The sequence below is a fragment of the Pseudomonas sp. TNT2022 ID1044 genome (assembly GCF_028656895.1).
Classification (GTDB): Bacteria; Pseudomonadota; Gammaproteobacteria; order Pseudomonadales; family Pseudomonadaceae; genus Aquipseudomonas; species Aquipseudomonas reinekei.
This window is the reverse complement of record NZ_JAMDHB010000001.1, coordinates 345847-576532: the sequence shown is the minus strand read 5'-3', so window position 1 is coordinate 576532 and position 230686 is coordinate 345847. Positions and strand designations below refer to the sequence as shown.

General features: G+C 58.5%; 209 protein-coding genes and 7 pseudogenes (2 of these 216 running past the window's edge). 115 read left to right on the top strand and 101 right to left on the bottom strand.

Annotated elements, in window-relative coordinates:
* The 5 genes from glcD to yghX all read left to right on the top strand — a co-directional run.
* On the top strand, positions 1-1096 hold the 3' portion of the coding sequence (gene glcD, locus M5G20_RS02630; RefSeq protein WP_273917758.1) for a glycolate oxidase subunit GlcD. The gene continues 404 nt to the left of window position 1, outside the view; only the last 1096 of its 1500 coding nucleotides appear in the window; its start codon lies off the left edge, out of view; the stop codon is at positions 1094-1096.
* Positions 1096-2160, top strand: coding sequence for a glycolate oxidase subunit GlcE (gene glcE / locus M5G20_RS02625; protein WP_273917757.1), 1065 nt, complete (start codon positions 1096-1098; stop codon positions 2158-2160). The genes glcD and glcE overlap by 1 nt, the downstream gene beginning before the upstream one ends.
* Positions 2161-2163: 3 nt before the next feature.
* Positions 2164-3384, top strand: a complete 1221-nt coding sequence (glcF, locus tag M5G20_RS02620; RefSeq protein WP_273917756.1) for a glycolate oxidase subunit GlcF — start codon at positions 2164-2166, stop codon at positions 3382-3384.
* 17 nt (positions 3385-3401) lie between these two features.
* Positions 3402-3803 carry a heme-binding protein gene (locus M5G20_RS02615; protein ID WP_273917755.1) on the top strand — a complete coding sequence of 134 codons (402 nt, stop codon included), beginning with the start codon at positions 3402-3404 and terminating at the stop codon, positions 3801-3803.
* 149 nt (positions 3804-3952) lie between these two features.
* Positions 3953-4840, top strand: a complete 888-nt coding sequence (yghX, locus tag M5G20_RS02610) for a YghX family hydrolase (protein ID WP_273917754.1) — start codon at positions 3953-3955, stop codon at positions 4838-4840.
* A 112-nt stretch (positions 4841-4952) separates the two neighbouring features.
* On the opposite strand, the gene M5G20_RS02605 is transcribed toward yghX, so the two are convergent.
* From M5G20_RS02605 to M5G20_RS02595, 3 genes are all read right to left on the bottom strand, one after another.
* Positions 4953-5606 (bottom strand): peroxiredoxin, encoded by a 654-nt coding sequence (locus M5G20_RS02605; protein WP_273917753.1) that lies wholly within the window; start codon positions 5604-5606, stop codon positions 4953-4955.
* A gap of 144 nt (positions 5607-5750) precedes the next feature.
* Positions 5751-6695, bottom strand: a complete 945-nt coding sequence (locus M5G20_RS02600) for an aldo/keto reductase (RefSeq protein ID WP_273917752.1) — start codon at positions 6693-6695, stop codon at positions 5751-5753.
* A gap of 21 nt (positions 6696-6716) precedes the next feature.
* Positions 6717-7970, bottom strand: coding sequence for an NTP/NDP exchange transporter (locus M5G20_RS02595; RefSeq protein ID WP_273917751.1), 1254 nt, complete (start codon positions 7968-7970; stop codon positions 6717-6719).
* Positions 7971-8022: 52 nt separating this feature from the next.
* Between M5G20_RS02595 and M5G20_RS02590 the strand changes: the two genes are divergently transcribed.
* Together M5G20_RS02590 and M5G20_RS02585 are read left to right on the top strand one after the other, a co-directional pair.
* Positions 8023-8811 (top strand): alpha/beta hydrolase, encoded by a 789-nt coding sequence (locus tag M5G20_RS02590; protein ID WP_273917750.1) that lies wholly within the window; start codon positions 8023-8025, stop codon positions 8809-8811.
* Positions 8812-8977: 166 nt separating this feature from the next.
* Positions 8978-9838, top strand: coding sequence for a CAP domain-containing protein (locus M5G20_RS02585; protein WP_273917749.1), 861 nt, complete (start codon positions 8978-8980; stop codon positions 9836-9838).
* Between the two features lie 14 nt (positions 9839-9852).
* Here M5G20_RS02585 and M5G20_RS02580 read toward each other — a convergent pair whose 3' ends face one another.
* The 10 genes from M5G20_RS02580 to M5G20_RS02535 form a co-directional block, all read right to left on the bottom strand.
* Positions 9853-10863 carry a GlxA family transcriptional regulator gene (locus M5G20_RS02580; protein WP_273918066.1) on the bottom strand — a complete coding sequence of 337 codons (1011 nt, stop codon included), beginning with the start codon at positions 10861-10863 and terminating at the stop codon, positions 9853-9855.
* Between the two features lie 198 nt (positions 10864-11061).
* A complete protein-coding gene (locus M5G20_RS02575; RefSeq protein ID WP_075944864.1) occupies positions 11062-11760 on the bottom strand; it encodes a transposase in 699 nt (232 codons plus the stop codon).
* A 74-nt stretch (positions 11761-11834) separates the two neighbouring features.
* On the bottom strand, positions 11835-12281 hold the full coding sequence (locus M5G20_RS02570) for a hypothetical protein (RefSeq protein WP_273917748.1): 447 nt from the start codon (positions 12279-12281) through the stop codon (positions 11835-11837).
* Between the two features lie 164 nt (positions 12282-12445).
* Positions 12446-12793, bottom strand: coding sequence for a hypothetical protein (locus M5G20_RS02565; protein ID WP_273917747.1), 348 nt, complete (start codon positions 12791-12793; stop codon positions 12446-12448).
* 324 nt (positions 12794-13117) lie between these two features.
* Positions 13118-13567: a DUF2247 family protein gene (locus M5G20_RS02560; protein WP_273917746.1), complete on the bottom strand. Its 450-nt coding sequence runs from the start codon at positions 13565-13567 to the stop codon at positions 13118-13120.
* Between the two features lie 10 nt (positions 13568-13577).
* Positions 13578-21914: a two-partner secretion domain-containing protein gene (locus M5G20_RS02555; protein ID WP_273917745.1), complete on the bottom strand. Its 8337-nt coding sequence runs from the start codon at positions 21912-21914 to the stop codon at positions 13578-13580.
* Between the two features lie 24 nt (positions 21915-21938).
* Positions 21939-23645 carry a ShlB/FhaC/HecB family hemolysin secretion/activation protein gene (locus M5G20_RS02550; protein ID WP_273917744.1) on the bottom strand — a complete coding sequence of 569 codons (1707 nt, stop codon included), beginning with the start codon at positions 23643-23645 and terminating at the stop codon, positions 21939-21941.
* A gap of 404 nt (positions 23646-24049) precedes the next feature.
* Complete coding sequence (locus M5G20_RS02545; RefSeq protein WP_273917743.1) at positions 24050-24679, bottom strand: Vgb family protein; 630 nt, start codon at positions 24677-24679, stop codon at positions 24050-24052.
* 36 nt (positions 24680-24715) lie between these two features.
* Complete coding sequence (locus M5G20_RS02540) at positions 24716-25936, bottom strand: helix-turn-helix domain-containing protein (RefSeq protein WP_273917742.1); 1221 nt, start codon at positions 25934-25936, stop codon at positions 24716-24718.
* A gap of 69 nt (positions 25937-26005) precedes the next feature.
* Positions 26006-26560, bottom strand: coding sequence for a MarR family winged helix-turn-helix transcriptional regulator (locus tag M5G20_RS02535; RefSeq protein ID WP_443218276.1), 555 nt, complete (start codon positions 26558-26560; stop codon positions 26006-26008).
* Positions 26561-26692: 132 nt separating this feature from the next.
* Here M5G20_RS02535 and M5G20_RS02530 point away from each other — a divergent pair, with 132 nt between their 5' ends.
* From M5G20_RS02530 to M5G20_RS02520, 3 genes are read left to right on the top strand one after another with little or no spacing between them, the layout of a single operon-like run.
* Complete coding sequence (locus M5G20_RS02530; protein WP_273917741.1) at positions 26693-27433, top strand: hypothetical protein; 741 nt, start codon at positions 26693-26695, stop codon at positions 27431-27433.
* A complete protein-coding gene (locus M5G20_RS02525; protein WP_273917740.1) occupies positions 27433-27693 on the top strand; it encodes a DUF2024 family protein in 261 nt (86 codons plus the stop codon). Before M5G20_RS02530 ends, M5G20_RS02525 begins: the two co-directional genes overlap by 1 nt.
* A gap of 4 nt (positions 27694-27697) precedes the next feature.
* A complete protein-coding gene (locus tag M5G20_RS02520; protein ID WP_273917739.1) occupies positions 27698-27976 on the top strand; it encodes a Rho-binding antiterminator in 279 nt (92 codons plus the stop codon).
* An 8-nt stretch (positions 27977-27984) separates the two neighbouring features.
* On the opposite strand, the gene M5G20_RS02515 is transcribed toward M5G20_RS02520, so the two are convergent.
* Entirely contained in the window at positions 27985-28734 is a 750-nt protein-coding gene (locus tag M5G20_RS02515; RefSeq protein ID WP_273917738.1) for an SDR family oxidoreductase, read from the bottom strand.
* 100 nt (positions 28735-28834) lie between these two features.
* Here M5G20_RS02515 and M5G20_RS02510 point away from each other — a divergent pair, with 100 nt between their 5' ends.
* Positions 28835-29755, top strand: a complete 921-nt coding sequence (locus M5G20_RS02510; protein ID WP_273917737.1) for a LysR family transcriptional regulator — start codon at positions 28835-28837, stop codon at positions 29753-29755.
* 150 nt (positions 29756-29905) lie between these two features.
* Complete coding sequence (locus M5G20_RS02505; protein ID WP_273917736.1) at positions 29906-30895, top strand: EamA family transporter; 990 nt, start codon at positions 29906-29908, stop codon at positions 30893-30895.
* A gap of 94 nt (positions 30896-30989) precedes the next feature.
* On the opposite strand, the gene M5G20_RS02500 is transcribed toward M5G20_RS02505, so the two are convergent.
* The gene (locus M5G20_RS02500) at positions 30990-31535 is read right to left on the bottom strand and encodes a hypothetical protein (protein ID WP_273917735.1); all 546 of its coding nucleotides are present in this window, start codon (positions 31533-31535) and stop codon (positions 30990-30992) included.
* 502 nt (positions 31536-32037) lie between these two features.
* On the opposite strand from M5G20_RS02500, the gene M5G20_RS02495 reads away from it, so the two are divergent.
* The 3 genes from M5G20_RS02495 to M5G20_RS02485 all read left to right on the top strand — a co-directional run bounded on the left by M5G20_RS02495 (position 32038) and on the right by M5G20_RS02485 (position 36054).
* Positions 32038-32544, top strand: a complete 507-nt coding sequence (locus M5G20_RS02495; protein ID WP_273917734.1) for a sigma-70 family RNA polymerase sigma factor — start codon at positions 32038-32040, stop codon at positions 32542-32544.
* Complete coding sequence (locus tag M5G20_RS02490) at positions 32541-33521, top strand: FecR domain-containing protein (protein ID WP_273917733.1); 981 nt, start codon at positions 32541-32543, stop codon at positions 33519-33521. The genes M5G20_RS02495 and M5G20_RS02490 overlap by 4 nt, the downstream gene beginning before the upstream one ends.
* A 91-nt stretch (positions 33522-33612) precedes the next feature.
* On the top strand, positions 33613-36054 hold the full coding sequence (locus M5G20_RS02485; RefSeq protein WP_273917732.1) for a TonB-dependent siderophore receptor: 2442 nt from the start codon (positions 33613-33615) through the stop codon (positions 36052-36054).
* 105 nt (positions 36055-36159) lie between these two features.
* Here M5G20_RS02485 and M5G20_RS02480 read toward each other — a convergent pair whose 3' ends face one another.
* Entirely contained in the window at positions 36160-37260 is a 1101-nt protein-coding gene (locus M5G20_RS02480) for a polyamine ABC transporter substrate-binding protein (protein WP_273917731.1), read from the bottom strand.
* A 355-nt stretch (positions 37261-37615) separates the two neighbouring features.
* On the opposite strand from M5G20_RS02480, the gene M5G20_RS02475 reads away from it, so the two are divergent.
* The 5 genes from M5G20_RS02475 to M5G20_RS02455 all read left to right on the top strand — a co-directional run bounded on the left by M5G20_RS02475 (position 37616) and on the right by M5G20_RS02455 (position 43260).
* Positions 37616-39328, top strand: a complete 1713-nt coding sequence (locus M5G20_RS02475) for an amidase (protein WP_273918064.1) — start codon at positions 37616-37618, stop codon at positions 39326-39328.
* A gap of 119 nt (positions 39329-39447) precedes the next feature.
* Positions 39448-39714 carry a hypothetical protein gene (locus M5G20_RS02470; RefSeq protein WP_273917730.1) on the top strand — a complete coding sequence of 89 codons (267 nt, stop codon included), beginning with the start codon at positions 39448-39450 and terminating at the stop codon, positions 39712-39714.
* A gap of 273 nt (positions 39715-39987) precedes the next feature.
* Complete coding sequence (locus tag M5G20_RS02465; protein WP_273917729.1) at positions 39988-41364, top strand: cystathionine beta-synthase; 1377 nt, start codon at positions 39988-39990, stop codon at positions 41362-41364.
* The gene (locus M5G20_RS02460) at positions 41361-42539 is read left to right on the top strand and encodes a trans-sulfuration enzyme family protein (RefSeq protein WP_273917728.1); all 1179 of its coding nucleotides are present in this window, start codon (positions 41361-41363) and stop codon (positions 42537-42539) included. The genes M5G20_RS02465 and M5G20_RS02460 overlap by 4 nt, the downstream gene beginning before the upstream one ends.
* A gap of 226 nt (positions 42540-42765) precedes the next feature.
* Entirely contained in the window at positions 42766-43260 is a 495-nt protein-coding gene (locus tag M5G20_RS02455) for a PaaI family thioesterase (protein ID WP_273917727.1), read from the top strand.
* A 10-nt stretch (positions 43261-43270) separates the two neighbouring features.
* Here M5G20_RS02455 and M5G20_RS02450 read toward each other — a convergent pair whose 3' ends face one another.
* Entirely contained in the window at positions 43271-44686 is a 1416-nt protein-coding gene (locus M5G20_RS02450) for a DUF2252 domain-containing protein (protein ID WP_273917726.1), read from the bottom strand.
* 218 nt (positions 44687-44904) lie between these two features.
* Between M5G20_RS02450 and M5G20_RS02445 the strand changes: the two genes are divergently transcribed.
* The 3 genes from M5G20_RS02445 (at position 44905) to M5G20_RS02435 (ending at position 47243) form a co-directional block, all read left to right on the top strand.
* Positions 44905-45366, top strand: a complete 462-nt coding sequence (locus M5G20_RS02445) for a hypothetical protein (protein WP_273917725.1) — start codon at positions 44905-44907, stop codon at positions 45364-45366.
* Between the two features lie 403 nt (positions 45367-45769).
* A complete protein-coding gene (locus M5G20_RS02440) occupies positions 45770-46258 on the top strand; it encodes an Hcp family type VI secretion system effector (protein ID WP_273917724.1) in 489 nt (162 codons plus the stop codon).
* Positions 46259-46265: 7 nt separating this feature from the next.
* Entirely contained in the window at positions 46266-47243 is a 978-nt protein-coding gene (locus tag M5G20_RS02435) for a hypothetical protein (protein ID WP_273917723.1), read from the top strand.
* 588 nt (positions 47244-47831) lie between these two features.
* Here the strand turns inward: M5G20_RS02435 and mqo are convergent.
* Positions 47832-49478: a malate dehydrogenase (quinone) gene (gene mqo, locus M5G20_RS02430; RefSeq protein WP_273917722.1), complete on the bottom strand. Its 1647-nt coding sequence runs from the start codon at positions 49476-49478 to the stop codon at positions 47832-47834.
* Between the two features lie 365 nt (positions 49479-49843).
* Between mqo and ilvD the strand changes: the two genes are divergently transcribed.
* Positions 49844-51526: a dihydroxy-acid dehydratase gene (gene ilvD, locus M5G20_RS02425; RefSeq protein ID WP_273917721.1), complete on the top strand. Its 1683-nt coding sequence runs from the start codon at positions 49844-49846 to the stop codon at positions 51524-51526.
* 141 nt (positions 51527-51667) lie between these two features.
* Here the strand turns inward: ilvD and M5G20_RS02420 are convergent, their stop codons facing one another.
* Genes M5G20_RS02420 through M5G20_RS02410 form a run of 3 tightly spaced genes read right to left on the bottom strand, consistent with a single transcriptional unit; the run spans position 51668 to position 55941 of the window.
* Positions 51668-53095 (bottom strand): aldehyde dehydrogenase family protein, encoded by a 1428-nt coding sequence (locus M5G20_RS02420; RefSeq protein WP_273917720.1) that lies wholly within the window; start codon positions 53093-53095, stop codon positions 51668-51670.
* A gap of 9 nt (positions 53096-53104) precedes the next feature.
* Positions 53105-54412: an aminotransferase class III-fold pyridoxal phosphate-dependent enzyme gene (locus M5G20_RS02415; protein ID WP_273917719.1), complete on the bottom strand. Its 1308-nt coding sequence runs from the start codon at positions 54410-54412 to the stop codon at positions 53105-53107.
* A gap of 29 nt (positions 54413-54441) precedes the next feature.
* On the bottom strand, positions 54442-55941 hold the full coding sequence (locus M5G20_RS02410) for a serine hydrolase domain-containing protein (protein WP_273917718.1): 1500 nt from the start codon (positions 55939-55941) through the stop codon (positions 54442-54444).
* Positions 55942-56131: 190 nt separating this feature from the next.
* On the opposite strand from M5G20_RS02410, the gene M5G20_RS02405 reads away from it, so the two are divergent.
* On the top strand, positions 56132-57010 hold the full coding sequence (locus tag M5G20_RS02405; RefSeq protein WP_150702485.1) for a GntR family transcriptional regulator: 879 nt from the start codon (positions 56132-56134) through the stop codon (positions 57008-57010).
* A 212-nt stretch (positions 57011-57222) separates the two neighbouring features.
* Here the strand turns inward: M5G20_RS02405 and M5G20_RS02400 are convergent, their stop codons facing one another.
* The 5 genes from M5G20_RS02400 to M5G20_RS02380 all read right to left on the bottom strand — a co-directional run bounded on the left by M5G20_RS02400 (position 57223) and on the right by M5G20_RS02380 (position 63666).
* Positions 57223-58509: an OprD family porin gene (locus M5G20_RS02400; RefSeq protein ID WP_273917717.1), complete on the bottom strand. Its 1287-nt coding sequence runs from the start codon at positions 58507-58509 to the stop codon at positions 57223-57225.
* Positions 58510-58623: 114 nt separating this feature from the next.
* A complete protein-coding gene (locus tag M5G20_RS02395) occupies positions 58624-60255 on the bottom strand; it encodes an ABC transporter ATP-binding protein (protein ID WP_273917716.1) in 1632 nt (543 codons plus the stop codon).
* Positions 60256-60257: 2 nt separating this feature from the next.
* Entirely contained in the window at positions 60258-61133 is an 876-nt protein-coding gene (locus M5G20_RS02390) for an ABC transporter permease (protein ID WP_150732622.1), read from the bottom strand.
* Positions 61130-62071, bottom strand: coding sequence for an ABC transporter permease (locus M5G20_RS02385; RefSeq protein ID WP_273917715.1), 942 nt, complete (start codon positions 62069-62071; stop codon positions 61130-61132). Before M5G20_RS02385 ends, M5G20_RS02390 begins: the two co-directional genes overlap by 4 nt.
* A 14-nt stretch (positions 62072-62085) precedes the next feature.
* Positions 62086-63666 carry an ABC transporter substrate-binding protein gene (locus M5G20_RS02380; RefSeq protein WP_443218275.1) on the bottom strand — a complete coding sequence of 527 codons (1581 nt, stop codon included), beginning with the start codon at positions 63664-63666 and terminating at the stop codon, positions 62086-62088.
* A gap of 88 nt (positions 63667-63754) precedes the next feature.
* Here M5G20_RS02380 and M5G20_RS02375 point away from each other — a divergent pair, with 88 nt between their 5' ends.
* On the top strand, positions 63755-64018 hold the full coding sequence (locus M5G20_RS02375) for a hypothetical protein (protein ID WP_273917714.1): 264 nt from the start codon (positions 63755-63757) through the stop codon (positions 64016-64018).
* Positions 64019-64022: 4 nt separating this feature from the next.
* Here the strand turns inward: M5G20_RS02375 and M5G20_RS30190 are convergent, their stop codons facing one another.
* From M5G20_RS30190 to M5G20_RS02360, 4 genes and pseudogenes are all read right to left on the bottom strand, one after another.
* Positions 64023-64748 carry a methyl-accepting chemotaxis protein gene (locus M5G20_RS30190; RefSeq protein ID WP_443218283.1) on the bottom strand — a complete coding sequence of 242 codons (726 nt, stop codon included), beginning with the start codon at positions 64746-64748 and terminating at the stop codon, positions 64023-64025.
* Between the two features lie 132 nt (positions 64749-64880).
* Positions 64881-65636, bottom strand: a pseudogene (locus M5G20_RS30185) (MCP four helix bundle domain-containing protein); the annotation flags it as partial.
* Positions 65637-65788: 152 nt separating this feature from the next.
* Positions 65789-66223 (bottom strand): GFA family protein, encoded by a 435-nt coding sequence (locus tag M5G20_RS02365; protein WP_273917712.1) that lies wholly within the window; start codon positions 66221-66223, stop codon positions 65789-65791.
* A gap of 47 nt (positions 66224-66270) precedes the next feature.
* Complete coding sequence (locus tag M5G20_RS02360) at positions 66271-67212, bottom strand: carbon-nitrogen hydrolase family protein (protein ID WP_273917711.1); 942 nt, start codon at positions 67210-67212, stop codon at positions 66271-66273.
* Positions 67213-67315: 103 nt separating this feature from the next.
* Between M5G20_RS02360 and M5G20_RS02355 the strand changes: the two genes are divergently transcribed.
* Entirely contained in the window at positions 67316-68005 is a 690-nt protein-coding gene (locus M5G20_RS02355; protein WP_273917710.1) for a winged helix-turn-helix transcriptional regulator, read from the top strand.
* A 200-nt stretch (positions 68006-68205) separates the two neighbouring features.
* Here the strand turns inward: M5G20_RS02355 and nirD are convergent, their stop codons facing one another.
* Entirely contained in the window at positions 68206-68583 is a 378-nt protein-coding gene (gene nirD, locus M5G20_RS02350; RefSeq protein WP_273917709.1) for a nitrite reductase small subunit NirD, read from the bottom strand.
* Positions 68583-71144, bottom strand: a complete 2562-nt coding sequence (gene nirB, locus M5G20_RS02345; protein WP_273917708.1) for a nitrite reductase large subunit NirB — start codon at positions 71142-71144, stop codon at positions 68583-68585. Before nirB ends, nirD begins: the two co-directional genes overlap by 1 nt.
* A gap of 279 nt (positions 71145-71423) precedes the next feature.
* On the opposite strand from nirB, the gene M5G20_RS02340 reads away from it, so the two are divergent.
* Positions 71424-71615, top strand: coding sequence for a hypothetical protein (locus tag M5G20_RS02340; RefSeq protein WP_273917707.1), 192 nt, complete (start codon positions 71424-71426; stop codon positions 71613-71615).
* A 132-nt stretch (positions 71616-71747) separates the two neighbouring features.
* Here the strand turns inward: M5G20_RS02340 and M5G20_RS02335 are convergent, their stop codons facing one another.
* On the bottom strand, positions 71748-71948 hold the full coding sequence (locus M5G20_RS02335) for a YbdD/YjiX family protein (protein ID WP_273917706.1): 201 nt from the start codon (positions 71946-71948) through the stop codon (positions 71748-71750).
* Positions 71949-72190: 242 nt separating this feature from the next.
* Between M5G20_RS02335 and M5G20_RS02330 the strand changes: the two genes are divergently transcribed.
* From M5G20_RS02330 to msrA, 3 genes are read left to right on the top strand one after another with little or no spacing between them, the layout of a single operon-like run.
* Positions 72191-72796: an SCO family protein gene (locus M5G20_RS02330; protein ID WP_150732611.1), complete on the top strand. Its 606-nt coding sequence runs from the start codon at positions 72191-72193 to the stop codon at positions 72794-72796.
* On the top strand, positions 72796-73296 hold the full coding sequence (locus tag M5G20_RS02325; protein WP_273917705.1) for a copper chaperone PCu(A)C: 501 nt from the start codon (positions 72796-72798) through the stop codon (positions 73294-73296). Before M5G20_RS02330 ends, M5G20_RS02325 begins: the two co-directional genes overlap by 1 nt.
* Before the next feature lie 54 nt (positions 73297-73350).
* Positions 73351-73857 carry a peptide-methionine (S)-S-oxide reductase MsrA gene (gene msrA, locus M5G20_RS02320; RefSeq protein WP_273917704.1) on the top strand — a complete coding sequence of 169 codons (507 nt, stop codon included), beginning with the start codon at positions 73351-73353 and terminating at the stop codon, positions 73855-73857.
* Positions 73858-73905: 48 nt separating this feature from the next.
* Here the strand turns inward: msrA and M5G20_RS02315 are convergent, their stop codons facing one another.
* On the bottom strand, positions 73906-74826 hold the full coding sequence (locus tag M5G20_RS02315) for a LysR family transcriptional regulator (protein ID WP_273917703.1): 921 nt from the start codon (positions 74824-74826) through the stop codon (positions 73906-73908).
* A gap of 121 nt (positions 74827-74947) precedes the next feature.
* On the opposite strand from M5G20_RS02315, the gene M5G20_RS02310 reads away from it, so the two are divergent.
* Positions 74948-75352 (top strand): RidA family protein, encoded by a 405-nt coding sequence (locus tag M5G20_RS02310; RefSeq protein ID WP_273917702.1) that lies wholly within the window; start codon positions 74948-74950, stop codon positions 75350-75352.
* A gap of 98 nt (positions 75353-75450) precedes the next feature.
* Here M5G20_RS02310 and M5G20_RS02305 read toward each other — a convergent pair whose 3' ends face one another.
* The 10 genes from M5G20_RS02305 to M5G20_RS02260 all read right to left on the bottom strand — a co-directional run bounded on the left by M5G20_RS02305 (position 75451) and on the right by M5G20_RS02260 (position 86214).
* A complete protein-coding gene (locus M5G20_RS02305) occupies positions 75451-77448 on the bottom strand; it encodes a peptidase U32 family protein (protein WP_273917701.1) in 1998 nt (665 codons plus the stop codon).
* Between the two features lie 164 nt (positions 77449-77612).
* A complete protein-coding gene (locus M5G20_RS02300; RefSeq protein ID WP_010459079.1) occupies positions 77613-77993 on the bottom strand; it encodes a RidA family protein in 381 nt (126 codons plus the stop codon).
* Between the two features lie 179 nt (positions 77994-78172).
* Positions 78173-78538, bottom strand: a complete 366-nt coding sequence (locus tag M5G20_RS02295; protein WP_273917698.1) for a hypothetical protein — start codon at positions 78536-78538, stop codon at positions 78173-78175.
* Positions 78535-79506 carry a hypothetical protein gene (locus tag M5G20_RS02290; protein WP_273917697.1) on the bottom strand — a complete coding sequence of 324 codons (972 nt, stop codon included), beginning with the start codon at positions 79504-79506 and terminating at the stop codon, positions 78535-78537. The genes M5G20_RS02295 and M5G20_RS02290 overlap by 4 nt, the downstream gene beginning before the upstream one ends.
* 11 nt (positions 79507-79517) lie before the next feature.
* Entirely contained in the window at positions 79518-80006 is a 489-nt protein-coding gene (locus M5G20_RS02285) for an Hcp family type VI secretion system effector (protein ID WP_273917696.1), read from the bottom strand.
* Positions 80007-80341: 335 nt separating this feature from the next.
* Positions 80342-81190, bottom strand: coding sequence for an ureidoglycolate lyase (locus M5G20_RS02280; protein ID WP_273917695.1), 849 nt, complete (start codon positions 81188-81190; stop codon positions 80342-80344).
* Positions 81191-81228: 38 nt separating this feature from the next.
* Entirely contained in the window at positions 81229-81969 is a 741-nt protein-coding gene (locus M5G20_RS02275; protein ID WP_273917694.1) for an SDR family oxidoreductase, read from the bottom strand.
* Positions 81966-83348: an MFS transporter gene (locus tag M5G20_RS02270; RefSeq protein WP_273917693.1), complete on the bottom strand. Its 1383-nt coding sequence runs from the start codon at positions 83346-83348 to the stop codon at positions 81966-81968. The genes M5G20_RS02275 and M5G20_RS02270 overlap by 4 nt, the downstream gene beginning before the upstream one ends.
* 91 nt (positions 83349-83439) lie before the next feature.
* Positions 83440-85020 (bottom strand): aldehyde dehydrogenase (NADP(+)), encoded by a 1581-nt coding sequence (locus tag M5G20_RS02265; protein ID WP_273917692.1) that lies wholly within the window; start codon positions 85018-85020, stop codon positions 83440-83442.
* A gap of 243 nt (positions 85021-85263) precedes the next feature.
* Entirely contained in the window at positions 85264-86214 is a 951-nt protein-coding gene (locus M5G20_RS02260) for a LysR family transcriptional regulator (RefSeq protein ID WP_273917691.1), read from the bottom strand.
* Between the two features lie 114 nt (positions 86215-86328).
* Here M5G20_RS02260 and M5G20_RS02255 point away from each other — a divergent pair, with 114 nt between their 5' ends.
* Positions 86329-87510 (top strand): fumarylacetoacetate hydrolase family protein, encoded by a 1182-nt coding sequence (locus tag M5G20_RS02255; protein WP_273917690.1) that lies wholly within the window; start codon positions 86329-86331, stop codon positions 87508-87510.
* A gap of 48 nt (positions 87511-87558) precedes the next feature.
* Entirely contained in the window at positions 87559-89346 is a 1788-nt protein-coding gene (locus M5G20_RS02250) for an IlvD/Edd family dehydratase (RefSeq protein ID WP_273917689.1), read from the top strand.
* A gap of 45 nt (positions 89347-89391) precedes the next feature.
* Here M5G20_RS02250 and M5G20_RS02245 read toward each other — a convergent pair whose 3' ends face one another.
* Both M5G20_RS02245 and M5G20_RS02240 read right to left on the bottom strand, forming a co-directional pair.
* A complete protein-coding gene (locus tag M5G20_RS02245) occupies positions 89392-90390 on the bottom strand; it encodes a bile acid:sodium symporter family protein (RefSeq protein WP_273917688.1) in 999 nt (332 codons plus the stop codon).
* A gap of 145 nt (positions 90391-90535) precedes the next feature.
* Positions 90536-91396: a hypothetical protein gene (locus M5G20_RS02240; RefSeq protein ID WP_273917687.1), complete on the bottom strand. Its 861-nt coding sequence runs from the start codon at positions 91394-91396 to the stop codon at positions 90536-90538.
* Positions 91397-91784: 388 nt separating this feature from the next.
* Between M5G20_RS02240 and M5G20_RS02235 the strand changes: the two genes are divergently transcribed.
* The 7 genes from M5G20_RS02235 to katG all read left to right on the top strand — a co-directional run bounded on the left by M5G20_RS02235 (position 91785) and on the right by katG (position 102677).
* Positions 91785-92276, top strand: a complete 492-nt coding sequence (locus M5G20_RS02235) for an HIT family protein (protein WP_273917686.1) — start codon at positions 91785-91787, stop codon at positions 92274-92276.
* Positions 92277-92556: 280 nt separating this feature from the next.
* The gene (locus M5G20_RS02230; RefSeq protein ID WP_273917685.1) at positions 92557-96660 is read left to right on the top strand and encodes a bifunctional nitrate reductase/sulfite reductase flavoprotein subunit alpha; all 4104 of its coding nucleotides are present in this window, start codon (positions 92557-92559) and stop codon (positions 96658-96660) included.
* Between the two features lie 184 nt (positions 96661-96844).
* Entirely contained in the window at positions 96845-97696 is an 852-nt protein-coding gene (locus M5G20_RS02225; RefSeq protein ID WP_273917684.1) for a putative selenate ABC transporter substrate-binding protein, read from the top strand.
* Positions 97693-98490: a phosphonate ABC transporter ATP-binding protein gene (locus M5G20_RS02220; RefSeq protein ID WP_273917683.1), complete on the top strand. Its 798-nt coding sequence runs from the start codon at positions 97693-97695 to the stop codon at positions 98488-98490. The genes M5G20_RS02225 and M5G20_RS02220 overlap by 4 nt, the downstream gene beginning before the upstream one ends.
* Complete coding sequence (locus M5G20_RS02215; RefSeq protein WP_273917682.1) at positions 98484-99311, top strand: PhnE/PtxC family ABC transporter permease; 828 nt, start codon at positions 98484-98486, stop codon at positions 99309-99311. Before M5G20_RS02220 ends, M5G20_RS02215 begins: the two co-directional genes overlap by 7 nt.
* Positions 99308-100075: a phosphonate ABC transporter, permease protein PhnE gene (phnE, locus tag M5G20_RS02210; RefSeq protein WP_273917681.1), complete on the top strand. Its 768-nt coding sequence runs from the start codon at positions 99308-99310 to the stop codon at positions 100073-100075. Before M5G20_RS02215 ends, phnE begins: the two co-directional genes overlap by 4 nt.
* A 343-nt stretch (positions 100076-100418) precedes the next feature.
* A complete protein-coding gene (gene katG, locus M5G20_RS02205; RefSeq protein WP_273917680.1) occupies positions 100419-102677 on the top strand; it encodes a catalase/peroxidase HPI in 2259 nt (752 codons plus the stop codon).
* A 70-nt stretch (positions 102678-102747) separates the two neighbouring features.
* On the opposite strand, the gene M5G20_RS02200 is transcribed toward katG, so the two are convergent.
* Positions 102748-103107, bottom strand: coding sequence for a DUF6124 family protein (locus M5G20_RS02200; protein ID WP_273917679.1), 360 nt, complete (start codon positions 103105-103107; stop codon positions 102748-102750).
* Between the two features lie 780 nt (positions 103108-103887).
* Here M5G20_RS02200 and M5G20_RS02195 point away from each other — a divergent pair.
* Genes M5G20_RS02195 through M5G20_RS02175 form a run of 5 tightly spaced genes read left to right on the top strand, consistent with a single transcriptional unit; the run spans position 103888 to position 107965 of the window.
* On the top strand, positions 103888-104055 hold the full coding sequence (locus tag M5G20_RS02195; RefSeq protein WP_150726924.1) for a periplasmic nitrate reductase, NapE protein: 168 nt from the start codon (positions 103888-103890) through the stop codon (positions 104053-104055).
* A gap of 39 nt (positions 104056-104094) precedes the next feature.
* Positions 104095-104361, top strand: coding sequence for a chaperone NapD (locus M5G20_RS02190; RefSeq protein ID WP_007947575.1), 267 nt, complete (start codon positions 104095-104097; stop codon positions 104359-104361).
* Positions 104352-106856 carry a nitrate reductase catalytic subunit NapA gene (gene napA, locus M5G20_RS02185; RefSeq protein WP_273917678.1) on the top strand — a complete coding sequence of 835 codons (2505 nt, stop codon included), beginning with the start codon at positions 104352-104354 and terminating at the stop codon, positions 106854-106856. Before M5G20_RS02190 ends, napA begins: the two co-directional genes overlap by 10 nt.
* An 11-nt stretch (positions 106857-106867) precedes the next feature.
* The gene (locus M5G20_RS02180; protein WP_150781122.1) at positions 106868-107359 is read left to right on the top strand and encodes a nitrate reductase cytochrome c-type subunit; all 492 of its coding nucleotides are present in this window, start codon (positions 106868-106870) and stop codon (positions 107357-107359) included.
* Between the two features lie 9 nt (positions 107360-107368).
* Complete coding sequence (locus M5G20_RS02175) at positions 107369-107965, top strand: cytochrome c3 family protein (protein WP_150726928.1); 597 nt, start codon at positions 107369-107371, stop codon at positions 107963-107965.
* Between the two features lie 680 nt (positions 107966-108645).
* On the opposite strand, the gene M5G20_RS02170 is transcribed toward M5G20_RS02175, so the two are convergent.
* From M5G20_RS02170 to galB, 3 genes are read right to left on the bottom strand one after another with little or no spacing between them, the layout of a single operon-like run.
* Positions 108646-109743 carry a 4-oxalomesaconate tautomerase gene (locus M5G20_RS02170; RefSeq protein WP_273917677.1) on the bottom strand — a complete coding sequence of 366 codons (1098 nt, stop codon included), beginning with the start codon at positions 109741-109743 and terminating at the stop codon, positions 108646-108648.
* A gap of 2 nt (positions 109744-109745) precedes the next feature.
* The gene (locus M5G20_RS02165) at positions 109746-110462 is read right to left on the bottom strand and encodes a 4-carboxy-4-hydroxy-2-oxoadipate aldolase/oxaloacetate decarboxylase (protein ID WP_273917676.1); all 717 of its coding nucleotides are present in this window, start codon (positions 110460-110462) and stop codon (positions 109746-109748) included.
* Positions 110459-111193 (bottom strand): 4-oxalmesaconate hydratase, encoded by a 735-nt coding sequence (galB, locus tag M5G20_RS02160; protein ID WP_273917675.1) that lies wholly within the window; start codon positions 111191-111193, stop codon positions 110459-110461. The genes M5G20_RS02165 and galB overlap by 4 nt, the downstream gene beginning before the upstream one ends.
* A gap of 157 nt (positions 111194-111350) precedes the next feature.
* Here galB and M5G20_RS02155 point away from each other — a divergent pair, with 157 nt between their 5' ends.
* A complete protein-coding gene (locus M5G20_RS02155) occupies positions 111351-112559 on the top strand; it encodes a LysR family transcriptional regulator (protein ID WP_273917674.1) in 1209 nt (402 codons plus the stop codon).
* An 8-nt stretch (positions 112560-112567) separates the two neighbouring features.
* On the opposite strand, the gene M5G20_RS02150 is transcribed toward M5G20_RS02155, so the two are convergent.
* From M5G20_RS02150 to M5G20_RS02140, 3 genes are all read right to left on the bottom strand, one after another.
* On the bottom strand, positions 112568-113815 hold the full coding sequence (locus M5G20_RS02150; protein WP_273917673.1) for an OprD family porin: 1248 nt from the start codon (positions 113813-113815) through the stop codon (positions 112568-112570).
* A gap of 125 nt (positions 113816-113940) precedes the next feature.
* Entirely contained in the window at positions 113941-115203 is a 1263-nt protein-coding gene (locus M5G20_RS02145; protein ID WP_273917672.1) for a gallate dioxygenase, read from the bottom strand.
* A 26-nt stretch (positions 115204-115229) separates the two neighbouring features.
* A complete protein-coding gene (locus M5G20_RS02140; RefSeq protein ID WP_273917671.1) occupies positions 115230-116567 on the bottom strand; it encodes an MFS transporter in 1338 nt (445 codons plus the stop codon).
* A gap of 416 nt (positions 116568-116983) precedes the next feature.
* Between M5G20_RS02140 and M5G20_RS30180 the strand changes: the two are divergent.
* Positions 116984-117109, top strand: a pseudogene (locus M5G20_RS30180) (hypothetical protein); the annotation flags it as partial.
* Between the two features lie 301 nt (positions 117110-117410).
* On the opposite strand, the gene M5G20_RS02130 reads toward M5G20_RS30180, so the two are convergent.
* The gene (locus tag M5G20_RS02130; RefSeq protein ID WP_212627645.1) at positions 117411-118328 is read right to left on the bottom strand and encodes a LysR substrate-binding domain-containing protein; all 918 of its coding nucleotides are present in this window, start codon (positions 118326-118328) and stop codon (positions 117411-117413) included.
* A 196-nt stretch (positions 118329-118524) separates the two neighbouring features.
* On the opposite strand from M5G20_RS02130, the gene M5G20_RS02125 reads away from it, so the two are divergent.
* The 5 genes from M5G20_RS02125 (at position 118525) to M5G20_RS02105 (ending at position 123589) form a co-directional block, all read left to right on the top strand.
* A complete protein-coding gene (locus tag M5G20_RS02125; RefSeq protein WP_273917670.1) occupies positions 118525-119274 on the top strand; it encodes an SDR family NAD(P)-dependent oxidoreductase in 750 nt (249 codons plus the stop codon).
* Positions 119275-119374: 100 nt separating this feature from the next.
* Complete coding sequence (locus M5G20_RS02120; protein ID WP_273917669.1) at positions 119375-120673, top strand: MFS transporter; 1299 nt, start codon at positions 119375-119377, stop codon at positions 120671-120673.
* 17 nt (positions 120674-120690) lie between these two features.
* Positions 120691-121539 carry a transketolase gene (locus tag M5G20_RS02115; RefSeq protein WP_273917668.1) on the top strand — a complete coding sequence of 283 codons (849 nt, stop codon included), beginning with the start codon at positions 120691-120693 and terminating at the stop codon, positions 121537-121539.
* A complete protein-coding gene (locus M5G20_RS02110) occupies positions 121536-122558 on the top strand; it encodes a transketolase family protein (RefSeq protein ID WP_273917667.1) in 1023 nt (340 codons plus the stop codon). Before M5G20_RS02115 ends, M5G20_RS02110 begins: the two co-directional genes overlap by 4 nt.
* A gap of 77 nt (positions 122559-122635) precedes the next feature.
* Positions 122636-123589, top strand: coding sequence for an alpha/beta hydrolase (locus M5G20_RS02105; protein WP_273917666.1), 954 nt, complete (start codon positions 122636-122638; stop codon positions 123587-123589).
* A gap of 55 nt (positions 123590-123644) precedes the next feature.
* Here M5G20_RS02105 and M5G20_RS02100 read toward each other — a convergent pair whose 3' ends face one another.
* Complete coding sequence (locus tag M5G20_RS02100; RefSeq protein ID WP_273917665.1) at positions 123645-124193, bottom strand: cytochrome b; 549 nt, start codon at positions 124191-124193, stop codon at positions 123645-123647.
* 258 nt (positions 124194-124451) lie between these two features.
* Positions 124452-125618: an MFS transporter gene (locus tag M5G20_RS02095; protein WP_273917664.1), complete on the bottom strand. Its 1167-nt coding sequence runs from the start codon at positions 125616-125618 to the stop codon at positions 124452-124454.
* 94 nt (positions 125619-125712) lie between these two features.
* Here M5G20_RS02095 and M5G20_RS02090 point away from each other — a divergent pair, with 94 nt between their 5' ends.
* From M5G20_RS02090 to M5G20_RS02075, 4 genes are all read left to right on the top strand, one after another.
* A complete protein-coding gene (locus M5G20_RS02090) occupies positions 125713-126606 on the top strand; it encodes a LysR family transcriptional regulator (protein WP_273917663.1) in 894 nt (297 codons plus the stop codon).
* Between the two features lie 477 nt (positions 126607-127083).
* Positions 127084-128418 (top strand): MFS transporter, encoded by a 1335-nt coding sequence (locus M5G20_RS02085; RefSeq protein WP_273917662.1) that lies wholly within the window; start codon positions 127084-127086, stop codon positions 128416-128418.
* Positions 128419-128525: 107 nt separating this feature from the next.
* Positions 128526-129731 (top strand): OprD family porin, encoded by a 1206-nt coding sequence (locus tag M5G20_RS02080; protein ID WP_273918062.1) that lies wholly within the window; start codon positions 128526-128528, stop codon positions 129729-129731.
* Between the two features lie 84 nt (positions 129732-129815).
* Positions 129816-130529 (top strand): GntR family transcriptional regulator, encoded by a 714-nt coding sequence (locus M5G20_RS02075; RefSeq protein WP_273918061.1) that lies wholly within the window; start codon positions 129816-129818, stop codon positions 130527-130529.
* 9 nt (positions 130530-130538) lie between these two features.
* Here the strand turns inward: M5G20_RS02075 and M5G20_RS02070 are convergent, their stop codons facing one another.
* Positions 130539-131489, bottom strand: a complete 951-nt coding sequence (locus M5G20_RS02070) for a PDR/VanB family oxidoreductase (protein WP_273917661.1) — start codon at positions 131487-131489, stop codon at positions 130539-130541.
* A gap of 74 nt (positions 131490-131563) precedes the next feature.
* Positions 131564-132622: an aromatic ring-hydroxylating oxygenase subunit alpha gene (locus M5G20_RS02065; protein WP_273917660.1), complete on the bottom strand. Its 1059-nt coding sequence runs from the start codon at positions 132620-132622 to the stop codon at positions 131564-131566.
* 238 nt (positions 132623-132860) lie between these two features.
* On the opposite strand from M5G20_RS02065, the gene M5G20_RS02060 reads away from it, so the two are divergent.
* The gene (locus tag M5G20_RS02060; RefSeq protein WP_273917659.1) at positions 132861-134198 is read left to right on the top strand and encodes an MFS transporter; all 1338 of its coding nucleotides are present in this window, start codon (positions 132861-132863) and stop codon (positions 134196-134198) included.
* 119 nt (positions 134199-134317) lie between these two features.
* On the opposite strand, the gene M5G20_RS02055 is transcribed toward M5G20_RS02060, so the two are convergent.
* Complete coding sequence (locus tag M5G20_RS02055; protein ID WP_443218274.1) at positions 134318-135139, bottom strand: transporter; 822 nt, start codon at positions 135137-135139, stop codon at positions 134318-134320.
* Positions 135140-135653: 514 nt separating this feature from the next.
* Here M5G20_RS02055 and M5G20_RS02050 point away from each other — a divergent pair.
* The 3 genes from M5G20_RS02050 to M5G20_RS02040 all read left to right on the top strand — a co-directional run bounded on the left by M5G20_RS02050 (position 135654) and on the right by M5G20_RS02040 (position 138862).
* Positions 135654-137399, top strand: coding sequence for an alkyl/aryl-sulfatase (locus M5G20_RS02050; protein ID WP_273917658.1), 1746 nt, complete (start codon positions 135654-135656; stop codon positions 137397-137399).
* A gap of 97 nt (positions 137400-137496) precedes the next feature.
* Positions 137497-138162, top strand: coding sequence for a DUF3313 domain-containing protein (locus tag M5G20_RS02045; protein WP_273917657.1), 666 nt, complete (start codon positions 137497-137499; stop codon positions 138160-138162).
* Between the two features lie 187 nt (positions 138163-138349).
* Positions 138350-138862: a hypothetical protein gene (locus M5G20_RS02040; protein WP_273917656.1), complete on the top strand. Its 513-nt coding sequence runs from the start codon at positions 138350-138352 to the stop codon at positions 138860-138862.
* A gap of 131 nt (positions 138863-138993) precedes the next feature.
* Here the strand turns inward: M5G20_RS02040 and M5G20_RS02035 are convergent, their stop codons facing one another.
* From M5G20_RS02035 to pstS, 6 genes are all read right to left on the bottom strand, one after another.
* Positions 138994-139569 carry a hypothetical protein gene (locus M5G20_RS02035; protein WP_273918059.1) on the bottom strand — a complete coding sequence of 192 codons (576 nt, stop codon included), beginning with the start codon at positions 139567-139569 and terminating at the stop codon, positions 138994-138996.
* Positions 139570-139646: 77 nt separating this feature from the next.
* Positions 139647-140345: a hypothetical protein gene (locus M5G20_RS02030; protein ID WP_273917655.1), complete on the bottom strand. Its 699-nt coding sequence runs from the start codon at positions 140343-140345 to the stop codon at positions 139647-139649.
* A 50-nt stretch (positions 140346-140395) separates the two neighbouring features.
* On the bottom strand, positions 140396-141157 hold the full coding sequence (pstB, locus tag M5G20_RS02025; RefSeq protein WP_218232072.1) for a phosphate ABC transporter ATP-binding protein PstB: 762 nt from the start codon (positions 141155-141157) through the stop codon (positions 140396-140398).
* 74 nt (positions 141158-141231) lie between these two features.
* Positions 141232-142125 (bottom strand): phosphate ABC transporter permease PstA, encoded by an 894-nt coding sequence (gene pstA / locus M5G20_RS02020; RefSeq protein ID WP_273917654.1) that lies wholly within the window; start codon positions 142123-142125, stop codon positions 141232-141234.
* A complete protein-coding gene (gene pstC, locus M5G20_RS02015; RefSeq protein ID WP_273917653.1) occupies positions 142125-143090 on the bottom strand; it encodes a phosphate ABC transporter permease subunit PstC in 966 nt (321 codons plus the stop codon). The genes pstA and pstC overlap by 1 nt, the downstream gene beginning before the upstream one ends.
* Before the next feature lie 73 nt (positions 143091-143163).
* Positions 143164-144195 carry a phosphate ABC transporter substrate-binding protein PstS gene (gene pstS / locus M5G20_RS02010; protein WP_273917652.1) on the bottom strand — a complete coding sequence of 344 codons (1032 nt, stop codon included), beginning with the start codon at positions 144193-144195 and terminating at the stop codon, positions 143164-143166.
* A gap of 437 nt (positions 144196-144632) precedes the next feature.
* Between pstS and M5G20_RS02005 the strand changes: the two genes are divergently transcribed.
* The gene (locus M5G20_RS02005; protein WP_273917651.1) at positions 144633-145673 is read left to right on the top strand and encodes a GGDEF domain-containing protein; all 1041 of its coding nucleotides are present in this window, start codon (positions 144633-144635) and stop codon (positions 145671-145673) included.
* A 29-nt stretch (positions 145674-145702) separates the two neighbouring features.
* Here the strand turns inward: M5G20_RS02005 and M5G20_RS02000 are convergent, their stop codons facing one another.
* On the bottom strand, positions 145703-147562 hold the full coding sequence (locus M5G20_RS02000) for an ABC transporter ATP-binding protein (protein WP_273917650.1): 1860 nt from the start codon (positions 147560-147562) through the stop codon (positions 145703-145705).
* 183 nt (positions 147563-147745) lie between these two features.
* Between M5G20_RS02000 and M5G20_RS01995 the strand changes: the two genes are divergently transcribed.
* On the top strand, positions 147746-148048 hold the full coding sequence (locus M5G20_RS01995; RefSeq protein WP_075945282.1) for an ArsR/SmtB family transcription factor: 303 nt from the start codon (positions 147746-147748) through the stop codon (positions 148046-148048).
* Positions 148049-148109: 61 nt separating this feature from the next.
* On the top strand, positions 148110-149084 hold the full coding sequence (locus tag M5G20_RS01990) for a zinc-dependent alcohol dehydrogenase family protein (protein ID WP_273917649.1): 975 nt from the start codon (positions 148110-148112) through the stop codon (positions 149082-149084).
* Positions 149085-149142: 58 nt separating this feature from the next.
* Here the strand turns inward: M5G20_RS01990 and M5G20_RS01985 are convergent, their stop codons facing one another.
* Entirely contained in the window at positions 149143-150696 is a 1554-nt protein-coding gene (locus tag M5G20_RS01985; protein ID WP_273917648.1) for a phospholipase D family protein, read from the bottom strand.
* A gap of 149 nt (positions 150697-150845) precedes the next feature.
* Entirely contained in the window at positions 150846-151562 is a 717-nt protein-coding gene (locus M5G20_RS01980; RefSeq protein WP_273917647.1) for a class I SAM-dependent methyltransferase, read from the bottom strand.
* A gap of 206 nt (positions 151563-151768) precedes the next feature.
* Here M5G20_RS01980 and M5G20_RS01975 point away from each other — a divergent pair, with 206 nt between their 5' ends.
* From M5G20_RS01975 to M5G20_RS01940, 8 genes and pseudogenes are all read left to right on the top strand, one after another.
* Positions 151769-152758: an aldo/keto reductase gene (locus M5G20_RS01975; RefSeq protein ID WP_273917646.1), complete on the top strand. Its 990-nt coding sequence runs from the start codon at positions 151769-151771 to the stop codon at positions 152756-152758.
* Positions 152755-153345, top strand: coding sequence for a flavodoxin (locus M5G20_RS01970; RefSeq protein ID WP_273917645.1), 591 nt, complete (start codon positions 152755-152757; stop codon positions 153343-153345). The genes M5G20_RS01975 and M5G20_RS01970 overlap by 4 nt, the downstream gene beginning before the upstream one ends.
* 25 nt (positions 153346-153370) lie before the next feature.
* Positions 153371-154363, top strand: coding sequence for an aldo/keto reductase (locus M5G20_RS01965; protein ID WP_273917644.1), 993 nt, complete (start codon positions 153371-153373; stop codon positions 154361-154363).
* A 59-nt stretch (positions 154364-154422) separates the two neighbouring features.
* On the top strand, positions 154423-154890 hold the full coding sequence (locus M5G20_RS01960) for a (R)-mandelonitrile lyase (protein WP_273917643.1): 468 nt from the start codon (positions 154423-154425) through the stop codon (positions 154888-154890).
* A 229-nt stretch (positions 154891-155119) separates the two neighbouring features.
* Positions 155120-155694: pseudogene (locus M5G20_RS01955) on the top strand (carboxymuconolactone decarboxylase family protein).
* 127 nt (positions 155695-155821) lie between these two features.
* Positions 155822-156766, top strand: coding sequence for an alpha/beta hydrolase (locus tag M5G20_RS01950; RefSeq protein ID WP_273918058.1), 945 nt, complete (start codon positions 155822-155824; stop codon positions 156764-156766).
* 73 nt (positions 156767-156839) lie between these two features.
* Positions 156840-157880, top strand: coding sequence for an alpha/beta hydrolase (locus M5G20_RS01945; protein WP_443218282.1), 1041 nt, complete (start codon positions 156840-156842; stop codon positions 157878-157880).
* Positions 157881-157962: 82 nt separating this feature from the next.
* On the top strand, positions 157963-158898 hold the full coding sequence (locus tag M5G20_RS01940; protein WP_273917641.1) for a LysR family transcriptional regulator: 936 nt from the start codon (positions 157963-157965) through the stop codon (positions 158896-158898).
* On the opposite strand, the gene M5G20_RS01935 is transcribed toward M5G20_RS01940, so the two are convergent.
* Positions 158890-160109, bottom strand: a protein-coding gene (locus M5G20_RS01935; RefSeq protein ID WP_273917640.1) for an IS3 family transposase whose coding sequence is annotated in 2 segments (ribosomal slippage) — positions 158890-159764 and positions 159764-160109 — 1221 coding nt in all. Because the reading frame shifts where the segments join, the coding sequence is not laid out codon by codon here. The two genes, M5G20_RS01940 and M5G20_RS01935, sit on opposite strands and share 9 nt — an antisense overlap.
* A gap of 331 nt (positions 160110-160440) precedes the next feature.
* Here M5G20_RS01935 and M5G20_RS01930 point away from each other — a divergent pair.
* From M5G20_RS01930 to M5G20_RS01920, 3 genes are all read left to right on the top strand, one after another.
* Positions 160441-160830 carry a hypothetical protein gene (locus M5G20_RS01930; protein ID WP_273917639.1) on the top strand — a complete coding sequence of 130 codons (390 nt, stop codon included), beginning with the start codon at positions 160441-160443 and terminating at the stop codon, positions 160828-160830.
* A gap of 41 nt (positions 160831-160871) precedes the next feature.
* Positions 160872-161294 (top strand): Ohr family peroxiredoxin, encoded by a 423-nt coding sequence (locus tag M5G20_RS01925; RefSeq protein ID WP_273917638.1) that lies wholly within the window; start codon positions 160872-160874, stop codon positions 161292-161294.
* 150 nt (positions 161295-161444) lie between these two features.
* Positions 161445-161969, top strand: a complete 525-nt coding sequence (locus M5G20_RS01920) for a DUF3833 domain-containing protein (RefSeq protein WP_150732523.1) — start codon at positions 161445-161447, stop codon at positions 161967-161969.
* Between the two features lie 94 nt (positions 161970-162063).
* On the opposite strand, the gene M5G20_RS01915 is transcribed toward M5G20_RS01920, so the two are convergent.
* Positions 162064-162876, bottom strand: coding sequence for an AraC family transcriptional regulator (locus M5G20_RS01915; RefSeq protein ID WP_273917637.1), 813 nt, complete (start codon positions 162874-162876; stop codon positions 162064-162066).
* 132 nt (positions 162877-163008) lie between these two features.
* Here M5G20_RS01915 and M5G20_RS01910 point away from each other — a divergent pair, with 132 nt between their 5' ends.
* Complete coding sequence (locus M5G20_RS01910; RefSeq protein WP_273917636.1) at positions 163009-163527, top strand: carboxymuconolactone decarboxylase family protein; 519 nt, start codon at positions 163009-163011, stop codon at positions 163525-163527.
* A 25-nt stretch (positions 163528-163552) separates the two neighbouring features.
* A complete protein-coding gene (gene grxC, locus M5G20_RS01905; protein ID WP_273917635.1) occupies positions 163553-163804 on the top strand; it encodes a glutaredoxin 3 in 252 nt (83 codons plus the stop codon).
* Between the two features lie 292 nt (positions 163805-164096).
* Here the strand turns inward: grxC and M5G20_RS01900 are convergent, their stop codons facing one another.
* On the bottom strand, positions 164097-165539 hold the full coding sequence (locus M5G20_RS01900) for a catalase (protein ID WP_273917634.1): 1443 nt from the start codon (positions 165537-165539) through the stop codon (positions 164097-164099).
* Between the two features lie 286 nt (positions 165540-165825).
* Here M5G20_RS01900 and M5G20_RS01895 point away from each other — a divergent pair, with 286 nt between their 5' ends.
* Positions 165826-168630 (top strand): ATP-binding protein, encoded by a 2805-nt coding sequence (locus M5G20_RS01895; protein ID WP_273917632.1) that lies wholly within the window; start codon positions 165826-165828, stop codon positions 168628-168630.
* Here the strand turns inward: M5G20_RS01895 and M5G20_RS01890 are convergent.
* Positions 168607-170076 carry an ATP-binding protein gene (locus M5G20_RS01890; RefSeq protein WP_273917631.1) on the bottom strand — a complete coding sequence of 490 codons (1470 nt, stop codon included), beginning with the start codon at positions 170074-170076 and terminating at the stop codon, positions 168607-168609. The genes M5G20_RS01895 and M5G20_RS01890 overlap by 24 nt on opposite strands.
* Positions 170077-170232: 156 nt before the next feature.
* Positions 170233-171183, bottom strand: coding sequence for a GlxA family transcriptional regulator (locus tag M5G20_RS01885; RefSeq protein ID WP_273917629.1), 951 nt, complete (start codon positions 171181-171183; stop codon positions 170233-170235).
* Positions 171184-171496: 313 nt separating this feature from the next.
* Here M5G20_RS01885 and M5G20_RS01880 point away from each other — a divergent pair, with 313 nt between their 5' ends.
* Positions 171497-172219 (top strand): pirin family protein, encoded by a 723-nt coding sequence (locus M5G20_RS01880; RefSeq protein WP_075945771.1) that lies wholly within the window; start codon positions 171497-171499, stop codon positions 172217-172219.
* A gap of 39 nt (positions 172220-172258) precedes the next feature.
* Here M5G20_RS01880 and M5G20_RS01875 read toward each other — a convergent pair whose 3' ends face one another.
* The gene (locus M5G20_RS01875; protein WP_273917628.1) at positions 172259-173134 is read right to left on the bottom strand and encodes a LysR family transcriptional regulator; all 876 of its coding nucleotides are present in this window, start codon (positions 173132-173134) and stop codon (positions 172259-172261) included.
* Positions 173135-173247: 113 nt separating this feature from the next.
* Between M5G20_RS01875 and M5G20_RS01870 the strand changes: the two genes are divergently transcribed.
* The 3 genes from M5G20_RS01870 to M5G20_RS01860 all read left to right on the top strand — a co-directional run bounded on the left by M5G20_RS01870 (position 173248) and on the right by M5G20_RS01860 (position 176613).
* The gene (locus tag M5G20_RS01870; RefSeq protein ID WP_273917627.1) at positions 173248-174459 is read left to right on the top strand and encodes a YbfB/YjiJ family MFS transporter; all 1212 of its coding nucleotides are present in this window, start codon (positions 173248-173250) and stop codon (positions 174457-174459) included.
* Positions 174460-174531: 72 nt separating this feature from the next.
* Complete coding sequence (locus tag M5G20_RS01865) at positions 174532-175530, top strand: NAD(P)H-quinone oxidoreductase (protein WP_273917626.1); 999 nt, start codon at positions 174532-174534, stop codon at positions 175528-175530.
* 126 nt (positions 175531-175656) lie between these two features.
* On the top strand, positions 175657-176613 hold the full coding sequence (locus M5G20_RS01860) for an alpha/beta hydrolase (protein ID WP_075945780.1): 957 nt from the start codon (positions 175657-175659) through the stop codon (positions 176611-176613).
* Positions 176614-176653: 40 nt separating this feature from the next.
* On the opposite strand, the gene M5G20_RS01855 is transcribed toward M5G20_RS01860, so the two are convergent.
* Together M5G20_RS01855 and M5G20_RS01850 are read right to left on the bottom strand one after the other, a co-directional pair.
* Positions 176654-177787 (bottom strand): hypothetical protein, encoded by a 1134-nt coding sequence (locus M5G20_RS01855; protein WP_273917625.1) that lies wholly within the window; start codon positions 177785-177787, stop codon positions 176654-176656.
* 78 nt (positions 177788-177865) lie between these two features.
* The gene (locus M5G20_RS01850; protein ID WP_273917624.1) at positions 177866-178918 is read right to left on the bottom strand and encodes an AraC family transcriptional regulator; all 1053 of its coding nucleotides are present in this window, start codon (positions 178916-178918) and stop codon (positions 177866-177868) included.
* Between the two features lie 165 nt (positions 178919-179083).
* Here M5G20_RS01850 and M5G20_RS01845 point away from each other — a divergent pair, with 165 nt between their 5' ends.
* The 6 genes from M5G20_RS01845 (at position 179084) to M5G20_RS01820 (ending at position 183580) form a co-directional block, all read left to right on the top strand.
* Positions 179084-179935 (top strand): 3-hydroxybutyryl-CoA dehydrogenase, encoded by an 852-nt coding sequence (locus tag M5G20_RS01845; RefSeq protein ID WP_075945782.1) that lies wholly within the window; start codon positions 179084-179086, stop codon positions 179933-179935.
* Entirely contained in the window at positions 179922-180581 is a 660-nt protein-coding gene (locus M5G20_RS01840) for a TetR/AcrR family transcriptional regulator (protein WP_273917623.1), read from the top strand. The genes M5G20_RS01845 and M5G20_RS01840 overlap by 14 nt, the downstream gene beginning before the upstream one ends.
* Positions 180582-180671: 90 nt before the next feature.
* Positions 180672-181085, top strand: coding sequence for a VOC family protein (locus tag M5G20_RS01835; RefSeq protein ID WP_273917622.1), 414 nt, complete (start codon positions 180672-180674; stop codon positions 181083-181085).
* A 360-nt stretch (positions 181086-181445) separates the two neighbouring features.
* On the top strand, positions 181446-181655 hold the full coding sequence (locus M5G20_RS01830; protein WP_273917621.1) for a hypothetical protein: 210 nt from the start codon (positions 181446-181448) through the stop codon (positions 181653-181655).
* 181 nt (positions 181656-181836) lie between these two features.
* Complete coding sequence (gene fnr, locus M5G20_RS01825; RefSeq protein WP_273917620.1) at positions 181837-182583, top strand: fumarate/nitrate reduction transcriptional regulator Fnr; 747 nt, start codon at positions 181837-181839, stop codon at positions 182581-182583.
* Between the two features lie 13 nt (positions 182584-182596).
* Positions 182597-183580, top strand: a complete 984-nt coding sequence (locus tag M5G20_RS01820) for a zinc-dependent alcohol dehydrogenase family protein (RefSeq protein WP_273917619.1) — start codon at positions 182597-182599, stop codon at positions 183578-183580.
* A gap of 150 nt (positions 183581-183730) precedes the next feature.
* Here M5G20_RS01820 and M5G20_RS01815 read toward each other — a convergent pair whose 3' ends face one another.
* The 3 genes from M5G20_RS01815 to M5G20_RS01805 form a co-directional block, all read right to left on the bottom strand.
* Positions 183731-184255, bottom strand: coding sequence for a hypothetical protein (locus tag M5G20_RS01815; protein ID WP_273917618.1), 525 nt, complete (start codon positions 184253-184255; stop codon positions 183731-183733).
* A 39-nt stretch (positions 184256-184294) separates the two neighbouring features.
* Complete coding sequence (locus tag M5G20_RS01810) at positions 184295-185677, bottom strand: MBL fold metallo-hydrolase RNA specificity domain-containing protein (RefSeq protein ID WP_273917617.1); 1383 nt, start codon at positions 185675-185677, stop codon at positions 184295-184297.
* Between the two features lie 98 nt (positions 185678-185775).
* Positions 185776-186696, bottom strand: coding sequence for a universal stress protein (locus tag M5G20_RS01805; protein WP_273917616.1), 921 nt, complete (start codon positions 186694-186696; stop codon positions 185776-185778).
* Between the two features lie 74 nt (positions 186697-186770).
* On the opposite strand from M5G20_RS01805, the pseudogene M5G20_RS01800 reads away from it, so the two are divergent.
* A pseudogene (locus M5G20_RS01800) lies at positions 186771-186905 on the top strand (two pore domain potassium channel family protein); the annotation flags it as partial.
* Between the two features lie 101 nt (positions 186906-187006).
* On the opposite strand, the gene M5G20_RS01795 reads toward M5G20_RS01800, so the two are convergent.
* The gene (locus tag M5G20_RS01795; RefSeq protein WP_273917614.1) at positions 187007-187891 is read right to left on the bottom strand and encodes a universal stress protein; all 885 of its coding nucleotides are present in this window, start codon (positions 187889-187891) and stop codon (positions 187007-187009) included.
* A gap of 224 nt (positions 187892-188115) precedes the next feature.
* Between M5G20_RS01795 and M5G20_RS01790 the strand changes: the two genes are divergently transcribed.
* The gene (locus tag M5G20_RS01790; protein ID WP_150733475.1) at positions 188116-188679 is read left to right on the top strand and encodes a GNAT family N-acetyltransferase; all 564 of its coding nucleotides are present in this window, start codon (positions 188116-188118) and stop codon (positions 188677-188679) included.
* A 52-nt stretch (positions 188680-188731) separates the two neighbouring features.
* On the opposite strand, the gene M5G20_RS01785 is transcribed toward M5G20_RS01790, so the two are convergent.
* Together M5G20_RS01785 and M5G20_RS01780 are read right to left on the bottom strand one after the other, a co-directional pair.
* Positions 188732-189655, bottom strand: coding sequence for a universal stress protein (locus M5G20_RS01785; protein WP_273917613.1), 924 nt, complete (start codon positions 189653-189655; stop codon positions 188732-188734).
* Between the two features lie 32 nt (positions 189656-189687).
* Positions 189688-189954, bottom strand: coding sequence for a hypothetical protein (locus M5G20_RS01780; RefSeq protein ID WP_273917612.1), 267 nt, complete (start codon positions 189952-189954; stop codon positions 189688-189690).
* A 321-nt stretch (positions 189955-190275) separates the two neighbouring features.
* Here M5G20_RS01780 and M5G20_RS01775 point away from each other — a divergent pair, with 321 nt between their 5' ends.
* Complete coding sequence (locus tag M5G20_RS01775; RefSeq protein ID WP_273917611.1) at positions 190276-191196, top strand: universal stress protein; 921 nt, start codon at positions 190276-190278, stop codon at positions 191194-191196.
* Between the two features lie 60 nt (positions 191197-191256).
* On the opposite strand, the gene M5G20_RS01770 is transcribed toward M5G20_RS01775, so the two are convergent.
* Together M5G20_RS01770 and M5G20_RS01765 are read right to left on the bottom strand one after the other, a co-directional pair.
* Positions 191257-191655: an SH3 domain-containing protein gene (locus M5G20_RS01770; RefSeq protein WP_273917610.1), complete on the bottom strand. Its 399-nt coding sequence runs from the start codon at positions 191653-191655 to the stop codon at positions 191257-191259.
* Entirely contained in the window at positions 191610-191969 is a 360-nt protein-coding gene (locus M5G20_RS01765; protein WP_443218281.1) for an SDR family oxidoreductase, read from the bottom strand. The genes M5G20_RS01770 and M5G20_RS01765 overlap by 46 nt, the downstream gene beginning before the upstream one ends.
* Before the next feature lie 178 nt (positions 191970-192147).
* Here M5G20_RS01765 and M5G20_RS01760 point away from each other — a divergent pair, with 178 nt between their 5' ends.
* Positions 192148-193224 carry an ArsO family NAD(P)H-dependent flavin-containing monooxygenase gene (locus M5G20_RS01760; RefSeq protein ID WP_273917609.1) on the top strand — a complete coding sequence of 359 codons (1077 nt, stop codon included), beginning with the start codon at positions 192148-192150 and terminating at the stop codon, positions 193222-193224.
* A 45-nt stretch (positions 193225-193269) separates the two neighbouring features.
* Here the strand turns inward: M5G20_RS01760 and arsJ are convergent, their stop codons facing one another.
* The 8 genes from arsJ to M5G20_RS01720 are packed head-to-tail and all read right to left on the bottom strand — an operon-like array spanning position 193270 to position 198406.
* Positions 193270-194490, bottom strand: coding sequence for an organoarsenical effux MFS transporter ArsJ (gene arsJ, locus M5G20_RS01755; RefSeq protein WP_273917608.1), 1221 nt, complete (start codon positions 194488-194490; stop codon positions 193270-193272).
* A 9-nt stretch (positions 194491-194499) separates the two neighbouring features.
* Positions 194500-195504, bottom strand: a complete 1005-nt coding sequence (locus M5G20_RS01750; RefSeq protein WP_273917607.1) for an ArsJ-associated glyceraldehyde-3-phosphate dehydrogenase — start codon at positions 195502-195504, stop codon at positions 194500-194502.
* A gap of 23 nt (positions 195505-195527) precedes the next feature.
* Entirely contained in the window at positions 195528-196040 is a 513-nt protein-coding gene (locus tag M5G20_RS01745) for a cyclin-dependent kinase inhibitor 3 family protein (protein WP_273917606.1), read from the bottom strand.
* A gap of 12 nt (positions 196041-196052) precedes the next feature.
* Entirely contained in the window at positions 196053-196769 is a 717-nt protein-coding gene (gene arsH / locus M5G20_RS01740) for an arsenical resistance protein ArsH (RefSeq protein ID WP_273917605.1), read from the bottom strand.
* Complete coding sequence (locus tag M5G20_RS01735; protein ID WP_273917604.1) at positions 196762-197097, bottom strand: hypothetical protein; 336 nt, start codon at positions 197095-197097, stop codon at positions 196762-196764. Before M5G20_RS01735 ends, arsH begins: the two co-directional genes overlap by 8 nt.
* 17 nt (positions 197098-197114) lie before the next feature.
* Positions 197115-197585, bottom strand: a complete 471-nt coding sequence (locus M5G20_RS01730) for an arsenate reductase ArsC (protein ID WP_273917603.1) — start codon at positions 197583-197585, stop codon at positions 197115-197117.
* A gap of 27 nt (positions 197586-197612) precedes the next feature.
* A complete protein-coding gene (locus M5G20_RS01725) occupies positions 197613-197984 on the bottom strand; it encodes a metalloregulator ArsR/SmtB family transcription factor (RefSeq protein ID WP_273917602.1) in 372 nt (123 codons plus the stop codon).
* Between the two features lie 8 nt (positions 197985-197992).
* Positions 197993-198406 carry an arsenate reductase ArsC gene (locus M5G20_RS01720; RefSeq protein ID WP_273917601.1) on the bottom strand — a complete coding sequence of 138 codons (414 nt, stop codon included), beginning with the start codon at positions 198404-198406 and terminating at the stop codon, positions 197993-197995.
* Between the two features lie 1332 nt (positions 198407-199738).
* Between M5G20_RS01720 and M5G20_RS01715 the strand changes: the two genes are divergently transcribed.
* Together M5G20_RS01715 and M5G20_RS01710 are read left to right on the top strand one after the other, a co-directional pair.
* Complete coding sequence (locus tag M5G20_RS01715) at positions 199739-201103, top strand: site-specific integrase (protein ID WP_273917600.1); 1365 nt, start codon at positions 199739-199741, stop codon at positions 201101-201103.
* Between the two features lie 27 nt (positions 201104-201130).
* Positions 201131-202165 (top strand): hypothetical protein, encoded by a 1035-nt coding sequence (locus M5G20_RS01710; RefSeq protein WP_273917599.1) that lies wholly within the window; start codon positions 201131-201133, stop codon positions 202163-202165.
* Between the two features lie 17 nt (positions 202166-202182).
* On the opposite strand, the gene M5G20_RS01705 is transcribed toward M5G20_RS01710, so the two are convergent.
* From M5G20_RS01705 to M5G20_RS01695, 3 genes are all read right to left on the bottom strand, one after another.
* Positions 202183-203283 (bottom strand): YagK/YfjJ domain-containing protein, encoded by a 1101-nt coding sequence (locus M5G20_RS01705; protein ID WP_273917598.1) that lies wholly within the window; start codon positions 203281-203283, stop codon positions 202183-202185.
* A gap of 331 nt (positions 203284-203614) precedes the next feature.
* Positions 203615-205072 carry a YfjI family protein gene (locus tag M5G20_RS01700; RefSeq protein WP_273917597.1) on the bottom strand — a complete coding sequence of 486 codons (1458 nt, stop codon included), beginning with the start codon at positions 205070-205072 and terminating at the stop codon, positions 203615-203617.
* A 28-nt stretch (positions 205073-205100) separates the two neighbouring features.
* Positions 205101-205367 carry a helix-turn-helix transcriptional regulator gene (locus tag M5G20_RS01695; RefSeq protein ID WP_232925182.1) on the bottom strand — a complete coding sequence of 89 codons (267 nt, stop codon included), beginning with the start codon at positions 205365-205367 and terminating at the stop codon, positions 205101-205103.
* 379 nt (positions 205368-205746) lie between these two features.
* Here M5G20_RS01695 and M5G20_RS01690 point away from each other — a divergent pair, with 379 nt between their 5' ends.
* The 11 genes from M5G20_RS01690 to M5G20_RS30140 all read left to right on the top strand — a co-directional run bounded on the left by M5G20_RS01690 (position 205747) and on the right by M5G20_RS30140 (position 215320).
* Complete coding sequence (locus M5G20_RS01690; RefSeq protein ID WP_273917595.1) at positions 205747-206076, top strand: hypothetical protein; 330 nt, start codon at positions 205747-205749, stop codon at positions 206074-206076.
* An 84-nt stretch (positions 206077-206160) separates the two neighbouring features.
* On the top strand, positions 206161-207129 hold the full coding sequence (locus M5G20_RS01685) for a DUF932 domain-containing protein (protein WP_273917594.1): 969 nt from the start codon (positions 206161-206163) through the stop codon (positions 207127-207129).
* An 81-nt stretch (positions 207130-207210) separates the two neighbouring features.
* Entirely contained in the window at positions 207211-208215 is a 1005-nt protein-coding gene (locus tag M5G20_RS01680; protein WP_273917593.1) for a YqaJ viral recombinase family nuclease, read from the top strand.
* A 106-nt stretch (positions 208216-208321) separates the two neighbouring features.
* Positions 208322-209248 carry a recombination directionality factor gene (locus tag M5G20_RS01675; protein WP_273917592.1) on the top strand — a complete coding sequence of 309 codons (927 nt, stop codon included), beginning with the start codon at positions 208322-208324 and terminating at the stop codon, positions 209246-209248.
* A gap of 47 nt (positions 209249-209295) precedes the next feature.
* Positions 209296-209793, top strand: a complete 498-nt coding sequence (radC, locus tag M5G20_RS01670) for a RadC family protein (protein WP_273917591.1) — start codon at positions 209296-209298, stop codon at positions 209791-209793.
* Between the two features lie 510 nt (positions 209794-210303).
* Positions 210304-210447, top strand: a complete 144-nt coding sequence (locus tag M5G20_RS01665) for a hypothetical protein (protein WP_273917590.1) — start codon at positions 210304-210306, stop codon at positions 210445-210447.
* Positions 210448-210568: 121 nt separating this feature from the next.
* Complete coding sequence (locus M5G20_RS01660; protein ID WP_273917589.1) at positions 210569-211639, top strand: helix-turn-helix transcriptional regulator; 1071 nt, start codon at positions 210569-210571, stop codon at positions 211637-211639.
* On the top strand, positions 211636-213201 hold the full coding sequence (locus M5G20_RS01655; RefSeq protein ID WP_273917588.1) for a hypothetical protein: 1566 nt from the start codon (positions 211636-211638) through the stop codon (positions 213199-213201). Before M5G20_RS01660 ends, M5G20_RS01655 begins: the two co-directional genes overlap by 4 nt.
* Positions 213202-213250: 49 nt before the next feature.
* Positions 213251-213886, top strand: a complete 636-nt coding sequence (locus tag M5G20_RS01650; RefSeq protein WP_273917587.1) for a hypothetical protein — start codon at positions 213251-213253, stop codon at positions 213884-213886.
* A gap of 10 nt (positions 213887-213896) precedes the next feature.
* Positions 213897-214925 carry a hypothetical protein gene (locus M5G20_RS01645; RefSeq protein WP_273917586.1) on the top strand — a complete coding sequence of 343 codons (1029 nt, stop codon included), beginning with the start codon at positions 213897-213899 and terminating at the stop codon, positions 214923-214925.
* Positions 214926-215008: 83 nt separating this feature from the next.
* Positions 215009-215320, top strand: a complete 312-nt coding sequence (locus M5G20_RS30140) for a YkgJ family cysteine cluster protein (protein WP_337994286.1) — start codon at positions 215009-215011, stop codon at positions 215318-215320.
* A 231-nt stretch (positions 215321-215551) separates the two neighbouring features.
* Here M5G20_RS30140 and M5G20_RS01635 read toward each other — a convergent pair whose 3' ends face one another.
* Positions 215552-215950, bottom strand: a complete 399-nt coding sequence (locus tag M5G20_RS01635; protein ID WP_273917584.1) for an ADP-ribosylglycohydrolase family protein — start codon at positions 215948-215950, stop codon at positions 215552-215554.
* A gap of 384 nt (positions 215951-216334) precedes the next feature.
* On the opposite strand from M5G20_RS01635, the gene M5G20_RS01630 reads away from it, so the two are divergent.
* Positions 216335-216712, top strand: a complete 378-nt coding sequence (locus tag M5G20_RS01630) for a hypothetical protein (RefSeq protein WP_273917583.1) — start codon at positions 216335-216337, stop codon at positions 216710-216712.
* A 132-nt stretch (positions 216713-216844) separates the two neighbouring features.
* Here the strand turns inward: M5G20_RS01630 and M5G20_RS01625 are convergent.
* From M5G20_RS01625 to M5G20_RS01615, 3 genes and pseudogenes are all read right to left on the bottom strand, one after another.
* A pseudogene (locus M5G20_RS01625) lies at positions 216845-217027 on the bottom strand (IS3 family transposase); the annotation flags it as partial.
* A 236-nt stretch (positions 217028-217263) separates the two neighbouring features.
* Positions 217264-218148 (bottom strand): DUF4189 domain-containing protein, encoded by an 885-nt coding sequence (locus M5G20_RS01620; protein ID WP_273917582.1) that lies wholly within the window; start codon positions 218146-218148, stop codon positions 217264-217266.
* A gap of 719 nt (positions 218149-218867) precedes the next feature.
* Positions 218868-219468, bottom strand: a pseudogene (locus M5G20_RS01615) (IS5 family transposase); the annotation flags it as partial.
* Positions 219469-219763: 295 nt separating this feature from the next.
* On the opposite strand from M5G20_RS01615, the gene M5G20_RS01610 reads away from it, so the two are divergent.
* Positions 219764-220000 (top strand): hypothetical protein, encoded by a 237-nt coding sequence (locus M5G20_RS01610; RefSeq protein ID WP_273917581.1) that lies wholly within the window; start codon positions 219764-219766, stop codon positions 219998-220000.
* Positions 220001-220332: 332 nt separating this feature from the next.
* On the opposite strand, the gene M5G20_RS01605 is transcribed toward M5G20_RS01610, so the two are convergent.
* Both M5G20_RS01605 and M5G20_RS01600 read right to left on the bottom strand, forming a co-directional pair.
* Positions 220333-221385 (bottom strand): ADP-ribosylglycohydrolase family protein, encoded by a 1053-nt coding sequence (locus tag M5G20_RS01605; RefSeq protein WP_273917580.1) that lies wholly within the window; start codon positions 221383-221385, stop codon positions 220333-220335.
* 10 nt (positions 221386-221395) lie between these two features.
* Positions 221396-221653 (bottom strand): hypothetical protein, encoded by a 258-nt coding sequence (locus tag M5G20_RS01600; RefSeq protein ID WP_106118411.1) that lies wholly within the window; start codon positions 221651-221653, stop codon positions 221396-221398.
* Between the two features lie 118 nt (positions 221654-221771).
* On the opposite strand from M5G20_RS01600, the gene M5G20_RS01595 reads away from it, so the two are divergent.
* From M5G20_RS01595 to M5G20_RS01560, 8 genes and pseudogenes are all read left to right on the top strand, one after another.
* Positions 221772-222644 carry a WYL domain-containing protein gene (locus tag M5G20_RS01595; protein WP_106118412.1) on the top strand — a complete coding sequence of 291 codons (873 nt, stop codon included), beginning with the start codon at positions 221772-221774 and terminating at the stop codon, positions 222642-222644.
* Positions 222645-222661: 17 nt separating this feature from the next.
* Positions 222662-222912: pseudogene (locus tag M5G20_RS01590) on the top strand (recombination directionality factor); the annotation flags it as partial.
* A gap of 254 nt (positions 222913-223166) precedes the next feature.
* Complete coding sequence (locus M5G20_RS01585) at positions 223167-224036, top strand: WYL domain-containing protein (RefSeq protein ID WP_273917579.1); 870 nt, start codon at positions 223167-223169, stop codon at positions 224034-224036.
* Between the two features lie 2 nt (positions 224037-224038).
* Complete coding sequence (locus M5G20_RS01580) at positions 224039-224650, top strand: DUF1819 family protein (RefSeq protein WP_106118414.1); 612 nt, start codon at positions 224039-224041, stop codon at positions 224648-224650.
* 22 nt (positions 224651-224672) lie between these two features.
* The gene (locus tag M5G20_RS01575; RefSeq protein ID WP_106118415.1) at positions 224673-225248 is read left to right on the top strand and encodes a DUF1788 domain-containing protein; all 576 of its coding nucleotides are present in this window, start codon (positions 224673-224675) and stop codon (positions 225246-225248) included.
* A gap of 18 nt (positions 225249-225266) precedes the next feature.
* Positions 225267-228938 (top strand): BREX system P-loop protein BrxC, encoded by a 3672-nt coding sequence (gene brxC, locus M5G20_RS01570; RefSeq protein WP_273917578.1) that lies wholly within the window; start codon positions 225267-225269, stop codon positions 228936-228938.
* A 134-nt stretch (positions 228939-229072) separates the two neighbouring features.
* Complete coding sequence (locus tag M5G20_RS01565) at positions 229073-230260, top strand: AAA family ATPase (RefSeq protein ID WP_273917577.1); 1188 nt, start codon at positions 229073-229075, stop codon at positions 230258-230260.
* Positions 230238-230686, top strand: partial view of a hypothetical protein gene (locus tag M5G20_RS01560; RefSeq protein WP_273917576.1) — the 5' portion only. It continues 304 nt past the right edge of the window; 449 of the gene's 753 nt are visible here — the first part of the coding sequence; the start codon lies at positions 230238-230240; its stop codon lies off the right edge, out of view. The genes M5G20_RS01565 and M5G20_RS01560 overlap by 23 nt, the downstream gene beginning before the upstream one ends.

The following is a 230686-nucleotide window of genomic DNA, read 5'->3' as shown; positions in this document are numbered from 1 at the left end:
GGCCGCCGCCCCTTTCGGCCTGTACTACGCGCCCGATCCCTCTTCGCAGATCGCCTGCTCCATCGGCGGTAACGTCGCAGAAAATGCCGGTGGCGTGCATTGCCTGAAATACGGGCTGACCGTGCATAACCTGCTCAAGGTCGACATCCTGACGATCGATGGCGAACACCTGACACTGGGCTCCGATGCCCTCGACTCCCCCGGGTTCGACCTGCTGGCCCTGTTCACCGGTTCTGAGGGCATGCTCGGGGTGATCACCGAAGTCACGGTCAAACTGCTGCCCAAACCACAGTCGGCCAAGGTGCTGCTGGCGGCGTTCGATTGCGTGGAAAAAGCCGGCCGCGCCGTCGGCGACATCATCGCCGCCGGGATCATTCCCGGGGGACTGGAGATGATGGATAACCTGGCCATCCGCGCCGCCGAAGACTTCATCCACGCCGGTTATCCGGTAGAAGCCGAAGCGATTTTGCTGTGCGAACTCGACGGCGTTGAAGCCGACGTGCATGACGACTGCGACCGCGTGCGCCAGGTGCTGGAACAGGCCGGCGCCACCGAAGTACGCCTGGCCAGGGACGAGGCCGAACGGGTGCGATTCTGGGCCGGTCGCAAGAATGCGTTCCCGGCGGTGGGTCGCTTGTCTGCGGACTATTACTGCATGGACGGCACCATCCCGCGCCGGGAATTGCCCAGAGTGCTCAAGGCCATTGCCGACCTGTCCGCCGAGTACGGTTTACGCGTGGCCAACGTGTTCCATGCCGGCGACGGCAACATGCACCCGCTGATTCTGTTCGATGCCAATCAGCCCGGCGAGCTGGATCGTGCCGAAGCCCTGGGTGGCAAGATTCTGGAGCTGTGCGTGAAGGTCGGCGGCAGCATCACCGGCGAACACGGTGTCGGGCGCGAGAAGATCAATCAGATGTGCGCACAGTTCAACAGCGATGAGTTGACCCTGTTTCACGCGATCAAGGCAGCGTTCGACCCCAGCGGCTTGCTCAATCCCGGCAAAAACATCCCGACCCTGCACCGCTGCGCCGAATTTGGTGCGATGCACGTGCATGCGGGGCAACTGCCCTTCCCTGACCTGGAGCGTTTCTGATGCACGGATCAGTCGAGATTGACGACAGCGCGCTGCTGCTGGAGCAGGTCAATCAGGCATTGGAAAATGCCACGCCGCTGCGCATCCAGGGCGCCAACAGCAAGGCGTTTCTGGGGCGGGTGACCGCCGGGGAAATACTCGACACCCGCTCACACCGCGGCATCGTCAGTTACGACCCGACCGAGCTGGTGATCACCGCGCGCTGCGGCACGCCGTTGGCCGAGCTCAAGCAAGTGCTGGACGCCGCACAACAGATGTTGCCCTGTGAACCGCCGGCCTTTGCGGATGATGCCACCGTGGGCGGCATGATTGCCTGCGGGTTGTCGGGGCCGCGTCGGCCGTGGTCCGGCTCGGTGCGCGATTTTGTCCTCGGCACCCGGGTGATCACCGGTCTCGGCAAGCATTTGCGCTTCGGGGGCGAGGTAATGAAAAACGTCGCCGGTTACGACCTGTCGCGACTGATGGCCGGCAGTTACGGCACCTTGGGGCTGATCACGGAAGTCTCGCTCAAGGTCCTGCCCAAACCCCGGCAGGCCTTGAGCATCAGTCTGGAAATGAACGCCGAACGCGCGCTGTTGCGCCTGGCGGAATGGGGCCAGCAACCGTTGCCTATCAGCGCCGCGTGTCACGACGGCGAGCACTTGCACCTTCGCCTTGAGGGCGGTGAAGGCTCGGTGGCCGCCGCCCATGACCGTTTGGGCGGTGAGCGGCTGGACGGCTCGTATTGGGCCGACCTTAATGAACAGCGCTTGAGCTTCTTCGACGAGGACCAGCCGTTGTGGCGGCTGTCGTTGCCCACTGACACACCGCGCCTGTCCTTGCCCGGTCGCCAGTTGATCGACTGGGGCGGCGCCCAGCGCTGGCTCAAGTCCGACGCCGAGGCGAGCTTCATTCGCCAGGTTGTCGAAGAAGTCGGCGGACACGTGACCTGCTACAGCCACGGCCTCAGCGACAGCCCGTTCCAACCGTTGCCCGAGGCGCTGATGCGCTATCACCGCAACCTCAAACGGCAACTCGACCCCCAGGGTATTTTCAACCCCGGACGCCTGTACGCGGAGCTTTGAACCATGCAGACCACCTTGAGTGAAAACGCCCGCCGACTGCCCCGCGCCGAAGAAGCCGACAGCATTCTGCGCAGCTGTGTGCACTGCGGTTTCTGCAACGCCACGTGCCCGACCTATCAATTGCTCGGCGACGAACTGGACGGCCCGCGCGGGCGCATCTATCTGATCAAACAGGTGCTCGAAGGCAACGAAGTCACGCAAAAAACCCAGCAACACCTCGACCGTTGCCTGTCGTGCCGCAACTGCGAAACCACCTGCCCGTCCGGTGTCGATTACCACAACCTGCTGGACATCGGCCGGGCGGTGGTGGATGCGGCAGTACCGCGCCCGATGGGCCAGCGCCTGTTGCGCGAGGGGCTGCGCACACTGGTGCCGCATCGGGATCTGTTCAAAGGCCTGGTCAACAGCGGCCAGATGTTCCGGGCACTGCTGCCCGGCGCGCTGCAAAGCAAACTGCCGCGCAGTACGCCGGTGTGTAAAAAACGCCCCACTCCCCACCACGCCCGCCGCGTGTTGATGCTCGAAGGCTGCGTGCAACCGGGGCTGTCACCCAACACCAACGTCGCTGCCGCGCGGGTGCTCGACCGGTTGGGCATCAGTATCACGCCGGTCAGCGGCGCCGGTTGTTGCGGGGCCGTGGATTATCACCTCGACGCCCAGGCGGCCGGACTGGATCGCGCCCGGCACAACATCGATGCCTGGTGGCCGGCGATTGAAGCAGGCGCCGAGGCCATCGTGCAGACCGCCAGTGGTTGCGGGGCCTTTATCAAGGACTACGGGCATCTGCTCGAACGCGACCCCGCCTACGCCGATAAAGCCAAAACCGTCAGCGCGCTGGCCAAGGATCTGGTGGAAGTGCTGCGCGACGAGCCGCTGGAACAGCTCGGCATTCATAACGCCCGCCGCGTGGCGTTTCATTGCCCGTGCACCTTGCAGCACGCGCAGAAACTCGGTGGCGCGGTCGAAGCGCTGTTGCTGCGCCTGGGTTTCAACCTGACCACCGTACCCGATGCTCATCTATGCTGTGGCTCGGCGGGCACTTATTCGCTGACCCAGCCGGCGCTGTCCCGACAACTGCGCGACAACAAAATGAATGCCCTGGAAAGCGGCTACCCCGAAGTCATCGCCACGGCCAACATCGGCTGCCAGTCGCACCTCGACGGCGCAGGCCGGACCCCGGTGCGGCACTGGATCGAACTGGTCGAAGCCGCCCTGTCCCAATAACGCCCCGGAGATTGCCCATGAACAGCAAAGCCATCCTGAGCCAGGCCGAAGTCAGCCAGATCCTCGCTGCTTCACGCAGCGAAGCCCAGGTTAACCAGTGGCCGGTGACCATCGTAGTGGTCGATGACGGCGGTCATCCCCTGGCCCTCGAACGCCTCGACGGCGCGTCGCCCATCAGCGCCTACATTGCCATTGAAAAGGCCCGCACCTCGGCACTGGGCCGACGTGAATCGAAAGGCTATGAAGAAATGGTCAATGGCGGACGCACCGCTTTCCTCTCCGCGCCGCTGCTGACATCGCTGGAAGGCGGTGTGCCGATCATCGTCGACGGCCAGGTGATCGGCGCGGTCGGGGTGTCGGGGGTCAAGGCCGAACAAGATGCGCAGGTGGCGAAAGCCGGGGCGCAGTGTTTGAAGTGAATTGTAAAACCCACGCAATCCTGTGGGAGCGGGCTTGCCCGCGATGACGGCGGCACATCCGACATCTATGTGCCTGACACTCCGCCATCGCGAGCAAGCTCGCTCCCACAGGGTCCCGTGTCCAACCCGTTGAAAGAGGAACCGCACCGATGACCCGCCTCACTGCGAAAGACTTTGCCCCGGAGCTGCTGGAGCTCTACGACTACTACGCCCATGGCCTGATCAACCGGCGCGAGTTTCTCGACCGCGCCGCGTTGTTCACCCTCGGCGGTTTGACCGCCAGCGCGCTGCTCGCGTCCCTGAGCCCGAACTACGCGCTCGCCGAGCAGGTCGAGTTCACCGACCCGGACATCATCGCCGAGTACATCACCTACTCCTCCCCCAAGGGCCACGGGCAGGTGCGCGGGTATCTGGTGCGCCCGGCAAAAGCCACCGGCAAAGTCCCAGGCGTGGTGGTCGTGCATGAAAACCGTGGACTCAACCCCTACATCGAGGACGTCGCCCGCCGCGTGGCCAAGGCCGGTTTCATCGCCCTCGCCCCGGATGGCCTGACATCGGTGGGCGGTTACCCGGGCAATGACGACAAGGGCCGCGCGCTTCAGGAAAAGGTCGACCCGGAAAAACTCATGAATGACTTTTTCGCGGCCGTGGAATGGATGATGAAACACGACGCCGGCACCGGCAAAGTCGGCATCACCGGGTTCTGCTATGGCGGAGGTGTCACCAATGCCGCGGCGGTGGCCTACCCGGAACTGGGCGCGGCCGTGTCGTTTTACGGCCGCCAGCCAGAGGCCAAGGATGTGCCGCGCATCAAGGCGCCGGTGATGCTGCACTTCGGTGAGCTGGATACTCGGATCAACGAAGGCTGGCCAGCTTATGAGCAGGCGTTGAAGGCGGGCGGCAAGACCTATGAAGCGTTCATCTACCCTGGCGCCAACCATGGCTTCCACAACGACTCCACCCCGCGCTATGACGAAGCCGCGGCGAAGCTCGCGTGGGATCGTACGATTGAATGGTTTCGCAAGTATCTGGTTTGAGCGGTCGGCAGGGCCGGCCTCATCGCGAGCAGGCTCGCTCCCACATTTGATCAGCGACAAAGATCCAATGTAGGAGCGAACCTGCTCGCGATGGCGGTATCACGGCCGCTGATTACTTGGGTTGCGCCACGGTGCGCAGATACGGCTTCAATGTCTTGAACCCGTCCGGATACTTCTTCTTCGCATCCTCATCGGACACCGACGTCGGAATGATCACGTCGTCACCCGGACGCCAGTTCACCGGTGTGGCAACGGTGTGCTTGGCGTTCAGTTGCAAGGAGTCGAGCAGTCGCAGTACTTCATCGAAGTTGCGCCCGGCGCTCATTGGGTAGATCAGCATGGCCTTGACCTTCTTGTCCGGGCCGACCAGGAACACCGAACGCACTGTGGCATTGTCCACGGCGGTGCGCGAACCACCACTGGCATTCGGGTGAATCATGTCGTAAAGCTTGGCCACCACCAGGTTTTCGTCGCCGATCAGCGGATAGTTGACAGCATTACCCTGGGTTTCCTCGATGTCGCCAACCCACTTTTCGTGGTCGCTGACCGGGTCGATGCTCAGCCCGAGAATTTTGGTATTGCGCTTGTCGAACTCTGGCTTGAGTTTGGCCAGATAACCCAATTCAGTGGTGCAGACCGGCGTGAAATCTTTCGGATGAGAAAACAGGATCGCCCAGCCGTCACCGATCCATTGATGAAAGTTGAGCGTGCCTTCGGTGGTGTCGGCGGTGAAATCCGGCGCTTCGTCGCCAATACGGATTGCCATGTTCGATCTCCTTGCGGTAATGGACAGGGGCGCCCGGACAGAGCCGCGGGCAGTCAGGAACCGATCGTCGCGAAACAGTATAGGAGAGCTTTGATGACACGCCTGCGAGCGGCGAAATCAGACTGAAAGCCCCGGATCCATTGCCTATTCCACCAATGCGATCAACTGATGGCGTTGCGCATCGGTGAGCATCGGCCCGAAACCGGCACCGGCGTTCTCCGTCATGTAGCGCGGGTTGCCGGTGCCGGGAATCACGCAGGTCACCGCCGAATGCGACAGCAGGAACTTGAGCGCCAGCTGCGGCCAGCTCTTGACCCCGACCTGTGCGGCCCAACCAGGCAGCGGTTTGTCCTTCAATCGGCCGAGCAAACCACCGCCGCCGAACGGCCGGTTGCAGATCACCGCCACGCCACGCTCGCGACACAGCGGCAGGATGCGTTTTTCGACACCGCGATCATCCAGCGCATAGTTGATTTGCAGAAAATCCAGTTGCTCAGCCTTGAGCACCGCCTCCACTTCTTCATAGGCCGATGGCGTGTAATGGGTGATGCCGATGTAACGAATTCTCCCCTCTTCCTTCCACTTGCGCAGTGTCGGCAAATGGGTTTGCCAGTCCAGCAGGTTGTGGATCTGCATCAGGTCGATGCGATCGGTCTGCAACAGCTTGAACGACTCTTCCATCTGCGCGATGCCTTCTTCGCGGCCCCGGGTCCACACTTTGGTCGCCAGGAACGCCGGCGAGCGCGGCTCGTGGATCGACAGCAGTTCACCGGTGGTCTCTTCGGCGCGGCCGTACATCGGCGAGCTGTCGATCACCGTCCCACCCTTCTCGAACAATGCACCCAGCACCGCGGGCAATTGCTTGTAGGCCGGGTCGTGCGGGGCCACATCAAAACCGCGATAGGTGCCCAGGCCGACGATGGGCAATGACTCCTGGCTGGAAGGAATGACGCGGGTCTGCATGGTCTTGCCTCCTGTTCCCGTCGACGGCGGGGTTTGTGCGCCGGTCGGACCGAACGTGAAGACCGCCGAAACACCGGCAGCCAGCGTGAGTATTTTTCTACGGGTGTACCCCACAGAATGGCTCATAAATCGTCCCTCGCCCGCCAATCAGGTTTCGACTTGTTGCGCCTGGCGCCGCGCCAGCCACACACATAACCCGCCCCACAGCCCGGCGAACGGCACGATCATCAACGCCACCAGGCCGAATCCTGCGCCCATCGTCGTCAAACCGGCGGACAACCAGCCACTGGCGGCATCGCCCCCGCGATAGACCAGGGTCTCGATGACGTTCTTGGCCTTGTACTTCTCTTCGCGGCTGACCACCGTCCACAACACCTCCCGCGCCGGTCGCACAATGGCGAACTCCACCGCGCGACGCAGCCCCTGGGCCAGCGCCACGGTGGTTGGCACTGGGGCCAGGGCCATGGCACCGAAGGCAACGATGGTCGCCAACGGCATCGCCACCAGCGCGCCGCCAATCCCCACAAAACGGATCAATGGCGCCGTCAGCAGCAATTGCAATGTCAGGGTCAGTGCCGACACGATCAAATCGACCACGGCGAAGAATTGCGTCCTGCTGCCCGTATCAGCGTAGCTGCCAGCGACGATCCGTCCCTGCTCGAAATACAACAGAGTCGCGGCGCTGGTGTGGAAAAGCATGAACAGCACCAGCCCCAACAGGTACGGAGAGCGCAGGATCAGGGTGATGCCGGCGAGTACGCTGCCGCCCATGCGCCGTTCGTCGAGTAGTGGGTTGCCCGACTGCGACTGCGTGCGCGCCAGCAGCGCCCGATAGCAGCGCACGGCGATTTCCAGCAAAAGCGCCGCCGCGACGGTCAATGCCATCGGGCCCAATCGGGTGGCCATGGTCGCCGCGAGCAACGGCCCGATAAACGTGCCGAGGGTGCCACCGGCCGCGATGCAGCCGAACAGTCGTCGTCCCTGTTCACTGGAGAAACGGTCGACCAGCACACTCCAGAAAATTGAGACGATGAACAGGTTGTAGATGCTGATCCAGACAAAAAACACCCGCCCGACCATCACCGGCGCCACATGGTTGGCGATCAACAGGCCGAAAACCAGCATCGACGCGGCAATGAGGCGATAGATCAACGGCACGAAGCGCGTGGCCGGCAACCGTGACGCCAACGCGCCGAACACCGGCACCATCAGCAGCATGACCACGAACGTGGCGGTGAACAGCCATTGCAGTTTATCGGCGCCGCCTTCAAGTCCCAGGGCATCGCGCAGCGGTCGCACCAGGTAATAGCTGGCGAGCACGCAAAAGTGAAAAGCAAAGCCCAGTGCCAGGGCCGCTCTTTCAGATGGCAACACATTGAGCCACTTGAGACCGATGGGCATCGGTGCCCTCCTTCACCGCCAGCTACACTCTGACAGCACCCCGGAGCCGTCAATGCCGCCCACTAACGTTAGCCGAATGTCCCGAACCCTGGTGTTACTCGTCGTCATCCTCGCAGCGGTGTACCTGGCGCTTTGCGTTGCACTGTCCGTGTTTCAGCGCGCGCTGATCTATTACCCGCAACCACGTACCGCCGGTTCCGCCGAAACACTGCTCACGCTGCCCGTCGATGACGCGCAGGTGCTGGTTTCAGTCAGACCGCATAACGGTCCCAAGGCGCTGATTTATTTTGGCGGCAATGCCGAGGACGTTTCGCGCAGCCTGCCGGAGTTCGCCGAGGCCTTTGCTGATCATGCGCTGTACTTCATGCATTACCGAGGCTATGGCGGCAGCAGCGGCTCACCCTCCGAAGAGGCGATTGCCCGTGACGCCATGACTTTATTCGACAAGGTCTACGCCGATCATCCGCAGATCGTCGTGGTCGGCCGCAGCCTGGGATCGGGAGTTGCCGTGCGCCTGGCCAGCGCCCGTCCGGCCACCCGATTGTTGCTGGTCACGCCATACAACAGCCTCGAAGAACTGGCCGCCCGCCAGTTTCGCTGGTTCCCGGTGCAGTGGTTGTTGCAGGACAAGTTCGAATCCTGGCGCTATGCCGAACACATAACCGTGCCGACACGACTGATTGCTGCCGAACATGACGAAGTGATCCCGGCATCCAGTACACAGCGGCTCTACAGCCATTTCGCCGAGGGCGTGGCGTCGATGCAGGTCATCAAGGGCACCGGGCACAATTCGATCAGCGACAGCCCTGAGTATTTCGAGGCGCTGGGGAATGGGTTGTAGAGCGGCTCCTGCAATAGAACGCCATCCCCAAGCACGTTCGTCGGACACAAACCGTCATCAACCAATAAGCCCACCCGCCCCGTGAACCTTGTTTCGCGGCGCCAGTCTTAGACCGGCATTTGTACTTCCTCCTTAACGTTGTCATCTCATCCGAGCTGTCCGCACCATGCGCCAAACCGCCCTTGCCTTGCGCTTCACTTCACTGTGCCTGTTGACCTCGCTACCCTTTTTCATCAGCCCCGCCCACGCCGGCGCGGAGCGACAACTGGTGGAAGCCATCAACGATTACCGCGCCCATCCGCAAGATTGCGGGCGTCGTCCTGCCCAGCGTTTGGCGCCACTGGCCTTGAAATCAAACCTGGCATTGCCGGTGGGTTACGGTGGCAGTTTGCGCGATCGTTTGAAGGCGTCCGGTTATCAGGCGGTGGCCGTACGATCCATCCGGGTCATCGGTGCCCGGGATGCCGAAGAGGCTTTCGACCTGTTGCAGGATGATCATTGCACCGCCCTGCTCGACAGCCAGTACGCCGACATTGGCGTCAGTCGCAATCGTGGTGAGTGGCAAGTGGTGTTGGCGCGTCCGGTACTGGACAGCCAAATGGGCGACCCGCGTTCAGTCAGTAAAGCCTTGCTGGCGCAGGTGAATGCCGCCCGGGCCAAACCGCGAATGTGCGGCCGTCAACGTTTTGCCGCCGCGCGACCACTGGCGTGGAATGCCAGCCTCGGTGCCGCCGCGCAAGGACACAGCAAAGCGATGGCCTACGGCAACTACTTCGCCCATCGCGATCCCGATGGCGACACCCCCGCCGACCGGGCGCGCGCCGCTGGTTACCGTGGGCGGCAGATCGGTGAGAACATCGCCGCCGGCCAAGGCTCGCCAAACAAGGCAATGGCCGGATGGCTAGCCAGCCCCGGGCATTGTGCCAACCTGATGAACCCGATGTTCACTCAAGTCGGTGCCGGTTATGCCACCGAGGCGCGCAGCGATGAAGGGGTTTACTGGACAATGCTGTTTGGGGCGAACTGATCTGCCCTGAGCCGTTACTTGACCAGCCGAGTTTCCTTGGAAGGCCGATAACCAAAGTAGGCGCTGTAGCATTTGCTGAAGTGGCTGGGCGAGACAAAACCACAGGCCACCGAGACTTCAACAATGGTCAGCGTGGTGTGTTGCAGCAGTCGACGCGCCTCGGTGATCCGCAAGTCCATGTAGTAACGTTGTGGCGTAGTGCCCAATTGCTCCTTGAACAGGCGCTCGATCTGCCGTCGGGATCGGCCGGCATACAGACACAGCGCCTCCATCTCCAGCGGCTCTTCGAGGTTGGCATCCATCAGGTTGACCACCTCCCGCAGCGGGCCGCTGACCGAGACATTCAGGCTGGGTTTGATCCGTCGATAGCGCGACGCTTCAAACGCCAGAATGTCTTCGATACCGTCAGTCAGCGCCTTGTCATGCAAACCTTTGATCCACTCCAGTGCCATGTAAAACGCACCGTTGGGACTGGACGCCGTCAGCCGGTCGCGGTCCACCACATAGGCTTCGCTGGTGACCTGGGTAAGCTTGGCGATTTCCGCCAGCGCAGGACGATGCTCGGGATGAATCGCACAGCGATAGCCGTCCAGCAAACCGGCTCGCCCGAGAAACCAGGCACCGTTCCATATCCCCGCCAGCTTCACGCCTGCTTCGGCGGCCCCGTGCAAAAGACTGACAAGCACCTCGTCAGCCTGGAGGGCCGTACGGTACCCGCCACAGATGACCAACAGGTCCAGGTCTTGAATTTCCGCATGAGCCAGGCAGGCGTCCGGCCGGATCACCAACCCCAGATCGCTGATCACTTCGCCTTCCGTCAAACCGAAGGTCTTGGTGGTAAACAGCCCCGGCCGCAGCAGGTTTGCGGTGATAATCGTATCGAGGGCCTGGGTAAACGCCGGCAACGAGAAATGCTCCAGCAGCAAAAAACCTGCCCGGGCGCAGATGGGTTGGCCTTCATGCTCATTGAGATAGCGAAGATTCTTGCCCTTCATCGCACCGCTGAACTGACGTCGTTCTACCAACACTCGCCTCGCTTCGCCCTGCTGACGAACCTGTGATTTAGCGCCTTGATATCCGTAACCCCTGATCGCAAAAATAAACCGCGCACCCACGCACGGCTCGGTGCGCATTGTTTACGCCAGTTGAAACCGGCGAGCAAGCGGGTGGCCGAAATGAGTGAAAAGGGGACAGAGTGAAAAGCGAGTGAAAAGGGGACAGATTTATTTTACCCCGCTCCTTGGTCTGCCTCGACCACGTTGTTCTATCCGTAAACCCACTATCTGCTCAACCTCGTCCACGAAACGACGCGTCCCTGTCAGCTGACCACGCTGCAGAGCATTCCGAATCAATCCGATCTCATCATCGGGAATGGCCTGGCGCATGAATAATTCGTAGCGATAGCGCCGCTCCATTAGTGTGTTACCCAAAGCAGCAAAGCATGGGTCAATGTCCAGCCAATGGTCATCAGGCTCACTACTGATTCGAACGCTAAAACTGGACCACGGATAATCTCCGGCATCGACCACCATTTGAGCGCGGACAGGATTCAATTCAATGTAACGACAACAAGCGAGCAAGTAGGAATCTGACTGCACCACACTGGATTTGTACCGACTCTCCCACAAAGTGCCTGAACGCCCTTCCAGGCGATTACGATAACGCGTCGCACGCGCTGCAAGGGCTTTCATTAACTGCCCAAGCCCAATAACAGAGTCACCTGGAGCGAGCAGCAAATGAACATGATTGGTCATCAAGCAATAGGCGTAAACCTTTACACCGAATGCCTCTTTGAGTTCACGTAAATCCGCCAAATAGCGCTGATAATCCTCGGCGACCGCAAACACCACCTGACGATTATGACCACGTTGCACAACGTGGTGCGGATAGTTTGGTAATACAATACGGCCCATCCTGGGCATAATCGACTCCTTGCTCCATCGAATTTTTCAGCGTTGTAGAAAGATAAATAAATCTGTCCCCTTTCCTGTCCAGATCAACTGCCCGACAGCTCATTGGATAAAAATACATCTACAGCTAGCACATGAAAAGTAAGATTCTCTGACAAAAACTGAATGCTGAAATGCCTCAACTTCGGCAGTTCGTGACTCGACACGGAACGCCATGCTTTCAAGTTATTCCTTACCAATTCGGAGTCTATAAACTCGGTCAATTTACCCAGCCGAAACTCACTTGGATCACCATCAAACTCAAAAATAGCACCTCCAGGGAATGGCTCCCGAATAAAGCATCGCACAGATTTGAACGCAACCTCCCGCTTTAAAGCCAGTACAACCTCTTCGCTTTCAACTACAACCTCCTTCTCATACTCAATATCAAGTATCACATCCGAGCCAACGGAATGGAATGATACTCTTGACTCACCATATCCTGGCAGCCACTCATATGGATCTAGTACTAATTTTGGCTGACCTATTTTCATGGACGCACCGATTTTAATTGCTCTGCGCCTGTAAGAAAAAAGGGGACAGAAAAAAGCGAAAAAAGGGGACAGATTTATTTTCCAACTATAGTCCCATTCCGAGCATTAATAAAAATAAATCCGTCCCCTTTTTCAGTCCCCTTTTTCAGTCCCCTTTTCCAGTCTTACACGTCACGTAACGTCCACCACTGACAGCTAACTTCGGGTTCTAACGTCACTCTAGCCTCTGAAGTTGTTTCGCATATATCGAAGACAACACGAATACCCGCACCTGAATTATCCCGCACTAGCTCAATAGCTTTAACATTTTCCGAGGAAATAATTGCTATCTCTTGCATAGCAAGTCTCAGCACAACCTGAAACGACCCAATTACAGCACTAAAAGAAATTTCAACTTCAAGCCCACTATTTTTTGATGTTTTTATATAGCGACATAGAGCCAAGCTAGGATCCACCTCAGCAGGCTCAATACCAAACTCCTCCAAAAAATCATTTGTGCTTGGAAATTTCATCGTAGCCTCCTCAATGAAGCGGTATAACTGTACTTAGGTTACGAGTTCCGTCATCAAGAACCTGGAATGTACTCTGAAAATTAGCAACCTTACCTGATGGCCCTATAAACAACGACTCTCTCACTTCAAATTTCCCGTATTGGTTGGAGAAGATATTTATCACATTGCCTTCCGTTTTGGCAGAAATGTTTAAGTGATCAGCTATCATTTTGAAAAAAGGGGACAGATTTATTTTCCAACTATAGTCCCATTCCGAGCATTAATAAAAATAAATCCGTCCCATTTTCCCCTCTGCCAGCTTGTGGTTGCTTTTGCACCATGAAATTACCGGACTAAAAACCTCTCTTTAAGTCTTTTCACAACTTGGCTCATGCCTACGAGCGGGTCAATACCATCTTGAGAGTAAATACTGCACGAAGCCATATCTTCCGGATAATCGAAGTCCGCATAGATCTCCTGAAGCCTATTTATTTTGTTTTCGTAACTATCATTCGACGCGTCTAGACAAAGTAGAAACGCTAAGCGCCACTTATCCGTATCGGTAACACAATTCGTCATCTCCATTTGTTTTGAGATGAGCTCAAGAAGTTCTTCATCGCTTAAGTATTCGCCTCCAGCAATGATAGCAACGCGTTCGCTTTTGCAACCCTCTAAAAGCTGATTAATGGCATAGTCAAAAATATCTTCCCGCCTTATCCAGTTCTTTCTAAACCCAAAAAAAATGGTTGACCAACAAGCCAAACCCAAACTAATCAATACACCAAGTGGAGACATTACCTTCTCCTTATTTTTTCGGAATCTGGTTGGGTAGGCCAGTTACTTGGCCACCAGGGATAAAGCGACGATGAGTCACGTTGCCTTCATCAACAATCCATTCAAAGATCCCGCCAACTCCGTTATTGCTGCCTTCAATTTGCCTTAACTCGGACACCCTAATCACCTCGCCACCAGGACCTTTGGTTGGTATCTCAAATTTAACTGCATCACCAGCATAGTTATCAATTATTTCATTAAACCCATGCTGACCATCAGGAAGTTTATTTGCGCTCCCGACTCTAGGCCTCCCTATGACTGAGTTATCAATTGCTTTTGCACCCACCTTCCTCGCAATGATAACCGCCATCGCTTGAGCAGCGGCAATTCCGGCGACACTTTTTGAATCAAGGCCCAACGCGTCTATGAGGGCATCCATTTGTGGTGTGGCAATTCCGGCTGTTGCGATAGGCGAGGAATCGAGATTGATTCCGTGGAAAGCCTTAAAAATCTCAGCTGGCTTACCCTCTAGTTCTACGCCGTATCCCAGTTGGCGAAATTTCAGTATCGAGTCATAAATTTCGGCGGCTTTTGCTTGACAGGCCGCAGTGGTCTTTCCTCCACAGGCATCATTCAGTGCCTTATCGTTGATTTCATGTTTAGCGAAATAGCGCTGAGCGACCTGATCACAGGTGCCAGAAAGCTCACATCCAGCCAAGTCCTTCGCCAGGGATTGCATCTCGTGGTCGTTGAGATAGTTGTACTGCACCCCGTTTTTCGCCACCCAAGCGGCGGTCCCCAGGCTTTCGGCATCGGCGTTGCCTTGGGTTGCCGCGACCAGCACGCCAACTAACTGCGCGCTCATGACCAACAGATTGTTTTGTTTGCTCCCAGGCATGCTCTCGAGCTGCCTGGCCAGACTGCCAACCAGTGCCTCACTCGCCCCGGCAGCCAATGCTCCGGTCGCAAAATCGCCACCGGAGGCCTTGGCGGCGAGCCCACCAATGAGGGCATGCATACCAACCATGGCGGGACTACCCGTTTTTAGTTGGTAGTCGTAGCCAATGTCACCGACCAAGTTGAAGCCGGCTGCTGCGAAGGTGCTGACCAGACTGGTCTGCAGCGCCTCGCCCAAGCTTCCGCCTTGGCCCAAAGCCTTGTTCAGTAGTGTCGAGGTGGTGTTTTGCAGTGCTTGGTTGGCGGCGAATTGACCGACGCCCGACCAACTGCTGAGGCCGGCTCCGGGGATCACCTTGGCAGTGTTTTGCAGCAAGCTGCCGCCGCTGTTGGTACCGGCATTCGCTACCGTCGAGGAGCCAGTTTGTGTGCCGGTCCATTTGTCATAAAGCCCCGCCGTCAGGCCGGCGGTGACACCTGTTACCACATAGCTTTTCAAGGCGTCGCGGGAAGTGACGTCGTCGTAAACCTTGCCCAGATTGCCCCTATTGTTAATCGTGCTGGTTGTGGCATTGGTTGCGGCAGCGGCATAGACCGCATTGGAGGCCGCCACGCCAGCCGTGCTGGTCGCTCCAGTCATTGCCGCGCCAGCGCCCGCGGTACCGACCCCCGCAGTCAAGGCCGCAATCACAATGGCAATGACTATCATGGCCCCCGCACCCAGGCCCGAGTTGCTATATTTAAAGGAGTCGTGGACTTCCTTAACCTGTAGCCAATCCACATCGCCACGCTGTTCCATCTGCTTGAGCCAGATGAGACTTGGATCTGCCTGCACCATCGCATCAATAGTCTGACCCACCGTTTTCTGGTCGATCTGTTTGATGTCGATGTTTAAGCCGTCAACTGCCTTGATTGCCAGGTTTCCCTGCGCGACCAGCTGACTCTGCCTCAAGGTCTCATCGGTATTACCCTTACCTTTGGCACTGGTCCACGCCAGGCTGTTGCTGCTCTTCTCATGACTCTCCTGATGCAGATCCTTCACGCCCTCAAAGGTGATCGCACCACCACTCTGCAAGGTCAGGTCATTACCGCTGTTGAGTTTCGCCACCTGATAGCGTTGATCTCCCCCACTGACCAAGGTCAAATCGCCGCCTGTAGTGATTTCGCTGCCGACGTGGGTCACCTTGGTGATTTCATCCCGGCGGGTTTCCTTTTGGCCGAAGCTGCCTTTTTTCTTTTTGTCGTAGAGGGAGTAATCACTGTCTTGCGCGGCCAGCAACTCGAGGTTGTTACCTGCCACCAGATAGGCTTCGTTGCCTGCGGTAATACGACTGGAGATCACAGTCAGGTCATTGCCCGCACTTAGCACCACATCGCCGCCGGCATTGAAAGTGCTGGCGATCTGTTTGACGTGATCTTCCTGGGCGGTGACTTTTTTGGACTTGTAATAGGAGTGAGTTTCGTCGGCACCCGAGGCAATTGTCACATTGCCCTCCGCCGCCAGATCAATGTTGCGCTTGGCGTTGACATCACTGGCGATTGCGGTGAAATCCCTGCCAGCGCTCATGGCGATATCGCGCCCCGCCTCCAGACTTGAGCCAAACTGAGTAACCGAGCTTTTTTGCTTGCCACCGGTGTCAGCTCTTTGCTGCTCGGCTGAAACGATGCTGATGTCTCGTCCGGCCTCAATTTGGGTATCGCGGCCACTTTGTATGACGCTCCCTGAACTCAGCACGTCCCTGCCAGCAACGATGCTCAGATCGTTGGTTGCTTCGATGCGTGCTGCGTTGTCCAGGTAATCGCGGTGCTGGGTATAGCCTTTGTTGCTGAACTCAGCGCTGGTGATGGTGCGCTCATTGATGACATCACCTGACACGGCTTTCACTGTGACGTCACGTCCGGCAATGACTCCTCCGGATTTGTTGATGATGTTGTTGCCGGCCAACAGGTCAAGACGGTTTCCAGCCTCAATCAGGCCACTGCTCGTCAGGTCTTGCGCGGCATATGCCGCCAGATTGTTGGTGGCCCGTAAGGTGCCTGAGTTACTCAAATCCTGGCCGGCGATCAGTGTGACGTCGCCACCCTGTATCAATGCACCGTTCGGAGCCAACCGGTTGTTTGCCTGGGCCAGATAAAGCACCGGCACCAGCACCTTCTCGCCATTCACTTCGTGCGCTTCGAGCCACACGATATCGTGCGTCAACGCGGCCACTTGCTGCGATGTCAGGGTCACGCCAACGGAGAGGCTAAGTTGATCTTTGCTGGCGATGGCGTTGTTCATCAGGTATTTGAACATCGCTTCGTCGGAAGTCTGACCGTCAAGAAAACGTTGGCCGGTGCGTGCAACCACAGCCTGTTGGATTAATCGTTGTTCATAAAAGCCGTCACCAAGGCGTTTGGCGCTGATATCGGGGTTGTAGCCCAAATTGCTCAACAGGTAATCCGAGCTCATGAACTGCTTGAGATCGGTGAGTACCGGATTGGTCTCAATCAGGTATTTGTGAGGTTTTGAGCGAAAGCTGTTGTCCAGCAGGCCCTGAACCCGTGGCACGCCCAACGAGTTGGTGACGTCAAGGTCTGTCATGGAAGCGGAAGGCCCAGGCGCTGATTGCCCGAGCCCGCTTTGATCGCTAAGACGAAATAGACCGTTCTGTCCCGTTGGAATATTGAATCCAGGTAGCGTCAGCGGGTTAACTTGTTGCTGCGCTAAATCGGCGGGCAGTTGACCGTTCAAGGTAACAACGGTGGGACTGCCGGTACCTGATGCTGCAATGTCAGCAGCACGCTGCTGACTGGACATTCCCGAGCTAAATGGACGTTCAACACCATTGCCGATCTTGTTTTTGGCGTTTATCGAGACTTCACCACCCGATTGTATAACCGCTGGAATATCGCTCGTGGTGCCTGATGAAGTTATCACCTGATTGAAGGGCGTAGCGTTTTTCAGGAAGTCAGGCAGTTCAGTTCGAGCACCTGAAGAATATTGCGAATCAGCAAAGTCGATTTTCGGTAGAAGCGCTGCGGTGCCCCCTCCGAGTAACAAAACCACGGGGCCTATTATCTGAAAGAACTCTTTTTCAAACGGTTTTGCCCCTTGCACCCCAATGCGAGGGTAAATTAACGACTCAACGCCGGCCGCATTCCAGAAATGCATATTTTTTTTGTAGTCTGCGTCGTTGAAAATGTTGTATCTGACAATCTCAGAAAATGGTTCTAACCGATTCCTGTATCTCGGACCCTCATAATTGAAATATTGGAGACTTGAATAATCACCTAGTGCCGTGCCTGAATTATCAAAGTCATTAACGGTGATGCTCAGGTTGCCTGTCGCTGCAACGGTCGAATTAGAATTGAGGAATGATGTGCCAACAAGGTCCATATTACTGCCTGAGGTCATCAGGGCAGCCGGAGAGCTGGAGTCACCGGATACATTAACGCGGTACTTTTGCTCGAACACTAAATGCCATTCCGGCTGGCGATCAACCCAAGACCTCGGAAGCTCATCACAGCTGTAGCAACGTACACCTATGGCTGACGAATACATCTCAGCCTGTGTGCTGAACTGATCACGCTTATTGACTATCAAGTCCGACTTGATGGAGAACCGCCCCACACTTTCCATCGTGCCGGAAAGGTTCTCCACCAAGGCGGCACGATTACCTGCGTCATCGCGGGCAATATCGATGGCGCCCAAGCTGTAGACGTCGGACTTTCTATTGGTAAAGCTCTCCACTCGCAGGGCCATATCGCCGCCGCTGAATAGAAATCCACCCTGATCGTTCAACAACCTGGACGCACTCAGCTTAAACCCGGTGCCACCGGCGAGGGTGCCGAAATTATTAACGGTGTTTGCCTTCAACGTCAGTCCGTTTGCGGCAGTGAGGCGACCATAATTATTCAACGTTGCCAATGCACCACGAGCGCCCACGGTTGTATTGCCACCACTGGAAACACTGCCCGCGCTACCGAGATTGATGGCAGCCGAATCGAACTGCATGTCTCCCAGACTGGACATGCGTCCATTGCCGCCATAGGTTCCAGACAACAGCACATCAAGGGTGCCGTCACTGGCGATCACCCCATCGTTGGTCCAGCTTCCCCCCCGCCCTTCGAAGTGGTTGGAGGCCAACAACTGTCCGCTCGCGGTTTGCACGAAGTTGTTGACGTTGACTTTCAAGCGTGCGGCCTGGATGACACTGGTATTGGTCCAGCTATTGGCTTCGAGCGTCAGGTCGCCACGGGTGACCAACGTGCCACCGGCGCCCATTACATTGCCCATGTCGATATCGAAATTGCCGATACCCACATGGGTCACGTTACCGCCCGAATTGAGAAAGCTTGAGGTAGCCAGCGTCAATTGGGTATTGGCGGTCTCCAATAGGCCGTTGCGATTGTCGAACAACCTGCCGATCTGAAAATCAGTTTTGCCATTTCTCCCCAAGGCGCGCAGTTTGCCGCCCTGGTTGTTGACGCTGGAGGCATTCAATTTCAGAGTGCTGGCGCTTTCGATGAGACCGTCTTGGTTGCTCAGATCATCTGCCAGATCGATATCGATGGACCGCCCGCTGATCTCGCCAGCATTGTTTTTCAGTGCACCGCCAACAACCTTGACCTGGCCTTCGGCATAGATACCGCCACCGCTGTTATCGAGTTGCGAGCCACCCGTGTCGAGCAGAATGTCACCGGCATTGGCGGCGATTCGTCCACCCTCTGTGTAGATGCCTCCCAGCGCTTGCAGGTCCAGGCGATTGCCTTCGATCTTTCCGCCCTGGCCATTACGCAGCACACCCGTCAGACGGTTTTGCGTCAGGCCTTTGAGGCTGGATAACGAACCACCGCGATTGTCCAGAACCGCAGCGCTGATGTTCAGATCGCCAGTCCTGGCGATGATCTCGCCGTGCTGATTATCAACAGTGCCGCCCTGTACGTTCAGCGTCAGGGCGTCATGACTTTGTATTGCACCCTTGGTGTTGTTGATGCCGAGCGCACTCACGCTTACACCAGCGTTGCGGCTATGGATCAGTCCACCCTCACTGTTATTGAGGTCGCCCGTGACGATGAGATCGAGTTGCTGATTGGAGGCAACAGTACCTTGCAGATGGTTGTTCAACTGACCAGTGCGCAGGCTCATAAGCTGTTGGCTGATGAGCTGACCACCCAGGTTGTCGATCTGGCCAGAGCGCTTGATGACCAGCGGGCCTGCGCTGGACAGTACTCCCTTGGTGTTGGTCAGAACACCGAGTAGATCGAGGGTTACGCTGCCGGCACCCGCCAGCCTGCCATCGGTGTTATCCAGATTCGTAGCGGTAACGTTCAGGGCACCCTGCGCGTTAATGGTTCCGGAAGCGTTGTTGATGCTCGATGCACTCAGTTCGAGAGTACCGCTGCTGTCAATCAAACCTTGCGCACTGTTGTCGATGCTGGCCGCGTTAAGCGAAACCCCGCCTTTCCCCCCGAGTCCGCCCTTGGCGTTGTTGATCAGAGCGCCGCTGAGGTCGACGCTCAATTGACCGAGCAAACTCGATAGCGCGCCTTCTTGACTGTTGTCGAGAGTGCCGCCGGTAATGGTGACTGCTTTCCAGCCGGAAATCAGACCACCCTGGTTCTGGAGATTCGCCGCATCAAGCGTGAGGTGATCGTGGCTGATCAGTTTGCCGCCCCGGTTATCGAGGGTGTCGCCTTTCAGGCTGAAGCTGTTGAGGCTGGAAATTTCACCTTTCTGATTATTGAGGTCGCGCAGGTTTGCGATGCTCAACATGCCTTTGGCATTGATCTGGCCAGCCTGGTTATCAAGTCCTCTTCCGTTGAGTTCGAGGCTTAAAGAGCCGTTGCTCAGCACCTTGCCGCCCTGATTGCCGAACGTATCCTTGGTATCGAGCTTCAGCTCATTGACACCGGAAAGGGTGCCACTCTGGTTGTTGATCGCACCGCTGGCGGTGATGTCCAGCAGACGCCCTGCGGTCATCAGGCCCGCGACGTTGTCCAGTGAGGCCACGTTCAACACCACATCGGCCAGGCTGCTCAGTTGGCCCTCGCTGTTGTTCAAACCGCCGACGTTGCCAGCCAGATTGCCATTGCTGTTGATCACACCCTTGGCGTTGTGCAACTGGTCGGCCTTGAGGTTCAGCGTGCTGTTGCTCAGCACCCGGCCATTGTTCCGGTTGTCCAGAACACCGGCATTGATATTGGCCGATTGCCCGCTGAGGGTGCCGCCCTGGTTGTTCAGCGTCTGTGTGGTCGCGACCGTCAGGTTGCGACTGGCAACCACACTCTTGCCCGCATTGCCAAGATTTTGCGCGCTCAGGCTGATATCGCCATTGGCGTTGCGGCTGTTATCGGCATTGACCCCGGCTTCGATGATGCCGTTGTTGGTCAACTGGCCGCCGGCACTCAGGGTGATGCTGTCGCGGGCGGCGAGGGTTTGCTGGTTGGTCAGGTTGCCTTGGGTCTGGACGTTGATGGCAGTGCCGGCGTAAACCGGTCCGCGCGCATCAAGACTGCCCGCCTTGACCTTGACCGCGCCGCTGGCCGAAGTCTCGACCATGCTCAATTGACCATTGGCGTCGAGCTGAATGTCGCCGCCGCTGGCGATCAATTTGCCGTCGAGCTTCACCCCGACCCCGGCTTCGGTGCCCACCAGTTTGATCGCCCCGGCGTACATCCCGCCCAGCGCCGACGAGTCGATGGCCAGTTGCGGTTTGGCGCTGCCGTCATCGGCGCGGGCCGTGGCGTTGAGGCTGTCGGCGTTGACGTCGTTACGACCGGCAACGATGGTCAGGTTGTTGGCCTGAATTTCGGCGTTGATTTTGGCGCTGCGAGTGATGATTTCGAAGCGGTCGACGTTATTGGCGTTCAGCCCGGCGCCGTCAATGGAAACGCTGCCCTGATCCACCTGAAAACGGTCCAGGCGACCATTGCCGTCGAGTACCGGTTTGCCGGTGGTCAACGTCACGCGCGGAGTATTGATGAAACCGCAGCCGTTGCAGCTGATGCCATACGGGTTAGCCACGATCACGCGGGCTGACTGGCCCGCCACTTCGGTGTAACCGCGCAACTGACTGGGGCTGCCACCCACCACTTCGTTGAGGATGGTTTGCGCTGAACCGCTGTTTTTAAGGTTCGGGTTACCAATGATGATCCCGCCCAACTGGGTGGCCGAGGTCTGAGTCGCACCGTTGTTGAGGATTACCCCATGGGCGCCGACGTTGTAATCGTGGAACTGGTTGTGCGATAGGCCGCTGCCATTCGGCGTCGCGATGTTGACGATCGGCACGCCATTGCCGGCCTGCCCGAGACTGGTGCCGGGATTGGCCACCACAATTCCGTCGGCCTGCGCCCAGACGGGCTGCCAGAACATGACGTTGGCCAACACAAACGCCAGGCCACGCTTGGGCATGCCGCAGAAACGCTCACGGGTATTCACCCTGGCAGAAGGCTGGTGGGCGAGAAAGGCAAAGTGGCGTACGTCCATGTGGAAGGTCTCGAAGAAGCATTGTCAGATAAAGAAATCCACGCGGAAGTAGATCGGTGCTTCGCGCTCGGGCAGCGCGTCCGGTCGTTCCAGGGAATGGGCAAAGGTCACGCTTGCAGCGACATACCGGCCGCGGGCGAACAGCTCCAGCGAGTTGCTCGACAGGCGTCCATGCTGATCACCGTTGTAGCGATTGTCGCGAATCACGCCCTGGTCGTAGCCAAGGCTGGCACCGTATTCGGCAAACGCCGGGCGCAACCATTCGGCGCTGACAGGTCGACTCCAGCGCAGGTCATTGCGCCAGTAACCGCCGCTGTCTCCGGACAAAGATTGATCCTTGTAGCCACGGATCGACGACTGCCCGCCGAGGCTGGTGCGTTGCGGGCTGAACAGCACGTCTTCGCTGCGCTGGCCGGTCATCAGGCTGCTGAAGCTGAGCGACTCGCCCCACAGTTTGAATGGCTGCAGATAACTCGCCGTGGCGGTGTATTTGCGATAGCGCGCGTTCGGTTCGCCCGGCCCCGGATGACCATTACCTTGCGCATCGAACGCGCCGATGCCTTCTTGCAGGCCGAAGTCCAGGTTGACGAAGGCGCTGCCCACCCGCCGACCATGGTTGATGCCGTACTGCAATTCGCTGATGCGGTTGCTGCTCAGCTTGAGTTTGCTGTCTTCGATGAAGTTGTTGGTGCGCAGATAGGAGAGCCCGACATTGAGTGAGGTCTTGCTCACGGAGTCGCGATGGATCACCCGTTCGGCGCGCAACTGATGGTTTTCGCTGTCGCCGGTCTGTTTGAAGTTGTAACCGTTGCCAGCGATCTGCGAGCGGTACTCACTTTGGTTGAAGCTGTAACTTAAATTCCACCAACCCCACGGCAGGTTGTAATAAAGCATTGCGTTGTTCGACGTGTGCTGGTGATCGCTCATCGCGTCGTGACCGCCGCGCAGCATCAACTGATCGCCCAGACCCAGCGGGCTATCCCAATCGAAGGTCGTGCCCCACTGCTGTTCGCCGGTGCTGCGCTGCCCATCGTTGCTGCGGGAAAGCCCCGCCCGCCAGGGTTTCTGCGCGGTGTTGGTGACCAGCACCTCACTGCCGCCGATGTTCTTGCCGGGAGCCAGTTCCATCGTGGCCTGGTTCGAGGGCAGACGATTGAGCTGATCGACCATCTGCTCGATTTCGCGCAGGTTGACCAAGTCACCCGCTTTACCGGGAAAAGCCATCGCCAGTTCGCGTTCGGACAAATGACTGTCCGCGGCACTCTTTAAACTTTCGAGCCGGCCCTCGACCACCAACACTTTCAAATGCCCGGCCGACAAGTCCTGCTGCGGCAGGTAGGCGCGGCTGGTGACCAGGCCTTTTTCGATGTAGTGATCGGTAATGACTTTCAGCAGTTCATTGAGCTGCGTGACACCCAGGCATTGGCCGATGTAAGGCTTGAGCAGGCGATTTCGCTCGCTGTAGGAGAGACTGTCGGCCCCCTTGAGCTCGATGTCCTTGATGGGAAAACAACGGCTGTCGGCAGGCGCCGCCGGTTGCGTCGGCTGGATTTGTTTGCCGGGCAACTCCTTGAGTTCTTCAAGACGCCGGCGCTGTTCTTCGAGCAAGCGATCCTGACGCTCGCGGATCAGATCGGTATCCCCGGGAGTAGGCGCAGCGTAAGCAAGGTTCATTGGCGAAAGGCATAGCAAAGCCAGGCACAACCTCGCCACAAGGGCGGGTGAGGACATGTTCGATCCCTCGAAAACAAAAGTGATATCAAAATAGTGGCGCGATAGTATTGAGCCGCAATTTTGGCGTCAATAAATGACTCCGTTCAAAAACGTTAACCCATGACCTGCAAGGCTGAAATCGGAGGCGTCCGAGGCATCAGCGAGAAAGGTCTTGATCAAATGCAGGAAGAAACCGGGGGCTGTAGGAAGCGTCTTAAGACGCGGAGATTGGCAAGATTCAGAGCGCAGCATCGGCATCGGTCAGTCAACCCGGCCATTTCACAGTGGATGTCGATCGCCATCCGTACGCTGGATTCGCCGTTCTCACCGAAAAAATCAGAAGCTGGGTATTGTCGGTTCGAAGGCAAGTTGGCATGAGTCAGCGGATCGACATCCACGAACGATTTAAAGCCGGGACTTAATCAGGGGCGACGAACCGCCCTCACCCGTCCGCTACCGCCACCCCCGCAGAAAAACCGCTCGCCGCCATCAAATTCAAGACCCGAGACGCCAACGCCCTCCGGCAATCTCAGGCTTTCGAGCACCTCGCCGGTTTTCGCGTCGATGCGTCGCAGATCGCTCTCGTCGCCTTCCCAGGTGCCATGCCAGAGCGCGCCCTCGACGAAGGTTACGCCGGTGACGAAGCGGTTCGACTCAAGGGTGCGCAGGATCTTGCCGGTCTCGGGGTCGATCTGGTGAATTTTGCGCTCGCGGTATTGCCCGACCCACAGCGAGCCTTCCGCCCAGGTCATCCCGGAGTCGTTACCGCCGCCTGGGGCTGGAATGGTGGAGAGTACGCGACCGGTTTGCGGGTCGATTTTCTGGATACGGTCCTCGGCGATCTGGAACAAGTGCTTGCCATCGAATGCGGTGCCCGCGTGGGCGGCAACATCCAGTGTTCGCACGGTTGCGCCGCTCGAAGGGTCCAGGGCGAGAAGTTTTCCGGTGGTGGCAAACCAGACCTGTTCACCATCCCAGGTCACGCCATGCACATCGTCGACGCCTTCAAAAGGCCCATATTCACGAAGGATTACAGCAGCTGACTGTTTCATCTCGGTGTTCCTCGAAAGGGGGTGGTGGCGTTCATCCTAGCCACCGGGCAGCGGAACCGGGAGTAACAAGGTCGTCGCGAAACCGGGCACCGGTGGCGTCATCCAGCGCCGCGCCCGGCCATGCCCGAATGACTGCACCTTGCCCTGCGCCGCCAGTGTTTCGAGCACCCGTTGCACGCTGCGCTGGCTGGTGCCCAGTGCCAGGGCAAGCGCCGAACTCGACCAGGCTTCACCGTCGGCGAGCAACGCGAAGACCGCGGCATGTTTCTCTTCGACCGGAGGCGTGAGCAGCACCACGTCGGGTGAAACCTGCGTGATCAGTGCAAACCCCCGCCGGGTTGCGATTACGCAGGCCAAGGGTTTCAGCACTGCGCGCAATCGGCCGATTTCCACCCGTAGCCGGGCGCGATGGGATTCGTCGCTAAGCTTCAGGCGAAAGGCCCGGGCAATGAGCATTTCCCTCGAAACATCGTTCGGCCAGGCTTCAGCCAGGGTCCGCACGAGGCGGAACAGGACCGGGCGCTTCGACAGGGCAACCGACATGCCTGCACCGCGCACGACGTACCGGCAGGCATCCACCACCAGCGATGTCGAGGCCAGCAATGCTTCCACTTCATCGAGTAGCAGGGGCCGCGTCTGGCCATTGCTCATCACGTGCGCGGCGGGACTGTCGAGCAGCTGCATCGCGCTTTCGACCTCCGCTATCAAGGCGGGAATAGCGGATTGTTGCGCCGCGAGTCCGGCACGGATCACGGCCGCGCGGGCCGCTTGTGAATGCAGGTGACGCATGGCGATGCCCGCAGCCACGAGCTCATGGGTGGCGCGCAACGACGGTGGCAATGTCGACGGATCGAGTTGCGCGAGGCGTTGCTGTGCGTCATCCAGTTGGCCGATCAGCAGAAGACGGCGGATGTGCAGATATCGCACATGGGCCGCGTTGACGCCATCGCCGTGGGCGTCCAGCGTGACCCGCGCCGCATCCAGGGCATTCACCGGCCAGCCGAGGTCCCGTGAGGCCAATGCGATCTCTGCTTCGGCGACGATGCAGCGCGCCCGGGCCAGCGCTTCCTTTGGCCCGAACGCCCGCGCGGCCCGACGCACCAACGCTTTTGCCCGCACCAGATCGCCCAGTTGTGCCATGGCGATCCCGCGCAGCGCCAGCGCCGGAGCATCGTCACGCAGTGCAACCCGGTCGAGCGCACCAAGCGGATCCCCCGCTGCCAGCGCCTGGGCGGCGGCGGTGATCAGCGAGTCCATTGCAATGTTGCCATGGGTTCACTCCAGCGTCGGATAGTCGCTGTTGAGTCTATCCCAGACTCAGGCGCCTCAGGCTGGATCGGCCATCTGATGCTCGCGGCAAATCAGTTCCACTTCCTTGGTTTCCAGCGGTTCTTGAGTCAGCCCGCAAAAGGCTCCACCCACGACGGTCTGATGAAAACGGCAGGTTCGGCAGAGCCCGAAACTCGGGACGTTTTCACCTTGCTGGATGTTTCGCAACAGCTCCAGTAGCAAGCCTTCCAGATCCTCTGCGCGCGCGCCCATGCGCTGGGCGGCATTGACTAGAAAGTCCGGAGGCATCACGGCGTCCAGCAACGCCTGGGCCGGTGCCGTCAGTTTCAGGTGCACGCTGCGTTTGTCCCGGACGTCCGGCTGTTTGGTCAGCAGGCCTTTGCCCTCCAGCGCCTTGAGCGATTGCGACACCGTGCCTTTGGTCAGGCCCAGGTATTCGGTCACAGCCAATGGGGTGTCGGAGTAGCGATTGCAGCGGCCCAGGTACATCAAGGCACTGAGCTGAATCGGCTGCAGATCCGTCAGCAGCGGGTGCTCGCGAAACCAGACTCGGGTCAGGCTCGACAACCTTTCCAGCAAATCAAAAAGCACGTGGGAAATTCCTGATCAATAACGTTGATAAATAGTATCGGATAAAAACCTTATTGACAAAAAAGAGCTTTGTCGTAGGCTTTGTGGTGTCGATCCGAAACAGTAATTCACCTTTTTGAAACGGAGGCAAACATGAAAACCGCACTGGCACTGACCCTCGGCACTCTGCTGTCATCACAAGCCTGGGCCCACGATTCCCAAGGCATTCAGAGCGACAAAGGCAAAGCCGACGCCGCTTTCGACCTGGTCAATACCCGCGTCTTCAAGGAAGGCAACAATCTGGTGTTCGAGCAATTGGTCGACGGCAAGGCCGGCAGTCGCGTCCCGACCGCCAAAGGTTCGTTTGCCGGTGCCGAGGTGTTCAGCTACGTCTGGCCGACCAGTCTCGACAGTTCGGCTGTGGACTTTGAAGAGAAGTCCGGCATCCTCGCCCTGGCGCTGACATCGCACCCGGACTTCGATGACACCCCGCAACTGGACGAAAACAAGGACGGCAAGAAGGATAACGACGGCGGTCTCTGGCACTCCCACTGGGTGGTACTGACCAAAGACGAAAGCTGCGGGCCTGGCGGTTTGAAAGTCCGCGACATTCCCAAGGATGCCAAGCCGAAGTTGCCAGCCACCTGGCCCGGCGCACCGATCTACATCGACTCCCCGGGCTACGACCTGAGCGTTGAGAAAAACGCAGCGAAGATCCGTGTACCGCTGGCGGCGGTCGGTTTCCCTGAAAGCTTCAACTACGACGGCGTCACCGCAGCGCTGAAGGTCAATGCCGACCTGCACAACCCGTTGCTGTGCGTCAGCAGCGTCTATGACATTGCTTCGGGCGACCTGTCGTTGCCGGGCACCTGGAAACTGAAGGAGAGCAAATGATGAGCGTGAATGTCTTCGATACCCACGTGCGCACCAAAGATGGCCGCTATCTGCACTTCGATGTGCTGATCGAGTGTAACGACGCCGAGCTGGCGAAAACCTATGCCCGGCGCTTCCTTGATGAACAGGGCATTCAGGACGAAGATATCGCCCAGGACCGCTGCCAGTTCTGTCATGTTGAACCGACTCATCCCGAAGTGGCCGCGGCGATCGGCAAACAGGGTTACTTCATCCTCAAACTGCAAGGTTGTCAGGAGTAACGATATGAACACCTACCAGCCCATGAACTGCGACCTGTACGACTATCTGGAGATCGCCTGCCTGCGCGGCTATCGACTGGATATCGAATTGAAGGATGGCGCCCGTTTAGAAGCGAGGGCGCTGGACACGCGCACCTCCGCCGAAAAAGAAGAGTTCTTGCGCGTAGAAACGGCAAACGGCCAACAGGAAATCCGTCTGGATCAACTGCTGGCCGTCACGCCGCTGGACGCCAATGCGCAGTTCGGCCGGGTGGTGTTCACCGATGCCGTTTGCACGTTCTGAGGCAGGTTTCAGACCAGCGACATGCCGCCGTCCACGTGCAATTCGATGCCGTTGACGAACGAACTGTCGCTGGACGCCAGGTAGAGCGCCGCTTGCGCGAGTTCGTCGGCCTCACCGAGTCGACCGGCGGGAATCATGCCCGCCATCATTTGTTCAAAGCCAGGGCGGTCTTCCTCGCAAACGCCCAGTTTGCCGATAATCGCCGTATCGACCGGGCCCGGGCTCAGCACATTGACGCGTATGCGCCGCGCACGCAGCTCCAGTGCCCAGTTACGCGCGAAGGCGGCAATGGCTGCTTTGGAACCGGCATAGACCGCATGCCCATCGAGCACTTTGGTCGCCGCCAGGGAACTGGTCAGGATGATGCTGCCAGCGTCGCGCAACAACGGCACGATCGCCTGTACACCGAAGAACACGCCACGGGTGTTGATATTGAATTGCGCGTCGAACTCCGCGGGCGTGACCTGCTGTGATGGCGTCAGGGTGATGACCCCGGCGTTGGCCATGTAGATATCCAGCGCACCGAAGCGCGTACGGACTTGCTCGGCCACCTCGGCATGGTGCTCGAGGCTGGCGACATCGCCCTTGATGCCCATCGCGCCGTGGCCGATGTGGCGGACGGCTTCGTCCAGCACTTCTTGGCGACGTGCCGTGATAATCACCTGCGCCCCCTCTCTGGCGAACAGGCACGCCGAGGCCAGGCCAATGCCGCTGTTGCCGCCGGTGATCACCGCTACCTTTCCTTGAAGACGTTGCATTTGCTGACTCCGCTTGTTGAAGGAGCGCAGTATTATGTCGCTCGCCCCAGCGCCAACCAGTCCAGAAAAAGGCACATCTGTTGTGCTTCGGAGTCACAAGATGTCCAGCCTGTTGAACCAGTCAGCCAGCCTGATCGCCTTTGTCCGCGCGGTAGAAGCCGGGTCGTTCAGCGCCGCTGCGCGCAACGCCGGGACCACGCCGTCGGCCATCTCCAAAAGCATCGCCCGACTGGAAACCGAACTGAACGCCAAGCTGTTTCGCCGCTCCACGCGGATGCTCAGCCTGACGCCCGAGGGTCAGGCATTTTTCGAGCGTGTGGCGCCGTTGTTGCAGGCCATTGACGACTCTGCCGACGCGCTGCGCCACACCGGCAGCGCGCGCGGTCACTTGCGGGTCAGCATGCCCAGCGATCTTGGGCGGCTGCTGATGCCGAGGATCCATTCGGTTTTTCTCAGCGACCACCCGGATGTTGAATTGGACCTGACTTTGCTCGACCACCATGTGGACGTGATTCGCGAAGGCTACGATGTGATTTTCCGCGCGGGCAGCCTCACTGACAGCGACTTGAAAAGCCGCACCCTCGCTCAACTCGACATGGCGCTGGTCGCATCCCCGGCATTCCTCAGCGAATGGGGAGCCCCGGGCACCGTCGAGGAACTGCGCGCGCTGCCTTTTGTGCGCTACCAACTGAACGGTCGCACCTTGCCCATCGTCTTTGCCGACGGGGAAACCCTGGTGCCCCGTGGCCGTATCGGACTGGACTCGGGGTTTGGTCTGCGCGCCGCCGCCCTCGGCGAGATGGGCGTCGCCTACTTGATGAAATGCACGGTGCAACAAGAGCTGGATTCCGGGGCGTTGGTGCAAGTGCTGGCCGACCATCCCCTGCCATCGCTGGCGATACATTCGCTGCATGCCTTTGGCGCGCTGACACCGATCCGGATCAAGCTGTTTGCCGATTTCGTACAGCAAGAGTTGCATCGGTTAGAAGGACATCTCCTCACCAGTCATACGATCTCTTGAGTAGCCTTTCGCTGCCGCGCCCCCTCTAAAAGCGCTTCAACCTTGTTCCCCCTCGACAAATGCGCTACAACTCACACCAAGTTGTACGACAACATAATAAAAACTCCCACGCCATTTTCTTTGGTGGCGCACTTGATTCGAGAACCTGCCATGACCCATCCAACCGCCCGGCCAGAAGCGCCGCCTCCTTTTCCCCGTCACCTCGCCGTGCTGATTTTGCTGTGCATGGGCTGTGCCTTCGCCGGCAACCACGTCGCGGCGCGGGTGGCTTTTGATGACGGTGCCGGCGTGTTGTTGGCGATTCTGATGCGCTCGGGCGGGACATTGCTGGTATTGGCCGCGCTGGTACTGTGGCAACGCCAGACCCTGCGCTTACCGAAGGGGGCCTGGCGTTGGCAGTTGCTGCTGGGCTTGCTGATCGCCACCCAGAGCCTGTGCCTGTATTCGGCGGTCGCGCGGGTGCCGGTGGCGCTGGCGCTGTTGGTGGCCAACGTGTTCCCGATCCTGCTGGCGCTGCTCACCTGGGCGTTGGGTGGTGCCAGACCCACCGCGCGCACCGCCTCGCTGATGGGCCTGATTCTGTTGGGGCTGGTGTTTGTGCTGGACGTACCCGGCCGCCTCGCCGACCACGCCAGCGTCGGCCCGCAATGGTGGCTGGGCGTGACCCTGGCCTTTTGCGCCGCCAGCGTGTTTGCCTGTGCGTTGTGGATCACCGATCACAAGTTGTCCGAGGTTCGCGGTTCGGTGCGCAGCCTGCTGACGATTTTCATCGTGTTCAGCAGTATCAATCTAGCCGGCGTGAGTGGCGTGCTGCCCGGCGGCTTGAACCTTCCGGCCACCAGCACCGGCTGGCTGGCACTGGCGACGCTGGTCGTGCTGTACGGTACCGGTTTCATCGTGCTGTTCATTTCCGTGCCGCGCCTGGACATGCCGCGCAATGCCCCGGTGATGAACATCGAACCACTGGCCACGTTGTTGATGGGCTGGGTGGTTTTGGACCAGATGCTCAGTGCCGGCCAGGTCATGGGCGGTGTGATCGTGGTCACCGGTATCGTGCTGTTGACGTACCGCAAGGGCTCCGCCGCCTCTGAGGTGAAGCGTCCAGTCGGCGCCCGGTGTCGAGAATCTTCCAGTCGTTGAAAACAGTTACCCAAGCGTAAAAAAACAAGCCCCGAGCCTTAACGACTCGGGGCTTTTCAGTGCACTGCGTTGCGAACCTTATTTGGCGAAAGGCTCAGGCATCAACCTTCTCCACGGTCAAGGCATCGACGGAGGGTGCACTGGCCGACAACCAGTTCTTCCGGTCAGCCAGTGGCCAACGATCGTTGTAAAACCAGGTCAGGACGGCACCGTCCGAATCGCGCACCAAGCGGTTGCCTTCTATTTTCCAAGCGACGGCGTAGTTCCAGTAGGACATGTAGAGCAGGTTCCAGAGGCTCTCGTAAGAGACCCAGTCGCCCTGCTCATCCTGTAAATAGATCTTGCCGTCGGTATGCGTGTAAGGCTTGAGAACCGCCGCCCTTGACCCGGGCACACAGTAGTTCTCATAAGCCATCGCGTCGCCGTTGTTACGACACAACCACTGGCCGCCGATGTCCTTGCCCGGCAAGCTGATCTTGATTTTGAAGGGGTTGCCCCACGCGCTGGCATTTTTCAGGTCAGGTTGGTCCTGGCGGGCAACAGCGCCCACGGGTGCAGCCAGTGGCGACAGATCTTTTGGATCGAGTGATTCGTTCACAGTTGTTTCTCCGATAGTGCCGGGCAAGCCGGCGGGGCTCATGAGTCAGTACCCGCTCGATGGACTACGGAGCACAACTGCGTTGCTCGACCACGTGGCGCGAGATCCAGACTTCTTCCAGATGCAGCAATATCAAGCACGACAAAGGGTCGCCCGGATTCGCCACAGGCAAAGGCTGCTTGTGCAAGACGAGACTTGGTCGCTGGGTGGTAGCGTTGAGTGTTACGAGGCAGGTATCGACATAGGCAGTCCTTTGGCTGATCACACGTCCAGCGTGCAATGCCGGCAGCCGGGACGCACGTCCCGTCACAAGCGTGGGGAGGCTAGTAGACGGCCAACGCGTCCGCCAGTGCGATCAGGACGAAATTGGCGGGTCAGTCACAGTTTGCCTACTGAATTTCTGCCCACTGAAACTAACGCCTTGAAAACAAGGATCACAAGAAATGTCTTTCCCGCAGCAACACGCGTAACCAGAGATTGCAGTGCTGGTCGTCACACGGCTATTATTGAGAACGACTCTCACTAACATCTGGAAATGAATCCGGTGCAACCTCCTTCGCCCAGCAAGCTGAGTTATTTTTTCAGCGATCATCACCGTTGGCTGCTGCAGCATATTCAGCGACGGCTGCGCAATCACGCGGATGCCGAGGACACCGCCGCCGATACGTTTTGCCAGTTGCTCGCGGCGCGCGTAGACCCCGACAGCATCGACCAGCCCCGTGCCTACCTGTCGACCATCGCTCGCCGGCTGATCTTCGACCGTCATCGTCGACGCAAACTGGAGTTGGCCTATCTGGAGCGGCTGTCCAGCATGCCCGAGGTGCTGGCGCCCTCCCCGGAAGAACAGTTGCAGTTGATCGAAGCATTGGTGGCCATCGACAAGGCGCTTGATGGCTTGCCGATGGTGGTGAAGGCGACCTTCCTGTACAGCCAGCTGGACGGCATGAGTTATGTGGCCATCGCTCGCAAGCTCGATTTGTCGGAGCGCACGGTCAGCCGCTACATGAAACAGGCTCTGCGCCAGTGTTACCTGTGCGAGCAGACACCATGAGCAAGGCACGCCTGGACCCCGTCAGCGAACAGGCCATCGACTGGATGGTACGACTGCGCGCCGACACCCCGAACGCAGCATTGCAGGAGCGCTTCAACGCCTGGCTGGACATGGACCCCGCACACGCCCAAGCCTGGGCACGCTTGCATGAGCGACTCGGCGGCTCCTTCAACACCGTGCGCGCCCTGGATCGGCGTGTGCCCGGCCAGACCGAACACGCCCGCCAGCTGCTGTTGCAGCCACATGCTTCACGGCGTGATGCGCTGCGGGTGATTGCAGGTTTGGGCTTGATTGGTGGCGGTTTGTGGCTTGGTGCGCGCAGCCCGCTGGGCGACTCGCTGCTTGCCGATCTGCACACCGGGCGTGGGCAGCGCGAGAACTTCAATCTGGCTGATGGCAGCCGTTTGAGTTTGAATGCCGACAGTGCGGTGGATCTGCATTTTGACGATCAGCAACGGCTGGTGATTCTGCGTCGCGGCGAATTGATCATCCAGGTGGCGGCCGATCCGATCCGCCCGTTGCGCGTGCGCACCGCTCAAGGCGAAGTGCGCGCACTGGGCACCCGTTTCCTGGTTGCCCAGGAACAAGACGTCACCCGCGTGGTGGTGCTGGAGCATTCGGTCCGGACCCGTCTGTTCGATGGCAGCGAACGCGATTTGCAGGAGGGCCAAGCCGCCCTGCTCTACGCCGGGCGCATCGAACCGCTGGGCAGCGATCAGCGTCATCGTGCCGACTGGCTCAGCGGACGGCTCAACGTACTCGATGACCCACTGGAAAAAGTCGTCGACGCCCTGCGCCCTTACAGCCGTGGTTTTGTCCGCGTAGCCCCCGAGGTTCGCGACTTGCGCGTTCAGGGTGTGTTCCCGCTCAACGACCCCGAACGAACCTTGAGTGCACTGGCGGAAACCCTGCCGATTCGCGTGGATCGCTACAGTCCCTGGTTGACGTTGATCCGAGCAAAACCAGACAGACAATAATTATTTTTGAAAATGACTCTTATTTGTGTCCGGTTTTCGTTTCTCATCCCACCTATCTCCTGACACCTTTCACATGTTTCAGGAGAATGCTGTGCTCAACCCGTGGTCCCACACTCTTTCGCTAACCGTTGCCCTGGCAACCCTGGCGAGCCCTGCGATGGCGCAGGCACAAACACTGGCCTTCAATCTGCCCGCCGGCCCGCTTGCGAGTACGTTGAACGCCATCGCCAGCCAAAGCGGGCACATCATTTCTCTGGAGCCTTCGCTGGTGCAGGGCAAACAGGCACCGGCGGTCGTCGGCCAGTTCTCGGCTGAAGACGCGATGCGACAGGCGCTGTCGGGCAGTGGCCTGCAATTGCGCGTGACCGGGCAAGGCAATTTCAGCGTCGAGCAGGCCATGGGCAGCAACGCCACCCTGCAACTGGGCGTGACCAACATCGTCGAGAACAGCGCCGAAGCCACCACCGAAGGCTCGGGCTCCTATGCGGCAAAAGCGGTGACCATCGGCAAGGGCACCCACACCCTCAAGGAGATTCCGCAGTCGGTCACGGTGATGACCCGCAAACAGATGGATGACCAGAACCTCGTCGATCTCAAGGATGCGGCCAACCAGACCACCGGACTGGTGGGCGTACAGGGCGTCGGCAAAGGCATGATCCTGACCTCGCGCGGTTTCCAGATCGATGACTGGCAGTACGACGGCGTGCCGATCCCGCGCAACTTCTACTCACTGGGTAACTGGGCGACGCAGGACCTGATCTTCTTTGATCGCATGGAAGTGCTGCGCGGTGCTTCCGGATTGCTGCAAGGCACCGGCAGCCCTGGCGGCGCCATCAATCTGGTGCGCAAGCGCGGCCAGAACGCACCGACCGTGACCGTCACCGGCAAGGCTGGCTCGTGGGATCACTACGGCCTGCAACTGGATGCCGGCGGCCCGCTGAACCAGACCGGCACCGTGCGCGGCCGCATCGTGGCCGACGAAGACCAGAGTGATTCCTTCATCGATTACGAGTGGAGCAAGACCCACTCGTTGTACGGGGCGCTGGACATCGATCTGCGTGAAGACACCACCCTGGGCCTGGCGGTCAGCCAATCCAAGGGCGAGTCGCGCCCGATGATCCGCGGTCTGCCACGCTATGCCGACGGCTCACCGGTCGATGTGTCGCGTTCAACCTACACCGGCGCACGCTGGAACCATTCGGACATCGATGTCACCACGGTCTATGCCGATCTCGAACACCGCTTCAACGACGACTGGGCGTTCAAGGTCGGCGCCGTGCGCATGACCGAAGACAACCAGGCGAAAAACCAGCGTGTGCAAAGTGCCGGCGATGGTCTGGAGGCCGATGGCAGCGGCGTGCAATACGCCGACTTCGTGACGGATTTCGATTCGACCAAGCTCGGCCTGGACATGAACCTTGTCGGCCACTTCGACGCCTTGTCCATGCAGCACGAAGTCATGATCGGCGGTAACTACTCCAAGTACACGTTGGACGACAAGTTCGCCCGAACCTTCAATAACAGCACCGACACGATTTTCGGTATCAACCACGATCGGCCGGAAATCAGCTACGACGGTTTGATCAATACTGCCGGTGGTCGCGGTACGCCGAGCAAGTACGACATCCGCCAAAAAGGCCTTTACGGCAGTTGGCGAGTCAAGCCGATCGAGCCGTTGACACTGGTTCTCGGCTCGCGGGTCAGCTGGCACGACTACAGCTACAAGTCATGGACCCAGGCCGCGTTCAGCGACATTTCCACCGCCAACCCGGAAAGCACCGCGAACGAAACCGGAGAAGTCACGCCCTACGCCGGGATCGTCTACGACTTGACCCGCGAGTGGGCGGTGTATGCCAGCTACACCGACGTGTTCGAACCACAGACCGTGCGCGACGCCGGCGGCTCGATGCTCAAGCCGGTGATCGGCAGCAACTACGAAGTCGGCCTCAAGGGCGAGCTGATGGATGGCCGCGTCAACACGTCCCTGGCCGTGTTCCGTTATGACCAGGAAAACCGTGCGCTCAACGACCTGTCTTCGGGCTTCGCCTGCGACGGCGGGTACTGTTCGGTAGCCGCAGGGAAAGTGCGTAGCCAGGGGATCGAAGCGGAAATCAGCGGTGAAGTGCTCACCGGCCTGCAGCTGTTTGCCGGTTACACCTACAACACCACCAAGTACCTCGACGACCCGGAAAATGAAGGCAAGGTCTTCAGCACCTGGACACCCAAGCACATGTTGCGGGCCTGGGGCGATTACCAGTTCAGCGGCGACTGGCGTCGTGTCAGCACCGGCTTGGGTTTCACCACCCAAAGCCATACGCTGGGTTACGAACACACCTTCGACGTACCGGGTTATACCGTGTGGAATGCGCGGGTCGGTTACCAGCTGACGCCGGAAATCGGCCTGGCGGTGAATGCCAACAACCTGTTCGACAAGCACTACTACACGGCGGGATACAACCAGCTCGACGGCAACAACAATTTCGGTGACCCGCGCAATGTGATGTTCAGCGTGAAATACACCCCGGAGTTCTGACAAGGAACCTGTAGGAGCCGGCTTGCTGGCGATCTCGGTATTGGCCTCGGCACAGAGGCCGCCGATCCACCGCTATCGCCAGCAAGCCGGTTCCTGCGGGGCGGGTTATTTGTCCGACTTGATCGCCGTCCACACACGCGTGCGCACCCGCTCAAGTTTTTGCGGCAACGGTTGTACGACGTACAGGGTTTTCAGTGCTTCGCTGGTCGGGGTCAGGTTCGGGTTGCCGGTGATTTCCTTGTTGATCAGCGGCAGCGAATCCTTGTTGGCATTCGGGTAACCGAGGAAGTCACTTATCGGTGCGATGACTTTCGGGTCCAGCAGCGTGTTGAGGAATTCGTGGGCTTCTTCGACGTTCTTCGCGCTTTTTGGAATGGCAAAGGTGTCAAACCAGATCGGCGCGCCCTCCTTCGGCAAACGCCAGTCGACGACCACACCGTTACCCGCCTCTTTGGCGCGATTGCCGAACTGGTAGAAGCTGCCGGAGTACCCGATGGCCACGCAGATATCACCGTTGGCGATGTCGGTCATGTACTTGGCGGAGTTGAAGTAAGTGACGTACGGCCGAACCTTCATCATCAAGGCCTTGGCTTTTTCGTAGTCGGCCGGATTCTGGCTGTTCGGGTCCAGTCCCAGGTAATGCAGGGCCAGCGGCAGGATCTCCGAAGGCGAGTCGAGCATGGCTACGCCACAGGCTTTGAGCTTCTCCATGTTTTCGGGTTTGAACACCAGATCCCAGCTGTCCACCGGCGCATTCTCGCCCAGCGCAGCCTTGACCTTCGCCGGGTTGAAGCCGATCAACACGGTGCCGTACATATAAGGCACGCCGTATTGATTGCCGGGGTCATTCTTGTCCAGCAGTTTGAGCAGTGCCGGGTCCTGATGCTTCCAGTTCGGCAACTTGGACTTGTCGAGCTTCTGGAAAACGCCGGCCTTGATCTGGGTTTCGATGAACTGGTTAGACGGCACCACCAGGTCGTATCCGGAGTTGCCGGTCAGCAGTTTGGCTTCCAGGGACTCATTGGTGTCGAAGGTGTCCCAGGTCACTTTAATGCCGGTTTGTGCGGCGAAGTCCTTGGGCACGGACGGCAGGATGTAGTCCGCCCAGTTGTACACCCTCAGTTCGCGCTGTTCGGCTTGCACCGCGCTGGCGAGCAGCGTCAGCCCACACACGGTGGCGCCCAGAATGCGTTTCATAGTGTCCATGGATCAGTTCCCCAAAGTCAGCTCGTTCGGTTTTTATAGTCTGTAACGGCAGTAGCCCTGTACGTGGCCTGGAGCAAAGGAAGCAAAAGATTCTGGTTATGGATGCAGTCGGCACGGGTGGACCTGCGACGCGCTTTCGATTCTTGCTGACAGCCTGGGCGGTTCACAGCGTGCGATCGGCCAAAAGGGGATCGAAATGGCCATTATCCGTGTCCGGATGGAGGGGCAATGGCGGCGCCGTGCCCCGGCTTAGTGCAAAATACGCGGCCAAACTTGAAATCCGCATCCCGTCGCGCAAGGCTGTGCCACGAGATCCGTCATGAAATCCATTTTTGAGAGAGCCGGTGGTAACCGCATGATTGAAGTCACCGAAGTTTCCATTGCCCAACTGCGCGCTGCGCTCGAATCCGGCCAGACTACGTCGGTCGAACTGGTCCAGGCTTACCTCGCCCGGATCGATGCCTACGATGGCGCCGACACCGACACCGCGCTCAACGCTGTCGTGGTGCGCAATCGCGATGCACTCCAGGAAGCGCAGGCATCCGATGCCCGTCGGGCCAAGGGCGAGACGCTGGGTCCGCTCGATGGTATTCCCTACACAGCCAAGGACAGTTACCTGGTCAAGGGCCTGACCGCCGCTTCGGGCAGCCCCGCCTTCAAGGATTTGATCGCCTATCGCGATGCGTTCACGGTCGAGCGCCTGCGCGCCGCCGGGGCAATCTGCCTGGGCAAGACCAATATGCCGCCCATGGCCAACGGCGGTATGCAACGCGGGGTCTACGGCCGCGCCGAGAGCCCGTACAACGCCGCCTACCTCACCGCTCCGTTCGCCTCGGGTTCGTCCAACGGTGCGGGAACGGCAACGGCGGCCAGCTTTGCGGCGTTCGGTCTGGCGGAAGAAACCTGGTCGAGCGGTCGTGGCCCGGCCTCGAACAATGGCTTGTGCGCCTACACGCCTTCGCGTGGCGTGATCTCGGTGCGCGGCAACTGGCCGCTGACGCCGACCATGGACGTGGTCGTGCCGTTTGCCAGGACCATGGCCGATTTGCTCGAAGTGCTTGATGTGGTCGTGGCGAACGACCCGGACACCCGTGGTGACTTGTGGCGCATGCAACCCTGGGTGCCGATTCCGAGTGTCGCCTCGGTTCGTCCAGCTTCCTACCATGAGCTCGCCGCGAAACCTGATGCACTTGCCGGCAAACGCCTCGGCGTGCCACGCATGTACATCAATGCCGACACCGAAGCGGGCACCAGTGAAGCCCCGGGGATCGGTGGCCCGACCGGGCAACGTATCAACACCCGCGAGTCCGTGATCGGGCTGTGGCAACAGGCGCGCAAGGCCCTCGAAGCCGCTGGCGCCGAAGTGATCGAAGTGGATTTCCCGCTGGTGTCCAATTGCGAAGGTGATCGTCCCGGTGCGCCGACGGTGTTCAATCGCGGGATCGTCTCCAAGGAGTTCCTGCACCACGAATTGTGGGACCTGACGGCGTGGGCGTTCGATGACTTCCTGCAAGCCAACGGCGATCCGGAATTGAACCGACTGGTGGATGTCGATGGGCCGAAGATTTTCCCCCACGACCCGGGCACCCTGCCCAATCGCGAGGGCGACCTGGCCGCCGGCATGGACGAGTACGTGAAGATGGCCGAGCGTGGCATCACGCCGTGGGACCAGATCAGCACCGTGCCCGATGGACTGCGCGGGCTTGAGCAAACGCGCAAGATCGATCTGGAAGACTGGATGGACCGGCTCGGTCTGGACGCCGTGCTGTTCCCGACAGTCGCCGACGTTGGCCCGGCGGACGCCGATGTCAATCCCGCCTCTGCGGACATCGCCTGGAGCAACGGGGTTTGGGTGGCCAACGGCAACCTGGCCATCCGGCATCTGGGTGTGCCGACGGTCACGGTGCCGATGGGCATCATGCCGGATATCGGCATGCCCGTAGGCCTGACATTTGCGGGCCGCGCCTATGACGATTCAGCATTGCTGCGCTTTGCATCGGCGTTCGAAGCGACCGGTTCGAAACGGCAAGTTCCGCCTCGCACCCCGCCACTGTCGGCAGGTCAATAACGGTTTCGTTAGCCTGCGACATCCGTGGGCTGAGACCCCACGGATTGGCCCGCCCCTTGCTTTGGCACATTCGTGCAATGACCAATCGGTGGGGGGTGTTCATGGCAGGACAAGCAACGATGGCAGTGTTCATCACTGCTCTGGTCGCCGCAGCGATCATCCTGGCCACGGTATCCGCAGCCGCGGTGGCTGTCTGGATGACGGGCGCGACATTCGCGGCGATTGGCCTGGTCGAGAAAGTTGCACCGGATATTCAGCTGTTGCCTGCGTTGTCACTGACGCCGCAGCCGGTAATGCTCATGGCGGCGATGCAGGCCACAGGCCTGGTGACGATCACGGATCTGATGCAGAACGTAAATCTGGTGATGATTACCGCCAGCCTTTGAATCATTTCTTTGCGCTCGTCTCTAGCGTTAAAGCGCCCCGCTCCAATCGATTGAAGCCCCCCAAACAGGTCACCGAATTCAGGGCATTTCCCCAATCCCGGGGCCTTGAAAACTTCGCCCTCGCCAGCCCGACAACACGACCGACTGACCACCAACGGTTGCGGATGGGCCGATCCCGGCCTATGGTCCAGACACAACTCTAACGACGTCCGGCGCCATGACTCGCCGACCTTTTTGTTCATCCTGTGCGCCTTTGCGCTGCGAGGTGACCACATGCCTAATGACTCCCGCCCTGCCGTACTCGAACTGATCGGCAACACGCCGCTGGTGCGTGTCAGCCGATTCGATACCGGCCCGTGCACCCTGTTTCTCAAGCTCGAATCACAGAACCCCGGCGGTTCCATCAAGGACCGCATCGGTCTGGCGATGATCGACGCCGCCGAGCGCGACGGTCGTCTGCGACCCGGTGGCACCATCGTCGAAGCGACCGCTGGCAATACCGGCCTTGGCCTGGCGCTGGTCGGCCGCGCCAAAGGTTACCGGGTGGTGCTGGTGGTGCCAGACAAGATGTCCACCGAGAAAGTCCTGCACCTCAAGGCCATGGGCGCCGAAGTGCACCTCACCCGTTCCGATGTCGGCAAAGGTCACCCCGAGTACTACCAGGACGTTGCCGGACGGTTGGCAAAGGACATTCCCGATGCTTTTTTCGCCGATCAATTCAACAACCCGGCCAACCCGCTGGCCCACGAATGCAGCACCGCGCCGGAGATCTGGGCGCAGACCCAGCACGATGTCGATGCCATCGTCGTGGGTGTTGGCTCGGCCGGCACGCTGACCGGGCTGACCCGTTTCTTCAAGCGCGTACAGCCGGAGCTGGAGATGGTACTGGCCGACCCGGTGGGTTCGGTGATGGCCGAATACAGCCGCAGCGGCACCCTCGGCACTCCTGGTTCCTGGGCGGTGGAAGGTATAGGCGAGGACTTCATTCCGTCGATTGCCGACCTCTCCAGCGTGCGCCACGCCTACTCCATCAGTGATGAAGAAAGCTTCGATCACGCCCGCCAGTTATTGCGCGCCGAAGGCATTCTCGGTGGTTCTTCGACCGGCACCCTGCTAGCGGCAGCGTTGCGTTATTGCCGCGAGCAAACCGAGCCGAAACGCGTGGTCAGCTTCGTCTGCGACACCGGCACCCGCTATCTGTCGAAGGTCTACAACGACCAATGGATGAGTGATCAGGGCTTGCTGCAAAGTAAACGCTACGGCGACCTGCGCGACCTGATTGCACGGCGCTTCGAGGACGGCCGGGTGATCAGCGTCGGTCCCGACGATACCTTGCTGACCGCGTTCCAGCGGATGCGCCTGGCGGATGTCTCGCAACTGCCGGTGCTGATCGATGGCCAGCGACTGGTTGGAGTAATCGACGAGTCCGACATTTTGCTGCGGGTGCATCAGGACGCTTCGCACTTCCGCCTGACCGTCGCCGGAGCCATGACCGACAAATTGCAAACCCTCGCGCCTGCCGCCAGCCTCGCCGAATTGCAGGCAGAACTTGACCGCGGGCTGGTGGCGATCATCGCCGATGCCTCAGGCTTCCACGGCCTGATCACCCGGTTCGACTTGCTCAATCATCTACGGAGATCCCTTGCATGAGTCAGCACGATAAAACCGGCGCCGCCCACGGCTTTGCCACCCGGGTGATTCACGCCGGTCAAGAGCCGGACCCGTCCACCGGGGCGTTGATGCCGCCGATCTATGCCAACTCCACTTACTTGCAGCAGAGTCCAGGCGTACACAAAGGCCTCGATTACGGGCGCTCGCACAACCCGACTCGCTGGGCACTGGAGCGTTGCGTGGCGGATCTCGAAGGTGGTTCCAGGGCGTTTGCCTTCGCCTCCGGCCTGGCGACCATTTCCACGGTGCTGGAGCTGCTCGATGCGGGCTCGCACATTGTTTCGGGCAATGACTTGTACGGCGGGACTTTCCGCCTGTTCGACAAGGTGCGCCAGCGCAGCGCCGGGCATCGATTCAGCTTTGTCGACCTGACCGACCTGTCCGCGTTCGAGGCGGCATTGCAGGACGACACCCGCATGGTCATGGTCGAGACGCCGAGCAATCCACTGCTGCGCCTCTCGGATCTCGCCGCTATCGCCCGAATTTGCCGCGCCCGCGGCATTATCTGTGTGGCCGACAACACCTTTGCCAGCCCGTGGATACAACGCCCCCTGGAGTCGGGTTTCGACATTGTGCTGCACTCGACCACCAAGTACCTGAACGGTCACTCGGATGTGATCGGCGGCATCGCCGTGGTCGGGCAGGACGCCGAACTGGCTGAACGCCTGGGCTTCCTGCAAAACGCCGTAGGTGCCATCGCCGGACCGTTCGACGCCTTCCTCACCTTGCGCGGGGTCAAGACCCTGGCGCTGCGCATGGAACGTCACTGCAGCAATGCGCTGGCGCTGGCGCAATGGCTGGAGCGCCAACCGCAAGTGGCGCGCGTCTACTATCCGGGCCTGGCTTCACACCCGCAGCACGAACTGGCGCGCCAGCAAATGCGCGGTTTCGGCGGGATGATTTCGGTCGACCTCAACACGGACCTGGCCGGGTCAAGACGCTTCCTCGAAAACGTACAGATCTTCGCCCTCGCCGAAAGCCTGGGCGGCGTCGAAAGCCTGATCGAACACCCGGCGATCATGACCCACGCCACCATCCCCGTGGAAACCCGCGCGCAACTGGGCATCGGCGATGCGCTGGTGCGGCTGTCGGTGGGGGTAGAAGACATCGAAGACCTGCGCGCAGACCTTGCACAGGCTTTGGCACGTATTTAGCGCGAACCGAGCGAGATGCCGGCATCTGCAACATCGATGGCGCCTGACACGCCGCCATCGCGAGCAGGCTCGCTCCCACTTTGTGATCTTCAGGGAACACAAATTTCGCGTTCCCCCCAAACCACTGTGGGAGCGAGCCTGCTCGCGATGAGGCTGGTACATTCACCATCGATGGCGCCTGATGCGCCGCAATAAACTTCAATGGAATTTTTCGGATACTCAAGACATGCCCAACCCAGATACCTCCCTGCAAGACACCGCGGCACCCGACGGCGTTTGTTATGGCTGCGGTGGCAGCAACCCTCACGGGTTGCACATCAAGAGTTACTGGCATGAAGACGGCGAGCATGTCGTCGCCGAATATGTGCCCGAGGCCAAATATTGCGGCTGGCCGGACCTGGTCTACGGCGGGCTGATCGCGATGCTGGTGGACTGCCATTCCAACTGGACGGCGATGGCCTATCACTACCGCAAGGAAAACCGTGAAGTCGCGAGCCTGCCGCGCATCAACTGCGTCACCGGCAATCTGGGCATCAAATTCATCAAGCCGACGCCCATGGGTGTTGCGCTGACGCTGCGGGCAAAAGTCGAAGGCGACGTCGGACGCAAAACCCGCGTCATCTGCGAGGTATTCGCCGGGGGTGTGCTGACGGCGGTGGGCGACTCGGTCTTCGTCCGGGTCGATACCGGTCAACTCGCAGATGCAGCGCACGGCCGATAACCGCCGCGCCTCACTCTTCTTCGATGAGCGCTGTGACCCGTCCCGACCGCTCCGCGGTGAGCAGCGCGGCATAGTCCTTGGCGTTCTGCTCGGCATAGGCTGTGGCAAATTGGCCGATGGCCTGGTCGAAGCTGTCGGATTTGCCCAGATAGCCGCTGATGAGCGCGGCATCACCGGATTTGGCATGGGCACGGGCCAGGGTCTGGCCGCACCATTCGGCGTACCGCTTCAGGCGCGATGCCGTTATGCCTTCGATGGGCGCCGACATTTTCATGTCGCGTAGCTGCCGGACAAAAAAGTCCCGGCCTTTCTGGCCTCGGGTCCAGCCCAGAAATATATCGCTCGAGGACTGCATCAAGCGCTGGCCGGTGACAACCCGCTGGCCCTGATTATCGTATTCGCTTTTGCCCGCATAAGGCGCCAACACCGAGGGACAGGCTTCCTTGAATTGCAGGAGCAACGGATGGTTTTCAGCGGAAAAAAACAACCCGACAAAACAGTAAGTACCGACGCTGCCGATACCCACGGCTTTGACCGCAATGTCTTCGAGGCGATAACGATCGAACAGCACCCGGCGTTCAGGGGGAAGCGACAGTCGATAATCCTGCAGTGCCTCCCGTGCCCGCTCAAGGAAGTTTTTCTCGTCGACATGAAACAGAATCGGCGGCTGATCGATCAACCGTCTGCGCCCCGCCACTTCGCTGCTGATCTTGGGATACAGATAATCGCCAACCCGCACCCTGGCCTTGGCGACCACCTGTTCTCGAAACTTTTTGATTTCGGCAGTCGGCGCCATATCGATGATCGCCTGAGCATCGAGACGGTCATACCAGACCTCCAGCGGGCTCAACTTCGACAGCTTGCGCAAGCGTTCACGGTAAGCACGCACGCACGCCATCGCAGCCATCATTGACGCTTTGTTACCGAGCCGGTTATCCCGCGCCGCCGCGACAAAACTGATCGCCAGACGTTTCACATCCCACTCCCAGGGGCCTGGGAGCGTTTCGTCAAAATCGTTGATATCAAAAATAAGGTTGCGCTCGGGTGTCGCGAACAGGCCGAAGTTCAACAGATGACAATCACCGCACGCCTGCACTTGAATGCCTGTGGTGGGCGTCGTGGCCAGGTCATGGGCCATCAACCCCGCAGATCCACGCAGAAACGCGAACGGGCTGCGCATCATCCGCCCGTACCGCACCGGCACCAGGTTGGGCAGCCGATACCGGTTGGACTCTTCCAGCAGCTCAATCGGGTCGCGGTGTTTGCGCGGCGGTTTCCACTCGCCGTGTAGCGCATGGGGCAGGCTCTCGCTCAATCGCTCCCCGGCGCTCAGGCGTTCCTTTCGCGAGCGAAAGACCGACTCGTCCATCGAAACGAACGATTTACCGGCGATAACCTTGGCAGGCTTGCTTTTGCGCGCGGGCATGTCCACTCCTTTGCTCATCGAAATGGATCGAGCCGTCGATGAAGTAAAGCGTAGCACCCGTGTTTGCGGGGCGAGGCGCCGACTGAAAAAATATCTGCAACGCCTGTCGACTCATCACGCGGATGTTCTCGCAACGTGCCCATCTGCCAGCCGGCGAGTGATTAATGAGCTATACCCGCTAATCTCCCATAGCAGTTGAATAACGCAGGAGTCTGGCAATGAAACTCAGACATTCACTGGCGGCCGTCATCGTGACCACCAGCCTCTTCGGCTGCACCTCATCCTCAAACCATGGGGTCTTCGTCAACCTTGATGCCACACGGCAGAATGCCGGTCAGATCGGCAGCGTCACGTTGTCCGACTGGGGCAAGCAAACCGGATTGAGCTTCTACATCAGCGGTGCGCCAACCGGAGCCGTCCTGCCCTTGCGCCTCTACAGTTTCATCAACAAAGGCAGTTGCCAGCAACCCGGCCCCGTCGCCTACGCCTTGAACGACAAGGTCAACACCGAGCGGCAGCCCGTTCGCGGCTGGTCCTTTTCACGAAGTGCACCGGTGGCATTGCCCGAACTGCTGTCCAGCGAGCACCACATTGTGGTGCGAACCGCAGCGACCGATGGCAGCGTCGATATTTTTTGCGGGGATATCAAGCCGTCGGCCACAGAGAAACAAGACCGATAATGGCGTGAGCCCATCTCAAACCGGCGAGATCGTCGCGAGCACGCCAATCAGAATCGTCACCAGCAAAAAACCACCGAGGAAAATCGCCATTTTGCCCATAGGGCCTCCTGCATATTGAGGTTGCGGTGCACCGCGGCCAAACCGCGGAACTGGCCACTATTGTGGGGGGCAAACTGAGTGCATTACAGGGGCAGAAAACACAAAAAAATACGGATCAGATGCGTATCACTGTAGGTGCGAGCCTGCTCGTGAGGAAGGGTCCTACATCCGCCGGCCAAAACAGAATCAGACGCATCTGATTCTGTCATTTCGAAACGTCTTAATGCGCCATGGCTGGCGTCGAATGCCGTACATTCGCACCTGCAAACATGGATCAACAATCTCATTGCCAAGGAGCGGTCGTATGGCATTTGACGCTTACATCAAAATCGAAGGTATTCCGGGCGAAGCCCTGGACGAGCAGTATCGTAACTGGATCGAAGTCAACAGCTACAACTTCGGCACTCAACAAAGTACTTGCGCCACCGCCAGTTCTGCTGGTGGCGCAACTGCCGGGCGCACGACGTTGAGCACCTTCACTTTTACCAAAGTACTCGACAAGTCCAGTTGCAAACTGATGGAAGCCAGTTGCGCTGGTGAACACTTGAAAGAGGTCACTCTGGTTCTTAGCCGTGCAGGCGGCGACAAGGTCAAGTATTTCGAGATCGTCCTCGAAGAAGTGATCATCGCCGACTACATGCAAAACGCTGCTTCCGGCATTCCCGTTGAAATCGTGCAACTGGATTATGGCCGCATCAAGACGGTCTATACCCAGCAAAAGCGCAGTGATCGTGCCGGTGGCGGCAACATCGCGGGCGGCTGGGATCGCATTAACAACAAGCGCTATTCGTGAGGCTGACATGGCACAGCCTCTGGCGTTCATCAATGCGCAATCACAAACCTACGCGTCACTCAGGGCTCAACTGGGCCTGAACGGTATCGCTAACAGCAAGTTCGATGCACTCAATAGCCATATCAGCAATTCGGTGGTGCTGGCGGGCGAGCTGGTGATCATCGGTGATGTGTCTACGCCACTGAGCACCAGCGAAGAGGCCTACTTGATGGCCAGGGCGCGGGACATCCATATCGGCCTGCTGACGAATCAGGTCGATGCGGACGACTTCTTTCTCGATAACTTCGAACTACTCCAGGGCATGCTTGCTCACGGCGCTATCGGCGCAGGCGCAGTCAGTGACGGCTGGAGCAAGCACTTGGCCGCAATCAAGACCACTCTGGAGGAAATCGAAGAAGCCCATAAGGACTATCTGCGCAGCGGATCAATAGCGGCCCGGGACAGGTTTTACAGTGAGCGCGCCCTGTTATTCAGCAAGCTGGAAAACCAACTTGGCAATGTAGCGTCCTATGGATCCGGGCTTCGTTACCAAGGTTCGATAAAACGGATGCTGGGAATTTCGACCAAGCGTTACATGAGTACGGGCGAGATTGCCGGGTATGCGCAGAAGGTCAGTGGCGTGGCAAAGGCGGCGAAGCTGATCAAGCGTGGGGTTTATATCGGCGTCGCTCTTGACGTGGCTTCCGCTGGGCTGGATATCCGGCAGGCGTGTGCGTTGGGGCGGGAGGATGAGTGTACAAGGGCAAAGTATGTTAACGGCGGATCGCTCGCGGGCGGCTTAGGCGGGAGTGCAGTGGGAGGCTCATTCGGTAGCATGGTTGGATCGGCTGGTTGCTACTTCGCATTGGGGATTGTCACAGGGGGCCCTGGGGCTTTGACCTGCGTGGTTATTGGAGGTGCATTGGGAGGATGGGTCGCTGGTAAACAAGGTCAAATAGGCGGCGAAATGATCGGGGAATTTCTTTATAACATGGTCAAAAAATGAATAAGATAGAGCCCGGGCTTATTGCATTAGTTATATTCACACCAATGTTTATCTCGCTATTCAGCGTGTTTTACCTGGCTTACTTTTACACGGAGAAAATAGAGTCATTATTGTCCCGCAGCGAATTCGTAAAACACCATAAGCGAACCTTTATTGGCCTAGGCCTCATGGGAAAAGTGATCCGCAGTGGCTTTATAGCAAGCGTACTGTTAGTACCCCGACTGATGGCAAGGAGGGGCGGCGTCGACACAGATCAAGTAAAAAATTTTCCGCGCACGCTGAAGAGACTCCTTTTGGGTTCGTGGCTTGCTCTTACCTGCTCGTTCTTCGCTTTGATATTTTTTTTACCTGCCAAGTGAATGCTGGAAGCGATTGTTTTGTGTCGTAGTAGGTGGCGCACTTGATATTACCCTGATGATATTGGGCGCTTACCTCAGATACATTGAGTGAATTAAATCCTCTTTTCTGGTGTGATCGTCACACGATGGAGAGTCCATAAAAAAACCCGCGAACCATTACTGGTCCAGCGGGTTTTTCATCTCAAAGCCGAGTAATTAAACGCCTCACCGTCACCGGTAAGGCATCCTTTTACAAAGCCATATCAGTCGCAGCATTTTCCTTCGGTGCTTTCGGCGCTTCAGCTGGCGCAGTCACCGGAGCAGCTACCTGACCAATCGCCGGTGGCGGGGTCAGTTCCAGCACCTTGGCGGTGTACGCCCATTCCTGCGCAACCTTTTCAGGATTGCCGTTCAGCTGGGTGCCATAGCTCGGCACGATCTGGTGCAGTTTTTCCTGCCAGGCCGAGGTGGCGACCTTGTCCTTGAACACTTTCTGCAGCACGGTCAGCATGATCGGCGCAGCGGTCGAAGCGCCTGGGGACGCGCCCAGCAGGCCGGCGATGGAGCCGTCTTGCGAAGCGACAATTTCAGTGCCCAGCTTCAGCACGCCACCGGCGGCTTCGTCACGCTTGATGATCTGCACGCGCTGGCCCGCTTGCCACAGACGCCAGTCTTCAGCCTTGGCGTTCGGGAAGTATTCTTTGAGGGCGTTGAGGCGGTCTTCGTCAGACAGCATCAGCTGACCGGCCAGGTACTCGACCAGCGGGTATTCCTTGATGCCAACCTTGGTCATCGGCCACACGTTGTGCGTGGTGGTGGTGGTCAGCAGGTCCAGGTACGAACCTTCTTTGAGGAACTTGGTGCTGAAGGTCGCGAATGGGCCAAACAGGATCACGCGCTTGCCGTCCAGCACGCGGGTGTCCAGGTGCGGAACCGACATCGGTGGAGCGCCAACCGAAGCTTTACCGTAGGCCTTGGCCAGGTGTTGCTCGGCGATGGTCGGGTTTTCGGTCACAAGGAACGAACCGCCAACCGGGAAGCCTGCGTATTCCTTGGCTTCAGGAATGCCGGACTTCTGCAGCAGGTGCAAGGCACCGCCACCGGCGCCGATGAACACGAACTTGGCGTCGGTTTCGGACTTGGTGCCGTCTTTCAGGTTTTTGTAGCTGACGCGCCAGGTGCCGTCGTCGTTCCGGGTGATGTCCTGCACTTCGCTGGACAGCTTCAAGTCGAATTTCGGCGTGGTTTGCAGGTGCGCAACGAACTGGCGGGTGATTTCGCCAAAGTTCACGTCGGTACCGAGCGGGGACCAGGTGGCCGCGATTTTCTGGTTCGGGTCACGCCCTTCCATCATCAGCGGGACCCACTTCTTGATCACAGCCGGGTCTTCGGAATACTGCATGCCGGCGAACAGCGGGCTCGCTTGCAGGGCCTCGTAGCGCTTTTTCAGGAACTTGATGTTGTCATCGCCCCACACGAAACTCATGTGCGGTGTGGAGTTGATGAACGAACGCGGGTTCTTCAGCACGCCTTGCTGAACCTGCCAGGCCCAGAACTGACGGGAGATCTGGAAAGCTTCGTTGATTTCAACGGCTTTCGGGATCGAGACGTTGCCTTTGTCGTCTTCCGGGGTGTAGTTCAACTCGGCCAGGGCGGAGTGACCGGTACCGGCGTTATTCCAGCCGTTGGAGCTTTCCAGGGCGACGCCGTCGAGACGCTCGATCATTTCCATCGAGGTGCCGGGTTCCAGCTCATTGAGCCACACACCCAGGGTCGCGCTCATGATGCCGCCGCCAATCAGCAGCACATCGACCTTCTTGGCTTCTTCGGCCTGAGCCGTCGTCATCCCCAACGACAACGCCAACCCCAGCAGGGCTGTGTTTACTTTTTTAAACATCTGTAGCACCTATGATAAAACGCCATCCGCCCTTCCATCCTCGCGCACACGGCCCATGTTTCTCGGCAGATCATGGGTGTGGCACAGCAGGATTACAGGGTGGGCACACAAGGCCGACATGAATGCATCGACCCCAGTTATATGTCCCTACTGAACTGACTTTTTATCTTTTTTGGCTTCAGCTACTTGAGCGACAGTGATTCCGTTCGCCTGTCTCGTGGACAGGAAAACTGAATAGGTCAAACCAAGTTGCGCCAAGAATATCACGACACGGCTAACCCGCGCGTCTGTTCCCGACTCGTTAGTCCGGATAGACGCGGTGGGAGCTCTATACTGATCCTGTTTGCCTCAATGGGTGCATTGTCATGAGCGATACAGACTATCTGCGCAAATACTCCTCCCAAGTAATCGACGGCGTCGAAGCCGCGCCCGCGCGAGCCATGCTGCGCGCCGTGGGTTTCACCGATGACGACTTCAAGAAGCCGCAGATCGGCATTGCCTCGACCTGGGCGATGGTGACGCCTTGCAACATGCACATCGACAAGCTCGCGCTGGAAGTGGAAAAAGGCGCGAACGCTGCCGGTGCCAAAGGCGTGATTTTCAACACCATCACCATCTCCGATGGCATCGCCAACGGCACGGAAGGCATGAAGTATTCGCTGGTGTCCCGCGAGGTCATTGCCGATTCCATCGAGGTCGTGGTCGGTTGCGAAGGCTTCGACGGATTGGTAACTGTGGGCGGATGCGACAAGAACATGCCGGGGTGCCTGATCGGCATGGCGCGGCTCAATCGGCCGTCGATCTTCGTCTATGGCGGCACCATCCGCCCGGGCGCCGGCCACACCGACATCATTTCCGTGTTTGAGGCTGTCGGTCAGCATGCCCGAGGCGACATCAGCGACATTCAGGTCAAGCAGATCGAAGAAGTGGCGATCCCCGGCCCGGGTTCCTGCGGCGGTATGTACACCGCCAACACCATGGCCTCGGCCATCGAAGCGCTGGGCATGAGCCTGCCGGGTTCCAGCTCCCAGGACGCTGTCGGCGGCGACAAAGCCTCAGACAGTTATCGCGCTGGCCAGCAGGTCATGGAACTGCTCAAGCTCGATTTGAAACCCCGGGACATCATGACCCGAAAGGCCTTCGAGAACGCGATCCGCGTGGTGATCGCCCTCGCCGGCTCAACCAATGCGGTGCTGCATTTGCTGGCCATGGCCAATGCGGTGGATGTCGAGTTGACCCTTGATGACTTTATCGAGCTGGGCAAGGTTTCCCCGGTGGTGGCTGACCTGCGCCCCAGCGGCAAATACATGATGAGCGAGCTGGTGGCCATCGGCGGCATTCAACCCTTGATGAAAAGGATGCTGGCGGCCGGCATGTTGCACGGCGACGTCATGACCGTCACCGGCAAGACCCTCGCGGAAAACCTGGAAAGCGTACCCGACTACCCCGAAGGCCAGGACGTGATCCTGCCCTTCGACCGGCCGATCAAAAAGGACTCGCACCTGGTGGTGCTGCACGGCAACCTCTCGCCCACCGGCGCGGTCGCCAAGATCACCGGCAAGGAAGGCTTGCGCTTTGAAGGCACGGCGCGGGTCTACCACGGTGAGGAAGGCGCGCTGGCCGGCATTCTCAACGGTGAAGTGCAGCCCGGCGAAGTGATCGTGATCCGCTATGAAGGCCCCAGGGGCGGGCCGGGCATGCGCGAGATGCTTTCACCGACGTCGGCGGTGATGGGCAAGGGATTGGGCAAGGATGTGGCGCTGATTACCGATGGGCGTTTTTCCGGTGGCTCCCACGGTTTCGTGGTCGGGCACATTACGCCCGAGGCCTTTGAGGGCGGACCGATTGCGTTGGTCGAGAATGGCGACAAGATCACCATCGACGCCGAAACCCGGCAGATCACGGTAGACGTGTCCGATGCCGAACTGGCCGAACGCAAGTCGCGTTGGGTGAGGCCGGAATCGAAGTACAAGCGCGGAGTGTTGGCCAAGTATGCGAAGACGGTTTCGAGTGCTTCGGAGGGGGCCGTTACCGATAAGTATCTTTGACCGGTCGTTCTATGTTGTCCGCTCTGACGCTATCGCGAACAGGCTCGCTCCCACAAGGAATCTCCGGCGACCAAAGATTTTGTGTTCGCTGAAGATCAACTGTGGGAGCGAGCCTGCTCGCGATGAGGGCTGCACAGTCACCTAAACATTCGGCTGATACCCGAACATCGACTTCACTTCCAGATAATCCTCCAATCCATAAACGCCCCATTCCCGGCCGTTGCCCGACTGTTTGTAGCCGCCGAACGGGGCGCCGTTGTCCACCTTGCTGCCGTTGATGTGGACCATGCCGGTGCGCAACCGTCGCGCTACCGCCCGAGCGCGCTCAAGCGTGCCCGCCGTGACATAGCCCGAGAGACCGTAGAGACTGTCATTGGCGATCGCCACGGCGTGGTCTTCCGTGTCATACGGGATAATCACCAGCACCGGCCCGAACACTTCCTCCCGGGCGATCGGCATGTCCGGATGGACGTCGGCGAACACCGTCGGCCGAACGTAATACCCTTGTTTCACTCCGTCGGGACGTCCTGCGCCACCGCACACCATGCGCGCGCCTTGATCGATGGCGGCGCCGATCAATGCCTGGACCCGGTCGAATTGCGCGACATTCGCCAGTGGCCCCATGGCGCTGGCGGGCTGGCTGTCATCGAAACAGATCTGCGCGGCGACGGTCCGGGCGATCTCGATGGCCTGCTCTTGCATCGCCCGCGGAACCAGCAGGCGCGTTGGCGCATTGCAGGACTGACCGCTGTTGCGAAAACAGCCGCTCACGCCGTGGCGAACCGCTGTCTCGATATCGGCATCGGCGAGGATCAGGTTGGCGGATTTGCCTCCCAACTCCTGGGATACACGCTTGACCGTATCGGCAGCGGACTTGGCCACGGCGATGCCAGCACCGGTAGAACCGGTGAACGAAACCATATCGATGTCAGGATGCCGGGCGATGCCATCGCCGATGGTCGGGCCATCGCCGTTGACCAGGTTGAATACGCCTTTGGGGACGCCGGCCTGGTGAAGAATCTCGGCCAGCAACATGGCAGATAGCGGTGCCTTTTCGCTGGGCTTGAGCACCATGGTGCAACCGGCAGCCAACGCTGGGGCAAGCTTGCATGTCAGTTGATTAAGCGGCCAGTTCCAGGGTGTGATCAACCCACAAACGCCAATCGGCTCGCGGCTGATCAACGTTGTGCCGTGCTGACGGTCGAACTCATAACTGCGCAGCACCTCGAAGGCCCGTTGCAGGTGTCCAAGACCCGCCGGCACATGGGCACTGCGTGCCAGTGACAGTGGCGCGCCCATCTCCCGGTGAACCAGTTCGACCAGCGCTTCGCTGTGTTGACGATAACCTTCGATGATCGCGCCCAGCAGGTCCAGACGCTCCTCGCGCGTCCACTGCGCGTACGACGAGAAGGCTCGACCGGCCGCCGCCACGGCCAGGTCAAGGTCCGCGCGAGTGCCCAGTGTGATCGCGCCGATGGCGCGCTCGGTGTTCGGGTCGATCACCTCCAGGGAATCGCCCGCCACGGGCTTGACCCACTCGCCATCGATGTAGAAGTCGAGGTAATTCATCGGGCCTCCTCAGGCAACTTGATCGAGCACACGTTGCAAGGTGTCGAAAATCAGAGCGATCTGTTCTTCGCTGATGATCAGCGGTGGCGACAGCACGATGTTCTCGCCCGAGGCTCGCACCAGCAGCCCGGCGTCGAAACAGCGCTGCGCGACGTCGGCAGCGCGAGCACCGGGAGCCTGTTCACGGGACTTGAGCTCGATGGCGCACAGCAGACCGATGGCACGGATGTCCTGCACCGAAGCGTGCTCGCTTAACGCCAGCGCTGCGTTCTGCCAGACAGGGGCAACCTGGCGCACGTGAACGTTGATGCCCAATTCCTCATGCACCGCGAGGGTCGCCAACCCGGCCGCGCACGCCAGTGGATGCGCCGAATAGGTGTAGCCGTGCATCAGCTCGATGGCTTGTTCGGGGCCCGCCATGAATGCTTCATACACCGAACCGCTGATCAGTACGGCGCCCATGGGCACGGCGCCATTGGTCAAGCCCTTGGCGAGGGTCATCAGGTCCGGCGTCACCCCGAATGCCTGCGCGGCGAACGAGTGGCCAAGGCGTCCGAAACCGGTAATCACTTCATCGAAAATCAGCAACACGCCATGGTGGTCGCAAATCTCGCGCAGCCTCTGCAAGTAACCCACGGGCGGCGCATAGACGCCACCGGAGCCGGTCACCGGCTCAACGATGACCGCCGCCACTGTCGCTGGGTCGTGCACCTCCAGCAATTGCAACAACGCATCGGCGTAATGGGCGCCCTGTTGCGGCTGGCCATGGCTGAAACGCAGGCTGGCGTCATAGGGCAGCGGCAGGTGTGCAACGTCGCCGAGCAACGGCCCGAAGTCGCGTTTCTGCCGACCGATACCCGACACCGACAACCCACCGAAGCCCATACCGTGATAGCCCTTGGCACGGCCGATCAGCTTGGTCCGGCGACTGTCGCCACGGGCCTGATGGTAGGCGCGGGCAATCTTCAGCGCGGTGTCGACCGCCTCGGAACCCGAGTTGGTGAAGAACACCTTGTTCAGCCCCGCCGGGGCAATCGCTGCCAATTGGTCGGCCATGCTCAGCGCCGCCGGATGGCTCATCTTGAACGACGACACGAAGTCCAGGCGCCCTGCTGCTTCACGAATCGCCTCGACAATCCGTGCCTGACCGTGGCCGGCGTTGACGCACCAGAGTCCGGCCATGGCATCCAGCACCCGGTGACCCTCGGTGGTGGTGTAATGCATGCCCTCGGCGCTCTCGAACAGCGTCGGCTGACGATTGAACTGACGCATCGGGGTAAAGGGCGCCCACAGCGCGGAAGTTGAAATCGGGTTCATCTACTGTGCTCCATCCAGTTAATCAGGGATCAGGTCCGGGTGCCGGTCAGGGTCGGGCGCTGCATCGATCCGGCGTTGGTGTTGACGCCACGGTCGAACAGCAAGTGGCCGTCCACCAGACGACAGCAGACGTGGTCGCCGAAAGCGGTTTCGACAAAGCGCCAGTCCATCCGCAACTCGCCTGGCGCGGTCCAGCGACCCTGGGCGATGACCGGGGTCTGCTCCGGTTGGTATTGGTGATGCAGATAATTGCCGGTGAGGGTGGTCTGCGACTCAATGGGCTGATGCAGGCCAACACGCAAACTGTGTCGCCCACGGTGGTCGACCAGGGTGAAATCGCAGTAGTCATCGTGAAAGTCGAAGCCCAGTTCCCGCACGCCGTCCTCGTTTGGCGCCACGGCGAAACGGCCTTGCAGGGCAACGGCGTGCGGCGACTCGCTCAGGCCTTGCAGGGTCGGCAGGCGCAGGGCGTCGATCAGGCCGTCGAGTTGCGTTTGGCTGGTGTGTGGATCCGAGGCCTCACGTCCCAGTGCCGGGAACAGGTGCTCCCAGATCGCTGCTTTCAGGCGCTTCTCGCCCAGGCGCAGACCGCAGGTGAAGGCGATCACCGTGTCCTGGTCCGGCAGCACCATGCAGTACTGACCGAAGACACCGGACGCATAGTAACCGCCGTGTTCGGTCATCCACCATTGATAGCCGTAGCCTTCCTGACGCGATTCGGTGTGGCTGTCTTTGCTGCGCGGCAGGTACTGCTTGCCGTCGAACTCCCCCATCCACACATCGTCCACCTGATTGCGCGTGGCATCGGCAATCCACTGCGGGCTCAGCAACTGTCGCCCCTGCCACTGACCCCGGTTCAGGTGCAACACGCCGAACTTCAGGGAGTCTTCCGTAGTGCAACTCAAGCCATTACCGCCGGAGTTGAAACCACCGGGTGCCAGGTCCCATTCCAGGCCGTCCATGCCGAGGTAATCCAGCACCCGCTCTTGCAGCAAGGCGTGCAAGGTTTGCCCGCTGACCCGGGTGACAATCGCCGACAGCATGAAGCTCGAAGCGCTGCTGTAGATGAAGTCTTTACCCGGCGGCACCGTCACCGGCTCGTGTAAAAAAGCTTCGACCCAGCTGGTTTTAAGGTTGCGCCAGTCGCCGCCGGAAATGCCCCGCGGGTGGCCGGTGCGCATGGTCAGCAAGTCTTCCACGGTCATGGCGGCAAGGTTTTCGCTGATCTCGACCGGGAACAATTCGGGGAAAAAACTGACCACTTTGTCATCGAGATTCAGGCGTCCGTCATCGACCAGCAGCCCCACGGCCGTGGCGGTCCAACTCTTCGTCGCCGAGTGCTGCACGTGCCGGCGCCGCGCCGAGTACGGCCGCCAGAATGCTTCTGCCACCACCGCGCCCTGGCGATAAAGCATGACGCTGTGCAGTTCAAGTCCGGCGCTGTCCACCGCCGAGAGGAAGTCGACGATGCCTTGAGGGTCGACGCCTCGTTCATGGGGCAAGGCTCTGGGCAGGGGTACATAGGTCATGACTCACGTCCTCAAAATTGCCATTTCTCTGCTTGGCAATGTTTTTATATTTCAAATAATACATACTTGGTTTTATTGGTCGCTGCATAAATGTATTTGCAGCCCCTATAATTCAGTTTCAGGCCGTTCCAAAGCTTTCCGGCCTTTTCGGGTATCCTTGCCTCCCCTGTCACAGGAACGACAACGCGCCATGGCCCAACTCACCTCGCTGCAGACCAAAGTCGCCGGCCAGATCCTTTCCGCCATTCAGTCCGGCGACCTGCAACCCGGTACCCACCTCAAGGAGGTGGAACTGAGCCAACGACTGGGCGTGTCGCGCTCGCCGATCCGCAGCGCCCTCTCGTACCTGGCCGAACAGCAACTGATCGAACCGTTGCCCCAGCAAGGCTTTCGCGTACCGCTGCAAACCTCTGCGGGCCTGGCGGAACAGTTCGATGAGCTGCATAACGAAGAGGACGAGCTTTACACCCGGCTGATCGACGACCGGCTGAACCAGGTCTTGCCCGACCAGATCTCCGAAAGCGATCTGTTGCGGCGGTACGGTGCGGGTAAAAGCGTGCTGCGCCGCTGCCTGCTGCGGCTTTCCGATGAAGGCGTCATGCAGCGCAAACACGGGCATGGCTGGATGTTTCTGCCCACCCTGAGCAGCCCGCAGACGCGCTTCGAGAGCTACCGTTTTCGCATGCTGGTCGAGCCCGCCGGGCTGCTGGAGCCCACGTTCAAAATCAATGCCGAACAGTTCCGGCGCTGCCGGGAACGGCAACTCGAATTGCTCGAAGGTCAGGTCGACGGCCAGCGCTTTTTTGAATGCAACGCCGAGTTCCATGAACTGCTCGCCGCAGCGTCCGGCAATACCTACATCCTTCAAGCGATCCAGCAGCAGAACCGCTTGCGTCGGCTGACCGAGTTTCATTCGGCGAGCAATGTCGAGCGGGTGAAAGTGTCCTGCCGTGAGCATCTGGCAATTCTTGATGCGCTGGAGCAAGGCGATAACGAATGGGCTTCGACCTTGCTCCACCGGCATTTGGAAGTGGCCAGCAAGATGGGTGTTGCGCGCAATAAGGCCTGATACCTCTTGATCATGGCCAGCCAAGGCTGGACATGCCCCTGTAGGAGCCGTCGAGTGCAACGAGGCTGCGATCTTGAAAGCAAGATCAAAAGATCGCAGCCTTCGGCAGCTCCTGCATTTGACGAAAGACATCCGTGAAATCAGATTGGCTGACACACCGCCGTCGCCAACAGGCTGGCTCCCACAGTTGTTTAGCGTACACACCCTACTCATCACCAAAGCGCCACGGTATAACCGACAATCACACGGTTTTCGCTCATGTCCCGCAGGTAGTTGGCCTTGCTAAAGCCATTACGCCAGCGCAACGAAACACCCTTGAGCGCGCCGGACTGAAACACATAGCCCAGGTCGATATCCCGCTCCCACTCACGCCCCTCGCCAGCAAAACCCAGGACTTCAGCCTGATCGCCCTTGGCCCAGCGCGTGGAAAACGTCAGCCCCGGAACCCCCAGGACGGCAAAGTCAAAGTCGTAGCGCGCGTGCCAGACTCGCTCGTTGGTCTGGGAGAAGTTGCTCAGTTGGTACTCGGAAAACAGGTAAGTGTTAGTCCCGTCCACATAGGTAAAAGGCGTATCGCCATACTGTTCCTGATAACCGCCGCCCAGGCTGTGGCCCTTGTAGCTGTAGGCAATCCGCGTACTCAACGCGCGGTTATCGACCTTGCCCGCCAGGCCCGCGCCTGCCTTGTCCGCATCGAAGTAGCGGATGTCGGTTTTCAGCGTGCCGCCACCGAGGGCAAAGCTGTTTTTCAGGCCGACGTAGTGCTGCTGATAGATGTCTTCCAGCTGTGCAAAGTGGTAGGTCAGGGTCAGGTTCGGATTGAGTTTGTAATCGCCGCCGACAAAGTTGAACTCGTCACTTTTGGCCGAGCTTTTGTAAGCGCCGCTCTGACTGGTCAGGCCCATCTCTTCGTAGTCGGTCGACTCGCGCTGCTTGGTCCGGTCGATCTGGCCGCCGATCAAGGTCAGGTCCTTGATGTCCGCCGATGTCACTTGAGTGCCACGGAAGCTCTGCGGGAACAGTCGGCTGGTGTTCGGTTGCAGGGTGGGTAGGTCGGGCAGCAGATAACCCGTGCGCAACTCGCTTTTGGCGATACGCATTTTCCCGGTCACGCCCAGCTTGGAATATTCGTCGTGCGCGCGTTTCGCGTAGCTCGGTTTACCCGGCTCGGCCTCGTTGTCCCGCGACAGCAAGCCAGAGCCGGAGCGGTCGGGGCTGGAGTCGAGTTTCAAGCCGAGCATGCCCACCGCATCCACGCCAAAACCGACCGTGCCTTCGGTGAAACCCGACTTCAGGTTGAGGATGAAACCCTGCGCCCATTCTTCGCGCTTGGATTGCCCGGCATCCTCACGGTAATCGCGGTTGAAGTAGTAGTTCTTCAGCTCCAGATCGGCCTTGCTGTCCTTGATGAAATCGGCCTGGGCCGGCACGCTCAGCAGGCCCCCGCCCATCAGGCTGACACCGGTTATGATCAGGTTCAGATTGCTGTTGTTGCTCATTGCTTGGCTCCTGGCAGTCGTCGTGAGTGAGTTGGTCTTATTGTTTTTCGGACATGACTTCCCCCTTCGCGCCGGTTTCGGGACTGGCGCGCGGGGTGCAATCAGGGTGTTAAATCAAACGCTGGCCGGTCGTATTCGATAACCACCATCGGCGAGTTTTTCCAGTGGGCTGGCCGCCGCCAGCAACTGGCGCGTGTAGGGATGCTGCGGATGGTCGAAGACCTGCTCACGAGCGCCGACTTCCACCACCTCGCCCTGGTGCATGACCGCTACCCGGTGGGCGATGCGTTCCACAGCTGCCAGGTCATGGGAAATGAACAGGCAGGCAAAGCCGTATTGCGCTTGCAAGCGCTCGAACAACTCCAGAATCTGCTTCTGGATGGTCATGTCCAAAGCGGATATCGGCTCGTCGGCGATCACCAGTTGCGGGTGTCGCACCAACGCTCGGCCAATGGCGACTCGCTGGCGCTGGCCACCGGACAATTGATGAGGAAAGCGCTCGACAAACTGCTCGCCAAGGCCCACATCTCGCAACGTCTGCGAGACCCGTTCGCTGCGCTGGCCGGCATTCATACCGGGCTCATGACGCAACGGTTCGGCTAGAATCTCGCCGATTTTCATCCGCGGATTGAGCGACGAATACGGGTCCTGGAAAATCATCTGGCATTGCAGACGATGGGTGCGGTTGGCAGCCTTGAGAATGTCCACGCCCTTGAAACGAATCGCCCCGGCACAGGGTTTGATCAAACCTACCAGCGAACGGCCAAGGGTGGTCTTGCCCGAACCACTGCCACCCACCAACGCCAGGGTTTCTCCCGGAGCAATGGCCAGGCTGGCCGAATGCACCACCCGTTTGTACTGGCGCTTGCCCCAGAACGATGGCGGGCCTGGGTGCTCGATGCAGACCTGGTCGACCTCCACCAACGGGCCATTGCTCGCCGGCAGCGCTGCCAGTTCACCACGCCGTGGCAACGCCTCCAGCAACTGGCGGGTGTACTCGGCCTTGGGGGCCAGCAGAATGTCGTTGATCGTGCCCTGCTCCACCGATTGGCCGTGGCGCATCACCACCACTTTGTGGGCATAGCGCGCCACCAGAGACAGGTCATGGCTGATGAACAGAATCGCCGTGCCCTGCTCGCGGGTCAGCTCCAGCATCAGCTCGATCACATCCAGTTGAGCCAGGCAATCGAGTGCAGTGGTCGGCTCGTCGGCAATCAACAGGGCCGGGCGCAGCAACATCACCGAGGCCAGCATGATCCGTTGACGCATGCCGCCAGAGAACTGGTGCGGGTAGGCTTCCAGGCAACCCTCGGCATCCTTGATGCCGATGCGCCGCAACATGGTCAGGCAGCGTTCGCGGATCTGCCCGGCATTCAGATCGGTGTGCAGCTGGAGCGCTTCGCTCATTTGCTGGCCGATTTTCAACGCCGGATTGAGCGAAACCATCGGTTCCTGAAACACCATGCCGATGCTCGCGCCACGAATCGCCCGCAGCCCGGCGGTGTCGAGGGTCACCAGATCGCGGCCCTGGAAATCCAGGCGCCCGCCGCAGACCCGCATCGGTAGCGGCAGCAAACCGATCGCCGCTCGCGCGGCCATGGTCTTGCCGCTGCCGGATTCGCCGACCAGCGCCACGATTTCGCCCGGTGCGACACTGAAGCTCAGGTCATCGACGGCCAGCGGCCCATGCTCACCCACGCGGATCTTCAAGTTTTCCACGTTCAACAAAACATTGGTGGATGACATGCTCATTTCCTCATCCGCGGGTCGAGACGATCACGCAGCGCATCGCCAAACAGATTGATAGCCAACAGCGCCAGGCAGATGAACAGCCCCGGGAAAATCCCCAGCCAGGGCGCCGATGCAATGTACGGACGGCTGCTGGCAAGCATGTTGCCCCAGGTTGCTGCAGGAGGCGGTACGCCCAGGCCGAGAAAGCTCAAGGCACTTTCCGACAGCAATGCCCAACCAAACATGCTGGTCGCCAGCACACACAGCGGTGCCAGGCAGTTGGGCGCGATATGCCGTAGCATGGTGTACAGCTCCGAGTTGCCGATCACCCGCGACGCCTCGATGTATTCCAGTTCGCGTAGCGACAGCACCGTGCCACGCACCACCCGCACCACCGATGGCGTGTAGGCAATGCCCAGCGCCAGGACGATGCCGTACTTGCTGGCGCCAATGATCGCCATGATGCCCAACGCCATCAGGATGCCCGGAAACGCCAGCAACGCATCGTTGAACATCATCAGCACACGATCGGTCCAGCCACGCAGGTAACCGGCGAGCATGCCGATCAGCGTACCGGCGACCACCGCGACACTGACCGTCAACAAACTGATCCACAGGCTGGTGCGGGCACCGATCAACAGCCGGCTGAACACATCGCGACCGAATTCGTCGGTGCCCAGCCAATGCAGGGCTGAAGGGCCTTGCAAGCGCGACAGCAGATCGATTCGCAGCGGGTCGAACGGTGTCCAGACCAGCCCCAGCAACGCCAGAAAAATCAGGATCAGCAACAGCCCGCCGCCGATCAGCGCATTGGCCGCTGGCCAGGCACGAGGACGCTTGGCGGGTGGGCTCGCAGCACCGACGAAAGGCGCCACAGGGATATTCGAACTCATAACTTCACCCTTGGATCGAACAGTGGGTAGAGCAGATCCACACAAAGGTTGACCAGCACATAGATGAAGGTGATCAGCAGCAAGCAGCCCTGCAGTACCGGATAATCGCGGGCGAAAATCGCGTCCACCATCAGCCGGCCGATGCCCGGCAAAGTGAACACGGTTTCCAGTACCGCGATGCCGCCCAGCAGGTTGCCGAGGATCAGCCCAACCAGGGTCCAGGTCGGCGCAAACGCGTTGGGCAAGGCATGCCGCCACAACACCGAGCGCTCCGATAAACCTTTGGCGCGGGCATGGGCGATGTATTCCAGGCGCAACACCTCAATGGTGCTGGCACGGGCCATTCGCGTGATCGCCCCCAGTTCCACCAGGGTCAGGGTGATCACCGGCAACACCAGAAAACTCATGGCCTGCCACGGCGCCTGGGCGAAGCTGACGTAACCCACCACCGGCAACCAGCCGAGCTTGATGCCAAAGGCGTGAAGCAACAGCAGGCCGAGCCAGAAGCTGGGAATCGACAGCAGCAAAGTGGCGGTCGTCACCAGCCCCAGATCCAAGGCGCTGTTCTGCTTCCACGCGGCGACCAGACCGACCGGCACTGCAATCAGCGTGGCGAGGAACACCGCCACCAGGACGATGATTGCACTGACGCTGAAACGCTCCAGGATCAGTGGCAACACCGCCTGTTTGGTGCTGATGGAAAAGCCCAAGTCACCGCTCAGAACAGCCTTGAACCAAATCAGGAACTGCGCCACCAACGAGTGATCCAGCCCCAGATTGTGCCGCATGTCGGCCAGGCTCTGCGGGTCGGCCATGTCGCCGAGCATCAGCAGCGCCGGGTCACCGGGAATCAGGCGAATCATCGCGAACACCATCACCGAAATCAGCAACAGGGTCGGTATCGCCATCCCTAGTTTTTGCAGGATAAAACGCAACATGATCAGACTCCGCGTTACTTGGCAGCGAGGCTGACGCCCCACAGTCGCGGCTTGGCCACCGGCCAGGAGTGGTAGCCACGCACGCTGTCACGCAGCCCACCGATAATGGTGCCGTTGTAGATGATCACCATGGGCGTGTCCTGGATCATCATCCGGTGCAATTGGTCGAACAACGCTTGTCGTTTACCCGTGTCACGCTCGCGCACCGCCTCACGCAGCAATGCCTGGGCTTGGGGGTTATCCCAGACTTTACGCGGTTCCTTGGTTTTATCGCCCATCAGCGAATCGAAGCCCAGCGCAGGGTCCAGCCGTGATGAATAGGAGAACGACATCATCTGGTAGTTGCCGCTCTGGTAACGCTCCAGTTGCGTGCCCCACTCCAGGGTTTCCATCTCGATGTTCAGCCCGGTGGCCTGGGCCATGGCCTGGCTCAACACGCCCATGTCGAACATCTGCTGGTAACGTTTGTTGACGATCATCTTGATCGGCTGGCCGTGATAACCCGCCTCTTTCAGCAGGCGTTGCGCCTCCTGCGGGTCGTACTTGTAGCCCTGTTTCGCCGTGGCATCGTAGAACGCGCTGGTTTGCGGGATCGCCGAGTTGTTCGGTTCGGACAAGCCATTTGACAGGGCCGTGACCATTTGCCCGTAATCCAGCGAATGGGCGATGGCCTGGCGGATGCGCACGTCCTTGAGCAGCGGGTCGTTGGTCTGGAACAACAAGCCGCAGATCGCCATGATTGGGCTGACCGACACTTGAATCCCCGGCAACGCCTTGAGTTCCTGGGCATCGCTGGCGGTGACGTCCGGTAGCAGGTCGATGTTGTTCGACAGCAAGGCTGCCTTGGCCGAAGCCGCATCGGGGATGATCATGAAGCGCACGTTATCGACCAGTGCCTGCTTCTTGCCGGTAAAGCCATCCAACCCGGCATCGTCACGGGCGCTGTAATCCTTGAAGCGAGCCAACTGTACAAATTGGCCTGGCTTCCAGTCGGCAAGGGTGAACGGACCGGTGCCAATCGGCGCCTTCCAGCGTCCGTCCGCCGCCACCGAATCCGGGTGCAAGATACCGCCCCCGCCGCAATCGGGACGGGCCATGGACGCCAGGAACAAACCGCTAGGCTGATCGAGCTGGAACACCACGGTCAGCGGATCAGGTGTGGTGATGCCGATAATCTTCGCCCCACCGCGACCATCGAACTCCGCCAGGCAACGCCACTGCGTTTGCGGGTTGAGGTAGTGCGACCACGTCCATTGGACGTCGGCGGCGGTCAGCGTCGCGCCGTTGTGAAAGCGCACCCCTTCGCGCAGTTTGAAAGTGTAGGTCAGACCATCGTCGGAAACCTGAACTTCCTTGGCCAGCAGCGGACCGACCGTGGCGTCCTCACGATGGGCCACCAGGCCTTCAACAATGTGGAGGATGACGGTGTCGGTGTTTTCGTCGCGGTTGACACCAGGCTCGGTGCTGCGGATGTCGGCATTCAGGCCAACGCGCAATGTGGTATCGGCCTGGGCCTGTGCAATGGCGGCACCGAGCGCGACAACGCCGAGCGCTTGCAGGGTGACGCAAAGAGATCTGTTCAATAAGCGATTCACGGGAGAGGTTCTCCTTCGCTGAAAAGTCCGGCCAGGGGCAGAGCCGACTTCAAGCCTGTGTTTATGTCGTTTTTGTTATGGCCTGACCTTGATCAGCGCCGCATGCGATTTTGTTTTTTTAAATTCGCACGAACATATTTACAGCATGAAGGCTGCATTGCAATGTTTTTTTAATCATATAAAAACAATGGCAGTCGTTTTTAGGGCGCAGCAAATCATCGCGCGGGTGGCAGGCTTCGAGATTTCTGCGGTTACTGGGGACGCCATCGCGAGCAGGCTCGCTCCCACAGTTGAAATGCATTCCAATGTGGGAGCGAGCCTGCTCGCGATGGCGATAGATCAGACGAAGTAATGCCTTACAGGCGGAACCGATCCACCGACTGTGACAACTGCCCCGCCAGGCTCGACAACTCATCTGTCGTCGTCGCCGTCTGCCCGATCACCTTGCTATTGCCTTCCGACATCCCGGCAATCATCTCCACCTGATGGGCGATTTCGTTGCTGGCCAGGCTTTGTTCGCCGATGGTGCGGCTGATGTCGTTGACCAGTTGCGTGGTGTTGAGGGTGGCTTCGAGGATCTCGCGGATGGCGCGTTCGACGTCGGCGGTCACGGCCATGCCTTTGTCGACCTGGGCCACGCCCTCCTCCATGCTGATCACCGCTTCGCGGGTGCTTTGCTGGATGCGCGCGACCATGGCGGCGATTTCCTGGGTCGAGGCGCTGGTGCGCCCCGCCAGGCTGCGGACCTCATCGGCGACCACCGCAAAACCTCGGCCCTGCTCGCCGGCGCGGGCTGCTTCGATGGCGGCGTTGAGCGCCAGCAGGTTGGTCTGATCGGCAATGCCCTTGATCACCTGGATGATGCTGAAAATCCCTTCGGATTCCTTGTCCAGCGTACGAATCACCTGCGCCGACTGCTGCGCCGAACGGGCGATGCCATCCATGTCGTTGACCACCTGATGAATCACCCGCCCGCCATCCTTGGCCAAGGCTTCGGCCTGATTGGCCATGTCCAGCGCGCGCTCGGCGTGCCGAGTGATTTCCTCGATGCTCGCGGTCATTTCACTGGCGGCAGCGGCCATGGTGCTGGCAGCGGCGCTTTGCTGCTGACTGCTGCCGGCCACTTCGTGGCAACCGTTGCTCAGCTGCACGCTCATGCCGCTGACGCCATGGGCGTTGCTGCGCACCACTTCGATCATGCCGCGCAGATCACGCTGCATGGTGGCCAGGCTACGAATCAATCGGCTGGCTTCGTCGTTGCGCTGCGTATCGACAATCGGTTCGCTCAGGTTGCCATGGGCGATGCTGTCGGCGATGCGGCTGGCAGTCTGCAGTGGCCCCATGATGCTCACGATTGCCGAGCGACCCAGTGCCAGCAGCAACAACAGGCTGGCAATCAGCACACCGTCGACGGTGAGGTTGGCGTTGCTGATGGCCTGCGCGGTGCCTTGGCTGGTCTGTTGCGTGTTGCTTTCGATCAGCTCGCTGAGGGCGGCCATCTGGTCTTCCAGTTGGCTGAAGGCATTGTTGAAGGCGCCCAGTTCCTTTTGCGCAGCGTCGGGGTTTTCCAGAGCCAGGCTGACAATGCGCTCGGCGGCACTGATGTACGTGTCGAGGCTGGGCTTGATCTGGTTCAGCGCGGTTTTCAGGGTGTCATTGACCGGCAGTTTGAGGTTGTCCCTGAGCATCTCGCGAAAATGCCCGGTGTGCTCCTCCAGGGAACTGCGCACCTCGGCCTGGCTGCTGGTGCTTTTGCCCAATCCCACCAGCATCGCCGACAACACATCGGCGCGCAGGGCGTCGTGCATCATGTCCGCTTCAAGGTGATTGCGCAGTGCGCTCATGCCGACATCATTGTCCTGCACCGCTTGCGCCATCTGGCCATTACCCAGGTAACTGACCAGCCCCATGATCAAGGCTGTGAGGACGCCGGTGCCGATCAACAACAGTAAACGCAGTTTTATGGACACTCTGTGGTTCCTCTCTTCGCACGCTTGTCGGTCGACTAAAGTCTGATTGCTGAACAGGTTATCGACTGATAACAGGGCGAATTGAGGCCACTTCCCTGCTGATTATCTTTTTGACGACATGCGGTCGTGCGCGCACGCGAACCTTGCCGGCTCTATTCATCCATGCTGATACCCGATCCGCCCATTTCACCGGGGACATCCTTCAGTTTGGGCAATCCATCCTGGATGCGCAGCACGCGCTCCTGATAATGGACGTGCACCGCTGGCGAGTACGCGAGTCCGGGGATGACGGCGGCGTACACATCGATCAGCCCCATTCCCGGGTGCTCGGTGAAGAGGTGCCCGCCGCAGGTTTTGCACCATTTTCGGTCACTCTGCGGTGTCTTGCTGTAGGCACCGATGTTGTCGGCCCCGCGTGTCACTTGCAGCGCTTCGGGTTTCCACAGCGTAAAAGCATTGACCGGTCCTGCCGACCAATGTCGACACGACTCGCAATGGCAATAGCCCATTGCAGCCGGCTCGCCGGTGACGGTGAACTCGACTGCACCGCAAAAACAGCTGCCCTTGTACGACTGTTGAATATTCATGGAATGACTCCTTGATAAATGTCAGGCACTACCGTCGCTACCTGCCTTCACTCGTCGATGTAGCGCACCGCTGTCGCGGATGTGCGTCGTACTTGCAGTTCGAAAATGTCCGGGCGCGCGTAATGCCCGGTCACGTCGAGCGTGCGCCTTGCCGGCGCCACAAGCGTGACGTCGATGTCCGCGAACAATATGCCGGCCTCGCGGTGCAATGGACCGGCCACGAGCCGGCCTTGGGGATCGACCACCACCGAGTCACCATCGTTGATCCACTCGTCCCGATCGGGAAACAACTGCTCACGCGCCGGGAAGTCGTCCGGGATGTCACTGCCGCGAAGCACGGTGCCGCTGCCGAGCACCCAACAGCGACCTTCAAGTGCAATGTGACGCATCGTGCTGATCCAGCCCTCGCCCGTGTCGTATGTGGGCGCGATGTAGATCTCCACCCCTTGGGCGTACAGTGAATAGCGCGCCAGCGGCATGTAGTTTTCCCAGCAGATCAGTGTGCCGATGCGGCCGACCGGCGTATCGACCGTGCGCAACCCGGTTGCATCACCGAAGCCATGCACCATGCGCTCGGGATTGGTTGGCATCAGCTTGCGATGTCGGTTGAGTAATTCGCCGTCCGCGCCGATAACGACCACACTGTTATAGAGCGTGCCGCCGCCATGGCGCCGCTCGCATTCATTGATGCCGCACACAATCGTCACGCGGTGAAGGCTGGCGGCTTCGCACAATGCACTGAGGTCACCGTTGGCGATATCGACGGCATTGGCCTGTAGCCGCGCATGCAACTGGCTAATGAGAGCACCGTTCTTGCCCGCCGCCAGTCGCCAGATCCATGAGGGATAACCGGGAACGAACGATTCGGGCAATACGATCAGCATGGCGCCCGCCGCTGCCGCCTCAGCGACCGATTGCACGGCCCGGGCGATGGTCGCGCGACGATCGAGCAGCACTGGTGGGCGTTGAATGATGGCTATCTTCGTCATGATGTTCTCCGTTTGTTATTGGCTTTCGCAGGTTTGAGCGTGCGCGTAACAAATGGGCGGGGCTAGTTCAGAATCTGAAGCGTTGTAGCGTGGAGTCCAGGTGATGGAAGAAAGCTACGGTCAGTTCTGCACGGTTGCGCGCGGTGCCGAAGCACTGTGCGAGCGCTGGACACCTTTGCTCGTTCGCGAGCTGCTGTGCGGCAGCAAACGCTTCAACGAACTGCACCGCGGCGTACCACGGATGTCCACCGGCCTGCTCGCACAGCGGCTTCGCCATCTGGAAGAAATCGGCGTCGTGCGCCGCTCGGCTGTCGGCAAAGTCTGGGAGTACAGCCTGACCGAGGCGGGAGAGGAATTGCGCCCCATCATCATGGCGCTCGGCCATTGGGGCGCGCGCTGGATCGGCAGTCGCCTTCGCGATGACGAACTCGATGCAGGCCTGCTTATGTGGGACGTGCGACGCTTCGTGTGCGTCGAAGAATTCCCGTCCCGACCCGTCGTCATCCACTTCAAGTTCCACGACGCACGGCCCGGCGAGCAAGCGTGGTGGCTTGTGGTCGAACAGGGTGTGGCAGACCTGTGCCGCGACGATCCTGGACGCGAGCTGACGCTGGTCGTGGACTCCAGCGTGCGCGCATTGACCGAGGTGTGGGCTGGCGACCGCACACCGCACGAGGTCCTTCAGTCGCGGGAGCTGCGTGTCGACGGCGCAGTGAAGGATGCGCAAAACCTCTGGCGCTGGCTTGGCACGAGCGCGTTCGCCGGCACCCGCAGCGCTGCGCGCCAAACCTGAGGGTTCAAGAACAAGTCTTGGCCGTCCGACAGAAAAACCTTTAGCGAACGTCGCTTTTTTTCTGAGCCTCAAACCAGGTTGTACGACGACGCACGAACGACCAATCCATCGTCAACCTCCCCTGGGCTGCGAAGTGACCGCAAAGAAGGGCCTGCTGCGCAGTCCAGCGCGAGCAAGCGCCCTCGCCACCAGGTCAGATCTCAGGCCACGCCGACTTCCACCCTGCCCTCATTCAAGCGCACCGGCCACACTCGCAAGCGCTGTTGCGGATACTCCAGGCAAGTGCCGTCTTCCAGGCGGAAATGCTGTTTGTAGATTGGCGACGCGACGACCAGATCCCCCTTGATGCTGCCGACCAGCCCGCGCCCGATGACATTGGCTCCGGATTGCGGGTCATGGTTGTCGATGGCGTAGAGGTTTTTGCCCTCCGCGCCCGGCAGGTAAAACAGCGCCACCTGCGCACCGTCGAGCCACACCACGACACCGGAATCGCTCACCAGGTCCTGCTGGCTGCACACCGCTTGCCAGGCATCGACATTCTCCAAAGATACAGCGCGCTGCGTATTGGACAGGCTCATCAGACAGTCTCCTCGGTGACAGGGATAAGGTTGAGTTCGGCGGCCATGATCGGGCGCCGCTGACCGCGCTCCTGGACAAAGTGGATGTCCGGGTCCGGGCGTTTGTCGTTGACGAAGGTGCGGAAGCGCTTGAGTTTTTCCGGGTCTTTGAGGGCGTTGGCCCATTCGCATTCGTAACGGTTGACCACCAGTTGCATCTGCGACTCGAGTTCGGCGCCCAGGCCTAGGCTGTCGTGGATGATCACGTCCTTGAGGTAGTCCAGACCGCCCTCCAGGCTTTCGCGCCACACTGAGGTGCGCTGCAATTTGTCGGCGGTGCGGATGTAGAACATCAGGAAGCGGTCGATGTAGCGGATCAGGGTCGCATCGTCCAGATCGGTGGCGAACAACTCGGCGTGGCGCGGGCGCATGCCGCCATTGCCGGCGATATAGAGGTTCCAGCCTTTCTCGGTGGCGATCACGCCCACGTCTTTGCTCTGCGCTTCGGCGCATTCACGGGTGCAACCGGACACCGCGAATTTGAGCTTGTGCGGTGAGCGCAGGCCCTTGTAGCGGTCTTCGATGGTCAAGGCCATTTGCACGCTGTCCTGCACGCCGTAACGGCACCAGGTGCTGCCGACGCAGGATTTCACCGTGCGGGTCGATTTGCCGTAGGCGTGGCCGGTTTCGAAACCGGCTTCGATCAGTTCAGCCCAGATGTCTGGCAGTTCATGCAATTGCGCGCCGAACAGGTCGATGCGCTGGCCGCCAGTGATTTTGGTGTAGAGGTCGTATTTCTTCGCTACGACGCCGATGGCGATCAATTTGTCGGCGGTGATTTCGCCACCCGGAATGCGCGGCACCACGGAGTACGTGCCGTTTTTCTGCATGTTGGCCATGAAGGTGTCGTTGGTGTCCTGCAACGGCACCAGCGACGGGTCCATGATCGGCTGGTTCCAGCACGACGCCAGGATCGAACCCACCGCCGGTTTGCACACGTCGCAACCGGTGTGTCCCTTGCCATGTTTGGCCAGCAGTTCTTCGAAGGTGATCACCCCTTCTACCCGCACCAGCGCATACAGTTCCTGACGGGTGTAGGCGAAGTGTTCGCACAGGCTTTTGTCGACACTGACGCCACGGGCGATCAGTTCATGCTCGAAAACTTGCTTGAGCAACCCGGCGCAACCACCGCAACCGGTACAGGCCTTGGTCTGCGACTTGATCAGGCCGAGGTCGGTGCAGCCGCCGTCGATGGCCGAGCAGATAGCGCCCTTGGTCACGTTGTGGCAGGAGCAGATGGTCGCCGCTTCCGGCAAGGCGCCCGGGCCGAGGGTCGGCGCGCCTTCCGACGACGGCAGGATCAGTGCGGCCGGCTCGGACGGCAGGGCAATCGCGTTCTGCATGTATTGCAGCAGCGTGTCGTAATAGCTGTTGTCGCCGATCAGCACGGCGCCAAGCACATGCTTGCCACTGGCATCGACCACCAGGCGCCGGTAGCTGGCGGTGGTTTCATCGATGAACTGATAGCTGCGCGCGCCCGGCGTATTGGCATGGGCATCGCCGATGGAGCCGACGTCGACACCCAGCAGTTTGAGCTTGGTCGACATGTCGGCGCCCCGGAACGGCTCCGCGGCGTCATCGCACAAACGGGCGGCGACACTGCGGGCCATCTGGTAGCCCGGCGCAACCAGGCCGAACAAACTGCCATTCCACGAGGCGCACTCGCCGATGGCGTAGATGTTCGGGTCGCAGCTCAGGCACGTATCATCGATCACCACGCCACCGCGCGGGCCGATCTCCAGTGCGCATTGGCGCGCCAGCGCGTCTTGCGCGCGGATCCCGGCAGAGAACACGATCAAGTCGGTTTCGAGGAATTCGTCGTTGGCGAAATTCATCCGATAGCGATACTGCTCGCCGGCGCTGATCGATTGTGTGGCGCGGGACAGGTGCACACCGACGCCCAAGCGTTCAATCTGCGCCTTGAGCGCCAGGCCGCCGAGATCATCCAGTTGCACCGGCATCAGGCGCGGCGCGAATTCCACCACGTGGGCTTCAAGGCCCAGGCTTTTCAGGGCATTGGCCGCTTCCAGGCCGAGCAAGCCACCGCCGACCACCACACCGCGCTTGGCATTGGCCGCTGCGGCACGGATGGCGTCGAGGTCTTCCAGGGTGCGATACACCAGACGCGATTCCCCTTCGGCGCCTTCGATCGGCGGCACAAACGGGTAGGAACCGGTGGCCAGGACCAGTTTGTCGTAGGCCACGCCGCCTTGCGCCGTGATCACCTGACGACGGGCGCGATCAATTTCCAGCACCGGCACACCCAGGTGCAGCGTGACGCCCGGCGTCTGGTACAACGCCGCGTCACTCAGGGCCAGCGACTCGGCATCGCGACCGGAAAAATACTCGGACAGATGCACGCGATCGTAGGCACGCATCGGCTCTTCGCTGAAAACGTGGACGCGATAGCGCTCAAGGGCCCCGCGCTCGATCAATTGCTCGACACAATGATGTCCGACCATGCCATTGCCGATCACGATCAGCGTTTGATGCTTGTTCAACGCGGCTACATTGGAATTCATAAACGACCCTGCCCAAAGCCCATCACGGTTCAAAAAGCAAAAAAAAACGCCTGAAACCTTGCGGTTCCAGGCGTCTTTGCCTGTTCTTTTGCGGTGTTGAAACCAGACGGCCATGCCTGATCCACCGATAGTGCCCACGACCTGTGCGGTTGATCGATCCTCATTGACCGAGTGGGCGGCTTATCTTTTCCAGATAGCGCTGATGGGGTTAATGCAGTGTTTGTGCCAGTCGAGCGCAAGCTCCGAAAACATGCGCGTCGGGCTTAGCAGGTAAGGCTTTTGGCGAAGCAAGTGGAATCGTCAGCGGTTGATGCCGCAGGCGGGAATGGTTTCGAAAACCGCTTCGCACTGGTGCACGTTGCCGGACATCGCGCTTTAAAAGTGCGTAAAAAACCGTGGGGAGCCAGCCTGCTGGCGATGGCGGATATTACGGCGGACCGGGTACTGGATCAGGTTGATACACCTGGGTAGACACAATCCAGCGTGGCGAGGGAGCTTGCTCCCGCTGGACTGCGCAGCAGGCCTTCTTTTGGGGCTGCTGCGCAACCCAGCGGGAGCAAGCTCCCTCGCCACAGGTTTTTGGTGTCAGTTGCAATATTCAGTTCAGCAACACCGCGTATTACATTTGCCACGGCCAAAACGCGCTTCCTGGCGCTCCCGGAAGAACGCCTCATAACTCATCACCGGCTCGCCCGGTTGCTTGATCGCCATCTGCGCAACGTAGTTGTCGTAATCGGGCATGCCCACCATCGAACGTCCGCCCTGGCTTAAGAAACGCGCGGCTTGCTGCAGTTTACGGAACATGGCAATGCTCTCTTCAAGGTATTGGACGACCCTATCAAAACCCATGTTTGTATCTGCAATGTGTCGAGGCGCTGGGGCTTTGTATTTTCCTGTAATCCGAAGACCGCGACCATTTGGCGCATGACCGGCCGGCCATCGATTGAGCGCCAATGGGCAACAGTTTGTTAACATCCCTGCGCTTTTTTTCGTCTGATCCGTCAGGCACTGTGTTCCATCTGTCGCTACACAGGATGTTTTTTTCCATGAGTACGTTGTATTCCCGTCGCACGGTCCTGCAAGGCATGAGCCTGCTGAGCCTTGGCCTGCTCGCCGGCTGCGATGACAGCAGCAAGCTGTCGTTCAAGTACGGCAAGGACCTGAGCGACAAGATCATGGGCCGTTCCTTCAAGCTCAAGGACACCGAGGGCGAAACCCGGATGCTCGGCAGCTATCGGGGTCTGATGCCGATGATCTTCTTCGGTTTCACCCAGTGCCCGGCCGTCTGCCCGACCACGCTGGCCCGTGCCGCCCAGGCAAAAAAACTGATGGGCCGCGATGGCGAGCGCCTGCAAGTGGTTTTCATCACACTGGACCCCGAGCGCGACACCCCCGAATTGCTCGACAAGTACGTCAAGGCCTTCGACCCGAGTTTCGAAGCGCTGCATGGCACGCTGGAAGAAACCGCCGCCACCGCCAAGGAGTTCGGCGTATTCTTCGAGAAGGTTCCGAGCGGCGACACCTACACCCTGTCCCACACGGCTACCAGTTTCGTGTTCGACTCCCGGGGCAACTTGCGCCTTGGCCTGTCCGCGTCCCTTACCGCTCAAGAGTGCGCAGAAGACCTGCTCACCGTCATGGAGGTTTGCTGATGATTTCGTTCTGCGCGCCGCGTATCAAACAACTGGCCCTGGGTCTCTCCCTGCTGGGCATGGCCTGGCAGGTGTCGGCGCAAACCCAGGTCGACGACGCCTGGGTCCGCGCAACCGTGGCCGGCCAGCCTTCGAGCGGCGCCTTCATGACCCTCAAGGCAGACACCGACAGCAAGCTGCTGAGCGTAGAGTCGCCGGTGGCGAAAATGGTGCAGATTCACCAGTCGAGCATGAAGGACGATGTCATGAGCATGCAGCAGGTCGAGTCCGTTGCCCTGCCCGCCGGCAAAGCCGTGAGCTTTGACCCCCATGGTTATCACATCATGCTCATGAACCTGACAGGGCAGATCAAGGCAGGCGACACCGTGCCCCTGACCCTGACCGTGGAAAACGCCAAGGGCGAGAAGGAAACCCTCAGCGTACAGGCCACGGCCCGCGCGCTCGACACGATGGATCACGGCAACATGGATCACAGCAAGATGGACCACAGCAAGATGTAATGAGGGTCTGACGGCCTCCCCCACGAGGCCGTTGTTTGAATAGAGGTGCGTACCATGACGACGAACAGCGAAACCGCCATCCTTGCCGGCGGCTGCTTCTGGGGCATGCAGGATCTGCTAAGGCGCTACCCGGGCGTGATCTCCACGCGGGTTGGCTACTCGGGCGGCGATGTGCCCAATGCGACTTACCGCAACCATGGCACTCACGCCGAAGCGATTGAAATCGTCTTCGACCCGGCGCAGATCAGCTATCGACAGATCCTCGAGTTTTTCTTCCAGATCCACGACCCGAGCACTCAGAATCGCCAGGGCAACGACGTGGGCACCAGCTATCGTTCGGCCATTTATTACCTCAGCGAAGAGCAAAAGCGGGTCGCTGAAGACACCGTGGCCGATGTCGACGCCTCCAACCTCTGGCCGGGCAAGGTGGTCACCGAAATCCAACCCGCCGGAGCGTTCTGGGAAGCGGAACCTGAACATCAGGATTATCTGGAACGGCTGCCCGAGGGGTATACCTGCCACTTCATCCGGCCGAACTGGACGCTGCCGAAACGCGGGTAGTACCGCGTCGGCTGTCTTTGATTCACTGGGGGAGCGAACTCACTACGGCTACTTTGCGCTTTGAACCGGCGCGTGCTGCGCCATCAGCTCGGCGACCCAATCAATGAATACCCGCACCTTTCGGCTGATATGCCGATTCGGCGGGAACGCCACGTAAAGCGGCATCGGCTCAAGGCTCCAGCCCTCGAACAGCGGCACCAGCTCGCCACGCGCCAGCCACGGTTTGGACAGGTAGTCGGGTAACCAGAGAACGCCCATGCCGGCCAGGCCCGCTGCGATGTAGGCGTTGCCATCGTCGACAGCCAACACGTAACGCCCCTTGATCTCAAGACTTTCGTTGTGATTGCGCATCGCATAAGGCACGGCCTTGCCGGTACGCGCCCACAGGAAGCCGACGATGCGATGCTCGGAATCTTCCAGATCCTTGGGATGCAACGGGGTGCCGACCCGCTCCAGATAACTCGGCGCCGCAAACACCCCCAGTTGCAGGTCGCCCACGCGCCGGGCCATGAGCGATTGATCGGTCAACTCGCCACCGCGCACCACGCAATCGACGTTTTCATCGATCAAGTCGACGATGCGGTCACTGACGCCCATGTCGATCTGAATATCCGGGTAGCGGGCATGAAAGGCCGGCAATGCCGGGACCAAAATCATGCTGGCCAACGGACTGGGCACATCCACCCGCAGTCGGCCCCTGGGCAGCGTTGACGCGCTCGACAGACTGGTTTCGGCATCGTCCAGATCGGCCAGCAGCCGTACCACGCGCTCGTAGTAAACGGCACCATCGGCGGTGACGTTGACCTTGCGTGTCGTACGGTTGAGTAATTTGACCCGCAGGCGCGCCTCCAGTTGTTGCACCAGTTGCGTCACGGTGGTCTTGCTCATGTGCAGCGTTTCGGCGGCCTTGGTGAAGCTGCCCGCCTCCACCACCCGGGCAAACGCCTGCATTGCATCGAAACGGTCCATACCTGCCCCGTATAGCTGTCGGATTGTTTGGGATATACAAACAGTGATAGTTGCAGTTGCTCGTTTATCGGGCAAGTGCCTGCCCGTAGAGTCCCTTCATCGTTAATCGAAGGAGGTTGTCATGAGTCAGCGTGATGTTGTTTTCCCACCCGGACGCCAGGCGCTTTACGAGCGCAATCGCTACTCGCCGGCGATCCGTTCCAATGGTTTTTTGTTTGTGTCGGGGCAAGTGGGCAGTGCCGAGGATGGCTCGCCCGTGGCAGATCTGGAGGAACAGGTCCGCCAAGCGTTCAACAACCTGAACGGGATTCTGAACGCGGCCGGTTGCAGCTTCGACGATGTGGTGGACGTTACCGTCTTCATGGTCGATCCCCAATCGACGTTCGAGCGGATCTGGAAAGTGGTGCCTGAGTTCTGGGGCCAGGCACCGCATCCGACATTGACCGCCGTCGGTGTCACCTGGCTTTATGGGTTTGAATTCGAAATCAAGGTCATCGCCAAGCTTGCGCAAACGCCTGCAAGCTAAGCCGTTGTTCGCCCGTGCAGGAGCAAGCTTGCTCGCGATAGCGTCGGTTCAGTCAACGCCATCGCCGGCAGGCTCACTCCCACAAGGCCCTTCAGCGCTTAGTGAGGCGCGCGGGGAATGGTTTTGAGCAGGTCTTCCGGGCTGATGTGGCCGACCACCGGCTGAACGCTGCCCGGTTGCGGCAGGCCAAGGATGTGGCCTTTCATCTTGCCGATGATGTGCATTTCACAAGGCTTGCAGTCGAACTTCAACGTCAGCACTTCATCACCGTGGATCAGTTGCATCGGCGCGACCTTGGTGCGCACGCCAGTCACACCCTTCGCCTGCTTGGGGCAGAGGTTGAAGGAGAAACGCAGGCAGTGCTTGGTGATCATCACCGGCACCTCACCGGCCTCTTCATGCGCCTCGTACGCCGCGTCGATCAGCTTGACCCCGTGACGGTGATAGAAATCGCGGGCCTTCTGGTTGTAGACGTTGGCCAGGAACGACAGGTGCGACTCCGGGTACACCGGTGGCGGTGAAGTTTCGGCCTTACGGCCACCACGCGGATGGGCGGCGACCCGTGCTTCGGTCAAGGCTTCAATCACCTCACGGCGCAAGGCCTTGAGCTGCGAGTTCGGGATGAAGTACGCCTGCGGCGCATCGAGCTTGATGTCGATGGCGTGGTACTGCGTAGTACCCAGCTGGCCGAGCAGATCCTGCAATTGCTCCAGCGCCTGTTCCGGTTTGTTGGCCGCGCCGAACGGGCCATTCAACGTGACGCTGGCGCTGACGCCTTCTTCACTGGTCGCCGTCAATTCGAGCTGCTCTTCACGCAGGCGAGCAACCCAACGCAGGGCCACACGGCGCTCGGCAGAAGTCTTTTGCAACGCCTGCTGCCAATTGTGATCGAGGTTGCGATTGAGCGGATGGTTGGGGCGCAGCTTGTACATCCCTTCCGGCATCTCGTTGGGCTCGACGCGATAGCGATAACGCTTCTCGCCGTCCTCCTCGAACTCGCCCTTGGGTTCGGCGATGTTCGCGCGAAAACCCACGACTTCACGCTTGACCAGCACGTTGAGACCGTCACCGTTGGACAGCGGCTCGTGCGTCACGACTTGCATGTCGCGCTTGGCGACTTTTTCGACGACGCCCACGGGCAAACCGGTGAAGGTCGGCGAGTCAAAGGCGCCAATGTCGATCTTGCGGTCAGTGACGAAGTAATCGGTGCTGCCACGGTGGAAGGTTTTTTCCGGGTCGGGCAGGAAAAAGTGCGCGGTGCGACCGCTGGAGGCGCGGGCCAGATCCGGACGCTCTTCGAGCACGGCGTCGAGGCGCTGGCGGTAATAGGCGGTGATGTTCTTCACATAGCCCATGTCCTTATAGCGGCCCTCGATCTTGAACGAACGCACGCCCGCTTCGACCAGGGCGCGGATGTTGGCGCTCTGGTTGTTGTCCTTCATCGACAGCAGGTGCTTTTCGTAAGCGATCACGCCACCCTTTTCATCTTTGAGGGTGTACGGCAAACGGCAAGCCTGGGAGCAGTCGCCACGGTTGGCACTGCGGCCGGTCTGCGCATGGGAGATGTTGCACTGCCCGGAGAACGCCACGCACAGGGCGCCGTGGATGAAAAACTCGATCGCCGCGTCGGTCTCGTCGGCGATGGCGCGGATTTCCTGCAGGTTCAGTTCACGGGCCAGAACCAGTTGCGAGAAGCCGGCCTGGTCGAGGAACTTCGCCCGCGCCAGGGTGCGGATGTCGGTCTGGGTGCTGGCGTGCAGCTCGATCGGCGGGATGTCCAGTTCCATCACGCCCAGGTCCTGGACGATCAACGCATCGACACCGGCATCGTACAGTTGGTGGATCAGCTTGCGGGCCGGCTCCAGCTCGTTGTCGTGCAGGATCGTGTTGATGGTGGTGAACACCCGGGCGTGGTAACGACGGGCGAATTCCACCAGTTCGGCGATTTCGCTCACTTCGTTGCAGGCGTTGTGGCGGGCGCCGAAGCTCGGGCCACCGATGTAGATTGCATCGGCGCCATGCAGGATGGCCTCGCGGGCGATGGCTACGTCGCGGGCGGGGCTGAGCAATTCCAGATGATGTTTGGGCAGGGACATAATATTTTTTTAGTCAGGCTGTCACGGTCGAGGCGCGCATTGTACCGGTGAAACGCCTGACCGGCACCCGTAGGCTGCCGGGTGGCGTTCGCTTGGGCCTGACTGGCCCCAATCCCTGTGGGAGCGGGCTTGCCCGCTCCCACAGGTTTTGTGTGTTGCTGCGGTCAGGCCTTGGCCGCCATCGCGGTGACTTCCACGCGCATGCCTTCCACCGCCAGTGCAGCCACGCCAACAGCGGCGCGAACCGGCCATGGCTTGGCGAAGAAGCGCTTGTACACCTCGTTGAAAGCCGCGCGGTCGGCCATGTCGGTGAGGTAAATGGTCAGGTGCAACACGCGATCCATGGAACTGCCGGCGCGCTCCAATGCAACCTTGAGCGCTTGCAGCGTGCATTCGCTTTGCAGGGTGATATCGCCCAGCTCCAGGCTACCGTCGGCGCGGGTGGGAATCTGGGTCGAGACCAGCATGCCGCCGAAACCGGCCACGTCGGAGGAAATGGAGTCTGCGTCGGGATCGGGCGTGAACGTGATGTCTTGGTTGGCCATGGGACTCTCTTGCTTGAGGAAGTAAACAGGCGCCGCCGCGGTACATCGCAGCGACGCCTTTTGCACGGGCAGTCTACCGCATGTTTTTTGCTCGCTTAACCGTCATGTCGGCAGAGTGACTTATCCATTGACTCGTTCCATCTCCCCACTCCTACGATGCGAGAGAACCTAAAGCGAATTCAAACAACAAAAATCCAATACATAGACGCCGCAAATAAAGAGATACCACTAATGATCCATGGCACCAATAACTTTCGCTTCAGGTGATCCGGCAGATTTAACAACTCATCTTTTTCTATCAGGCCACGCTTTTCACTGAGCCGAGGAAACAAAAACATCATCGCTATTGCACAATTCCTGATGAGCAGCCCCATCAAGCCAGCATGAGAGAGTACCTTTCGATTGCTCGCTACGAACTTACTTTTATGCAGATAATTTTCTACCAACTCAGTCAAGCGCCATGAAGAAAAAACAATCCAGCACGCTGACACGACCCCAAGAAAAAGTATCGATAATACGATGATCGCGTGCGTAAAATTATTCATTTTGGCAAGAATTCATAAATAACTTCACCACCTGACTCACCTACTTTTCCACCTATCTCACCTCCATAATAGCCGCCGACGCCTCCCCCAATGACTGCACACGCTAGGGCACCCGGGCCGCCGGTGACGGTGCCTAAGGCAACAGCGCATCCAAACATTGCGATACCAGCTCCGGCAGATCCGCCCACAGTTCCGAAGGCAAGACTTCCAGACAATTTACCTCCTTCCACATATTTAGCTTTTCTGCATTGCGTTTCCCGACCAGTCGTACACGCGGTGTAGATAGACGTTCCAGTAGCCGCCACACTCAGGCCGATACCCAGATAAGTGCCTTTTTTCATGAGGCGCGATGCTTTCGCAACGCCGTTGATGGTTTCGGCGTAGCCTGCTATCACCCCTGAATGCAAATAGCTTTTTGTGGATATCCCAAGCATATTTTTTATAGAGCCCTGGTTGCGCAGGCCTGATCCATACCTGGCAAAGCCTTTCAGTTGGTCATCGAGCTTTTCAAATAGCACCGCGCGTTTTGCATAAAAGCTATCTCTAGTTTTAGATGTGCCACTCTTCAGATGATCGCGATGAGCCGCTTCAATATCTTCAAGGGATTGCTTGATGCCATCAAGATGTTTACTCCAGGCGCCCCCAATGCTGCCTATCCCTATCGATGAATACCCAAGCATTTTTGTTAAAAGCGCGTGATTATCAACTAGAAATCCGTCCCCCTGCATTCCATCGGTCATGAGTACCAAATGAACTTCATATGCTTTTTTCATGTAGAACGCTTCTTCGGCCGTACAGGACGGCGTCGAATTATCACCAACAATTATTAGCTCGCCTGGTAGCACCACCGCATTGACAACATGTGCATTCAACACATCAAATTTTAATTTTGAGTTATTACCAAGCTCTAATGTCGACTTTAAGTATGAGTAAGGTTGCATTCTTTGGTTTATAAAGATCGCGGGCATAAGTAACGACCTCAGGAGTATTTTTTGTTGTTGATGCGATCCCATCCACCAGCCACGTTACCTCCGCCGGCACCATCCGTTCGTTTTTGCTGGGTGTAAATCGTTTTAATACGCCCGTAGTTCAAGCTGAGACTCTCTGTAGGCACGCCATCATTTGCATTTTGTGCGTAGCTGGAAATGATGACTTCTTCCAATATGATCTCGAAATACTTGTGCTTGTCGCCTCCGGCGCGATGCAATGCCAGTACGACTTCCTGCAGATGATCACCCGCGCAGCTGGTTTCTATGAGCTTACAACTGGATTTATCCAGATTCTTGGTGAACGTGAAGTCACTCACGGTCGTGCGCCCTGATGAGGCGCCACCTGCCGAACTGGCGGTTGCAGACGTGCCTTGCTGCGTGCCAAAACTGTATCCGGTAATTTCTATCCAGTCCTTGTGTTGCTCATCAAGCGCTTCGCCCGGAATACCTTCGATTCTGATAAAAGCGTCAAACGCCATAACGACCACTCCTTGGCAGTGAATTTTTAAGGAGCAGAAAATCTACCCTGCCAGGAATCGGCGAAGCTCCCATAACCCATCGCCCAAAAAACACGATCAGATACTTCCGATACAGTTTTGGCAAAGGGATGTAGGACGCTTCCTCGAAACAGACATTGCGTCTGCACTGATACCGGTTCATCGCGCCATCCGCCATGTCGGCAAATTGACGTGCTGCTGAGCGCCAAAGCTATCATCGCCACCGCGCTGTTCGCAGCGCGAGCCTGATCCTCCTGGCTCAACCGCTCGTCACAGCGAGCATTGCCCCGGATGTTGCCGGGGCAATGGTGCCTTCATCAGTCCGCTTGCACAGTGGTTTGAAGCTGCTCACCCAGCCCGGTGATACCCAAACGCATGGTTTGTCCCGGGCGCAGAAAGACCGGATCGGGCTTGATGCCGAGCCCGACGCCGGGTGGCGTGCCGGTGGAAATCACATCGCCCGGTTGCAGGCTCATGCAGCGGCTCAGGTAGGCAATCAACTGCGGCACCGTGAAGATCAGGGTCCGCGTATTGCCCTGCTGGTAGCGATGGCCGTCGACATCGAGCCACAGGTCCAGTGCATGCGGGTCGGCCACTTCATCGCGGGTCACCAGCCATGGGCCGAGGGGGCCGAAGGTGTCGAAGCCCTTGCCCTTGTCCCACGTGCCGCCACGCTCCAGTTGCCATTCGCGCTCTGACACATCATTGATGACGCAGTAGCCGGCGACATGCTCCATGGCATTGGCTTCGTCGATGTAACGCCCGCCTGTGCCGATGACCACGCCGAGCTCCACCTCCCAATCGGTCTTGCGCGAGCCGCGCGGGATCTCGATGTTGTCGTTCGGGCCGCAAATGGCGCTGGTCCATTTGTTGAAGATGATTGGCTCTTTCGGCACCTCCATGCCCGACTCGGCTGCGTGGTCGGCGTAGTTCAAACCGATGCAGATGAATTTGCCCACCTGCCCGACACACGCACCGATGCGCGGATGGCCCGGTACGATCGGCAGGCTGGCGGGGTCAATGGCGGCAAGCGCCGCCAGACCGGCCGGGCTCAAGACCTGCCCGGCGATATCCGTCACATGACCCGAGAGGTCTCGCAGCTGATTGTCGGCATCCAGCACGCCAGGTTTTTCCGAGCCTTTTTCGCCATAACGCAACAATTTCATGGGGTTCTCCTGCTCAATCCAAAAAAACACATCCGGGTTCAGATGCTCATGCCGCCATCAATGACGTGTACACCGCCTGTGGTATACGCCGAAGCATCGCTGCCCAGGTACAAGGCCAACCGGGCGATTTCCTGTGCGGTACCGATTCGGCCCATGGGTTGGCGGTCGAGAAATTGCCGGTAGACCTGCGCTTCATCAACCCCCTGCTGTGCGGCCTGGGCGGCGATGCGCTCGCGCAGGGACGGTGATTCCACGGTGCCGGGGCAGATCGCGTTGCAGCGAACGCCCTGGCGAATGAAATCGGCCGCAACCGCTTTGGTCAGCCCGACCACCGCCGCCTTGCTGGCCGCATAGGCGAACCGGTTGGGCACGCCCTTCACGCTGGAAACGACCGACGACATATTGATGATCGAGCCGCCGCCACGCGCCAGCATGCCCGGCAGAAAGGCGCGAATCATGCGGTACATCGCGGTGACATTGATGTCCATCGAACGCGCCCAGGCCGCTTCGTCACACTCGAGAATATTGCCGCTGTGCACGTAGCCGGCGCAGTTGAACAACACGTCCAGCGCACCGATGCGTTCACTGGCGTCGCTGATGGCGCTGGTCGACGTCACGTCCAGGGTCATTGCGTTGATGCCTTCGATGCCCGCCAGTGCGTGAGTGTCGATATCACTGGCGTACACCTCGGCGCCCGCCTCGGCAAAGGCCATGGCACTGGCCAGGCCGATGCCCTGGCCGGCCGCCGTGACCAGGACCCGTTTGTTCTGCAGGTTCATGCGGTCTCCAGTTTGGCGCTGGTGGCGGCGGTTTTCGGGGTTCTGCCGAGCATCGCGGCGGGGATCATCAGGATCAGGCCACCGCTGATGAACAGGCAGGCCGCCAGTACGTACGTCCCGTTATTGATATTGCCGGTGAGGTTTTCCGCCACGGCGGTGATCATCGAACCGGTGAAGCCCGACAGGTTGCCGATGGCGTTGATCATGCCGATCCCGGCAGCCGCCGCGACCCCCGAAAGCACGGTGCCCGGCAGGGTCCAGAAAATCGGCATCAGGCTGAGAATTCCCGAGGCAGAGACGCTGAGGAACAGCACCGACAGCACCAGGTTGTCAGCGAAATACGCACTGAGGATCAGCCCCACGCCACCGATGAAAGCCGGAATCGCCGCATGCATCCGGCGCTCGCCGGTGCGGTTGGAATGACGGGCATTGAGCAGCATCGCCACCACGGCCACCGCGTAAGGAATGGCCGTCAGAAAGCCAATGTGCAGACTGTTGGTGATGCCAGTGCTCTTGATGATCGAAGGCATCCAGAACGCCAGGCCGTAAAAACCGGTGTTGAAGGTCAGCAGGATCAGCACCAGCAGCCACACGCGGGGGTTGAAAAACACCTCGCTCAGGCGTGAAGCCTTACCCTGATTGTCGGTTTGCAGATTGGCCTTGAGCATGGCTTTTTCTGCCGCCGACAGCCACTTGGCCTTGTCGATGTTATCGGCCAGGCAAACGATCACCACGAAGGCCATGATGATCGAAGGGATGCCTTCGATGATCAGCATCCACTGCCAGCCGGACATGCCGTGCACGCCTTGCATGCTGTTCATCAGCCAGCCGGACAAGATGCCGCCCAGGGTCAGGCTGATCGGCATGGCCATCAGGAACCCGGACATCACCCGGCTTTGGCGGTGGGTTGGAAACCAGTAGTTGAGGTAAAGAATCACGCCCGGAAAGAAGCCGGCTTCGCAGATGCCCAGCAAGAAGCGCAACGTGTAGAACATCGTGCTCGATTCAATGTGGAAGAAGCCCGCCAACGGTACGGTGTAGGCCACGGCCATGGAGATCACTGCCCAGCTCAACATGATCCGGGCAATCCAGAATCGCGCGCCGAAGCGATGCAGTAACAGGTTGCTCGGCACTTCAAACAGGAAGTAGCCCCAGAAAAACATGCTGGCGCCCAAGGCATAGATGGTGTTGCTGAATTGCAGTTCATTGAGCATGTCGAGCTTGGCAAAGCCGATGTTGACGCGGTCCAGGTACGCCGCCATGTAACAAAGAAGCAGGACAGGCAGGATGCGCCAGATGACTTTGCGGTAGGTGCGGTCTTCAAAATCGAGTTGGCTGGCTTGCGCCTGCGCGGGCAAATGCTCGGATATCGTTTGCATGGAGGTAACCCCTGGGCATGTGGACATGCCTGATTGTTTTTATCGAATGGGTCACGCCGAGCGAGCGGTTCGCTCGGCGGTGGAACGATGGCTACAGTGCCTGGGCGGTTTTTTCTCCGTTGACCAGGCGCGTCAGCCCCAGTGGATTGCTGTTTTTCAGGGCCTCGGGGAGCAAGGCGTCGGGGAAATTCTGGTAGCACACCGGACGCAGGAAGCGCTCGATGGCCAAGGTGCCCACCGAAGTGCCACGGGCATCGGACGTTGCCGGCCACGGGCCGCCGTGGACCATCGCGTCACAGACTTCCACCCCGGTGGGGTAGCCGTTGATCAGCACGCGGCCGACCTTCTGCTCCAGCGCCGCCACCAGGTCGTGAGCCTGTTCCAGCTCTGCCGCTTCACCGAGCAAGGTCGCGGTCAGTTGGCCGCGCAAACCCTGCAGCGCCGCCAGCAGTTCGGCTCGATCAGCCACCTCAACCACCACCGTGGCCGGGCCGAAAATTTCTTCCTGTAGCAGTTCATTGCCGGTCAACAACAGGCTGACATCGGCCTGGAACAATTGCGCCCGCGCCTGGTTTCCTTGCTGCGTCCGCCCGGCCAGATGGGTGATCTGCGGATGCGCCAGCAGCGTTTCGCAACCCTGTACGTAGCTGCGCAAGCCGCCGGCATTGAGCATGGTTTGCGCCGGTTGATCGGCCATCAAGGCACTGAGCGCCTGCACAAAATCAGTGAACGCCGGCGAGCGGATGCCAATCACCAGACCGGGGTTGGTGCAGAACTGCCCCGCCCCCATGACCACCGAGGCAGCCAGTTCAGCGGCAATACGTGGGCCGCGAACCTGCAAGGCCTGAGGTAAAACCAATACCGGATTGATGCTGCTCATTTCGGCGAATACCGGGATCGGTTGCGGGCGGGCTGCTGCCATGTCGCACAGCGCCCTGCCCCCTTTGAGCGAACCGGTGAAGCCGACCGCTTGAATCAGCGGATGCTTGACCAATGCCTCACCGACGCCAGCACCGAAGATCATGTTGAACACACCCGCGGGCATGGCGGTTTTTTCAGCGGCACGGATGATTGCCTCGGCCACCCGCTCCGCTGTCGCCATGTGGCCGCTGTGGGCCTTGAACACCACCGGGCAACCGGCCGCCAGCGCAGCCGCGGTGTCACCGCCGGCGGTGGAGAATGCCAGGGGAAAATTACTGGCGCCGAATACCGCCACCGGGCCGACCCCAATTTGGCACTGGCGCAGATCGCCACGGGGCAATGGCTTGCGTTCCGGCATCGGCAAATCGATACGTGCGCCGTGGCAATCACCGCGACGCAGGGCCTGGGCAAACAGACGCATCTGGCCGCTGGTGCGGGCTCGTTCACCCTGGATGCGTGCCGCTGGCAAAGCGGTTTCCTGGCATACCAGGCTGATGAAGTCTTCGCCCAGTGCATCCAGTTCGACGGCGATGGCCTCAAGGAACTGTGCCCGACGCTCGGACGGCAAATGCCGATAGATCGGGTAAGCCTGATGGGCCGCCGTGGCGGCAGCCTCCACTTCTTCGAGTGTGGCTTGCTTGAACGCGGTGGGCAGCGCTTGACCGGTAGTCGCATCAACGCTGTGCAGCATCACCGCCCCGGTGGCGCTGCGGCCACCGGCGATGAAATTGTGTCCGGACAGTTCGGGCATGACAGTCTCCTGACCCTGATTGGAAGCTGGTCGATACTCTACTGTCGCGAACCGATTCTTTCCCAATGGCATTTTTGGATTAACCGATAACGGATCGTTATCGAAAAACCACCCGTTTTTTCGAACCGATACTCGCCTGCAGGAGCTGGCTTGCTGGCGATGGCGCCCGGTCCTTCAACACAGCAGGCGCCTGACGGACCGCTATCGCCAGTTCAAGCCGGCTCCTACAGGTTACGGAGCATTTCAACTGGCTGTTTCGCCGGCCAAGCGTGCGTTTTCCTTGAGGATTTCGGCAAATTCCAGGGCTGCGCCTACCAATTTCTCTCCCTTGCGGGTGAGGATCCCGTAATCCTGCGGGACCAGATGCAGCGGCGTGTCGAGGGTTTTGAGCTGGCCGCTGTCGAGCAGCGGGTTAACCATGGCATTGGGCAACATGCCGATCATTGGGCCGCGCTGCAAAACCTGGAGGAAGGTCTGCATTGAAATGGTGTCGACGGTGTTGCGCGGCATCCCGACCCCGGCTTCGGCGAAGGCCAGTTCCATGCGTGCACGAATCGGCGTGCCGACCGGATAGAGAATCCACGGCAGGTCCACCAGTTGCTGCAACGACGTCGGGCCGGCCCCGGCCAATGGGTGACGATTGTTGACCACGATGCAGAACGGTTCGGGCGCCAGCGGCTGAAAGTCGTAGCGCTGTTGCTGGCTCTGATCGGTGAAGCGGGCGACCGCCAGGTCGAGCTTCTTTTCTTCAAGCATTTCCATCAGGTGGTTACTGGTTTGCTCCACCACTTCGATCGACAGCAGCGGCGAGCGCTGCTTGATCTGCAAAATGGCGTCTGGCAAGGCAACAGCCGTCGCCGCGAAAATCCCGCCCACCTTCAGGTGGCCATGCCCGCCTTCGCGCAGGCTGCTGATTTGCTCGACGAACGAGCGCGCATCGTTCAAGGCGATCTGCGCATAGCGCAGCACATGTTCGCCCAGCGCCGTGGGCGGCATGCTCCGTGGCTGGCGTTCGAACAACGCAAAGCCCAACAGGCTTTCGATTTCCTTGAGCATCTTGCTGATGGCTGGCTGGCTCAGGTTCATCTGCTGGGCTGCCAAATGCATGTTGCGCGTGCGGCCCAAGGTGTCGATCAGCAGCAAATGCCTGAATTTGAGCCAGCCGCAAACGCTGGAAAAGGACAGTTCTGACATGCGCGTTCCTCGACGAAGTAATAACCGCAAGTTATTGAATACTGAATATATCTCATTGGAGTTTATCGACTGCCCGCCCTAGCGTGAAGGCTTCACGAACCAGGAAGATTCGCCATGTCGCTAATGCTTACCCCCGAAAACACCCTGCCGGCCGACGGTGTGGCCGGCACTCTGATCGGTCGCGCCTGGGTCCCCGGCAAGGTCGCCGGGCCGTCGCCGATCGCCCTGCGCGCCGACGGTGTGTTCGACCTGTCGGAACGTTTCGCGACACTCAGCGACTTGCTGGAATCGGACTCGCCATTGTCAGCGGTGCGGCAGACACCGGGGACTTTCATCACCAGCATCGAAGCATTACTGGCCAACACCGGGCCTGAGGCCGATCCGTCGAAACCCTACTTATTGCCACCGCTGGACTTGCAGGTGATCAAGGCTGCCGGGGTGACCTTTGCCGCCAGCATGATCGAGCGCGTGATCGAAGAGCAGGCCGGCGGTGATGCCGCAAAAGCCGAAGCCGTGCGGGCCACCGTGCACGCCGTGATCGGCGACAACCTGCGCTCGATCGTTCCGGGTTCCGAGCAGGCCATGCGCTTGAAAGCCCTGTTGATTGAACAAGGCATGTGGTCGCAATACCTGGAAGTCGGCATCGGGCCAGACGCAGAAATATTCACCAAAGCCCCGGTGCTGGCCGCCGTCGGCAGCGGCAATCGCATCGGCATTCACCCAGGTTCCCAGTGGAACAACCCGGAACCGGAAGTGGTGCTGGCGGTGAACAGCCGGGGGCAGATCCAGGGTGCAACCCTGGGCAACGACGTCAACCTGCGGGATTTCGAAGGTCGCAGTGCCCTGCTGCTGAGCAAGGCCAAGGACAACAATGCGTCCTGCTCGATCGGGCCGTTCATTCGCCTGTTCGATGAGCACTTCAGCCTCGATGACGTGCGTGCCTGCGTGGTCGACCTTCAGGTGCAGGGCGAGGACGGTTACCGCATGCGCGGTTCCAGCTCCATGAGCCAGATCAGCCGCGACCCGCAGGACCTGGCCGGCCAGACGTTGAATGCCAATCACCAATACCCCGATGGTTTCCTGCTGTTTCTCGGTACCCTGTTCGCCCCCACCGAAGATCGCGATCATGTCGGCAGCGGATTCACCCACAAGCTGGGTGACCGGGTCAGCATCAGCAGTCCGTTGCTGGGCAGCCTGCACAACCAGGTCACCCACAGTTGCGAGGCCGCGCCGTGGACCTTTGGCGTCAGCGCCCTGCTGCGCAACCTCGCCGCCCGAGGACTGCTCGCCCGCTGAAACCGCAACAGATTGTCGAACCATCCAATGACAAGAGAGACCTGAATCATGAGTGACACCCCCAAGCGCCGCCTGCGCAGCGAGCAGTGGTTCAACGACCCTGCCCACGCGGACATGACTGCCCTGTACGTCGAACGCTACATGAACTACGGGATGACCCGCGAAGAACTGCAATCGGGCCGCCCGATCATCGGCATCGCCCAGACCGGCAGCGACCTGACCCCGTGCAACCGTCATCACCTGGAGCTGGCGCAACGGGTCAAGGCCGGCATCCGCGATGCCGGCGGCATTCCCATGGAATTCCCGGTGCACCCTATTGCCGAACAGTCGCGGCGCCCGACCGCCGCGCTCGACCGCAACCTGGCTTATCTGGGGCTGGTAGAGATCCTGCACGGCTACCCGCTGGACGGCGTGGTGCTCACCACCGGTTGTGACAAAACCACCCCGGCCTGCCTGATGGCCGCCGCCACCACCGACCTGCCCGCCATCGTCCTGTCCGGCGGGCCGATGCTCGACGGCCACCACAAGGGTGAGTTGATCGGTTCCGGGACAGTGCTCTGGCATGCGCGCAACCTGATGGCTGCCGGCGAGATCGACTATGAAGGGTTCATGGAAATGACCACGGCGGCATCGCCGTCAGTCGGGCACTGCAACACCATGGGCACCGCCTTGTCGATGAACGCCCTGGCCGAAGCCCTGGGCATGTCGCTGCCCGGTTGCGCGAGCATTCCGGCGCCGTACCGTGAACGTGGGCAAATGGCCTATGCCACCGGCAAGCGCATCTGCGAACTGGTGATGCAGGACGTGCGCCCGTCGCAGATCATGACCCGCGAAGCATTCGAGAACGCCATTGCCGTGGCGTCGGCATTGGGTGCATCAAGCAACTGCCCGCCGCACCTGATCGCCATCGCCCGGCACATGGGCGTCGAGCTGAGCCTCGACGACTGGCAACGCATCGGCGAAGACGTGCCGCTGCTGGTCAACTGCATGCCGGCGGGCAAGTACCTGGGCGAAGGCTTCCACCGTGCGGGCGGTGTGCCGGCGGTGATGCATGAATTGCAAAAGGCCGGGCGCCTGCACGAAAACTGCGCCACGGTCAGCGGCAAGACCATCAGCGAGATCGTCAGCAGCACCCTGACCAGCAACGCCGACGTGATCTACCCGTTCGAAACCCCACTCAAGCACCGCGCCGGCTTCATCGTGCTCAGTGGCAACTTCTTCGATAGCGCGATCATGAAAATGTCGGTGGTGGGCGAGGCGTTTCGCAAGACGTATCTCTCCGAACCGGGCGCAGAAAACAGCTTCGAAGCGCGTGCCATCGTGTTCGAAGGGCCGGAGGATTATCACGCACGGATCGACGACCCGGCGCTGGATATCGACGAGCGCTGCATCCTGGTGATTCGTGGCGCCGGCACCGTGGGCTATCCCGGCAGTGCCGAAGTGGTGAACATGGCCCCGCCAGCCGCGCTGATCAAACAAGGCATCGACTCTCTACCCTGCCTGGGCGACGGTCGCCAGAGCGGCACGTCGGCCAGCCCGTCGATTCTCAACATGTCCCCGGAAGCCGCGGTGGGCGGTGGCCTGGCGCTGCTCAAAACCAACGACCGCCTGCGTGTGGATCTGAACGCCAGATCGGTCAACCTGCTGGTCGATGAAGACGAAATGGCCCGCCGCCGCGCCGAATGGACGCCAAACATCCCGGCCTCGCAAACCCCGTGGCAGGAACTCTACCGGCAACTGGTCGGCCAGCTCTCCACCGGTGGTTGCCTGGAACCGGCCACCCTGCACTTGCGAGTGATCGCCCGCAGCGGTGGCGAGCCTCGGCATTCGCACTGACCGGCCCGTGAGCGTCCAGCGAATCAATGGCTTGGCTGGACGCCATCAAGGATCGACTTGCCCCATCAACTCGGGCACCGATTCCGGGCGATTGGCGTAGCGCTGCGCGAGTACCGCGCAGACCATCAACTGGATCTGATGGAACAGCATCAACGGCAGGATCAGCACGCCGATGGTGCTGCCGGCGAACAGCACCTGAGCCATCGGCACGCCGGTGGCCAGGCTTTTCTTCGAGCCACAGAACAGGATGGTGATGCGATCCTCCTGGCTGAAGCCGAAGGCCTTGCCGAGCACCGTGGAGGCCACCAGCACCAAGCCCAGCAGCACGCAACAGGCCACCACCAACCCGGCCAGATCGCGCAACGGAATCTGATGCCAGATGCCTTCGATCACGGCCTCGCTGAACGCACCGTAGACCACCAGCAGAATTGACCCCTGATCGACGAATTTCAGCCAGCCCTTGTTGCGCGCCACCCAGGCGCCGATCCAGCGGCGGGCGATTTGCCCGGCAATGAACGGCAGCAACAGTTGCACGCTGATTTTCAGGATGGCATCGAGTGTCGAACCGCCGTCGCCGTGCACGTCCAGCAGCAACGTCACCAGCAACGGCGTGAGGAAGATCCCGAACAGGCTCGACGCCGCCGCGCTGCAAATCGCTGCCGGAATGTTGCCGCGCGCCAACGAGGTGAAGGCAATCGCCGACTGCACCGTGGCGGGCAGCGCACAGAGGTACAGCATGCCCATGTAGAGGTTGTCGCCAATCAACGGCGACAGCAACGGCTTGAGCGCCAGACCCAGCAATGGGAACAGGACGAAGGTCAGGCCGAACACCAGCAAATGCAGGCGCCAGTGGCCGGCACCGGCGATGATCGATTCGCGCGAGAGCTTGGCCCCGTGCAGGAAAAACAGCAGGGCAATGGCGATGTTGGTCAACCAGCCGAAACCGACGGCGACCTGGCCGCTGGCGGGCAGCAGACTGGCGATAATGACCACACCGATCAGGGTCAGGGTGAAGTTATCGGGTAAGAAGCGCGGGCGAGTCATCGGGATCATCCGGGTTGGCCAGGAACGTGATCTCGACTGTACCCCCGCGGCGAATTACCGACTAACGCTAATAAGCCAGTACATATCGCCTAAAGGACAAACCGAGCGTCGCCTCGCGAAAAGGTCAAATGAGGACCCGGGCGGTTCACTTGGTCGACTGGACGATAGCCTTGAGCTTGTCCAGCGCGTCACTGGCGTTTTGTTCGTCAGAGTCTTTCTTGTCGAACCAACTGGTGCCGTTCTGCAGAATCTCGGCGAGGATCGGGAAATACAGCTGTTTTTTCTTCGCCAGCTCCACCGGATCGGCCGCCGTCGCCTGATCCAGAGCGGTTTGCAGTGTGTTGCGCTGGGACAGCCATTGCGGCGTGGCCTTTTCCTCGGGACTCATGTTGTCCATGAAGCTCAAGGCAGCCTTGGCGCGGCCGACCGGATCGTTGGCGAACGGGTCTCTCCAGTTCTTCTTCTGGTCTTCCGGTCCGACGTAGTAACCGGTGGCAAGCTGAGCCTGCTGACGCATCACCTCCTGCGCGGCAGCTTGCTCGTCCTTGGTGAAGTGCCCGCCTTCGTTGGTGGCGACGGCATACAGCGAACGCCGGTCCAGGTCACCCATCAACGCATTGCGGTCGGCCATGCTTTTGTCATAGGGCTTGCCGCTGTCTTCCATCAGCGCGTACTTCTCGTCCATGCGCTTGCGAGCATCGAGGGCGACGTCGGCGAAGGTTTTGTCCTTGGAACTGGAAATCGCACCGGGTTTGGCCACACCGAGAATCAGCGCGTCGGCGTTCATCCCCGGACGCACCGGAAAGTACGGCGCGTTGCTGGCAATCGCATCGCTGTAATCGGTGGCCGTGCTGGAGAAGCTCACCGCGTCATCATTTTGCGTTTGATCCACCGCCGTGTTGCTGTCCGCCACTTTGTCCCGGGCTTCTGACGTCCTGCTGTTGGCGGCAGAGGTGTAGGCAGCGATCAAGGCGCTGGATGACGACGAAGACGAAGTGACGTTCATTGTTCTTCCCTGGTGGTGTGGCTCAAGTGAGGGCACGGCGGACGGCCTCATTCTATATCGGCACGTTGCGCCGATCTTTATACCTTGGCGTTAAATGACCACACCCTTGTCTGGTGGTCAGCGCCCGGTTTTATCCATAAATTGCTGCCGCCCGAAACCTGCACCGCCACCGGCAACACCCACGACCCGTTGCTCGCAAAAAAACGTGTCGCACTTTGTACAGCCGGATCTAAAATCGGAAGTAGCGGATGCAAGTTCATGTGACGCAGAGTCTTGCTGAAGAGGAAGGTACACGACAACGGCCAAGGGATTGCATTGCCACCCGTTGCTGCTGCTCAATGCGCTCCACGACCTTGCCTTTACCTGCTTCGACAACGGACATTCATCCATGGACATAGCTCCACATTTCATCATCCATGAAACGGCACATTGGATACTCAACCATCACATGTCGTCGAAGCTCCCTGGCTATCTGGTGCTGGGGACGCGCCACAACACCAGCTCGCTGGCCGACCTTCCCGAAGCGGCGCTGATCGAACTCGGTGGCCTGCTCGGCAAAGTGCAGAGAGTCCTGCAAACGCAATTACAGCCCAAGTGGCTCTACATCAGCCGTTTCGGCCATGATCCGGCGTTCCCCATTCATTTCCATTGCATCCCGGTCTACCACTGGGTCGAAGAGCTGTTCTGGCAGGATGACCGCTACCGGCTGCTGAAAAACTTCGGTGTCGGTGCCAGCGCTCACACATTGACCGATGGCGCCGAGCTGACGCTGTTCATCTGGCGCGAGTTTGGCGAGAGCCCGGAACCACCGAGCATCCAGGGCCCCGGCGTCGAACAGATCATCGAGCGTTTGCGCCTGTCATTCCGCAGTGAAGGCTGACCGCAAGGTTCGCCTTGGGCTGGTGCACCGTTGCGTGCATCGCCATATAAAAGTGCATGCAGCCTGCGTGCTGAACCGCCCCTCCTTGCCTTGAACCCCTGATCCGGCACGGCCCCAGACATTCTGGCGCGCTGTTTGCTATGTACCTGCAACGCAGTCAACGCTGATTGCATTTATACGACAAAGGCGCCGTGTAGCCCCCGTTTCATTACGGAGGGCCGCATGGCGCCTTTTGCGTTTGCGCACCGCTCAGGTGCCGGCAGAGATTCGAGGGGCGAGGATGGCAAACAAAACCGTGCGCAGTGTATGTCCCTATTGTGGCGTGGGCTGCGGCATCGTCATGCAGGTCGAAGACAACCGGGTGGTCAAGGTCACGGGTGATAAAACCCATCCGGCCAACTTCGGCCGGTTGTGCACCAAGGGCACGACGTGCGGCAAGGCCATCGCCGAATCCGGCCGCATGGAAAATGCCTACCTGCGCCAGGAACGCAGTCGCGACCCGGTGCGCATGGCGATGGATTCGGCCATCAGCGAAACGGCGGCTCGCCTGCGCAACATCCTTGATCACCACGGCCCCGATGCGCTGTCGTTCTACGTGTCGGGGCAGATGTCGCTCGAGGCCCAGTACCTGATCAACAAACTGGCCAAAGGCTTTGTCCGCACCGCCAACCTCGAGTCCAATTCGCGCTTGTGCATGGCCAGCGCCAGCAGCGGCTACAAGCTGTCGCTCGGTGCCGACGGGCCTGCGGGCTCCTATCAGGACTTCGATCGTTCCAACCTGTTTTTCGTGATCGGCGCCAACATGGCCGACTGTCATCCAATCCTGTTCCTGCGGATGATGGATCGGGTCAAGGCCGGGGCGAAACTGATCGTGGTCGATCCCCGGCGCAGCGCCACGGCGGACAAGGCCGATCTGTTTTTGCCGATCAAACCCGGCACCGACCTGGCATTGCTCAATGGCCTGCTGCACCTGCTGGTGAAAAACGGCCACACCGACCCGGCCTTCATCGCCGCCTTCACCGAAGGCTGGGAGGCCATGCCCGGTTTCCTCGAGGATTATCCGCCGGCCGCCGTCGCCGAAATTACCGGCCTGCCTGAAGCGGACATCCGTCAGGCCGCGCAATGGATCGGCGAAGCCGCCGAGTGGATGAGCTGCTGGACCATGGGCCTCAACCAAAGCACCCACGGCACCTGGAACACCAACGCCCTGTGCAACCTGCACCTGGCCACCGGCGCGATCTGCCGTCCGGGCAGCGGGCCGTTTTCCCTGACCGGCCAACCGAATGCCATGGGCGGCCGCGAGATGGGCTACATGGGTCCAGGCCTGCCCGGCCAGCGCTCGGTGCTGGTCGAGGCCGATCGCGCATTCGTCGAGGACTTGTGGAACATCCCCCACGACAGCCTGCCGCGCACAGCCGGTGCCGGCACGGTGGCGATGTTCGAACAAATGCGCGCCGGTCAGATCAAGGCCTGCTGGATCATCTGCACCAACCCGGTCGCGTCCGCGCCCAATCGCCAGACCGTGATCGAAGGCTTGCAGGCCGCCGAACTGGTGATCACCCAGGATGCCTTTCTCGACACCGAGACCAATCGCTACGCCGATATCCTCCTGCCGGGCGCGCTGTGGGCTGAGGCCGAGGGGGTGATGATCAACTCCGAGCGCAACCTGACATTGATGCAAAAGGCCGTGGACGCGCCCGGTGAAACCCTGCCCGACTGGCAGATCATCGCCAGAGTGGCGTGCGAAATGGGCTTCGCCGAGGCCTTCAGCTACGCCGACGCCAACCAGGTGTTCGAAGAGATCAAACGCGCCTGGAACCCGCAAACCGGTTACGACATTCGCGGCGCCAGTCATGCCCGCCTGCGTGAACAGCCGCTGCAATGGCCTTGCGCGTCCGCCAGCGCAAACGTGCGTAACCCGGTGCGCTACCTCAATGACGGCGTGAGCCAGGCACTCAAGGTCGAAGCCGACGGCAGCCGCCCCGCCATCGTATTCCCGAGCGCAAACGGCAAAGGCCAGTTCTTCCCGCGCCCGCACATGTCGCCAGCGGAAATGCCCGATGAACACTTTCCCTTCGTGCTCAACACCGGTCGCTTGCAACATCAGTGGCACACCCTGACCAAGACCGGCAAGGTCGAAACCCTGAACAAACTCAACCCTGGGCCGTTCATCGAGCTTCATCCCGACGATGCCAGCCGCCTGGGCATCAAGGACAAGGACCCGGTCGAAGTGCGTTCGCTGCGGGGGCGTGCGGTATTGCCGGCGGTCGTGACCGAGCGTGTGCGCCAGGGCAACTGTTTTGCGCCGTTTCACTGGAACGATGTGTTTGGCGAGAACCTGGCCATCAACGCCGTCACCAACGACGCCGTGGACCTGATCTCGCAGCAGCCAGAGTTCAAGTGCTGTGCCGTGGCCCTGCAACGGGTCGACCTGATCAACCATCAGTTCCTCGAAACACCCGCGCCTGCCGCCGCCCCACTCCCCGCTTGCACACACTCAGAGGAACTCGCCATGTCGAGCATCGAGACCTTTGCCGATCTCGCGGGCATTCGCAGCCTGCCCTCCCCGCCACTCAACGATAACGAACGCACGTACCTCGCCGGTTTTATCACGGGCCTGCAATCGACCGCGGGCCGTCAGGCCGGTGGCGTGCCGGTGATGCCGCCCAACGCGCCCCTGGCAGCTGAAACCCGGTTGTGGCTGGACGGTGTGCTGGGCGGGTTGTTCAGCCGCGTCGAACTGGCCGACAGCCCCGCGACTTCGAACGCGGCGGCGACAGACTGCACGCCCGCGCTGACCCTGCTGTGGGCTTCGCAAACCGGCAATGCCGAAGCGCTGGCCGAGCGTTTTGCCGCGCGCTTGCGTGACGACGGGATTGCCGTGGAGCTGAGCCCGATGGCTGACTTTGCAGCCAGCCAACTGGCGGGCACCCAAAACCTGGCGTTGATCAGCAGCACTTTTGGCGACGGCGATCCACCGGACAATGGCGAAGGTTTCTGGCACACCCTGAGCACGGCCGACATGCGCCTGGAATCCCTGCGTTTTGCAGTGCTGGCCCTGGGTGACCCGAACTACGACCAGTTCTGCCAGCACGGCAAGCAACTCGATCGGCGCCTGCATGAACTGGGCGCCACACGCCTGCTTGAGCGGGTCGATTGCGACACTGAGTTCGAAGAGCAAGCCGACAACTGGCTCACTCAATTGCACCAGGCCCTGAAGCCGACGCCGTCGGTGGTAGACGCGCCGGCCAGCAAAACTGCCCCTGACCCGGTTGAAGCGCCCGGCAAAACCCGACCGCATGCCTCTCGCCTGCTGACCAACCTTCACCTCAACCGCCAGAGCAGCAACAAGGAAACCCGGATGTTTGCCCTGGACCTGGCGGACTCGGGTATCCGTTACGAGGCCGGGGACGCGCTGGGGGTTTATCCGCGCAACTGCCCTGAACTGGTCGACGAATTGCTCTCACTGACGCGGATGAACGCCGACGCCACCGTCCACCTCGACAAGCTCGGTGAAGTGCCCTTGCGCCAGGCCCTGACCGAACATCTGGAAATCGCCCGCCCCAGCCACGACACCCTGGCATTCATTGCCGAACGCAGCGCCAACCCGGCACTGAAACAACTGCTGGGCAGCGAGCGCAAGGCGGAACTCAAAGACTGGCTGTGGGGCCGGCAACTGGCGGACGTGCTGCAAGCGTTTCCGCTTGAGTGCTCGGCCAGCGAATTGCTGGGCACCTTCAAACGCCTGCAACCGCGCCTGTATTCCATCGCGTCCAGCCCCAAGGTGCACCCGCAGGAAGTGCATCTCACCGTCGCCGCCGTTCGTTATGGCAAACGCAAAGGCGTGTCTTCGACCTTTCTTGCCGACCGAGCGCAGAACGCTCATGTGCCGGTTTTCGTGCAGCCGTCGAAGCACTTCCGCGCCCCGGCCGATGGTGATGTGCCGATGATCATGATCGGCCCCGGCACCGGCGTGGCGCCTTTTCGCGCGTTCTTGCAGGAGCGTCGGGCACGGGGTGATCAGGGCCGTAACTGGCTGTTCTTTGGCGAGCAACATGCCGCGAGCGACTTCTACTACCGCGATGAATGGCAGGACATGCAACGCGATGGCCTGCTGACCCGGTTGAGCCTGGCGTTTTCTCGCGATCAGGCGCAGAAAATCTACGTGCAGGATCGCATCCGCGAACAAGGCGCCGAACTGTGGCGCTGGCTGCAGGAAGGCGCGCAGCTGTACATCTGCGGTGATGCCAGCCACATGGCCAAAGACGTCGACCAGGCCCTGCGGCAGGTCGCGCAATGCCATGGCGGGCTTGGCGCGCAATCCGCTGCCGATTACTGGCGGCAGATGAGCGAGCAAAAACGCTACCTGCGGGATGTTTACTGACCGTTTGATGACCGGCGTCTGGCGAGCGCTTCAGCCCGCCAGAGCGCCTGAATAAACACCTCGCCTGCAAAGCAGGAGTTCATGCTGACCGTCCGTTTCGGCTACCCTCTCACTGCGCCATGCCTCTCATCGTCCATGCGAGTCGCATCGCCTTATTTTGTAGTGAATGAAACGGAGAACTTTCATGCTTACGCGTACCCTCGCATTGGCCGTCGGCTTGACCCTGTCCATCAGCACTTTGCTGGCGCAAGCCGCCGATACCCTGAAAGTCAGCGCGATTCCCGACGAGGCCCCCACCGAACTGCTGCGCAAATTCAAACCCCTGGGCGCCTATCTGGAACAACAGTTGGGCATGAAAGTCGAGTTCGTGCCCGTGAGCGACTACCCGGCGGTGGTCGAGGCGCTGGCCACTGACCGAATCGACCTGGCCTGGCTCGGCGGCTTCACCTTCGTGCAGGCTCGCCTGAAAACCGGCAATGCCATCCCTTTGGTCCAGCGTGAACAGGATGCCCAGTTCACCAGTAAATTCATCACCGCCGACCCGGCCGTCAAATCCCTCGCCGACCTCAAGGGCAAGACCTTTGCCTTCGGTTCGGTGTCGTCCACGTCCGGTAGCCTGATGCCGCGTTACTTCATGCTCAAGGACGGCATCAAGCCAGAAACCTATTTCAGCCGCGTCGGCTATTCCGGCGCCCATGACGCCACGGCTGCCTGGGTCCAGGCCGGTAAAGTCGATGCCGGCGTGCTCAACGCCAGCGTCTGGGAAAAACTGGTGGCCGCCGGCAAAGTCGACACCAACAAGGTCAAAGTATTTGCCACCACCCCGGCCTACTTCGATTACAACTGGACCGTGCGCGGCACCCTCGACCCGGCGCTGGCCGCGAAAATCAAGGCGGCGTTCCTGGCCCTCGATCCGGCAAAACCGGCGGACAAGGAAATCCTCGATCTGCAGGCTGCCAGCCGCTTCATCGAAACCAACCCTGACAACTACAAGGGTATCGAGGAAGCCGCGCGCGCTGCCGACCTGCTCAAATGACCTTGCAGTTGAACCGGGTCAACCTGACCCATGCCAATGGGGTCCACGCGCTGCATGGCGTGGACCTGCACATCGGTGCGAACGAACAGGTCGCCATCATCGGCCCTTCCGGCGCGGGTAAATCCAGCCTGCTCAATCTGCTGGCCACGGCCCTGCAACCGAGCAGCGGCGAGTTACAAGTCCTCGGGGAACCGGCGTGGCAGCTGTCTGCCCGCCAGCGCCAGCGGTTGCGTGCGCGGATCGGCCTGGTGCACCAGTCGCCGCCGCTGCCACCGCGCCAGCGGGTGGTCACGGCGGTGCTGGCCGGCAAAATTGGCCAGTGGGGCCTGGGCAAAAGCCTGATGAACCTGCTGTATCCGCTGGATATTGCCGGCGCTCGCGCGGCGCTGGCCCGGCTGGACTTGAGCGACAAGCTGTTCACCCAGTGCCAGCAACTGTCCGGTGGCCAACTACAGCGCGTGGGCATTGCCCGCGTGCTGTATCAGGCGCCCGAGGTATTGCTGGCCGATGAACCGGTGTCAGCGATGGACCCGGTACTGGCCGAACACACCCTTTCCGTGCTGTGCCGTCATGCCCGCGAACACAACGTCACGCTGGTCGCCAGCCTGCATGCCGTGGAACTGGCGCTGTCGCACTTTTCCCGCATCATTGGTTTGCGAGACGGACAGATCCTGTTCGATCTGCCGGCCAGCGAAGTTGACCGCGAACGGCTCGACAGGCTCTACGCCAACGAACAGTTGCTTTCCCCACCGGTGCCGCCGGCCCCTCTGGTTGTGCAGATTCCCCGATGCTGAAGCGCGATACCCGAGACCCGGCCACCCGCCCCCGCCTGTTGCTGACACTGTTGGCCATTGCCTTGCTGTGGCCTGGCATTCGCTTCAGTGAGCTGGATTTGAGCGTGCTGGTAGCCAGCGACAGTCAGAGCGAAATGGGCCGTTTTGTCGCTGCGTTCTGGCCACCGGCCCATGGCGAAGACTTTCTGCCGTTGCTCCTGCAAGCCACCCTGCAAACCCTGGCCATCGCCACGGCGGGCATGGCCCTGGCGCTGTTACTGGCGGTGCCCGCCAGCCTGTTGGCCAGTCGCGCATTGTCGCTGTCGGCGGCATCCCGCTCTGGGCGTCCTGACTATTGGGGGCAATGGCTGCGCTGGCCGGTGCGCGGCTTGCTGATCTTCCTGCGCAGCGTGCCGGAGATCGTCTGGGCGCTGCTGTTCGTGCGCGCCGTCGGCCTCGGCCCCACGGCCGGGGTTCTGGCCATCGCCATTACCTACAGCGGCATGCTGGGCAAGGTCTACGCGGAAATCTATGAATCGGTGGACCAGCGCCCGGCCCACGCCCTGCTGCAAGCCGGCAGCGGTCGCCTCGCGGCCTTCGCTTACGGGATCCTGCCCAACGTTGCGGCGGAGCTGGTCTCGTACACGGTGTACCGCTGGGAATGCGCGATCCGCGCCTCGGTGGTGATGGGGTTTGTCGGTGCCGGTGGCCTCGGCCAGCAAATGGACCTGTCGCTGCGCATGTTCGCCGGCGGTGAAGTGGCCAGTCTGTTGCTGACGTTCCTGGTGCTGGTGCTGTTCGCCGATCAACTCAGCCGCCTGCTGCGCTGGAGGCTGGCATGAATCGCCTGATCAACCTGACGCTGCTGCTCAGCATCGGCGCGGCGGTCATCGCCTCTTTCATCTATTTGGGCATCGACCTCGGCGAGTTGGGTGCCACCGGCAATCTCGAACGCATGGCGGCGTACGCCCAGCGCTTCCTCAGCCCGGACTTGAGCACCGCTCACCTGCAAGCCATCGCCCACGGCGCACTGGAAACCATCGCCATGTCGGCCCTGGGCACGTTGCTCGCGGCGGTGTTCGGCCTGGTGTTGGCGTTACCGGCAGCGGGACGCTTCGGCTGGCCGCTGCAGAGCGCGTCACGCCTGGTACTCAATGCCCTGCGCGCGGTGCCGGAACTGGTGTGGGCCGCGCTGATGGTGCTGGCCGCGGGGCTCGGACCCAATGCCGGCACGCTGGCGTTGGCCCTGCACACCACCGGCGTACTCGGCCGGTTGTTCGCCGAAGCGCTGGAAAACACCCCGCCGCAACCGGCCGAGGCGATTCGCCTGCAAGGCGGCAGCGCACTGTGGGCGTTCTGTTACGGCACGCTGCCCAACCTGTGGCCGCAACTGGTGGCCTACATTCTGTACCGCTGGGAGAACAACATCCGCATGGCCAGCGTGCTCGGTTTCGTCGGTGCCGGTGGTCTGGGACAGATGCTGTACGTCAGCCTGAGCCTGTTTCAGGAAGCTCAAGCCAGCACGGTCATCCTGGCCATGCTATTACTGGTATTCGCTGTCGATACGTTGAGCAACTGGAGCCGTCAACGCTGGGTCAACGCCTGACGGCTTTTGCACAACAGCTCGCCCCTGAAAGATTTCGCCTATCAGCGACCAATACTGTGGCTATTAGCTGACTTCCCAAGGGGCGACTAGCATTATCTAACGCCGGTGCCATCTGGCCGGCCGAGACCTGATAACGAGATAAGAACGAGTCAGCAACTGACTGGGCGTACCGTGGGTCATCCTGTCGGCAAGCGCGTTGCCTGTATTCAGAATGCCCCCATGGCCACAACGATCAAAGGATCGAAATGCAGGGCCAGAAGCCTGAGTCATTGATTTCAATCACCGCTGTCCGTCCATGAACCGGGGCGGATAGCTGAATGACACGACCGAGGGTAGCTCACACATGGCAACTGAATCGAAATGCCCGTTTCATCAGGCCGCTGGCGGTGGCACAACCAACCGTGACTGGTGGCCTAACCAACTGAATCTGAAGATCCTGCACCAGCACTCATCCCTGTCCGACCCCATGGACGAGGGCTTTGACTATGCCGAAGCGTTCAAGGCGCTGGACTTTGCAGCCGTCAAGCGCGACCTGACGGCGCTGATGACCGACTCGCAGGACTGGTGGCCCGCCGACTTCGGCCACTATGGCCCGCTCTTCGTGCGCATGGCCTGGCACGCCGCGGGTACCTATCGCACCGGTGACGGGCGCGGCGGTGCCGGTTCCGGGCAGCAACGCTTTGCCCCGCTCAACAGCTGGCCTGACAACGTCAGCCTCGACAAGGCGCGCCGACTGCTCTGGCCGATCAAGCAAAAATACGGCCGCAATATTTCCTGGGCTGACCTGATCGTGCTCACCGGCAACGTCGCGCTGGAGTCCATGGGCTTCAAGACCTTCGGCTTTTCCGGTGGCCGCGCCGACGTCTGGGAACCGGATGAAGACGTGTACTGGGGTTCGGAAAGCAAGTGGCTGGCCGGTGACTCCCGCTACGGCAAAAACGATGAACCGATGCAGAAACCTGGCGAAGGCCCGCTCGTGGCCGAGCCTGGCGAAAACGAAGACACCCGTGTCGAGCCAGGCCGCAATCTGGAGAACCCGCTGGCCGCCGTGCAAATGGGCCTGATCTATGTAAACCCGGAAGGCCCCGAAGCCAATCCGGACCCGGTCGCCGCCGGCCTGGACATTCGCGAAACCTTCGGCCGCATGGCGATGAACGACGAAGAAACCGTGGCACTGATCGCCGGTGGTCACGCCTTCGGTAAAACCCACGGCGCAGGGCCTGCGGACAATGTCGGGCCGGAACCGGAAGCTGCAGGCCTCGAAGAACAGGGCCTTGGCTGGCGCAACACATTCGGCACCGGTAAAGGCGCCGACACCATCACCAGCGGCCTGGAAGTGACCTGGACCACCACCCCGACCCAATGGAGCAACAACTTCCTGGAGAACGTGTTCGGCTTCGAGTGGGAGCTGACCAAGAGCCCGGCCGGCGCACATCAGTGGACGCCAAAAAACGGCGCGGGTGCCGGTATCATCCCGGACGCTCACGACCCGTCGAAACGGCGCAACCCCACCATGCTCACCACCGACCTGGCGCTGCGCTTCGACCCGATCTACGAGCCGATTTCCCGGCGCTTCCTCGAGAACCCCGATCAACTGGCCGACGCCTTTGCCCGCGCCTGGTTCAAGCTGATCCACCGCGACATGGGGCCACTGTCACGTTACCTCGGCCCGGAAATGCCCAACGAAATACTGCTGTGGCAAGACCCGATTCCAGAGGTCGATCATGAGTTGGTCAACGACAGCGATGTCGCCGCACTGAAGAGCAAACTCCTGGCCTCCGGGCTGTCGGTTTCGCAGCTTGTCTCCACCGCGTGGGCGGCCGCTTCGACCTTCCGTGGCTCCGACAAACGCGGCGGTGCCAACGGTGGGCGCCTGCGTCTGGCACCGCAGAAATTCTGGCAAGCCAACCAGCCTGATCAACTGGGCAACGTGCTGGGCAAACTCGAAGGCATCCAGCAGGAGTTCAACGCCGCAGGCAAAAAAATCTCGCTGGCTGACCTGATCGTGCTGGCCGGTTGTGCCGGTGTCGAACAGGCGGCGAAAAATGCCGGGCAAACCGTCACGGTGCCCTTCACGCCTGGACGCGCGGATGCGAGCCAGGAGCAGACCGATGTCGACTCCTTCGGCTTCCTGGAACCCATCGCCGATGGCTTCCGCAACTACCTCAAGGGCCGTTACACCGTCCCGGCGGAAAAACTGCTGATCGACAAGGCACAGTTGCTGACCCTCACCGCACCGGAAATGACCGCGCTCATCGGCGGCATGCGCGTGCTCAACACCAACGTCGGCAAAACCGCCCACGGCGTCTTCACGAGCCGGCCGGAAGCGCTGACCAACGACTTCTTCACCAACTTGCTGGACATGGGTGTGGAATGGAAACCCGTGTCGCAGGCCAATGAAGAATTCACCGGTCGCGACCGCAAAACCGGGCAACAGAAATGGACCGCGACCCGCGTCGACCTGGTCTTTGGTTCCAACTCGCAACTGCGGGCCCTGGCCGAAGTCTATGCCAGCGCCGGCGGACAGGAGAAACTGGTCAAGGACTTCGTGGCCGCGTGGACCAAGGTGATGAACCTGGATCGTTTTGATCTGAAGAAATAGTTGAGCGTCTCTAAACCACCCCGGCATTGAAGGTGTCGGGGTGGTTTTTTTTTGCGCCGCAGTCATCGCTTCACTCAGGCGGATCGATCTGATCCAGTACCCGGTTCGCGGTGATTTCCGCCAGCATCACGCTGTTGGAAATACCCAGCAGCGCGTTGCGCGACCCGCCGTCCAGATGATCCACCAACTGGTGAACCATCACGTCGACCGAGGCCAGCGTTTCGACCAGATACACCATCAGGGTTTCGCTCGTGGCTTCGGGATCAACCGTAAACAGGGTGCTGACCGTGCGCGGCGTGGCTTTGATATCGGCCGTCGACGGGAAGTGAAAGTCGAGCGCGCGTTCGGCGGCTTCGTTGAGCTTTTTTGAGTCGGGTTCGTACGGGGATGCTGGATCGGATTCGGGGGGGTTTGGCGTTACTTTGAACATAGTGAAACTCCTAACTGAAATGAAGGAGCCTTCACCTCGCTACCAAACGAGGGGTGGCGGCCATACGCGGGTTGGTAGACCGGTAGCTAGGACCCGGCGCCCCCTTAGGAGCCCTGCGCATGGCCACCATAATCCAGAGCCCGACAGGGACCTGAAAACGATGGATCTATGCGACTAGCTAATCCGGGCTACCAAACCCGATCGCTGTTTTTCAGCGACCGGCAAACGATAAAACCCGGCCTCTAGACGCACAAGCCGGCGGATTCTGGCGTAACCGTAGGCAACGGCGCAAGGCCTTGTAGCTTTCAGGAAGTAAGCTGTCGGACGCTTAAACACGCCCCTTCCAACAACGTTTAAAACAGCCAGCCACTCCCCCTGTAGGAGCCGCCTGCTCTTCCTCGAGAGCCCACCCAGGAAAACAACACATTCGACTTTCCTTATCTATCTTTCGTCAAAGGGCCGCTTTGGGCCGTGGATTCAACCCGCCCTTCGCGACAGGCTGCAATCGGCCAAAAGTGGACGCTCGATTTTCAAAAAGTGCAATATCAGCGATAGGGCGTCGCTAATGGGTTGGGCTCCAGTTGACTGGGGAAAACATCAAATTTGGGTCGATACCCCCTCTGAGCTTGAATTGGTTGTGTCAGCCTGTCCTTCGACTCGCCATCTGAAAATATCTGTCTCTTGGCTCAGACCTTCCTTAGCTTTGCCGTTAATCCGTTTAGTGGAATTTGTGATGTGGGCCGTCTAGGCTGAATTCAAAGTTTGGCAGGAGCGATAACCATGCCATCAGCGGATGACTCTACCCGGCAAGCGCGCAAAGAAACGCGTCTGTTCTTTTTTCTGATTGTCGTTTTTTTTCCTCTGCTGTCGGTGGCAATAGTGGGTGGTTACGGTTTCTTTGTCTGGTTTCTGCAAATGCTGCTCGGCCCTCCTGGTTCACTTCACTGATCGTTGTCCATCTTTAGCAAAAGACGGGGAGTACGGGTCATGGAAAAGACGCTGCATATTGCCAGTCTGGTGGTGCTTGCCCACCCTGAATTGTTCGAGGCGGTGAAAGCCAACTTGCGGTTGCTCGAAGGCGTCGAATTGCACCAGGAAAGTCCCGCCGGCAAGCTGGTCGTGGTGCTGGAAATGGAAGACGAAAGTGAGATTTCCCGGCGCATCAGTGAGATCAACGGCTTGCCGGGTGTACTCAATGCCGCCCTCGTTTATCACGAGATTCTCGATGTGACGGGAGAAAGCACATGCCTATGACTCGACGCGAGTTTGTCAAAGCCCAGGCTGCCGGGATCGCCGCAGCGGCGGCGGGGCTCCCGGTATTTACCTCTGCCAGCAACCTGATCACCGAAGAAGACCGGGTGGCCCTGGACTGGAATAAAGCGCCTTGCCGCTTTTGCGGCACCGGGTGCAGCGTCATGGTGGCGGCCAAGGACAATCGGGTGGTCGCCACTCATGGTGATGTGAAAGCCGAGGTCAATCGCGGACTGAACTGCGTCAAAGGCTACTTTCTGTCGAAAATCATGTACGGCGTTGATCGGCTCACTCAGCCGTTGTTGCGCATGACCAACGGGCAGTATGACAAGCAAGGCGAGTTTCAACCGGTGTCCTGGGATCAAGCGTTTGATGTGATGGAGTTGAAATTCAAGGAGGCGATAAAAAACAAAGGGTCCGAGTCCATCGCCATGTTCGGATCAGGTCAGTGGACCGTCTGGGAAGGCTATGCGGCCAACAAGTTGATGAAGGCGGGTTTTCGCTCCAATAACATTGATCCCAATGCGCGTCATTGCATGGCCTCGGCGGTCATGGGTTTTATGCGCACGTTCGGTATGGATGAGCCGATGGGGTGTTATGACGATATAGAAGTCACCGATGCGTTTGTCCTGTGGGGTTCAAACATGGCGGAGATGCACCCGATTCTTTGGAGCCGGGTGGCGGATCGCCGATTGAGTCAGCCCAACGTCAAGGTGGCCGTACTGTCGACCTTCGAGCATCGCAGTTTTGAGTTGGCCGACATTCCCATGGTGTTCAAGCCACAGACGGACCTGTTTATTCTCAATTACATTGCCAACCACATCATTGAAAGTGGCTCGGTCAACAAAGATTTTGTCAGCAAGCACACCAAATTTGCTAAAGGTACGGATGACATCGGCTACGGCCTGCGTCCGGATAATCCACTGGAGATGAAGGCCAGTAATGCGGCCAAGGCGAACACCTGGAGTGACATCGACTTTGAGCAATTCGCGGCTTTCGTAAAACCTTACACCCTTGAGCGTACCGCCAAGGAAACCGGCGTACCGGCCGAGCAACTCAAGGCTTTGGCCGAACTGTATGCCGACCCGAAGCGCAAGGTGGTCTCCTTCTGGACCATGGGCTTTAACCAGCACACGCGGGGCGTCTGGGCGAATAACCTGATTTACAACATCCATCTGCTGACCGGGAAAATCAGCGAGCCCGGCAACAGTCCTTTCTCCCTGACGGGCCAGCCTTCGGCCTGCGGCACGGCGCGGGAAGTGGGAACCTTCTCCCATCGCTTGCCCGCTGATCTGGTGGTCACCAATCCAAAGCATCGCGCCACGGCGGAGAAAATCTGGAAACTGCCGCCGGGCACCATCAATGAAAAAGTCGGGTTCCATGCCGTGCAGCAGAGCCGGATGCTCAAGGACGGCGTGCTCAATGTGTATTGGACGATGGCCAGCAACAACATGCAGGCCGGCCCCAACATCATGCAGGAAGTGTTGCCGGGGTGGCGCAACCCCGAGAACTTTGTGATTGTCTCGGATGTGTATCCCACCGTCTCCGCCCAAGCGGCCGATCTGATTTTGCCCACCGCAATGTGGGTCGAAAAAGAGGGCGCCTACGGCAACGCGGAACGACGTACGCAGTTCTGGCATCAATTGGTTTCGGCGCCGGGTGACGCCAAGTCCGATCTCTGGCAACTGGTGGAGTTTTCCAAGCGCTTTAAAACGGACGAGGTCTGGTCCGAGGAAATATTGTCTGCCTCACCGCAGTACAAGGGCAAAACCCTGTACGAGGTGTTGTTCAAGAACGGTCAGGTCGATCAGTTCCCGCTTGATCAGATGGCGGCGGGCTATAAAAACGATGAGGCCCGGGATTTTGGTTTTTACCTGCAAAAAGGCTTGTTCGAAGAATATGCCCAATTCGGCCGTGGCCACGGTCATGACCTCGCCCCGTTTGATCTCTATCACACCGAACGAGGGTTGCGATGGCCCGTGGTCGAAGGCAAGGAAACCCGTTGGCGTTTCCGGGAAGGCTATGACCCCTACGTGGAGAAGGGCAGTGGTGTGCAGTTCTATGGCTATCCCGACAAGAAGGCGATTATCTTCGCGCTGCCCTACGAGCCCCCTGCGGAATCCCCCGACGCGGAGTTTCCATTCTGGTTGAGCACCGGACGAGTGCTTGAGCACTGGCACACCGGATCCATGACCCAGCGTGTCGAGGAACTTCATAAGGCTGTCCCCGACGCGTTGGTCTACATGCACCCGGCCGATGCCAAAGGCTTGAATGCCCGTCGAGGCAGCGAAGTGAAGCTGATCAGTCGACGCGGTGAGATGCGTGCGCGCATTGAAACCCGAGGGCGCAACAAGCCACCCCAAGGCCTGGTGTTCGTACCGTTCTTCGATGCCAACAAGCTGATCAACAAGGTCACGCTCGATGCGACGGACCCCATCTCCAAGCAGACTGATTATAAAAAATGTGCGATCAGGATTGAGTTGATCAAGACGGCATAAGGAGCGCTCAGATGAAGAGTCATTCGCTGTCTTTACTTGCGGCTCTGTTGCTGTGGATGCCAGCGGCATTCGCAGCGCAGCCCGATTACCCGCTGGATGCTCCGGCACCGGATGGCCGGCGACCCGGAGGGACCCTGACTCAAGAGTTTGCGGCACCGCTGATGGCTGATGACGAGAACAAGGACCTCAAGCGCGAGCGTAACTATCCTGACCAGCCGCCCACCATCCCCCACAGTATTCGGGGGTATCCGATCGACAAGAACAGCAACAAGTGCCTGTCCTGTCACAGTCGTGCCAATAGTGCCCGCACTCAGGCGCCGATGATCAGTATCACCCACTATATGGACCGTGATGGTCAGGCGCTGGCCGCTGTTTCGCCGCGTCGGTATTTCTGTACTCAGTGTCACGTGCCACAGAAAGACGTAAAGCCTCTGGTGGGCAACAACTTCAAGAACATTGACCAGGTGCTGCAAGACGAAATCAACGGCCAGCAGAAACCTTAAGGAGAGGCCATGAAATCCTTGCGTGCGCTGCTCAAAGACTATTGGGGCATTCTGCGTCGCCCCAGCGTGCATTACAGCCTGGGCTTTCTGACGCTCGGCGGGTTCATCGCCGGAGTGATTTTCTGGGGTGGTTTCAACACTGCGCTGGAAGCCACCAATACCGAGAAGTTCTGCATTTCCTGCCATGAAATGCGCGACAACGTGTTTGTCGAGTTGCAGGACACCATTCACTACACCAATCGTTCTGGCGTACGCGCCACCTGTCCGGACTGTCACGTCCCGCACGAATGGACGCACAAGATTGCCCGCAAGATGCAGGCTTCCAAAGAGGTGTGGGGCAAGGTGTTCGGAACGATCGACACCCGGGAAAAATTTGTCGGTATGCGGCGTGAACTGGCCGAGCACGAGTGGGGGCGGCTCAAGGCAAACGACTCCCGAGAATGCCGCAATTGCCATAACTTTGAATTCATGGACTTTACCCGCCAGGGCAAACGCGCCGCCAATATGCACTCCACGGCACTGGCCAGCGGTCAGGCGACCTGTATCGACTGTCATAAGGGCATCGCCCACAAGTTGCCTGACATGAGCGGGGTCAAAGGCTGGTAGCCGATCCGGCACGCTCTTCCAGCGTATTGCCGTCAAGCGGCATAACCGCGCCGGTTTTTCGTCTTTGACACGATCCTTCATTCCTCTCAGATACCCCTCAAGTCCAATGTTTTAAAGGGCTTGAAACCTCTGTGCGCAAGTTGGTCTGCGGATTCCACGCGCACTTTGGCGCCAATTCTACAAACACTTGGACAGCGATCTCTCATTGATCCGGCCCACGCTCAGGCAGGCAGCAACGCAGGATTACCCACTACCATCGGCCTCTTTTATCGAAGCAAAGAGGTCGTCGTAGAGCGTTTAGCCTTATGCGACACGTCGAATGTGGTGAATTCTCAAGTGTTCCTAAACGCTTAATTGCATCGCACATGGCCACCCATTGCATTGCCACTCACAAGACATTTGCATTCGCGGAGACCGCCGTTTGCATACGGTTGACCAATGCACACACAAGAGTCGACAGGCAGAGAACGGCCAATCTCCACCCTTCGTGAAGGGCAGCTATGGGTCGGTTTCTGCCCCTCACAATGTGCAGAAACCGGTTGATAGCAGCCCTTCATGACAGGCAGATCTCGCCAAAAGCGGACCTTCACCTTGGTGAAAACCTCAGGCCAACTGCGGCTCTAACTCGCATTCCTGTCTCACACATCAATCAGATTCCGCCCTTCAATTGATAACCCAGATCACTCCGTACAATCGACTGGATTACTACTCCATAACGCTTCGGGAATGCATACCGCCCCATCGAATAACAATCGGGAGGTTCGGATAAGTCCGCAGCTGACCAGTTGACCATCACGAAGACGTAACTCTACGGTGAATTCTCCTGTCGGATGTTCAATCGATAAGTGCTTCACAGTGCCCTCACCGACACAGGCCAGGTCTGCAACCACGCTACCCGGAATCAAGCATGCCGCTGCCACGCTGACAGCGCCGAACACCCCAATGCTGGTGTGGCAACGATGGGGAATGAAGCTGCGCGTGCTCAGCGCTCCATCCGCTTGGGGCGGCGCGACCAGGCACATTTTTGGCACGTTGCGCTGGCTCACGTCGCCCAGATTCATACGCGGCCCGGCTTGCAGCCGAATGGATTCGAGGCGGGTTTTAACGTGACTGTCGGCGTCCAGTTGTTCGGGGCTTTCATAACCGCTGATGCCGAGGTCTTGCGCACGAATCAGCACGACGGGCATGCCGTTATCGATGCAGGTCACGTCGATACCGTCGATCACCTCCAGCGCATTACCGGTGGGCAGCAATGCACCGCAACTGGAACCGGCCACGTCCTCGAACTCGACAACCAACGGCGCGGCCTGCCCCGGCACGCCATCGATTCGCGCGTCACCGCTATAGCGGACTCCCCCGTCGAATGTCGGCACATGAGCGACGGCGATCTGCCCGGTGTTCTCCATGAAAATACGCACAGTCGTGATCTCGCCCGTCGCCGCCACCAGGCCACGTTCAATGGCAAACGGTCCGACTCCAGCCAGAATATTGCCGCAGTTCTGGCCGTAATCGACCCGGGGCTCATCGACAATAACTTGAGCGAACAGGTAATCGACATCGGCGTTGCTACGCAAAGAATGGCGAATGATCGCAACCTTGCTCGTCAGTGAGTCGCCGCCACCGATGCCATCGATCTGCCGCGCATCCGGCGAGCCCATGGCCGCCAGCAGCACGCGGTCGCACAGTGCTGGCTGATCGGGTAAATCCTGCGCCAGGAAATACGCGCCTTTGGACGTACCGCCGCGCATCAGCACGCAAGGAATGCGGGTCTGCGCCATGTTTACTCTCCGAGGTCGTCAAGGCTGTCGACGTAGCGCAAGCCTTTTTCAGCCAGGCGCGAACGCATGTTGTAGATATCCAGGCCCAACTCGCCGTTGGCCAGACGCAGGGCCTTCTGCTCTTCCAGATCGGCCCGTGCGCGACTCGCCTCCACCACGTGCGCTACTTCACTGCGCCGCACGACCACCACGCCATCGTCATCGGCAACCACTACGTCTCCGGGATGGACCAACTGACCGCCACACACCAACGGCAGGTTCACCGAACCGAGGGTCTCTTTGATCGTGCCCTGGGCACTGATTGCCCTGGACCACACCGGAAAACCCATCTCGCGCAGGGTGTGGGTATCACGCACGCCGGCGTCGATCACCAGCGCACGCACGCCATGGGCCTTGAGCGACGTCGCCAGCAAGTCGCCGAAATAGCCGTCGGTGCACGGCGAACTCGGTGCGACCACAAGGATATCGCCCGGGCGGCATTGCTCGACCGCCACATGGAACATCCAGTTATCGCCCGGCGCCACCAGCACCGTGACCGCCGAACCGCTAACAGCCGAACCTTGCTGGATGGGCCTGATGGACGATGCCAAGAGGCCTTTGCGTCCCTGGGCTTCATGAACAGTCGCGACACCGAAGCGCTTTAATTCGTCGACCAGCGTCTGCTCGGCCCGTGCAATGTTGCGCACCACAATTGCGGTCTTGCCGATGTGCTCGCTCATCGCAGACTCTCCGTGACACGCGGAAAAATGCTCTGGTAGCCCTCGCCATACACGATGTTGCGCGTCGAGGTGATGCCCACGTTGCGTTTAGCCTGGACGCCGCGTTGCAGAGCGACGCGGGTGTAGTACTCCCACAGATGCTCCTGACCGGCCATGCATTGGATCGCCGCGTACTTTTTGTCCCATACGTCGGTGATGTCCAGCAGCACGTCGGGGCGCCATTCGCATTGCTCGGGCTGGTGCGGTTCGAAGCTGTAGACCGGCGGCGCACCAACGATTTTCTCACCCGGTTTATAGCCTTCAGCCTGGGCGATGATGCGCGCCTCCTGCGTCAGGTTCATGGCCAGCGGATGGTCGTAGTTATAGGGATCTTTCAATGAGTGACTGAGGACGAACTCCGGCTGCACGCGACGGAACACATCGGCCAGGCGAAACAGCGTTTCCTTGTCCGCACGCATCGGATAATCGCCAATGTCAAAGAACTCGACACTGGCCCCCAGAATATCGGCGGCGGCCTGCGCCTCTTCGCGACGTGCGCCTTTGACTAAGCCTTCATTCATCTCGCCCTTGCGCCACAGCTTGGCCGATTCGCCGCGCTCGCCGAACGACAGGCAGACGATGTGGACGTTGTAGCCCTGCTGCGCATGCAGCGCGATGGCACCGCCCGCACGCCAGACGAAATCGGCAGAGTGGGCGCTGACGACCAGCGCATTTTTAGGTGACTCGATCATTGCGGGTGCTCCTTCTGCGTTTCGAAAGAGCATCGCATCGCGCCACGCCGACGAAGTAATGCATTCGAGCGCTCGAGGTATGCGTTTTTTTTATTGCCACTCCAGAGGGCCAAAGGCATAGTCCCGCTGGAGCGCCAATTCGCAGAGCATGTTCCCCATGGAATCCACTGAACTCCCCAGCCTTATGCACGTGCGAGCCTTCATCAGGGTCGCCGAGCACGGCAGCGTGTCCAAAGCCTCTGTCGCCTTGTTCCGGGCGCAATCAGTGGTTACCCGGTCGATTGCCGAACTCGAAGAGCGGCTCAGCGTGCAGTTGTTCGAACGCCACACCAATGGCATGCGCCTGACCGATTTCGGCGAACGTTTACTGCCCCGGTCGCGGCGCGTGCTGGCAGAGCTGGAAACCGTACCGATGCTGTTGGGTAATGGGGACAAACAAGCCATCGAACCCCTCTATCTGTTCCAGGCCCGGCGCCTGCAAGTGTTCGTCAAACTGTGTGAAACCCGCCATATGCAGACCGTGGCCAGCCTTTTCGGCCTGAGTCAGCCCGCCGTCAGCTCGACGCTTAAAGTCCTGGAAAGTGGTTGTGGTCGGTCATTGTTCGAGCGCACACCGCGCGGGTTGCAACCCACCCGGGCCAGCCACGACATCCTCTTCCCGATCCGCCGCGCGTTGAACGAGTTGCGTCATATCGAAACCGACATCACTGCCATTCGTGGCGTGTTGCAGGGTGTGGTACACGTCGGCGCCCTGCCCCTGGGCCGCACGCGCATCTTGCCCGAGGCCATCGTGCGATTGATGGCGGAGCATCCGGCGATTCAGGTGATTACCAACGAGAGCCCATTCGATCTTTTGGCGACCGAACTGCGGGCGGGTGACGTGGACTTCATTTTCGGCGCCTTGCGTTCGGCGGCATATGCCAGCGACCTGGTGGGCGAGTCGCTGTTGACGGAAGAAATGGTGGTGCTGGCGCGACGTGATCACCCGCTTTGCGCGGGACACCAACTGCTGGACAAACTGAGCGATGCTCGGTGGGTATTGCCCCGTGCCGGCTCACCCGCCCGGCAGATGCTCGACGACTGCTTTACCGGTTTCGGTATCGCAGCGCCTCGGCCTGTGGTTGAAAGTGCCGACATGGCGATTATCCGCGGGCTGTTGATGCGTTCGGACATGCTCGCCGCCGTGTCCGCGCATCAGCTGGAACAGGAGATCGCCACCGGTGAACTGTGCATCCTGCCGCTGGAGCTGAAGCAAACCTCCCGAGCCATTGGCCTGACGTACCGTAATGGCTGCCTGCACTCACCGGTGGCACTCGCCCTGATGGAGATGATTCGCCGGGTGATTCGCGAGCAGGCAACCGTTTAGTCCAGTGACTAAAACAAGCCCAACGGATAACTGATAATCAAGCGGTTTTCGTCGAACTCGTTGCTGCTGTAATCGCGACGGATGCTGGAGTTGCGCCAGCGAAGGTTGAGGTTCTTGAGCGTGCCGCTTTGCAGCGTGTAGGCCAGTTCCGATTCGCGCCCCCATTCCTTGCCGTCGGTGACACTGCCGATGTGCACGTTGTCACCGCTGATGTAGCGATTCATCAAGGTCAGGCCGGGTACGCCAAGGGCGACGAAGTTGTAGTCGTGGCGCAACTGCCAGGATTTCTCCCGGGCGTTGTCGTAGCTGTTGTTGTAGCTGTCATTGGCAAGCGTGCCGCCGCTGGTGCCGTTGACACGCATCCACGCATCATCGCCACTGAGTTTTTGCAAGCCGACGTAGAAGGTGTTGCCACCATACCGGGCCGAAAGCAACGCCGAGAAAGTGCGGTTGTCCAAGTCACCGGCACGGGCGCTGCTGTCCTCGCACCCCCAGAAATAGCCAAGGTTGGCGCCCAGGGTCCAGGCACCCATCGGCTGACTGTGCACCACTTGCAGATATTGCTGCTGGTAGATGTCCTTCAACTGTGCATTCCACGCGCCGATCATCGTGCGTTTTTCATTGAAGCTGTATTCGCCGCCGACAAAGTTGAAACGGTCGGAGGTAAATGCGGTTTTGCCCTGCATGAACATATCTTCCATGCTCGAATCGTTGCGCGGGCTGTTCTGACGGAACTGGCCGCCATACAGGGTTAGGCCGTCGATATCCTGCGAAGTGATTTGGGCGCCACGAAAGGTTTGCGGCAATGAACGGCCATCGTCCGAGCGCAGGATTGGCAATACCGGCATCCACTCGCCGACCTTCAGTTCGGTTTTACTGACTTTCATTTTGCCCGCCACCGCCAACCGGCCAAAATCATCCGCCGGCCGCCCATCGCCATCGATGGGCAACAACTGTGTGCCGCCAGTGCCCTGTCCGCCATCCAGTTTCAACGAATACAGCCCTAAAACATCGACGCCTAAACCCACCTGACCCTGGGTGAAGCCGGACCGCGCATCGAGGATAAAACTCTGTGTCCATTCTTCAGCCTTGCCCTGCGGGTAGGCCGGGTTGGTGAAGTTGCGATTGATGTAGAAGTTGCGCAGGTTGAGGTGGGTGCTCGCTTCTTCAACGAACCCGGCAGCAGAGGCCTCAAGTGGCAGCGTAGAAGCGGCAACCAGGGTGAGGAATACGCGGGAGTTGGCGGTGATTTTCATTGTTATTGTTATCCGTTTTCGGGGTAAAGAAATTCGCTACGCCCGGACGTGCCGTGCGCAGTGCGATCAAATCAAGGGGGATTGCGAAAGCGGCCCGGAGCGAGCCGCCTCAACCTGTCATGGCGTCAGCGCGGTGCTTTGCCCGCCACCGAGTAGAGCACCTGCTGGTTCCGGGTTTTCATGAACTCATCCAGACTCTGCCCACGCATCGCGGCGTAGACGTGCAGGTTGGGGATCCCGAGCACGGCGGCGAGTTTTTCCAGGACGAAAAAGATCGCCCCGTACTGGATCAGCCCACGCCAATCGCGACGTCGCAGCAGGTCTCGCTCCATTTGATCGAGCCCGCTTTCCTCGAACAGCGCCTCCGGCGTATCCAGAAAGCGTTGACGCCATTCGGGCTCGATCATGCGATGCAAAAACTTGTTCAGCCGGTAACCCTTTGCACTGCGTTCCAGGGTAAAGGGATAGGTGCCTTCCAGTTTCTCGATACCCGCCAGTTGATGGCGCACGTGCTGCAAGTGGCGGGCATTGACTTCGGCGGGAACCGCCCGGTCCTGGTTTTCCAGCAACAGCGTGGCAATGCCGGTCATCGACGGCAGGTAATAATCCTGGTGAAGGTTCTTCACCGTGGCCGACAACGCGCCGCGCATGATTAGCCAGGTGATCACCTCCGAACCTTCCATTCCACCAAGGGTGGCGTACTCGGCGTGGGTCATTTCGGTGAGACGCACGGGATCATTGACCAAGAGATCAATGAACTGCTCGTCCCATTGCGGGTTGTTGAATCCGCAGCGCTCGCCGTGCACTTGATGGGATACCCCTCCAGTCGCGACGATGGCTACCTTCATATCCTCGGGATAGCTTTCAATTGCCCGGCGCAACGCCTGGCCCAATTTGTAGCAACGCCGTGCACTCGGCACCGGGAACTGCAACACGCCCACCTGCAACGGTACGATCTCCACCGGCCATTGCGGCTCGCACGGCAACAGTGCGGACATCGGCGAGAAGAAGCCGTGGTCCAGCGGTTTGTCGCGAAAGAAACTCATGTCAAACTCATCGGCCATGAGGCTTTCGCCGATGTGCCGCGACAGCGCAGCATGTCCGCCAATACCCGGCAGTTCACGCGGATTGCCACCCTCGTCGGCGACCTCATAACGTTCATCGACACCGAGGGAAAAAGCACCGTAGTGGTCGAAGAAAAACGAGGTCACATGGTCGTTGAAGATGTAGAACAACACATCTGGTTTCTGTTCTCTAAGCCAGACCTTGATCGGTTCAAAACCTTCGAAGATTGGCGCCCATGCCGCCTCATTCTGTTTGTCGTGATCGACGGCGAAGCCGATGGTCGGTGTGTGGGATACAGCAAGTCCACCAATGATGCGTGCCATGACGTGTTCCTTTGTTCAAAAAAAGATTAGTGCACCAGCAAGGCCCGATTCACTTTGCGCCGCGCATGACCGTTGGCCAGGATCGCCAGAGCGGCAATGAACGCCGGCACGCTCAGCATGGCGAACAGCAAGGGCAGCCCCAGCCCGAGGCTGAGCACCGCACCACCGATGAGTGAACCAAAGATAGCGCCGAAGCGGCCAATACCCAGCATCCAGCTCACGCCGGTGGCGCGACAGTGGGTCGGGTAATAGCCCGGTGCGAAAGCGTTCAGGCCGGTCTGCGCACCGCTCATGCAGAAACCTGCCGCCGCCACGCCGATCGCCAGCAGGCTCGATTCCAGGGTGAAGGCCCCCAGCAACAGAATGAAAGCCCCTCCCAGCGCATAGGAAGTGGCGATCACCGCATTCGGATTGCGTCGATCCATGGCCCAACCGACCACAATGGCACCGACCGTGCCGCCTATCTGGAATAGGCCGGTGATGGTTGCCGCGCGCTCGATGGACAATCCACCTTCACGCAGCAGCGTCGGCATCCATCCCATGGTCAGGTAAATCACCAGCAGGCCCATGAAGTAAGTTGCCCAAAGCGCGACGGTGCCAAAGCGATAGCGCTCGGTGAACAGCATGCGCAGCGGCGCCTTCTGCTGAGTCTGCGGCTCGCTCATGACGAACCGGGTAGCTGCGGTAAAGGTACCGCCCAACTTGTTCAGCACCTTGGCGATCTGGCTCGCGGAGGCATTACGCGTAGCCAGGAAACGCGCCGATTCAGGCAGCAACATCCACATGAAGGGCAACAGCATCAGCGGCAGAACCCCGCCCGCCAGCAGCACCGATTGCCAGCCATGATGGGGAATCAGCCACGCCGCGAGAAAACCGCCCAGCCCCGAACCCATGTTGAAACCGGTGAACATGATTGTGATGAACAGCGAACGATTGCGCTCAGGCAGGTATTCGGAAAGCAGCGTGGTGGTGTTGGGCAATGCGGCGCCAAGCGCAACGCCTGTCAACAGACGCAAAGCCGCCAGTTCGTAGGGATTGCGGGCGAACGCACACGCCAGACTCAATACACTGAAGCCGGTCACGGCGATCAACAGCACCTTCTTGCGTCCCAACCGATCCGCATAAGGCCCGGCGGTCAACGCGCCGATAGCGAGACCAACCATGCCGGCGCTCATCACCGGGCCGAACGCCGCTTTGGACAGCCCCCACTCCTGAATCAGCGAAGGGGCGATGAAGCCCATCACCGCGACGTCAAAGCCATCGAACAGGACAATGAAAAAACACAGACCCATGATGAGCCACTGATATCGGGCAACCGGCCGGTTGTCGATCCAAGCTTTGATATCGACGGTTTCGTTACTCATGCTTTCACCTTCTTATTGTTGTGAAAAATCCGACAGGCTCGGGAAATGACGCGACCAGCAGAGGCCCCCAACAGTCGAACGTTGGGCGTGACTCTAAAGCCGCAAGTGCCTACCCCGCCTCCGGGAAATCCTTAAGCGGGTATCGGTTTTTCTTATGAGCATCGCCAGCGACGACACCCAACCGCAACATTCAATAGTAAGGGCAACTTCCACGACGCCAGGATCGAGAGAAACAGCACGATCAGCTTTTCGGGATGGCGTGAAACGAAGTGCGGCTGGAAGAGAAAATTGCCAAGCTCAAAACTCAAATGTGTGCACGAGGTGAACAACGTCGGTTCCGATCGAGATCAACTCAGCTCGATGGCCAAGCAGGCCCGCGAGGTGATGGCGTCAGATACGTTGTCGGTGGTGGGAAATGCCAGGGCTGCGCGTTGAAATTGCAGTGCACACCGAGCACGGAACGACGAGTTCGACGCTGGGAGCATGAAGACGTATTGGAGGAGATGCACCTTCGGCTGAGCAAAGCACCAGAGATGATGCGAGCCATTGGTACTAACGGTTTAATGAAGGCGCTCAAAAGCTCAGGATCTTCATGACAGGCTGGGTTCGGCCAATTTCAGCTATTGCTGGCCGGCAGTATTGGGTCGATATCTGCCGGTTGGCGACTGACTAGCGAGCGAAGCTGAAAGTGGTTCGCCATCTATCACAAGATTTTCACATTGATCGGCATATGGTGGGTCCAGCTCCTTTTGTGACTCCCAGCCCGCCCTCCCCATCGCGGGCTTTTTTTCGTCCGCAAAAAACTGCTGACCGCTTGGCATCACGTTAAGACGTTACGGATACTCAATACGCAAACTCATGTTCTAGCTCACTTTCCATCCACTCTAAAAAGCGTCTGACGCGCGGAAAGCTGGAGTGCGCTTTTGGAAACACCAGATGATGAGCGGCCACCGGAGCGTTGAGTGATTCGGGCGCGACTTCGACCAAAGCGCCGGACGCCAGGTACTTCTGCGCGAGCAGCGTACTTTCTAGTGCGAATCCAAGCCCGTGGCTGGCAGCTTCCAGTGACATATAGGATCGATCAAAGCTCAATGCGTAGGGCTTTTCCGGTCGAGCCAATCCGTGTTGGGCGAACCATTGCGGCCACCTGAGCAGCGTTGCTTCAGACAATATCAAGTCACAATCGAGTAGATCCGACGCACCTCGGATAGGTCGTTGCGCAAGCAATTTGGGTGAAGTTAGAACGGCGAACTCTTCATTTTGTACTGTGCGAACCTCATAGCTTGGCCAGTTGGGCATGCCATGGCGTATATCCACGTCAATCTTGTCCCGGCTGAAGTGCAGTGACTCGTAAGAGCATGACAAGTTGAGCTGAATATCAGGATGACTTGCACGGAATGCTTCCAATCGCGGCATCAACCAGAGCAGGCCGAAGCTGGGCGATGAGTGCAGCCGCAGACAATCGAGACTGACATCGCTGGCAGCGCGCTCGGTTGCCACTGCAAGGCTGTGCAGGATCCCGGAGACTTCTTTCAGGTATTGCTCCCCCACCGGAGTCAGAGAGACACCACGTGCCGCTCGAACGAATAATTGCCTGCCTATCATCCCCTCAAGCTTGGCCAGTTGGTGACTCACAGCTGATGGCGTCAAATCCAATACTTCCGCCGCCCTGGCAACATTCCCGAAGCGCGCCGTTTGCTCGAAGGCCTGAATTGCTCTCAGCGGTGGCAGGATGATTGGTGTATCAGCATCTGTGCGCATGGCACCCCCACTGCATTTTTTACGATTATTAGATTTGTCTTTCATTCAATCACCTGACAACTGCATTGACGAGTGCTGAATTTTTTTCAGCATCGAGTGACATTCGCGTTATTGCTCAGACCATCCCTGGAGAACAAGCTGAGTCCATCGGTTCTGTACGGATCGACCCAATAAAAACAATCTGAGGTACTCCTCCATGCTTCTCCAAGGCAAAGTCGCAATCATCACCGGTGCCGCATCTGCCCGTGGCATTGGCCGCGCTACAGCGACCACTTTCGCGCAACAAGGTGCTCACGTCGTGATCCTTGACCTGGATGAATCCGCTGCCCGTGATGCCGCAGCTTCCTTGGGCGAAGGTCATCTCGGTCTTGCAGCCAACGTTGCTGACGAATCGCAGGTTCAGCAGGCCATTGCCAAAATCATCGAGCACTTCGGCCGCATCGACGTCCTCGTCAACAATGCCGGCATTACTCAGCCACTCAATACTCTGGACATCCGCCCTTCAGACTACGACAAGGTGCTGGACGTCAGTCTGCGCGGCACACTGCTGATGTCGCAGGCCGTAATTCCGCACATGCGCCAACAATCTTCCGGCAGCATTGTGTGCATGTCTTCCGTTTCTGCTCAGCGGGGCGGCGGCATTTTTGGTGGCCCTCATTACAGTGCGGCCAAAGCCGGTGTGCTGGGTCTGGGCAAAGCCATGGCACGGGAACTGGGGCCGGACAACATTCGCGTCAACTCCATCGCCCCTGGTTTGATTCATACCGACATCACCGGTGGCCTGATGCAGGACGAACGCCGCCACGCGATCATCGACGGCATTCCGTTGGGCCGCCTCGGTGCAGCACAGGATGTCGCCAACGCCGCCCTGTTCCTGGCCAGCGACCTATCCTCTTACCTCACAGGCATCACGCTGGATGTGAACGGCGGCATGCTGATTCACTGAGTACACCTGGGCGGGCCTGTGCGGCTCGTGCGGTTCTGGATCGATGACGTAGCCGGGTCTCATGGCCTGGCAGTCAATAAAAACAAGAGATCAGACCATCATGACTACCCTGTCGCTCGAAGCGGTTTCGACCGTGCGTTCCAACGCCTACCGGAAAACGGCCTGGCGTCTGATGCCCTTCCTGATGCTGTGCTACCTGTGCGCTTACCTTGATCGCGTCAATGTCGGCTTTGCCAAGCTGCAAATGATGAACGACCTGGCGCTTAGCGAAATGGTCTACGGGCTGGGTGCCGGCATGTTCTTCATCGGTTACTTCCTGTGCGAAGTGCCGAGCAACATCATCCTGCACAAGGTCGGCGCACGCGTCTGGATCGCGCGCATCATGATCACCTGGGGCATCGTCTCCGCCCTGTTTGCCTTCGTCGAAACAGCTTGGCAGTTCTATGCGCTGCGCTTTCTGCTCGGTATCGCCGAAGCCGGTCTGGCGCCTGGCCTGTTGCTGTACCTCACCTACTGGTTTCCATCCTATCGTCGCGCCCGCATGACCGTGTTGTGGTTCATCGCCATTCCGCTGTCAGGCATGGTGGGTGGCCCTCTCTCCGGCTGGATCATGAACCACTTCGCCGGCATGCATGGCTGGGCTGGCTGGCAGTGGATGTTCGTGTTGGAGGCTGTACCCACGGTCGTTGTCGGTCTTCTGGTATTGAGCTACCTCAAAGACGGGGTGCATCAGGCCAGTTGGCTCAACGAGGAAGAAAAAGCACTGATCACTCGGGAACTAGCCGAAGACAACCAGCACAAAGTCACCCATGCCTCTGTCGGTGAGTTCATTCGCGACCGTCGCCTGTGGTTGCTGGCGGCCATCTATTTCTGTGTGGTGATGGGGCAGTACGCAATCACCTTCTGGCTGCCCACCCTGGTACGTAATTCGGGGGTTTCCGATGCATTGCATATCGGCTTTCTAACCAGCCTGCCTTACCTCTGTGCCATTGCCGCCATGCTCCTGGTGGGACGAAGTGGTGACAAACATCGCGAGCGCCGCTGGCACCTTATTATTCCGATGATTGCCGGTGCTATTGGCCTGAGTCTGGCAGCGCTGATGGGTGGAAATCCAACGCTGTCCATCCTCAGTCTTTGCTTGGCCGCTTCCGGCATTTTGTCTGCGACGTCTTTGTTCTGGATGTTACCCACCACTTTGCTCGGAGGCGTTTCTGCCGCCGCCGGCATCGCAGCGGTCAACAGCTTCGCCAACCTCGCAGGGTTCTGCTCGCCTTATCTGATCGGCTGGATCACCACAATCACCGGCTCAAGCGCCATCGGCATGTACCTGATCACTGGTGTGCTGTTCGCCGGCGCCGCTCTGGTACTGCGCATCCCCGCCGCCTTGGTCAATCGTTGAGTTAATGGAGTTTCACCATGACTACTAATCCTTCACTCGCTTCATCTATGACCCTGGTTGAACGCGCGCACAACATTCGCCGCCATGCGCTGCGAATGGGCCAAGTACAGGGACAGGGCTATGTTGGCCAGGCCCTCGGTGCTACCGACCTGCTGGCAGTCTCCTACTTCCATGCCATGAACCATCGGCCTGCAGATCCTGAATGGGAAGAGCGTGATCGCTTCTATCTCTCCATCGGTCACTACGCCATTGCGCTGTACGCCGCCTTGATCGAAGCGGAAATCATCCCGCTCGAAGAGCTGGAAACCTACGGATCAGATGACAGCCGCCTGCCAATGTCGGGCATGGCCGCCTACACACCGGGCATGGAAATCACCGGAGGCTCGCTGGGTCAGGGATTGGGCATCGCGGTCGGTGCCTGTTTGGGCCTCAAGCGCAAAGGCTCCTCCTCTTTCGTCTACAACCTGCTGTCGGACGGAGAGCTGAATGAGGGCTCGACTTGGGAAGCGGTGATGTCGGCCTCGCACTGGAAACTCGACAACCTGATCGCCATCGTCGACGTCAACAACCAGCAAGCCGACGGTTACTCCAGCGAAATTCTGTCATTCGAACCCATCGTCGATCGATGGCAGGCGTTCGGCTGGTTCACCCAGCGCGTCGATGGCAATGACCTTGATGCTCTCGTCGCCGCCTTCGATGCCGCGCGCAACCATCCAATCGCCCAACCCCGCGTGATTATCTGCGACACCAAAATGGGCAAAGGCGTGCCCTTCCTGGAAACCCGCGAGAAGACCCACTTCATCCGCGTGGAAGAACACGAGTGGGATCTGGCACTGAGCAACCTTGAAGAAGGAAAAGACCAATGAGCAACGCCGCTAACTCGCCGACTTCGACTGGCGAGCCAATCAAAAAACGCCTGACTACCTCGGCGATGATCGCTTCCATTGCCTCAGAAGGCCAAGCGACTAAATCGGCCCCGTTCGGACACGCATTGGCTGCATTGGCGGATCAGCGCTCGGACATCGTCGGTCTTTCTGCTGACCTGTCCAAGTACACCGACCTGCACATTTTCGCCAAGGCGCATCCGGATCGCTTTTATCAAATGGGCATGGCCGAACAGTTGCTGATGAGTGCAGCTGCAGGTATGGCCAGGGAAGGTTTTGTACCCTTCGCCACTACCTATGCCGTGTTCGCCTCTCGTCGTGCTTATGACTTCATTTGCATGGCCATCGCGGAAGAAAACCTTAACGTCAAGATTGTCTGCGGCTTGCCCGGATTAACCACCGGTTACGGCCCAAGCCACCAGGCCACTGATGACCTGGCGATCTTCCGCGCGATGCCAAACCTGATGATCGTCGATCCGTGCGACGCACTGGAAATCGAGCAGGCCGTGCCTGCAATCGCCGCGCATCAAGGCCCGGTCTACATGCGTTTGTTGCGTGGCAATGTCCCGTTGGTGCTGGACGAGTACGGGTACAAATTCGAGATCGGTAAAGCCAAGACACTGCGCACCGGTAACGATGTCCTGATCATCTCTACGGGGCTGATGACCATGCGTTCGTTGGAAGCGGCAAAGCAGCTTCAGGCGGATGGGATTGATGTTGCAGTGCTGCACGTACCCACCATCAAGCCGCTGGATGAACAGACCATCCTGGCCGAAGCCCGCAAGTCCGGACGCCTAGTGGTGACAGCCGAAAACAGCTCGATTATCGGTGGACTCGGCGAGGCCGTTGCCGGATTACTTCTGCGTAATGGAGTGACGCCTACCTTCCGCCAAATCGCTTTACCTGACGCGTTCCTGGACGCGGGCGCTCTGCCGACGCTACATGATCGGTATGGCATCTCAACACCAGCCGTTTGTGCGCAAATAAAAGCCTGGTTGTAGCGCCATCTTGGTGTAGTTCACGTGAAGGGCGCTTCTATTTGAAGCGCCTCCTCACATGAGAAAAAAGGGGCAGAACGTTGAAACCACATGAACTGCTTGATCCAGCGTTCCGAAGCTTTTTGACTCCTGGCGCAGAAGCGTGGACGCTGGATACGCTGCCTGCCATCAGAACGCGTGTCCATGCGACGTTCAAATCGTCAGGACACACGCGTTGTGAATCCGTATGGACAACCGCTCACGACAGGGAGCGGTTGCGCCTTTGTCTTTACAAGCCCGTTGTCGCGGCAGAGCGCAAAATTTTTCCTGCGATCCTGTATATCCACGGCGGTGGTTTTGTACTCGGGCAACCTGAAATGGCAGACGACTATCTGGCCGATCTGGCCGAAGAACTGGAGGCGATCATCGTCGCTGTTGATTACCGCCTTGCACCCGAGCACCCCTTCCCCATTCCCCTTGAAGATTGCTACACGGCGCTTGGCTGGTTATTTGAGAATCGACAAGCCCTCAATATCGACACACGCAAATTAGTCGTCATGGGGCACAGTGCCGGTGGAGGACTGGCAGCAGCTCTGGCTATTCTGGCTCGTGACCGAGCCACATATCCCATCGCGGGGCAAGTCTTGATCTATCCGATGCTGGATTACCGCTCAGGCACTGCAGACTCACCTCACAAGAACAGCACCACGGGGATAATTGGCTGGCAGCCCCAAGCCAACCAGTTTTGCTGGCGGTGCTTGCGCGGAAATTACGCGCTGGATGATGAGCGAATTGGTTTGCTTTCACCTGCCCTGCATACAGACCTGAGTCATTTGCCACGTACTTTTCTATCGGTAGGGGCGCTGGATTTGTTCCTCGAAGAGGACGTCGCGTTTGCTATGCGATTGTCTCGCTCTGGTGTACCCGTTGAGATTCATGTTTACCCCGGCGCGCCACACATGTTCGACCAGAGTCCGGGGTGCATTACTGAACAGTCTGCACTCGATATCCTTCGAGTACTCAGGCGTGCGTTAGGAATGCATAGAGAGTTGTAGAGAGAGCGAATAATAAGCCGCCCTCTATTCCCTGTGCGCCTACTCCCGACCCCACTTACGAATGACGACCCGGCAGCATGCCTTTCAACACTTCATCTTTTTCAACGAAGTGATGGGTAAGCGCCACGAGGACGTGCCCTCCCACCAAGGCTCCACATAGCCAGGCAACATAGGTATGAATCGATTTTGCCAAGTCATAAAGCGTTTGGTCAGGACCGACCATCGGCGGTAACTGAAACAGCCCAGCCACGAGGATGGGTTTATCTGCCACCGAGCTCCAATACCAGCCAGAAAGTGGCAGGCCGATTAGCGCGATTGCGTAAAGCATCAAGTGACCCAGGAACGCCCCCCGCTTCATCAGCGGGCTCATCGCCGCGGGCAATGCCGGCGCGGGGTGAGTGATCCTCCAGGCGATACGCACAACAATCAAAAACAGCAGCGTACTCGCCATCGCTTTGTGCAGGAATGTCAGCTCATGATGCGCATTGAATTCATCACGCCAGTGCGTGGCCAAGATTCCAATGAACCAGGCACCGATCCAGAGCAACGCCATTCCCCAATGCAGCCACTTTGCCGTACTGGTGTAACTCTCTGCTTTTGCCATCCCGTAAGCCTTTTCAGTTCAATCGTGGATGGATTATTGCCTCGATAACTTATCGAAAAAAAATAACAATTACTGCTTATAAAAATCGAATAGCTCGATACTTTGCGATCAGGCCCGGCGGCCAAGAAGTCTTTCAAATATTGAAAAGTCTGGTCGATGATGAATGTCGGGGCGTTACGCTATGAACCTGCGCCGACGGCGTCGGTACTGGCTGGACGTCACCCATCAATGGATGACTATCCGCCCCTCACCCCATCGTCACACCACCGCAGCTGCGGTCGTTCTGGAACGCCAGGCAAAAGCCAACACCATCAGCAGTCCCAGACCCGCCATTGCCGCTCCGGCCAGGGAAATCGCTGGATAACCCAGACCTGCGTTGATCACCGCGCCGCCCAGCGCCGCACCAATTGCGTTGCCGAGGTTGAAGGCGCCGATGTTCACCGCCGAGGCCAGATTGGGCGCGTCTTTGGCGGCCTCCATGACGCGCATCTGCAGCGGCGGCACCAGGGCGAAGCTGGCGATACCCCATATCAGGATGGCAACGGCGGCCGGCAGCGGCCAACGCATCAGTACGGTGAACGCCAGCAAGACCAGAATCAGCACACTCAGCGAAACGATCAGGGTGCGATCTATCGAGCGGTCGGCGGCCTTGCCGCCCCACATGTTGCCCAGCGTCAACCCCACACCGAACAGCACCAGCATGGCAGTGATGTAAGCGGTGGACGCATGGGTCTCGCTGCTGAGGATTGGCGCGATGTAAGTGAAGACAGTAAACATTGCACCCGAGCCGACGACGGTCAGGGCCAACGCCCCCAGCACCGGGCCACGGCCCAGTACCCGAATTTCGGCCATTACACCGGCGCTTTGCGGCGCCTGCAGGTTGGGCAAGGCGAACCACAACGCGGCCATGGCCACCATGCCGAGGCCGGTAATACCCCAGAATGCGGTGCGCCAGCCGAACAGTTCGCCAAACCAGGCGGCCAGCGGCACACCGCCGATGGTCGCCAGGGTCAGGCCCATGAACATGGCCGCCACCGCCCCGGCACGTTTCTCCGGGGCGACCACGCTGGCGGCGACGATGGAACCAACGCCAAAGAACGCACCGTGGCTCAGTGAGGTCACCACTCTGGCGACCATGAGGCTGTAGTAATCGGTAGCCAGGGCTGACATCAGATTACCCAGGGTGAAAATCGCCATCAGTCCGATCAGCAGATAGCGCCGGGGAATCCTGCCGGTGGTCAAGGTCATCAGCGGCGCGCCAAGCAGAACGCCCAAGGCGTAAGCACTGACCAACAGACCCGCAGCGGGAATGGAAACGCCGAGATCCGCAGCGATGCCCGGCAACATGCCCATTGGGGCGAACTCGGTAACGCCGATGCCAAAGGCACCTATGGCGAGTGCGACAAGTGGTGGATTGATACGCATGGAAGGCTCCTTATCTATGCCGCCAATGCTACGATCCAACTTTTTCAGGCGGTAGATAGCATTTCTGGCAATCACCTTTGCGCAAGAGGCACAAATGGACTTTAACGGCAGGTCAGGTGAAATGAGCGTGTTCGCCACCGTGGCGCAAGAAGGCAGCCTGTCGGCCGCCGCGCGTGCATTGGGGCTGACACCCTCGGCGGTCAGTCGGATCATCGCGCGTACCGAACAACGTCTTGGCACCCGCCTGCTGTTGCGCACCACCCGAGCGATCACCTTCACCGCCGAGGGCGAGGCTTTCCTGCGCGGCGCCAGGCGTATCCTGGCCGACATGGACGAGGTTGAAGAAGCCATCGCCGACCAGGGCGTACCCAGGGGCCGGTTGCGGGTCAGCGCCGCCCTTGGCCACGGGCGGCTGGCCATCGTTCCCTTGGTAGCAGCATTCAGCGCCCGTTACCCGAACATCGTCGTCGACCTCACCCTCGGCGATGAAGTGGTCGACATTCTCGGCGGCCAGGCCGACGTCGCGGTACGCTTTGGCCATCTGCCCGACAGCCCGTTGACCGCGCGCAGGATCGGCGATACCGGCCAAGTCGTGGTGGCGTCGCCCGAGTATCTCCGGCGCCACGGCATCCCCCGGGAACCGGAAGACCTGCTACGGCACAACTGCCTGCGCTTCAACTTCCGGCGTGCCGAACCCAACTGGCCGTTCATCCGCGATGGAGAAGAGTTTTCCCTGAAGGTCAGCGGCAACATCGAATGCAGCAGTGGTGAGGCACTGGCACAACTCGCGCGAGTAGGTGCCGGCATTGCGCGTATCGGCGAGTTCAGCGTGAGCGAGGACCTGCAGCGCGGTGACCTGATACCGCTGCTGCAAACCTGGAACCCTGGCGACCAGGAACCGATTCATGCGGTGTTCGTAGGTGGCTCGGCAATGCCGGCGCGGGTGCGGTTGTTCGTGGACTTCCTGTTGGAACATCACCGGATGTAAGCGGTGGCTGTTCGTGAGAGGTCGCGTTCGATCGATGAGCAGGGCAAGAGAGTGACTTCACCGCTTGACGGCCCTGAAACCCAGGCTTTGATCCCCGACATCACGCCAGCGCTTCCAGCCGCAGTGCTTTCTGACGAGCAGAACGCTGGCGCAGACTTATTGGATCCCCTGCAAGAATAATTGCATACCGACCGATAATCGAACGATTTATTATCTAATACAAACTATTGATTTCTAACGTTTTTATTGAATAAATCTGAATAATCGCTTGAAAACACTCAACACCCAACTTTTCAATGGATCCATAAATTGATTGACTGGCACTGCACGGTGTCAGGTACAGCGCCTGCCCGCTCATAAAAATAACAAGGGTGTCGGGATGAATGAATTCTCAATCGGGTTCGAGCTTCGGTTTGCACCCAGCTTCGTGTGCCTTTCTCGCTTTGCCGTTACGCAGCCTCTTCTCGAGGGGCAGCCATGAATGTCGATCTGAAAAGCGTGGTTGATGAGCGTCCCATGGCGCACTTCCAGTGGCTGGCCGTGGGCATCTGTATTGTCCTGAACATGATCGATGGCTTCGACGTGCTGGTGATGGCCTTCACGGCGTCCTCGGTATCTGCCGAATGGGGCCTGAATGGCGCGCAGATCGGCTTGCTGTTGAGTGCCGGATTGTTTGGCATGGCGGCAGGCTCGCTGTTCATTGCACCCTGGGCGGATCGTTATGGACGTCGGCCATTGATCCTGTTTTGCCTGCTCCTTTCAGGTGCCGGCATGCTGTTGTCGGCCTTGAGCCAGACGCCGCTGCAACTGGCGCTGCTGCGCGGGTTGACCGGCCTGGGGATCGGCGGAATCCTGGCCAGCAGTAACGTGATTGCCAGTGAATATGCCAACAAGCGCTGGCGCGGGCTGGCGGTGAGCCTGCAATCCACCGGTTATGCCTTGGGCGCGACCCTGGGCGGGCTGTTGTCGGTGTGGCTGCTGACGCACTATGGCTGGCGTTCGGTGTTCATCTTCGGTGGCGTCGTGACCCTGGCGGTGATTCCTCTGGTGCTGCTGTATTTGCCTGAATCGCTGGACTTCCTGATCGCCCGTCGCCCCGCGAATGCCCTGGTGCGCATCAATCGCCTGGCCGCCCGTCTCGGCCAGCCGGCACTGCGCGAACTGCCCGTCGCCCTTTCGGCGCCGACTTCCGGCCGTGGCCGCCTGGCGCAGTTGCTTTCGCCCGAATCCCGGCGCACCACCCTCCTGATCTGGCTGCTGTTCTTCCTGGTGATGTTCGGCTTCTACTTCGTGATGAGCTGGACGCCGAAGCTGCTGGTCTCGGCTGGGCTATCGGCACAGCAAGGCATCAGCGGCGGCGTGCTGCTGAGCGTCGGCGGCATCTTCGGCGCCGCGCTGATTGGCGGCCTGGCCTCGCGCTGGCGGCTGACCCGGGTGCTGTCGGTGTTCATGTTGATTACCGCGGGCCTGCTGGTGCTGTTCGTCGGCTCTGCGTCATCGGTCTCGATGGCACTGGGCCTCGGCCTGTTGATCGGCTTGTTCGTCAACGGTTGCGTGGCTGGCTTGTACGCGCTGTCGCCGATTGTCTACGACGCTTCCGTGCGCACCACGGGGGTCGGTTGGGGCATCGGCATCGGGCGCATCGGCGCGATCCTGTCGCCCACCGTCGCCGGCCTGTTGCTCGACAGCGGTTGGCAGCCACTGCACCTGTACGGGGTGTTTGCCGTGGTCTTCGTGATTGCCGCCGCCGTGCTGCTGCAACTGCGGCCCAAGGCCCCGGCGCAGCCTGCCGCCCAACCCAGCCAGGCCTGACCCAAAACGGTAGCGAGGCTTCGCCCTCGCTACTGACAACATCCTCCAGGAAAACAACAATAATGACTGACTTTCCTCTCCCTCCCCGGGCCTTGCTCGGCGGTGCAATGGCGCTTGCCCTGATGCCTTCGGTACACGCTGAAAGCAGCGGCTTTTTCGAAGATTCCAAGACCAGCCTGACGCTGCGAAATTACTACTTCAATCGGGACTTCAACGATCCCGGCGCCAGCAAGAGCAAGATCGAAGAATGGGCCCAAGGCGCGATTCTCAAGTTCAGTTCCGGTTACACCCCGGGCGTTGTCGGCTTTGGCCTGGACGGTATCGCGATGCTGGGCATCAAGCTCGACAGCGGCCCGCAACGCAGCGGTTCGGAGCTGCTGCCGGTGCATGACGATGGTCGCGCCGCCGACGACTACGGGCGCGCGGGGCTGGCGGCAAAAATGCGAATGTCCGAGACCGAGCTGATGCTCGGCGAGCTCATGCCGGATATTCCGCTGCTGCGCTACGACGACGGACGCCTGCTGCCACAGACCTTCCAGGGCGCCACGCTGGTGTCCCGGGAACTTCCCGGCCTGAGCCTGCAGGGCGGTCAATACACCTCGGTGAGCCTGCGCAACTCCTCGGACATGCAAGACCTCTCGGCCTGGGCGGCGCCCACCGTCAAGTCGGACGGCTTCAATTATGCGGGCGCCGAATACCGCTTCAACGAACAACAGACCCAGATCGGTGCCTGGTACTCGCAGCTCGAAGACATCTATCAGCAAAGCTATCTGAACCTGCTGCATAAACAGAAAGTCGGTGACTGGACCCTGGGCGCAAACCTGGGCTACTTCATCGACAAGGATGACGGCAGCGCCCTGATCGGCAACGTGCAAAGCCATACCGCCTACGGACTGTTCTCGGCCAACCTGGGTGGCCATACCCTGTACCTGGGGCTGCAAAAGGTCAGCGGCGATACCGGCTGGATGTCGGTGTATGGCAGCAGCGGGCGGACCCTGGGCAACGACATGTTCAACGGCAACTTCAGCAACGCCGACGAGCGCTCCTGGCAGGTCCGTTACGACTACAACTTCGTCGCCGTCGGCATCCCAGGCTTGCTGCTGATGACCCGCTACGGTCATGGCGACAACGCCACCACCAAGGCCGGCAGCAATGGCAAGGAATGGGAACGCGACACCGAGGTCAGCTACACCCTGCAAAGTGGCCCGCTGAAAAACCTCAGCGTGCGGGTCAACAACGCCACCAACCGTCGCAGCTTTAACAGCGACCTCAATCAGACCCGGGTGATCGTCAGCTACCCCCTCTCCCTCTGATCCTCCCGCCAGGGACGCTCGTCGTCCCTGCATCTACCCCCTCCTTGCGTTACTATGGCGAACCAACTTCTGGAAGTCGCCTGCATGAGCAAACCGGGTCAAATGGTGCTGGTCGCACTGCGCAAAATGATTGCTTCGGGCGAGCTGGCGGCCGGCGAACGGCTGATGGAGATCCCGACGGCCGAACGCTTCGGCGTCTCGCGCATGCCGGTGCGCATGGCCTTCGTGACCCTGGAACAGGAAGGCTTGCTGGTGCGCCATGGTGGCCGGGGTTATCAGGTGCGTTCGGTGAGTGCCGACGATATCGCCGGGGCCGTAGAGGTGCGCGGGGTACTGGAGGGGCTGGCGGCGCGGCAGAGCGCCGAGCGCGGCTTGAGTGAAGAAGCACAGGCAGCGCTGTGCGAATGCCTGGTGCAAGGCGATGCGTTGTTCGACAAGGGTTACGTGACAGAAGAAGACCTCGAGGCGTTCCATGACCTCAACATGCGCTTTCATCAGGTAATCGTCGACAGCAGCGCCAACCCGGCGATTGCCGAAGCCCTGGCGCGCAATGACCATCGCCCTTTCGCTTCTGTGTCGGCGCTGGCGATCGATCGCCAGGACATGGCGCGCGAATACCGGCGCTTCAACTTCGCCCACATGCAACACCATTCGGTGTTCGACGCGCTGGTCAGCCGCCAGGGCGCACGCGCTGAAGCCATCATGCGCGAACACGCCAATGCGACACTGCGTTACGCCGAGGTCTTCGGCGCGATCAGCAACAGCGACCGAATGAAAGTGATCGCCCGCGGCGAGTGATCGACAGGGTCAGAGGTCCAGCACCAACAGCTTCGACTTGGCCCTCGAACAGCAAGGCGTGAACTGATCATTGGCCGCTTGTTCTTCTTCGGTGAGGAACAGGTCGCGGTGCTCCGGCACCCCTTCCAGCACACGGGTCAGGCAGGTGCCGCAAATACCCTGCTCACAGGAAAGCGCAATTTCGACGCCGTGACTTTCCAGCACCTGGACCACTGTCTTGTCGGCCGGAATGTCGAACACCTGCCCGCTGTTGGCCAGCTTGACCTGGAACGAGCCATCGGCACTGGTATCCATCGGCGCCGCGGCGAAGTATTCACGGTGCAAGTGCTCGTCGCTCCAGCCCTGGGCCTTGGCGCTGTCGAGCACATGCTGCATGAATCCTGAAGGACCGCAGACATACAGGTGCACGTCAGGTTGCGGATTGGCCAGGACTCTGGCGGCATCCAGGCGCGAATCGGCTTCTTCGTCGAAATGCAAATGCACGCGATCGGCAAAGGAGGCGCCTTTGAGTCGCTCGACAAACGCCGCCCTCTCGCTCGAACGCGCGCAGTAATGCAGCTCGAAGTCGGCGTCGCTGTGGGCCAGGTGCTCGGCCATGCACAGGATCGGGGTGATGCCGATGCCACCGGCGAACAACAGGCTGCGCCGCCCCTCGGCCACCAACGGGAACAGGTTGCGCGGCTCGCTGATGAACAGCCGGTCGCCGCTGTTGATCTGCTCATGCAGGCTTTGGGAACCACCGCGAGAGGCGACGTCTTTCAGTACACCGATCAGGTAGCGATGGCGCTCTTGCGGGTGATTGCACAGCGAATACTGGCGGATCAACCCACCGGGCAAGTGCACATCGATATGGGCACCGGCACTGAAGCCGGGCAACTCCCCTCCTTGTGCACAGGCCAGTTCGTAGCTGCAAATATCCAGCGCTTCGTTGTTGCGGGATGTCACGACGACTTCAATCATGGCGCACCTTCAAGACCGGCCACCGCAGTGGCCGCAAACAGGATCAATGGGAGTGGGCTGGCGTAGCGCTTGAGCTAGTTGGCCGTGGCAATCAGCTCGACAGCCGGCGCGCGCTCACGGGCGATGATGCGTTCCAGCACACGGCGGGACTGCACGCCACCGGCATCGATGTTGAGCTTGAGCAGGTTGCGCTCAGGGTTGGCCAGCAGGTTCTTCTGCTGCTGTTCGAGCATGTCCAGGTCTTCGCTGAAAATCTTGCCCTGGCCCTCGCGGATGGTCGCGGTCAGTGCTTCGTCGTGGGGATTGAAATTGCGCGCCATGCCCCAGAAGTACCAGATCGACGTCTCGGTTTCCGGGGTAATGAAGTCGACCACGATGCTCGCGGCCTTGTGTTGCGGCTCGGCGTCGTAACCGCCCTTGCCGGCGTGGGCCACCCCCACCTCGATCAACACGTGGCTGGGTGGACTGAAGCGGCAGATCTGCCAGCGGTCCACCGGCACGTCGTCGGCCAGGTTGTTGCCACGCAGGGCCATGCGCCAGAACGGCGGCGCCATGATGTTTTCCATGTGCCGCGCAGTGACCACCTCGTCACCCTCGACGGTGGTGACCGGCGCCGCTTCATCGATCTCTTTCTGGCCGATGCTCGAGGCGTGCACGTAGGTTTCGTGGGTGAGGTCCATCAGGTTATCGATCATCAACCGATAGTCGCAATTGATGTGAAACAGCCCGCCGCCGTAGGCCCACTCCTCGCTGACCGCCCATTCCAGATGATGGATCAACGCAGGGTCAGCCTTGTCCTGCTCCCCGGGCCAGACCCAGATGAAACCGTAACGCTCTTCAACCGCGTAGGTCTTGTTGCACGGAAAACCCCGCACACGCTGCCCCGGCATTTCGACGGTCTTGCCATCGCAACCCATGACCAGGCCGTGGTAGCCACAGACCAGGTTGCCGTTCTCGACATAGCCCAGCGAAAGGGGGGCGCCACGGTGTGGGCAAAAATCCTCGACGGCGGCCACGCGCCCTTCTTTGCCACGGTAGAAGACGATTTTTTCACCGCAAATCTGCCGCCCCAAGGGCTTGGAAGCGATCTCGTCGGGGGTGCAGGCGACATACCAGGTGTTTTTCGGATACATAGGATTCTCCGGGACAGGCTTGTTTTTATGGATCCATTTGAGCGGATAAACCTGATATTCGTCAAGCTTTTTGCAGGCAAAACAACTTTAATGGATCCATTAAGGCCCAAGCAGGGACATTCGTGGACTTGATGCTGGCGAAGTCGCTTCTGACTACGTGAATGACACTTTTGAACTGAACCGCTGCAGCGCCAGCCTCGATAATCGTTAGCTTACTGACGAACTGGCGAGGTCAAGCATGACGAGCAAAACTACGGAACAAGTCAGCCCGAAAACCCTGAGAAGAGTGATCGTGGCAGCCGGCATCGGCAATTTCGTCGAGTGGTTCGATTTCGCCGTCTACGGCTTCCTGGCCACCACCATCGCCCAGCAATTTTTCCCCAGCGGCGATGCCAGTGCGGCACTGCTCAAGACCTTTGCAGTATTTGCCGTGGCGTTTGCGTTTCGGCCCCTGGGCGGGATTTTCTTCGGTATGTTGGGCGACAGGATCGGCCGCAAGCGCACCCTGGCGATGACGATCCTGTTGATGGCCGCTGCGACGACCCTGATCGGTCTGCTGCCCACCTATGCCGCCATCGGGGTCGCGGCGCCGGTACTTCTGTCCTTGATCCGTTGCGCCCAGGGTTTTTCCGCCGGCGGCGAATACGCCGGTGCCTGCGCCTACCTGATGGAGCATGCACCGAGTGATAAACGCGCCTGGTACGGCAGCTTCATCCCGGTCTCGACCTTTTCCGCCTTCGCCGCAGCCGCCGTGGTGGCCTACGCCCTCGAAGCGTCCTTATCGGCCGAAGCCATGGGCAGCTGGGGCTGGCGCCTGCCGTTCCTGATTGCCGCGCCGCTGGGGCTGGTGGGCCTGTACTTGCGCTGGAAACTCGATGAGACACCGGCGTTCCAGGTGGTGACCGAGGAACATGCCGTCGCCCATTCACCCCTTAAGGAAACCTTGCGTAACCATGGCGCGGCCATCTGTTGCCTGGGCGCCTTCGTGTCGCTCACGGCGCTGTCGTTTTATATGTTCACCACCTACTTCGCGACCTACCTGCAAGTCGCCGGTGGCCTGAGTCGTGCCACAGCCTTGCTGGTGTCACTGATTGCCCTGCTGTTCGCGGCCGCGATCTGCCCGCTGGCCGGGCTGTATTCGGACCGGGTCGGGCGTCGAATGACGGTGATGACCGCGTGTGCCCTGTTGATCGTAGTCGTTTACCCGGCGTTCCTGATGGCCAGCAGCGGCTCGTTCGCGGCTTCTGTCGCCGGCGTGATGCTGCTGGCGGTTGGTGCGGTGTTGTGTGGCGTGGTCACCGCGGCCTTGCTCTCGGAAACCTTCCCGACCCGCACTCGATACACCGCCTCGGCGATCACCTACAACATGGCCTACACGATCTTCGGCGGGACCGCGCCGCTGGTGGCTACCTGGCTGATCAGCACCACCGGCAGCAACCTGTCACCGGCGTTCTACCTGATCGCGATTGCCTTGCTGGCGCTGGCGGGTGGGCTGGCATTGCCGGAGACGTCACGGATTTCCCTGCACGATGTGCAGGCGCAGGGCAAAGGCGCAGGCGTGAGGGCTACCGCGTGAAACACCCGTTGCCTGCCTCGCCTGAGAGGCAAGAATCCGCCAAAAGCGGACGGGGTGGCAGGCAGACGTTAAATCGGTTCGCCCGATTGCTTCATCCAGTTTTTCTAATCAAGTAGATCTCAACGTGGAAACAAAAAGGTAACGGCCGCCCGGAATCCCCATCCTTGAGGACCGTCGTCTGGACTATCGAGCCAGTAACGCGGTCCGACTTGTACTGTCAGTGGCTGATCACCAATTTTCAAGAGTTGTGTGATCATAAGATTGACCGGCACTGACCATTCGCGTGACTGCCAGTTGTAGGTTGATTCGGTGTTCACCCCAAAAGTGGTGAGGTTGCTGTTGGTGTAGGAGAAGAAGGGTTGCAGGAAGGTCTGGTTGACCTTGTCCTTGTCGTCCGGCGGACTGCCATCCAGCCCCCAGATATGATTGGCGAGTATGCCGTGAGTCCAGCCATTGGCTTGTTTCAACGCGACGGCGGTCGGGCCGATCCCCCACTGCTCACTACCCAGCAATTCATCACTGCCAGTGGGAATCAGGATTGCTGGGCCGGCGCCGAGTATCCAGCCACTTTGCGTGGGTTCTTTAGGCGAAAAGAAAAAGCTCTGAGTAATGTCGCCGACTCCGGATTTGTCCGCTGCGCCATCAGGTGCCAGACCGTGTTGATCGATGACGGGCAGGATGGTCCGGGAAATCAGGTTCCAGTCATCGTTGAGGGTAAAGGGCAGCACCGGCTGGATGTTGGTCACGCTGTGCATGCCTTCTCCGGTCGACCCCATCTTCTGGTCCCAGTTGTACTGCACCGGCAGGCTGTACATGGCTGCCACCGGGTTGAGGGCTTTTTTCGCCAGTTCCGCAGAATCCTCGGCTTGGGCCATGGGCACGACGCACAACCAAGCAGCAAATGCCGAAAAGGTGTAACTCCATCGCTCTTTTAATTCCATTGCTCATCACCTGTAGTCGACAAAAGCGCATATCAGGGGATAAGCGTAGGTAACAGTGATCAATATGCAATTTTTCTCAAAACGAGGAGCATTTGGGGAAACATTTTTTACGCGTAAATTATCTGATCGAAACCGTATTACTCGAAATTTTCTCGATTCCTACTAGTTTTAGTTGAGCCCGCTATTGCCACTTTTGGTATAGCTTTTTGCCGCTAGAGGGAACTGGAAGATGACGTACGAGATACAGTCGAAGCAACTCGCCCGCGCTATGGATCAATGACGACCCTTCAAAGTAGCCGGAACCCTTTGCTCACTTGTTGCAGCCATTGCTCTGGCCACCCAAGCGATTGCAGCCGATGCAGAGAAACCAAAACCCGCCACCGAGGCCACCAAAACCGCTAATAGTGCGCTGCTCAAGGAACTGCCATTCAACGACAAGACATCCTTCGAGCTGGCGCACAAAGGCTTCATTGCGCCTCTGCCGTCGACGGTCATCAAGGGCGCGTCGGGCAATGTGATCTGGGACCCGGCGAAATACTCCTTTATCAAGGAAGGCGCAGAAGCTCCAGACACTACCAACCCCAGCCTCTGGCGCCAGTCCCAGCTGATCAACATTTCCGGCTTGTTCGAAGTGACAGATGGCATCTACCAGGTCCGCAACTACGACCTGTCGAACATGACCATCGTCGAGGGCAAGGACGGGATCACCATCTTCGACCCGCTGATTTCCACCGAAACCGCCAAGGCAGCCCTGGATCTCTACTATCAGCATCGGCCGAAAAAGCCCGTCGTGGCGGTGATTTATACCCACAGCCATGTTGACCACTACGGAGGTGTGCGCGGTGTAATCAATGAAGAGGATGTGAAAGCCGGCAAGGTGAAGGTCTATGCACCGCTTGGCTTCGTTGAGCATGCAGTCGCCGAAAACGTCATGGCCGGGACCGCCATGAGCCGCCGCGCCAGCTACATGTATGGCAACCTGCTGCCACCGGCGCCGACCGGTCAGTTGGGCGCCGGCCTGGGCACCACGACATCGGCTGGCACGGTGACGCTGATCCCGCCCACCGACATCATCAAGACCACTGGCGAAACCCATGTCATTGACGGTCTGACTTATCAATTCCTGTATGCGCCAGGCAGTGAGGCGCCCGCCGAGATGCTCTATTACATCAAGGAAAAGAAAGCGCTCAACACCGCCGAAGACTCCACCCACACCCTGCACAACACCTACTCGTTGCGCGGCGCGAAGATCCGCGAACCACTGCCCTGGTCGAAGTATCTCAACGAGGCGCTCAAACTGTGGGGCGATGATGTCCAGGTCATGTATGCCATGCACCACTGGCCAGTCTGGGGCAACAAGGAGGTGCGCGAGCAACTGTCTTCCCAACGCGACATGTACCGCTACATCAACGACGAAACCCTGCGGATGATCAACAAGGGTTACACCATGGTCGAGATCGCCGAGCAGTTCAAACTGCCCAAGGCGATCGCCAACAAATTCTCCAACCGTGGCTACTACGGTTCAGTGAATCACAACGTCAAGGCCACCTACGTGTTGTACCTGGGCTGGTTTACCGGTAACCCGGCGCAGCTGAATGAACTGCCGCCGGAAGAAGGTGGCAAGCATTATGTCGAGATGATGGGCGGCGAAGAGGCTGTGCTCAAGAAAGCCAAGGAGTATTTCGACAAGGGCGAGTTCCGCTGGGTCGCCGAAGTCGTCAACCACGTGGTATTCGCCAACCCGAGCAACCAGGCGGCGAAAAACCTGCAGGCGGATGCCTTGGAGCAACTGGGTTACCAGGCCGAGAGCGGGCCATGGCGCAACTTCTACCTCACCGGCGCCAAGGAACTGCGCGAAGGCGTGATGAAGCTGCCAACACCTGATACCGCGAGTCCGGATACGGTGCGGGCCATGGATCTGGACTTGTTCTTTGACTTCCTGGCCATGCGCTTGAATGGGCCAAAAGCCGAAGGCAAACGTCTATCGCTCAACTTCGATTTCACCGACCTCAAGCAGAAGTACTCGGTAGAGATGGAGAATGGCGTGCTCAACCACACCGAAGGCGTTGAAGCCAAGGATGCCGATGCGAAGGTAACCCTGACCCGCGACACGTTGAACAAGATCGTGTTGAAAGAGACCTCGCTGAAAGATGCGCTGGCCTCGGGTGACATCAAGATCGACGGGGTGCAGGGCAAGCTCGAGGAACTGGTGTCCTACATGGACAACTTCGATTTCTGGTTCAACATCGTGACGCCGTAACGCGTCAATTTCAGCAGACGGCAACGTCAGAAGGCGTTGCCGTCATTTTTGAAGCCGTCGAAGGTGTTTCGCTTCAAGCAATCACTCTGGAGCTTTTATGCAGATCAAACCGCTCGCAGCATGTGTATTGACCCTGGCACTCGCCGCTTGTGCCAGCCCTTATGTTGATCCTGACCACTACTCGGGGTTTCTCAAAGATTACAGCGCTCTCAAAGAGGAAAAGTCACCGTCAGGCGAACCCGTCATGCGCTGGATCGACCCGGATGTGGACGCGAACCGCTATACCAGCGTTTTTGTCGAACATAGCCAGCTGTATCCACCACCACAACCAACCGAGAAAATCCCGCAAGGTGCCCTTAATGGCATTACCCAGTTCTACGATGAAGCCTTGAAAAATGCCTTTGCCAGAGAGCTTCCCTTGGCTACCGGGCCTGGCCCAGGTGTGCTGGTCGTGCGTCCGGCCATTACGGCCGTCAGTGCCAAAACCAAAGGACTGCAACCCTACGAGATCATTCCGATTGCCTTGGTCGCCGCCGGAGTCAGTGCGGCGACCGGCATTCGCGACCAGGACACCACTCTCGCCACCGAAGCGGCATTTATCGATGGTGGTGACAATAAGGTAGTGGCCCAAGTGGTTCGCAAGGGCTCAGGGGCTGAACTGGCAAACTCCTCAGAAGTCGTGCAAGCCAAAGACTTCAGGGGAGTGCTCGATATCTGGGCGCAAGACATCGTCAAATCGTACAAAGAGCTTAAAACCAAGTAGTACCCTGAATAGCCAACAGGATTGCCTTACGTAAGCTCAATGCGAGGCATGACACAGTCACGCTGAAACAAGCGCAGTCCTGTTGGCCGATTCCCCGTGGACTACCAGGCGTTTGACCTTTCCTTCGTGCCAGCGGGTCTCGCATCAGGGATCGAAACTTTCCGCCGTACTTTCTCAAGGGATCACTATGAAAGCTGTCCTGCACACGATAAAAGAAGAAGCCCTCAAGGCAATTCCGCCCACCCTTTTCTTTTTTATCATCCTGCACATAGTGGCCTTCATTCGTGCGCTGATGATCAAGGGCACAGGTATTTCGATGCCGGTGTCCGCATCGGTGCTAATAGCCTCCCTGGTGCTCGGCAAATCTGTATTGGTTGCGGACATGTTGCCCTTCATCAACCGATTTCCAGAGAAGCCTTTGATCTGGAACGTCACCTGGAAGACGCTCATGTATGCCTTGGTCGCGCTTGTCGTTCATTACCTGGAACGGCTGTACGAATACTGGAAAGAAGCACACAGCTTCATGGATGCGAACACTCAGCTATGGACCTCCATGAACTGGCCGCAATTCTGGGCAGTGCAGATTTTGCTCATTACGTTGATATTCATATATTGCGTCATTTCGGAACTGTCACGCGCCATAGGACCTGAGCGATTGAAAAAAATGTTCCTCGGTCCGCTTCCACCCGCAACACACTGAGGCCCGGAACGAGCCGGCAGCTTTGGGTCAAAATCTGTCGGTGGAGACCGCAAAAATCGGCCGAAAGCAGTCGTTCGCGAGCTTGCGATCCCACTACGAAGAGCGGAGTTCACTGTCAGGACGGGGCGCTGTCATCTGCCCATCCACAGAGGTACCGTCGCGGCCGTCCCGTGTTCGCGCTCAGGCGCCTTGTATCTGCATGGTTGCTGTCTCGCCAGCTGAGCCTGGACGTCAGCGACGGCATTCAAGACTTTCTGGGCCCAGTTCTCGTCATCCGGACTCACTACCACGACGCGGAAACCGTGATCACAGCCTTCAATACGCACGCCCTCTGAATCATCCACGTGCAAGTCGATATCGAATGCCGGGGGAAACTTCGAAGGGGAGTTCGAAAGCCCGTGCGCCGTCAGGGCATGGTTATGCCGGACACTGTTGACCACACCGTCAACGTGGATACCGTACAGTAATAGCCAGCGCCTGATGTAAGACGGTGTCCGCCCGGACGACGTGTAGACCCAGATGCTGCATCCTTGACGGCGCAATTCTCGGGTCAGTGAGCGTGTTCCTGTACGCAAAGGCTCGCCCAGCCAACGATGAACACAGGCCGGCAGCCTGCTTTGCTCGACTGCGCAGTGATCGAGCTGACAGGCCAGCGTGTCATCGATATCAAACGAAATACGTATGCGCTGACGCCTGAATGCGTGCATCGCAAGAGAGCCCTTGATGGATTGCCACACTCGGCCGCCGGAAACCCGGTACTTGTCGAGCATTGAATGCCTGCTCATCAATGGCCCCCCTGATAGACGGGCACTCGCGTGTCGCTCACAAAGAATTCCATGGGGTCAGGGGCTTTTTCTTCCAGGAAGGCTGCATATTTTTTCTTGATTTTCGGCAATTCGTACAAGGCCTTGACGCCATGTTTGGCGGAGTTGCGTATGACAGATGAGGGGTTGAAGTAACCCTCGGCGTTGTCCAGCGTCAGCACGAATGGAGGCAGCCCTGCGCGCATGAGCAAGTAACTGACGATGAGCGATCCCGTGCGGTGATTGCCTTCGATGAACAATTGCGGCTTGCTGAGTATTCGTACATAGACACCGGCCGCACGCTTCCAGACGGATTCGCTGCGATACGCGCAGTACCAGTTGTACAAATCCTTTATCCCACCTTCAACGTTGTTGAAAAAGTGTTCCTCGGTCGCAGTAAGGTGCTGCGCGTATTCCAGGCGGCGTGCCGGGTCGCGGCCACAGAGAACGGTGGCATTGATCTCCAGCATTAGATTCAGTTGCTGAAGATCGAACAGGTCGACGCCCCGTGCGACGTAGTCGTCAATCAGTGCATAGCCATCAAGCACATTACGCAGCACTTCGTCAGTCAAGGGATCGCGCGGCTCGGTAAAGTGCCTGCTGAGCTCGGCGAAGCGACCTTGCACCTCACGCAGTGCACGTTCAATCGCTGGCAAGTCAAGACGACGCTTTGCAGACATTGATAATCCTGAGAGAAGGCTGAGAGGGAAATCGACCGGATGACCGCGGGTCAGCTGAATTTGCCGCTGATGTAATCGCTTGTCATTTGTTCGCGTGGGTTGTCGAATATCTGCGCAGTGGGACCCATCTCAACCAGATAGCCGGTACGCGTGCCCTGCGAAATATCCACCGAGAAAAATGCCGTCGTATCAGCGACACGGATCGCCTGCTGCATGTTGTGAGTGACCAGCGCGATGGTGTAATCCTTCTTCAACTCGACCATCAACTCTTCCACACGGCGGGTGGCAATCGGATCGAGTGCCGAGCACGGCTCATCCAGCAACAGAACTTCCGGCTCGGTCGCGATGGCGCGGGCAATACAAAGTCGTTGCTGCTGGCCACCCGAAAGGGACAGGCCGCTGACTTTGAGTTTGTCCTTGACCTCGTCCCACAGCGCCGCGCCCTGCAGGGCGTGCTTCACGCGGTCGCCCAGATCGCCCTGGTAGCGATTGAGGCGCAGGCCAAAGGCGACGTTATCGAAAATGCTCATTGAGAACGGGTTCGGTTGTTGAAACACCATCCCGATATAGCGGCGCACGACCACTGGATCCACGCCCTTGCCATAGACGTCTTGCCCGAGGAAATGCACATGGCCCTCGAAACGAAAGCCTTTTACCAGATCATTCATCCGGTTGAGGCTGCGCAGCACCGTGCTCTTGCCGCAGCCAGACGGACCGATGAACCCGGTGATCTTGTTTTTTTCGATCGGCACATGGCTGTCACGCACGGCCATGAAGTTGCCGTAGAAAATCTTGTCCAGCTTGCAGTCCATGACCACAGGGGCCTGGGCCTCGAACGGGGCGACTTTTTGCGCAGATAATACGTTCACACTATTTGCTCCCATTCTTAAAACTTTGGCTTGCCGAAAATTCGGCTGACGATATTCACGAACAGCACGATCATCACCAATACCAGCGAGGCCGCCCAAGCGAGCTCTAGCTGATTGTCGAACGGCATGCCGGAGAAGTTGTAAATCAGTACGGCCAGCGATGCAGTCGGATTCATCACCGCCAGACTGCCGTCGTGGTAGATCCAGTAGTTGCTGAACAGCGCGGTAAACAACAACGGCGCAGTTTCGCCGGCCGCGCGCGCCACCGCGAGCATCACGCCGGTCAGGATCGCCGGCAGGCCGGTAGGCAAGATGATCTTCCAGATCACCTGCGATCGGGTGCAGCCCATACCGTAGGCGGCATCCTTCATGATCTTGGGGACCATACGCATCGACTCTTCAGCCGTGAGCACGACGATAGGCAACATCAGTACTGCCAATGCCACACCGCCCGCCGGTGCCGAGTATGTGCCGGTGGTCATTACCACCAGGGCGTAGGCGAAAACACCGGCCAAAATCGATGGCAGGCCAGTGAGCATCTTGGCGGCAAAACGTGCAGCGTTGGCCAGCTTGCTGTCCGGACCCAGTTCCGCCAGAAAGATGGCCGCCATGATGCCGACCGGAACCGCGATCGCGGCCGCGATACCGACCATGACGAAGGTGCCCGCCATCGCGTTGCCGAAGCCACCACCCGTCTCGAAACCCGTCGGCGGTAATTCGGTGAACACTTCCAGGCTGAGGCGAGCACCGCCACGTGTGATCAACATATAGAGCACGGAAATCAGCGGCACGCTGGCCACCAGGGCGCCTGCCCATACCAGCGTGGTCAATACCAGGCTTCGCAGGGCGCGGCCTTCAAACTTGCGTTGCAGGCTTGGAAAAGCGGCTGCAGAGGACGTGATGTCAGTCATCATTTAGTACCACGCTGGGCATAGACCATGATCATGGAACCGATGACGTTCACCAGCAGCGTGATAAACATCAGTACCAGTGCGGCGTACATCAATACTTCAATCTCGTTCGGGCCGGCTTCGGGGAAGTTCAGTGCCAACAACGCCGCCAGCGTATTGGCCGGGGCGAATAGAGAAAGCGAGATATTGTTCGCGTTGCCCACCAGCATGGCCAGCGCCATGGTTTCACCCAGCGCGCGGCCCAGGCCGAGGACCAGGGAACCGAAAATGCCGGTGGCAGCGGATGGCACCATCACCTTGAGAATCGCTTCCCAATGGGTGGTCCCCATGCCATAGGCCGCCTGTTTGGTTTTCATCGGAACAGCCGTGAGGGCGTCCTGCGAAACGGCAGCAATGGTCGGCAGAATCATGATGGCCAGTACCAGCGCGGCAGGTAACAGTCCCGGTCCGCTCAAGGTCGTACCGAAAAAAGGTATCCAGCCAAGTTCGCTGTTAAGCCAATCCGTGAGGGGCCGAATGGCCGGGATCACCACGTAGATGCCCCAAAGACCATAAACAACGCTGGGAATGGCCGCGAGCAATTCGACGATGGTGCGAAAAATGGCCGCCAGTTGCGCGGGCAGGAAATCCTGGGTCAGGAAAATCGCCATGCTGACGCCGAAAACGCCGGCTATCAATAAAGCGATGAAAGCGCTGTAGAGGGTTCCCCAAATGGCCGGCAGAATGCCGTACTTGCCCTGGTTCACGTCCCAAACTGTTCCAAAAAGAACATCCAGTCCGTGTTTCTCCATGCCTGGCAGCGCCTTGCGTCCTACCTCGAACACCAAGGCAAAGACCAGTGCCAGAATAAGAACCACACCAATGCGCGCGAGCGCGCGGAAGGTTCGGTCAACCAGAAAATCCTTGGTAGACGGTGGACGGCAAGCAGAATCCGGATTAACCGGTACGACAAATGGCTGGATCATGGGCTATTCCGGAGCGTAGGGGAAAGCTCCTCGGCGAGGCTGAAAGCTCACGCCGAGAGAGACTTCGCGAGCGTCACTGGATGTTGGCGGAAGCTTTGCGAACCTGATCGACAACCGATGGCGGCAGAGGGATGTAACCCATCGAATCGGCAATTTTCTGACCTTCAGTCAGGCTGTACTCGACCATTTCACGCATGGCTTTGGCCTTGGCCGGGTTCTCGTTTTGCTTGCGGAAGATCATCCAGGTGTAGGAAGTGATCGGGTAGGACTTGGCACCGTCCGGATCAGGCAGCCAGGCGACGAGGTTTTCAGGCATCTTCACTGCAGCCAGCGCCTCTGCACCACTCTCCGCGTTCGGCACAACGTAATTGCCGGCCTTGTTCTGCAACTGGGCGAAGTCAACCTTGGCCAGTTTGGCGAAGCCGTATTCAATGTAGCCAATCGAGCCCGGGGTCTGGCGCACGGTGGCCGTCACACCATCGTTCTTGGGCGATTTGATGAATTTGTCGCTGGCCGGCCAGTTGACGGTGTTGCCCTCACCCAGCTCTTTCTGGAACGTCGGGTTGATCGTCGCCAGGTGCTTGGTGAATACGGCGGTGGTACCGCTGGAGTCAGCACGTACGACCACGGTGATCGGTGTGTCGGTCAGTTTCAGGTCCGGGTTGGCGGCGACGATCTGTGGATCGTTCCAGCGCGTGATCTTGCCCAGAAAGATGTTGGAGTAAACGTCGCGTGGCAGCTTCAGGCCCTTGGGGTTGCCCGGCAGGTTGTAGGCCAGCACGATTTCACCCGCTGTCATCGGCAGCAACTGCGCGCCTTCGGCGACCTTGGCAATGTCTTCATCCTTCATTGCCGAGTCACTGGCCGCGAAATCAACGGTTTTGTTCAAGAAGTCCTGGACACCTGCACCACTGCCCTTGGATTGGTAATCCACGGTCACGCCAGCGGTTTTCTTGCTGAAATCCTTGAACCAGGTGAGGTAAATCGGAGCCGGAAAACTGGCACCGGAACCTGTCAGGCGAACGCTTTCCGCAGCGAAAGACACCGAGCTGGCACAAAGAGAAACCGTGATGGCTAGCGCAGCAGACTTCATGAAACTTTTCATCTGAGAATCCTTGTGATTACGGGCTCCCGAACTGTGCAACATAATTGTGACGATTTTATGAACGTCGATTGCGAAGGGCCTCGTGAGCAACGTCCATTCGTAACAAGTTACGACTATTACTTGAGGCCTTGTCGTCGTCCCCCGGCGAATCACAGCTGGTTTACTCAAAAGAATTTGAACGGCTGATAGACGCGCTCACCTAATGATCAGCTTGTGGATTTTCGCACAGGCAATGTGCCAATACCGGAACACTCCGAGAGGTGATCAACGTGGCTAAAGACGAGAAGAAAAAAAGTGAAGCTTCGAGCGCCAGCAAGGACCTGAAAAGCAAAAAATCTTCACCGGCAATCTCATCGGGCGGGGTAAAGCCCTGTACTCTTCAGTAATCCGCCAATTAGTCGATACTTGAAGTACCCCTTAGTGATCGGCGCGCCCCAATGGATCAGATTCTTTCTCTTCTCTCCGATACCATTCCCAAAGCCCAAACGCTCGAGCAGCTCACCCGCCCCTTGTTGACGCTGCTGAGTCAGATAACCGGCATGGAGTCGACGTATCTGACGACCATTGATACCGACGAAGGTGTGCAGCGTGTCGAGTTCGCACGCAATGTCGGTGAAATGGTGATTCCTGAAGGGCTGGTCGTGCCGTGGGCAGACACGCTGTGCAAGCGGGCGCTGGACGAGAATCGGATGTATTCGGATAACGTAGCCGAGTGTTGGGGCGACTCGGAGGCTGCCGCGGCGTTGGGCATCAGAACTTACGTGAGCGCGCCCATTCGATCCCAGAATGGGCAGGTGCTGGGGACGGTCTGTGCCGCCAGTTCGGCTCAGGTGACCCGCGCCCCTGAAGTGGAGCCCTTGTTGAAGCTGCTCTCAGGGTTGCTGGGCTATGCCCTTGAACGTGGACTGCTCGTTGAGCGACTCCAGGCTGCCAACGCCGAGTTGACCAAATTGGCCTTGACCGATCCCCTCACCGGCCTGTCCAACCGGCGTGCCATTCTGAACGATGCCGCACGCCTGTTCGCCTTGGCGCAGCGGGAGAAAAAGTACGTACTGATCGGTGTCATCGATCTGGATGGGTTCAAGTTCATCAACGATACCCGCGGCCACCTGGCAGGCGACGAGTTATTGCGCGGTCTGGCCACCCAGCTGCAGCATGGCCTTCGAACCAGCGACATCATCGGGCGTACAGGAGGCGATGAGTTCATCGTGATCGCCCTGGGTACGCCCTCCGAACATTCAGACCTGGCAAAAGACATGCAACATGCCGCCGACCTGCTTCAGGATCGCCTGTCCAAAGCAACGATAGGCCGATATGAGTTGGGCCATGGTCTTGGTGATATTCAATACACCGGCGCGAGTGTTGGGGTCGTGGCAGTCACACCGGGCAGCATGACTGTCGACGAGGCCACAAAGCTGGCCGACCGCGAGATGTACAAGGTGAAACAGCAGCGAAACGCTCAACGGTTGCGGGAATGACATCTACGGTCATTTAAAAAAAACTTCGCTCAAGCCTGATCCACCGCCTCGACCACGCCCTTGTCTTCACCCAGGAACCCGCCACTCTGATGCTGCCACAGCCGTGCATAGACGCCGTTTCTGGCAAGCAATTCGGTGTGCGTGCCCTGCTCGATGATGCGGCCGTCATCCATGACGATCAGCCGGTCCATGGCCGCAATCGTGGACAGCCGATGGGCGATGGCGATCACGGTCTTGCCCTGCATCATTTCATCGAGGCTTTCCTGAATGGCCACCTCGACTTCCGAGTCCAGCGCGCTGGTGGCCTCGTCAAGCAGCAGGATCGGCGCATTCTTGAGCATCACCCGGGCAATCGCCACGCGTTGGCGCTGGCCGCCCGACAACTTGATGCCCCGCTCGCCCACCAACGTGTCGTAGCCGGTGTGACCTTGCCGGTCGCTCAGTTGGCTGATGAATTCATCGGCCTGGGCATTGGCCGCGGCGCTGCGGATTTGCGCGTCGGTCGCATCCGGACGGCCGTAGGCGATGTTATCGCGGATGGAACGGTGCAGCAGCGAGGTATCCTGCGTGACCATGCCGATGGCGCTGCGCAGGCTGTCTTGCGTCACGTGTGCGATGTTTTGGCCATCAATGCGGATCTCTCCGCTGTCGACGTCATAGAAGCGCAGCAGCAAGTTGATCAGCGTGGATTTGCCGGCGCCGGAGCGGCCAACCAGGCCGATTTTTTCGCCCGGGCGGATGCTCAGGCTCAGGCCATCGAGCACCTGGCGTTCGCCGTTGTAGTTGAAGTTCACCTTGTCGAAGGTTACCGCGCCACCGGAGGTCACCAGCACGCTGGCGTCCGGCGCGTCCTGCACCTTGGTGCCGAGGGTCAGCGTCGCCATGCCGTCCTGCAGGGTGCCGATGCTCTCGAACAGCGAGGTCATTTGCCACATGATCCAGTTCGACATGCCGTTGATACGCAAGGCCATGGCGATGATTGCCGCCACGGCACCTGCGCCGACCTCACCCTGGTGCCATAGCCACAGCGCATAACCACCTGCCGCCATGATCAACGCCACCACCAAAGCCTGGTTGACGATCTCGAACTGGCTGACCAGGCGCATCTGTCGGAAGCCGGTTTGCTTGAAGTCCTCCATCGCTGCACGCGCGAAGTGCGCTTCACGATTGGAGTGGGAGAACAGTTTCACCGTCGTGATGTTGGTGTAGGCGTCCGAGATACGCCCGGTCATCATCGACCGCGCATTGGCCTGCTCCTGCCCGACTTTCCCCAAGCGGGGCACGAAGTACAGCATGGCCAGCGCGAACAACACGACCCAGGCAACGAACGGCAGCATCAGTTTCAGCGCGAAGCCGCCGGCCAGGGCGATGATCGCAATGAAGTACACCCCGATTCCGGGCACGATCTCGATCAGAGTGAACAGCACGTCGCGCACCGCCAGCGCCGTCTGCATGACCTTGGTGGTGACCCGACCAGAAAACTCATCGGAAAAGAACGACAGGCTTTGCCGCAGCATCAGGCGATGGAAATCCCAGCGCAGCCGCAGCGGCAAGTTAATCGCCAATATCTGGTGCTGCACCATCGTGCGTAACGCCACCAGCCCGACACTGGTCACCATGACGATGCCCATGCCCCACAACACGCGACTTTCCTGGGCCGCCGCCTCGCCGCCCGCCTGCCAGGTCGAAAGCAAGTCCACGACCTGCCCGAGGAAGGAAAATAGCCAGGCTTCGTAAATCGACACCGCGGCGCTGAGCAGCGCAAGCGCAAGGACGTACCCGCGGGCGCCCCGTGTACAGGCCCACAGGAAGCGGGCCAGACCGTCGGGTGGCGGTGGTACCTCGTCAGGAGGAAATGGGTCGAGCCTTCGTTCAAACACACGAAGCATGGAGTTCTCCAAATCGATCAAAGTGAGGGGATTCTGCCATTGATCGGTTGCTTTGAGGGTTTCGCGAGGTTGAAGCGTGGCGCTGTGGCCGATTGTCACGAGGATTGAGTTGCCGGGTTCAACGCTCAACGGTGCTCTGATTTTTCGTATTGACATATCGGTAAATCTCGATATCCTCGGCTCATGGACTTACTTGAAATCTTCAAAGCCCTCTCAAACCCTACGCGACTTGAAATCTTGCAAGGTTTGAAGGATCCCGCAAAGAACTTCCCTCCTCAGGATGAAGGTGACGTTCTCGTGGTGGGCGTCTGCGTCAGCAGTATTCAGCAAGGGATCGGGCTGTCGCAGTCGACGGTGTCTGGCTACCTTGCAACCCTGCAGCGGGTGGGCTTGGTCGAAGTCAGGCGCATAGGACAGTGGACTTACTACAAGCGAAACGAAGCAACCATCCGTGTTCTTGCTGAGCTCATAGGGAAAGAGCTGTAATTTTTTACCGCATTATATCGAGATTTCTCGATATCCCATTTTGTCGATATGAGGTTTCACAATGAAAGCGATGATCCTTAAAGCATTTGGCGGCCCTGAATCCTTCGAACTGCGCGACGTGCCCAAGCCGGTGCCGCATGCGGGACAAGTTCTGGTGCGGGTACACGCCACCTCCATCAATCCATTGGATTACCAGGTTCGACGTGGCGACTACTCCGACCTGGTCCCACTGCCGGCCATTACCGGACACGACGTTTCCGGCGTGGTCGAAGCCGTTGGGCCGGGTGTGACGAACTTCGCTCCAGGAGACGAAGTCTGGTACACCCCGCAAATATTTGACGGTCCGGGAAGTTATGCCGAGTACCACGTTGCAGCTGAAAACATTATCGGCAAGAAGCCTGCCTCACTCAGCCACCTTGAGGCGGCGAGCCTGACCCTGGTGGGCGGGACGGCGTGGGAAGCACTGGTCGTGCGTGCAGCGCTCCGAGTCGGGGAAAGCATTCTTATACACGGCGGTGCCGGCGGGGTCGGCCATGTGGCGATCCAGCTCGCAAAAGCGATAGGTGCAAAAGTGTTCACGACCGTGCGCGAAGCAAACGCTGAGTTCGCACGGAACATGGGTGCCGATGTGATCATCGACTACGAAAAAGAAGATTATGTTGACGCCGTCATGCGCGAAACAGGTGGTCGCGGCGTTGATGTCGTGTTCGACACCATCGGCGGCAACGCCTTGACGCGCAGCCCCGACGCACTCGCACAACTGGGCCGCGTGGTCACGATCGTCGACATTGCACAACCACAAAACGTCGTTCAGGCCTGGGGCAAAAACGCGAGTTATCACTTCGTTTTCACACGACAGAATCGCGGCAAGCTTGATGAATTGAGCGCTTTGATAGAGCGCGGTCAGCTGCGGCCACACGTCGGCGCTGTCTATTCACTCGCCGACCTGGCGCTCGCCCATGCCCGGTTGGAGAGTCCCAACAACGGCCTTCAAGGCAAAGTCGTGATTGCAGTGGAGCCATCGCTCATCTCGTAAGTGAGAGGAAAAAGGGGGGCAGAATTGTAATCTGCCCCCCTTTTTTCGCTCGTTCGATCTAAAGCATTTTCTCCAGGCCAATCGCGTCGCTGAGCCAGGCTTTGAAGCTGCGCCATTTGCCGCCGGGCTCTTTGCGCAAGGTATACAGGCGACCGTCGTCTTCAGCGATCCAGACGACTTCGCCGTTTTCCAGGCGAGCCTGGTAACTCACGGCCGGCGCCATGCCCTCCTCCGCCAGCCTGCGCATGTAACCCGCCAATTCAGGGCTGTCGACCAGCACCCCGACCTCCGTATTCCAAAACACTGAGCGCGGGTCGAAATTGAAGGAACCGATGAACACTTTCTGCTTGTCGAGGATCATGGCCTTGGTGTGCAAGCTGGAGTCCGAACCACCGCTGAAACCAAAGGAAGAGCCGCCACTGGGATCGTCCGGCTGGCGCCGCAGCTCATAAAGCTTCACGCCATGTTCGAGCAGGGTTTTGCGGTAAGGCGCATAGCCGCCGTGCACCGCCGGTACATCGGTGGCTTCCAGTGAGTTGGTCAGCAGCCGCACATCAACACCGGCGTCGGCACGCCCGAGCAGGTAGCGCATACCCGGCTGTTGCGGGACGAAATACGCCGAGATCAGGATCAGTTCCTTGTTGACGCTGTCGAGTTCAGGCCGCAGTTGTGTGGCCATCAATAGCGCGCGGTTCGGTTCGCCGTCGGCCAGTACTTTGCTCGGCGCATCCCACATTGCCGTGGCATGCGCCCAGATAAGCTGCCGGCGCCAGGTCGCGAGTTGCGGTTGCGTCCGGTAGGTCATGAGGTGGTCGAACAGGGCCTTGTTTTCGATCCGGGTGCTCTGCAGCGATTGCTCCAGGCGTTGGCGGCTCTGGGTCAGGTCCTCTGCTGTCGGCTTGTTGATCAGGAAGTCACTGATCGGCTGGCTCAGGGCGCTGTTCCAGTATTGATCGAAGCTATGGCCCAATTGCTCGGAGACCGGGCCGAAGCACAACAGGTCCATGTCGGTGAAATTGAGGTCGGGCTTGGCATCGAAATATTCATCCCCCAGGTTGCGCCCGCCGACGATCGCCGCGCTGTTGTCGGCCAGCCACAGTTTGTTGTGCATGCGCCGGTGCTGTTGGGACAGATTGAGCAGTCGGCCCATGGTGCGGGTGACCAGAGTGCTGCGCCCGAGATGCAAAGGATTGAAGACACGGATATGGATGTTCGGGTGCACGGCCAGGGTCGCGATGACTTCTTCCTGGCCGTCGCTGGCGGTGTCATCGAGCAGTATGCGCACCCGTACGCCACGATCGGCGGCCAGCAGCATTTCCCGCACCAGGGCCCGGGTGCTGAGCCCGTTATGCACGATGTAATACTGCACATCGATGCTTTTCTGCGCATTGCGGATCAACTCGGCACGCGCGCGGAACGCTTCACTGCTATTCGGCAGCAGGCGAAAACCCGAGCGTCCCTGATGCCGGGCGGCCTCTGCCTGGATCGAGCGCCCGAAAGCCGAATCACCAGCGGGTATTGCCTCGCTGAAGTCACGGGGCAAACGCGTGGTAACGCAACCAGCGAGAAGCAGCGCGAGCAACAGGGTGAGGAAGAACCGGAATGTGGGCAAGGCGCTCGTCCTCAACCTCGATGGGTGGGCAATCGGCACACCTCAGTCTAGTAAAGCCCTGACGCTCGTTTCACATTTAAAACAAATTCGTAATTCCCCCTCGTCGGGTGACTTAAAAAAACACTTCACGGGTTACCGGGATAGAGCTTTCAACCCCTGTTGAACGTCAACCAGGCCCCCCAGAACAAGCTGCTGAAGAAACGAGTCGCGTCCCCGAATCCGGCGTCGTTCAGCAGTTTTTGCACCGCTGCCTCAGAATGTGGCGGGTCAGCGCCCTGGAGGATTTTCCCCAGTTTGACCTTCACTTCATCCGGGCTAGCCCCTTGCTGTCGCCACCGCTGGCCCCAGGCAGCCAGCAATAGGGGCTGGCTGGCATATGCGTATTGATTTCCCGCGACAATCAACGGCGCACCCGGCTTCAGATGAGCCCGAATGCATTGCAACAGTTGGTGTTTGGCATCATCACCCTCCAGATGATGCAGGACACCGATCAACGTGGCGGCGTCGTAGGACTGGTCTGCGTCGAGATCTTCAATGTGCCCCAGATGCAGGTCCGTTCTTTCCAATAAGTTGTTCAGCTTTAACTGGTGCTTCGCTGCCTCCAGCATGGGTTCGGATGGATCAATGGCGGTGAAGCGCCAACCGGGTTCCAGAGTCGCCATGGCAATGATTTCCTGCGCCGTGCCACCCGCGCCAACGACCAGTATCTTCGCCGAGGCTGTCGTGCCGAGGCTTGCCGCCAGCATGCATGCAGCAAGGTCATGACAGGCATCGTACCCCGCTAATGCAATACGGCTCTGGCGTCCGTACTCATTGGCCCGTGCGGTATCAAATTTTTCAGCTGGGTTGAGCGGTAATGATTTCAAGGCAGTTCTCCATGTCCTTGAATCAAGTTATGTCATCCATAGTCATAATCAAAATTCATTAATTTCATGGATTGAATTCCTTTCAGGAATAAATCCTTGGTTTGGGATTAATGAACAAGCCTCATGAACCCTTGCCGATTTACTCGTCTAGTCTCCACTCGTTAGCTGGCTTACTGTTTCTCTAACGCAAACGTCGGGAGATCGATATGCACAAGCGCACACTCGGAAACAGTTCACTCGAAGTGTCAGCCCTGGGCTTGGGTTGCATGGGCCTGAGCCATGGTTATGGCCCGGCGACTGACACACAACAAGCCATTACGCTGATCCGTTCGGCGGTTGACCGAGGCGTTACGTTCTTCGATACCGCCGAGTTCTACGGCCCCTATCTCAATGAGCAAGTTGTGGGCGAAGCGCTAGCGCCCCTTCGCGATCAAATCGTGATCGCCACAAAATTCGGCTTCGCCGTAGGCGCAGATAATAAAAAGCAGGCCCTGGACAGCCGGCCCGAACGCATTCGACTCGCCGTCGAGGGTTCATTGCGCCGGCTGAAGACCGATTTCATCGATTTGCTTTACCAGCATCGGGTTGACCCGGACGTACCGATTGAAGACGTCGCCGGTGTAGTGAGAGATCTGATTGGCGAAGGCAAGGTCAAGCACTTCGGCCTTTCGGAAGCCGGTGTGCAAACCATTCGCCGTGCACATGCGGTGCAACCAGTCACGGCGCTGCAAAGCGAATACTCATTGTGGTGGCGTGAACCTGAGCAGGAAATCCTGCCGACACTCAAGGAGCTGGGGATCGGCTTCGTGCCGTTCAGCCCACTGGGCAAGGGTTTTCTCACCGGCACAGTAGCGGCCGACGCCACATACGGCAGCGACGATTTTCGCAGCATCGTGCCGCGCTTCAGCCAGTCGGCACTGCAAGCCAATCAAGGATTGGTGGTGTTGATCCGCCAGATCGCCGCGCAAAAACAAGCGACACCGGCGCAGATCGCACTGGCCTGGTTGCTCGCGCAGGCACCGTGGATTGTGCCGATTCCCGGGACGACCAAATTGCATCGCCTGGAAGAAAACCTTGGCGGAGCGGACATCACCCTCGACGCGGGCGAACTCCAGGCCATTGAGACCGCACTGGCGCAGATCCGCATCGAAGGCGAGCGTTATCCCGAGGCCCTCAAGGCGCGCGTCGGGCGATGAACAACGATCACGATCCACTACGGCGCACGGTCATCGCCGCACTGGCGAGCGCCCCGCTGCTGTCATTTGCCGATACGCAAAACGCCAGCGAAATACCGCGTTCAGGTTCGCGAATTCTGGTGGCGTACTTTTCGCGCTCCGGCAATACCCGCGTGGTCGCCGGCCTCATCCAGCGCGGATTGGCTGCCGACCTGTTCGAGATCCGCCCGGCCAAAGCCTATCCCGAGGACTACCTGCAAACCGTCGAGCAGACGCGTCATGAGCGCGACAGCGGCTTCGAGCCCGAGCTGGAAAGCAAGGTTCACGCTCTGAACGACTACGACACGATTTATCTCGGCTTTCCGATCTGGGGTGAGACCACCCCGCCAATCGTGCGTGCTTTTCTGAGCGCTCACGACCTGACTGGCAAAACCCTCATCCCCTTCAACACCCACGGTGGTTACGGCTTGGGCAATAGCCGCAGCGTCCTCGAAAAGCACGCGCCCAAGGCTAAGGTGATGGAAGGTTTTGTGATGGAGGGTGAGCAGGAGCGCAAGACCATGGAGCGCGTGAATGGCTGGTTGAGCGATCACCCTCTCACCCGCTAATCGATTTCTGGATTGGAGAAGCACCATGAAAACCCGCACGCTGGGCAACGGCCTGGAAGTTTCCGCATTGGGCCTCGGCTGCATGAGCATGACCTCCGCCTACGGCCCGGCCGCCGACAAACCGAGCATGATCAAGCTGATTCGCTCGGCCCATGAACAAGGCATCACCTTGTTCGACACCGCTGAGGCGTATGGCCCATTCGCTAATGAAGAGTTGTTGGGCGAGGCCTTGCAACCGATCCGCGAACAGGTGGTCATCGCCAGCAAATTCGGTTTCGATATTGACCTGATCACCGGCGCACGAGGCGGCGGCACCAATAGCCGACCCGAGCATATCCGTGCCGTGGCAGAGGCGTCGTTGAAGCGTTTGCGCACCGATTGCATCGACCTGTTTTATCAGCATCGCGTTGATCCGCAGGTGCCGATCGAAGACGTGGCGGGCACCGTCAAGGAGCTGATCGCCGAGGGCAAGGTCAAGCATTTCGGCCTGTCCGAGGCCGGTGTGCAAACCATCCGCCGGGCACACGCCGTGCAACCGCTAACAGCGGTGCAGAGCGAGTATTCGCTGTTCTGGCGTGGCCCGGAGCATGAACTGCTTGGCGTACTGGAGGAACTGGGTATCGGCTTCGTGCCGTTCAGTCCACTCGGCGCTGGCTACCTCACGGGTCAGATCGATGAGAACACCCAGTTTGACGCCAGCGATTTCCGCAATTTTGTCCCGCGTTTTTCACCTGAGGCGCGCAAGGCCAACCTGGCGTTGGTCGACGTGGTGAAGGCCGTTGCCGAGCGTAAGCATGCGACGCCTGCACAAGTGGCGCTGGCCTGGTTGCTGGCGCAGAAACCGTGGATCGTGCCGATCCCGGGCACGACCAAACAACATCGACTGAAAGAGAACCTGGGCGCGGTCGAGCTGGAGCTGACCGGCGAGGATCTGCGCGTGATCAACGAGCAGATGGCGCAGATTCAGGTGCAGGGTGAACGCCTGCCGGAATCGGCGCTGAAGATGACCGGGCTCTGAGCCTTGCCACCGCTGCTCCGGGCGCGGAGCAGCTTCACTGTCTGACCGGAGTTGATTCGATGAACCGATTGATCGCACCGCTTGTTGCCTTGTCGCTGTTGAGCGCAGAAACCCAGGCCGCCAGCGAAATCCGCATCACCCAGAATGGCGCACAGCCCTCGATCAAGGGCGCAGCGGAAAATTTCACCGGCACGGTACGCGTTGATGGCCTGTTCAAGGGTGATCTGCCGGCGCGCATCGGCGGCGGCACGGTGACCTTCGAACCCGGCGCGCGTACCGCCTGGCACAGCCATCCGTTGGGGCAAACGCTGATCGTCACCGCCGGGGTTGGCTACGTGCAGCAGGAAGGTGGGCCGCGCCAGGAAATCCGTCCGGGCGACATTGTCTGGATTCCGCCGAATACCCGTCACTGGCATGGCGCCACACCGAGCAACGGCATGACCCACATCGCGATTGCAGAAGCCGAGGACGGCAAGACCGTGACTTGGGCAGAGAAAGTCTCGGAGGCGCAATACGGCGGTAAATGAAGTTACGGAATGTGTCGAAATCGTAGCGCGACACCCTCGCGGTGAGCAGTCAAAAAACCTCCAGCCCCCGTGTTTAAGCGGGGTCGCCAGGTTTTCAGCGGCAATCGTAAAAACGACTCATGAGTTCTGCTCAGGAGTCCTTGCGCAATATCGGGGTTAATCGCCACAACCGTCCTCCGTACGATCCAGTGACACCGCAGCGACCCCGCAATGCACGGAGCCTTTCACGATGACCCCTGACGCAAGCAAGTCCCGCCCCCATCCCGCGCTGATGGCGCTCTGTCTGAGCCTTGGGGTGATGTTCAGCGTTACCACTCCAGCAGCCGAGGCATCGCAAACCATGACCCGCACACAAGCCAGCGCAGAAACTCTGTCGAGCCAACAGCAGGCGATTCCCCTGATCGCAGCGTTCATGGCGACCAGTCACATGCCGCACCTCAACGCCGCCCTCAATCAAGGCCTCGACGCCGGCCTGACCATCAGCGAAACCCGGGAAATTCTGGTGCAGCTCTATGCCTACGTCGGCTTTCCGCGCAGCCTTAATGCCTTGAACGAACTGATGAGCGTGGTGCAAGCGCGCAAACAACGGGGCATCGACGATGCGCCGGGGCGTGAGCCAAACCGGGCGATTCCAACCGGTGATGAGCTGCTGGCGGCTCGCACATGCTGGCGAGCCTGCGCGTCGGGCTCAGCGCAGCGCAGTTGCGCCAAGTCATCGAGCAGTTGAAAAAGCACGGCGATGCACAGACTGCCGAACGTGCAAACACGGCGCTGACCCAGGCCCTTGAAGCTTCGGGGAAATAACATGAAACCTGCAAAACACTTGCTCGGCATTACCCTGTTCAGCCTGTTGGCAGCCTGTGCGAACCAGCCCGATGGCTCAGGCCCTTTAATGATTCAGGCACAAGGCAGCTTCGCCGCCGGTGGAACGATGACCACGGCGCCGGGCACGTTCAACCCGCGCAAGCCGATGGCGCCGGATGGCCAGACCTATCACGGTGACCACGCCTACACCTTCTACCAGATCCCGGTCGATGCGCGAAAACTGCCCATCGTCATGTGGCATGGCGCAGGCCAGTTCTCCAAGACCTGGGAAACCACCGCCGATGGTCGTGAAGGTTTTCAGACCATTTTTTTGCGCCGTCACTTTGGTGTGTACCTGATCGACCAGCCGCGACGTGGCGATGCCGGGCGCAGCATGGTCGAGGCGACGGTCAAACCGACGCCGGACGAGCAGCTGTGGTTCAACCAGTTTCGCATCGGCCTGTGGCCCAACTACTTCAACGGTGTGCAGGTAGCCCAGGACGCGCAGACGCGCGAGCAATTCTTCCGGGCAATGACACCCAACACCGGGCCGTTCGACATGGACGTAGTGTCTGATGGTGTGTCGGCGGTCTTCAACAGAATCGGCCCCGGCATCCTGTTCACGCACTCGCAAGGTGGCGGGCCGGGTTGGCTGACCGCGATCAAGAATGACAAGGTCAAGGCCATTGTCGCCTTCGAGCCGGGTAGCAGCTTTGTCTTCCCGCAGGGTCAGGTGCCCGCGCCGATCTCCAGCGCCTTCGACACGGTGCAGGGTGCAGCCGTGCCGATGGATCAGTTCATGGCACTCACGCGCATTCCGATCCTGATCGTCTATGGCGACAACATCCCGGAGCAAGCCGTCGACCTGCCCGCCCAGGACAGTTGGCGCGCCCGCTTGAAGATGGCCCGGCTTTGGCGCGATGCCGTCAACCAACACGGCGGAGACGTAAGGCTGATCCATTTGCCGGAGGTCGGCATCAAGGGCAATACCCACTTCCCCATGTCCGATTTGAACAACGTGCAGATCGCGGATCTGGTGTCGAGTTTCCTGAAAGAAAAGCATCTGGACTAACCAGGGCTCACATCCACTTTTTCCAACTGCCCTTCTTTTAATTGCTCAGGAGTTTCACGTGATAAACACCTTTATGAAAGCCACGCTCATGTCGGCGCTGGTTGGCCTTTCTGCGGGCGAAGCCTTTGCTGCGGACTACAAAAAAAACCCGTTCACACTGGCTTACGACGGCGCAATTACCAAGAACGAGCCCGGCAAGGTCAACATCCATCCGGTCAGCTACAAGCTCAATGGCCTGGACATCGCGGCCAACGTTTACACGCCGGCCAACTACGATGCGAAGAAGGTCTACCCGACCGTCGTGGTTGCGCATCCGAACGGTGGCGTCAAAGAGCAAGTCGCCGGACTGTATGCCCAGCGACTGGCTGAACAGGGCTACATCACCATCACTGCCGACGCGGCCTATCAGGGCGCCAGCGGTGGTCAGCCACGCAGCATTGACAAGCCGGCGTATCGCATCGAAGACATCCATGGCATGGCCGACTTCATTTCCCAGTACGCGGGGGTTGATAGCAAACGCCTGGGCTTGCTCGGCATCTGCGGCGGTGGGGGCTATTCGTTGGCCGCCGCGCAAACCGACAAACGCTTCAAATCGCTGGCAACCGTCAGCATGTTCAACTCCGGCCGCGTCCGTCGCAACGGCTACAACGACTCGCAACTGGATACTATCCAGCAACGCCTGCAACAGGCTTCCGCTGCGCGCGCTCAGGAGGCGGCTGGTGGCGCGGTGCTCTATTCGGGTGACGCCAACCTCACCGACGAGCAGATCGCCAAACTGCCCTTCGAACTGTACCGCCAGGGCTACGAGTACTACTGGAAAACCCACGCGCACCCGAATTCAACGTTCAAGTACACCACCAGCAGCCTGCTGGACCTGATGCGTTTCGACTCGACCAACCAGATCGAGCTGATCAATCAGCCGTTGCTGATGATTGCAGGCAGCAAGGCCGACAGCCTGTACATGACCCAGGATGCGTTCCCCAAGGCCACCGGTACCAAGGACAAGGAAATGTTCATCATCGACGGCGCCACCCACATCGAAACCTACTGGGTGCCGCGTTATGTCGATGCGGCAATGGGCAAGCTGACTGAGTTTTACGCACGCACCCTTTGACGGGATCTTCGGGGGGTCGCGTATCCAGGCGGAACCTGCTTACATGGAATAATCACGCGCTCCCCATGAGAGGTTCTCATCAATGTCCCGCGCCAATCTCAATGATCTGCAAGCCTTCGTGGTCATTACCCGCGAAGGCAGTTTCACCCGCGCGGCAGCACAGCTGGGCGTCTCGCAGTCCGCGCTGAGCCACACCATGCGTGCACTGGAAACCCGGCTCGGTGTCCGCCTGCTGACCCGAACCACGCGCAGCGTCTCACCCACCGAGGCCGGTCAACGGTTGTATCAAACCATGGCGCCGCGCTTTGACGAGATTGAACTGGAACTGGCGGCGGTCAGCGAGTTTCGCGACACCCCGGCAGGGAACGTGCGGATTCAAGCTTCAGAACATGCAGCCAACAATATTCTGTGGCCCAAGTTGTTGAAGGTGCTTCCCGACTATCCGGACATCAAGGTCGAAATCACCGTCGACTACGCCCTCTCCGACATCGTCGCTCAGCGCTACGACGCCGGCGTGCGGCTGGGGGACCAAGTGGCCAAGGATATGATCGCCGTGCCCATCGGCCCGTCGTTGCGCATCGCGGTTGTAGGGTCTCCCGACTACTTCAAACAGAGACCGATTCCCACGGCACCCGGAGATCTGGCGGCGCACAACTGCATCAACCTGCGCCTGCCGACTCATGGGAGCCTGATGCAATGGGATTTTGAAAAGGACGGTCACGAACTCAAGGCACGCGTCGAAGGGCAATGGACGTTCAACAGCAGCGTGCCGATTCTGCGTGCCGCTGTGGCCGGATGCGGTTTAGGGTTTCTGCCAGAAGACATGGTCGCAAAAGAGCTGGCTGACGGCAGTCTGGTGCGAGTTCTTGAGGACTGGTGCCAGCCCTTTGCGGGCTATCACCTCTACTATCCGAATCGCCGGGAACACTCCTCAGCATTTGGCGTTGTGGTTGATGCTCTGATCTATAAGCGTGGACTTGCCCCTATAAAACCGGACACCAACTCCCCGTTAAATTGATGTTCCCGCTAAGCGCCTGAACTCCCTCGGTGAACGATATTTCAAGGCGCTGTGCGGATGCTGCTCGTTGTAATGCTCGAAGGCAATTGCCAGGTTGCGCAGCGCCGTTTCTCGATCCGGCTTGGGCATGTGCGCCACATAATCACGTTTGAGCGTCTTCACGAAGCTCTCGGCCATGCCGTTGCTCTGCGGGCTGCGAACTGGGGTGGTCACCGGCTGCAAACCGATCTGTCGAGCAAACAGGCGTGTCTGTTCGGCGGTGTACGCCGAGCCGTTGTCGCTTAGCCATTGCACCGGCGTAGCGGGCAGTTGATCACCAAAGCGCTTCTCCACGCTTTCCAGCATCAAGTCGCGGATATCATCGCCGCTGTACCCGGTCGGGCTCGCGACCCAGCCGATGGCTTCGCGATCACAGCAATCGAGGGCGAAGGTCACGCTCAGTTTGGCACCGTCCTCGCAACGGAACTCAAAGCCGTCCGAGCACCAACGCGTATCACTGGTTTCCACTGCAATACGGCCTTCGTGCCGACGCGGCACGCCGGGCTGTTTGATCCGGCGTTCAAGCAAAAGGTTGTGGTCACGCATCACCCGGTAAATCCGTTTCACGTTGACCGCCGGCAGCGACCGCTTTTCACGTGCACGACGCAGCAGTCCCCAGACGCGACGGTATCCATAACTGGGCAGTTCGCTGACCTCTTGCTGGATTTCAGCGACCAGTTCTACATCGTTCACAGGCCTGCTTCGCCGCACTTTGGGCGATACCGATTGCTTGATTCGAACCGTTAATTGCGAGCGCGCCACACCGAGACATTCGCTGACCAGCTTCACTGGTCGTCCCCCGGCAACAAGGGTGAGTGCGCAATCCATTTTCGCGACCGGGCGATCTCCACGGCCTCTTTGAGGATTTCGGCTTCCATCGTTTTCTTGCCCAGCATCCGTTGCAGTTCACGGATCTGCTTGAGCGCATCGCTTAGCTCGGAGGCAGGCACCACGGCTTCGCCAGCACTGACCGCCGACAGGCTGCCGTCCTGATACAGCTTGCGCCACAAGAACAACTGATTGGCATTGATGCCGTTGCGCCGAGCGACGACCGACACACTTTGTCCTGGCTCAAGGCTCTCGCGAACCATGGCCAGCTTTTGCTCTGGACTCCGGCGGCGCCGCCGCTCCTGGCCCAAAAGCTCCCCACTCTTGTCGTTGCTATTAGTCATAAACATAACCGTTTGCCTATCCCTTATCGTAAGGGGGAAACGGTGTCCTGTCTTTCATGGGGCTCGTTCAAAGCGCTGAACTACCAACATCACAACGCTCCGCGTTGTTCTTCATGGTGTTCCTGTCTGCGGCCTACCCAGCCGACGAACAACGCCCGCGGCGGCAGCGGTCATGTCGAGCCGCGCGTGCCCGCTATTAAGCGCTAACACCGCCTAACTGGCGGGCCTCATCGTATGTCGTCATGCTCAAGTCTCACCACTCAAGGTCTGGCAACCTCGCTGTGCCCCGGTTGCCTGAGCAGTTGAACAGATGACGCAGAGGTATCAGATCATGGCCGAAGGTTATCGCGTGGGTTGCCTTAGCACAGCTGAGAGACTTGGAAATGACGAGTTGCATGCCTTGATGGATGCCGTTGTCCGACGTGACAAACGTGAGTCACTACGACTTTTCGCGACAGTGATCCCCTTATTCATCGCCTTTTATGAAGGCCAGGTGCAAGCCGGGCGCATCAAGCATGCAGAGACAGCAAGCCTGGTTCAGCAAGCCCTCAAGGCGCTCTATCTCGGACAGCCACGATACGACCCGAACTTGCCATTCCGGTCGTGGATTCTCGACATCGCACGCTCCACGCTACTTGGAACACCGGATGCAGAAGCCGCTTTTGATCCGCCTGCCAGTGTGGCGACGCGCAACCGCCGTGAAGCCTTGCATGTCACGTGATTCGAACGTTCGATGCCGCGCTATAAAGCCAGGAAGTACGCATGATCAATATCGAAAAAACCCTCTACACAGGCCATACCTACACAACAGGCGGGCGTGAGGGCTGCGGCCGCAGCCATGATGGACGACTCGATCTCAAGCTTTCCCCGCCCGGCGCGCCCGGAACAGGCACCAACCCCGAGCAGTTGTTCGCCATTTGCTGGTCTGCCTGTTTTCTCGGCTCTCTGCGCCATGCCTGTAACGCCCGCAAGATCACCTTTCCCCCGATGGCCGGCGTCGATGCCCAAGTCGACTTGATTCATGGCGAACAGGGTTTTGCCATTCAGGCCCGGTTGGTCGTGTCGTTGCCCGATATCGAGTCGGACACCGCCTTGCAACTCATTGAAGCGGCGAACCAGAATTGCCCGTACTCTTATCCGATCAATCCCTTCGATTTGACCACGGTCTGGCCACACCGCGATTAGCCGCTGATCGAAGTCGGAATGCTTGAGCTCAACCGCAATCCCGACAACTACTTCGCCGACCAGCTACGTGCTGCGTCTCAGCTCGAAATGGCTCGGGTCATAGCCGACTACACTGGTTCCTTGAACTCTGAGACAGTTGAGGAAATGCACATGCTCAAGATATGGATAATGCTGCTATGCATTGGCCTTGCGAGTTGCAGCCGGGTGGATGTGCAGACCTACAGCCAGGAGACGCCCACGCTTGAGTTGCGCGAATTCTTCGAGGGCCGGGTTGAAGCGTGGGGTATGTTTCAAAAGCGTTCAGGCGAGGTAACCAAGCGCTTCCATGTGGTGATCAATGGCCACTCCGAAGGCAACAAGCTGATCCTCGACGAATCGTTTACCTACAGCGATGGAACCAAGCAAAAACGCGTGTGGACGCTAACCCCTGCTGGCCCTGGCCAATGGCGCGGAACCGCTGGCGACGTGGTGGGCGAGGCGCTTGGTGAGGTGGCAGGCAATGCACTGCGCTGGAAATATGTGCTGAGCCTTCCGGTGGATGGCACGGTGTACGAGGTTCACTTGGACGACTGGATGTACCTGATGGACAAGAACACCCTGATCAATCGCTCGTTCATGAGCAAATTCGGGGTGGAGGTCGGTCAGATCACCTTGTTCTTCCGCAAGCAGCCTTGAGGTCGCGGGTGACTGCGCCATGGCGAGCCGGCGGTTTTTGGCCCTGTGGAACTGGAATCGCGCGTCAGGCAGCGTTCGACCTCCGCCAGTTGACCTACCCCCTCCACTCCCGTGGGCTGACTCCCGTCTTGCGACGAAATGCCCGGGCCAGTGCCGACGGGCTTTCATAGCCGACTTCTTCGGCGATCAGGGCGATGGGCTTGCCCTCGCGCAAGCGTTTCTGCGCCAGGCTGATGCGCCAGCTCACCAGATAATCCACCGGCGCCTGGCCGACCACGCGTTTGAAATGCTCGGCAAAACTGGCCCGCGACATGTTGGCCGCCGCCGATAATTCGGCCACGCTCCAAGGTTTGCCTGGTGATTCGTGCATGAGATTCAACGGGCGCGCCAGGCGTGGATCGGCGAGGCCGGCCATCATGCCCGGTTGTTGGTTGCGACTGCTGAGGATATGGCGCAGTAGCAGGATCACTACCAGTTCGAACAGCCGATCCATCACCGCTTCCCGGCCGCAAGTGCCCGCGAAAGCTTCATCGAACAGCCATTGCAGGGTGCTGGCCAGGGTGGGGATTTCATCCAGTTTCAGCACCAGGAAATCCGGTAGCGCAGTAGCCAGGGCATTGCCGGCGCCGCCGTCGAAATCCAGTGATGCGCAGACCAATTGCGTGCCGGAAGCATCATCGGCAAACAAGCGGTGACGATAGGGGCGCGGGAAGAAAATCAAGGTCGGTTCGGTGAGGTGCAGCGTTCGTTCGTCCGCCAGTTTGAGCGACAACTGACCGCCCTGAAGCAGATGCAGATGGCCGCACGCCTGGCTGCCATCGAACGCCGTCGTGCCGCAAAACGTGCCGCTGTGGAAGGTGCCGGCGTTGACGCCGAAATGGCTGAGCAAAGTGGACAAGCGATCCATGGGGTCTCCCGGGAGCGATTCTGGACGATCTGTCGCATATCGTCGACGATTTGCATCCAATAGGCCAGAGCATATCACTAGCATGGACTCCGTACTCAGCGCCTGTCGCGCTTCAATCCTCGGAGAATCGCCATGACCCGCATTGCCCCTGTCAACCTCGAACACACCACCGACGCCACCCGCCCGATGCTGGAAGGCGTGCAAAAGAAAATAGGTTTCCTGCCCAATGTTTTCCGCGTGCTGGCCCTCGCCCCGGCCGTGCTGGCGTCGTACCTGCAAAACTCGGCGGCCCTGGGCAAGACCTCGCTGAGCGCCACGCAGAAGGAAGCCATCTCCCTCGCCACCTCGCAGGTCAACGGCTGCGAATACTGCCTGGCCGCGCACACGCTGTTTGCCAGCAAGGCCGGGCTCACCCATCAGGAAATTCGCAGTGCCCGTATAGGTCAGCTGGACGCTTATGCCCTGCTCGCCCGGCAGATCACGGAAAGCCGTGGCCACTTGAGCAGCGAGCAGATCGCCGCCGCCCGCGCCGCCGGAATCAATGACGCGAAGATCATCGAAGTGATCGCCCACGTGGCCTCACAGACCCTGACCAACTACCTGAACAACGTCGCCCTGACCGATATCGACTTCCCGGCCATCGACGCCTGATCAACTTGCTGCGGAGACTACGAGCATGAACACCGTGACCCTATACACCACCGACACCTGCCCTTACTGCCGCAGCGCCAAATCACTGCTGGCCAGCAAAGGCGTGACCATGAAGGAGATCAACATCCAGCACGAACCGGGCAAGCTTGAAGAAATGCTGACCCGCAGCGGCCGCCGCTCCGTGCCGCAGATTTTCATCGGCGACGCACACATCGGCGGCTTCGATGACCTGGCCAAACTGGATCGTCAGGGCGGGTTGATGTCGATGCTGGCCTGAAGCTGTGGGAGCGAGCCTGCTCGCAATAGCGACGTGTCAGGCACAGGAGAGGTTGGATGTGCCGGGCCCATCGCCAGCAGGCTGGCTCCCACAGGGGATCTGCAGTGAACACAAGATCTGTGCCTGGCAAACATTCATTGTAGGAGCCGGCTTGCTGGCGATAGCGGTGCAGCAGTCAACGGTGATGTTGAATGTGCCACCGTCATCGCGAGCAAGCTGGCTCCTACCGTTGATTGGTGTCGTATACGAGATCGACGTACGCCGCCGATCCCTTGTGGGAGTGAGCCTTGCTTCAGCCCAACGGCACCAACCGTTCCAACGCGTCCGCCACCCCACGCCCATAAGCCGGATCAGCCTTCGTGCAGTTATCGATGTGCCGCTGGCGAATCAACTGCGGAACACCGTTCATGGCCCGTGCGGTGTTTTCAAACAACAGCTGTTGACGCGCCGGGTCCATCAGACGGAACAGATTGCCCGGCTGCTCGTAATGATCCTCTTCAAGCCGATGATCATAGTGCTGGGCAAAGCCTTCCAGCGGCAGCGGCGGCTCTGACAATTCCTTGGAATCCTCCCATTCGCCGACGCTGTTCGGGAAATAGCTGGCCGTGCCACCGAGGTTGCCGTCGGTGCGCATGGCGCCGTCGCGGTGGTAACTGTGGTGCGGGCAGCGCGGTGCATTGACCGGAATGTGATTGAAGTTCACCCCCAGGCGATAGCGCTGGGCATCACCATAGGAAAACAACCGCGCCTGCAGCATGCGGTCCGGCGAGAAGCTGACGCCCGGCACCACGTTGGCCGGTGAGAATGCCGCCTGTTCGATTTCGGCGAAATGGTTCTCGGCGTTGCGGTTGAGCTCCATGGTGCCGACTTCGATCAACGGGAACTCGCCGTGTGGCCAGACCTTGGTCAGGTCGAACGGGTTGTGCCGATAGTGGATGGCCTGCTCCTCTTCCATGACCTGAATGCACAATTTCCAGCGCGGGAAATGGCCCTGCTCGATGTTCTCGTACAAATCCCGCAGATTGCTTTCCCGGTCCTGGCCGACCACCACCGCAGCCTCGGCATCGGAGAGGTTTTCGATGCCTTGCTGGCAGACGAAGTGAAACTTCACCCACACCCGCTGGTTGTCCCGGTCGATCAGGCTGAAAGTGTGGCTGCCGAAGCCGTGCATGTGGCGGAAACTGGTGGGAATACCACGATCACTCATGACAATCGTCACCTGGTGCAACGCCTCGGGCAGCAGCGTCCAGAAATCCCAGTTGCTGGTGGCATTGCGCAGGCCGGTGCGCGGGTCACGCTTGACCACATGGTTGAGGTCAGAAAAACGCAGCGGATCGCGAAAGAAAAACACCGGGGTGTTGTTGCCGACGATGTCCCAGTTGCCTTCGTCGGTGTAGAACTTTACGGCGAAACCACGGATGTCACGCTCGGCATCCGCGGCACCGCGTTCCCCGGCCACCGAGGAAAAACGCACGAACAGCGGGGTCTGCTTGCCCACTGAGCTGAAGATATTTGCTTTTGTGTAACGAGTGATGTCATTGGTGACGGTAAAGGTGCCATAAGCACCCGCACCCTTGGCGTGCATACGCCGTTCAGGGATGAGTTCACGATCGAAGTGAGCGAGTTTTTCCAGCAACCAGATGTCTTGCAGGAGCGCCGGACCGCGTGGCCCGGCGGTCTGGATATTGAGGTTATCGGCTACCGGTGCGCCGGTGGCGTTGGTCAGCTTTTTCATGAATGGATTCTCAATGGACTGCGGCTCATCAGGAGCGAAAACCGACGCTGATCTACGCCCGCGTCGGCGGTGTATCAACCCGTGGGTAACGCCGTCGGCGTGCTGGGGCAGACAATCAGCGTAGAACCTTTCCACGATATTGCTGGCGCGATGCCCGACGGCGCGCGAACGCAGCGGTCAAGACAGGCACCGCACAGTCATTCCGAAAGCACCTTGCATGGATAGAAAAACCTGAGGAACATGCTCGCAAACCGCGAACTAGACGGATGCAGGCAGGAGCGTGTTGTTGACCCTTTCCCATGAGCGGGCCGTGCTTTTCGGCCCCTACAGAATCTACCCCGGACAACGCCTGGTGATGGAGGCTGACCAGCCCCTGCGCCTGGGCCGAAGGGCCATGGACATTTTGCTGATCCTGTTGGAGCACGCCGGGAACGTGGTCAGCAAACAGCAACTGATGGCCGCCGTCTGGCCCAACAGCGTGGTCGAAGAAATCAACCTGCGCGTCCACATGGCAGCCCTGCGCAAAGCCCTCGGCGATGGTCAGGCCGGGCAACGCTACATCATTAACGTGGCCCAGCGCGGCTACAGTTTCGTCGCGCCTTACTCGCTGGAGCAGGTCGGGCAACATCCGGTCTGCCCGCCCAAGGCAACGAACGGCCATAACCTGCCCTTGCGCCGCACCCGCCTGATCGGTCGCCAGGCGTTGGTCGACAACCTGGTGGCGCAACTGCCGCGACAGCGTTTCATCACCCTGACCGGCCCCGGCGGCATCGGCAAAACCACCGCAGCCCTGCGCGTCGCCGAACAATTGATCGGCCGCTACCGCGACGGCATTCGTCTGCTAGACCTGGCCCCTGTCAACGACCCGTTGCTGATCCCCGGCCACTTGGCCGCGTTGCTTGACCTGTCCCTGCACGACAACGAACCGATGAGCGGCCTCGCGACCTTCCTGCGCGATCGGCAGATGCTGCTGGTGATCGACAACTGCGAACACCTGATCGACAACGTCGCGCTGCTCTGTGAGAGCCTGCTGCGCGGCGCGCCGCACTTACACATTCTGACCACCAGCCGCGAGAGCCTGCGGGCCGAGGGCGAATTCGTCCAGCGCCTGGAGTCCCTGGACTGCCCACCTCCCGCTGCCGAGCTGGACCGCACCCAGGCGCTGACCTTTTCTGCATTACAGCTGTTCGTCGAACGCGCCATGGCCAGCCATGACAGCTTCGAACTGAGCGATGTCGAGTTGCCACTGGCGATCGACATCTGCCGGCGCCTCGACGGCATTCCTCTGGCCCTGGAACTGGCGGCGGCACAAGTGGCCAGCCTTGGCCTCGACGGTTTGCTCACACAACTGCAAGACAGTTTTCGTCTGCTCACCCACAGCGGCCAGTCGACGCTCACCCGGCACCAGACGCTGCACGCCACGCTGGACTGGAGCTTTGAACTGCTCAACAGCTGCGAACAAACCTGCTTGCGGCGATTGGGTGTGTTCCGTGGCGGCTTTACCCTGGCGTCGGCAGCGGCGGTGATCGTCGGCGAACAGATCGCGCCGCGCGAGGTGTTTGGCTCGATCACGCAACTGGTGGCCAAGTCCCTGTTGAGCGTGGACGTCGGTGACGAAGAGGTGTTCTACCGCCTGCTCGACACCACGCGCAGCTATGCCATGGAAAAACTCGAACAGGCCCGCGAGTGGCCGGACACCCGAGCGCGCCATGCAAAACGCTGCCTGGCGCTGATGCAACAAGCGCAGACCGATTGGGAGCACATTCCAACAGCGCTATGGATCGAGCGCTATGCCCGGGGCCTTGAAGACATCCGCGCGGCGCTCGATTGGGGCCTCAATGCCCGGGGACCCGAGGCGCTGGCGATTCGCCTGACCGCGGCGTCCACGCCCCTCTGGCAGGAACTGTCGCTGCTCAAGGAACACGGTGGTTACGTGCGCAAGGCCCTGGCCTTGCTGGATGCATCAGCAGAGCCCTGTCTGCCGCTGAAAATGTCCCTGAAGCTGGCGCTGGGCAGCGCCTGCTATCACGCCCAGGGTGGCAGCGCTGAAACCATTGGCGCCTTCGTCACCGCCCGAACCCTGGCCAGACAGTGTCAGGACGTGGTCGGAGAGTTGCGCGCCATCTCCGGTCATCTGGCAGTCAATCTCAGTTGTGGCAACTATCAAATGGCTCTGGAACAGAGTCAGCAATTTGATCGGCTGGGGCTGGACGGCGATCCGCTGCTGTCGCTGAGCATGCATCGTTTGCGGGTGCTGGCCCTGCACTTCGCCGGGGATCAGCACCGGGCTCGGGTGAATGCCGAGGAAGTGCTCCAGCGCATGGCCCACAGCGGCCATCTCAACCGTTTCACCCATGGCTTTGGCGTGCAATACGACCAGAGCGTCGCCGCCCTGACCATCCTCGCGCGCACCCTCTGGTTGCAGGGGCAACCGGAACAGGCGTGGCGCACGGCGCGGCAGGCTCTGGATATTGCGTTGCAGATCAACCACGGCACTTCGATCTGCTACACCCTGGCCCTCTCCGGCTGCCTGATCGCCCATTACAACGGCAACACCCGCACCGCCCGTGAGTTGCTGCGGCTGCTGCTGGAACAGGCGCAAAAGCATTCGGTGCAGCTGTTCTACACCTGGGCGCAACACTATGCGCAAGTGATCGACAGCGCAGAGGCGCCACCCTCACCCCGGGCGGCGGTTGGCCTGATCAAGGAAATCATGGTGACCCTGGACACCGCGCTCGTCGATGACGATTTGCTGCAACGCGCCGACAGCGGTGCAGCGGGCTGGAGCACGGCGGAAATCCTGCGCGCCCGTGCCGAGGCGCTGCTGGCCGCCGATTGCCCGGTGAAAAACTGCACGGCCGAAACCGTGCTGATCAAGGCCATCAACGTGGCGAAATCCCAGGGCGCCCTGGCCTGGGAGCTGCGCAGCGCCAGTTCACTGGCGCGGCTTTGGCAGCGTCAGGGTCGCTGCCGGCAAGCCCATACGTTACTGGCACCGATCTATCAGCGTTTCACCGAAGGTCATGCCACGCCCGATTTGAAGGCCGCACGACACTTGCTCGACGAGCTACAGGGCTACCTGCCGACCTGAGTACCGCGCGTGATTGATGTGACCGGCATCGCGCATTTCGAACGTGCGCAATGCACCGCTGGCGTCGAGTTTTTCCAGGGCATAGCTGCGGGTGGTATTGAGGAAACGATAGCGACTGATGCCATTGGCTGTTTCCTGTGACAACAGCGACTTGAGCACCAGGCTTTCCAGCGCGCGGGTCAGGCTCGCCGGTTGCAGCGTGTCGCAGCTGATCACGCCCTTGGCCGCTTGCACGGTGAACGCCGATTTGAACACCGACAGACGCTGCAACACGGTTTGCTCCTGCGGACTCAGCCGCTCGTAACTCCAGTCGAGGGCGGCCTTGAGGGTCTGGTGCCGGGGCACGGCGGTGCGACGTCCTTGGGTCAGCAGTTGAAAACAGTTGTCCAGTTGCGCCCGCATGCCCACCAGCGCCAGCGCATCGATCTGCGCCGCCGCCAATTCAATCGCCAGGGGCAAGCCATCGAGCCGCCGACAGATTTCCCGCACCGCCTTGAGATCCTGTTCGCGCAGGGCAAAACCCTGCTGGCGTGCCCGGGCACGGCTGACAAACAATTGCACCGCCGAATAGCCCATGCACTCTTCGACACTGCGTAGCGCCGATGCCGGTGGCACCACCAGCGGCGGCAACGGCAGCAGCGTTTCTCCCGGGGCCAACAGCGGTTCGCGACTGGTAACCAGTAGCGACAGGCACGGTGCCGAGGACCGCAATACTTCAATCAACGTCCGGCAACTGTCCTGCAAGTGTTCACAGTTATCGAGGATCAACAGCGCATGCCATGCGCCCAAGGCTTCGAGGGTCGTGCCCGTGTCCAGACCAAGGGTGCGCGTCAGGTGATCAGCCAACTGCGCCGGATCATCGATCATCGCCAGATCCACCAGCCACACGCCATCGCGATAGTGCTGCAGCAACAGTTCGGCGGCCCGCAACGCCACGGTCGTCTTGCCGATACCACACGGCCCGACCAGGGTCATGAAGCGCCGCACAGGCAGCAGTCTGACCAGGTTGCCAACCACCGCATCACGCCCGGTGACCGGGGTCAGTCGCGCCGGCAAATTGTGCCGGGGTTGATGTGGGGTTTCGAGCGGCATCGCAATGGCCTGCGATGCCGTCTGCACCGAGGCGACAAAACTGTAGCCGCGCTGGGGTACGGTGACGATGTAGCTGTCGCCGTTCTGCCCGTCGCGAAAGGCCCGGCGCAGTGCGGCAATGTGCACGCGCAGGTTGATGTCTTCGACAACCGAGCGCGGCCAGACTTGAGCGATCAACGCTTCCTTGCTGACCACCGAGCCCGCGTGCTCGACCAGTACTTGCAGGATATCCAGGGCCCGACCGCCCAAACGCAGCGGCTGGTCACCGTGCAGGACCAGGCGCTGGTTGAGGTGGAACGCGTAGGGGCCGAAGCGCAGTACCGTTTCACCGTGAAAATCTCTAAGGCTGTTCATGCTTCTCCCACAGGAACCTGCCCGGCACGTGCGTCCATCCAGGCTCCGTACCGTCCATGCAAAGAGTTCAACGGTATCTTGGCAGGCCTCGGCGACGGTACAACTGTCACGGGGGGAGCGTCACGGCCATAACGGTGCGCGCAACGGCCAAGGAGATTAGCTGAACTGCTCGCGGTACTGGGTCGGGGTGAGGCCAAGTTTTTCTCCGAACAGAAAACGCATGTGCCGCACGCTGCCGAAGCCACTTTTGAAAGCCACGGTCTTGAGCGGCAGCTCCGTGGTTTCCAGCAGATTCCTCGCGCAATCGATGCGTGCACTTTGCAGAAACTCCATGGGCGTCATGTTCACTTCCCGGGCAAACACCCTGGCGAAGTGACGCGGGCTCATGGTCGCCAGACTGGCCATGCGTTCGATGCTGAAGGCTTCGTCGAGGTGTTCGAGTACGTGATTCTGCACGCGGGTGATCGCCGTTTCGTGGGGCGCCACCGCCGCCATCAGCGGGCTGAACTGCGCCTGGCCACCCTGGCGTTTCATCACCACCAGTAACACTTTGGCCACATCCTGGGCAACTTTTTTGCCATGGTCCCGAGCGACCACCGACAGCGCAAGATCGATGCCGGCGGTGACACCACCGGAGGTGATCAGGTTGCGGTCCTGAATAAAGATCTGGTCGGTTTCGACGGTGGCCGACGGGAATGCCTTGATCAGGCGTTCGGTGTAATGCCAATGCGTGGTCACGCGATACCCGTCGAGCAGCCCCGCATGCCCGAGCACAAACGCCCCGGTGCAGATCGAGCCATAACTGGCCGAGCGGCCAACGTTGTGCCTGAGCCAGTCAAGCAACGGCGGATGTTTTTCGTTGTAGGCACCGGGGCCACCGGGCACCAGCAGCAAGTCATAGCCGTCGCAGGCCTGATCGATAAACAGGTCGGCGTGCACGCTTACACCGTTGGATGCCCGCAATGCGCCCGGCTCGGTGCCGATGGTCGTCAGCACGTAGTGATCGTCGGGTTTGAGATAGCGATTGGCGATGGAAAACACCTCCAAGGGGCCTGCCATGTCGAGCAGGAGGAAGTCGGGGAACAGCACCATTGCCACGGTTTTCATGGGTTAGAGATCACAGTAATTGAACAAAAGGCTAAGCGAACGCGGTTCCCTGTGGGAGCGAGCTTGCTCGCGATAGCGGTAGATCAGTCGACACAGGTATTGAATGTGAAGCCGCCATCGTGAGCAAGCTCGCGCAGGTTTTGATGCCGTTCATTATGGCCGTATCGGGTGCAAACATCGGCGATTCATTCCACCTATTACTGTCAACCCAAATGCGACAGTATTTCAATTTACATCTACTTATTGCATCGACGGGTAACCATTAACCTTCTCCTCACTCGGACGAATCAACGTCCCCGCAGGAGATTCCATCATGCTGACCCTTCGCAAAGCTTCTGATCGTGGCATGGCCAACCATGGCTGGTTGAAGTCGTTCCACACCTTTTCCTTCGCCAACTACCGCAACCCGAAAGAACAGGGTTTTTCCGACCTGCTGGTGATCAACGATGACCGCGTCGCCGCCGGCAAAGGGTTCGGCCAGCACCCGCACCGCGACATGGAGATTTTTTCCTATGTGCTCGAAGGCGCGCTGGAACACAAGGACACCCTGGGCACCGGTTCGGTGATTCGCCCCGGTGACGTGCAGTTGATGAGCGCCGGCAGTGGCGTGGCCCACAGTGAATACAACCACTCGGACACCCGGCCGGTGCATTTCCTGCAAATCTGGATCGTGCCGCAGGTCAGTGGCGCCAAACCGCGCTATCAGCAAGAGCACTTCAGCACGCAGAAAAAACGCGGTCGCCTGCAATTGATCATATCGCCCGACGGTGCCAAGGGTTCGCTGAAGGTGCGCCAGGATGCGCGGGTGTATGCCGCCCTGATCGACGGCAAGGAAAGCGCCACCCTGGAACTGGCCGCCGACCGCTATGCCTACGTGCATGTGGCACGGGGCAGTGTCGAGCTCAACGGCATGCCGTTGCAGGAAGGCGACGGCGTGCGGGTTCGCAAAGAACAGGTGCTGACCTTGAACAACGGCGTGGATGCCGAAGTGCTGGTGTTCGACTTGCGCCCGCAGGAACTGCCTGAAATGCCGTAACCGAAAAGATCGCAGCCTCGCACCGCGGGGCTGCGATCTTTATTCACCCGTCCCGGCAAACACCGCAACAATCTCGTCAATCACCACCCGCACCCTGGCGGTATGCCGCAAATCGGCGTGGGTCACCAGCCAGATGTCATACGGCACCGGCCTCGTCCGCTCTGGCCAGAGCCTGACCAGCCCGTCCAACTCACCCATGTGGATGGGCACCTCCCCTATTCCGATCCCCGCAGCAATGGACCGTCGCACCAACAGGCTGGAACTCAGACTCGCGACAATTCGCCCGCGACCGATCGGTTCCCCGACCAGCGTCATGTCCTTGCCGCTTTGCAGATACGGCTGATACACCACCAGATCATGCCCATCGAACGCCGCACCGGGTTCCGGGATGCCATGCGCCTCGACGTAAGCTTGCGAAGCAAACAATCCCAACGGCCAACGGGCAATCCGTCGGGCGATCAGGTCCGGGTTGTCCGGTCGGGTATTGCGCACCGCGATATCGGCCTCGCGCTTGGCCAGGCTGAGAATTTGCGTCGAAGCGTCCAGTTGCACCCGCACGTCCGGGTGTTGCTGATGCAATCGAGCGATGGCCGGGATCAAAAAATCGATGGCCAGGGTGTCGGTGGTGGTCACCCGCACCGTGCCGGTCAGCCGATCATCCAGCCCCTGTATACGCCGCTCCAGCTCCAGCGCCGAATGCTCCATTTTCTCAACCGCCTTCAACGCCGCTTCACCGACAGCCGTCAATGCGTACCCCTCGGAGGTACGCAGGAACAGCGTCGCGCTCAAGGACTTTTCCAGCGCGGTGATGCGCCGCCCGACCGTCGCCTGATCGACCCCCAGCACCCGCGCCGCGCCCCTGAGCGTCGACTCGCGACAAACCGCCAGAAACACCCGTGCGTCATCCCAATTCACAGCGTTCTCCTAGTGATGCATATTCGCATCACAATAGCGCGAAATCGCTGCGTTAATGCAACGCGAGTTCTGGATAAGCTGGGGGCCATTGGAAATCCTGCAGGAGAGCTCTCATGCTCAGCCCCTCCACCACTCCACGCCAAGGGTTCTGGCTGCCGATCTTTGCCGGCCTGTGCGCCAGCCTGGTCAGCATTGGCCTGGCGCGTTTTGCCTACACACCGCTGATTCCCTCACTGATTGAGGCTCACTGGTTTTGCGCCAGCGATGTGGTGTACCTCGGCGCCGCCAATCTGGTGGGTTACTTGATTGGCGCGCTGATCGGTCATCCACTGGCGCGGCGCACCTCCAACAACACCGCCCTGCGCCTGATGATGCTGGCAGTGACCCTGGCGTTTTTCGCCTGTGCGTTTCCGTTGTCGGTGAGCTGGTTTTTCGGCTGGCGCCTGCTGTCCGGCATTGCCGGGGGCGCGATCATGGTGCTGGTGGCGGGCACGGTATTGCCACACGTCCCGGCTTCGCGCAAAGGCCTGGCCAGTGGGGCGATTTTTCTCGGGATCGGGCTGGGCATCGCCGGGTCGGGGACGATCGTGCCGCCGCTGTTGAACCTGGGCTTGCAGCAAACCTGGCTCGGCCTTGGCGCGCTGGCGCTGATCCTGACCGTTGCGAGCTGGTTTGCCTGGCCGTCAGCCACGCAACGAGCTACGCCGACGCTCGCCGATGCGAAATCGATCAACCCGAAGGTCTACCTGCTTTTTGCTCAATACGCCCTTATGGCCGTGGGACTGGTGCCGGCCATGGTGTTCCTGGTCGATTACGTAGCCCGCGGGCTCGGTGCAGGGCAGCACGTCGGCGGCCTGATCTGGGTGATGTACGGGCTCGGCGCGATTATCGGTCCGGTCAGTTATGGTTTTTTGGCCGATCGACTGGGCGCGCAGATGAGCATTCGCCTGGTTTTGGTGGTGCAAGCCATTGCCCTTGGCCTGCTGTCGATGTGCAGCGCGTTTACGGCGCTGGCATTGCTGGCGGTGATCCTCGGCTCGTTCCCGCCGGGCATCGTGCCGCTGGGGTTGGCCCGGGTTCACGAACTGATCCCCGAGCATCACCCACAACAGATCGCCTGGAGCCGCGCCACCGTATCGTTTGCCACTTTCCAGGCCATCGCCGGCTTCGCCTACTCGGCACTGTTCAACGCCAGCGGCGGGCATCACGGATTGATGTTCGTGATTGCGGCCGGGGCAATTGTTGTGGCGCTGTTGCTGGAACTGGTGGTGCGTTTGCCGACACGGTCCGATGAAAAAATCTGTGCCAATGCAGCCATCACATGATCCAAAAAACTGTGGAAGCAAGCCTGCGCCCACCCATTTCCAACTGAACTCATTGCACAAAGGCTATTGACCATGTCTCTACCGCACACCATGACCCACATCGAAATCACCCAACCCGGTGCTCCCGAAGTCCTGCAACCGCGTCAGGTCCCCGTGCCCACGGCAGGTGCCGGCGAAGTGCTGATCCGCGTGCACGCCGCCGGGGTCAATCGCCCGGACGTGTTGCAACGTGCCGGCAAATACCCGATGAAACCCGGCATGAACCCGATTCCGGGGCTGGAAGTGGCGGGTCAAGTGGTCGCCGTCGGCGCCGGTGTCAGCGAATTCGTCATCGGCGACAAAGTCTGTGCGCTGACCAATGGCGGCGGCTACGCGCAGTATTGCGCGGTCCCGGCGAGCCAGGCCCTGCCGATCCCTGCGGGCATGAACGAGGTACAGGCTGCAGCGATCCCGGAAACCTTCTTCACCGTATGGGCCAACCTGTTCGAAATGGGCGGCGCCCGCAAAGGCCAGCGCGCGCTGATTCACGGTGGCACCAGCGGCATCGGCACCACCGCATTGATGCTCTGCCGCGAGTTCGGCATCGAGGCCTTCGCGACAGCGGGCAGCGCGGAAAAATGTGCGGTAATTGGCGAACTGGGGGCCGAAGCGATCAACTATCGCGAGCAGGACTTCGCCCAGGTCATTGCCGATAAAACCGCGGGCCGCGGCGTCGATGTGATTCTCGACATCATGGGCGGTTCGTACCTCAACAGTAACGTCGCGGCCCTGGCCCTCGAAGGCCGGCTAGTGATGCTCGGCTTCCTCGGCGGCGCGGTGGCCAAGGAGATCGACCTGCTGGCGATCATGGCCAAACGCGCCAACGTCACCGGTTCGCTGCTGCGCTCGCGCACCCGCGAGGAAAAAGCTGCGATCGCGCAACAACTGCGCGAGCACGTGTGGCCAGTGTTGGCGGCCGGTCGTTGCCTGCCGATGATCGACGAGGTGTACCCATTGACCGATGCATCGCTGGCCCATGCCCGAATGGAAGCCGGCGATCACATTGGCAAGATAGTGTTGCGGGTGGAGTGACCCGCACTTTTAGAACGACGTGGAACACTGTGGGAGCAGGCTCACTCCCACAAGTCGAAATTATTCCCGCCCCCGGCGCACATCTGCTAAAACGCGAACTTCATGTCTGCACCCATGGATCACCCGATGCCCACTGCCCTTCTCACTCGCCTGCGTCGACGCTGGCTGCCTCTGTTGTGCATGGCGGCTTTGGTCGTCGGCCTGCCTGTGGGTTGCGGCGCGCTCAAGTACAAGGAACGCGAGTTGCTGTTCCGCATCGAACCGGGCACGGCGGGTTGGTATCGCGGCTTGCCGCAGGATGTTCAGGCGTTCGACATCAAGCCTGCCGGTTTCAAGGCCGGGCAGAACCTGCACGCCTGGTGGTGGCCGGCCGCGCGCAAAGATGCGCCGTCGATTCTCTATCTGCACGGTGTGCGCTGGAACCTCACCGGCCAGGCGTTCCGCATCGAGCAGCTACGCGCCATGGGCTATTCGGTATTGGCGATTGACTACCGGGGTTTCGGCCAGAGCAAAGGCGATCTGCCGTCGGAAGCCAGTGTCTACGAGGATGCGCGGGCGGCGTGGGAGCGTTTCACGGTGATGCAACCTGATGCCGGCAAGCGCTTGATCTACGGTCATTCGCTGGGCGGTGCGGTGGCCATCGATCTTGCGGCAGACCTGGCTGCGCAAGCGAAGAAGAATCATGGCTCGGTGCCGGTCCGTGGCCTGGTGATCGAATCCACCTTCACCTCGCTTGGCGATGCCGTGGCGGAAGTGGCCGATAATAACTTGCCGGTGAACTGGCTGCCGGTACGCTGGTTGTTGTCACAGAAGTTCGATTCCATCGACAAGATCGTCGACATCGACATGCCACTGCTGGTGGTCCATGGCCTGGCCGATCAGTTCATGCCGTCGCGATTCAGCCAGCAACTGTTCAATGCGGCCAACCCACCGAAAAGCCTGTTGCTGATCCCCGGCGGAACGCACAACAACAGCATGAGCCTGGGCGGCTCCCGGTATCGACAGGCACTCGATGGCTTGATGAAAGCCAAACCGTCGCAGATGGCCGGACCGACGGCGACGCGCAGCGCTCAGGACTCCTGAGGTTCACGCGCCGACGTCGGCCAGGCCAGAACGGCGTGGCTTAGCGGCTTGCGTTTTCCGCTTTCGGTTCAGGTGCGCAATCATCGATCCCCGTCACGCTGCTTCGGGGGACGAACTGCACGGCCTTGGTTTCTGCTCTCCAGGGACGAACGATATACATGCCATCCGCCTCGGCCAGCAGACGCAACCGAATGCTGCTGCCCGGATTTTCCGGGTCCTTGATCGCGTCCAGTAACTGTGTGCTGGGGGCCCAGGTCATGACCGTGCAATTGCGCGCACCGGACGATGGCAACTGCAAGGTAACCCCTGCCAACTTGGCGCTTGCCTGAGGGATGAGCCCCACTACAAAGATGACCACCATCGCCGCCAGCGCCGCGTGGGCGACGGGGTGCTCATGGCGTCGCATGACCACCACAAAATAAGCGCCGCCCAACTGGATCAACCACAGCACAATCAGCTCAAGGAGCATGAACGGCAGGAACAGCCAGACATCCTCCACGTACTCGCTGACGCTACGTGCAACCACCACCGTGACATTGAGGATCGCGACCCACTGAATGAGCGCCGACATCACGCAGGCGAGCCAGAATTCAAAAGAAACCCTGGTTTTCCAGACCCGCGTGATAATCCAGGCATGCCCGATCAGCGTGGCGATGCCCAACATCACCTGGCCGAGAATCCACCCGCCACCGGAGTAGCCATAGGCCGCAAAGGCGCCGATCACCCAGACGAAAAAGCCCAGCAACAACACGCCATACAACCACTGCAAAACCAGACGTCGATGGAGCGGGGTCAGTCCGGATTTGCCCCGGTCGAAACTCAAATGGTCACTCAAGCGTTCGCCGGAATCATTCAACCGTTGAAACAGGATGAATGCGGGCATGACGATCAGTGCCCCGAGCATCGCGATCACGAACACCAGCATGGCGAACATCGCCGGCAAGGCCGCGACAACGGCGGAAGACGTGATGCTTAGCGGTATTTTTTCCACCTGGATGTACTGGAACAGGTAAATCCCGGCGATCAGCAAAATGCTGCCGCCCAACGGCCAGGCACGCTCATTGAGCCACGACAAGCCTTGGCTCAATTGCGCGTAGCGGTTTCTCGAAGGCTGTCTGGAGGCAGCTTCAGCGGTTTTTGCGCAATCGGTGACGTCGACCGGTTCCAGTTCCATGAACAATAAATCCTTGTTTCAGCGGTGTTGAGGCACGGTGGCAGGCTTCGAATGTACAGGCCGGAGCAGGCAAAAACATCAGCCCTGCAGCGAATCAGAAGTCTCTGTCAGATAATTCGCATCAGCCGTTTGGTACCGTGCCCGATACCGTCCCGGACTCTCCCCCGTCCACTTCTTGAATGCCCGATGAAACGCGCTCGGCTCCTGGAAGCCCAATTGCTCGGCAATGTCACTGATGCTCGCGCGGCTTTCGCGAAGTTGCTCGAACGCCACTGCGCGTCGCACTTCGTCCTTGATCTCCTGATAGGAACAACCCTCGCGTTCCAGTTTTCGGCGAAAGGTACTGGGGCTCAGGTGTTGTTCCAGGGCAAAGGCCTGCAGGGTCGGCCATTCGCTGTAATGGCTGTTGCGCAGGCGTTGATGCACTTGCGACGCCAGTCCATGCTGATTGCGAAAACGGATCACCAGCCATTGCGGCGCGGTGCGCAAAAATACTTTCAGCGAGGCCAGGTCCTGCACAACCGGTAAGCGCAGGTAGTGGCTGGCAAACTCGATTTCGGTGCGCTCGGCTCCGAAGGTCAGGTTAGGTCCCCACAGTAAACGGTCATCGCTCAGCGACAGGCGTTCATGGCGAAAGTCCGCGCGGTCGATGGGAATGCGCCGGCCACCCAGCCAACACAGCAAACTGATCATCAGCACCAGGAACGTTTCTTCGCCGAAACGACTGGCATCGACGTTCTGTGAATCGGTATCCAGGCTGATCACCGCGCGTTTGCCGCGCACGGTCAGCGTGCCGCGAAAGTCGCGCAGGAACAGGCCGAAATTGGCCAGGCACTGGCGCATGGCCTTGTGCAAGTCGGGCTCCTGAATCAATGCCCGGCAAATCAGCGCAAAAGCCCCCGGCGGCATGCCATGGGAGTCGAGGCCGAAGAACTCGTCATCGAGCTCGCGGATCTGGATCAGCCACAACGCTGCAAAGGCACTGGCCGGCACCCGCGCCGATGGCTGCTGCATCACGGCGGGATCGATGCCGGCCTGTTCCAGCACGCCACGCACACGCTGCGGATCGTCCGCCAGCCCATGGATCATTGCCTGCACGAAGTAGGCGGCCACTGAATCCTTTTCCCGCATGTGAACGCTTCTCTCCCGATCATTCGAAATGGCAAAAAACATCAGCCCCGTTGAACAGTTTCGGCATAGGACAACCGCCCTGCCGGTTCTAGACTCGCGGCAATAGTACGCTTTCGGTCGCCATGGCGGCCAAGGTATCGCAGGGTTTATCGGAAGGACGGCAACATGAATCTGCAAAACATTGGCGTGATCGGCGCTGGCACCATGGGCAACGGCATCGCGCAAGTCTGCGCCCTCGCCGGCTTCAACGTGACCTTGCTCGACATCAGCGAAAGCGCTTTGCAAAAAGCCCTCGCGACGGTCGGCAAAAACCTCGATCGGCAGATTGCCAAGGACACCCTGACTACCGAACAGAAAAACCTCGCCCTCGACAAGATTCGCACCAGCACCGATTACAGCAGCCTGCACAACGCGCAGCTGGTGATCGAAGCCGCCACCGAAAATCTCGACCTGAAACTGCGGGTGCTGCAACAGATTGCCGCGCAGGTCAGCGCTGATTGCGTGATCGCGTCCAACACCTCGTCGCTGTCGATCACCCAGCTCGCCGCCAGTGTCAGCCAGCCTGAGCGATTCATCGGTCTGCACTTCTTCAACCCGGTACCGGTGATGGGCCTGATCGAAGTCATTCGCGGCCTGCAGACCAGCGACGCCACCCATGCGCTGGCACTGGACATGGCCACCACCCTGGGCAAAACCGCGATCACCGCCGGCAACCGCCCGGGGTTTGTGGTCAACCGGATTCTGGTGCCGATGATCAACGAAGCGATCCTGGTGTTTCAGGAAGGCCTGGCCAGCGCCGAAGACATTGACGCCGGCATGCGCCTTGGCTGCAACCAGCCCATCGGCCCGTTGGCGCTGGCCGACCTGATCGGCCTCGACACCCTGCTGGCGATCATGGAAGCGTTCTACGAAGGCTTCAACGACAGCAAATATCGCCCCGCGCCGCTGCTCAAGGAGATGGTGGCCGCCGGTTACCTGGGACGCAAAACGGGGCGCGGCTTCCATGCCTATGCCTGAGCGTTGCTCGCGTTTCGCCGAATACCGCGACAAGGTGCTGGAACTGTTCGCCTGCAAGGGTTTCGGTCAAGTCGGCATGCGTGAGCTCGCGACGTGCCTGGGGCTTTCCCCGGGCTCGTTGTATCACCATTACCCGAGCAAACAGCACCTGTTGCTGGACCTCATCGAAGAATTCTACGAAGAGTTGCTGGCGACACTGGGACGTATCCCGCAAAAGGCTCCGGCCAAACGCGACCGACTCAACAACCTGATTCGCGCGCACATCAATTTGCACCGCGACATGCCGTGGCATTTTCGCCTGGTGGAACGCGACAGCGGCTGCCTGAATGAAGAGCAGCAGGCACGAGTCCGGCAGTTGCGCGAGCAATACGAACGCGCGTTGCTGGTGGTGCTCGGCGCACGCTCGCGCTTCAGTGAATCAGGCCAACTGGCGGCCGGGCACGCCATTGCCTCACTGCTCAACAGTGCGCCCAGTTGGCTGACCACTCATGCCCTGGATGAGCACGAGCACTATGAATTGCTGGAGAACCTGGTGAGCGGTGCCATCGAACGCCTGCTGGCGCCAAGGCGTACGGGCGAAGCGATAAGCATCAGCCGATCTATCGAAAAAACATCTAACAATATTCAGGCAGCCGCCGCGTTTTAGCGCTTTGCTGTCCCCGGTCAGAACATCAGAATTCATCGCGCCAAGCGATGTCCGAACCGATGTGCACCTTCATTGACCGGGAGCAGCACCATGAAAATCAATCCCTACCTTATCTTCAACGGCGACTGCAAAGCCGCTTTCACCTTCTACGAGCAATGCCTGCAAGGCAAGATCGAAGCGATGATGGCCTTCGGCGAAACACCTGCCGCCGAGCACGTCCCGAAAGACCATCATCACCTGATCATCCACACCTGCCTGAAGGTCGTCGATCAGATGCTGATGGCATCAGATACCACGCCCGACCGCCCCACCCAAGGCATGAGCGGCTGCTCGATCTCGCTGAATGTCGACAGCATCGCCGAAGCCGAGCGGGTGTTTAAGGCGCTGGCCGATGGCGGCACAGTGGAAATGCCACTGGACGCCACGTTCTGGGCGGCACGCTTCGGCATGCTGGTCGACAAGTTTGGTGTGTCGTGGATGGTCAACTGCGAAAAGGACCAGTGACATCACCTGTCTGTTGCACGCCTGAAACAGCCCAAGCTGAAAGGTTTGGGCTTTCTGGCAACTCCCCGGCCGTCTGCTACCGTCAACATACCGTTCCCTTGTAGCCATGGCCTGCAAATCGTCAACGGTCGGAAACTCAAAGGGATTGTCATCAAGTACCGGATATAGCCGGGCCAGAGGTGTTGCACGAACCTTTCGTCGCAAACCGAATTGCCTAACGCCATACACCACTGTGTCTGGCTTACGGCTTGCACAGGCGGAGCGTCGCTGCCCGGAATGACATAATTCTGACACGGCAGCACCTCAAACTAACGCTTAACGACTCCAGCGAAACGCTTGGTCAGTCACCGGAGATGTAACGTGTCAACTCTCAATGAAATCGCAGCGAACCACGCGAGAATGGCCAAGGCAAAAGAGTTGGAGGCGACCGGGTTGGGCGAGCGACAGATTCAGATTGTGGGTAGTTTTGAAATCCCCTCCATGGAAAACCAGCAGCCAGTCGTGTCCATGCACCTTGTGGCCGGTGCGCAGGAAAACGCTCTGAGTTCAGCGTACCCGCTCAACCACTAGCGCCAATCCAGATAACGAAACAGTTCTTCCTCCTGCGCGAAGTGCAATTGCACGAGGGTGTCGTAAACGTTGGTTTGGGATGTCCCGTTCGTCTATTACATCCCTCTTCCCGAGAATCCGGTGCGGGTCAGACGCCACGCCGCCTATCCTTAGTGAGTCATCCCTATTGGCGTCACTTCTCATGTCGAATGTCCGGACGTTGCAAGTACATGTCCTGAAAGCTGCGTGTTCGAACTGCAGTGTGATGGAGTTGTGCCTGCCCATCGGTATGACGGGTCAGGAAGTCGAGCGTCTGGACAGGTTGATCGTGCAACGTTTCAAGGTCAAAAAGGGCGTGGCACTTTACCGGGCTGGCGATCCGCTGCGCTCGCTGTATGCGGTGCGCATCGGCTCGTTCAAGACCAGCATTCTGTCGGTCGATGGTCGCGAGCAAGTCACGGGGTTCCAGATCCCCGGCGAAATGCTCGGTCTGGACGCTATCAGTACGGACTTGCATGCGTGCAACGCGGTTGCGCTTGAAGATAGCGAGGTCTGCCCTATCCACTTTGCTCATCTGGAAGAACTGGCCCATGAACTGCCGTCCCTGCAGCACAGCTTCAACAAAGTCCTCAGCCGGGAAATCGTGCGCGATCACGACATGTTAATGATGCTGGGCAACATGAACTCGGACGAGCGCCTGGCAGCCTTTCTGCTGAACCTGTCGCAACGTTTGAAAACCCGTGGATATTCATCGACGGATTTCGTGTTGAAAATGCGCCGCGAGGAAATCGGCTCCTATTTGGGGCTGCGCCTGGAAACCATTTGTCGTGGCATCGCCCATCTGCGGGATCAAGCACTCGTGGAAATTTCCGGCCGTGACGTCAAAATTCTCGATCTGGAGGGTCTCAAACAGTTGATTGCCGGCTGCCATCGCCCTCCTGCCTGTTGATCCCGGTCATCCTGTGCGCGCCATGGTTTTACACTCGCCCGGTCAGCCGCTGCGACGCGAAGAGCGGCCCATTCCGACACCCGGGGCCCATCAACTGTTGATCAAAGTCCTGGCCTGCGGCGTCTGCCGCACCGATTTACATCTGGTCGACGGTGAATTGCCTCAAGCGGTGCTGCCCCGGGTGCCGGGGCATGAAATCGTCGGTGAGGTCGTAGCGGTCGGCCCCCATGCAGCCGCAGAGCGCATCGGCCAGCGGGTGGGTGTTCCCTGGCTCGGCTGGACATGTGGGCAGTGCGCATACTGTCAGAGCGGACGGGAAAACCTCTGCGATCAGGCCCTGTTCACCGGCTGTCATCTGGACGGTGGTTACGCCGAATACGTCGTGGCCGACCAACGCTTCTGTTTCCCTGTTCCGCAGGCCCTTTCCATCACTGAAGCTGCACCGCTGCTGTGTGCCGGGCTCATTGGCTTTCGTGCCCTGCAAATGGCACAAAGTGCCCGCCACCTCGGGTTTTATGGTTTTGGGGCCGCAGCCCATCTGGCCATTCAAGTCGCGCGGGGACGAGGTCAAGAGGTGTACGCTTTCACTCGACCGGACGACACCGAAGGACAGGCGTATGCCCGATCCCTGGGGGCGACATGGTCCGGCTCGTCGGACCAGACACCTCCGCACCTGCTCGATGCCAGCCTGATTTTCGCGCCGGTGGGGGCGCTGGTGCCACTGGCGCTGGCCGCCACTGTCAAGGGGGGCTGCGTGATTTGCGCCGGCATTCACATGAGTGACATCCCGGCCTTTCCTTATCGGTTGCTATGGGGCGAGCGTAGCGTGCGATCGGTGGCCAACCTGACCCGCGACGATGGCACCGCGTTTTTTAAAGAACTGCAGCAAACGCCCGTGCACTGCGACACCACTCGGTTTTCCCTCGACGATGCCAATCAGGCACTGGCGCTGTTGCGCAGCGGTCAGTTCAACGGCGCGATCGTGCTAGTGCCGTGAGACGCCTTCGGCTACTGCGTGATCCCCCGTGCACGGTCATTGCTTTGCACCTAGCGCCGCGATGTACCGGGCGGCTCGCTGGATCGCAAAATAGTCGGCCAGTTCGGCAATCTGAGTCTTGGTCAAATGGGACAATCCTCCCCTCCTCACTCAAAGGGACAAGCGCCTGGCCAGTTCGTCATGGGGTTGCCACAGGGCGTTAATGCAGGCCTCTTCGTCCTTTTGCGTAACGGGTTCAAGGGCCATCGGTTCAAGCAGGTGTTTGTTGACCATGGCCAGGCGCACCAGGCCATTTTTGTCGACCAGGTGATGGGCCACGCATTCACACAACGACCGAGGCAGAGTGTCAGGAAGGGAATCTATCTCGGCATTCTCAAACTCGACCTCCAAACGTGCCGTGCACGTGTTGACCAAATCCTGCACCTCGTGAGAGGCGAAGTTCAACACCATCAGATAGCCTGCCATCAACGCCACCGAGACCGACAGCAAGAGGGTTGCCTCACGCTTCCAGGAACGCAGGCCCGTCCCGTGAATGCACCTGTGCGCCACCACTCTGCTCCAGTCCTGAACCGCGTGATAACGGTTGAAAAACTTGTGGTTTGACATGGCGGGTTCTCTCAGCATTTTTATCAGAACAATGGCGCTCACTGAAAAATGCCGTTTGATCTGGATCAAGCCGGGCGCACAAACGGCGGTCGCGTTGGGGGGCGCGCGTCATGCACCTGCGGTGAGGTCGATGCCGGGGAGTTCGACACTGTCGCGATACTCCGGCACCGACACCGACCACCCCAACTCCAGACTGATGCGCCGGCGCAGCACATCCGACGCGTTAGGTTCCCCATGGACGACAAAGGTATGTTTTGGCGGTCGTTTGAACCCACGCAGCCACTGCATGATTTCATCAGCATCGGCGTGCGCGGACAGTGTTTGCATCGGTACCACTTCGGCGCGGATCGGCACGTCCTTGCCGTGGATACGCACCGAAGAAACTCCCGCAACAATTTGCGCGCCACGGGTGCCACCGGCCTGGAAGCCAGGCATCAGCAGTGTGTTGATCGGATTGGGCGCCAGTGCCTTGAGGTGATGGATCACCCGCCCTCCTGTCGCCATGCCGCTGGCGGCAATAATCACCGCCGGGGTGCGTTGCTGATCAAGTGCTCTCGACTCATCGACCGTGTGTACGAATTGCGCCACATGGCACATGCCTTCGCAGTCTTCCAAGGATAATCTGTGCTCGTTCCGGAAGCGCTGGTACAACAGCGTGACATCAGTGGCCATCGGACTGTTGAGGTAGATTGGAATATCGGGAATCGCCCGTCTGCGCTTCAACTCATACAGGTGGTACATCAGCAGCTGAGCGCGCCCGACTGCGAACGATGGCACCAGGGTAATCCCTCGGCGCAGTGCCGTGCGGGTGATGATGTCGGCCAATTGCGCCTGTGGCGCTTCGACCGGATGTTGACGATCACCGTAGGTCGACTCCACCAGCAGATAATCCGCCTCCTCGACCGTTTCGGGCGCAAACATCAATGGATCGTCCGGCCGGCCCAAATCCCCTGAAAACACCAGGGCCAGGCCGCCGGCGTTCACTTCCACTGTGGCGGCCCCCAGAATATGCCCGGCGCCAGGAAACAGGAGGGTCATGTCCGGGAGGATTTTAACGCTGTGGTGCAACTCCACCGGCCGCAACAGTTTCAGTGCTCGCTCAGCATCTTGCTCGGTGTAAAGCGGCAGCGCCGGGCTGTGCTTCGAGAAGCCATGCCGGTTGGCGAATTCCGCTTCCTCTTCCTGCAAGCGGCCGCTGTCCAGCAGCAGGATTTTCACCAATTCACAGGTGGCGGGCGTGGCGTAGACCGGGCCGCGATAACCATTGCGCACCAGTACGGGCAGATAGCCGCTGTGATCAAGATGGGCATGGGTCAGCACAATGGCATCGAGGTCGCTGACCGGAAGCTGGAACGGGTCGCGATTGTGCAGTCGCAGTTGCTTGTACCCCTGGAACAGACCGCAGTCGATCAGCACATGTTGGTTGCCATGTTCCAGCAGATACTTGCTGCCCGTGACCGTACCCGCGGCACCTAGAAATGTGATTCGCATGGCCGTTGCCCTTGAACATTCAGAGGAGCGCTATTGATCGCTCCTTTTGGCCCAGGGGCAGTTGATTTTTATCAAGTGCTGGCTCGATGGGGCCTCGTTCAACCGGATGAGCGTAAAGGCTTGACGATCATCAAACTGCACGGGGCCCGGTTCAACAGGCTCTCGACGGTATCGCCAATAAACCGTTCAGGCGCCTGGTGATAAACCGTGCCCAGCACCACCATGTCGAAGGCATGCTGTTGTGCGAACAATCCAATGACCTTGTGGGGAATACCCGTCAGGAGATGTCGATGTGCATCCTTGACGCAATAGCGCTCGGCAAGCACATCGAAAGCCTCTTGCTGAGTATCTTCAATCGCGTCCCTGAAGCTGTCATCAAGACTGCCTGTCGGCACACTCTTCAGTGCATCGCTGATTTCTGACCAACGACTGACGTTAAGCAAGTGCAGCTCGGCGCCGCAACTGGCTGCCAGGGTCGAGGCCAGATCGACTATTCGGTCATTCAAACCCTGCGTCAACTCTTCCAGATGGGACAAATCGATCGCCGCCAGGATTTTCAATGGTTTGGGATTTCTGGCACTGGTCACCAGATGCAGGTGCGCCGGACACTCGCGCAGCAGGCGCCAGTCCAGGGGGCGGTGAAAGGCTCGGTCGAGCGCTGGCACGTAATGCGTGTCCTTGATCACCAGGTCCGGATGGAAGTCACTCACGTATTCCAGCAGATTGGTCAGGCTTGACCTCGCCCAGACCACTTCGGTGCTCACTTGCACGCCGCCACATCGGTAAAAACGGGCCTGCTGCTCCAGCCAATGACGGTGCACTTGCAAATAGCCTTCTCGTGCCTGGGCCATCGCGTCGTGATCCAGCAGCCCGGCTACCGCCAACGCCTGAACATAATCGAACGCGACAAAGTGCAACAACGCCCCGGTTGCGCACGCCAGGGCATGTGCGCGCTCAAACGCCGGTGTGTGTGTCATTTCGCTGGGGGCTATCAATAGAATGCGTTTGAGCTTGAACATCACGTACCTCGCCCTGAGTCCTGTCTGCCTGTTGATCTTGGGTCTCATGCCGAGGGGGAACCTGACTTTTATCAACGAATCAGCCCATGATTGGCTTTGGCGATATTTCACCCGTGGGCGACATCAAGTGATTGACCGGGTTGGTGCTTATCACCTGGACCGCTTCCTTTGTGTTTCTGGAAATGCAGAAATACTGGAAACGCAAATAGCCGCTATCGCGGTCGAATCACCTCAATGGGCGTCCGTCCTCCACAGTGCATCGACTAGCTGTCGAGCCGGGTCGTGCCATCCAACGCGGTACACATTCGAGCTAAACTGCCAGAACGCAGCATGGCGCCTGATACAAGATGTGCTCGGTCGTGCTGCCCAGGAGTTTGTCCAGACCATGGGACTGGACTCTGCCCATCACGATCACATCCACGTTGTGTTCATCAGCAAACTCACTCAACACCTTGACCGGATGTCCGTCGATGAAATGTCGACGGTCTGCGGGCACACCGAACTGTCCTGCCAACCGAAGGAAAGACTTTTCCAGGTCCTTGCGCAGCGCTTTAGTCAGGTCCGCGAGCGTGAGGCCGTCCATGTGCCCCAGAAAAGCAGCCGAGATATCGCAGGCGAAAAGCAAATGCAGCTCGGCATTGCACTGCATGGCAAGACGGCAAGCCTGCTTGATGATCCGGTCATTACGTTCGTCGTCAGCTGACTCGACCTCCGATACTTCGACTGCCGCGACAACCTTGCGGGGTAAGCCCAAGCCACTGCCGCCGACCAGATAAACCGGTACCGGACAGTGACGTAACAATTGCCAGTCCAACGGCGTGAAAAAGGCCCGCTTGAGCACCGAGGAGTGGTCAATTTCCTTGATCAACACGTCCGGCTGCATGTCCGTGACGTGATCAATGATGTCTTGCTTCATGTCCTGCGCCCACGTGACCTCCGTGGTCACCTCAATTCCCCGGCCGCGCAGGTTCTGCGCCTGAACCTCCAGCCAGCCGCGATGGTCCTGCAGGTATTGCTCGCGAGCCAGTGTTCGATCGCCCTCCTCAAGCAGCGATAACCATTTGATCGAGGGGATCAGCGCGGCGATATGCAAACTCGCGCCGCTGGCCTTGGCCAGTGCTGCTGCATGATTCACGGCGGGGGAATGACGCAGCGCCGGATTGATGATCAGTAAAAGACGTTGATATTGCCCCATCACACACCTCCGTTCGACTCCAGCCATGCAGCGCCGGCATGGTTGAAGACTGCACGTGATCCCTTCGTGCGGCTTGATTTACATCAAGCACAAGTAAATCAATGGCGCCGGCACCGGAGTCTGATCCAGATCAGATTCAAGCATCGACAGCGGTGTAGAAAGGATTCAAACGCGGTTCCTTTGCCGCGAGCCAACCTTTCAAACCGCGCTGGAGGAAACACCCCATGCTTACCGTCAAAGACCACAATGATCGGGCAGCAGCCGCCTACGCTGCGGTTCACGGCCAATACTGGATCGAAGCACTCAAGGACGGTCGTCACGTGCTGATTCGACCGCTGGCGGAAAAGGATCGCGACCGTGAATATGCCTTCATCAAACGACTGTCTCCCGAATCCCGACACATGCGTTTTCTCGCGCAGATCAACGAGCCCGGCGCTGCGATGCTCAATCAGTTGATGGACACTGACAATAAACAGCGTGTGGCCTATATCGCCCTGGTCCATGACAACGGGCAACTGATCGAGATCGGCATCAGCCGTTACGCGGCCACCCGCGAGCATGAGTGTGAATGTGCAGTAACGGTCGCTGATGAATGGACTCATCTGGGGCTGGGCACATTACTGATGGAGCATCTGATCAAGGCAGCCCGCAAAAACGGCTTTCGCCAAATGTATTCAGTGGACTCGTCCAGCAATGCCCCCATGCGCGATCTGGCCAAGGCGCTCGGCTTCGAAACGCACAATGATCCTGACGACAGCCGTCAGGTGATCCATCGGCTTTACCTGTAGAAAGTCGCCCCGCGATGTGCCGGCCAACGGTTCATCGCGGGGCCTCAAGCCCTCACGATTGCAGCATTTTTCCCGGTTTGATCGCCAGTACACTGCACGGTGCCCGATGCAACAGTTGCTCGGCCGTGGTGCCCAGTAGTTTGCTCAACCCCTTGTTTTGCACCGTGCCCATGACGATGACATCGATGTCGTGCTCACTGACAAACTCACAAATACCCGGCACGGGGGCTCCCTCCATGAAGTGCCTGCGCTCCGGTGGCACGCCGTGGCGTTCAGCAATGGCCGCAAATGCTTCATGCTGGGCCGTTCCCAACATTTCATAGATCCCGGTGGCCAACGGCAATGCGCCAAAACCCATGTCCTGGACATATACAGCCGTCCAGTCATACACATGCAACAGTTCAAGATTGGCATCACAGAGCGCCGCCAGCTTTGCGGCTGCATCGATAATCTGGTCATTGAACACAAGGTCCTGATTCTCATCTCGCAGCACATCGATGATGGCCAATACGTTGCGAGGCCGGGCATTCAACGGCGTGGTCACCAGGTGCACCGGCACAGGACAATCGCGCAGTAATTGCCAATCCAGCGGGGTGAAAAACACGCGCTTGAACGCCGCCTCTTCCTGAGCATCCTTGATGATCAGCGTCAAAGGCATCTCATTGATGAAGTTCAGGATCTCCTCGAAAGGATGCTGGACCCATACCACCTCGCTGGTGACCTCCACGCCGTGTTTGCTCATTAATCCGGCCTGATCGGCGAGCCATTGGCGATGGGTTTGCAGATAGCCCTCACGGGCCAGCGCGAATTGTTCCGGGGCGAACAACCCGGCCACCGCCAGGGCCTGTGAATAGTCGAACGCCACGATGTGCACGGGCAATTGCATCGCCAGCGCCAACGCCGCGGCCCGGTCGAAGGCCGGGGTGCGGGTCATGGCAGGCGGGGCGATCAAGAGTAAACGTTGAGTCTGAGACATGGGGCACCTCGGCACGCGACCATTTCAATCCACTAACACAGAGGCACAGATTGATCGCTGCCAGTTTTGAGCATTTGATTTTTCTCAGTGACGCGCGCGATATCAGTCAGGCCATTCCCATGTCTGCCCCCATCGCCAGTGTCAGCAACACTCGGCCAGACATGGGGCGCCTCGATACGTGCCTTGAGCAGGCCGACAAATGCCTGCGCTTCTCCCTGGCTGTTGAAGCTCACTTTAAAGTCATCCATGCACACGACCCAGCAATGGCTTGCCGGTTTCTGCGCGATACCAATGATCATAGCGACCTCCGTATTGCTTCGAGAGTCATGCGCGAACAGCCTCTGGCGTTATCGCGACCTTCATGACACCGCCCGTTGGTGGGCAAACAATCCACGAGCCCAAAGACTGCGCCGCAGAGACGGACGAAATATTGATAATGGTCAACAATTGGGTCATGGATTGAAGTCCGGATGACCGCACGTCGGGCAAGACCATCCTTTCCCTTCGATTTGACAAAGATCAAACCCGCCGCCCTGAACAGCGGCAGGCTAGGTTCAAGGCTTCACTGCCCAAGAGCACCGCAGCCATCGGGGCAAGCGATTACCTACCGGAGATCTGTCATGTCCGATCAACTACGCTACATGCTGGTCGTCTCACCGCTGATGGAAAACAGCCCTGCCTTCGACCGGGCCGCCGCCTTGGCCAAAGCTTCAGGTGCTGCCCTGCACATCGTGGCGTTCGATTATCTTGAAGGGCTGGCGACTGCCGCAATGGTCAACGAACAGGCGCTGGAACAGATGCGACTGAGCTATGTCGAGCGCCATCGTCAGTGGCTCGAAGACCAGGCCCGCCCCTTGCGCAAGATCGGTGTGCAGGTCACCACGGAAGTCGTCTGGGTCGAAAGACCCTTGCAGGAGATCCTCATTCATCTCAAAGAACAGCCGATGGCCGTATTGATCAAGGCCCTGGAGCGCGAATCGCTGCTGTCACGCCTGATGTTTACCCCGTTGGATATTCACCTGCTACGTGAATGCCCGGTGCCCCTGCACTTCGTCAGTCATTTGCACAATGTTTTACCGCGCAAGATCGTCGCCGCCGTTGACCCGTTTCATTCCGATGACCAATACAAGGGCTTCAACGACAGAATCCTGCGTGAGGCCTCCAAACTGGCGAGCACCTGTAATGCAGTGCTGGACGTGATCTACGCCCACGACCTTTCCAGCATCAGCGCGGACGAATTCGGTTTCAGCAATGGCTCGGCATTTTTCTCCACGGCAAAAGCCAAGACGTTATTCGATGCGCAGGCTGATGCGTTTCGCGACCTTTCTGAACGCAATGGCATCCCGCCGGAACACCAGCACATGATCATGGGCAATCCCGCCAAGGTGCTGTCCAGCTATGTGCAGGCCTATGACACCGATGTGATTGTCATGGGACGAATCGGTCACCACGGCATGGAGCGGTTGGTTGGCAGTACGGTGGAACATCTGCTGTACAAGCTGCCCTGCAGCGTGTGGGTGGTGTCCCCGGAAAAAATCTGAATGATTGCCAGTCATCCATTCCCTGTATCGACTATCTAGCGCTGTCGCGCAAGGCAGCGATCACATGGCATCGTTGCTGGAGGTGGCACCCTGCGGTGGGCCGGCAGCTTCGCGCAGATACTTGCCGTTAACCCAGCCAGTGAACTTCTGTTTGAGGCCTGCCTCGATTTTGCACCAGCGGCCGGAACCGGACGGTTTGCAGCCCAGGTTGCGTACCCGGTCGCCAATCGATAGCGTGCCGATGATCTCCTTGCCTGTACCGGGCTCACTGCGCACGTTGAGAGTTTCGCCGCGAGAGAGATTGGCGACGTCCCAATAATCGGGACCACCGGAAAACCCGTCGGCATAGTCGCTCGTGCCGCCCTTCGTGGCTTGCAGGGAATCCTCGTGAACACCTTGCGCAGCCGCGCAAGTCACCCCAAAGAGCGCCATAACTGCCATGAACGCGATGGTGCGCATCTCTGTACCTCCTCATCTATTTGAGTGGATATCTGGTCGATGGCGCGACGGCAACCAGTGTACCGCGTCATAGACGAACCGATATGGATGATTCGGCCACGCTCTTTCATGTTGCGAACAGCTTCCTGAGTTACGACGAATACGCCGGTCACGCTCACCGCGATCATCCGCTGGTAATCTTCGAAACTGATAGCTTCGATTGGACCGCCGAGGGACAAACCTGCGTTATTGACCAACATGTCAATGCCACCGTAGATCTCTACAGTGCGGGCAACAGCAGCACGCACGGCGGCTGCATCACCAGCGTCGGCCAAGATGGCGTTGGCACGACCACCTTCGTTTTCAATTGCCTTCAACCTCTTGGGCCAAGCTGCCTTTGCTCAAAGTTGCTGCACGCGTGGCGCGGAAATCCCCTCCATATGAGCTAGATCAGTTGGAGTCAAAATTGAATCGCTATACTCGACCGTCCTGCATCGATCCAAGGTTCGTCCTATGACTGACTCGCTCAGCGCTCAACCAGACGTAGTCATTATCGGCGGGGGCCAATCAGCCTTGGCTACAGCATATTTTCTACGCCGCACACCTCTTTCGTTCATCATCCTCGACGCTGAGGAAGAGCCCGGAGGTGCCTGGCGACATGGCTGGAACTCGCTGCGTCTATTCTCCCCGTCCACTTGGAGTTCGATGCCCGGCTGGATGATGCCACCCGCGCAAGATGGATACCCGACACGAAATCATGTGATCGAGTACCTCAACCGGTACGAACAGCGCTACCAATTCCCGGTTGAGCGTCCGGTACGGGTCACGTCTGTTGAACGTACGGAATCTGGCCTGCGTGTACGCTCTGCCGACAAGCATTGGGATGCCAAGGTTGTTGTCAGCGCTACAGGTACCTGGAGCAATCCTTATATACCTCACTACCCCAATGCCGAGCTGTTCGCCGGGTGGCAGTTACATTCCGCGAACTATGTCGAGGCACAAGCGTTTGCGGGCAAGAAGGTGTTGGTGGTTGGTGGCGGCAACTCCGGGGCACAAATTCTGGCCGAAGTCTCAAAGGTCGCTGAGACCACGTGGGTCACCCCGGTTGAACCGATGTTCTTGCCTGACGATGTGGATGGGCGGGTACTGTTCGAGCGTGCAACCGAGCGCTGGAAAGCTCAATTGGCGGGACGGGTCATTGAGCAGCCAGTGGGTGGGCTGGGCGATATCGTCATGGTGCCACCCGTTGTCGAAGCCCGAGAGCGCAATGTTCTCAAGTCTGTACGACCTTTCGAACGTTTCACTCGCAACGGGGTTGTTTGGGGCGATGGTTCCGAATCTGCGGTGGATGCGGTGATTTGGTGCACCGGATTTCGGCCAGCCCTTCAGCATCTGGATTCACTGGGGGTGGTCAACACCGAGGGCCGCGTTGAGGTCGAAGGCACCCACTCGATCAAAGAGCCAGGGCTGTGGCTGGTCGGTTACGGCGAGTGGACAGGTTCGGCTTCAGCCACGCTGATCGGTGTGACACGAACGGCACGGAGCACAGTCAATGAGATCGTAACTTTTCTCGCTGATCAGTCCACCTGAAGTGCACGTAGCGCAAAGAAGTTCACTCCGTCCCCTCTGACGGTTTTATATCGCCTCGGCATGCCTGGGTAAGGCGATAGAAATTAGGGCGGCGAGCAACACGAATGCGCTCGATATCCACAAGCACGCTTCCAGCCCATACACCTGATAAACCCAACCGGAAAGCACCGTGCCGATCAACCGGCCCATCGCGTTCGACATGTAATAAAAACCCACATCCAGCGACACCCCGTCTTCCTTGGCGTAGGACACGATCAGATAGCTGTGCAACGACGAATTCACCGCGAATAGCGCGCCAAAGACCATCAGTCCGCCGAGCAACACCACCTGTTGCGATAGCCCGGTGTTCAGCCCGAGAGCAATGGCCGCAGGCAGACCGGCCAGTGCCAGCGCCCACAGAAATGCCGCACGACCATCCGGTACGTGCCCACGTTTCTTTCCAGTGATGTGGGGCGCGAAGGACTGCACGATGCCGTAGCCAATCACCCAGGCCGCGAGGAAGCCGCCAACCTTCCAGAAGTCCCAGCCGAACACGCTGCTCAGGTACACCGGCAACGCCACCACAAACCAGACATCGCGGGCGCCGAACAGGAACATCCGCGCCGCCGAGAGGATGTTGATCGCCCGGCTCTTGGACAGGATGTCGCGAAATTTTGGCTTGGCTTTGGCCTTGCCCAGATCCTTTTTCAACAGGATCAAACTGCTGATCCAGATCAACGCCAGGACACTCGCCATGGCCAGCAAGGCGCCTTTGAAGCCGATCAATGCCAGCAAGGCTCCGCCCAGAAAGAAGCCGACACCCTTGAGTGCGTTTTTCGAGCCAGTGAGGATTGCTACCCACTTGTACAACTGCCCCTGCTGCCCATCCGGAACCAGCAGCTTGATGGAGCTTTTGGCACTCATCTTGTTCAGGTCTTTGGCGATCCCGGACAGTGCTTGAGCGCCCATCACCCACGGGATGGTCAGCCAGGCTACCGGAACTGTCAGCATCAGCAGCGCCACAACCTGCATCCCCAGCCCGATGTTCATGGTTCGGTTCAGGCCCAGCCGGGCGCCGAGGTAGCCACCCACCAGGTTGGTGATCACGCCAAAGATTTCATAGAACAGAAACAACGCCGCGATTTGCAGTGGGCTGTAGCCCAGCGCGTGAAAGTGCAGCACCACCAACATGCGCAAGGCGCCGTCGGTGAGGGTGAAGGCCCAGTAGTTGCCCGTCACGAGCAGGTACTGCCGCACTTCCGGAGCGAGGGCTGACAACGCTTTCATGACCGCTCCTCAGACTGCCAGACCAACCATTTTGGCCAGTTCGACGGTGCGATTGGCATAACCCCATTCGTTGTCATACCAGGCATAGAGTTTGACCTGGGTGCCGTTGATGACCATGGTCGACAGCGCATCGATGATCGATGAGCGCGGGTCGGTACGGTAGTCAATGGACACCAGCGGACGCTCCTCGAAACCGAGGATATCTTTCAGTTCATTCTCGGAAGCGTCCTTGAGGAACTGATTCACCTCTTCGACCGTGGTGGCACGCTCGACTTCAAAAACACAGTCAGTCAGCGAAGCATTGGCCAGCGGCACGCGTACGGCGTGTCCATTCAGGCGCCCACGCAGCTCCGGGAAGATTTCCGCAATCGCGGTGGCCGAGCCGGTGCTGGTCGGGATCAGGCTCATGCCCGAAGCACGCGCACGGCGCAGATCCTTGTGCGGCTGATCGAGAATGCTTTGGGTGTTGGTCAGGTCGTGAATGGTGGTGATTGAGCCGTGGCGAATGCCCAGCTTCTCGTGGATCACTTTCACCACGGGCGCCAGACAGTTGGTGGTGCACGAAGCGGCGGTAACGATGCGATGTTCAGCAGAGTCGAACAGGTGCTGGTTGACGCCCATGACGACGTTCAGCGCGCCTTTTTCCTTCACCGGAGCGCAGACCACCACACGCTTAACGCCCTGATCCAGGTAGGCTTGCAACACCGCCACGGTTTTCATCTTGCCGCTGGCCTCGATCACCAGATCGCAGCCTGACCAGTCGGTATCGGCAATCGCCTTGTTGGCCGTGACTTTGATCCGCTTACTGTCGATGACGACGCTGTCGCCTTCAGCGCTGGCTTCGTTGTTCCAACGGCCATGCACCGAGTCGAAGTTGATCAGGTGCGCATGGGTCGCCGCATCACCTGCCGGATCGTTGATCTGCACGAATTCGAATTCTGGCCAGCCCCAGGCTGCTCGCAGCGCGAGGCGACCGATCCGACCAAAACCATTGATACCAACTTTGATAGTCATGTTGTTGTGCTCTGTATCTGTTGTCAGTGGGAGTTCGACTGGGCGTCAAACTGGCCGATGTATTCAATGTGGGCAGGATGCTGAATGGCACGCGGACGCAGCGACTGAACTTCGCGGATGGCATCGCTGAATGGCACACCGCTTTCGATCAACAGTTGAGCCGCGATCAAACCGGTACGGCCCGAGCCGCCCTTGCAATGGATGGCAATGGTTTTCCCTTCGGTCAGCAACTGCTGGAGTCGCGGATGATGCTGTTCCCATGCGGCTTTGAATGCTTCGCCAGGCGCTTGATCGTCTTCTACTGGCAGGTGAAACCACTCGATGCCTAGCATTTGGCATTCTTCGGGCAGCAGGTCGATCTCGTTCTGACGCAACTCTTCGGTCGGCATCAGCGTCAGCAGCGCCGATGCACCCGCGTCCTTGAGGGTTTGTAGCGCCTCGAAAGGCTTGGTGCCCTTCGTGCCTGGACACGGGGTGAAGATCAATTGGCCATTGAACTGTGCCAGGGGCAGTACGGAGTATGGGTGTTGTTGCACGTTGAAAAATCCTCAGATGGAGCGCTGATTGACACGTTTCATGAGTTCTTCCGCTGACTCTTTGCGTTCGGAATAACGATCAACCAGATAGTCCTGGCGGTCGCGAAGCAGCAGCGTGAATTTCACCAACTCTTCCATCACATCAACGACACGGTCGTAGAACGGAGAAGGTTTCATCCGGCCGTTGTCGTCGAACTCCATATAGGCCTTCGGCACGGAGGACTGGTTGGGGATGGTGAACATGCGCATCCAGCGTCCCAGCACTCGCAGCTGATTGACCACGTTGAACGACTGCGAGCCACCGCATACCTGCATGACCGCGAGGGTTTTTCCCTGGGTCGGGCGTACCGCGCCCATGGCCAGTGGCACCCAATCAATCTGCGCCTTGAACACCGCGCTCATGGAGCCGTGACGTTCTGGAGAGCACCAGACCTGCCCCTCGGACCACAGCATCAGCTCGCGCAGTTCCTTCACACGGGGGTGATCGTCGGGAGCGTCGTCTGGCAGCGGCAAGCCTGAGGGATTGAAAACCCGCGCCTCGGCGCCGAAGTGCTCCAGCAACCGAGCGGCTTCCTCTACCAGCAGACGACTGAAGGAGCGCTCACGGGTCGATCCGTACAGCAGCAAAATGCGCGGCTTGTGGATGGAGGTCTTTTCGATACCGAGTTTGTCTGTCGATGGGAGATCAACCAGTTCGGTATCGAGTTGGGGCATGTGGTCATCAAACATAGTCGTTGTCCTGCGCAACAGCGCTCTTGGGTTCATCGAACCAGCGGCGTTTCAGCCAGAGGGCCACACCGACCAGGGAAATCAGTACCGGCACTTCCACCAACGGACCAATCACCGTGGCAAAGGCGACCGGGGAAGCCAGGCCGAAGGTGGCAATGGACACGGCAATCGCCAGTGCGAACATCAGCACCGGTCCGATGACCCAGTTCTGGACCAAAGACAAAACGAGGATGCGCTTGTCCTTGAAGACCTCCGGCAGCTCCTCATAACGCGCGAGAATCCATAGCGTCAGGTAACGGTCCAGGAATGAAAGGCGGCCTTTACTCATGATCATTGCTCCTGTGGTCACAGCGTGCCAATCAGGGCCAGCTCTGCCTTGAGCTGTTCGGCACTCAGTTGGGATAGCGGTAAAGCCAGGAAGGCTTCAATACGGGTTTTGATCTGCTCCAACGTGGCTTCAAAAGCCGCCGCGATCTCTTCCTGAGTTCCGTGGTATTCCGAAGGGTCAGCCAGCCCCCAGTGGGCCTTGGTGGCCGGTCCGAAAAATACCGGGCAGGCCTCACCTGCAGCCTTGTCGCACACCGTGATGACAAAATCGGGAGCCAGGTTCACATGGACATCGCTGGACTTACTCAACAGCCCGGCTGTCGAAATACCTGCTTTCTCCAACGTTTTTAGACTCAGCGGATGCACTTCACCTTTGGGCTGACTGCCCGCGCTGTAGGCTTTCATGCCTTCCGGTGCCAAGTGATTGAAGGCTGCTTCACAAAGGATGCTGCGGCAGCTATTGGCCGTGCAGAGGAACAGGATTTTCATCGAGCGATCTCGTAGTCGAAGGCGGAATCAGGCGGTTTTGCTTTCACAGCACACGGCTGCCCGTTCAGGACGGTCACCCATTTCATCAAGGCGTTTGGCATCAGCGCTTAACCAGTGCTTGTTGCTTTCGAGCGCAGTGGTCAGCACCTGATGAACCCAGTCAGGGAGATTCGGGTGCAGTCGGTAATACACCCATTGGCCTTGCCGACGGTCCGACAACAGGCCGCAAGTACGCAGTTGCGCCAGGTGCCTGGAGATTTTTGGCTGACTCTCGTTCAACGCGCAGGTCAGCTCGCAAACACAAAGCTCTCCTTCACGGGTGATGAGCATCATCGTGCGAACCCGAGTATCGTCAGCCAGGCATTTGAAAACAGTGGTCGGTGTCAGATGGTCAGCCATATCGCTTCTCAGTGTTTGTTTTTGACCAAGACGAACATCTTGATGCGCTCATGAATTTCGTGAAGCGTGTGACGGAAGGCGTCGGGTTTGGTGCTGGTGGCCGGATCCTCAAAACTCCAGGCCAATGCCTTACCGGCTCCAGGTAAAGACAGGCATTCCGCTGCGGCTTTATCACACAAGGTGATGATGTAATCGAAACGCTCACCACGAAACTCGTCTATCGACTTGCTACGTAATCCTTCAGTGCTCACACCGATATGTGAAAGCGCTTCAAAGGTGCGCGGATCTACCGGAGTCGGAGTTGTGCCGGCGCTGAACGCCTCGAAATGCTCCGAATCGGTATGCCTCAGCAACGCTTGGGCCAACTGAGAGCGTGCAGCGTTTGCGGTACAGACGAACAGGACACGGGCTTTGCTGGTCATTGTGAAATCTCAGCTTATATGCGGCTTAACGAATATATGTTTTTCCGTATGCGAGGTAAAGGGTCAACGGCAGATTAATCCATCAAAAGGATTGGAGCCCGCCAAGCACCTTCAATGAAAGCTTTGTATTACGGCGCTAGCCAGCCTTCCGTGTCTCTTCAAATATCTGCGGCGGTGTATATATGGTTTCTGTAATGAATCTGTCACTCACGCAGAAATAGGTCGCTCCTTGGTTCAAGGACTACCTGGACGTGCAAAAGAAAATAAGAAGGACAGTTGACGAACGCACTTGTCACTTCAGAGCATTGCCTTGGCACGGGGAGCCTCCGGACATGAGATCGGAACACAATTGCGCCTTCCGGATGGCAACGCCACTGTGAGTTAGCAGCGGATTTGGCACCGACCAGGACCTTGCAAGAGATTCCGAGCTGACCGCTAGAAGCCGCGGCCGACGGATCTTTCGAGGGTTCAGCGGCACTCAATCGGTGCCAACTACCTGCAAAATGGTTTGTCACCAAAACAGCAAGAAGTCGGGTGAATTTGCGGTTTGTTTGGCACTGCGGTTTGGGCCCAAAAACGTCGAATTTGGAGGTAAGAAGCAGGCTCTCGGACGCGATGGTTTGATTCCAAATCGGCCCCTGGGCCTTGTGATCAAAGGGTCTTCAGAAGGCCCACAGCCCGTCAGCAATCAATTCGAATAGATGCGCCCTCCCCGCGCTCTGTTCCGTTTCCCTAGCGCACAATCGGAAGTCCGGCCTAAAGGTGCTTCCGTTTGTCTTCAAAGGCACGGCCCGCGTGACGTACAGCCTGTTTCGCGGATGTTGGATGGTGACCTTTAAGAACGAAGAATCGGAACTGAGCTTCCAGGGTTTAGCGCCGCGGAGCCGGTGAGGAAAAACGCCCTAATCGCCCGGAAACAGGGTTTTTGGCAAGGCTATCTGACATGCGAAAAAGCTGAGAAAGAAGATAAATATCAAACAGGATTGGTGCCAAAGACAGCGCGAGAAAGGGCCAAAAGCGGCGCGAACTCACATAAATGTGTGGGGTATTTTTCAGACATGAAAAAGCCCAACCTTTTAAGATTGGGCTAAGTCATTGAAAAATATGGTCGGGACGGAGTGATTCGAACACTCGACCCCTAGCACCCCATAAAGGTGAACCGTATTCCAAACCAGTCTTAATAAATCCAACAAAATCACCTAAAGCACTGTATTCATTGGATCATTACAGTTTACACAGTCCAACCGCTTCCGATAGCATTCTACCAAAGCCAGCGAGAAACGGTGACCCAACGGTGACCATCTAGAGCCTGGCCTTTCTGGGGAAGCGAAAGTGGCGACGATCACCGACAAACAGATGAACGCAAAACCAGCCAAACCTACCTGGCTGATCGAGGATGCCCCTCGCGGCTGCGGCCGATTCATGGCACGTCTTCGCCCAGATGGCGAGCGGCTGTTTTACTTCAGGTATACCGACACCAGCGGTGGAAGGGTGTTTCTGCCCATAGGTGCATATGACGCCACTGGCACTGATGGGCTTACCCTTAAGGAAGCAAGAACTAAAGCTGGAGAGTGGTCACGCCTCTACCAAAGTGGAACTCGCAACTTACGTGAACATCTGGATGCCGAGGAAGCTGCCCGTATCGCAGCCCGAGATGGTGAATTGGCACGACTCACCGCCGAGAAAGCAGAAGCCGAAGCCGAGCAAGCTCGCCAGGCGGCACGCAAGACTGTTACCGACCTATTCGAGCACTGGGCTAGGGTTGATCTCATCAACCGCAAGGACAAGGGTGCAGAGGCTCGTCGGATGTTTGAAAAGGACGTTCTGCCCTTCTTGGGCGACTTGGCTGTCGCTGATGTGAAAAAGGGTCATATCACCGAGGTGACAGATGCCCTCCTCGCTCGCGGTGTAAACCGTATGGCTAAGATGGTTTTTTCGCTAATGCGCCAAATGTTCCGCTTTGCCGTAGACCGCGACCTAATCGAGCACGATCCCAGCGCCAGTATTCGAAAAGCTAAGATAGGTGGCAAAGACACCGAGCGCGATCGAGTGCTGAGTGATGATGAAATCAAGCTGCTTGCTAAGAAAGCCCCTGATGCGGGGCTGCAGGTCACCACCGAAGCTGCAATCTGGATTGCCCTATCGACCTGCTGTCGAATTGGTGAGCTCCTGAGCGCCCGATGGGAGCATATCGATCTAGAGCAAAGCACTTGGCTGATTCCGTCCGAACATAGTAAAAACGGTAAACCGCACAGCATCATCCTTTCAGACTTTGCCATTAGCCACTTCAAGCGCGTAAAGCAGATTAATAGCCTGTCACCTTGGTGCTACCCGAACACCTACATAACTGACCATGTATGCCCTAAAACGGTAACCAAGCAGTTGGGAGATCGCCAGCGCCTTCCGGAGCAAGGCTCCATGAGCCGACGTAGCGCCAAAGCCCAAGCACTGTTGCTACCAGGCGGAAAGTGGACGCCTCATGACCTGCGGCGTACAGGCGCGACGATTATGACTGCTATTGGTGTGCTTCCTGAAGTGGCTGAACGGTGCCTCAACCACACAGAGGAAAACAAGGTAAAACGCACTTATCAGCGTCATAGCTATGCTAAAGAAATGGCGGAGGCTTGGGAAGTTCTCGGCAAGCATTTATCCAGCCTGATATATACAGCCACTCCAACCGCCCTGAGAAAAGACTAGCACCGCTACACAAGGACACGATTACAAATGAAAAACAAAGGGCTTGTTATATCAGTAACTGAATTTCTTGAGGAGCACAGCATCTCCGAAAGTGAATTCAAAGACAGAATTGAAAAGCTGCAGATCCCCCTTCTATGCCGCTGCCCAAGAACGGTTGCAGTTCATGTATCCGGCTCGGTTATCATTCTAAATGACAATGAGCCAAAAACAGCACAAGGCCTATCAAAGCAGCATAAAGGTACGCTTTTTTGCGCAGATCACGATTATCACTCAAAAGTAGATTTAGACATAAAGTTTCTTTCCATAAGCGTCACCGACTGGGAGGAAATAGCAAACTATGGCGAGCTTTCAAAATACAACTTCAACCTCTCCGCTTTTCATGAACGCGGAAAAGGCCTCGCGCAAGCATCGGCACATGAGCTGTTAAAGACAAGCTTAAAACCACTTCCAGCCCTGATAATAGACTCAGCTTTCTTTATCACCTCAAGAAATTCACCCGACAAGCTGGAAGAAATAATAATTAGAAAGACTGACATACTCATAAGAAAAGAGAACTCAAATAGAATCCTTGAAACAATAGCAGACACCGACAAAGAACAGAAAAATATCGAGCGCCAAGAATGGGAATCAGACAACCTTTTCGAGTTAAACAAAGCCTCAGATGAATTCATCCCCGAAGCAAATATCGCCTCACAGGAAGAGCGAAAAGAACTTATCGATAAAATAAAAAAACACCTAGAGAAAAAATACAACTCAGCTGGAAAAGACGTATTCGAACAATCCGCCTTCGCAATATTACCCGACAAGCACTACCATAAAATAAAGTCAACAAAGATGCCAATTGGCGAAGCCTTAACTAAATACCCAGAACATGCATCCACCGCACTAATTCTTATCAATGAAGCGGCAAAACACTTCTGGCAAGAGAGTCAAAAAACAATTCAAAAAGCTCCAACTAAAAGAACAGTCATGATAGAAACTCTAAAAAGCTCAGACTGGGGTTTCACGGCAAAGCTGGCTGCCGCAGCAGCTACCATCATCAGCCTAAAGTCCAGAAACTAATAGGCCATGAGACATGCCTAGATGGCCACGTGAGGAGCCGCCTGATCAGGCCCAGGGGCTCTGGGACGCCCTCTCTTCACAGACTTCAGCTTAGGCATATTTCCTCTGAAAAATGTTCTACCGCTTTCAGGGGATAGGCGTATCCAATAATCCACCTTGGTCAGGTAGGACGCCACCCTATTCTTCAAAGCGCTTACCCTGTCCAACTGATTAAAACTGATCATACCTATTCCAAGATATCTATATTTATCCTTGACTGCATTACAATTGAAATAGCGTCCTGCTCCCGCCGTAATTGAGTCTCGCCAATACTCACCAACAATTCTAGCCAGAACCCCATCCTGGCGATGATTTGATCCATTATAAAAAAGTAACAAATGAAAGTGAAACCCCTTTAGCTGACCATACTCCAGCTTACAAGCAAACCCTAACAACCCATCAACTGGAATTCCCTTGTGTAGATCTTTCTGCATTTTTGCCCAATGTACCTTTACCTTTTTAACATCGCCATAAAAATCCTCACGACCACTTACAAAGCCTGACTGATAAGACAAATCAACACGCACAACAAGCATCCTAGAGTGCTGGGCAAAAAGAGCGTCTATATAACCTTCCAAGCTGTTCACTCGCTTAAAGGACGCTTTACGGAATCGTTTCAAAACGGCTTTAAAAGCATCACTGGACAGCTCCAACCGTGCAAACTCTACGAGATCATTCATTAGACCTAAAAAAGCCTCAGCAGCTCCACTGCGTAAAGTCCGCCAGACTCTGAGCGAATGAAGATCATCAACTCGATCAACACATCTGAAAAAAACCTCCACATAAGGATTAACTTCATGAGAGGGGAAGTACTGTTCAAGCATTCCTTTTCCCCTCCTTAGCTTGTCAACAAAATAGCGACCAAGCCTCTCAGGCTTAACCTTTACCCCGTCGCGTTTACAAGTAAATGAAGAGAATAAATACCCCTTGCTACCAGCAAGCTCACACATTAACTTCTCAATAGATCGCAACTCCAACACCAAGCTTTCCTCTACCCTTAAAACAGGAAGCCCTCCGACTTCCTCAACCATAAGATCTAACGCACCTCCAATATCGATCCAATCAACTTCATCTATCACTCACTGATTCCTCAAGAAGCCAGCAGCATGGCTTTGGGGAGCCATGTTGCTGACAAATGATCAGTTGACATCACAACCGCCAACTATTGCATGATTAATTTAATTAATTAACTGACTAACTAAATATTAGATATATTATTTGAATTAAACCAACAACCAAACTACAAACCTAACAACTTAATTAAATAGTAATACATATTCAAACAATAGACACCTTGAACATGCACCCTATAAAAACGAGAGAAACAAACTCACGCAACTCGTAAACACCTAACACCAAATATCAAAAACAACCAAAAAAGTTAGTACTCCAAGAAGAGCCTGGCATCATCTACACACCACCCTGCCATGGACAGAGATCGACATAAACAGTTTTATCACCAGGATAATTCGAAATCCGGATAGCACCGTTATTTACTAGTCGCAAAAGAACATGCTCAAGAGCAGATTTCTTTCTAAACTTCCCAGGCCCGCATTGCAAAATATAATTTTTCTTAACAAACCGTTTACCCACCTTACGAAAATTATCTAGCCAGCAATTTAATTCCTGCTCTTCATCATTCTCTTTAGAGTTCTGCCCAAACAACTTTATAAACTCATTGGAGTACCATTTAGCAAGATCCGTTGCCACCTGCAAGGTTGACGTCGAAATATCACCCTCAAACCCTTCAAAACAATGAAGCAATGCAGCCAACCTAGAAATCACCTCCATTAACTTTGAGCCATGATCACCTAGTCCATAAAGTATTCCACCCGCACACATCCTTGACTCAATATCGTTCGCAATCTCCACCCATAGCCGAGCCGCTTCGGAGTCGAATCCGATCACTTCTTTTTCTTTTTTATTTCCTCTGAAACAAATAAGTCCCGCCTCAAGAAAGTGCTCCAACCGCGAGGCAAATTGTGTTTGATGATACCAGGACGGTGCCTGAGTGCTTACATACCTAGTCCCCTGTGTTGAAGCTGGGTGACAGATTAGAAAACGCGCCCACAAACCAGACCCCCTAGACACCCCGCCTTTATGAGCCATGTACTTCGAAAATACGCTTTCCTGAACCATAAGAGAGACTGTCAGCCGCGCGTCAACAAGTTCAAAGCTTTCCGCCGTCTTACGATCAATTGTGATTGAGTCACCACTCCAAATGGCATTTTGCTTTGATAGGTCATTGAAGGCGCGCCCTTCTAAAACACCGCCACCTTCACTTGAAATCAAACCAGCCGTAGGTAAGTTTTCGTACATCCCATGAAACAAAGCCTCAGAGGTTGAGTCTTCATACAAAATCTTAAATTCTTTTGGTTTAACTGGAGCTTCTTTCTGTAAAGCCAATAGGACCTTCTCCTCTTCGTCAGCAGGAAGACCTTTTGATGCTTTTTTCATAATCGCTTTTAATATTCCATTACGTCGAACCGTCCAAGTATCGTACTTAATCTTCCACACCGACTGACTCTCCCTCACCTCCTCGCACTGCTTAGCCTGAAAGGCTCTAATCGGCTTCAAGAAAACATTCTCAACCGTTGACTTCCTTTCACCCGAGTCAGCAATAGCAAGAAGCATCAGAGAGGTCGGACCGACCTGACCATTAGGTTTACGAACATCTACATCGCCCTGCAAGACGGCAGAAATCGCGGTTAGGGCCGCATTTTGAATCAATCCCCGTGGGGCCTGAATATTTGCTTGAGCCTCATTTATTGCAGCATCCAACAAGGGAAACTGCGACAAACTCGGATATGAATCATCTCCGAAATAAGATTTTTTTTCATTTTGTTGCCTAAAAAAATTAAAATACATAAATCACCACAACTACAAGCAACTAATATCAAACAACCATTGCAGATATAATTTCCGCCATTGAGCCTTGACTCTGCCTAGACAGCCTCACATATTCTTCCATCCACGAATTTATTTCGCTTTCAATCCATCGCACAGATGTTTTTCCAACACGTATCTGCCTTGGGAATTTCGCATCATAATGTTTAGAGCCCACCTTAAGCTTGTTATAAATAGTTGACCTAGAAAAACCTGTTCGTTTTAAAACATCTTTCAAGCGAAGCATAACCAATGTTTCTGATTTTTCATTAAACATCATTGCACCCTTTAGGACTGGACGAGGCAATCCTATAAGCAGCAACTCAAATCTCAAAGAACGTGAGCGTAACGCTTGCTAACGTTACGCTTTTGGAGCTCACCACTTTGACAGACAGCAACTCTGCACTCCTTCAAAACAGAATACCTCTCCCCCTTAGCCAGCACTATTCCAGCTATTAATAGCAAAAATAGCTGCCCCTAACGCCAAACCTCACATTCAGATTCCGCCCACAACGTCCCTCCCGGGGACGTTGTTTTGGCAAGCCTCATTCAAAAAAATCTCAGACCTATATCACCCAGATGAACGCTCAACGATGAGCGCGTCATTCAGCATTTCTGCGTGATACATGGACTCAGCAAACAGAGAGGAATCCTTTATGTACACCCCATGCCCTAGCTGCAATTCAGGACGAGTGGTTACTAAAAATGTGGGTAAGCAAGCAGGTGGTTTGATTGGTGCAGCGGGCGGTGCGGCCAGTGGGGCCGCTGGAGCACTAACGGGAGCAGAGGCCGGTGCCGTACTGGGCGTGATCGGTGGGCCGGTCGGGATCGCCATTGGCAGCATTGCCGGGGCGCTGCTGGGTGGTCTGTTTGGCGGAGTGGCTGGCGGGATCGCGGGGGCCACGCTGGGCGAGCAGATTGATGACCGGGTGCTGGATAACTACCAGTGCCTGGCGTGCGGCTACAGCTTCAGCGTCAATCGTTAATCGTTAATCGTTAATCGTTGTGAGCAGGCGTCGTTTGTTGATGAAGCGACGCTCTTTCCACTCATCCCTCAGGAATTTTCTACCATGGCTCATCTCGTTGAACAAATGGCATATGTTGGTGCCACGCCCTGGCATGGTCTGGGCAGTCGCCTCTCACCCAAACAACCGCTCGAAATCTGGCAGCGTGAAGCCGGTATGGACTGGAAGATCCAGGACAGCCCGGTCCACTTCAAGGCGGACGCCATCGGGCACCTGGGAAGCATTCACTCCTTCCCAGAACAGAAGGTGCTGTACCGCTCCGACACTAAGGCCCCTTTGTCGGTAGTTTCTCAGCGCTACCAGGTGGTGCAGCCGCGTGAGGTCTTGGAATTCTACAGGGATCTCACCGAAGTCTCGGGCTACGAACTGGAAACGGCCGGGGTACTGAAAGGTGGCCGCAAGTTCTGGGCATTGGCTCGTACTGGGCAAGGCACGGCCTTGAAAGGCAATGACCAGGTGAATGGCTATCTGCTGCTGGCCACCTCCTGTGACGGCACCCTGGCCACCACCGCAACCCCGACCACGGTGCGGGTGGTCTGCAATAACACGCTGACCATCGCCCTGGATGGCACCACCCGCGCGATCAAGGTGCCGCACAACACCCGCTTCGATCCGCAGGCGGTAAAAAAGCAGTTGGGTATTGCTGTCTCGCAATGGGACGAGTTCATGCACCGAATGAAAAATCTGGCTGAACGCAAGGTGCAGTGGCCCGAGGCGATGAGCTTCTTCATGAACGTGCTGTGTGACGTAACCCCCAATAGCAAACTGCCCGAAGTCCTGCCGAACGAGCGCGCACTGCGCAAGGTTCAAAGTCTGTACGAAGGTGGAGGTCGCGGCGCCACGCTGGAATCGGCCCAAGGAACTGCGTGGGGTTTGCTCAATGCTGTGACCGAGTACGTTGATCACGAGCGACGGGCTCGCAGTACTGAATATCGCATGGACTCGGCCTGGTTTGGCCAAGGTGCTGTCATCAAACAACGCGCCCTACAGGCTGCACTGGAACTAGCCGCCTAGCAACACCCACTTACTCAACTATTAAAGCGCCTGGTCAGCTTCTGCTGGCCGGGCGTTTTTTATGCCGCACAGGAAAACATCATGAGCACGCAAACTCTGCAACAACCAAGCAACAAACCCCGTCCAGCCTTACGCCTGGTCGGGACTAAACAACTGCCTCGTGAGGACTGGCTGGCGGTTCGTAAACAAGGCATCGGCAGTTCGGATGCCGCCGCAGCAGTGGGCCTGAACCCGTACAAGTCCCAGTTGGAGCTGTGGATGGAGAAAACCGGGCGTGATGAATCACTGCCCAAGCTCGATCCGCAAGACGAGGAAAGCCCGGCTTACTGGGGCAACATTTTGGAGCCTATCGTGGCTGCGCATTACACCAAGCGTAGCGGTCACCGGGTGCGACGGATCAATGCCGTGCTGCAACACCCGGCTCCGCAGTTGAACTGGATGCTGGCCAATATCGACCGTGAGGTGATCGGCGCACCAGAAGTGCAGATTCTCGAATGCAAAACCGCCGGCATAAACGGCGCACGCCTCTGGAAGGAGGGTGTGCCCGAGTATGTGCAGTTGCAAGTCATGCACCAGCTCGCCGTCACCGGCAAGCAGGCCGCTGATGTGGCGGTACTGCTCGGTGGTCAGCACCTGGAAATCCATCGCATTGAACGCGATGAACCACTGATTGCTCGGCTGATCGACCTGGAGCGGTTGTTCTGGGATTACGTCGTCAGTGATACCCCGCCGCCGGCAGACGGATCTGACTCGGCGGAGCAGGCGTTGCGCTGCCTTTATCCGCAGGACAGTGGGCAAAGCCTGGACTTCAGCCATGACACGCGGCTCTGTACGACCTTTACCGAACTACAGCGCGTGCGAGAATCGATTGCTCTGCAGGAGAAGCAGGAAGCTCAGCTCAAGCAAACGTTGCAACAGGCCATGGGCGATGCCAGTCGGGCGATCTTCGCAACTGGCTACATCACTTGGAAGAAAGCCAAAGACAGCGTGGCCCTGGATATCCCCCGTCTGCTGAAAGAGAAGCCCCATCTGCAAGTACGCTACTCGACCACCAAAACCGGCAGTCGGCGTTTTCTGCTGGTCTGAACGTTTGTTCGCTCCTCCCTTATTCCCATGCCCTTTCTCTCCAACGCCACCCTGGCCGTTTGCGCGGTCTCGGTGGCGTTTTTATTTCAGATACAGGAGAACTCTCATGCTCAAAGGTTTAGCCATCACACCCCCGATTTTGGGCCGCATTTCCATCGGCAAGGTCGTCGAAAAGAACGGCAAGCGTCTGCCGGAAAAGGACGATCAATTCACCCTCACCTCCCAAGTACAGAGCCGCGACGGCTGGTTACTGCATCCACTCAACGAGGAGCTGCGCAATGGCCAGGACGGCAAGCTGCGCAGCATTCCGATCCGACTGCTGTTCAACGAGCCCGACCTCAACTTTCGGGCTGACTATAGCCTGTTCGACCGTAACACCGGACGACCAGTCTGTGTAGGCAATGGTGAGACCTGCAAGCGTTTGACCAAGGACGGCATTCAGTCGTTGCCCTGCCCTTCACCGGATGGTTGTTCATTGGCTCAAGGCAATGCCTGCAAGCCTTACGGCCGGCTGAACGTGGTGATTGGCGATGACGATCCGTTGGGCAGCTTTGTCTTTCGTACCACGGGCTACAACAGCATCCGTACCCTGGCGGCACGCCTACATTACCTACAAGCCATTTCCGGAGACCGTCTTGCCTGCCTGCCGCTGGAGTTGCGTCTTCGCGGCAAGTCCACCCGCCAAAGCCACGGCACGCCGATCTTCTACGTGGACATCACCGTGCGCAGCGGGTTTAGCCTAGAAGACGCCTTGCTGGAAGCCAAACAACTGGAGGAAACCCGGCAAGCCGCAGGCTTTGATCAGACCGCCTTGGATCACGCGGCACAACAGGGCTTTAGCAACGGAGCTTTTGAAGACAGTGATGAGGACACCGGGGCCATCGTCGAGGAGTTCTTCCCCGCAGCTGAAGATCAGACCAGCGAGACAGAAGCAGCCCCCAAACCAGCGGCCCCTGCCAAAACCTCACTGGTACAAAAACTGGAATCCAAATCCCTCCAAAGCGGCAGTGACCACTCTGCTCGCGCCCACTGATCACGCGTCCAACCTGACCCAATGTCTTCCAATTCAAGAGAATACCCATGAAATATCATAAGCTCAAAGCCGGTGAAACGACCGGCACCTATGTCATGGAATCACCGGTCACCGAGGCCGACATCCTGCAGATGGCTCAACAACTGGCAATGAGTCGCCTGTCTAAAGGCCGGGCACTGACTGAGCCCAAGCAGGTATTCAACCACCTGCAAACACTGCTGCAGTACCACGAGCACGAAGTCTTTGCTTTGCTACTGCTCGACACTAAGCACCGAGTAATAGGCTTCAGGGAGCTATTCCGAGGAACCCTGGATGGTGCCAGTGTGTACCCACGGGAAGTGGTCAAGATCGCTCTAGAACATAATGCCGCGGCCGTAATTATGGTTCACAACCATCCCTCCGGTGATCCGGAGCCCAGCCAAGCCGACCGCACGCTCACCAACACCCTCAAGAACGCTCTGAACATGGTCGGCACACGAATATTGGATCATGTGGTAGTGGGCCATGAAGGCTGCGTGTCGTTGGCGGAACGGGGTTACCTGTAACTCCTAGGCTCACACCGCCCGATTAGACTGCCCTTAGCTGTTGCCTGGGCAGTCATCGGCACGGTAACCGATCACTTATTTTTTGTCGTGATCCAGCGGTTGTACTTAACCTCGGCTTTAGTCAAAACCATGGCCGCCATCCACAAAGCCCTTGGTAGCCGACTTGCAGAGAAAACTTGTTCGGTGGAAGAAGTCAGCTGCCCAACCAGGTCATCACGATTTAAGTGGTAGTAAGGATTACTCGGAATTCCGACCAAGTGCTGCCACGCCCCCGGTTGGCCACATTATGGCGACCCGGGGCTGCTATGCGACTGTAGAGCTGTACTGCACTGCACTTGCCCGAATATGACGCCAAGTAAATGGCGAGGTCTAGAGGTGTACCAAGCGAAGAGGAGCCCCACATAGCCACTGTCGATTAGGTGCAACGCCATGCATTAAACGACACAGAATGTCGCATGGCTGGTGGAGGATAGCTCTCAACACCCCAAGTCAGCCCCCTAGGAGCTCCCCATGAAAGAGTTGGTCTGCTTTGCCATTGGATTGGTAGTCGGTGCTGTGGTGATGAAGAAAAGCCAGGCGATTGATGAACTGAAGAGGGAACTGGACCGCGAAAAATTCCGTAGCAGACCTTCGAGCGGGGCTGAGCAGACATAAGGCTACGGCCATCCGCTCTTGGCGAACAGAACCATATAGTGTTAAAAAGCCATTAAATGGAATGTTCGCCAGATATGTGACGCCAGCGAACCATCAAGGTTGATTCGAGCACAGTTCCCTCATGTCAGATCCCAAAGACAGGCTATTCAGGCACTTGGCCCTGCTGCGCCTCATCCCGCGCGCGCCCAAGAGCATTTCCACCACCGAACTGCTGCAAAGACTCAAGGCCGAGAATTTCGACATTGACCGTCGGACCTTGCAACGGGACCTCATCGGCCGCCTCGCCCTGGACTTTCCACTGCTCTGTGACGAAAGCCAACGCCCGTATCTCTGGAGCTTTCCCAAGGACACTCCACAATTCGACTTTCCGGCACTGGACACCCCCACCGCACTGGCCTTCGTCCTCGCCGAAAGCCACCTGAGCAAGCTGCTGCCGCCCAGTGTGCTGAGCCTGCTGACGCACCACTTCGACCTGGCGCACCGGCAACTCCAAGGGCTGGAACATAATAACCTGGCGCACTGGGCCAAACGCGTACGCACTCTGCCCAACGGCAAGGCGCTCCAGCCCGCCGAAGTGAACTCGGCCATCTGGTCCCAGGTGGCGACTTCCCTACTGGAAATGCGACAACTGGAGATCGTCTACCTCAGCCGCAGCAAAGGCGAGCACAAGACCCTACGCATACACCCCGCTGGCATGATCTCGCGCCACTCCGTCAGCTACCTGATAGGTACTGTCGAAGGCTACACAGACGTTCGCCAATTCGCCCTGCACCGCATCCAGCAGGCTGCGTGCCTCGATGCGCCGACCCGCGAACAACCTGACTTCGAGATCGATCATTACATCCAGAGCGGCGGCTTCAACAGCCCCGGCCCGATCAAACACCACGAACTGATCGCCGACGTATCCCCGCATATCGCCTGGCTGCTGAACGAAACCCCGCTTAGCCCCGAGCAAAGCCTGAAGCCGTTGCCAGGCAGCGACTGGCAACGCTTGCGCGCGCGAGTGCCGGACGATCAGGAAACGCTTTGGTGGGTGTTCGGGTTGGGAGACAGCGTTCACCTGCATGAGCCCAAACGTTGGGTAGATGTAATCAAAGAGAAGCTGACAAAAATGAGTGGGCTGTATACGCAACCCATGCAACACCACTCGGCCACCATTACCGATGCACACGCCTGCCAGGAGGCTCCATGAAGTCCCACGACACTTTTACGCCTACTTCAACCGCGAGCGTGCAAGACGACAGCAGAGACGAAATCAAGCGGGATGTCGGGCGCACCGCAACGGCACTTTCCACGAGTGAAACCGTCAGCCGCTATGGCAGTGCCAATGCAGAGTTCGTCAAAGCCTATAGAGGCGTCGACAATGAAGCCGGGAAAGTACTGAGCAAGGGCCTGAAAGGCATCAGCCAGGAAAAAACCGGCGTCAAACAACGAGCGGGCTGGGCTGGCGAAGTTGCCGGTACCAGTCGTGACAACGCCGAAGCCATCATCAACAAAACTTCTGAGCGCACGATTCGCAGCGATGATTTGAAGCATTACGGTATTGATACCGATTCCAAGTACCGCGAAGCGGTGGATCGGGTCCGTGTGGATGAAAACGGCAAGATCATTTACGAAGCCCAGACCAAGTTGGAGGCCAGCGGAAACAAGGTTGCCAACCAGGTTAGTCATGAGGATCACAAGTACAGTAAATACTTCGGCAAAAAGCTGGAGCTACCCAGCGAACAGGTCGAAGACGCCAAGACTTACTGTCACAAGCGTGCAGAAGGCTTGAGAAAACACGCACTGCTGGCGGAACAGAAGGGAAAACCGGAGCTCGCCGAACAATTCCGCGACCGTGCCGACAGATTCGACAAGCTTGCCGAAGAAGACATCGTTGACCTTGGCATCACTACCAAGCAGGCCATTGACTACGCTGAAAAGCCGCTGCACGAGACGGTGAAAGATATCGCCCGTACAAGCCACCGGGCCGGTATAGAGGGCGCGAAGTACGGCGCTGTTATCGGTGGTGTTATTTCGCTGTTGACCAATGCGTTAAACGTCGCCCAAGACAAAAAGCAATTGGGTGAAGCTGCCCAGGATTTAGCCCTCGACACAGTTAAAGCCGGTGCCCTTGGATACACCACGGCTTTCGCTGGCTCCGCGCTCAAAGGTGGCATGCAACAATCAAGCAACCAAACCTTGCGCACGCTCGCCGGCACCAACGCTCCAGCGCTGGCGATCAACATCTGCCTGTCGCTGGGCAGTTCGGTCAAACGTTACGTCACCGGCGAGATCAGCGAGGCGCAGTTGCTGAGTGAAGTGGGTGAGAAAGGCGCCGGCATGCTTTCCAGCAGCATGATGGCTGCACTCGGACAATTGGCTATTCCCGTGCCCTTTGTCGGTGCTGCCATTGGCGGGATGATCGGCTACACCCTCTCTTCGCTCTTCTACCAAAGCGCATTGGACGCCGCCCGTGGCGTCGAGCTTTCCCGTCAGCAACTGGCGCGCATCCGTGCCATTGAGGCCGCCGCCCGCGACCAAATTGCCGAAGAACAAGCGCAGTTGGATGACTTCACGCGTCGTGAAATCCCCCAATTGCAGGAAGAAACTCAACGTTTGTTTGCCATTGTGGATGCTGCCGGGAGCGGCCGCGTTGATGCCTTGGCAGCCACTATCAATCGATACGCCACCTTGCTGGGAAAAGAGCTGCAATTCCAATCTATTGAGGAATTCGATGACTTCATGAGTTCCGACAGCCCTCTGATGCTGTAACTAACCTTACTTGCCCTGAAGCTACACCTGAAAAAGGACGATACCCTGCATGCTGCTCAAACTTCTGTCCGAACCGGACCAAAATCATCTACTTGATCTCGCAAAACTGTTGGCCCTAGCTGACAAGCCGCTGCTGTGGGACGGAAAGACATCAGATGAATTTACCTCCAGCACCGACCTCAGTGCGCTTTCCATTCAAGAAGGCGAAAAAGAGCGCGAAATGATCACTGAGCTTGAGCAGTCCATCACACGTCCATCGCTCTCCACTAGCATGTTTGGAAGTGCTTCCACTTCCAGTAGCATGTTTGGACGTTCTTCCCCCGCTGCTTTCATGTTTGGGGGAAAGCCGTCCAATGATGTGGCGGCACAACTCATCGAAGCCCTCAAAAAGTATCCAGTTTCCAAAGCGGAAAAGCCTGAAACCCGGGTGCAAGCTGCCACGACCGTTCTGAAAGAATTACTCAAAGACAAGAAATTTGAGCTGCCGACCGCGCCCAAGGTCATCCTTTTCGAGCTGCTATTAGTCGCCCTCCGCGACGGCACGATCACCAGCGTTGAATGGGCACTCCTCAAAGAATTTCAGCTTCACCATCAATTGGAAGACTTCATTTTCGATGATCTCTTGGAGCGTGCAGAAACGCTGAATCAGGAAGTCAGCAAAACCATTTCGATTATTCTTGAATAAGGAAACGACCATGCCCATTCCTTTGATCATTGGTGCTGTCGCAGCCGCTGCCGGTATATATGGTGCGGCCAAAGGCGTCAGCGGCGCGATAGACCACAGCAACGCCAAAGACATTAATAACGATGCACGCTCCATGGTCGATAGCGCCAACCGAAAGGTCGAAGAACAACGCAAGGCCACTAACGCCATATTGGAAGATTATGGCCAGCGTAAGCTGCGTGCGTTCAACGGAGTGGTTGCCGAATTTATCGAAACCTTCGAGCGCCTGAAAAACATCGAACTCAGTCAGAGTCCCGAGCTGGACAAACTGAACGCTGGCGATTTTTCCAATAAAACCCTTGCCGGTCTTCGTCAGGACTACCAGGCGCTCAAGGATGCGGGTCTCGGTCTCGGCGCAGGCATGGGCGGTGGTGCAGCGCTGGCCTTTGGTGCCTACAACGGCACCATGTTGCTGGCCACGGCCAGCACAGGCACGGCCATCTCCTCGCTCGGCGGCGTGGCAGCCACCAACGCCACGCTGGCCTGGCTGGGCGGAGGTTCGTTGGCAGCCGGTGGCTACGGTATGGCCGGGGGCATGATGGTGCTGGGAGGCATCGTCGCTGGACCGGCGCTGGCCATCTTCGGCCATGTTCTGGGTAACAAGGGCGAAGAAGCTCTGAATAATGCGCGCAGCAACCTGGAACAGGCCCGCACGATTCACGATCAAGCCGAGTTGATGACCGGCAAGCTGCGCGCCATTGAGCAGGTGACCTCCCTGGCGAATGCCACATTCTCCAAAATCAGCTCGCAACTGCGTCGCACCGTGAGCGAGCTGAAGAAAGTCATCGAGAATAATGGTGTGGATTACCAGACCTTCTCGAATGAAAGCAAGGACGTCGTTTTCCGCTCGGTCAAGTTTGCTCAGTTACTCAAGGCCATGATCGACACTGCGATCCTGGATCAAGACGGCAATCTGGTTCTGGCAACGGAAAAGCGTATCCAAGATGTCGCAGCGGTGGCAAGCGGACAGAAAGCGGGCCTGGACGCTCCCTCAGCATAAAAACAGTGCCCGCGCACCCGCGCGGGCCTTCCTCAAATGCCCCCGTCACAACTGGCACCACTTCAAGGTGGTGATACTTTTATATGCACCGCCATACTACGCCACCCTGCTCCTTCCCCTGCACCCAATGCGGCTTGTGCTGCCAGCTCGTTCATCTGGCTGCCGAAACCCAATTTCTGGATCGTGGCGACGGCACTTGCAGGCATTACGATGCACTTGGCAAGCGCTGTACCATTTATGCAGAGCGCCCGGACATCTGCCGGGTGGATCGGCAATACACCATGCGCTACGCTCAGCAGTACACTTGGGACGAGTATGTCACTCTGAATTTGCAGGTCTGCACGAATTTGCAGGCGCAAGAAGAGCAGGCCGTCCTTCTTACGATCAAAACATAAGTAGGGGGTCTACCAATCCGTTTATGACAATAACTCACACATGAACTGCCTCGCCGCGAAGCTGAACAAGTGGGTGAGCATCGGAAAGTTATCACATTGAGTCCTAGCCGAAGGCACGGCCGTTGTTCGTACCTTCATCGAAGATCTTTGGGCTCCACCCTCCTCTCGCTGACGGTTGCCGCTTAAGGATGGGGCTTTCTGTGTAACCGGGTAGTCCTCACATCAACCCTCTCAATTACCGGGATATACCCGCTCGATCTGCTGATCGAACTTTCCACCATACCCACAGTAATCACGCGGAATACGCTCAACGTCTTCGGCGATCTGTACAATCACTTCGCGCAGCTCCAATTGTTCAAACCACCGGGCAGGAATCGCCGCAGCACCATACTGAACACCCAACAGGTGCCCGGCGATCAGCCCGGTACTGTCGCTGTCACCACCGTGATTCACCGCCGTGATCACGCCCTCTTCGAGCGAACGCGCGGCCAGGGCGCACCACAGCCCAATAGCCAGCGCCTCTTCGGCGACCCAACCGCCACCGAGCTCGCCAATACGTTGTGGTGTGGGCTGGTAGCCTTCGTAAAAGAAGAACAGCACGCGCTCGATGAGACTACGTGTTTCTTCCATACCGGGCTTTTGCCCATATTTAGCTAAGCTTTCGGTAACTACGTATTCGAGACTGTTCTCCCGGTCGACCATCCGCTGGAGGATGTCAAGGGGCGGTAAAACATAGAGAGGACGGTGGACAGAATGATGTCAAAATAGTAGCCTAAGAATTGAGCTACTCGGGAGCATGATCAGGTCTAGACCTTATAGTTGATGACCATTAGAGTCAAACAATCAACATCTCTAACTTAACGACAAGCCACGAGCCGTTTAGCTAGCCAACCCTCAAAAAACTTATTATTCATTATAAAATTTGATAAATCAGCGCTTCCATTGCGCCAGAACTAAAAACAAAAATAGATGAACATTTAACGAACCTATTTTTTACCACCATGGAGTTAAAAAATGAAAATTCGTGGTTTTTTTTCCAAGATAATGGATGCAGCAAATAAAATTTCCGACGACATTATGGCCAATGAAAAAATAAAACTCTGGGAGGAAACAAGGGAGTTAAGCTATCACAACGGCCATGAACGCTATAATGAGCGCAGCGTTAACGAAACGGGGGAAACATTGCGAAAAAAAGATTTAATATTGCTTTCAATGCGGTTCCGCGCCCGAACTGCTGCCGATATAAATTACTGTGACGTTTGCCTGCAAAGAGACAATTACATGAAAGGGCGTTTGAATGAAGTTCGTCGACGAGTATCGAAAAGCGACTCTGTATCAGCTAAAGAGCTACGTGATGCAATTGATTTGTTCATAGGCAAAGCTAGCAGTTAATTCGGTATTTTTTGCCACGACACATCAGCTGCATAAGCACTCACCCCTCAAGAACGCTCTGAACATGGTCGGCACCCGAATATTGGATCATGTGGTGGTGGACCATGAAGGTTGCGTGTCGTTGTGTAGTGGTCAACTGATCCCGGACACGACGTTAAGTTTTTTCTCGGCCTGAGCTGGCGCTAACCCACCGCTGAATTGGTGCGATCGAATCCAGGTATACCGATGCATCAGATAATGGCTAATGCCTCGGTGCGCTTCTCAGGCCGTCATGTAGCCCACGGTCGATATCCACTCAGCTTTCAAACAGCGCCAACAGAGTTAGGTGCTTTCCTCACGGCACAAGCCGTGATTGCGCAGAACAGCCTGAATTGGCTGATGGCGTCAGCCTTTCGGAGAGGACGCATTCGTGCTCCAACAATGCTTTGGTTTGATGATGGCTGAGGACCTCTCCCGGTGCAGTTTTCCAGCGGTCATTGAACAGCTTGACTAACTCTGCGAGCTCTCTGCCTGTGCCGTATGCGTGGTCAATTTCGGATCGGTTGATCCAGCTAGAAAGAACAGAACGTAACTTGCGTTTTGCATGAGCCGTGATTCGAATTGCAGGCGTCCAGCGCTGCTTCGACTGCGGCCTCTTTGGTTGCTCCAACGTCAACTTTGTATTGCATGGAGTCTACGGCTGCCACACTCAGACATTGACCATGTACAACACCTATTATCTTGCAGGCAGCTTTTCCGCAATCCTCCAGGGCAGCGCTTCGTGCGTACTTTTCATTGATCCTGCCGGTACCGAGACCATATTGGCCGGTTGAGACATCCAGTGCGATAGCGCCAAAAGTCCCTTGTACGATCTCTTCCAGGGTTGCCAACTTTGCATCGCTTGCGGGGTTGGCTGGAATCCTCAGGAAGGCTTCTTCCCCTTCGGATGACTTGATCAAGTGAGGAAAAATCATGAGCACCGTTCCTTTGGGGCATTTTTGCAAGTCTTCAAAGCTGTAGCCTGTTACTTTGAAGTTCTTGACTGGGTCTACACAAAACCACCAGCCGCCCGGATAAAGATTGGCATGATCAGTAATGTCGTATCCATATAGTGCAAACCTTCCGGCGGCATCCTTGTGAACAATTGCAATAAAGGTTGGCGTCGATAGACCTCCTGACAGGTAAAAACACCTGAGACCCAGGAAACCTCCCAGCCCTGGCGGTACCTCGGTCCAGCCGCTGACTTTATATTCTCCCCAATTGTGCTCGTAGGCCTGAGCCACATATATCGTTGTCGTAGTGCTCTCGTTGCAAAGGTGCATTTCGGCAAGCTCTGCGTGAGCTGGAGCGTGCAGCTGAATGGCTAGCAGAAGGACCAGGAGTGTTATCACCTTTCGAAAGCCAAAGCCCAGGATCGCTCCCCCAACTACCGATGGATGGCTCAATGAAAAGGCCATGAAAGCTGCCTCTTGCCAGTTCCGAAATGGTTTTGACAGTGTAGTCAGCGCATTTCCGAGGAACTGCGCCTTCCATCTTGTAGAGGCTTGGAATTACCTCTATAGCCAATTGTGAAGATTGGTATTCCTCGGTACTACTTCCGATTCCCTCGGGAATGGCGCGAGCCTGTTGGCCACGGTCGAGTCTGCTGATTCCTACTCGCAAAACGCTGGCAGTATGTATTGCAGCGTTATCAGATCGACCCTACAAAGATGGAGCGGTCGCGGTAGGGATGGCAGTTACCTGCCACCCCCGCACAGATCCGTACGTGCGGAACTACCGTATACGGCTTCTGCCTCGGGTATGTAACGCGAAGCGATCCTCAGGGTAAGGATGTGCATTTCTGGGACTAGGTATGTAGATATCGGCAAGGCGTCCGTAGCGTGACCATTGAAGCCTATTACGCTGGCTGCGACGTTTGAGGGCTTGACGCCATAGACGGCAGACCGCCGAACGAAAACCACCAAGACATATCAATTTTCCCGGCACCGCTTGGTAATTGAAGTAGCCACTGACCACCCGAGTAGGCCACTGACCCACGACTTGAACAGGCTCATAGCATCGACGTTTCAGCTCATCCCGAATTGCCAGCAGCGACGCACGCATTCGCTTCTTGACCGTCAGCCGCAGTATTTGAAACCCGCCGCTTCTGTTGGTACTACAACAGTATGTGACCCTCCTCGATTACATTCGCCGTCGTGCCGTGAACGTGGTGAACCAGCCCCGACTCTACGTCAGCGCCGATATGCGCCTTCATCCCTAAGAAATATTGTCTACCATTCGTCTGGTGCATCTCGGGATTGCGCTGTCCTTCTTCGTTTTTGGTGGAGCTTGGCGCATGGATAATCGTGGCGTCGACGATGGTGCCTTGACGCAGTGAGTGGCCTTTTTTATGTAGATAACAATTGATGACCGCCAAGATCGCAGGCGCCAATTTATGCTTTTCCAGCAAATGCCGGAAATTCATGATCGTGGTGTCTTCGGGGATCGGCGCGCTCAGGGTCAGGCGCGCAAACTGACGCATGGGCGTGATTTCGTACAGCGCTTTTTCCATGGCTGGATCGTTCAGGGAGAACCAGTTCTGCAACAGGTGAATACGCAGCATGGTTTCCAGCCGATACGGTTTGCAGCCACCGCCAGCCTTTGGAGAATACGGCTCGTATCAATGCCAGCAAACCGCTCCAGGGCACAACCTGATCCATCTCGCTGAGGAACCGTTCACGGCGTGTTTGCTTGCGCTTGCCGGCGTATTCGCAGTCGGAAAAGTTCATCTGGCTCATGGAGCACTCGGGGAAGGGGGTGAGGCTGCATGTCAGCATACATGGGGACTTGTTCGGAGTTTCCCTAGAGCAGTTCTGCAATGTTCAGGGACTGAGGCGGACCTACAAGTACTCGCTGGACAAAGCGACCAGTAAAAATGTAGCTATGCTTAGATGGTTGCCGAGGCTAAGCGGAATTTCTTCCCATGGTGCATAGCGGCCTCAGAGTTAGATAGGGAATCTCCACAAGGCTCGTGAAGGTGCTTTCACTCCTCCAGGAAGCTACGACCAAGATATAAACTCGATGGTGAGCGCAATGAACAAGATCTTTGGGGCTGCTCTTGCAGCAGCTCAGTATGTTTGTAACGCTGTCGCCATCTTGCTCACGATTTATCTTTTTCGTCGCTGGGCTCTGGAGCGTGAGCTCAACCCCTCCTTCGATGAGTTCAACCCGTGGTTGCCTGGACTAATTCTGCTTGGATTAGGAGTTGTATTCAAGCTAGCGCGCAAGGGCCTCGCAGCTCAAGTAAAGAGCCGCAAAGATTCTACTTGAGGGGGGAGATACTACCGATCGCCTATGGTCTCGCGAATCAATGGCCTTTTGCTACAGCCCGACTCCACCCATATGTCACTGGACAATACGCTCAGAGACGCAGAAGCAACTCTGTCAACGTCCGCTCAACCCACCCCGCATCGCGCATCGTCAACGATTCGCTCCCGCACTTCGAGCACTGCTTGAACCACTCCCCCGGTCCCAGCGCATCACACCGGGGTGCCACCGTTTTCTTCCAACCACATTCACCACACACAAACGTAAATGGCCTGCGCCTTATAGACATCGCAGCTCTCCTGAAAATTTATCTATAGTCATCTCCATCAGCGCTCTCAGCTACCGGGATACGCCTGCTCGATCTGCTGATCGAACTTTCCGCCATACCCACAGTACTCACGCGGAACGCGCTCAATATCCTCGGCAATCTGCTCAATTACCTCGCGCAACTCCAATTTTTCGCACCACCGAGCAGGAATCGCCGCAGCACCATACTGAACACCCAACAGGTGCCCGGCGATCAGCCCGGTGCTGTCGCTATCGCCACCGTGATTCACCGCTGTGATCACGCCCTCCTCGAACGAGCACGCTGCCAGGGCGCACCACAGCCCAATAGCCAGCGCCTCTTCGGCGACCCCACCACCACCGAGTTCGCCAATACGTTGTGGGGTGGGCTGGTAGCCTTCATAAAAGAAGAACAGCACGCGCTCGATGAGACTAGGTGTTTCTTCCATACCGGGCTTTTGCCCGTAATTGGCCAAGCTTTGAGTGACTGCGTCCTCCAGGCTGTCTTGACGATCGACAATGCGCTGGAGAATATCGGCAAACAGTCCGGCCGCCAGGTAGCCCGTAGGGTGCCCGTGGGTCAGGCGCCCTGACTGAGCAGCGTAGTCAAAGGCGTTGGCAAAGAACGCACAGGGCGCGACACGCATCACGGCGCCACAGCCTTTACTGTTGTTCTCAGCAACTGCGCCCAGCCGCAGACTGGCCTTGAGTGCATTGAGGCAGGTGGTGCCTGGGGCGCGGCGAGACCAGAGCGCAAGTTGCTCGACCAACCACCCGTCCCGACTGACAGGCATCGCTGCCGGGTAATCCTGTGTCATCAACCAGCGCATCAACGCATGATGAATAATGCTGGGGACGTGGCAAGCTCCTCGGGAACTGCCGCGCACATACGCCCGAAGCAAGCCTTCTGCAGTGAAAAGCATCATCTGTGTGTCGTCGGTTATGGCTCCGGTGATGCCGTAAGCCGGGGCAAAATCGATGATTCCTTGTGAACCGAACTTAGCTTCGATTGCAGACCATTCGAGAAACTCCACTGGGGCGCCTAGCGCATCGCCGACGGCACCACCTAGCAGGCAGCCTTTGATCCGTTCAAGTCTGTTCATGCCCTTTACCTCACCCCTCTGCCGGAATCAATTCCTGCAAAATCACCAGCTTTCTTTGCAACTGCTCGATGTGCGCTTTCTCCGCTCGTAGCGCCGAGCGCAGTTCCCGGTTCTCCACTTCCCAAATCCGCGCCCAGCGCACGTCCTTTCGGCAGGCAACCGCCATTCGCCAGAGTTCACGCAATCTCAGGTATTGCAGAAAAAGCACCAGTAGGATTGCCCCCATCATAACCAATGCACCCATCGAAACCGCTTCCGACATACTCATGCCCACTTCCTCCGTGAGTTCGATTTGCCTTCAAGACAATCACACGATATGTAGTGATTTACGACAGGTCTAGAATGTAGACTTATACAGGTAAAGTATTCGCACACATGGAGAGGTTATGAAACGCAAGCAGTCCATCGAACAAGTCCGCTGGGATCTGGCACTTCGCTATCGTTTGATTGAGACCGTAGCCTGGTGGGAGGGCCGGCTGACCACGGGACACTTGATCCAGAGTTTCGGCATCAGCCGCCAGCAGGCGTCAAAAGACATCAATACCTACATCATCGAACATGCGCCCCGAAACTTGACATATGACAAGCAGCTCAAGGGCTACGTCCCGAGCACGCAGTTCAAACCGCTGTTCATCGACGACAGCGCCAGTGCCTATCTGCACCTGCTTTATCAGAACAACGAGCGAGCTCCGCACATCGAAGGCCTGGCGCTGGCCTACGCCCACACCAAGGTGTTGGAGGTGCCGGACCGCTCAATCAAGGCGAAGATTCTTCGACCGCTGCTCAAGGCATGCCGCGAACACCTGCGCCTGGACATTGACTACGTATCACTGAACAATCCCGCTCCGGAAGGCCGGCTCATCGCGCCACACACCTTGGTCTATACCGGGATGCGATGGCACGTACGCGCCTATTGCGAGAAAAACGGCCAGTATCGCGACTTTGTGCTCAGTCGGCTGCGCGGTGAGCCCGAGCTGCTCGGCAAGTCCGAAAATGTTATTACTGAAGACGAAGACTGGAATACCGAAGTAACAGTGGTCATCGAGCCCGACTCGCGACTGACTCCGACACAGAAGGCGATCATTGAAGCCGATTTCGGCATGCTGAACGGCCAACTGCTGATCCCTACTCGCAGGGCGCTGGTGAAGTATGTATTGCAGCGTTATCAGATCGACCCTACAAAAATGGAGCCCCGACCTGAAGCCCAGCAAATCGTCGTGAAAAATCTGACTGAACTGGAGCCATGGCTGTATAGCTGAACCACAGTTGGGCGAGGCCGGATCTGTACTTCTGTGCCGAGTACAGCCTGTCCGACCATGCAACGGGACTACCCCGCTACGTGGGCAATAGCGAAACCTGCAAATACTAGTGCGAGGATGGCATCAAGTCACCCCCCTGCCCTTCGCTGACCAAAGACAATGCCTGCAAGCCCTAGGGGGACTGAATGTGGTGATCGGCAACGATGACCCGCTCGGCAGCTCCGTCTTCCGCACTAAAGGCTTCAACAGCATCCGCACCACAGCAGCATCCAAGAGTGTTACACCCTTTATTTTTTCTGTTCAAGCTACTGACAATGCGGCCCGGCCAAGTGAACTTGTAAATAGGGCTTACGAATTGCGCTCGTTAATAATCGATCGACGTTAATTTTCACGCACCCGGCGCCGACGCTATCAGCGATCCACGCGAAACCATTCAAAACGCAAAAAACTTTACAGTAAATAAACTTACACTGGCGCCTCGTATCAGGCATTATCCGGACCAGCTCACATTCAGGAATGCCAATGCCGCTCCCCAAACACGAAGCCCTCCTCAGGCTACGCGCGATAGAGCTAATCAGCTATTGGGAGGGTCGCCTAATCACCACTCAGCTGATGGCATGGTTTGGCATCAGCCGCCAGCAAGCTTCTTCCGACATCAATCGCTATAACAGCGAGTTCAATCCAGACTCGCTAATCCACAGCCCTGCAGTTAAAGGCTATGTCCCGACGGCTGGCTTTCAGCCCGTACTGAGCGCTGGACACATCAATGAGTACATGGCACTCATCGGTGAGCGATCTGATCAGCCCGTGTCTGAGATTTTGGAAGCTCACCCCAGCGTCACTACTGTCCAACTCCCAGATCGTGCAGCACGCCCTGAAGTGGTTCGCGAATTGATCAGAGCCTGCCGCAATGCCGGCAGCCTGAAAGTTCTCTACGCCTCCATGTCCAACCCGCAAATTCATGAACGTGTGATTTCACCTCACACTCTCGTTTATACGGGCTTCCGCTGGCACGTTCGTGCGTGGTGCCATAAGCGCCTGGCCTTCCGCGACTTTTTACTCTCACGTATCTGTCGCACGCCAAAATCGTGCGACGCTCACGCTCCTTCATCGAGTACAGACAGTGGCTGGCACGACCAAGTCAACCTGACACTGATCCCTAATGAACTACTCAGCGATGCCCAAAAGTCTTTAGTTGAACGCGATTTCGGTATGCCAGAAGGCCGCCTACAGCTGACCGTTCGCACAGCACTTGCCCACTACACCCTTCAACGTTATCAGGCTGCCATCACCTCAGAAGAAGCCGAGCGAGTACGCGAGCATCCATTGCAATTGCTTCCAGCTGATCGCGCAAAACTAAATCCCTTCCTCTTTAGCAATGATGGGGAATAGGCATGCATAGATTCCATTACGACTCTGACTTAAGCGGCGGCTCGTTGCAGGTGCGTGAATCACGCATCGTTGCAGACCTGCTGCTGCAGGACGCCAGCCCTGAGCAATGGCATGAGGTCATACAGCAACAGAACCGGCTGCAGAAGCGAGCACCAGCTTCGGCCAAGCGTGTGGCTCAAGCCATCCGCAAGCGTCTGCAGCGATTGGATGCCCCTTTCTGGCGGGCAATTCGTGATGGAGATGATGAACTCGCCACCCAAGTGGTTTTCTGCTCTGCCTTGGAGCGCAACCTGCTGCTCGTCGAATTCATCGAGACTGTCCTCAAAGACGCTTTCGTCACCCGCGCCGGCGTGCTCGAACCCTACCACTGGAATGAGTTTCTGGATGAACGTAGCCATCGAGATTCGACCATCACCACCTGGACGGAGTCCAGCCGTAAGAAGATGGCGCAGGTCGTCTATCGCATGCTGGCCGAGGTCGGCCTGCTGAAAAGCACCCGCAACATGAAACTACAAAACCTGATGATTCGGTCAGAGGTCCGCGTATTGCTGGATGACAGCTACCGCTATCGCATAAAAGCCTGTTTGGAAGTATCCAATGCCACCGGACAGTAGGCGTGGAATAAGGAGTGTTCGCATGAATCAGCAACTGCAGGATCGGCTAAACCAGATCCCAGACAAGATCCTCACCGAAGAGTTCTTGAAGAGCCAAGGGTTGGGCAATGAGCTCGGTTTCTGGATCTTCGACTATGCCCCCGAGGATGAGCTGCAGGTGCGCGAATACCTCAGTTTCTTGCAGAGCTTCCTTGCCAAGAAGCACAGTCAGCTCAAAGTGGCTCATATCAATCTGCTGCAGGCTATGCGCGAATATCTGGATCAACGCAGCTTCACTGAAAAAGCCATTCAGATGCAGCAAACCAAAGGTGACCTCGCGTTGCTCAAGGCGCTATCCGGACCGCTGCATATGGACAAATTCGCGCCCTTCCTAATGGAACACAGCGGCGCCGATCAACACGACGTGGTGCTAATCAGTGGTGTGGGCTCAGTTTGGCCGGTTCTTCGCGCCCACAACCTTCTCAACAAGCTACACGCACTGCTTGGCCACAAGCCTCTGGTTCTTTTTTACCCCGGTCATTACTCAGGGCAGTCACTCGCCTTGTTCGACCGCATTCCCAGCAACAACTACTACCGCGCCTTCAAGCTGGTTCCCTGATCAATAAGGACGATTGCCGTGAGCATTAAAGATATTTTCTTCAAGGAACTCGATCGCCCGATCAACGGCGTGGTTAAGGCGGATCAGTCCGACGACGCAACCGTGCACCAGGAGCTGGATGAATACGTTGTCACCAACGAGCTGGAAAAACACTTCCGCAGCTTCTTCGAGTCCTACAGTACTGACTTGAACGATCCCTCCATCGCCAACCGCGTGGGCGTATGGATCAGCGGTTTCTTCGGCTCGGGTAAGTCGCACTTCCTCAAGACCTTGTCATACCTGCTGGCCAACATCGAAGCGCGCGACGACCAGGGAAACACCCGCAAGGCTGTTTCCTTCTTTGATGCAAGCAAACTGCGTGATGCCACCATCCGTGCCGACATCGACAAGGCCGTTGCCAACAGTGCCGATGTCATCTTGTTTAACATCGACAGCAAAGCCAGCTCCAACGATGCTGGCAACCCGATCCTCAATGTCTTCCTACGGGTGTTCAACGAGCATCAAGGTTTCAGTGGCGACCATCCCCACATCGCCCACATGGAGCGTCATCTGGCCCAACGCGGCGTCTATGAGCGATTCAAGCAAGCCTTTAATGACTCCACCGGGACGGACTGGACTGAGGAGCGTGATGGCTATCAGTTCTACCAGGATGACATTGAGCAAGCGGTAGCCGCAGCCCTCGATCTGTCTGCTGAGGCCGCGCACAAATGGTTCGAAGATTCCGAACAAACGTTCAGCGTCTCAGTCGAGAACTTCTGCAACTGGGTGCGCGAATACCTCGACACACAGCCAGCCAAACACCGCGTGCTGTTCCTGGTGGACGAAGTCGGCCAGTTTATCGGCAGCGACACCAAACTGATGCTAACCCTACAGACCATCACCGAAAACCTCGGCACCATCTGCAAAGGCCGCGCCTGGATCATCGTCACTTCTCAGGCCGATATGGATGCCGTACTGGGCGAGCTGTCCGCTTCCAAGGCCAACGACTTCTCGAAAATTGCCGGGCGCTTCAAAACCCGACTTTCACTGTCCAGCTCCAACACTGACGAAGTCATCCAGAAGCGCCTGCTGCGTAAAACACCGGAAGCTGAAGCCGAGCTGCGCGCCCTCTGGGAACAGAAAGGCGACATCCTGCGCAACCAGATCACCTTCGACCGCTCCGGCCCGACCCTGAAGAACTTCGATGGCCCGGAAAGTTTCATCAGCAACTACCCCTTTGCGCCGTACCACTTCCAGCTGGTGCAAAAGGTCTTCGAGGAAATCCGCAAGGTCGGTGCCACCGGGGCGCACCTGGCCTACGGCGAGCGTTCCATGCTCGATGCCTTCCAGATGGCAGCCATGGCCATTGCGGAGAAACCGCTTGGCGCGCTGATTCCCATGTACAGCTTCTATCGCGCCGTCGAAGGCTTCCTCGATACAGCCGTCAAGCGCACCATCGACCAGGCGGGCGAAAGCAGCGTCCTCGACGCCTTCGACGTACAGATCCTGCGCACCCTGTTCATGATTCGCTATGTCGACTTGATCAAGGGCACCCTCGACAACCTCGTCACCCTCTCCATTGAACAGGTCGACGAAGACAAACTGGCCCTCCGTCGCCGCATCGAACAAAACCTCCAGCGCCTTGAAAAGGAAAGCCTAATCACCCGCAACGGTGATGAGTTTGTCTTCCTCACCAACGAGGAACGCGACATCACCCGCAAGATCAAGGCCACAGAGATCGCCGGCTCAGAAGAGAACAAGGCACTCTCGGACCTGATCTACAAAGACCTCTTCAAGGACAAGAACAAGTTCCGCTACAGCGTGAACAAGACCGACTACAGCATCGGTCGCTACCTCGACGGCCACAGCCTGGAGGGCCGTTACGAGCACGACCTCCGTGTCGAAGTGATCTCGCCACTGGATCTCGACTACGCCCTTTATGGTGAAGCCGGCTGCATCATTAAAAGCAACGAAGCTCCTGCCGGAATGGCACTGTTCAAATTGCCCGACAGCAAGGATTTCTTCACCGAGCTGCGCACCTGGCTGAAGACTAACAAGTTCATCCGCCTCAACGACGACGGCAGCCAGCCTGAGCTGAGCAAGATCCTCGCCGAGCGCGGCCGCGAGAACCAGGAGCGTAAAAAGCGCCTACGCTTGCTGCTGGACGAGCTGGCCGAGCGTGCAGAGGTTTATGCGCAGGGGCAGCACCTGAAGCTCAACAGCAATAATATCGTCAGCAAGTTCGACGAGGCGTGCCAGTACCTCCTTGAAAACACCTTCACCAAACTGGGCTATCTGCGAGTACTACAGCAGGAGCCAGAGCGTGAACTCCACGCCATTCTGCACACCAACGACATTGGCCAACTCGGCCTGACCCTCGATGGTGACGAAGGCAATCCGCAGGCCGTCAAGGAAGTTGAACAGTTCATCTCGCTGCGCGCCTCCGGAAACGAGCGCTTACTGGTCGCAGACATCATCGAGCGCTTCAGTAAGCGCCCCTATGGCTGGCCAGACGGAGAGATCCTGCTGATCCTCGGTCGCCTGGCCGCTACCAGCCGTATTTCGTTCCACGCCGCGGGCCCCAGCATACCGCTGCCGGACGCCTTCGAATACCTGACCAACAGCCGTAAGCGCCGTGAAGTCTCGGTGCAGAAGAAGCGCCAGACCGACGAAGGACTGCTCAAGCAAGCACGCAACCTTACCCAGGAGCTGTTCAACGCCCTCGGCCCAGCAGGCGAGAAGGAGTTATTCGAGTATTACTGCATGCACTTCGGTAGTTGGCGCACCAACCTTGAAAAATACAAAGCAACGGTTAGCGCCGGGCGCTTCCCTGGCAAAGAGGCCACAGAACAGGCCTTGCTCAGCCTTCAGCGCCTGCTAAGCAACACCGACAGCGTCGATTTTTTCAAAGCCGTGGTCGACAACAAGGATGACTTCCTGGATCTGGAAGAGGACTACCGTGATCTACACGAGTTTTTCACCAATCAGCTGCATACCTGGCAGCAACTTCAGCAGGCCTTGCGTCGTTTCGACAAGAACAAACAAGCGCTGGATAAAGACGAGAAAGCCCGCAAAGCACTGACCGAGCTGAGGGCCATCGAGCAGAACACCTCGCCCTACGGTCAGCTGCACCAGGTCGCTACTCTGGTTGAAACGGTAGAAGCCATTAACGCCGCAATACTGTCTGAAAAGCGTCAGCACGCTCTGGCTCGTGTCGACGAGAAAATCGCCCAATTGCAGGCCGAGATTGCAAAGAGCGGTATCGAAACCGCCGAGCTGAGCAACCGTCTCCTGCGCCCGCTGCAACTGGTCAAGGCGGATCTGGAGACAGAAACCAGCATCGCCAACATCTACATGTTGCAAACCCAGACCGCTGACGAGCGCCTGCATGACGGTGTATTCGATCTGGAACGTGCCATCCAGGCCGAGGCCGAGCGCCAGCAGAAGCTTCAGCAGGAGCAGGCCAAGGCCGCACAAGCAGCCAATTTGGCCAGCGGCGTTAAGGAAGACCGAGCGCCTGCCTTGGTGCTCACACCCAAACCTGTAACGCCGCCCAAGCCGGTAGTCGAGGTAGCCGCCACCAGCGTATTCAACAAGCTCGGCAACGGCCTGTATCTGGAAAGCCAGAATGACATTGATCGTTTTATCGAGGCACTCAGGGTTGAGTTGGAAGTTGCAATCAAACAAGACACGCGCGTTAGGATCCGCTGAAGCCATGGTCAGCTATCAGCGGTGAGCGCGAGTCGAGGGAGCAAAAGGACTTGCTCTGAAAGCTGATAATGTCACCAGTTCTGAGCGGATAATCGGCCACTGAGCCAGCACCACCACATTCGGGTTAGCACAATATGATCAAATCTATCTGGATAGATAATTTTAAATCACTGGTGAAGTTCGACCTGCAACTGGCTAACTTCACCTGCTTAGTCGGATTAAACGGAGCCGGTAAATCCACCGTTTTACAGGCCATAGACTTTATCTCCCGGTTAATGCTCGGCGACTTGGACAGCTGGCTGAAACAGCGTCAGTGGGACAAGGCCGATATCAACTCAAAACTGACCAAACGCAGCAATATCGAATTCAGGATCACTCTTGAAGAAGCCGATTTTGGCACTCTAGTCTGGAGTGGCAGCATCAATAGAACCACCCTAAATTGTACGCAAGAGCACGTAACAGCCGATGAAGCGACCTTGCTGAAAGTGGAAGAAGGCAGCTACAGCATCGTTAATCCCTCTGCCCCACAGAAAAGTCTGGAGCGCAGCAAAATCGTTTTCGAATATCAAGGTTCGATTCTTTCGGCACTAAAAGACTCCCAGCTCAGCCCCGCATTGCTCGCACTTAAATCAGCCGTCAGCCAAATCCATTCGCTGGATTTGCTCTCACCGGAACTGCTCAGATCTAAAACGCGAGACGCAGAAGGCCACTTAGGGCTTGGCGGCGAAAGACTCTCTGCTTATATCCACGAAGCCCGCCCTGAGCATAAGGAGCGCCTGCGCCAGCAACTGAGCACGGTTTATCAACAGCTAGAAAAAATTGAAACCCGCGCCCTGCGATCTGGCTGGAAGCAGCTGGATATTGTCGAGCGCTTCGGCGATCAGGAACTAAAAACCTCGGCCCGCCACATGAATGATGGCATGTTGCGTCTGATGGCGATCCTCTCTCAACTGGCATCAGAGCATCACTTTCTGCTGTTTGATGAAATCGAAAATGGCATAAACCCAGAACTCGTTGAGTATCTGGTCGACCGACTGGTCAGTAGTAATCATCAGGTCATGGTCACTACCCATAGCCCTATGATAATCAACTACATGGACGACCGCGTCGCGGCTGAAAGCGTGGTCTATCTGTACAAAACCCGTGAAGGCTTCACCCGTAGCATCAAGCTCTTTGACATCCCGTCCCTGAAAGAAAAACTGCAATTCATGGGGCCGGGCGAGGCATTTATCGATACTGACCTTACCCACCTCTATCAGGAAATCGAGTCCGTGCAACAAGTGAACAAAGGGGGCATGGATGCATCTTCTATTGAGCGGTGAAGGCCCTGGTGATATCGGCACGTGTAACCCGGCGGCTGACTATTGCACGGCGCAGCAATTCCGGCCTGGCCCAATGGCTTGGTTTGTTGACCAGTTGGTAGAGATCTTTCAAGGTTATGAGTTCTCGCACCTCGGTAATGCATGCGTCACTTACTTGTCAGAAAGCTATCTGGCAGCCAACAAACCCGCTCGCTCACGCAAAAGCATGTCGATTCCGGGCAAGAAAAGTCCGAAAGAAACTCATTACTACTATGCCAACGCCCGTGCTCTGGCTATAGCAGCGACAGACAAAGCAGCCGAACTCACCGACACAGTCATTGCTGTGCTATTTCGTGATGGCGATGGCACTGCATCGGCCGGGCGCGGCCAGTGGCGCGAAAAAAGGCAGTCGATGATTGCCGGCTTCCAAGCAGAAGCATTTGAATT

Coding starts and splice junctions, on each gene's coding strand:
- M5G20_RS02400 (WP_273917717.1), bottom strand. CDS start 58,509: ATGAGCAACAACAGCAATCTGAACCTGATCATAACCGGTGTCAGCCTG.
- M5G20_RS02555 (WP_273917745.1), bottom strand. CDS start 21,914: ATGGACGTACGCCACTTTGCCTTTCTCGCCCACCAGCCTTCTGCCAGG.
- M5G20_RS02550 (WP_273917744.1), bottom strand. CDS start 23,645: ATGTCCTCACCCGCCCTTGTGGCGAGGTTGTGCCTGGCTTTGCTATGC.
- radC (WP_273917591.1), top strand. CDS start 209,296: ATGAAATATCATAAGCTCAAAGCCGGTGAAACGACCGGCACCTATGTC.
- M5G20_RS01865 (WP_273917626.1), top strand. CDS start 174,532: ATGTCTCTACCGCACACCATGACCCACATCGAAATCACCCAACCCGGT.
- M5G20_RS02085 (WP_273917662.1), top strand. CDS start 127,084: ATGAATGTCGATCTGAAAAGCGTGGTTGATGAGCGTCCCATGGCGCAC.
- M5G20_RS02360 (WP_273917711.1), bottom strand. CDS start 67,212: ATGACGAAGATAGCCATCATTCAACGCCCACCAGTGCTGCTCGATCGT.
- M5G20_RS02155 (WP_273917674.1), top strand. CDS start 111,351: ATGGAATCCACTGAACTCCCCAGCCTTATGCACGTGCGAGCCTTCATC.
- M5G20_RS01645 (WP_273917586.1), top strand. CDS start 213,897: ATGCCCATTCCTTTGATCATTGGTGCTGTCGCAGCCGCTGCCGGTATA.
- M5G20_RS01880 (WP_075945771.1), top strand. CDS start 171,497: ATGCTGACCCTTCGCAAAGCTTCTGATCGTGGCATGGCCAACCATGGC.
- M5G20_RS01990 (WP_273917649.1), top strand. CDS start 148,110: ATGAAAGCGATGATCCTTAAAGCATTTGGCGGCCCTGAATCCTTCGAA.
- M5G20_RS02545 (WP_273917743.1), bottom strand. CDS start 24,679: ATGAAACAGTCAGCTGCTGTAATCCTTCGTGAATATGGGCCTTTTGAA.
- M5G20_RS02130 (WP_212627645.1), bottom strand. CDS start 118,328: ATGCGCACAGATGCTGATACACCAATCATCCTGCCACCGCTGAGAGCA.
- M5G20_RS02590 (WP_273917750.1), top strand. CDS start 8,023: ATGCCGCCCACTAACGTTAGCCGAATGTCCCGAACCCTGGTGTTACTC.
- M5G20_RS02585 (WP_273917749.1), top strand. CDS start 8,978: ATGCGCCAAACCGCCCTTGCCTTGCGCTTCACTTCACTGTGCCTGTTG.
- M5G20_RS01610 (WP_273917581.1), top strand. CDS start 219,764: ATGAACAAGATCTTTGGGGCTGCTCTTGCAGCAGCTCAGTATGTTTGT.
- M5G20_RS01940 (WP_273917641.1), top strand. CDS start 157,963: ATGTCCCGCGCCAATCTCAATGATCTGCAAGCCTTCGTGGTCATTACC.
- M5G20_RS02100 (WP_273917665.1), bottom strand. CDS start 124,193: ATGGCAAAAGCAGAGAGTTACACCAGTACGGCAAAGTGGCTGCATTGG.
- M5G20_RS02300 (WP_010459079.1), bottom strand. CDS start 77,993: ATGGCCAACCAAGACATCACGTTCACGCCCGATCCCGACGCAGACTCC.
- M5G20_RS02115 (WP_273917668.1), top strand. CDS start 120,691: ATGACTACTAATCCTTCACTCGCTTCATCTATGACCCTGGTTGAACGC.
- M5G20_RS01805 (WP_273917616.1), bottom strand. CDS start 186,696: ATGTTCAAGCTCAAACGCATTCTATTGATAGCCCCCAGCGAAATGACA.
- M5G20_RS01785 (WP_273917613.1), bottom strand. CDS start 189,655: ATGTCTCAGACTCAACGTTTACTCTTGATCGCCCCGCCTGCCATGACC.
- M5G20_RS01860 (WP_075945780.1), top strand. CDS start 175,657: ATGCCCACTGCCCTTCTCACTCGCCTGCGTCGACGCTGGCTGCCTCTG.
- M5G20_RS01930 (WP_273917639.1), top strand. CDS start 160,441: ATGGCCGAAGGTTATCGCGTGGGTTGCCTTAGCACAGCTGAGAGACTT.
- M5G20_RS01900 (WP_273917634.1), bottom strand. CDS start 165,539: ATGAAAAAGCTGACCAACGCCACCGGCGCACCGGTAGCCGATAACCTC.
- M5G20_RS02325 (WP_273917705.1), top strand. CDS start 72,796: ATGATTTCGTTCTGCGCGCCGCGTATCAAACAACTGGCCCTGGGTCTC.
- M5G20_RS01565 (WP_273917577.1), top strand. CDS start 229,073: ATGATCAAATCTATCTGGATAGATAATTTTAAATCACTGGTGAAGTTC.
- galB (WP_273917675.1), bottom strand. CDS start 111,193: ATGATCGAGTCACCTAAAAATGCGCTGGTCGTCAGCGCCCACTCTGCC.
- M5G20_RS02090 (WP_273917663.1), top strand. CDS start 125,713: ATGGACTTTAACGGCAGGTCAGGTGAAATGAGCGTGTTCGCCACCGTG.
- M5G20_RS01600 (WP_106118411.1), bottom strand. CDS start 221,653: ATGAGTATGTCGGAAGCGGTTTCGATGGGTGCATTGGTTATGATGGGG.
- M5G20_RS02455 (WP_273917727.1), top strand. CDS start 42,766: ATGCCCAACCCAGATACCTCCCTGCAAGACACCGCGGCACCCGACGGC.
- M5G20_RS02505 (WP_273917736.1), top strand. CDS start 29,906: ATGACCCATCCAACCGCCCGGCCAGAAGCGCCGCCTCCTTTTCCCCGT.
- M5G20_RS02260 (WP_273917691.1), bottom strand. CDS start 86,214: ATGTCAGAACTGTCCTTTTCCAGCGTTTGCGGCTGGCTCAAATTCAGG.
- M5G20_RS02530 (WP_273917741.1), top strand. CDS start 26,693: ATGAAAACCGCACTGGCACTGACCCTCGGCACTCTGCTGTCATCACAA.
- M5G20_RS02475 (WP_273918064.1), top strand. CDS start 37,616: ATGATTGAAGTCACCGAAGTTTCCATTGCCCAACTGCGCGCTGCGCTC.
- M5G20_RS02510 (WP_273917737.1), top strand. CDS start 28,835: ATGTCCAGCCTGTTGAACCAGTCAGCCAGCCTGATCGCCTTTGTCCGC.
- M5G20_RS02355 (WP_273917710.1), top strand. CDS start 67,316: ATGGAAGAAAGCTACGGTCAGTTCTGCACGGTTGCGCGCGGTGCCGAA.
- M5G20_RS01780 (WP_273917612.1), bottom strand. CDS start 189,954: ATGATCATTGGTATCGCGCAGAAACCGGCAAGCCATTGCTGGGTCGTG.
- M5G20_RS01910 (WP_273917636.1), top strand. CDS start 163,009: ATGACCCGCATTGCCCCTGTCAACCTCGAACACACCACCGACGCCACC.
- M5G20_RS02220 (WP_273917683.1), top strand. CDS start 97,693: ATGACCTTGCAGTTGAACCGGGTCAACCTGACCCATGCCAATGGGGTC.
- M5G20_RS02125 (WP_273917670.1), top strand. CDS start 118,525: ATGCTTCTCCAAGGCAAAGTCGCAATCATCACCGGTGCCGCATCTGCC.
- M5G20_RS02250 (WP_273917689.1), top strand. CDS start 87,559: ATGAGTGACACCCCCAAGCGCCGCCTGCGCAGCGAGCAGTGGTTCAAC.
- M5G20_RS02145 (WP_273917672.1), bottom strand. CDS start 115,203: ATGGCACGCATCATTGGTGGACTTGCTGTATCCCACACACCGACCATC.
- M5G20_RS01925 (WP_273917638.1), top strand. CDS start 160,872: ATGATCAATATCGAAAAAACCCTCTACACAGGCCATACCTACACAACA.
- M5G20_RS01700 (WP_273917597.1), bottom strand. CDS start 205,072: ATGTATTTTAATTTTTTTAGGCAACAAAATGAAAAAAAATCTTATTTC.
- M5G20_RS02165 (WP_273917676.1), bottom strand. CDS start 110,462: ATGAGCGAGCACATCGGCAAGACCGCAATTGTGGTGCGCAACATTGCA.
- M5G20_RS01735 (WP_273917604.1), bottom strand. CDS start 197,097: ATGAGTAAAGGCCGCCTTTCATTCCTGGACCGTTACCTGACGCTATGG.
- phnE (WP_273917681.1), top strand. CDS start 99,308: ATGAATCGCCTGATCAACCTGACGCTGCTGCTCAGCATCGGCGCGGCG.
- katG (WP_273917680.1), top strand. CDS start 100,419: ATGGCAACTGAATCGAAATGCCCGTTTCATCAGGCCGCTGGCGGTGGC.
- M5G20_RS02565 (WP_273917747.1), bottom strand. CDS start 12,793: ATGAAATTTCCAAGCACAAATGATTTTTTGGAGGAGTTTGGTATTGAG.
- M5G20_RS02465 (WP_273917729.1), top strand. CDS start 39,988: ATGCCTAATGACTCCCGCCCTGCCGTACTCGAACTGATCGGCAACACG.
- M5G20_RS01655 (WP_273917588.1), top strand. CDS start 211,636: ATGAAGTCCCACGACACTTTTACGCCTACTTCAACCGCGAGCGTGCAA.
- fnr (WP_273917620.1), top strand. CDS start 181,837: ATGTCGAATGTCCGGACGTTGCAAGTACATGTCCTGAAAGCTGCGTGT.
- M5G20_RS02600 (WP_273917752.1), bottom strand. CDS start 6,695: ATGAGCCATTCTGTGGGGTACACCCGTAGAAAAATACTCACGCTGGCT.
- M5G20_RS01840 (WP_273917623.1), top strand. CDS start 179,922: ATGCCTATGCCTGAGCGTTGCTCGCGTTTCGCCGAATACCGCGACAAG.
- M5G20_RS01580 (WP_106118414.1), top strand. CDS start 224,039: ATGCATAGATTCCATTACGACTCTGACTTAAGCGGCGGCTCGTTGCAG.
- grxC (WP_273917635.1), top strand. CDS start 163,553: ATGAACACCGTGACCCTATACACCACCGACACCTGCCCTTACTGCCGC.
- M5G20_RS01605 (WP_273917580.1), bottom strand. CDS start 221,385: ATGAACAGACTTGAACGGATCAAAGGCTGCCTGCTAGGTGGTGCCGTC.
- M5G20_RS02500 (WP_273917735.1), bottom strand. CDS start 31,535: ATGAGCCCCGCCGGCTTGCCCGGCACTATCGGAGAAACAACTGTGAAC.
- M5G20_RS01775 (WP_273917611.1), top strand. CDS start 190,276: ATGTCCGATCAACTACGCTACATGCTGGTCGTCTCACCGCTGATGGAA.
- M5G20_RS02095 (WP_273917664.1), bottom strand. CDS start 125,618: ATGCGTATCAATCCACCACTTGTCGCACTCGCCATAGGTGCCTTTGGC.
- M5G20_RS02515 (WP_273917738.1), bottom strand. CDS start 28,734: ATGCAACGTCTTCAAGGAAAGGTAGCGGTGATCACCGGCGGCAACAGC.
- M5G20_RS02365 (WP_273917712.1), bottom strand. CDS start 66,223: ATGAATATTCAACAGTCGTACAAGGGCAGCTGTTTTTGCGGTGCAGTC.
- M5G20_RS02445 (WP_273917725.1), top strand. CDS start 44,905: ATGAAACTCAGACATTCACTGGCGGCCGTCATCGTGACCACCAGCCTC.
- M5G20_RS02415 (WP_273917719.1), bottom strand. CDS start 54,412: ATGAACCCGATTTCAACTTCCGCGCTGTGGGCGCCCTTTACCCCGATG.
- M5G20_RS01695 (WP_232925182.1), bottom strand. CDS start 205,367: ATGTTTAATGAAAAATCAGAAACATTGGTTATGCTTCGCTTGAAAGAT.
- M5G20_RS01855 (WP_273917625.1), bottom strand. CDS start 177,787: ATGGAACTGGAACCGGTCGACGTCACCGATTGCGCAAAAACCGCTGAA.
- M5G20_RS02275 (WP_273917694.1), bottom strand. CDS start 81,969: ATGAACCTGCAGAACAAACGGGTCCTGGTCACGGCGGCCGGCCAGGGC.
- M5G20_RS01725 (WP_273917602.1), bottom strand. CDS start 197,984: ATGGCTGACCATCTGACACCGACCACTGTTTTCAAATGCCTGGCTGAC.
- M5G20_RS02385 (WP_273917715.1), bottom strand. CDS start 62,071: ATGTTGCGTTTTATCCTGCAAAAACTAGGGATGGCGATACCGACCCTG.
- M5G20_RS01680 (WP_273917593.1), top strand. CDS start 207,211: ATGAGCACGCAAACTCTGCAACAACCAAGCAACAAACCCCGTCCAGCC.
- M5G20_RS01850 (WP_273917624.1), bottom strand. CDS start 178,918: ATGCGGGAAAAGGATTCAGTGGCCGCCTACTTCGTGCAGGCAATGATC.
- M5G20_RS02030 (WP_273917655.1), bottom strand. CDS start 140,345: ATGTCTGCAAAGCGTCGTCTTGACTTGCCAGCGATTGAACGTGCACTG.
- M5G20_RS01995 (WP_075945282.1), top strand. CDS start 147,746: ATGGACTTACTTGAAATCTTCAAAGCCCTCTCAAACCCTACGCGACTT.
- M5G20_RS02055 (WP_443218274.1), bottom strand. CDS start 135,139: ATGGAATTAAAAGAGCGATGGAGTTACACCTTTTCGGCATTTGCTGCT.
- M5G20_RS02075 (WP_273918061.1), top strand. CDS start 129,816: ATGAGCAAACCGGGTCAAATGGTGCTGGTCGCACTGCGCAAAATGATT.
- M5G20_RS02285 (WP_273917696.1), bottom strand. CDS start 80,006: ATGGCGTTTGACGCTTTTATCAGAATCGAAGGTATTCCGGGCGAAGCG.
- M5G20_RS02595 (WP_273917751.1), bottom strand. CDS start 7,970: ATGCCCATCGGTCTCAAGTGGCTCAATGTGTTGCCATCTGAAAGAGCG.
- napA (WP_273917678.1), top strand. CDS start 104,352: ATGCCTATGACTCGACGCGAGTTTGTCAAAGCCCAGGCTGCCGGGATC.
- M5G20_RS02520 (WP_273917739.1), top strand. CDS start 27,698: ATGAACACCTACCAGCCCATGAACTGCGACCTGTACGACTATCTGGAG.
- M5G20_RS01915 (WP_273917637.1), bottom strand. CDS start 162,876: ATGGATCGCTTGTCCACTTTGCTCAGCCATTTCGGCGTCAACGCCGGC.
- glcF (WP_273917756.1), top strand. CDS start 2,164: ATGCAGACCACCTTGAGTGAAAACGCCCGCCGACTGCCCCGCGCCGAA.
- M5G20_RS02490 (WP_273917733.1), top strand. CDS start 32,541: ATGAGCAAGGCACGCCTGGACCCCGTCAGCGAACAGGCCATCGACTGG.
- M5G20_RS01945 (WP_443218282.1), top strand. CDS start 156,840: ATGAAAGCCACGCTCATGTCGGCGCTGGTTGGCCTTTCTGCGGGCGAA.
- M5G20_RS02305 (WP_273917701.1), bottom strand. CDS start 77,448: ATGTCCCTGCCCAAACATCATCTGGAATTGCTCAGCCCCGCCCGCGAC.
- M5G20_RS02460 (WP_273917728.1), top strand. CDS start 41,361: ATGAGTCAGCACGATAAAACCGGCGCCGCCCACGGCTTTGCCACCCGG.
- M5G20_RS02560 (WP_273917746.1), bottom strand. CDS start 13,567: ATGTCTCCACTTGGTGTATTGATTAGTTTGGGTTTGGCTTGTTGGTCA.
- M5G20_RS02180 (WP_150781122.1), top strand. CDS start 106,868: ATGAAGAGTCATTCGCTGTCTTTACTTGCGGCTCTGTTGCTGTGGATG.
- M5G20_RS02480 (WP_273917731.1), bottom strand. CDS start 37,260: ATGGACACTATGAAACGCATTCTGGGCGCCACCGTGTGTGGGCTGACG.
- M5G20_RS02410 (WP_273917718.1), bottom strand. CDS start 55,941: ATGACCTATGTACCCCTGCCCAGAGCCTTGCCCCATGAACGAGGCGTC.
- M5G20_RS02035 (WP_273918059.1), bottom strand. CDS start 139,569: ATGCACGCATTCAGGCGTCAGCGCATACGTATTTCGTTTGATATCGAT.
- M5G20_RS01730 (WP_273917603.1), bottom strand. CDS start 197,585: ATGAAAATCCTGTTCCTCTGCACGGCCAATAGCTGCCGCAGCATCCTT.
- M5G20_RS02070 (WP_273917661.1), bottom strand. CDS start 131,489: ATGATTGAAGTCGTCGTGACATCCCGCAACAACGAAGCGCTGGATATT.
- M5G20_RS01790 (WP_150733475.1), top strand. CDS start 188,116: ATGCTTACCGTCAAAGACCACAATGATCGGGCAGCAGCCGCCTACGCT.
- M5G20_RS02230 (WP_273917685.1), top strand. CDS start 92,557: ATGGCAAACAAAACCGTGCGCAGTGTATGTCCCTATTGTGGCGTGGGC.
- M5G20_RS02440 (WP_273917724.1), top strand. CDS start 45,770: ATGGCATTTGACGCTTACATCAAAATCGAAGGTATTCCGGGCGAAGCC.
- M5G20_RS01975 (WP_273917646.1), top strand. CDS start 151,769: ATGCACAAGCGCACACTCGGAAACAGTTCACTCGAAGTGTCAGCCCTG.
- M5G20_RS01770 (WP_273917610.1), bottom strand. CDS start 191,655: ATGCGCACCATCGCGTTCATGGCAGTTATGGCGCTCTTTGGGGTGACT.
- M5G20_RS01720 (WP_273917601.1), bottom strand. CDS start 198,406: ATGACCAGCAAAGCCCGTGTCCTGTTCGTCTGTACCGCAAACGCTGCA.
- M5G20_RS01870 (WP_273917627.1), top strand. CDS start 173,248: ATGCTCAGCCCCTCCACCACTCCACGCCAAGGGTTCTGGCTGCCGATC.
- M5G20_RS02295 (WP_273917698.1), bottom strand. CDS start 78,538: ATGAATAATTTTACGCACGCGATCATCGTATTATCGATACTTTTTCTT.
- M5G20_RS01595 (WP_106118412.1), top strand. CDS start 221,772: ATGAAACGCAAGCAGTCCATCGAACAAGTCCGCTGGGATCTGGCACTT.
- M5G20_RS02120 (WP_273917669.1), top strand. CDS start 119,375: ATGACTACCCTGTCGCTCGAAGCGGTTTCGACCGTGCGTTCCAACGCC.
- M5G20_RS02150 (WP_273917673.1), bottom strand. CDS start 113,815: ATGAAAATCACCGCCAACTCCCGCGTATTCCTCACCCTGGTTGCCGCT.
- M5G20_RS02280 (WP_273917695.1), bottom strand. CDS start 81,190: ATGAAATTGTTGCGTTATGGCGAAAAAGGCTCGGAAAAACCTGGCGTG.
- M5G20_RS02540 (WP_273917742.1), bottom strand. CDS start 25,936: ATGGACTCGCTGATCACCGCCGCCGCCCAGGCGCTGGCAGCGGGGGAT.
- M5G20_RS02330 (WP_150732611.1), top strand. CDS start 72,191: ATGAGTACGTTGTATTCCCGTCGCACGGTCCTGCAAGGCATGAGCCTG.
- M5G20_RS02290 (WP_273917697.1), bottom strand. CDS start 79,506: ATGCCCGCGATCTTTATAAACCAAAGAATGCAACCTTACTCATACTTA.
- M5G20_RS02270 (WP_273917693.1), bottom strand. CDS start 83,348: ATGCAAACGATATCCGAGCATTTGCCCGCGCAGGCGCAAGCCAGCCAA.
- M5G20_RS02065 (WP_273917660.1), bottom strand. CDS start 132,622: ATGTATCCGAAAAACACCTGGTATGTCGCCTGCACCCCCGACGAGATC.
- yghX (WP_273917754.1), top strand. CDS start 3,953: ATGACCCGCCTCACTGCGAAAGACTTTGCCCCGGAGCTGCTGGAGCTC.
- M5G20_RS02310 (WP_273917702.1), top strand. CDS start 74,948: ATGAGTCAGCGTGATGTTGTTTTCCCACCCGGACGCCAGGCGCTTTAC.
- M5G20_RS02060 (WP_273917659.1), top strand. CDS start 132,861: ATGACGAGCAAAACTACGGAACAAGTCAGCCCGAAAACCCTGAGAAGA.
- M5G20_RS02265 (WP_273917692.1), bottom strand. CDS start 85,020: ATGCCCGAACTGTCCGGACACAATTTCATCGCCGGTGGCCGCAGCGCC.
- M5G20_RS02605 (WP_273917753.1), bottom strand. CDS start 5,606: ATGGCAATCCGTATTGGCGACGAAGCGCCGGATTTCACCGCCGACACC.
- M5G20_RS01835 (WP_273917622.1), top strand. CDS start 180,672: ATGAAAATCAATCCCTACCTTATCTTCAACGGCGACTGCAAAGCCGCT.
- M5G20_RS02170 (WP_273917677.1), bottom strand. CDS start 109,743: ATGGCGCAGACCCGCATTCCTTGCGTGCTGATGCGCGGCGGTACGTCC.
- M5G20_RS30140 (WP_337994286.1), top strand. CDS start 215,009: ATGCACCGCCATACTACGCCACCCTGCTCCTTCCCCTGCACCCAATGC.
- M5G20_RS02140 (WP_273917671.1), bottom strand. CDS start 116,567: ATGAGTAACGAAACCGTCGATATCAAAGCTTGGATCGACAACCGGCCG.
- M5G20_RS01970 (WP_273917645.1), top strand. CDS start 152,755: ATGAACAACGATCACGATCCACTACGGCGCACGGTCATCGCCGCACTG.
- M5G20_RS01845 (WP_075945782.1), top strand. CDS start 179,084: ATGAATCTGCAAAACATTGGCGTGATCGGCGCTGGCACCATGGGCAAC.
- M5G20_RS01710 (WP_273917599.1), top strand. CDS start 201,131: ATGAAAAACAAAGGGCTTGTTATATCAGTAACTGAATTTCTTGAGGAG.
- M5G20_RS02435 (WP_273917723.1), top strand. CDS start 46,266: ATGGCACAGCCTCTGGCGTTCATCAATGCGCAATCACAAACCTACGCG.
- M5G20_RS01760 (WP_273917609.1), top strand. CDS start 192,148: ATGACTGACTCGCTCAGCGCTCAACCAGACGTAGTCATTATCGGCGGG.
- nirB (WP_273917708.1), bottom strand. CDS start 71,144: ATGAATTCCAATGTAGCCGCGTTGAACAAGCATCAAACGCTGATCGTG.
- M5G20_RS02005 (WP_273917651.1), top strand. CDS start 144,633: ATGGATCAGATTCTTTCTCTTCTCTCCGATACCATTCCCAAAGCCCAA.
- msrA (WP_273917704.1), top strand. CDS start 73,351: ATGACGACGAACAGCGAAACCGCCATCCTTGCCGGCGGCTGCTTCTGG.
- M5G20_RS02080 (WP_273918062.1), top strand. CDS start 128,526: ATGGCGCTTGCCCTGATGCCTTCGGTACACGCTGAAAGCAGCGGCTTT.
- M5G20_RS01890 (WP_273917631.1), bottom strand. CDS start 170,076: ATGAACAGCCTTAGAGATTTTCACGGTGAAACGGTACTGCGCTTCGGC.
- M5G20_RS02200 (WP_273917679.1), bottom strand. CDS start 103,107: ATGTTCAAAGTAACGCCAAACCCCCCCGAATCCGATCCAGCATCCCCG.
- M5G20_RS02215 (WP_273917682.1), top strand. CDS start 98,484: ATGCTGAAGCGCGATACCCGAGACCCGGCCACCCGCCCCCGCCTGTTG.
- M5G20_RS01750 (WP_273917607.1), bottom strand. CDS start 195,504: ATGACTATCAAAGTTGGTATCAATGGTTTTGGTCGGATCGGTCGCCTC.
- M5G20_RS02110 (WP_273917667.1), top strand. CDS start 121,536: ATGAGCAACGCCGCTAACTCGCCGACTTCGACTGGCGAGCCAATCAAA.
- M5G20_RS01920 (WP_150732523.1), top strand. CDS start 161,445: ATGCTCAAGATATGGATAATGCTGCTATGCATTGGCCTTGCGAGTTGC.
- M5G20_RS02190 (WP_007947575.1), top strand. CDS start 104,095: ATGGAAAAGACGCTGCATATTGCCAGTCTGGTGGTGCTTGCCCACCCT.
- M5G20_RS01690 (WP_273917595.1), top strand. CDS start 205,747: ATGTACACCCCATGCCCTAGCTGCAATTCAGGACGAGTGGTTACTAAA.
- M5G20_RS30190 (WP_443218283.1), bottom strand. CDS start 64,748: ATGGCCGCTGCCGCCAGTGAAATGACCGCGAGCATCGAGGAAATCACT.
- M5G20_RS02225 (WP_273917684.1), top strand. CDS start 96,845: ATGCTTACGCGTACCCTCGCATTGGCCGTCGGCTTGACCCTGTCCATC.
- M5G20_RS01635 (WP_273917584.1), bottom strand. CDS start 215,950: ATGGAAGAAACACGTAGTCTCATCGAGCGCGTGCTGTTCTTCTTTTAC.
- M5G20_RS01650 (WP_273917587.1), top strand. CDS start 213,251: ATGCTGCTCAAACTTCTGTCCGAACCGGACCAAAATCATCTACTTGAT.
- M5G20_RS01885 (WP_273917629.1), bottom strand. CDS start 171,183: ATGAAAACCGTGGCAATGGTGCTGTTCCCCGACTTCCTCCTGCTCGAC.
- M5G20_RS01950 (WP_273918058.1), top strand. CDS start 155,822: ATGACCACGGCGCCGGGCACGTTCAACCCGCGCAAGCCGATGGCGCCG.
- M5G20_RS02570 (WP_273917748.1), bottom strand. CDS start 12,281: ATGAAAATAGGTCAGCCAAAATTAGTACTAGATCCATATGAGTGGCTG.
- M5G20_RS02255 (WP_273917690.1), top strand. CDS start 86,329: ATGTCGCTAATGCTTACCCCCGAAAACACCCTGCCGGCCGACGGTGTG.
- M5G20_RS01585 (WP_273917579.1), top strand. CDS start 223,167: ATGCCGCTCCCCAAACACGAAGCCCTCCTCAGGCTACGCGCGATAGAG.
- pstB (WP_218232072.1), bottom strand. CDS start 141,157: ATGGACTGCAAGCTGGACAAGATTTTCTACGGCAACTTCATGGCCGTG.
- M5G20_RS02240 (WP_273917687.1), bottom strand. CDS start 91,396: ATGAACGTCACTTCGTCTTCGTCGTCATCCAGCGCCTTGATCGCTGCC.
- M5G20_RS02420 (WP_273917720.1), bottom strand. CDS start 53,095: ATGAATTACCTCGACTTCTACATCGATGGCGAGTGGGTCAAGCCCGTG.
- M5G20_RS01685 (WP_273917594.1), top strand. CDS start 206,161: ATGGCTCATCTCGTTGAACAAATGGCATATGTTGGTGCCACGCCCTGG.
- M5G20_RS02235 (WP_273917686.1), top strand. CDS start 91,785: ATGGACATAGCTCCACATTTCATCATCCATGAAACGGCACATTGGATA.
- M5G20_RS01665 (WP_273917590.1), top strand. CDS start 210,304: ATGAAAGAGTTGGTCTGCTTTGCCATTGGATTGGTAGTCGGTGCTGTG.
- M5G20_RS02390 (WP_150732622.1), bottom strand. CDS start 61,133: ATGAGTTCGAATATCCCTGTGGCGCCTTTCGTCGGTGCTGCGAGCCCA.
- M5G20_RS01620 (WP_273917582.1), bottom strand. CDS start 218,148: ATGGCCTTTTCATTGAGCCATCCATCGGTAGTTGGGGGAGCGATCCTG.
- nirD (WP_273917709.1), bottom strand. CDS start 68,583: ATGAGCCTGTCCAATACGCAGCGCGCTGTATCTTTGGAGAATGTCGAT.
- M5G20_RS02245 (WP_273917688.1), bottom strand. CDS start 90,390: ATGACTCGCCCGCGCTTCTTACCCGATAACTTCACCCTGACCCTGATC.
- pstA (WP_273917654.1), bottom strand. CDS start 142,125: ATGACTGACATCACGTCCTCTGCAGCCGCTTTTCCAAGCCTGCAACGC.
- arsH (WP_273917605.1), bottom strand. CDS start 196,769: ATGTTTGATGACCACATGCCCCAACTCGATACCGAACTGGTTGATCTC.
- M5G20_RS02395 (WP_273917716.1), bottom strand. CDS start 60,255: ATGTCATCCACCAATGTTTTGTTGAACGTGGAAAACTTGAAGATCCGC.
- M5G20_RS01630 (WP_273917583.1), top strand. CDS start 216,335: ATGAAAATTCGTGGTTTTTTTTCCAAGATAATGGATGCAGCAAATAAA.
- M5G20_RS01810 (WP_273917617.1), bottom strand. CDS start 185,677: ATGCGAATCACATTTCTAGGTGCCGCGGGTACGGTCACGGGCAGCAAG.
- M5G20_RS01675 (WP_273917592.1), top strand. CDS start 208,322: ATGCTCAAAGGTTTAGCCATCACACCCCCGATTTTGGGCCGCATTTCC.
- M5G20_RS02335 (WP_273917706.1), bottom strand. CDS start 71,948: ATGTTCCGTAAACTGCAGCAAGCCGCGCGTTTCTTAAGCCAGGGCGGA.
- M5G20_RS02470 (WP_273917730.1), top strand. CDS start 39,448: ATGGCAGTGTTCATCACTGCTCTGGTCGCCGCAGCGATCATCCTGGCC.
- M5G20_RS02575 (WP_075944864.1), bottom strand. CDS start 11,760: ATGCCCAGGATGGGCCGTATTGTATTACCAAACTATCCGCACCACGTT.
- M5G20_RS02195 (WP_150726924.1), top strand. CDS start 103,888: ATGCCATCAGCGGATGACTCTACCCGGCAAGCGCGCAAAGAAACGCGT.
- pstS (WP_273917652.1), bottom strand. CDS start 144,195: ATGAAAAGTTTCATGAAGTCTGCTGCGCTAGCCATCACGGTTTCTCTT.
- M5G20_RS02525 (WP_273917740.1), top strand. CDS start 27,433: ATGAGCGTGAATGTCTTCGATACCCACGTGCGCACCAAAGATGGCCGC.
- mqo (WP_273917722.1), bottom strand. CDS start 49,478: ATGTTTAAAAAAGTAAACACAGCCCTGCTGGGGTTGGCGTTGTCGTTG.
- M5G20_RS02450 (WP_273917726.1), bottom strand. CDS start 44,686: ATGCCCGCGCGCAAAAGCAAGCCTGCCAAGGTTATCGCCGGTAAATCG.
- M5G20_RS01575 (WP_106118415.1), top strand. CDS start 224,673: ATGAATCAGCAACTGCAGGATCGGCTAAACCAGATCCCAGACAAGATC.
- M5G20_RS01660 (WP_273917589.1), top strand. CDS start 210,569: ATGTCAGATCCCAAAGACAGGCTATTCAGGCACTTGGCCCTGCTGCGC.
- arsJ (WP_273917608.1), bottom strand. CDS start 194,490: ATGAAAGCGTTGTCAGCCCTCGCTCCGGAAGTGCGGCAGTACCTGCTC.
- glcE (WP_273917757.1), top strand. CDS start 1,096: ATGCACGGATCAGTCGAGATTGACGACAGCGCGCTGCTGCTGGAGCAG.
- M5G20_RS02175 (WP_150726928.1), top strand. CDS start 107,369: ATGAAATCCTTGCGTGCGCTGCTCAAAGACTATTGGGGCATTCTGCGT.
- M5G20_RS02045 (WP_273917657.1), top strand. CDS start 137,497: ATGCAGATCAAACCGCTCGCAGCATGTGTATTGACCCTGGCACTCGCC.
- M5G20_RS02615 (WP_273917755.1), top strand. CDS start 3,402: ATGAACAGCAAAGCCATCCTGAGCCAGGCCGAAGTCAGCCAGATCCTC.
- M5G20_RS02040 (WP_273917656.1), top strand. CDS start 138,350: ATGAAAGCTGTCCTGCACACGATAAAAGAAGAAGCCCTCAAGGCAATT.
- ilvD (WP_273917721.1), top strand. CDS start 49,844: ATGAGCGATACAGACTATCTGCGCAAATACTCCTCCCAAGTAATCGAC.
- M5G20_RS01795 (WP_273917614.1), bottom strand. CDS start 187,891: ATGGGGCAATATCAACGTCTTTTACTGATCATCAATCCGGCGCTGCGT.
- M5G20_RS01965 (WP_273917644.1), top strand. CDS start 153,371: ATGAAAACCCGCACGCTGGGCAACGGCCTGGAAGTTTCCGCATTGGGC.
- M5G20_RS02405 (WP_150702485.1), top strand. CDS start 56,132: ATGGCCCAACTCACCTCGCTGCAGACCAAAGTCGCCGGCCAGATCCTT.
- M5G20_RS01960 (WP_273917643.1), top strand. CDS start 154,423: ATGAACCGATTGATCGCACCGCTTGTTGCCTTGTCGCTGTTGAGCGCA.
- M5G20_RS02315 (WP_273917703.1), bottom strand. CDS start 74,826: ATGGACCGTTTCGATGCAATGCAGGCGTTTGCCCGGGTGGTGGAGGCG.
- pstC (WP_273917653.1), bottom strand. CDS start 143,090: ATGATCCAGCCATTTGTCGTACCGGTTAATCCGGATTCTGCTTGCCGT.
- M5G20_RS02000 (WP_273917650.1), bottom strand. CDS start 147,562: ATGCTTCGTGTGTTTGAACGAAGGCTCGACCCATTTCCTCCTGACGAG.